The following is a 169,499-nucleotide window of genomic DNA, read 5'->3' on the forward strand; positions in this document are numbered from 1 at the left end:
CCGAACACGGCGTCGAAGCCGAGCTGCTGGATGGCCTCGGTGAGGGGCAGGGTTTGCAGCGGGTTGCGGGTGCCGTCGGGGCGTTCGCGGAGCTTCCCGGCGTCGATGTAGTCCTGGACGGAGGCGACGTGCAGCCGCAGTCCGTGCTGTTCGACGGTGCGGTCGCGGTACTCCAGGACCTCGGGGAAGTTGTGCCCGGTGTCGACGTGCAGGAGCGTGAACGGCACCGGCGCCGGCGCGAACGCCTTCAACGCCAGGTGCAGCATGACGATGGAGTCCTTGCCGCCGGAGAACAGGACCACCGGCTTCTCGAACTCCCCCGCGACCTCGCGGAAGATGTGCACGGCCTCGGATTCGAGGGCGTCCAGGTGCGACAGCGCGTAGGGCGCGTCGGAGCCGGAATCGGTGTGCAGGTGCGCGGCGGTGGTCATGCCAGACCCCTCTCGGTGAGCAGCGCGTGCAGGGCCGAAGCCGACTCCCGCACGGTCTGCGTGTGCGACTCGATACGGAGGTCCGGGGACCGCGGGGCCTCGTACGGGTCGTCGACCCCGGTCAGACCGGAGATCTCGCCCGCCGCCTGCTTGGCGTACAGGCCCTTCACATCACGCTCGGAGCACACCTCGACCGGAGTGGCCACATGGACCTCCAGATACGCGGTGCCCTCGACGGCGTGCCGCTTGCGGACGGCCTCACGACTGTCCGCGAACGGAGCGATCACCGGCACGAGCGCCTTCACCCCGTTGCTCGCCAACAGCTCGGCGACGAAGCCGATCCGCTGCACGTTGGTGTGCCGGTCCTCCCGGGAGAACCCCAGACCGGCGGAGAGGAACTCGCGGATCTCGTCACCGTCGAGGACCTCCACCCGGTGACCCTCCCCGCGCAGCCGCTCGGCCAACGCGAGGGCGATGGTGGTCTTCCCCGCGCTGGGCAGCCCGGTCAGCCACACGGTGGCGCCCTGGTCGCTCACGCTCATCCGGTCCTTCTCCATCGGTTCCGTGGTGTTCATGGTGTTCGTGGTGTTCGTGGTGTCCGTCATCAGCCGTGCAACCCGCACTCGGTCTTGCCCAGACCCGCCCACCGGCCCGACCGGGCGTCCTCGCCCTCCGCGACCCGACGGGTGCACGGGGCACAACCGACCGAGGCGTAGCCGTCCATCAGCAGCGGGTTGGTGAGTACGCCGTGCTCGGCGACGTAGGCCTCCACGTCCTCCTGCGTCCAGCGGGCGATCGGCGAGACCTTGACCTTGCGCCGCTTCTCGTCCCACCCGACCACCGGGGTGTTCGCCCGGGTCGGGGACTCGTCACGACGCAACCCCGTCGCCCACGCCGCGTACCCGGTCAGGCCCTCTTCCAGGGGCTTGACCTTCCGCAGCGCGCAGCAGCGGTCCGGATCCCGGTCGTGCAGCCGCGGACCGTACTCGGCGTCCTGCTCCGCGACGCTCTGCCGCGGGGTGAGCGTGATGACGTTGACGTCCATCACCGCCTCCACCGCGTCCCGCGTCCCGATGGTCTCCTCGAAGTGGTAACCCGTGTCGAGGAACACCACGTCCACGCCGGGGCGGACCCGGGAGGCGAGGTGGGCGACCACCGCGTCCTCCATGGAGGAGGTGACGGCGAACTTCTCACCGAAGGTGTCGGCCGCCCAGCGCAGGATGTCCAGTGCGGAGGCGTCCTCCAGTTCCCGGCCCGCCCGCTCGGCCAGTTCCTTCAGGTTCGACGTTTCCTGAACCGTCGTCATATCTCGTCCCCTCCAGCGGTGTTGGACTGAACACCCCGGGACAGCAGCCCGAGGTACTTCAGCTGGAAGGCTCGGTTGCAGGCCCTGCATTCCCACGCGCCGTGACCGGTCTCGTTGGGGAACAGGTCCTCGTCACCGCAGTACGGGCAGTAGAACGGGGCCGCGCGCTCGCTCATGACAGGGCCTCGTCGTCGGCGCGGGTGACCCAGGCGGCGAAGCGCTCGCCGTCCTCGCGCTGCTCCTGGAAGCGCGTGACGACCCGCTCGACGTAGTCGGGCAGACCCGCCGAAGTGACCTTGAGGCCGCGGACCTTGCGGCCGAAGCCGGCCTCCAGGCCGAGCGCGCCGCCCAGGTGGACCTGGTAGCCCTCCACCTGGTTGCCGTCGTCGTCCAGGACGAGCTGGCCCTTGAGGCCGATGTCCGCGACCTGGATGCGGGCGCAGGCGTTCGGGCAGCCGTTGATGTTGATGGTGAGCGGCTCGGCGAAGTCCGGCAGGCGGCGCTCCAGTTCGTCGATCAGCGAGGCGCCGCGCGCCTTCGTCTCGACGATGGCCAGCTTGCAGAACTCGATGCCGGTGCACGCCATGGTGCCGCGCCGGAACGGGGAGGGCTTGACCCGCAGATCGAGCGACTCCAGGGCGGCGACCACCGAGTCGACCTGGTCGGCCTCGATGTCGAGGACCACCATCTTCTGCTCGGCGGTGGTGCGCAGCCGGCCCGAACCGTGCTGCTCGGCCACGTCCGCGATCTTGGTCAGGGTGGCGCCGTCCACGCGGCCCACGCGGGGCGCGAAGCCGACGTAGAAGCGGCCGTCGTTCTGCTGGTGGACGCCGACGTGGTCGCGCCACTGGCCGGAGGGCTGCTCGGGCGCGGGGCCATCCGTCAGCTCGCGCTTGAGGTACTCGTCCTGGAGGACCTGGCGGAACTTGGCCGGACCCCAGTCGGCGACGAGGAACTTCAGGCGGGCGCGGTTGCGCAGCCGGCGGTAGCCGTAGTCGCGGAAGATCGAGATGACGCCCTCGTAGACGTCCGGGACCTCGTCCAGCGAGACCCAGGTGCCCAGGCGCACACCGAGCTTGGGGTTGGTGGAGAGGCCGCCGCCGACCCAGACGTCGAAGCCGGGGCCGTGCTCGGGGTGGTTCACGCCGACGAAGGCGATGTCGTTGATCTCGTGCGCCACGTCGAGCAGCGGCGAACCGGAGATCGCGGACTTGAACTTGCGGGGCAGGTTCGAGAAGTCGGGGTTGCCGACGATGCGGCGGTAGATCTCGTCGATGGCGGGCGTGCCGTCGATGATCTCGTCCTGGGCGATGCCGGCCACGGGCGAACCGAGGATGACGCGGGGCGTGTCACCGCAGGCCTCGGTGGTGGACAGGCCGACGGCCTCCAGGCGGCGCCAGATCTCGGGGACGTCCTCGATCCGGATCCAGTGGTACTGCACGTTCTGGCGGTCGGTGAGGTCCGCGGTGCCGCGCGCGAACTCCTCGGAGATCTCGCCGATGACGCGCAGCTGCTCGGTGGTCAGCCGGCCGCCGTCGATTCGCACGCGCAGCATGAAGTACTTGTCGTCCAGCTCCTCCGGCTCCAGGATCGCGGTCTTGCCGCCGTCGATCCCGGGCTTGCGCTGGGTGTAGAGGCCCCACCAGCGCATGCGGCCGCGCAGGTCGTTGGGGTCGATCGAGTCGAAGCCGGCCTTGGAGTAGATCGTCTCAATGCGCGTCCGCACGTTGAGACCGTCGTCGTCCTTCTTGAACTGCTCGTTGCCGTTGAGGGGCGTGTGGTGTCCGACGGCCCACTGACCCTCGCCGCGGTGACGGCCGGTCTTGCGGCGCGCTGCGGCTGCGGGGGCGGCTGCGGGCGTTTCGGGGGTGGCGGCCATGGCGGTACGTCCTTCTTCGGCGGCTCAGGGCAAGGGCAGGGGAGGTGACGGTGCGCCCCTGTCAGACCGGCGACGCTGAGCAGGTGTGGCCGAAATGCCGCCTTCGGCCGGGTTTGCCGGCAGGCAGGTGCGGTCTTCGGCCTTCAGGGGGCTTACGTGGTCGACGCGTCCGCTTCAGTGGGGACGACGTCGACGCGCGGCGGTGGCTGGTTCCGTCAGCTCGCCGGACAGATGGCGCTGGACATGCGGCCGAGGTCGACGTGCCGCCGACTCACCAAGGCAATTCCAGCTCCATTCATGGCGGAAGCGTGTCATGCACCGATTGGAGGAGTCCACTACTGTCCATCATGCGGACGAACTCGTCCCGAATCGTGGGATGCGGTGACCGGGGTCACGTCCCGGGGTGCTCCACGGCCGCCGGCGGCGGGGGCGGGAGGGGCCCGCGGAGCGGCTGTTTCCGGCCCGGCCGGGGGAGTCACGGCGGGCGGGTCCGGCCGGTGGGCCGGGGGGCGGTCCGGCCGGTCCGGCAGGCCGGTCAGGGCCTGCGGGGGGTGTCGCGGAGGAGGCGGCGGCCCGAGGCGTGCGTCCCGGCCGCCGGTGCCGGACGGTTACGCGCCGGGCCAGGGGCCCGGGGTGGGGCCGTCCTGCTTCTCCTCGGTCTCGGTGCGGAAGACCTTGAAGCCGCGCCGCTGGTAGTTGTCCATCGCGGTCGGGCCGTCCTGGCTACAGGTGTGCACCCAGACGCGCCGCGTGGGCTCCCGGTCAGGCCAGCGGGACGCGAGGTCCCAGGCGCGGGCCACCCCGACCGTCAGCAGGTGCCCGCCGATGCGGCGGCCCCGGAAGTCGGGCAGCAACCCGAAGTACATGATCTCCACCACGCCGTCGGGCTGCGGATCCAGCTCGACGTACCCCGCCGGGGTGCCCCGCTCGTACGCGACCCACGTCTCCACGCCGGGCCGCTCCAACTGCTCCACCCACTGCGCACGGGTCAGCGACAGCCGGTCCGTCCAGTGGATGTCGCCGCCCACCGAGGCGTACAGGAAGCGGCTGAACTCGGGCGAGGGGACCTCCGCCCGCTCGACGCGGACCTCGGGGCCGGGCACGGCCGCCGGGACCAGGTCACCGGGCGCGGTCATTTCGAGGGACCAGGTGGTCAGGGTGATGGTGCTCATGCCGTTCAGGGAACCACATCCCCCGCCGGACCCACCGGGGTGCCCCAGCCGCCGGCGCCGCCCTGCCGGGCCCGGACCACGGCGGGCGCGGTGGAGTGGGGGAGCAGCTCCGCCGGATCCCGCGGTCGGACCAGCTCCACCTCCACGTCCTCCGCGAAACGGTACGGCCGGTGCGTGAGCACCCCCGCGAGGTGGCGGCGGACCCGCGAGAGCTCGGCCCGGACCGTCACCGTGCGCGTGGGATCCCCGAACAGTTCCGCCGCCAGTTCCGCCGCCGAGCGCCCGCGCGGGGTCTCCGCCAGCAGGAACAGCAGCTCCGCGTGGCGCGGGCTCAGCTCCTGGGACCAGCTGCCGGCGGCCCCGTACACGGTCGCCGACCAGGAACGCGGCCGGCTCAGGTCCAGCACGACGCGGCTCACCGGGGCGGCGGCCGCGCGCGGCTCCGCGATCCGCAGCAGCCAGCCGCCGGGCAGCGGCTCCGCCACGCAGTCGCCCAGCTGTGGCAGCCACACGCGGCCCGGGCCGAGGGCCTTGGGCAGCGGTATCCGGTCCGCCGGCGCGAGGCCCACGACCGCGGCCGTCCAGCCGTGCGGGTCCACGGCGAGCGCCCGGCCGGGCAGCCGGGCCAGTAGCGGGGCCGCGACCGCCCTCAGCCGCTCCAGCGACTCCAGGTGCCGGACCCGCAGCTCGCGCTCGGCGAGGCGGGCCACGGAGCCGACCCACGCCAGGGTGGCCGGGTGCATGGTGGCCAGCGGCCCGCTCACGTCGACGACGCCCAGCAGCTGCCCGTCCCGGGGATCGCGTACGGGGGCGCCCGCGCAGGTCCAGTCGTGGTGGCTGGAGACGAAGTGCTCGGCGGAGAAGACCTGCACCGGACGCCGGACCACCAGCGCGGTGCCCACCCCGTTGGTCCCGACGACCGCCTCTGCCCAGTCGGCCCCCACCGCGAACCCGAGCCGGTCCGCCTTGCGCAGGATCGAGGCGTGCCCCTCCCGCCACAGCAGCCGGCCGTCCGCGTCGGCGACGACCATGATGTGCAGGGCCTCGTCCAGCGCGGGGAGCAACCCCTCGCGGAGCACCGGCAGGAGATCGCGCAGCGGCGAGGCCTGCCGCCGCTCCTCCGTCTCGGCGGCGGACAGCACGCGCGAGCGGGCGTCCCGGTCGGGGTGCACCCCGCCGGCCAGCATCCGCCTCCAGGATTCGGCGATCTCAGGGCGCGGGGCGGCGGGCGGGCGTTCCCCGGCCAGCGCGGCGGCCCGCACCCCCTTCAGCAGGCGCGCGGCGTCACGCGCGTCCATGGCCGAGATGCGTGCCACGTCGACCGTGCCGCCTGCGGTGTTGGCCACCGGAACCTCCCCGTGCTGAACAGGACGTACTGCGGGAGCCGCCCGACCCGCGCACGTGGCCTTCCCCGGGCACGTGCGGCGGGCGCCTTCCGAACCGAGGGTTGCAACGGTATGCAACTCTCGCCAAGCCCCTGTCACCCGACCGAAACTATCGGCACGCCGCCGAGCGGCGTGACAGCTCCTTCCTCGGGGCTTCTCGGATCAGGGGTGGTGCCGAGTCGGCGCGGCGCCACCCCCGATCCCACCTCCACGGGCCCGGATCCCGGTGCTGCGCGGTTTGGGGACCGCTCCCAGCCCGTGGTCCGCGCCCGTGCCGGCGGCTCCCGGCCGCATCCCCGCGACCGGGGCGGCGCCCGTCAGAGCGCGATCCGCGCCCGCTCCACCACCGACGCCAGGTCCAGGCTGTGCGGCAGCGTCCCGAAGGCCGCGCCCCAGTCCCCGCCGAGCCGCGAGGCGCAGAACGCGTCCGCCACCTCCGGCGGAGCCCACCTGACCAGCAGGGACCCCTGCAACACCAGGGCCATCCGCTCCACGACCCGACGGGCCCGGGCCTCGATGCCGTCGAGGTCGGCCAGCTCGGTGAGCAGATTCTTGATCGCGGCGTCCAGCCGGTGGTCGGCGCCCCGGGCGAGCCCGACCTCCTGGAGGAACGCGTTCAGGGCCATCGGCTCCCGCTGCAGGGCCCGCAGCACGTCCAGGGCCTGCACGTTGCCGGAGCCCTCCCAGATCGAGTTGAGGGGGGACTCGCGCAACAGCCGCGGCAGTCCGGATTCCTCCACGTAGCCGTTGCCGCCCAAACACTCCAGGGCCTCGGCGACCATCGGCGTACACCGCTTGGTCACCCAGTACTTCGCGGCGGGCACCGCGAGGCGCAGGAACGCCTTCTCCTGCTCGGTGTCGGCGTCGTACGCCGCTGCCAGGCGCAGGGTCAACACGGTCGCCGCCTCGGACTCCAGGGCGAGGTCGGCGAGCACGTTGCGCATCAGCGGCTGGTCGACGAGCGGTGCTCCGAAAGCAGAGCGGTGCTCCGCGTGGTGGACGGCCTGGGACAGGGCCTGTCGCATCAGGGACGCCGAGCCGATCACGCAGTCCAGCCGGGTCGCCGCGACCATCTCGATGATCGTGCGCACCCCCCGGCCCTCCTCGCCCACCCGCCGCGCCCAGGTCCCGTCGAACTCGACCTCGCTCGACGCGTTCGACCGGTTCCCCAGCTTGTCCTTCAGCCGCTGGATCGCGAACACGTTGCGGGTGTCGTCCGGCAGCACCCGGGGCACCAGGAAGCAGGTCAGCCCGCCCGGCGCCTGCGCCAGGACCAGGAACCCGTCGGACATGGGCGCCGAGCAGAACCACTTGTGGCCCGTCAGGAGGTACTCCCCGGAGGCGTCGAGCGGCACCGCCGCCGTCGTGTTCGCCCGTACGTCGCTGCCCCCCTGCTTCTCCGTCATTCCCATCCCGAAGAGCACGCCGCCCTTGCGCGCCGCCGGGCGCAGGCCCTCCTCGTACACGTGCGAGGTCAGCCGCGGCTCCCATTCGGCGGCCAGCTCCGGATCCGTGCGCAGCGCCGGGACCGCGGCGTGCGTCATCGAGACCGGGCAGCCGTGCCCCGCCTCGGCCTGCGACCACACGAAGAACCCGGCCGCGCGACGCAGGTGTCCCGCGGGCCGGCCCCATGCGTCGGTGAGCCCCGAGGTCACCGCGTGGCCGAGCAGCCGGTGCCAGGCGGGGTGGAACTCCACCTCGTCGATCCGGTTCCCGTACCGGTCGTGCGTCCGCAACTTCGGCGGACATTCGTTCGCCCGCGTCCCCCAGTCCTGCGCCTGGGCGGAGCCCGCGGCGCGCCCGAGCGTCGTGAGCTCCTCCCTTACCTCGTCGAGGAGTTCGGGGGCCGCGTCGGCGAGGTGCCGTTCCACGCCCTCCGTGAGGGCCCGGTCGCCGAGGTAGACCTCGTGGCCCACCAGGGGCGGGGCCTGGTTGCTGACTGTGTGGGTGGTGGCTGCCATGCGGATACCGTAAGGACGTGCAGCCAGCAAAAGAAACACCCGAGCGGATCCCAGGACGGCTCCACCGGGCCCGCGCCCTCTATCGCAACGTCTCGAAGCGGAAGATGGCCTGGCTGCTGCTGAAGGACACCGTCAACTCGTGCATCGAGTACCGGATCCTCGGACTGGCCGCCGAAGCGGCCTTCTTCACACTGCTGTCGCTGCCGCCGCTCTTCCTCGGTCTGCTCGGTCTGCTCGGTTACGTCGACGGCTGGACCGACACCCAGTCCGTGCAGAGCATCGAGGAGAACATCCTGCGCGCGGTCGGCACGATCCTGTCCGACCGGGGCGTCAACGACGTCGCCAAACCCATGCTCGACGACGTCACCAGCCGTGGCCGGCCCGACCTGATCTCCCTCGGTTTCGCCTTCGCCCTGTGGTCGGGATCGCGCGCCGTCAACGTCTTCATCGACACCATCACCGTCATGTACGGCCTCGACGGGCACCGCGGCATCGTCAAGACCCGGCTCCTCGCCTTCCTCCTCTACATCATCGCCCTGTTGATCGGCGCGATCGTGCTGCCGCTGATGGTCGTCGGACCCGACGCCGTCGTCCGGCTGCTGCCCTGGAGCACGGAGGTCATCGCGGTGCTGTACTGGCCGACGGTCACCCTGCTCTCCATCGCCTTCCTGACCACCCTCTACCACGTCTCCGTCCCGGTGCGCTCGCCGTGGATCGAGGACGTGCCGGGCGCGCTCGTCGCCCTCGCGATGTGGGTGCTGGGGTCCTTCCTGCTGCGGATCTACCTGACCAACACCGTGGAGGGGCCCACGATCTACGGGTCGCTCGCCGCGCCCGTGGCGATCCTGCTGTGGATCGGCATCTCCGCGTTCGCCGTGCTCGTCGGAGCGGCCGTCAACGCCGCGATCGACCGCGTCTGGCCCTCGGTGGCCACCGCCGCGGCCCGGGAGGCCAACGAGCGGGTCCGCGAGGCGGAGGCCGCCCAGTTGGTCGCCCGGGCCGCCGCCTGGCGGGCCCTGGCCGAGGGGGAGTCCGAGGACGACGAGGACGCCGGCATGCCCTCCGAGTTCCCCGAACGCTGGTCCAAGTTCCTGCCGCCGGAGGACTACACCTCCCGGCTCCGCAAGCACTGAGGCCCGGCGCGGGCCGGCTAACCTGGCGGTATGTACGAGGAGACGCCGTCCGCGGTCGTGCCCGGAGCCGTCGTGTGGCGGGCCCGCGGGGCCGGTTCCGTGGTGGTGCCCGACGGCTGCATGGACCTGCTGTGGGTCGGCGGCCGCCTCCTGGTCGCCGGGCCCGACACCGGACCGCACCCCGCCGGGGAGGTCCCCGGTGACGCCTTCGCCGGACTGCGCCTGGCCCCCGGCACCGCGCCCGCACTGCTCGGGGTACCGGCCCACGAGCTGCGCGACCGGCGGGTCGAGCTGGCCGGGCTGTGGCCCGGCGCCGAGGTGCGCCGCCTCACCGAACGGATCGGGGCGTACGAGGACCCCCGTACGGGCCTCGAGGAGCTGGCCCGGGTCCGGGCCGCGGCCGTCGGGCCCCCCGATCCCCTCGTCGCCGAGGTGACGGCCCGCCTCCGGGCCGGGGAATCGGTCGCCGGGATCGCCGGGGCGGTCGGCCTGGGGGAACGGCAGCTGCGCCGGCGCTCCCTCGACGCCTTCGGGTACGGCCCCCGCACCCTCGGCCGGGTGCTGCGCCTCCAACGGGCCCTGACCCTGGTCCGGCGCGGCCTGCCCCCGGCACGGGTGGCCGCCCTGACCGGGTACGCCGACCAGGCCCACCTCGCCCGGGAGGTGCGGGCGCTGGCCGGAACGACCCCGGGGGCCTACGCGGCCGGGTCGGAGGGCGCGGCCGGGTCGGAGGGGTCCGAGGGGGCGAACAGCGAGATCCCGGAGCCGTCCGGGTCGAGCACCACCGCGTAGCGCTGCCCCCAGAACGCGTCCCAGGGCTTCATGTGTCCCTCGTGGCCCGCGCCGGTCAGCTCGGCGTACAGCGCGTCCACCTCGGCCGGGGAATCGCACAGGAAGGCCAGTTCCACCCGGTTGCCGCCGGCCGGGCGGGTCCAGGAGGGGTCGATGCCGCGGATGGACTCCTCCGTGTCCCAGGCGATCCGCGGCCCCCCGGGGAGGGCGGTCTCGACGTGCGGTTGCTCCTCGGAGCCGGCCGGTACGTCCAGACCGAGACGACGGTAGAAGGCGAGGGAGGCGGCCATGTCGGAGACGACGATGCCGATCATGTCGAGTCGTGGAGTCATGGCAGCAGGCTAGGCAGTTGCGACGGCCGGCGTCTTGAAAGAAACGGACATCGCCGCTGCGCCGCCACCCGGCATCAAGGACGCGTAAAGACTGCCGGGATCCGGCAATGCGGCCACCGGATCGGCCGGGGCACACTCGGTTCTGTCAACGGGGGGCGGCATCCACGGATGCCGGGAGACGGAAGGGGGAGGCGATGGCGGAGTTCTCGACCGCGGGGTTCGCCTTCCCCACCGTTTCGTTCACCTTCGCCCTCGGCGTGATCATCGCCCACTGGCCGTGCGTCCGCCTCGGCGCCGCCGCTTGCGGATCCCGGACATGCGGGCCGGCCGTCGTGGAGACGGCGATCCGGGGGGCGCGACCGGGGGCGCGACCGAGGGGGCGGCGCGGGGGCGGGTGGGGCGCGGGGTGGGGTCCGCGATCCGCGGATAAAGAGGTGGCGGGGTCGGCGGGGCGCTTGTTACCGTGAACCCGTTCCCGCCGACCGGTGCGGAACCGCAGCGTGTAGTCGATCCGGAGGTGAGTTCATTGATGACCGTCATGGCGCAGGGCCCTGCCCGCACTCAGAAGACCATCAATGTCACCTCCGTGGTCTCCGGCTGACCTCACACCACTTTCGCGCGCCGACGAGCGCACGCTGCCGGGGCCACCCTGTGAAGGGTTCCCCTTGACTTCCTCTTCTTTCCCGCAGGCCTCCCTCGCGCACGCCCTCACCCCCTTCGGGTGGGACGACGCCTGGGCCGCCGCCTTCGCCCCGTACGCCGCCCAGGGACTCGTCCCCGGTCGCGTCGTCCGGGTCGACCGCGGCCAGTGCGACGTCGTCACCGCGGACGGCACCGTCCGCGCCGACACCGCCTTCGTCACCCCCCACGACCCGCTCCGGGTCATCTGCACCGGCGACTGGGCCGCCGTCGAGGCGGCCGGAAACCCGCGCTACGTGAAGGCGTACCTGCCGCGCCGGACCGCGTTCGTGCGCTCCACGTCCTCGCAGCGCTCCGAGGGGCAGATCCTCGCCGCCAACGTCGACCACGCGGTCATCGCGGTGTCGCTGGCCGTCGAACTCGACCTGGGCCGCGTCGAGCGCTTCCTCGCGCTGGCGTGGGAGTCCGGGGCGCAGCCGTTGGTCGTCCTCACCAAGGCCGACCTGGTCCCGGACCCGGTGACCCTCGCCCACCTGGTCGAGGACGTGGAAACCGCCGCGCCGGGGGTTCAGGTGCTCACCGTCTCCTCGCTCAACGGGGACGGCACCGACGTGCTCGGCGCGATCGTCGCCGAGGGCACGAGCGTGCTGCTGGGCGTTTCCGGCGCGGGCAAGTCCACGCTGGCGAACGCGCTGCTCGGCGCGGAGGTCATGGAGGTCCAGGCCACGCGTGACATCGACGGCAAAGGCCGGCACACCACGACCACCCGCAACCTGCTCGTCCTGCCGGGCGGGGGCGTCCTCATCGACACCCCCGGGCTGCGGGGCGTCGGGCTGTTCGACGCGGAGGTGGGGGTCGGGCAGGTCTTCTCGGAGATCGAGGACTACGCCGCCGGATGTCGCTTCCACGACTGCGCGCATGAGGCGGAGCCGGGGTGCGGGGTGCTGGCCGCACTGGAGTCGGGGGCGCTGTCGGAGCGGCGGCTGGAGAGCTACCGCAAGCTGCTGCGCGAGAACCAGCGCATCGTGGCGAAGACGGACGCGCGGCTGCGGTCGGAGATCCGCCGCGACTGGCGGCTGAAATCGGCGGAGGGCCGAGCCAACTACGCGGCGAAGCGCAACGGTCGGGCCTGACCCTCCCCTGGCCGGGGTTTCACGTGTGGGCCCCGGCGGCTGGTGGGGGCGGGTGGGGTCGGGGTCGGGGACGGGGTGGGGTGTCGTCCGGGACGGGCATGATTTATGGCGCCCTGTCCCGGGCTGCGTCGGTGGGGCGGGAGTGGGCGCCAACAAATCACGTTTTAGTCCCTGACGACACCCCACCCCGTCCCCGACCCCGACCTGCGCGCAGCCCCGCCCTGTTCCGGCCCCGTCGGTGTTCGAGGCGTGGGGTTCGGGGTGGAGGGGCAGGGGCTCGGGCCCGTTGGTCCAGCGGCGGACCGGCTCCGTAGGCGGGGTTACGTCAGGGTGGCGGTGAGCCAGGCGGCTGTGATCAGGAGGCAGGCGAGGAGTTCCAGCAGGACGCTCGTTCCCGCGGCCCGCATCACGGTGCGGGTGGCCGCCCACGCCGCCCCGTGCGTACCGAGCCGGCGGCGTTCGTACAGGTAGACGCCGCCCATGAAACCGGGCACCGCACCCACCACCGGGACGACGATGAAGCCCAGCACCGCGCCGCCGCCCGCGCAGGCCGCCATCGCCGGCGTGACGCCCAGGCCCTGGATCCGCCGGGGCGGCAGCAGCCACTTCACGACCTGCACCACCAACAGCAGGCCCGTCGCCGAGGCGAGGAGCACCCACGCCGGCCCCGACCGCACGTGCAACGCCCACCACAGCACGCCGGCCCAGACCAGCCAGGTTCCCGGGACGCCCGGGACCATCACCCCGAGCACCCCGAGCAGGAGCACCAGCCCCACCAGGACCAGCTGAGGCAGCTCCATCTGCTCAGGGTGACCGACGGGGGGCTATCGGGCCACCCAGCCCCGTTCGTGGGCGTGCCAGCCGAGCTGGAGCCGGGTCGTGACGCCCGCCAGCTCCATGAGGCCCTTCACCCGCCGCTGCACGGTCCGCAGCCCCAGTTCCAGGTGCTTGGCGACGCTCGCGTCCGTCATACCGGCCAGGAGGAGGGAGAGGATCTCCAGGTCGGTGGTGTCGGGGCCGCCGTCCCCCTCCTCCGCGTAGCCCGTCGAACCCAGCCGCAGCGGCAGCGACTCCCGCCACACCGCCTCGAACAGGCCGAGCAGGGATTCCAGCAGCCCCGAGGCGTGGACGACGAGGGCCGCCGGCTCCGCGCCCCCTGCGGTCAGCGGGACCATCGCCAGCGTCCGGTCGGCGATCACCAGCTTCGTCGGGACCTCGCCCGTCACCCGGATGCGTTCGCCGCGCGCCAGGGCCGTCGACGCCTCCCGGATGCCCGTCGGCAGCGTCAGTACCTGGCGTTCGATCACGACCCGGTACTCCACGCCGCGCACGGAGGCCCGTTCCTCGGCCTCGTTCTCCGTGCCCGTCACGACCTGGGGGCGGCCACTGACGAGCGCGCACACCTCCTCCGTCGCCCCCAACTGGAGCTGGTGGAAGCGGTGCGCCACCGCGCCGGCCCCCGTCACCACCTCCACCAGGTCGTGCACGGCCATCTCGCCCGCCTCGGCCCGGTACTCCTCCGCGAGCAGTACCGCCGCCAGCTCCGCCTGCTCCAGCTCGTGCCGCTGCTGGGTCAGGAGCGCGCCCAGCGCCACCCCGGGCGGCGCCGCCACCCACCGTCCGGGCCGCGCCGAGGACTGGGCGGCCAGCCCCTGGCGCTCCAGGTGCCGCAGCGCCCGCTCGGTCTGCGGCACCGGCAGCGTCAGCCGGTGCGCGAGATCGGGCACCTCCGCCGCGCCGAGTGCCACCAGCGCGCGGTACGCCGACTCCTGCCCCTCGTCCAGACCTATCGCACCCAGCAACCCGTCCACCCCACTATCAGTGCCGTTCCTGGCGGGAAGCGGCCACGGCACAAACCCGCCGCCGACATCATCGCCGCACCTCCCGCCCCTCTGCCAAGGTGTCGCCACCGCAGCACCACCATCCACCGGCCAGAAGCCACGTGTACGTCAGCTATGCCGTGCAAGAGAGCAGTTGGCCGGAAATCACCTGGGGAGAGCGATGCGCCCGATATCGCGAACGGCAGTCGGGGTGGCCACAGCGGCCGTCCTCGCCGTCACCGCAGTCGGCCCGTCCGCGGCACTGCCGATCGACGGACCGCCGGGACCGAGACCACTGGTCGGGAGCGGGGCGGCGGGCCAGCGGCCCGCGGCGCCCGTCACCGTCACCCTCGTCACCGGGGACCGCGTCCTGGTCTCCACGGACGCCACCGGACGCACCGCCGCCACCGCGATGCCCCGGGACGACGGCCGCATGCCGGTCGTCCAGACCCGCCAGAGCGGCAAGGACGTCTACGTCTACCCCGAGAGCGCGGTCAAGGCGCTCGCCGCGGGCCGGGTCGACGAGGAGCTCTTCAACGTCACCGGCCTGATCCGGCAGGGCTACGACGACGCCCACAGCAAGAAGCTGCCGCTGATCGCCGTGTACGACGGCTCCGTCGGCGTCGCCCGCAACACCCCGCCCGCGCCGCGCGGCGCCGACCGGTCCCTGGTCCTCGGCTCCATCGGGGCCGTCGCCCTCGCCGCCGACAAGCAGCGGGCCGCCGAGTTCTGGGCCGACGTATCCGCCGCCGGCGCCTCCCGGGCCGCGGGCGGACTGAAGAAGCTGTGGCTCGACGGCAAGGTCCGGGCGAACCTGGAACGCTCCACCCGCCAGGTGAACGCCCCCGCCGCCTGGGCCGCCGGACTCGACGGCGCCGGCACCAAGGTCGCCGTCCTCGACACCGGCACCGACCTCGACCACCCCGACCTCAAGGGCCGCGTCTCCGAGTCGAAGAACTTCACCGACTCCGACACGGACGCCGACCGGCAGGGCCACGGCACCCACACCATTTCCACCGTCGGCGGATCCGGCGCCGAGAGCGGCGGCGCCAAGAAGGGCGTCGCGCCCGGCGCCGAACTGCTCAGCGGCAAGGTCCTCAACGACCAGGGCTACGGGCTCGATTCATGGATCATCGCCGGCATGGAGTGGGCGGCGGCGAGCAAGGCCGACGTGGTCTCCATGAGCCTCGGCGACCCCTCGCAGACGGCCTGCGACGATCCGCTCGCCGCCGCGGCCGAGCAACTCTCGCAGCAGGGAACCCTGTTCGTCGTCGCCGCCGGCAACTCCGGTCCCGGCAACAACACGGTCTCCTCACCGGGCTGCGCCCCCGGCGTGCTGACCGTGGGCGCCGTCGACCGCGACGACACCACCGCCGGCTTCTCCAGCCGGGGCCCCGCCGGACTCGCCCACACCCTCAAGCCGGAGATCGCCGCCCCCGGCGTCGGGATCTCCGCCGCCGCCGCGGGCGGCCGAGGCGTGTACGCCTACCAGTCCATGTCCGGGACCTCGATGGCCACCCCGCACGTCGCCGGGGCCGCCGCCATCGTCAAGCAACGCCATCCCGAGTGGAGCGCGCAGCAGGTCAAGGCCGCCCTCGTCGGCTCCGCGAACACCGCCGTCCCCGGGGACGTACGGGAGACCGGAGGCGGTCGCCTCGACGTGAAGGCCGCCCTCGACGCCACCGTCATCGGCACCCCCGCCGTGCAGGGCGGAACGTACAACTGGCCGCAGGACCGCAGCGACCGCACCGGCGTCGAGGTCCCGTACACCAACACCGGTACCCGGCCCGTCACCCTGAACCTCGGCGTCGAGAAGGTCACCGGCAACGACGGCTCCGCCGTCCGCTCCCAGGTCGCCCGCCTCGACCGGCGCACGGTCACCGTCCCCGCCGGAGCCACCGTCAAGGTGCCGCTCCACCTCGACCCGGCGGCGAAGCTGGAGCGCTCCCAGTACGGGGACGTCACCGGTCGCGTCGTCGCCACGGCGGGCGGCGTGCGCGTCTCCACCCCCTTCTCCCTGTACGTCGAACCCGAGACCGTCACCCTGCGCGTCAAACTGATCGACCGCGCGGGCCGGCCCGCCGGGGGCCCCTCCTCGCTGGACGTCATCGGCACCGACGACGCCTCCGGCGAGCGCCGCTTCAACGAGGGCTCCGTCGACCAGGTCTACCGGGTCCGCCCCGGCGCCTACTTCCTCTCCGCGTTCGTCGGCACCCCCGACGCCGGCACGGGCGCCGAACTGATCGATTCCCTGACCTACCTGGGGCGCCCCCAGACCGAGGTGAAGAAGGACACGACCATCGTCCTGGACGCCCGGAAGGCCGGCCGGCTGACCCTCGCGGCCGACAAGCCGGTCGAGGCCCGCGGCACCACCCTCGGCTTCGCCCGCAGTTGGGACGACACCTGGCTGCACGCGGGCACCGCCATGGGCGGCCGGACCATCCGCGGCTACTACGCCTCGGTCGAAGGACGCGCGAAGGACGGGGAGTTCGAGTTCGGCGGATACTGGCGGGCAGCCGCCCCGCTGATCTCCGCGCTGAAGGTCAGCGGCGGCCCGACGCTCCACCCGATCACCGCCTCCACGGGCAGCGACAACCTCGACGGAACCGGCCGGGCCCGCCTCGTCGACGCGGGCTCCGGCACCCCCGACGAACTCGCCAAGGCGGGCGTCAAGGACGCGATCGTTCTGGTGAAGGCCACGGACGGCGCCCTCCACGAGGTCGCGGGAGCCGCCAAGGAAGCGGGCGCCAGGGCCGTCCTCGCCCACCGGGAGACCCCCGGCCGCTGGGTCGCCTCCACCGGCTACGCCGGCGGCGCCCTGCCGACCCTCACCGTCGAGACCGCCGAGGGCCGCGCGCTGCTCGCCCGCCTCGCGGCGGGTCCCGTCACGCTGGAATGGAAGGGCACCGCGAACAGCCCCTACCTCTACAGCCTCGCTTTCCCCGAGAGCGGCGAGATCACCTCGGACCGCACCTACCGGGTGCGCGACCGCGAGCTCGGACAGGTCGACTCCACCTACAACTCCATGGGCGTGGCAGCCGACTTCATCGACCTGTCGGGCGCCTACCGGCCGATCGGCAGCGCCGTGTACTTCGGCGGGTTCGAGACCGTCGCGGCGCCGGGCACGCGCACCGAGTACTACACCGCCGGGGACACCACCTGGGAGCAACTGCTCTCCAGCAGCTTCCCCTGGGGCGAGTTCATGACCGGCGCGCAGCGGACGTACGCCAAGGGCGCGAAGGTGAAGGCGACTTGGTACGACGGCGTGGTCGGTCCCGTCGCATCCCGCGACGCGGCGGGCAAGGAGACGCTCGCCGCGGAGCGGCAGGGCAACCTGATCGGCTTCGCCCCCGCCATGTGGGGGGACACCGCGCACTACGCGCAGCCCGGTTCCTTCGGTGACATAGGCGGCCTCCAACTCGTCCGCGACGGCCAGGTCATCGGAGACAGCTCCTACCCGTTCGGGGTGTTCGAGGTCCCGGCCGCGGCCGGTCGCTACGAACTCACCCAGTTCATCGAGAAGATCGGCCCGCCGGCCCGCACCTGGCAGCGTTCCACCGCGGTGCGCACGACCTGGGGCTTCACCTCGAAGCTCGACCCGGCGGCCCCCTCGCAGGGCCTTCCCGTCCTCTTCCCGAGGTACGCGGCCCCGCTCGACGGGATGAAGACGGTCGCCGCGGCGAACGGACAGAGCATCGCACTGGGCGTCACCGGGCACGCGGGCTACGCGCCGGGAGCGCTGAAGTCGGCGAAGCTGTCGTACTCGTACGACGGCGAGCACTGGACGGCGGCGAGGACCACCGAACGCGACGGCCGGTGGACGGCCGTCGTCGACCACGCGGGAGCCGCCGGCAAGGCGGTGTCGCTGAAGGTCGAACTGGCCGACGCGAACGGCGCGACGGTCACCCAGACGGTCACCCGGGCGTACGAAGTCCGCTAGCCCGTACGGGTTGAGGGCGCGGGGTCCACCGGGCGGCGGCCCGGTGGACCCTTTTCGCGCGTTCGGGGTTTTCCGCCGCCCGGGTGGGCCGAGAATGGGGGCATGAGTCAGCAGGGCGCGGAGGACTGGTGGCAGAAGCTCTACGACGCTCCGGAAACGGGGCCCGAACCTGATCCGGGGGACACCCTGGACCACCGATTCGACTCGGCGTCCCACCTGGTGACCGAACCGCCCCCGACCCCACCCCCCCACGCCCCACCCCCGTCCCGGCCGCCGACACCGGCTGCGGACCTGCCGCCGGTCCTCGAACCGCCGCCCGCGGTTCCGTCGCGGCCTGCGCTGCCACCGGAGACCGTCGCGCGGGTGGGCGCGTCGCCGCAGCGGCTCCCATCGGCGCCGGCGCCGGTGCCGGTTCCGCCGTCACAGCCACCCGCGCCGGAGGTGCCGCCGCCCCCGCTCCCGCCCGCTCCGCCCCCGCGGTCACGGACCTCGGTGGCACCGGATGCCCCGGCCGAGGCGCCGCCGCCGGGGGAGTGGTCGCTGGACGGGCCCTCCGCGCCGGCTTCCGGATCGCAGGCCCCGCCGCTGCCGATTCCGCCGCAGCAGGCTCCCGCCTCGCCGTCGTCGACGCCGCCGGGGCCGTCCGGGCGGGTTCCCGTACCGCCCGTCCCGCCGCGGGCGCCGTCGGTGCCGTTTCCTTCGTCGAGGGGCGACGGGCCGGCGCAGGGCGCGCCCGGGCAGGTTTCCGGGTCGCGGGCTCCGGCACCGCCGCCGATTCCGCTGTCGGGGGCCCCGGCGGAACGGGTTCCGTCGTCTGACGTCCCCTCGGGTGGAGCCCCGTCGGCAACGGAACCGGTCGGTCCGGCTCCGGCTGCTTCGGGTTCCCCGTCGGCGGAGCCGCTGCTGCCCGGTCCCCGCCGGGGTTCCTCCGGTCCGCCCCCGCTCCCGGCGCCGCGTGACCCCCGCCTGATGGGGGAGACCGGGTACGCGCAGGGGGACGTCACCGTGCCGCCGGAGCCGACCGAGCCACCCGCGCCGTACGAGCCGTCCCGGCGGGCCGAATCACCGGCCGTCCCCGACCCGGGAGCCACGCCCGGCCCCGGAGCGGGGCCCGAGCCGGACCTCGCGTACGGCGCCGACGCCGAACTGCCGCCCTGGCTCTGGGGGGCGCCCCCGGCCCGCGCCGCCGGTCAGGGTCCGCCGCCCCGACCGGCGGAGCCGCGCCTCCCGCAGGCTCCGTCCGTCCACCCCGCCGGGGCGGATTTCGGGCGGACGCAGGCCGCCCGGTCCGCCGGGCCGGATGCGCATTCCCCCCAGGACGTGGCCCCCGGTTCCGCCGGACCGGAGTTCCCGCGGACTCCGCCCACCCCACCGGCGGGCCCGGGGCAAGGACCGGCCGACCCCGCCGAGCCGGGGCCGGCGAAGCCTTCGGCCCGATCCGCCGGCCCGGCGTACCCGCAGGAGGCACCCGCTTCGGCCGGGCCGGATCACCCGCAGGCGCCCCCCGCTCCGGCCGGGCCGAGTCATGGCCCGGCCCGCCCCGCCGAGCCGGGGCTGCCGCAGCGTCAGACCGCCCGGCCCGCCGGGCCGGATGCCCCGCCGCCTCCGCCGGCCCGACCCGCCGGCTCGGCGTACCCGCAGGATCCGCCCGTACGGGATGCCGACGTCGGGTTGCCGCAGGCGCTGCCCGCGCGGTCCGCCGGGCTCGGGCTCCCCCCGGAGCCGGGCACGGGAACAGGAGCTCCGGTCGCCCGCCCGCCCGCGCTCGACGGAGTCCCGACCGGGCCGCCCCCACCCGCCCCCGGCGGGCCGCCCGCGCCCGGCTCCGCCCCCACCACCGCCGGGCCCGCCGCGTCGCCCCCCGATCGGCCCACCGTCAGCCACCTCGGGGACCGGGCTCCGACCTACGCCGCCGAACCGGGGTCGCTGCCCGCGGCCGACCCGGCGGCCTTGGACGACCTGACCCCCGACACGGTTCTGGAGGGGGCCCGCTACGGGACCTACACGCTGCGCGCCGCCTCGCTGCGCGGGGACTCCGCCCGCTACCGGGGCGAGGCGCGCCGGGACAGCCTGCTGACCGCCCGCTTCGGCAGCGGCGAGGACGCCCTGGTGCTGGTGGTCCTGGCCGGCGGGGACCGGGCGGCCCCGGGCGCCAGGGAGGCGGCGGCCGGCCTGTGCCACACGGTCGCCGCCGCCGTCGGGCGCAGCCGCGAGCGGCTGGCCGACGACATCCGGGCGGGGCGGCGCGAGGCCCTGCGCTCGGGGCTCCAACGGCTCACCGACCGGGGCTACGGAAGGCTCCGAGCCCGCGCCGCAGAGCTCGGGCTCCCCGAGGAGGCCTGCACGGCCGGGCTGCGCGGCCTGCTGCTGCCCCTGGACCCGCGGTGCGCCAACCGGGTGTGCTTCGGCGCCGGCCCGGGCGGGGTCTTCCGCCTGCGGGCGGGCGAGTGGCAGGACCTGGAACCCGATTCCGGACCCCCCTCCGAACCCGGCACGGGCTCCGACCCCGGCGGCTTCCGGTTCCGGGCCTCCGTCGCCCGGCCCGGCGACACGCTCCTGCTGTGCTCCGGCGGCCTCGCCGAACCCATGCGGGAGGAGGCCGTGCTCCCGGCGGAACTCGCGGCCCGCTGGTCGCAGGGCGAACCGCCCGGGCTCGCGGCGTTCCTCGCCGACACCCAGCTCCGCCTCAAGGGGTACGCCGACGACCGGACGGCCGCCGCGGTCTGGGAGGCGTAACGGCACGGAACGTGCGTGGATGGGAGGCGCACCCGGCAGTGCCGAACCGGAAAGGGCGCCCCCTTCATGGCCAAGCAGAACGTGGCGGAGCAGTTCGTGGACATCCTCGTGCGCGCGGGCGTGCGGCGGATGTACGGAGTCGTCGGCGACAGCCTCAACCCCGTCGTCGACGCCATCCGCCGGACCGGTGACATCGAATGGATCCAGGTCCGGCACGAGGAGACGGCCGCCTTCGCGGCGGGCGCCGAGGCGCAGATCACGGGCAGGCTCGCCGCCTGCGCCGGTTCCTGCGGTCCCGGAAACCTGCACCTGATCAACGGACTGTACGACGCCCAGCGTTCCATGGCTCCCGTCCTCGCGCTCGCCTCGCACATCCCCTCCAGCGAGATCGGCCTCGGCTACTTCCAGGAGACCCACCCCGACCAGCTGTTCCGCGAGTGCAGCCACTACAGCGAGCTGATCTCCAACCCGCGCCAGATGCCCCGGTTGCTCCAGACCGCCGTGCAGCACGCCATCGGCCGCAGTGGCGTCAGCGTCGTCGCGCTGCCCGGTGACATCGCCTCGCAGCCCGCGCCGGAGAAGGCGGTGGAGCACGCGTTGGTGACCGCGCGGCCCACGGTGCGGCCCGGTGACGGGGAGATCGAGAAGCTGGTCCGACTCGTCGACGAGGCCGACCGGGTCACCCTGTTCTGTGGCAGCGGCACCGCCGGCGCGCACGCCGAGGTGATGGAGTTCGCGGGCCGGGTCAAGGCCCCGATCGGGCACGCCCTGCGCGGCAAGGAGTGGATCCAGTACGACAACCCGTACGACGTCGGCATGAGCGGGCTGCTCGGCTACGGCGCGGCGTACGAGGCCACGCACGAGTGCGACCTGCTGATCCTGCTCGGTACGGACTTCCCGTACAACGCCTTCCTCCCCGACGACGTGAAGATCGTCCAGGTGGACATCCGTCCCGAACACCTCGGTCGCCGCTCCCAGTTGGACCTCGCGGTCTGGGGAGACGTACGGGAGACCCTGCGCGCCCTGAACACCCGGGTCAAGGTCAAGACGGACCGCCGCTTCCTGGACCGGATGCTGAAGAAGCACGCGGACGCCCTGGAGGGGGTGGTGAAGGCCTACACGCGCAAGGTGGAGAAGCACACGCCGATCCATCCCGAGTACGTGGCGTCGATTCTGGATGAACTCGCGGATGACAATGCGGTGTTCACTGTCGACACCGGCATGTGCAACGTGTGGGCGGCGCGCTATCTTTCCCCGAACGGAAAGCGGCGCATCATCGGATCCTTCAGCCACGGCTCCATGGCCAATGCCCTTCCCCAGGCCATCGGGGCGCAGTTCACCGACCGGAGCCGTCAAGTGGTCTCGATGTCGGGCGACGGTGGCTTCTCGATGCTGATGGGAGATTTCCTCACCCTGGTGCAGTACGACCTGCCCGTCAAAGTGGTCCTCTTCAACAACTCAGCCCTTGGAATGGTCGAGTTGGAGATGCTGGTTTCCGGCCTGCCTTCGTACGGAACCACGAACCGGAACCCGGACTTCGCCGCGATCGCCCGCGCGGCGGGTGCCTACGGGGTCCGTGTCGAGAAGCCCAAGCAGCTCACAGCGGCTCTGAAGGACGCTTTCCGGCACAAGGGCCCTGCTCTGGTGGACGTGGTGACCGACCCCAACGCCCTGTCGATTCCGCCGAGGATCAGCGCCGAGATGGTGACCGGTTTCGCACTGTCCGCCAGCAAGATCGTGCTGGACGGCGGGGTGGGCCGGATGATCCAGATGGCTCGATCCAACCTGCGCAACGTACCCCGCCCTTGAGGCCGCAGGAGTGCGGATTGCCCCGGGGGGCATGCATTTCCGTAGACCAGTTCGAGCAGTGCGGATGCGGGGGAGGTACATCGCCGTGCGGGTGGGGGCGAATACCGGAAAGCTGTGGAAGAAGGGCCGGCCGGTGCCGCGCGAACCGTCCGCCGGGGGCGGCGGCGGCGCGGCGGACGCGGTGCGGATCAGGCGGAGCGTGGACCGGGCCGACCTGAAGGCCATAGGCGAGGTCCGGCGGGCGCTGCGGGAACTGTTGCGCCACCGGTGCCGGGCCGAGGCGGCCGACGTCGCGGAACTGCTGATCACGGAACTCGTCACGAACGCGCTCGTCCATACCGAGCACGGCGCGGAGGTGTCCGCGAGCCTGGCCGCCGCCACGCTGCGGGTCGAGGTCCGCGACTACACGGCCCGCCGCCCCCGCCCGTACGTACCGTCCGCCGACGACGGTACGCACGGCCGGGGGCTGGTGCTGGTACAGGCGCTCGCCGACGCCTGGGGCGTGGACCCGCTCGCGCTGGGGCGCGGCAAGGTCGTCTGGTTCGAACTGCGCGCCGGATAGCCGCGACCGCGACGCACGACGGTGGGGCGGCTGCCCCGGGATTCCCCGGGGCAGCCGCCCCACCGCTTCGTGCGCACGGTTCGGATCAGCCGAACTGCTGTTCCAGGTCCTTCAGTTTGCGCTCCAGTGAGTCGAGCCGGGGAATGGTCTGGGTGTCGTCCTCGGCGGTGAGGTCGACCGTCCGGGCGCCGGACGGATCAAGGGGTTCGGTTCCGTTGACGGCCTGAAGGGAGGGCCGGCGGCGCAGGGGCAGCTGTCCCGCTTCCGATATGGCCGGCTCCGCGCCGACCGGCGCGGAGCCCGTTCCGGGGTTCAACCCCGGCATGTCGACCTGCCGGGCGCGGGCCCGGCCGAACGCCCGGTTCTGCCGGCCCAGCGCCTTGATGTGGGCCCGGTCCAGGCGGTGTTGCTCCCGCCTGCGGTGTCGGTCCTGTTCCTTCTCCTTCTTGTCCTCGCGCACCTCGTCCACGGCCTCGTCGAGGGTGCGGACCCCCTCCAGCAGCATGAGCGACCACGCGCCGAAGGTCTCGCGCGGGGCCCGCAGCCAGCGGACCATCCGGATCTGCGGCAACGGCCTCGGGATCAGGCCCTGTTCGCGCAGCGCTGCCCGGCGCGTCTGCTTGAGGGCGCGGTCGAAGAGCACGGCCGCCGACAGCGACATCCCGGCGAAGAACTGCGGTGCGCCGTCGTGGCCGAGGCCACGGGGCGCGTGCACCCAGTTGAACCAGGCGGCCGCGCCCGCGAACAGCCAGACCAGCATGCGGGACCCGAGCGCCGCGTCGCCGTGACTGGCCTCGCGCACGGCCAGCACCGAACAGAACATCGCGGCGCCGTCGAGGCCGAAGGGGACCAGGTACTCCCAGCCTCCGGACAGGTTCAGGTTCTGCCGGCCGAAGCCGACGAGCCCGTGGAAGGAGAGCGCGGCGGCGACCGCCGCGCAGCAGAAGAGCAGTACGTACGAGGCGGTCCCGTAGACGGCTTCCTTGCGCCGTCTGCGCTCCTCGCTGCGTTCCCAACTGTCCTCGGCCGCGGCCTTCTCGCTCTCCCGCTTGCCCCGGGCCAGTACCGCCACTGCCGCAAGTACGCCCAGGATCAACAGGCTGCCGGGCAGCAGCCAGTCCAGCGATATGTCGGTCAGTCTCATGCGGATGTCCCTTGCCTCGCGTATGCGGCTTTCCGGGCGCCATAGTGACGCAGCCGGTCCGTGGTGCACGCGGGTTTCGGGGCAAGTGGACGCCATCGGGGGGCGGGGCCCGTCGGATAGGGTGTTGTGGATCGAACTACCGCTCGTATCAACGGGGTTGAGTTCGAATCCGCTTCATCCCTGCGGGTGGGTTCAGTCGGTGGCGGCCTCCGCCACGAGCCGGGCGACGCGGTCCGTGTCGCAGGTGCGCGGACAGGTCGTACAGGTGTCCTCCGGTCGGATCGTGTAGAAGAAGCAGCAGCCGGCCCGGTCCCGGGTCGTCAGTTCCCGACCGTCGGGCCCGCGCAGCGTGCGGAACCCCGCCCCGCCCGTGTACGGGGCGGTCGAGCCGGGCAGCAGCAGCTCCAACTCCCGCATGGCCCGCGCCTCCTCGCCCAGCAGCTGCCCGAGGTACCACAGGCCCTCGACGAGGTCGTCGGTGGCCATCGCCCACAGGGCCCGCCGGCCGCGCCGCGTCCGCGGGCCGAAACCTTCCAGCAGTGGGGTGAGGTGCTGGGACACCGCTGCCCGCACCTCGCTCCGCAGTGACTCCTCGTCGGGCACGACACGGGCCCCGGGGAGGGTGGCCGCCGGATCGTCCGGCAGGCACGCGAAGGTTTCGACCCGTACGGACATCTGTCCGCGGGTCCGGTGGTACGCCACCCCGGACACCGGCAGCCGGGGTACCCGGCGGTCCAGGAACCAGGGGACCGTGATCAGCAGGACGGCGGGCCAGGCGTACCGGTGCAGCCCGAACCCGGCCACCACGTCGGGACGCCCCGGGGTGCCGTAGTCGCGCAGCACCTGGGCGTGGTCCCAGGCGAGGAAGGCGTCGACCGCCTCCCCGCCCGCCGCGAGCTCGTCCGCGCCGACCCATCCCACACCGCGAGGGAGGGGTTCGTGCGCGTCGTGCTCCGTGATCCGCAGTCCGGGGTAGGCCGCCGTCAGGCGCCCGTACGCGTCCGCCACCGGAGAGCCGGCCGGGGCGGGTGCGGGCGGGAGCAGGGCGTCAACAGCCGAGCCGGTCATGACGGACCACCGAATCACGCGAACATTGGAAGGTTAGCCTTACCTTACTCGACCTTTCCGTATGTGTGTCCACCCGGCCCGCCGCGATTTCCGGCGGCCTCGACGGATTCGGCGCGCCCGGCCCGCTCCACCCCGCCGACCTTGGCTTATTCTCGGATCCGGTCGAGACCAGGAGGAGGACCGAATGCACGCAGCGGACCGCTCCGCGGTACCGACGAACCCGCTGATTCCCGTACAGAACACGCAGCAGGCGGAGATGGCCGAGGGCGCGGAGCACGCGCGGGCGGCCGACAGCCCGGACCGCGCGCGGAACGCGCGGAAGGTGCTGCGCCATTCGGTGCGCGCGCAGGTGCTGGAAGCCCTGCGGGCCGCCCTCGTGGACGGCGAGCTCGCGCCGGGGGAGATCTACTCCGGGCCGGCCCTCGGCGAGCGGTTCGGGGTCTCCGCGACCCCCGTGCGGGAAGCGATGCAGCAGCTCGCGCTGGAGGGGGCGGTCGAGTGCCTGCCCAACCGGGGGTTCCGGGTCCTGGCCCGCACCCCCCGCACCCTGGCGGAGCTGGCCGAGGTCAGGGCCCTGCTGGAGGTCCCCGTGATGCTCCGACTCGCCCGCACCGTCCCGGTCGAGACCTGGGAATCCCTGCGCTCCGACGCCCTCGCCACCGCCGAGGCGGCCGCCGCCGGCGACCTGCCCGACTACGCGGCCGCCGACCGGGCCTTCCACCGGGCCGTGCTGTCCCTCGCGGACAACGCCGAACTCGTCCGGCTCACCGAGGAACTCCACCGGCGCGCCCAGTGGCCCCTGCCCGGAGCCCCCCGGGTGCGCCGCGCCGACCTCGTCGCCGACGCGGCCGAGCACTCGGCGCTCCTGGAGGCCCTGATCGCGGGGGACCTCCCGGTGGTGGAGTCGCTCGTACGGGAGCACTTCGCGGGCGCCCACTGACCCGACGCGCTACGCCGGCGAGGGGTGCAGCTGGTCCGCCAACCAGGTCGGGATGCCGCCCAGCAGGTGGAACAGGCGCCGGGCCTCCGCGCGCAGCCGGGCGGCCTCGGGCTCCGGCTCGGCCTCGGCCAGGGCCGCCAGCGCCGGGGCCGTACCGACCAGGAAGCCCAGCTCCTCGCGGATCCGCAGGGACTCCGCGAAGCCCTTGCGGGCCTCGGCGACCTCCCCGTCCCGCAGCGCCAGCGCGGCCAGGTGCCGCCAGGTGAAGGACAGCAGCAGGGTGTCCCCGTGGGCCACCGCGCCGGCGTGGGCCCGCCGGTAGGCCGGCAGGGCCGCCTGCGGGGAGTCCGCCAGGTGCTCGGCGACCAGCCCCCGACGGAAGTCCAGCAGCGGCCGGGTCCGGGAGGACGGGGACAGCAGGGCCGCGGAGCGGCCGAGCGCCGAACGGGCCTCGTCGGCCCGGTCGCGGACCCCGAGCACGGTCGCGGCGTAGGCCAGCTGGCCCCGTTCGCAGGCGGCGGCGCCCCGTTCGTCGTCGTCCCGGGCCACGGCCTCCGCGACCCGCAGCGCGTCCTCCGCCTCGGCCCATCCCTGGCCGGTGAACAGGCACCGCTCCACCAGGAGCGCGGTGCGTTGCACGGCAGCCCCCGCGTGGTGCGCGTGGGGCGTCAGGAGGGCAGCCGCGTCGGTCCAACAGCCGCGCGAACGCAGCCGCCATATCGCTCGCTGGAGGGGGTCGTCGCCCCCCGTGGATCCCGCACCGGACATGGCGGTATCCGCCACATTGCCCTCCCCGAAGCAACCAAGCAGCACGTCGTTGAGCCCTGGGGCGAAATGAGAGCACGGATCGGCTGCATCGGCCAAGGGGTCGGGTGAACTCTTTCACAAAGTCCGGACGACGCGTCAGGGGGCCCGACCCGTACGGTCGTCCCCGCGCGCCGCCCCCGGGGGGTGGGGCGGGGCGGTCTTTCCTCAGCTCATCCGCAGTGCGAGGAAGAAGTCGAGCTTGTCCTCCAGCCGGGACAGGTCCCGCGCCGTCAGCTGCTCGATTCGCCCGACCCGGTAGCGCAGCGTGTTGACGTGGAGGTGCAGTCGGGTCGCGCAGCGCGTCCAGGAGCCGTCGCAGTCCAAGAACGCCTCCAGGGTCGGGATGAGCTCCGCCCGGTGTCGGCGGTCGTAGTCCCGCAGCGGGTCCAGCAGGCGGGCCGTGAAGGCCCGGCGCACGTCGTCCGGGACGAACGGCAGCAGCAGCACGTGCGAGGCCAGCTCGTGGTGCCCGGCGGCGCAGACCCGGCCCGGGCGGGCGGCGGCGACCCGGCGGGCGTGCCGGGCCTCCTCCAGCGCCCCGCGCAGCCCCTCGGCGGAGTGCACGGCGGCGCTGACGCCGAGGGTGAGCCGCCCGTCGTCGGCCAGACCGGCCGCCAGGGGTTCCCGTACGGAGGCCAGCAGCACGTCCGCGTGCAGGGCGGAATCGGGGCCTCCCTTCTCCTCCCCGGGCTCTCCGGGCAGCGAGGGCAGCGGCACGAGCGCGATGGCCTCGTCACCCGCATGGGCGACCGCGATCCGGTCGGAGGGCTCGGGGCCCGCGATCGACGGGTCGACCAGGATCTCCTCCAGCAGCGACTGGGCCACCGGCCCGCCGGGGATGTCCCCGCCGTCCCAGTCCACCCTGGCCACCACGACCTGCCAGTGCGGGGCGCCGCCCAGTCCGGGCAGCAGCACCGGGGCCGCCACCCGCAGGCGGGCCGCGATCTCGGCGGGCGCGGCGCCCGTCTGCACCAGCTCCAGCACCTCCTGGGCCAGCCGGCGGCGCACCGTACGGGCCGCGTCGCGGCGGTCGCGCTCGACCGCGATCAGCTGGGTGACGCCCTGGAGCAGATCCAGCCGCTCGGCGGGCCAGTCGCCCGCGTCCGCCTCGACGGCCAGCAGCCAGTCCGACAGCACGCTCTCGCGCACGTCACGGGCGGCGGGGCCCGGGCCCCGGCCGTGTCCCCTGATCGGGAACAGCGAGTAGGTAATACCCTGGATGGACATCCGGTGCGGGCCCCTGCGGCCGGTCCGGACCGCCGCGAGGTGTTCGCTCGCCAGCGTCGCGCAGACGCCCGGAGCCAGCGGCTCGCCGGCGCCGGCGATCTGCCGGCCCGTGGGCGAGAGCACCCAGGCCCGCAGATCGAGGTCCGTGGTGAGCAGATCCAGCACCACATCGGGTCCCCCTCCTGCCGGACCCGATGTCATCAGCCGCCGGTGGCGGTCCACGACCGCTGCGAGATCGCCCGCGCGCTCCCCGGAGACCTGCCGCACCACGTACTCCGTGATGGTGGCGAATGCAACGTCCTCGTTCACCGCGAACAGCGGGAGCCGGTTGCGCCGACAGGCTGAGACCAGGTCGTCGGGGATGTCGCCCAGCTCGGCCTCGCCCGCCGCGAGGCCCGCGACGCCCGCGCTCGCGAGGATTCGTACGAACGGCTCGGAATCGGCTGAATTTCTTCGCCAGGCCAGGCCGGTGAGGACGAGTTCTCCTCCTGACAGGTACCGGCTGGGATCCCGTAGGTCGGTCGTCATGACCCCGCGGACCGTCCGGTCGAGTTCGTCCTCGCCGCCCAGCAGCCGCAGCCCCAGCGCCTCGGTTTCCAGCAGTGCGCGCAGCCGCATGATGTCGCCGCCGATCTGTCTCGATGTTGCCGTTGGAAATCGGGCAGGTCGTCGCATCCTGCCTTTCATACGAATCTACAAGACGAGGGAGGCCCCCAGCCAACTCCTTCATGGTTTCGGTGACTGCACCCGAGGGACGCGTGGCTTGTGTACTGACTCCACACCGCATTAACAGCACGTGAACGACCAGTCGAGGGCCCTTCGGCCTCCTGGCTTGAAGTGAACGACACGATGAAGAAGAAGAGAGCCGCACATGGACTTCCTTCGCCCCGCCAGCTGGGAGGAGGCGCTCGCCGCTAAGGCCGAGTACCCCACAGCTGTGCCGATTGCGGGTGGCACCGACATCATGGTCGAGATCAATTTCGACCACCGCCGTCCGGAGTACCTCCTCGACCTCAACCGCATCGGTCTGCTGCGGGAGTGGGAGGTAGGCGAGGAGGTCACCAAGCTGGGCGCCTCCGTCCCGTACACCCAGATCATGGAGAACCTGCGCGGTACGCTGCCGGGTCTCGCGCTCGCCTCGCACACGGTCGCGTCCCCGCAGATCCGCAACCGCGGCGGTGTCGGCGGCAACCTCGGTTGCGCCTCGCCGGCCGGTGACTCCCACCCCGCCCTCCTCGCGGCAGGCGCGGAGGTCGAGGTCGAGTCGGTCCGCGGCGCGCGACTGATCCCGATCGACGAGTTCTACACGGGCGTCAAGCGCAACGCGCTGGCTCCCGACGAGCTCATCAAGACGGTCCACATCAAGAACGCCTCCGGGCCGCAGCAGTACTCGAAGGTCGGCTCCCGCAACGCGATGGTCATCGCGGTGTGCGCCTTCGGTCTGGCGCTGCACCCCGACTCCCGCACGGTCCGCACCGGCATCGGGTCGGCCGCGCCGACCCCGATCCGGGCGAAGGCCGCCGAGGAGTTCCTGAACGCCGCGCTCGAAGAGGGCGGTTTCTGGGAGTCGGGCAAGGTCATCACGCCGTCGATCGCCAAGCAGTTCGGTGACCTCGCCTCCGGCGCGGCCAACCCGATCGACGACGTCCGCGGCACGGCGAAGTACCGCCGCCACGCGGTCGGCATCATGGCTCGCCGCCAGCTCGTCTGGACGTGGGAGCAGTACCGCGGCACCAACGGCCGCTCGCTCGAAGGGGCTGCGTAACCATGCGCGTCAATTTCACTGTCAACGGTCGTCAGCAGGAAGCCGACGACGTGTGGGAGGGCGAGTCCCTCCTCTACGTCCTGCGCGAGCGCATGGGCCTGCCGGGCTCGAAGAACGCCTGCGAGCAGGGTGAGTGCGGTTCGTGCACCGTCCGTCTGGACGGCGTGCCGGTCTGTTCCTGTCTGGTGGCCGCCGGTCAGGTCGAGGGTCGCGACGTCGTGACCGTCGAGGGCCTGGCGGACTTCGCCAAGCAGCGCGAGGAGCACGGCCACGGCGGTGCCTGCGGCACCGGCGGTGGCTGCGGAAGCAAGGGCGTGACCACCGACGAGGCGAAGCGCTGGGCGGCCAAGCCCGGCGACTCCCAGACCGGTGAGGGCATCGAGCTCTCCAACATCCAGCAGGCGTTCATCGACGCCGGCGCCGTCCAGTGCGGTTTCTGCACCCCCGGTCTGCTCGTCCAGGCGGACGCGCTGCTGGAGGAGAACTCCGACCCGTCCGACCAGGACATCCGTGAGGCCCTGTCCGGCAACCTCTGCCGCTGCACGGGCTACGAGAAGATCCTCGACGCGGTCCGCCTCGCGGCCGCCCGTCAGGGAGAGGCGGTCTGACCATGGCTCAGAACACCCGCACCGTGCCCGCCGGTACGCCGACGAACGTCACCCAGAAGCACAACAAGGGCGGCATCGGCGAGTCCATCCTCCGTCCCGACGGCACCCTCAAGGTCACCGGCGAGTTCGCGTACTCCTCGGACATGTGGCACGAGGACATGCTGTGGGGCCAGACGCTGCGCAGCACCGTCGCCCACGCCGAGATCGTCTCCATCGACATCTCCGAGGCGCTCGCCATGCCCGGCGTGTACTCGGTGCTGACGTACGACGACCTGCCGGCCGAGATGAAGAACTACGGCCTGGAGATCCAGGACACCCCGGTTCTCGCCAACGGTCGAGTACGTCACCACGGTGAGCCGGTCGCCCTCGTGGCCGCCGACCACCCGGAGACCGCCCGCCGCGCGGCCGCCAAGATCAAGATCGACTACCGTGAGCTGCCGCTCGTCACGGACGAGGCCTCCGCCCTCGCCGAGGGCGCGCCGCTGATCCACGAGGGCCGCGACGACCACCACATCGGTCACGTCCCGCACCCGAACATCGTGCACCGCCAGCCGATCATCCGCGGCAACGTGGAAGAGGCCCGCAAGCGCGCCGACGTCATCGTCGAGGGCGAGTACACCTTCGGCATGCAGGACCAGGCCTTCCTCGGCCCGGAGTCCGGCCTGGCCGTGCCGTCCGAGGACGGCGGCGTCGAGCTGTACGTCGCCACCCAGTGGCTGCACTCGGACCTCCAGCAGATCGCCCCGGTCCTGGGCCTGCCGCCGGAGAAGGTCCGCATGACGCTCTCGGGCGTCGGCGGTGCCTTCGGTGGTCGCGAGGACATCTCGATGCAGATCCACGCCTGCCTCCTGGCCCTGGCCACGAACAAGCCGGTCAAGATCGTCTACAACCGCTTCGAGTCCTTCTTCGGCCACGTGCACCGCCACCCGGCGAAGCTCTACTACGAGCACGGCGCCACCAAGGACGGCAAGCTCACGCACATGAAGTGCAAGATCGTCCTGGACGGCGGCGCGTACGCGTCCGCCTCCCCGGCGGTCGTGGGCAACGCCTCCTCCCTCTCGGTCGGTCCGTACGTCCTGGAGGACGTGGACATCGAGGCGATCGCGCTCTACACGAACAACCCGCCGTGTGGCGCGATGCGCGGCTTCGGCGCCGTCCAGGCCTGCTTCGCCTACGAGGCCCAGATGGACAAGCTCGCGGAGAAGCTGGGCATGGACCCGGTCGAGTTCCGCCAGCTCAACGCCATGGAGCAGGGCACGATCATGCCGACCGGCCAGGTCGTGGACGCCCCGGCGCCCGTCGCCGAGCTGCTGCGCCGGGTCAAGGCCCGCCCGCTGCCGCCCGAGCGCCAGTGGGAGTCGGCCGGCGAGGGCGCGGACGTCCGCGCGCTGCCCGGTGGTCTCTCCAACACCACCCACGGTGAGGGCGTCGTCCGCGGCATCGGCTACGCGGTCGGCATCAAGAACGTCGGCTTCTCCGAGGGCTTCGACGACTACTCCACCGCCCGCGTGCGCCTGGAGGTCATCAACGGCGAGCCCGTCGCGATGGTCCACACGGCCATGGCGGAGGTCGGCCAGGGCGGCATCACCGTCCACACGCAGATCGCCCGTACCGAGCTGGGCGTCACGCAGGTGACGATCCACCCGGCCGACACGCAGGTCGGCTCCGCCGGTTCCACGTCCGCCTCGCGGCAGACGTACATGACCGGTGGCGCCGTGAAGAACACCTGTGAGGCGGTCCGCGAGGCCCTGCTGGAGATCGGCCGTCGCAAGAACGGCTCGTACCACCCGGCGTGGGCCACGGCCGAGCTGCTCCTCGAAAGCGGCAAGGTCGTCACCGACGGCGGCGAGGTCCTCGCGGACATCGCCGACATCCTGGAGGGCGAGGACGCGATCGACCTCGAACTCGAGTTCCGTCACGCGGCGACCGAGCCCTTCGACCTGGTCACCGGCCAGGGCAACGGGCACGTCCAGTACACCTTCGCCGCGCACCGCGCGGTCGTCGAGGTGGACACCGAGCTGGGCCTGGTCAAGGTCGTCGAGCTGGCGACCGCCCAGGACGTCGGCAAGGCGCTGAACATGCTCTCCGTGGTCGGCCAGATCCAGGGTGGCACCACCCAGGGCCTCGGCGTCGCGATCATGGAAGAGATCATCGTGGACCCGAAGACCGCGAAGGTGCGCAACCCCTCCTTCACGGACTACCTGATCCCGACCATCCTCGACACCCCGACCATCCCGGTCGACGTCCTGGAGCTCGCCGACCCGAAGGCCCCGTACGGCCTGCGCGGCATGGGCGAGGCACCGACCCTCTCGTCCACCCCGGCCGTCATCGCGGCGATCCGGCAGGCGACCGGTCTGGAGATCAACAAGACGCCGATCCGTCCGGAAGCCCTCACCGGCACCCTCTAGGACGGCGTGGTCCGGGGGCTTCGGCCCCCGGACCCACCCCCGGATTTCCGGGCGGCGGGACAGGGAACGTCACACTTTCGGTCCCGCCGCCCGGAGCACGAAGTACCGCACCGCTCGCGGTCCTCGCACCTGGCAGTACCCCTGCAGAAACCCCCACGTAGTACCAGCGGTCACCCCCGCACTACCCGCAGTACACGCAGTGAACATTCGCGTCGCCTCGGGCCGTCACCCCGGGTCGTGCAGCCAAACGCAGTTTCCCAAATCCCGTGTCTCCAATCTTTATGCGGGTGCCCCTTTGAACCTTGGGAGTTAGGCACCATGACCCAGTCATCAGTGGAGCCCAAGACCACCGCGGAAGAGGCCGGCGACGGCACTCTGAATCCCGCGGGGCGGTCTTGGCTCGACCGGTATTTCCACATAACGCACAGAGGATCCAACGTCGGCAACGAGGTTCGTGGCGGTATCACGACCTTCATGGCCATGGCGTACATCCTCCTGCTCAACCCGCTGATCCTTTCCGGCAAGGACGTCGCCGGGAACACCATGTCGCCGGCGGCGCTGATCACGGCCACCGCGTTCGCGGCCGCCCTGACCACGCTCCTCATGGGCTTCGTCGGCAAGGTGCCGCTCGCACTGGCCGCCGGACTTTCCGTCTCCGGCGTGCTGGCCTCGCAGGTGGCGCCGCAGATGACCTGGCCGCAGGCCATGGGCATGTGCGTGATGTACGGCGTCGTGATCTGTCTCCTGGTCGTCACCGGCCTCCGAGAGATGATCATGAACGCGATCCCCCTCGCGCTCAAGCACGCCATCACCATGGGCATCGGCCTCTTCGTGGCCCTCATCGGCCTCGTGAAGGCCGGTTTCGTACACGGCTCGCAGGTCGGCGGGCCGGTCACCCTCGGCCCCGCCGGTGAGCTCGCCGGCTGGCCCGTCCTGCTCTTCTGCGTCACCCTGCTCGCCATCTTCATGCTCCAGGCCCGCAAGGTCCCCGGCGCGATCCTGATCGGCATCGTCGGCGGCACCATCCTGGCCGCGATCCTGAACGCCATCGTCGACATCGACCCGAAGGCCTGGAAGAACGGCCCGCCGGAGCTCTCGGGCTCCGCGGTCTCGATGCCCGACTTCTCGCTGTTCGGCAAGGTCGAGTTCGGTGGCTGGGGCGACGTCGGCATCATGACGATCGGCATGATCGTCTTCACCCTGGTGCTCGCCGGCTTCTTCGACGCGATGGCCACCATCATCGGCGTCGGCACCGAGGCCAAGCTGGCCGACGACAAGGGCCGCATGCCGGGCCTGTCCAAGGCCCTGTTCATCGACGGCGCCGGTGGCGCCATCGGTGGTGTCGCGGGCGGCTCCGGCCAGACCGTGTTCGTCGAGTCCGCCACCGGCGTCGGTGAGGGTGCCCGCACGGGTCTCGCCTCCGTCGTCACCGGCCTCTTCTTCGCGGCCTGCCTCTTCTTCACCCCGATCACCCAGGTGGTCCCCGGCGAGGTCGCCTCCGCGGCCCTGGTCGTCATCGGCGCGATGATGATGCAGAACGCCCGCCACGTGGACTGGGCCGACAGCGCGACCGCGATCCCGGTCTTCCTGACCGTCGTGATCATGCCGTTCACCTACCAGATCACCGCCGGTGTCGCGGCCGGTGTCATCTCCTACGTGGCCATCAAGGTCGCGCAGGGCAAGGCCCGCGAGATCGGTGCCTTCATGTGGGTCCTGACGGGCATCTTCCTGGTGTTCTTCGCCCTCAACCCGATCGAGGGCTGGCTCGGGGTCCACTGACCCGGCCCGGGGCGGCGACCGATCAGGTCGATCAGGTCCGATCGGTCGAAGTACCGCACCCTCCACGTATTCGATACTGGAAACGAACCCCTCCGAGGAGGCCGCACATGCTGGACATCGCCGAAGAACTGAACCGGTGGGTCGAGCAGGGACGTGACTTCGCCGTCGCCACGGTCGTGGCGGTCGGCGGGAGCGCGCCCCGGCAGCCCGGAGCCGCGCTCGCCGTCGACGGCGAGGGCACCGCGATCGGTTCGGTTTCCGGTGGATGCGTGGAGGGTGCGGTGTACGAGCTGTGCCAGCAGGCGCTCGAAGACGGCGAGACCGTCCAGGAGCGTTTCGGGTACAGCGACGACGACGCCTTCGCCGTGGGGCTGACCTGCGGCGGAATCATCGACATCCTCGTCACCCCGGTCCCCGTGGGTTCCCCGCTGCGCCCGGTGCTGGCGGCCGCGCTGGCCGCCGCCGCCCGCGGCGAGGCGGCCGCGGTGGCCCGGATCGCCGAAGGCCCGGCCGAGCTCATGGGCCGCGCCGTCACCGTCCGCGCCGACGGCTCCTACGAGGGCGGCTTCGGGGGACACCCCGAACTGGACCGCACCCTCGCCGAGGAGGCCCGCGCCATGCTGGACGCCGGGAAGACCGGCGTGCTGGAGATCGGCGCCGACGGCCGGCTCTGCGGAGAGCCCCTCAAGGTGCTCGTCGAGTCCAGCGTCCCGCCGCCGCGGATGATCGTCTTCGGTGCCATCGACTTCGCCTCCGCCCTGGTGCGGATCGGGAAGTTCCTCGGCTACCACGTGACCCTCTGCGACGCCCGGCCCGTGTTCGCCACGAAGAACCGTTTCCCCGAGGCGGACGAGATCGTGGTCGACTGGCCGCACCGCTACCTGGAGGCCCAGGCCGACGCGGGCGGCGTCGACGCCCGCACCGTGCTGTGCGTCCTCACCCACGACGCCAAGTTCGACGTCCCGCTCCTCGAACTGGCCCTCAAGCTTCCCGTCGCCTACGTCGGCGCCATGGGCTCCCGCCGCACCCACGAGGACCGCAACAAGCGGCTCCGCGAGGTCGGCGTGACCGAGCTCGAACTGGCCCGGCTGCGCTCCCCGATCGGCCTGGACCTCGGCGCCCGCTCCCCGGAGGAGACCGCGCTGTCCATCGCCGCCGAGATCGTCGCGAACCGCCGCGGCGGCACCGGCGCGGCCCTCACCGGCGCGCACATCCCGATCCACCACGACACCTCGAACTCCGTGATCGGCAGGATCGGCTCCGTCGCTTGAAGCGGTGAGTGACGGCCGGAGCGAGTGACGGCCGGAAGCGAACGAAGGGCGCGACCCGATGGGTTGCGCCCTTTTGACGTTCCCCCTATCTTACCGGCCGGTAAGGGGAGGCATTCTCTCCGTCCCCTCGGAGCACCGGAGTTGACCGGATGTCACGTACCGCGCGAAACCCGCGAGCGCTGTCGATGCGGCGCCCCCTGCGGACCCTGGCCGTGGTGGCCGCGGCGACCCTGCTGACCGCCCTCGCGCCGGCCTCGGCCGCGACGGCGCCCCCGACCGCCCCCGGCGACGGCCTGCGCGAGGTGTTCTTCGTCGGGAACAACTGGGAGGGGACCGCCGACGTCCTCGCCTCCACCGGCGACCTCGCCAGGATCGGCCGGATCGACGTGATCCCCGACAAGGCCGACCGGCTGTGGGAGATCCACCTCAACCCGCTGAAGCTGGCCTTCTTCCTCGGCATCCGCGCGAGCGCCGGCGAGGGTCACGACCAGTTCGTCGACGACATGTACACCACCCCGGACGGCTCCGCCGTCGTCGTTTCCCGGCCGAGCTTCGCCGACGTCGTGTCCATCGACGTCCGCTCCGGTCGCGTCAACTGGCGCTTCCCCGTCGCGGGTTACCGATCCGACCACATGGCCGTGTCGCCCGACGGCACCCGCGTCGCGGTCTCCGCCTCCACCGCCAACACCGTGCACGTCCTGGACATCGCCACCGGACGCCAGGTCGGCTCCTTCCGCACCGGCGACAAGCCGCACGAGAACACCTACACCCGAGACGGCCGGTTCCTGTGGAACAGCTCGATCGGCGAGGTGAACACCGCCCTCGACGCGCCCTGGCTGGACTGGACGAAGGGCGACCGGAAGATCACCGTGGTCGACACGCAGACCTTCCGCACCGTCCGCGTCATCGACATGCGCGAACGCCTCGACGCCTTCGGCCGCTCCGACCTCTCCGACTCCGTGCGCCCGGTCGCCTTCAGCCCCGACGAGTCGAAGTTCTACTTCCAGGTGTCGTTCTTCAACGGCTTCCTGGAGTACGACGTACCCACCGACCGGATCACCCGCCTCAAAACCCTCCCGACGAACCCGGCCACGAGCACCGACCGGACCACCTGGGTCAACGACTCCCGCCACCACGGAATGTCCATGAGCCCGGACGGATCCAAGCTCTGCATCGCGGGCACCATGGACGACTACGCCACGGTGGTGGACCGTGCCACCCTCGCGGAAGGACCGCTGGTGCCCGCCGCCAAGCCGTACTGGGCCACGGTCGACGGCGACGGCAAGGGCTGCGTGATCTCGGAGAGCGGCGCCGACCGCGTCACGGCCATCGACTTCGCCACCGGGACCAAGCGGGTGTCCGTCCCCGTGGGCGACCATCCGCAGCGCGTCCGGCTCGGCCACGTGCCGACGGGATGGACGGGGCCCGCGGCCCGCTGACCGGTGCGCGGCGCGGGGGCGGGTACGGGCGGAAGGGGGCGCGGGCGCGGGGCGCAAGGGGGTGCGGGCGGGAGCGCCGCCGCGCCGTAGGTGCTGGAACTGGCCATTTCGGTAAATGGGGCCCTTATGGGGTGACCGGTCCACGATGACCGATTAGTCTCACGATCATGGTGGACATCCGCGAGGTACCCGAGGCCGACATCGACCGCGCCCAGGAGCTCGCCTACCTGGTCTTCCACGACCGCCCCGAGCCCGAAGGGCGCGAACGGCACCGCGCCCTGCTCACCCGCTGCGCACGCCTCGGTGCCTACGACGGGGCGGCGTTGGTCGGTTTCATGGCCGCCCACGACTTCCGGCTCTCCGTCCCCGGCGGCGAACTCGGCTGCCCCGGACTCACCTTCGTGTCCGTGGCGCCCACCCACCGCCGCCGGGGCGTCCTGACCGCCCTCATGGACGAGCAGTTGCGCCGCGCCGCCGCGGCGGGCAGCCCGCTCGCCGCCCTGTGGGCCTCCGAGTCCGCCATCTACGGACGCTTCGGCTACGGCGCCGCCACCCAGGGCCTCACCATCGAGATCGACTCCAGCCGGCCGCTTGCCCTGCGCATCGCCCCCGACCCGCGCCCGCTGCGCCTCGTCGCACCACAGGACGCCCTCGCCGTGATCGGACCCCGCCACGAGGTCGCCCGTACGGAGCGGGCCGGTCGCCCGACCCGTAGCCCGCAGCGCTGGGACGAGGAGTGGCTGTGCGAACAGGACGAGGAGGACGAGGAGTTGAGCCCGCCCCGGATCATCGTCCTCGGTGACCCCGGTGAACCCGTCGCGGGATACGTCCTCTTCCGCACGAAGCCGCAGGACGATGCCGCCGGGCCCGGCCGCGCCCCGGGACTGGTGCGCGTCGACGAACTGGAGGCCGACACGCCGGCCGTGGCCGCCGCCCTGTGGGACTGCGTGAGCTCCCTGGACCTGACCGGCCGGGTCCGCGCCTGGGGCCGCCCCGCCGACGACCCGCTCCTGCACTTCGCCGCCGACCGGGACCAGGTCAGGGTCACCGCCCAGTTCCCCGCGCTCTGGCTGCGCCTGGTCGACGTACGGGCCGCCCTGACCGCCCGGGACTGGGCCGCGCCCGTGGAACTGGTGCTGGACGTGGCCGACGTGCGCGGGCCCGCGAACGCGGGACGGTTCCGGCTCAAGGCGGGCCCGGGCGGGGCGACGTACGAACCGGCGCGGGCGGAGGCGGATCTGGCCCTGGACGTCAGGGAGTTGGCCGCCTGCTATCTCGGGGGCACCCGGATGGTCGAGCTCGTGGCCGCCGGGCTGGTCGCCGAACGCACGGCGGGCGCGGCGGCCGCGCTGGACGCCGCCCTGCGCACCGACGTACTGCCGCACACGGCCGACGAGTTCTGACCCCGGTGGAGACCCGGCGACGGGGGCGGTCGAGCGGTCCGCCCCCGTCGTCCGGTCCGTGGACTCAGGCCGGTAGCGAGATCCGCGCCGCCGACATGCCGAAGCCGGGTCGCAGGACTCCCGTGGACAGTGCGTCGGCCGGTCGGTGCAGATCCTCCTGGCGGTAACGGCGGCACTTCTCGTGCCAGTTGAGGATCCCCGCCAGCCAGTCCTGGAGCTCGCCGACGTACGCGTCGAGACCGGCCCGGGCGTCGGCGTCGAGCTTCCAGTCCTCGTAGAGCAACGGCAGCTGGTTCGCCACGATGTGCTGGAACTCCTCGATGCGCTGCGTCATGAGCGAGTGGCAGATCCGCAGGGCCTCGGGGTAGCCGATGTCGAAGAAGTTCTGCGTGACGAGCACGTGGTTGTGGACCTCGCCCTCGACCTCCAGCTCCTTCTGGTAGGAGAAGATGTCGTTGATCATGCAGGCGGCGTCGGCCGCCGCGTTCTCCAGGGACCGGATGGTGCCGCAGGCGTAGATCTCGTCGGGGATGCCCCGGCCCGCCTGGCCCAGTCGGCACAGGTACATCGTCAGGTGGGAGCCGAACGTGCTGCGGCGCATCTCCGCGTAGTCGACCGGGTCCGGGATGCGGTTCTGGATCTGGTTCCCGACCTCCCACACCCAGCTCTCCAGCATGCTCACCAGCGTGGCCCGGAACTCGGTGCGCACCTCCGGGCTCATGCCCGTGCTCGTACGGACCCACAGGTCGGCGAGTGAACGTTCCATCGCCGTGACCGGCGGCGGCTGCTCGGCGTGGTCCACGGGGATCATCGAGATGAGGCGGGCGGTGGTCGCCTTGGCCGCCGAGAGGTCCTTCGTCCGGCCGAACACCACCGGGTAGTAGTCGTCCCCGTACGTCCCCCAGGTCAGCCAGCACGCGTTGAGGAGCAGCGCCTCGGGCGTCGCATCGGGGTCGATTCCGGCGGAGCAGAGCGCGAAGTCGTAGCCGCGCATCGCGTCCTCGGTCCAGATCGTGGAGCCGGGATCGCCGGGCTGCGGGTCCAGCAGCCCCATGCGCCGCGCCCAGGCCACGGCGCCCTCACGGGCGTGGTCCAGGTGGGGGCTGAGGGAGAGCGGGAACGGCATGTACAGGTCCGGGATCACGGACGGGCCGGTCGGCCGGAACGGCACGTGCGTGAAGGAGCGCCGGCGCAGTTCCATCGAGCGGCGGGTGAAGAGGGACCCCAGGTCCAGGGCGGTGGTGCCCGGACCCGAGGGGAGGAAGGGGAGGGTGAGCGGGGCGGTGGGCTTGGCCTCCTTGTTCATGTAGCGGCTGGAGACCATGTGCCATTCGTGTCCGCCGGACTGCCAGTCCTGGAGCCCCTTGGTGTACGCGAGCACGGCGGCGATCTCGGCCGGGTTCATCGCCCGGTCGGCGAAGAGCTGGGGGAGTTCGGTGAGGGCGGTCGCCTCGAACTGCTGGAGCCGGGAGGTGAGAAGGTCGTTGGAGGCTTCGGCCGCCTCCTGGGTGGTGCAGTCGAGGAAGGTCTCCAACACCAGGATGGCGTTGGAGAGTTCGCCCTCGTCGGCGACCTCGCGCTGGTAGGAGAAGATGTCGTTCCTGATGTGGACGGCGTCGGAGAAGGCGTCGCGCAGCACGCCGAGCGGCCGCGCGTGCGCGACGCGCGCCGGGACCTCGGCGGAGACGTACTCGACCAGGCCCGCCGACCAGGGGGCACCGCCCACCTTGCGGCGCATCTCGATGTATTCGAGGGGGTTCGCCACCCGCCCGATGTTGATGTTGGCGAGTTCCCACATCGACTCGTCGAGGAGGTTCTTCGTCGACAGGGAGAACCGTTCCCGCCAGTCCAGCGACATCGCCGGGACGGTACGGGCCCACAGGTCGGCGAGGCCCGCCTCGACCGGGTTGGTGGCCTCGGGGAACCCGTCGGCCAGGTTCATCGGCATGAAGGCGGCGAGCCGGTCCAGGTAGGCCTTGGCGCCCGCGCGGTCCTGGGAGCGCTTGTACATCTCCAGGAAGTGGTCGTCGAAGAAGAAGACCCACACGTACCAGTCGGTGACCAGGGAGAGCGCGGCGGAATCGCAGTCGGGGTGGGTGTACGAGCAGAGCAGGGCGTAGTCGTGCGAGTCGAGGTCCTTCTCCTCCCACACGCCGGAACCCTCCAGCATCCCGAAGGCGCGGGCCCACTGCTTGGTGTGGACCCTGGCGTCCTCCAGGTGGGGGTTCAGTCGCGCCGGATAGGGCACGTAGAAATCCGGCAGTTGGAACGGCTGCGTCACGACGGGGTCGGCCTTTCGTCCACGGGTACGGGGAGCCGGCGTTCCGTCCCCCCGGCACGAGATCAGCAGGGCCCTACCCCGGATGCGGCCGGGATAAGGGGGAGTTCACCGCATCAGGTGACAGCGAGTCGTCTTTCGGCGGGGCCGGCGGCGGACGGGGTATCGGATGAGCTCCTCAGTCGAGCGGGACGCCTTCCCATGCCAGGCCCACGCGGTCCAACGCCTCCAGGGCGCCCGGCCCCTCGGCCACCGCTTCCACCGGGAAGACGCTGATGGAGGGGGCGTACCCGATGACCTCCAGTGCCTTCTTCGGATCGCCCAGCCGGCGCTTCATCGCGTCGATGGAGTCCCACAGGTAGACCGCTCCCCAGGTGTGACGCTCGGGGTGGGAGAACCACACCTTCAGCCGCATTCCCTCGGTGTCGCGAAAGGAGTCGATCGCCGTTTCCCTGAGATAGGGACGAAGGCTCTCGACGGATTGAGCCGAGTGGGACAGGTCCCAGACGGCGATCATTACGTACACGATTCTCCTGCGGGGAAACCGGGACCTACGGGAACGGGTGAGGATGGGGATTGATCTCATGCGGCAGCAGGGGTGCGTTCCGGTGTCCGAGCCGGTGTGGCATTTCGAGGAGTCGGGACAGTCCGTCAACCCGTCGGTACGCGTGCCCGAAGGTCATGGAGAGGGTTCCGGGGATCAACGTCTTGACGCAGCGATATCCGCCCACCTCGTGCTCGGGGGTGGTCTGGTCGATCACGACGACGTCGAGTCCGGATGAGAGGTACCGCCCCGTGAGTTCTTCCAAATCGAGGCCGAGGTCCTGGTTGCGGATCCGGGAGCCGGGGAACGCGTCGGCGAAAGCGCGCTGTGTGTCCGCGGTGAGGAGGAAATCGAGGCGGTCGAAGGCGGCGGGATTCCCGTACAGCAGCTCGTGGTCTCCCATTTCCTTCACCTGCCAGGGATCACGCGTCATGAGAGCGGCCCGCTCGGCCTCCCCGGGATAGCGTGCGACGCCGGACGTGACCATCGGACCGAGTTCGGCGAGGGCGTTCACCACCGCCCGCTCCGGATCCGGATGCGCCCCCGCGGTGCAAACCGCTCTCGGGTACCCGGGTCTTTCGCCGGTGTCCAAGGCGATGGCCCAGACGGCCGGCACGCCCTCTTCGAGCGTGGTGTCGAAGACCCGGACCTCATATCCCGTGTCCGCCGATATCGCCTCGGCCAGCAGGGGAACGCGCCGGTCGGACGCGGAAGCGAGATCGAGTCGCGGTACGGGCATGCGTGCGTACCAGGTGAGGAGGAAGGCGTCGCGTTCCACCACTTCGAGGACGCCGTGCAGGATCGCTTCCTCCAAGCCGGAGCCGAGCGCGCATCCGTTGGAGATCTCGTAGACGAACCCCGGCTCCGAGCGGTGTCGCGCCCGGTAGTACGCACATGACTCGGGCACCAGAACGGGCCCCTGTCGCTTGAAGGAGTATCCCCAGACCCAGTCGTACGGAGTGTCGACGTCGAAGGGGCGGAGCCCGAAGCCCGGGCGACGATAGTGGTCCTCGGGGTGGAGCCCCAGGCTCCGGGGGTCGAGGGCTTGGTCGGCAAGCTCGCGGTAGGTGGCTCGGACGGTGGATCGCGCGCCACCGGGGAGCCCGCCGCCGTACCGTTCCAACCCTTCCAGGATCGCGGTCGTTCGGCTGGTCCGGTAGTTGCGGCTCCGACCGAATCCGTACTCGGGGGCCCCGGTCTTCCCGCGCACGCCCAGGGGAGCCACGGCGGTTGCCACCCCGCCGTCCGACCCTGTTCGCAAGGAACGGATCAGGCCCGTTTCTTCGTCCACGTAGGTCCGGACGAGGTGGTCCAGGTCGATTTCACCGAGCCGGTAGTTCCCCGGATCGGACTTCGGACGCGCGGCGAACGCGAGCCTGCCCCGCTCCGGGGAGTCGTCGGGCAGGCGGCCACAGACGTCGCACCAGGGGTCCGGCAGGAACCGGTGGACGGACACGGCCGCGGTGTCGGGATCGACGCGCAACAGGGCGCGGCGTGCCCGGCCCTCCTCCCCGGCGAGGGGACCACCCGCTATGTCGGCGACGATGGCCGCCGCGACCTGGACGGCGAGCGGAGAAAGGGCGGGGGAGGGCCGTTCGGCCAGCTCGCGCGCGTGCAGCCCCATGACGGCGGTGTGGCCTTCCGGATCCTGACGGGCCCGGCCTCGGCGCAGCTCGGCGCACTGACCACATCCCTGCTCTCCCTCGCGTTCGAGCGGGCCGATCACCAGCGCGGCGAGTTCCGCTCGGACCGGTAGCCAGGGCACACTCCGGCGCGCGCATTCGGCGCGCACGGACGCGTAGGAACGCGTGTCCCAGCCGTCGTTGCTGACGACGACGAGATCAACGGGCGGAAGGGGCCCGTCCGGTGCCGAGGGGACAAGGGTGAACTCCCGCTCGCCGGTCAGGAAGGCTTGCCGGACGGCGTTGGCCAGGGCGCCCTCACCGACCACGGCCACTGTCGTCCGCCTACGCATGGATCAACACCACATGCATGGGATGGGGCATGAGGAGGTCTGCCTCCAGGTCGTGATCGAGTGGAACGGCCACGGCCCTCAGGCCGAGCCGGCGCAGGTTCGCCACAGCGGCCCGCAGAGAGATCGCCGGCCGGACGAACGCCGTACGGCCGGTTGCGCGGAGGCCGCGCGGGAAGGGGGGAACGGGGTCCGGGGCGCACTGCGGACTGGAGTTGGTCCGTGCCTGGTGGTCCAGAAGCAACTGGGTCAAGCCGTCGGTCAGCGCGTGGTCGGGGACGAGGGAGCTCGTGTACGCCACCGTCCGGTCACCTGTGCCGAACACGTAGCCGGGTATCCCCGTGGCGTCGGTGATGTCATGGACCCACCAGGGTTCACCGATCATCTCCAGCGTCCGGCGGTAGGTGTCCGCCGCCGCGGGGACGTCTTCGACGGCGACGCGTGGGAACGCCTTCGTACTTGCGAGAGACCGCTCCACCGTGAACTCCCGGCAGCTCCCGGTCAGTCCCTCCTCCAGAGCTTGCCGCAGGCTGAGCCCGGAGGCGACGCCGGCCGGTGGGCGAAGGCGTCCGGACCGGGCGCTGAGCGCAGGGAAGGCCAGCGCCGCCGCCAGCGGGTACGCGCTCCCGTCGCCCATGTCGTACCCCAGAACGTTGCCGTCCCGTGTGCGACGGGGATCGAAGGTCAGGGCCGCGTAGGCGGCGAAGCCGCGTCGGGCGGCGTCCAGCCGCGCCGCGGTGAAGTCGCGTCCGGTGCCCGTGACCACGAGGGGGGTGCCGCCGAGCAGCCCGCACGGGTCGCGGACCGTCGCCTGCGCCACGCACAAGGGCAGTTGGGGGAGGGAGCCCTCCGACACCCCGGACAGCAGACCCGTCAGGGGGTCGACGCCGGCGACGGCTCGCTGCGAGAACTCTTCCTCCGTCAGCGCGGGGGCGGCTCGCCACCGGGCGACGGACTCCAGAAGTTCCTCCGGCGTGCCCGGAGCGGCGGGTACCGCGAAGGGGTGAGGGACGTACGGGTGCGTGGTGGACCCGAGCGTGACCGGGTCGATGCGGATCAGGGAGGGCGGGCCCGGGTCCCTGTCGCGGGAACCGGCGAGGAAGCCGGACAGGGCGCTGCCCAGCCGCGCCGCGGCGACCGTGAGGACGGCGCCGCTCGGGGGCGCCTCGTCACCGGATGCGAACGGCTTCGGCGGCCACTCGCCGGGAGGTTCCACCCGCCACCACGCGGCTGCCCACACATTCCGGCCCGCGACGGGAATCGCCGGGGGAAGCAGCCAAACGGCGTCTCCGGCCGCGGCCATGCAGGTCAGTGGAATGCCGAGCGCGGCGCACTGCCCGGCCAACACGCGGATCAGCTCCGCATCCGGACGGTCGCCCACGTACACGACGGCGTCCACGGTGTCCGGTATCCGTCCGTGATCGGTTCCCCCGCGCACGTCGAGACCGGCGTGCGCCAGCACGCGCGCGGCGGCCTCGTGCAGGGCGCCCGAACCGGCCAGCAGGCACCGCGGTCTCTCGGACGGAAGGCTCCCGGCCGGCTCGTCCACCCGGACGGCGAGTTCTCCGTCGAGCATGGCCCGTGCCAGTTGCTCCACCAAGGCGCGGCGCTGCTCGGTCATTCCCGAGGTCAGCTCGGCAAGCGTGCGCGTCCCGTCCAGGTGCGGCGCGAGGCGCTCGATCCATTGGTGGACGGACGAGCCGGAGAACCGGACCGGCCCGCGCGGCGTCAGGGCGAACGCGCCGTCCGCGACCGGCGCGACGTACACGTGGTCCCGCATGCGCAACCTCATGCTCCCGTCACCTCCCGGCTGCCCAGCAAGAACTCCCCGACGCTCGATTCGGTGAACGCGTCGAGTCCGCTCGCGGCCGTGAAGGCCTCGGAATCCCCGGAGCCCAAGGCGCAGGGCGCGAGCCCCATGGAGGTCGCCACCGCGTACATCACGTGCGTGAGGACGCCGACGTGTTTGAGGGTGAGGGCGTATGCCATGGACTCGTACTTGGCCATGGTCCGGCCGAATCGAGCGGAGATGACCAGAAGGACCTGCGGCGGTTGCTCCATACCCCCCATGCGGGCGGCCGTACCGAGCATGCGCCGTACCTCCGGTCCGGGGTCGGACACCAGCGTCAGCTGATGGTCGAAGGGGTCGTAGTGGTACATCCCGGCTGATAGCCCCTTAACCTGTCGTACGACGGGGTAGATCTCGAGTTCGTACCGCGCACCACCCGCGGGATACGGCCGGGACGGCGCGCCGTCGGGTTCCGAGGGTTCGCGGACGGCGGCGCACCGGTAGAGGAATTCCCCCAGCTGCTCCGCGGACAGGGGCGCCGTGTCGTCGTGGGTGCGCAGCGACCGCCTTCCTTCGAGCACAGCTGTGAGCGGTTGGTCGGAGACCCGCAGTGCGTTGAGATCCGGGCGGTGCAGGGGGAGCCGCGGGCCGGGGAAAGGGCCGTGCCGCTCGGAGGGCTCGTCGAACTCGCCACGGCTCCACCACGTTCCGCCGAAGCCGTCCTCGGAGTCGGTACGGCCGCCCAGCCGACTGCGGGTGTGGAACCACAGTTCGTGCGGGCTCCACTGGCGCAGCCGGAGTTCGTCCTCTTCCGGGTTCCGGCCGTCCGCCACGAGGAACCCGTGTTTCCACAGTGCGTCGGCGAGCGGACCGGAGGCACCGTCCGCGGCGAACACCCCGGACAGCGCGCTCCGACCGAGCGGGTGGACGCGTACGGTGCAGGAGGAGCGTGGCGATTCCAGGAGCAGGTCGCTGCCGTCGTGACGCAGTACGGCGAAGCGGGACAGGACGGCCTCGACGGGGCGCGCCGTGGTCGCCTCGGGGAGCGGGGTCCCCGCCGGGCACAGGGTCCACAGGGGGCCGTTGCCCGCACAGGTGGTCCGGCGCAACCAGCCGTCCGCCAGCAGGAGGTCCAGCAGTCGAGCGACCGGCCCCGGGCGGCCACTGGCGTCGCCGGCGCTCCGGTCCGTCAACTCGGAACGGAGCACGGGCCGACGCGCGAGAAGATCGAGAACCGACAGGAGGTCGGGGTCGAGGGGCCCGAGCCGCCGCACGCGCGGCCACGCCACCAGGTGGTGCGTGCCGCCTGCGTCCTCTGTGCGATGGACACCCGACCGCAGGGAGAGCAGTTCCTCGCCGACGGCGACGGTTTCGGTGGCGGTCACCCGGCCGCCCTCCTGACCAGGTCGTGTGCCAGCTCCTGCGAGGAGGAGCCGAAGACGTCCTCGGCCGCCGCCGCGGCAAGGTGGCACAGCAGGAAGCGTTCTTCCGGGCTGATGCCGAGGCGGGTCATGTGCAGGTAGGTGAGGTTGAGCATGAGCCGGTAGCGGGTGAAGGCGGGGGACCGCAGCAGGGCGATCGCCTCGTCGGCGCCGAGAGTGCGGTGGAACGGACTACGGGCGGGCACCAGGGTTCCGTACGGATCCTCGCCGGCGGCATCGATGAGGGGTTGCTCCGCGGTGGCCAGCGCGTGTGCGTGAACGCCGTACGGTTCCAGGGCATCCACCCACGCACGTACGAACGGAACTGCTTTCCCCGCACCGTCCAGGGTGGCCAGGATGTGGCTCAGCCGGGTCGTCAGCGACGCGGAGTGACGGTCGTAGTGGCGCTCCCAGCCTGCGCGTCGGCCTGCCGAGGAGCGGTCCGAGCCGCTCTGTGACTCGTTGGTGATGAACGCCTCGGAGTGCGACCTGAAGGAGACGAACCCCGCGGGGCTCATTCCGGAGAGGCCGTGAGCCGTGGCGATCATGAGATCGAAAGCCAGCCGCAGGCGCTGTCCTCCCCGGCGGACATGGTCGAGCATCGAGAACACCAGCGGCGTGGTGGCGACGTCGAACGCGGTCAGTATCCGTGCCAGTTCCCGCGAGCCGAGCGCGCCGGACCGCTCCTGGTACGCCGTGGCGTGGATCGAGTTGTTGGGCAGCCACGGCTCCAACGGTGCGGTGTCGTTTTCCAGTTCGGCCAGCCTGCGGTGCATCGGAAGGACGACGGCAGGGTCGAGCCGGGTGGTGGAGGGGTGTTCCGCCAGGAACGTTCCCAGGGCCTCCCGGGTGGTGGGCAGAACCACCTGCGAGAAGAGCTCGTCCGTCGTACGGAAATTCAGCCGAATGTGCGGGCCGCGCCGCCAGTGCGGTCGGAAGTAGGCCTCGCCACATGCCTGAAGTCGGTCGAAGAGGGGCTGTACTGCGTCGAGCAGCAGGCTGTCCTTGATCGGGTCGTCGTAGCGGACGAGGACGCTGTACCACGGCATCGGGTTCACTCACTCTCCTTCCGGTCCGGGCGTTTCCGCCGTCGCGGTCATGGCGCGCGCCGCGAGATGTCTGACGTAGCCTTCCTGGTCCAACTGCACCCCGAGTCGGTTGCACAGCAGGTGGGCGCAGGCGTCGAGCACCCGCGCACGATCGGGCGCCGATCCGGCCAGCCGCCGTACCGAATGTGCCCAACGGGCCAGGTTTCCCGCTTCGGGAAGGTCCCCCACGCGCAGGGCCAGCTGCCGCATCGATCGCAGGAGGCTGATGAGCGTGGCGCGTCGGCGGTCGAAGTGCCCCTCGAACTCGGGCCGGATCCATTCGGCCCAATTCCCGGGCCCTTCTGCTTCCACCCGGGTCGGGTCGCTCTCGACGGCGGTGAACCAGGCGATCAGGAGCATGCAGTAGGCGGCGGTCTGCCGTTCCTCCGGCCCCGCGCCGGCTTCGAGCAGCGACAGGGCGATCCCGCTGGATTCGGCGAAGTGGCGTTCCACGGCGGCCATGTGCTCACCCGTTCCGTACCGTCGGTACTCGCGGCGGTAGGGGATGAACCGGACCGAATCATTGGGGTACAGGCGCGTCGCGTGGGCCGTCATGCCCTCCCGGGCCGCGAGTACGCCGGCCTGCCGTGTGTACTGCTCCTGGTCCAGGTAGGGCACCGACGGGTGATCACGGAACCATGCGTCGCAGGCCGTGGATATGGCCGTACGCACCGGGCCGCGGTTCTCGACGGCGGGTACGGAGACCCGCAGTCGTACGTGCGGGCCGCCTTCCCAGTAGCGCAGGAAGAAGTCCGCGTCGCTCAGTCCCGTGTCCCGCAGACGGGCCGTGAGGGGGCCGAGCACGCCCAGGATCAATTGGTCGGTGTCACCCTGGTGGAAGATGTGGGCACTGACCCAGGGGCTTTCATCCACCCTTCGTCTCCTGACCGTGCCGCCGCGTGAGTTCGACCACGAACTCGGTCACCCGCGCGGATCCGTCGTCCCCCCGCGGTGCGCTCTCGGGAGCGGGGAGCGGCTCTTCGAAGACCATCATTCCGCGGCACCCTTCGACGAGGCGGGTGAGCGTCCGGACGTGCAGGGGGGAAGCGAGGTCCACATAGACGGGTTTGTGTCCGCCCTGGAGCACCCAGCGCGCCACGTCGCTCTCCTCCTCGGACGGCGCCGGAAGGGCCCGTACGAAACTCCTGTCCGGTAGCCCCGCCCGCCGTGTCCAATCGGCCAGCCGCAGCAGCCGGCCGCCCGGAGTGTCCCCCTTCACGCGGACGGGAACCCGGTCCGGCGCCACGAGCCAGCGGGCGCGCCGGATGGTGACCCTGCCCACTTCCACGCGGGGTTGGAAGGTCACCCCACCCGCATCGGGTGCGGACGTCTCCGGGTCGGTGCCGGTGTGGGGGAGGGAGAGGAAGGAGACGCCGGGTTCGAGGACGGCGTGCGCCGCGAAGCCACTGATCAGCAGCCTGGCCAGGGGAGGAACGAATGGCTCGCCGATCAGTCCCAGATGGAGCGGGTGCACCTGTTTCCCCAGGCGTCGCGCATGCAGGCGCAGCAGCCCGTCGACCGGGTCGGCGATGGCCACCAGGTCTCCCATGTCGATCTGTCGGTCACGGGGTCGTCCGCTGACCGCGCTCGGATAGGCGATCTCGTAGGGGACGCTCGGCCGGCGCACGTTCAGCCCGCTGCCGAAGGCCGCGTCGAACTCTGCCGGCACCGCTTCACCGGGCGGGACCTCCGGGCGCTCCGCCAGCACCGTGGGCACCCCCGCCTGGTCGGCGATCGCCGCGAGCCGCGCCGTGGCCCGCCCGTGACCGGGGCTCGCCACGTTCATCACCAGGCGCGGTTCGGCGCCATCGGCGAGCAGTTGTACGTAACAGGTCATGGAGGACGGCTCCTGGACCCACGGGGGGAGTCCGGCGACGAACTCCCGGAGGGAGTCCGGGTCGATCCTGACCGCCGTCCCGGTTCCGGCGGGGCCGGTGACCATGGTGGTCGCCTCGTCGACGAGGCGACCCAGTTCCCGGATGCGCGGCAGTCCGCAGGCGGCCAGCGTGGCGCGCAGGGAAGGCCACCGCGGTCTGAGGAAGGCCTGGAGGTCCACGTCCGGCAGATGGGCGGGCTCGGCCAACTCCTCCTGTACGGCGCGGTGCAGGTCCAGGACCGGCACCGCGGTCCCCGGCCCGAAGCGCCGGTGGCACAGTTCCGACAGCACGATGCGCAGGGGCAGCGCGGGATCGAACAGTCCCAGCCATTGCCTGACGGCATCGAGGTCGTCCAGGGCGGGCCGCCAGGCCTCGGTGGACAATTCGGCCACCGGCGCGGGATATACGGCGTTCTCATGGAACAGACCCTTGTCCTGGATCGCATCGGCCTGCCACCAGGGCCGGAGCTCCTGCCCCAGCGCGTCGAGTGCCGCACGCAGATGTGCCCGGTGGCGCCGGGAGCCTCCCGTCACGGTGGGGTCGAGCACGATGCGCAGCGCGTCCCGCACGGAGCGCAGGCCGGTCACAAGGTCGGCCGAACCGGCCGGGTCCTCGACCTCGATCCACGAGGCCAGCTCACCGAATGGATCCGGAGACTGGTCGGGAACCGGCGGGTGCAGTTCGAGGAGCCCGGATTCCAGCAGCCGTGACACGAACGGGCGGACCGTCTCGGGCGGACGCCCCGAGGCGATTTCCAGTTTCTCCCAGAGGGTTCCGAGCGAGCAGCGGTTGCTTTCGCGCACGATGCGTAGGCATTCCGCGACCGTGGCGGTCGACGGCAGGGAATGGATCGGTTCGCCGGAACCGTGGACGAAACTGATCGCACCTGAATCCGGCGTAGCGCTGGGATTGACCCGGACGAGATGTGCGGGAAGAAGGCGGGAGTTCTTCGTCAGGAATTGCTTCACGTTCCGCAGAGCCATGGGGCTGAGATCGACGACGCTGCGCACTTTCCCGCCGTCGAGGAACCGAAGGGCCGCGCCCTCGGGCACCCACGCGCCGAACCCGCTGATCGTGAACGTGCTGTACGGGCTGGTCCGGGTCGCTGCCCTCGTCAGATACTCGCCGAGCCGGGCGATCGTCTGGGGCCGCATCTTCACACCGGAGTCGGCCAACCACTTTTCCAGTTCCTCCGCCAGGGTGGGACTGGCGAGTGACAGCGCGTGCCGATAGTTGTCGTCGCGCAGGGAACTTCGGAGGCCCTGCTCCAGCGCACGCTGCTCGGCGGGCAGGATGTCGTCGAGTTGTGAGGTCAGGTGTCGGCGGATGGTGAGGGCGTCGGTGAACCGGACGACCTTCTCGCGAAGCTCCGGGGGGAGTGACGCGATGACCGGGCCGGCCCAGGCCTGCTTCGGAACGCGTTCCTTGAACAAGTCTCTGCGCAGGGACACCAGTCGGGGTCGGAGCATCGTGTCCTCGTGATCGACCCCGCCGATCACGGTGTGCAGCAGATCGGAGATCTCGCCCCGCTCGACCGTGATCGAGGCACTGCGGTCGAGGATTCGTTGCACCAGATCCCAGGACTGTGAGCCGCGCATGGTTGCCAGTGCCGACACCGGTACGCCCGCCGTGCGGAGGATGGGTGTCGGGTTCAGCTGACGGATCGAGTCGGCTCCCGAAGGCTCCGTCACAGGAAATTCCTATCGTCCCCGTTGGTCGGCAATCTCTCTTCGAGAACTGCCGCAGAATGCGGCGCTGCCGCCGAAAAGAACTTCGGCGGCAGCGTCGACTGAATCAGACCGAACAACCGCTGCACACCCCGGAAACCGAGGAACCGCAGGGGCTGGAGGCCCCTGTCTCGGTCATTCCGTGCCCGGCCGTCAGGGACTCGATGCTGAGGCCGCTGTCGGTCAGTTCGAAGACGTCCATGGGAAGGTCGTCGAAGTCGAATTCCATGGAGTTGGGCTTGTTCATGGTGCATCCATCCCTGTGGTTGGAGTTGCAGAACGTACCTTTCGCCATCATTCTTTTACGGAATTCGAGCGTCCCTCCAGGCGCGAAAGCTACGGGAAAGATCTTTCGATTTGCGTGAGGGTTGGTAGATATGTACGGACTGGGCTGAAATAAGCCGGCGGCAGGCTTGAAATGTGGTGGCGCGATCCGGTGGGTGGTGCGAAGGGGGCTCGGCTCGCGGGGCCGAGCGGTGTCGAAACCCTCGCCCCCGGTCGCTCTCGACCAGACCGCGAAGGTGTGGCCGAACCGGCCCCCACCGCCCGCGGGGTGGCGGGATGACGGATGCCCCCGCCCCCAAGGAGGGGGCGGGGGCATCCGTCGTCGCGGGCGGGCGTTACTCCGCCTCGCCCTCCAGGTTGCCCTCGGTGTCCAGGTAGACCTGGCGCAGGGATTCCAGGATCTGCGGGTCAGGCTTCTCCCACATGCCGCGGGACTCCGCCTCCAGCAGGCGTTCGGCGATGCCGTGCAGGGCCCACGGGTTGGCCTCCTCCAGGAAGGCGCGGTTCGTCGGGTCCAGGACGTAGGTCTCCGTCAGCTTGTCGTACATCCAGTCGGCGACCACGCCGGTGGTGGCGTCGTAGCCGAAGAGGTAGTCGACCGTCGCCGCCAGCTCGAAGGCGCCCTTGTAGCCGTGGCGGCGCATCGCCTCGATCCACTTGGGGTTGACGACGCGGGCACGGAAGACGCGGGAGGTCTCCTCCACCAGGGTGCGGGTCTTGACCGTCTCAGGGCGGGTGGAGTCGCCGATGTACGCCTCCGGGGCCGTGCCGCGCAGCGCGCGGACCGTGGCCACCATGCCGCCGTGGTACTGGAAGTAGTCGTCGGAGTCCGCGATGTCGTGCTCGCGGGTGTCCGTGTTCTTCGCCGCGACCGTGATCCGCTTGTACGCGGTCTCCATCTCGTCCCGCGCGGGACGCCCTTCGAGGCCGCGGCCGTACGCGTACCCGCCCCACACCGTGTAGACCTCCGCGAGGTCGGCGTCCGTGCGCCAGTCGCGGGAGTCGATCAACTGGAGGATGCCGGCGCCGTAAGTACCCGGGCGGGAGCCGAAGATGCGGGTCGTCGCGCGGCGCTCGTCACCGTGCTCGGCCAGGTCGGCCTGGGCGTGGGCGCGTACGAAGTTCGACTCGGCGGGCTCGTCCAGCGAGGCCGCCAGCCGTACAGCGTCGTCCAGGAGTCCGATGACGTGCGGGAACGCGTCGCGGAAGAAGCCCGAGATGCGCAGCGTCACGTCGATGCGGGGGCGGCCCAGCTCGGCGAGCGGGATCGCCTCGATGCCGGTGACGCGGCGCGAGGCCTCGTCCCACACCGGCCGCACGCCCAGCAGCGACAGGGCCTCGGCGATGTCGTCGCCGGCCGTGCGCATCGCGCTGGTGCCCCACAGGGACAGACCGACCGAGGCCGGCCACTCGCCGTTGTCGGTGCGGTAGCGCGTCAGCAACGACTCCGCGAGCGCCTGACCCGTCTCCCACGCGAGGCGGGACGGGACCGCCTTCGGGTCCACCGAGTAGAAGTTGCGGCCCGTCGGCAGGACGTTGACCAGACCGCGCAGCGGCGAGCCCGACGGGCCGGCCGGCACGAAGGAGCCGTCCAGGGCCGACACGACGTGGGCGATCTCGTCGGTCGTACCCGCCAGGCGCGGCACGACCTCGCGCGCGGCGAAGTCCAGTACGGCCGCCACGTCCGCGGAGTGGCCCGCCGCGACGCCGGCGACGGCGTCCGCGGACCAACCCGCGTCCTCCATCGCCTGCACCAGCGTGCGGGCCTGCTCCTCGACGGCGTCGGCCGAGGTGCGCGTCGCCGCGGACTCGTCCAGACCCAGCGCCTCGCGCAGACCCGGCAGGGCCGTCGTACCGCCCCAGATCTGGCGGGCGCGCAGGATCGCCAGGACCAGGTTCACCCGGGCCGTACCGGTCGGCGCCCCGCCCAGCACGTGCAGACCGTCACGGATCTGCGCGTCCTTGACCTCGCACAGCCAGCCGTCGACGTGCAGCAGGAAGTCGTCGAAGCCGTCGTCGTCCGGCCGCTCCTCCAGACCCAGGTCGTGGTCCAGTTTCGCGGCCTGGATCAGGGTCCAGATCTGCGCCCGGATGGCCGGCAGCTTCGACGGGTCCATCGCCGAGATCTGCGCGTACTCGTCGAGGTGCTGCTCCAGCCGGGCGATGTCGCCGTACGACTCCGCGCGCGCCATCGGCGGCACCAGGTGGTCGACCAGGGTGGCGTGCACGCGGCGCTTGGCCTGCGTGCCCTCGCCCGGGTCGTTGACCAGGAACGGGTAGATCAGCGGCAGGTCACCGAGCGCGGCGTCGGGCGCGCAGGACGCGGACAGGCCCGCGTTCTTGCCCGGCAGCCACTCCAGGTTCCCGTGCTTGCCCAGGTGGATCATCGCGTCGGCGCCGAAGCCGCCGTCCTGCTCGCGGGCCTGGATCCAGCGGTACGCGGCCAGGTAGTGGTGCGACGGCGGCAGGTCCGGGTCGTGGTAGATCGCGATCGGGTTCTCACCGAACCCGCGCGGCGGCTGGATCAGGATCAACAGGTTCCCGCGGCGCAGCGCCGCGAGGACGATGTCGCCCTCCGGGTTCGCCGAGTGGTCGACGAACATGTTGCCGGGGGCCTCGCCCCAGTGCTGCTCCACGCTCTCGCGCAGCTCGGCCGGCAGCTCCGCGAACCAGCGCCGGTAGTCGGCGGCGGGGATGCGGACCGGGTTGCGGGCCAGCTGCTCCTCGGTCAGCCAGTCCTGGTCGTGGCCACCCGCCTCGATCAGCGCGCGGATCAGCTCGTCGCCATCGCCGGAGACCAGCCCCGGGATGCCGTCGGCCGGACCGAAGTCGTAGCCGCCGGCGATCAGGGTGCGCAGCAGCTCCACGGCACTGGCCGGGGTGTCCAGGCCGACCGCGTTGCCGATGCGGGAGTGCTTGGTGGGGTACGCGGAGAGGACCAGGGCGATCTTCTTGTCGCGGCGGTCGATGTGCCGCAGCCGGGCGTGACGCACGGCGATCCCGGCGACGCGGGCGGCGCGCTCCGGGTCGGCGACGTAGGCGGGCAGGCCGTCCTCGTCGATCTCCTTGAAGGAGAACGGGACGGTGATCAGCCGGCCGTCGAACTCGGGGACGGCGACCTGCGTCGCGGCGTCCAGCGGGGACAGCCCCTCGTCGTTCTCCTCCCACGTGCCGCGCGACCCGGTCAGGCACAGCGCCTGCAGGATCGGCACGCCGAGCGAGGCGAGGGCGCCCGCGTCCCAGGACTCGTCGTCGCCGCCGGCGGAGGCGGTCGCGGGGCGGGTGCCGCCGGCCGCGAGGACCGTCGTGACGACGGCGTCCGCCGACTGGAGGGCGGCGATCAGCTCCGGCTCGGGGGTGCGCAGGGAGGACACGTACAGCGGCAGCACCTGCGCGTCGTGGGCCTCGACGGCCTCGCACAGGGCGTGCACGAAGGCGGTGTTGCCGCTCATCTGGTGCGCGCGGTAGTACAGCACGGCGACGACCGGACCGGTCGTGCGGCCCGGGGTGCGCTCCAGGGGGCCCCAGGTCGCGGAGGCGGCGGGCGGCTCGAAGCCGTGACCCGTCAGCAGGACGGTGTCCGACAGGAAGCGGGCGAGCTGGTCCAGGTTGGCCGGGCCGCCGTGCGCGAGGTAGCCGTGCGCCTCGGCGGCGATGCCGATGGGGACGGTGGACGCCTCCATCAGCTGCGCGTCCGGGGCCTGTTCGCCGGTGAGCACGACCACCGGGCGGGTCTGGTCGGGCGCCAGGAGCAGGTCGAGGCCCTCCTGCCAGGCGCGCAGGCCGCCGAGGAGGCGTACGACGACCAGGTCGACGCCGTCGAGGAGCCCGGGGAGGTCGTCCAGGGGGAGCCGGGAGGGGTTCGCGAACCGGTAGGGGACCGGGGCGTCCGCCGCGTTCGCCGCGCGGGCGCTCAGCAGATCGGTGTCGGACGTCGACAGCAACAGGATCATGCGGCGGCAGGCCTTCCTCGGGGTTTCCGCGCCCCGGGCAGTGAGGACAGCGGGAGTTCCTGACTCACCCCGCCGATCGCTCCGCGGGGTTCACAGTGGCGGGACCGCGCCGGATTCGCACCGGGCTTCCTCCCATGTCGCCGTCCTCGGCGATGACGGGCCGAACGGTCCGTCGGAAGGTCATCCTAGGCGGCCGGGTCCCTGGCCGGGAGCGGGGGTGACGTGTTGCTCCGCGGGGGGTTCGGGGGTGGGGGCGTGCGGGGCCGGGGCGTGCCGGTGCGGTTGGGTTGGCGGGGCGCCGCCCCGGGCCCCGCGCCTCAAACGCCGGCGGGGCTGGAATCGGCGGGGTGGGTGGGTGCACCCGGGGCGCCCGGGTCTGCCGAGTGTGCCGGGGCCGGGTTCGGTGGGTGGGTGGGTTGTGGCTGGTCCGGGGGGTGGGGGTGGTGACGGACACAGGTCGGGGGTGGGGAATCGTGGGTATGCTCGCGGCCATGCCCCAGCCCCCTTCCGTCGCATCGCGGGACGAACCCGTCATACGGGACCGCGGTGACGCCTGCCCCGGCGCGCTGCGCCTGCACGCGGCGGACGACGGGCTGCTGGCGCGCGTCCGGATCCCCGGCGGCCTGCTCACGGTCGAGCAGGCCTCCGTGCTCGGGCTCGCCGCCGATCGGTTCGGGGACGGGCACCTGGAGCTCACCTCGCGCGGGAACATCCAGCTCAGGGGCCTGACGCAGGCCTGCGGTGCGGGACTCGCCGAGCTGCTGACGGCAGCCGGCCTGCTGCCCGTGCCCACCCACGAACGCGTGCGCAACATCGTGGCCACCCCGGTGTCCGGGGTCTTCGACGACGGGCGGCCCGACGTCACGCCGTGGGTCGGGGAACTGGACCGGCTGCTGTGCGCGAGCGCCCGCGCGGCCGCCCTGTCCGGGCGGTTCCTGTTCGCCCTCGACGACGGGCGTGGGGACGTCGCCGCGCTCGACCCCGACGTGACCGCCCTCGCCCTGCCCGCGGGCCGGGCGCTGATCCGTCTCGGCGCCGGGGACGGGGCCCTCGAAGTCGCCGCCGCCGACGCGCCCCGGGCGGCGCTGCTGGCTGCCGAGTACTTCCTCGACGCGGCCGACTCCACCGGTACCCGGGCCTGGCGCGTGGCCGAGCTGCCCGCTCGACAAGGGCTGGACGAAAGGGAGTTGGGGCGGCGCCTGGTCGCCGCCGGGATCGACGCCGTCCCCGTGGCCGAGGTGCGGTGGCCGTACGCGCCGCCGCCGCGCCCCTGGGGCAGCGGCGCGGGCGGGTCGACCGCCTTGTGCGTACTGCCGCCCCTGGGCCGCTTCGACACCGCCCAGTGGGAGGTGCTCGTACAGGTCGCCTCCCACGGGGACGGCGGCCTGCGGATCACCCCCTGGCGGACCGTCGTCCTGCCGCCGGCGAGCGCCGGTGAGCCCGTCGATCGGGAGCCCGTCGAGCGGGCCGCCCTGATCGAGGCGGCCGGTCTGGTCATCGGCGCCGATGATCCCTGGCAGTCCGTCACCGCCTGTACGGGGCGGCCCGGTTGCGCCAAATCCCTGGCCGACGTACGGGCCGACGCGCGCGCGGTCGTGACCGGGTCGGCCGGAGCGCTGCCCGTGCACTGGTCCGGCTGCGAGCGTCGGTGCGGGCATCCGCGCGGCGCCGCCTGGGTGGATCTCGTCGCCACCGGGGACGCCTACGCGCTCTCCGTCCACGGACGGGACCCCGTACCGGTCGGTCGTGACGCTCTGGCGGCCGCACTCAAGGCCGCGCGCGACAGCAGTCATGGCGACGGCGACCGTGGCAAACGGCAGTAACAGCAATAACAGCAGCGTCATTCGTACGTCCATCTCACCGCCGCAGTGAAGACAGTGAAGAAATGAGCGAGTACACCGTGTTCGAGTACGAGAAGGACGGCGCGGCCATCTACCGCCAGTCCTTTGCCACGATCCGCGCCGAGGCGGACCTCTCCGGGCTGCCCGCCTCGGTCGCCCAGGTCGCGGTGCGCATGATTCACGCCTGCGGCATGACCGACCTCCCCCAGGACCTCGGCTGGACCCCCGAGGTCGTCCTGCGGGCCCGCGCCGCCCTGGAGGCCGGCGCGCCGATCCTCTGCGACGTCCAGATGGTCGCCAGCGGGGTCACCCGCAAGCGGCTGCCCGCCGACAACGAGGTGATCTGCACCCTCTCCGACCCGGCCGTACCGGAACTCGCCGCCAGGATGGGCACGACGCGCAGCGCCGCCGCCCTCGAAGTCTGGCGTGACCGGGGCCTGTTGGAGGGGTCCGTGATCGCCGTCGGCAACGCGCCGACCGCCCTGTTCCGGCTGCTGGAGATGATCGAGGAGGGCGCTCCGCGCCCGGCCGCCGTCATCGGCGTGCCCGTCGGCTTCATCGGCGCCGCCGAGTCCAAGGACGCCCTCGCCGCGCACCCCTCGGGCCTCGACCACCTGATCGTGCGGGGCCGACGCGGTGGCAGCGCCATCGCGGCCGCCGCCGTCAACGCCATCGCGAGCGTGGCCGAATGAGCACCGCACCGGCCAAGGGGCGCCTCTACGGCGTCGGGCTCGGCCCCGGCGACCCGTCCCTGATGACCCTGCGCGCCGTCGAGGTGATCGCCCGGGCCGACGTGGTGGCCTACCACAGCGCCCGCCACGGCCGTTCCATCGCCCGCTCGATCGCCGCGAAGCACCTGCGCGACGACCACGTCGAGGAACCGCTGGTCTACCCGGTCACCACCGAGACCACCGACCACCCCGGCGGCTACCAGGGCGCGATGGAGGAGTTCTACGAGGCCTCCGCCGCCCGCCTCGCCGCCCATCTGGACGCCGGCCGCACCGTCGCGGTGCTCGCGGAGGGCGACCCGTTCTTCTACGGGTCCTACATGCACATGCACAAGCGCCTCGCCGACCGGTACGAGGCCGAGGTGATCCCCGGCGTCACCTCGGTGAGCGCCGCCGCCGCCCGCCTCGGCACCCCCCTCGTCGAGGGCGAGGAAGTACTGACCATCCTGCCCGGCACCCTGTCGGAGGAGGAGCTGACGGCCCGGCTCGCCGCCACCGACTCGGCCGTCGTGATGAAGCTCGGCCGGACCTTCCCCGCGGTCCGGCGGGCCATGGAGAACAGCGGCCGGCTCGCCGAGGCCCGCTACGTGGAGCGCGCGACCATGGAGGGCGAACGCACCGGCCTCCTGGCGGACACGGACCCGGAGTCGGTGCCGTACTTCGCCGTCGCCGTCGTGCCCAGCCGGATCGGCAACCCGGGCAGCGTGCCGTCGGGCCCCGGCGAGGTCGCCGTCGTCGGCACCGGCCCGGCCGGTCCGCTGTGGCTCACCGCCGAGACCCGGCGGGCGCTGGCCGACGCCGAGGTGCTCGTCGGGTACACGACCTACCTCGACCGGATTCCCGCCAAGCCGGGCCAGGTCCGGCACGGCTCCGACAACAAGGTGGAGTCCGAGCGCGCCGAGTTCGCCCTCGACCTCGCCCGGCGCGGCCGGCGGGTGGCCGTCGTCTCCGGTGGTGACCCGGGGGTCTTCGCCATGGCCACCGCCGTCCTGGAGGTGGCCGCGCAACCCGAGTACGCGGACGTCCCCGTACGGGTGCTGCCGGGGGTGACCGCCGCCAACGCGGCGGCCGCCGCGGCCGGAGCCCCCCTCGGGCACGACTACGCGACCATCTCGCTGTCCGACCGGCTCAAGCCGTGGGAGGTCATCGCGGAGCGGCTGCGCGCCGCGGCCGCCGCCGACCTGGTGCTCGCCCTGTACAACCCGGGCTCCCGCAGCCGCACGTGGCAGGTGGCGCAGGCCCGGGAGCTGCTCCTGGAACTGCGGCCGCCGCAGACCCCGGTGGTCGTCGCGCGGGACGTGGGCGGCCCGGAGCAGTCGGTGCGGATCGTCACGCTGGCCGAACTGGAGCCCGCCGAGGTCGACATGCGCACCATCCTGCTGATCGGTTCCTCGCAGACCCGGGTCACCGAACGGGCCGACGGATCGAGGGTCACCTGGACGCCGCGCCGCTACCCCTGAGCCGGCCCGGAGGTTGACGGGCCGCACGGGGCGTCAGCGCCGGGTGCGGTGGAGCGGGGCGGGGCGGCGGGCGTCAGGCCGACCCGGCCCGCCCCCCGCCGGTCTCCAGCCACCGCAGGGCGGCCTCGACCGAACCCGCTTCGGCGACCCCCGACGGGACCGGGGGGCGGCGTACGACGAGGACCGGGATTCCGGCCTCGCGGGCGGCCGTCAGCTTCGGGGCGGTCGCCGATCCACCGCTGTCCTTCGTCACCAGCACCTCGATGCGGTGCCGGGCCAGCAGCTCCCGCTCCTCGTCGAGACCGAACGGGCCCCGCGCCAGGAGCACTTCGAGCCGCGGCGGCGCCGCTCCGGCCGGCGGATCCACCGAACGCACCAGGAACCAGGTCTCGGTGAGCTCCGCGAACACGTGCAGGCCCGTACGGCCGGTGGTCAGGAAGGCGCGCCCGCCCAGCGACGGCAGGGCGGCGGCGGCCCCGGCGAGGGAGTCCGTGAAGGTCCAGTCGTCGCCGGGCCCCGGAGTCCAACCCGGGCGACGCAACGCGAGCAGCGGTAGGCCCGAACTCCGCGCCGCGGCGGCCGCGTTGAAGCTCATCCGCTCCGCGAACGGGTGGGTGGCGTCGATCAGGTGCGTCACGCCGTGGGCGGCGATCCACTCGGCCAGCCCGACGGGCCCGCCGAAGCCACCGATCCGGACCTCGCCCGGCGGCAGCACGGGCGCGGCGACCCGGCCCGCCAGCGAGGTCGTCACCCGGTACGGGGCCCGCCGCGCCAGCGCCTCCGCGAGGCGGCGGGCCTCCGTCGTACCGCCCAGCAACAGCACGTGCCCGAGCGGCGCCGGGGCCGGGCCCTGAGCGGGCGCCGGTTCCGCCGCGGCAGATCGCGGTTCGCCGGCAGTGGAGGCCGGTTCAGCAGGCATGCCGGTCGCGCTCGGCGGAGTACAGGTGGCTGTCGCGGAACTGCTCGGCGCCCAGCGTGCGGCCCACCAGGATCACCGCTGTGCGCACCAGGCCCGCCTCCTTGACCTGGCCGGCGATGTCGGCGAGGGTGCCGCGCAGCACCAACTCGTCGGGGCGGCTGGCCATGGCGACCACCGCCGCCGGGCAGTCCGCCCCGTAGTGCGGCAGCAGTTCCTCGACGACGCGGTCCGCGTACCGGGTGGCCAGGTGCAGCACCAGCAGTGCGCCGCTGCGGCCGAGCGTGGCCAGGTCCTCGCCGGGGGGCATCGGCGTGGCCTGCTGGGCGATCCGGGTCAGGATCACCGTCTGGCCGACGGTGGGCACCGTCAGCTCCCGCTTCAGCGCCGCCGCCGCGGCGGCGAAGGCGGGTACGCCGGGCACGACCTCGTAGGGGATGCCCGCCGCGTCCAGGCGCCGCATCTGCTCGGCGACCGCGCTGAACACGGACGGGTCGCCCGAGTGCAGCCGGGCCACGTCCTGGCCGGCGGCGTGGGCCCGTACGAATTCGGCGACGATCTCGTCCAGGTTCAGCTGTGAGGTGTCCACCAGCCGGGCGTCCGCCGGGCATTCGGCGAGCAGCTCGCGCGGTACGAGACTGCCCGCGTAAAGGCACACGGGCGAGGCGGCCAGCCGCCGGGCACCGCGCACGGTGATCAGGTCGGCGGCTCCGGGGCCCGCTCCGATGAAGTACACGGTCATGTCCGGTCCACCTCTGCCTCGTTCGTGCGGATCGCGTGGGGCGCGTGGGGTGCGTCGTTCGCCGGGTCGGCCGGGTCCGCCGCCTTCGTGGCGGGCTTCGTCACCGACCACTGGGTGACCGCCATCGCCTGGCGCCAGCCGGTGAAGCCGCCGACCGGCACGGCGTGCGCGACGGCCAGTTTCACCAGGTCACCGCCGTGCCGGCGGTAGCGGTCGGTGAGGACCGCCTCCGATTCCAGGGTGACCGTGTTGACGACGAGCCGGCCGCCGGGGGCCAGCGCGTCCCAGGCCGCGTCGAGCAGGCCCGGGGCGGTCAGCCCGCCGCCGATGAACACCGCGTCGGGCGCGGGCAGCCGGTCCAGGGCCCCGGGCGCCGCGCCGGTGACCACGCGCAGCCCCGGGACGCCGAGGGCGTTCGCGTTGCGGGTGATGCGGGCGGCCCGCTCCGGTACGCGCTCCACCGCGACCGCCCGGCAGGACGGGTGCGTACGCATCCACTCGATCCCGATCGAACCGGAGCCGCCGCCGATGTCCCACAGCAGCTCGCCGGGGGCCGGCGCCAGCGCGCACAGGGTCGCGGCGCGCACGTGCCGCTTGGTGAGCTGCCCGTCGTGCTCGTAGGCCGCGTCCGGCAGGCCGGGGGTCGCGCCCAGTCGCGGGGCCGGGTGCGCGGGGTCGCGCCGGCAGTCCACGGCGACCACGTTGAGGGCGTCACCGGGCGGGTGCTCCCACTGCTCGGCGGTCCCCTCGCGGAGGTCCTCCCGTTCGGAACCGAGCTGCTCCAGGACCCGCATCCGGCTCGGACCGAAGCCCCGCTCCCGCAGCAGCGCGGCGATCTCGCCCGGGGAGGCGGCGCCCGCGCTCAGTACGAGCACCCGTCGGCCCTCGAAGAGGGCGGCCGTGAGCCGGGCCACGGGACGGCCGACCACGGTGACGACCTCGGTGTCCTCCACGGGCCAGCCCAGGCGGGCGCAGGCGTACGACACGGAGGACGGGTGGGGGTGGACCAGCAGCCGCTCCGGGCCCAGTTCCTCACTGAGCGCGCGGCCGATCCCGTAGAACATGGGGTCCCCGCTGGCCAGTACGGCGATGCGGCGGCCCGCGTGCTCGGCGGTCAGCTTCGGCACGGCCGGTCGCAGCGGGCTCGGCCAGGCGACGCGCAGACCGGGGCAGGCGTCGGCGGGCAGCAGGTCCAGTTGGCGCGGTCCGCCGATCAGCACCTCGGCCGAGGACAGCGCGGACCGCGCGGCGGCGGTGAGCCCGGCCCAGCCGTCGGCGCCGAGGCCGACGACCGTCACCGGGGAGGGGGGTGCGGGGGAGCTCACTGCGCGGTACCTCGGGCAACGGGAGAAGGAGCGTGCGGGGGACGGACCCGCAGCTTACTGGGGTGGAGCCCGGGCTCCAGTGCCAGGGTGACCGCCACCGAGGCGCCGGCCAGGGCGGTGATCGCGACGGCCGGCGAGGTGTACTGGGCGACGGCTCCGGCGAGCGCCGCGCACACGCCCTGCATCGTCAGCATGCCGGCCGAGTGCAGCCCGAGCGCCTGGCCCTGGGTGCCTTCGGGGAGCAGCGGGACGAGGCGCTCCTGCATGAGCAGCCCGGCCGAGTACCCGACGGAGGCGACGGTGACGGCGACCGCGGCGACGACGGGGCCGGGCTCCAGCAGGAACACCGGGTAGGGCGCGGCGAGCAGCAGCCGGAGCGGAGCCGCGAGCCGGATCCGTAGGCGGGCGGGCAGCCACCGGCCGGCGACGGTGTCCCCGGCGAGCATGCCGGCGGCGGCGCAGCCGAACAGCAGCCCGGCGTGCGCGGGGTCGTAGGGGACGAACAGGGACTCGCAGCCGACGATGAGCCCGTTCGGTACCCACAGGGCCAGGTAGAGGTGACGGCGTGCCGGGTCGGAGAGGAGCAGGACGTTGATCCGCCAGGTCTCGGCGGCGGAGGGACGTCCGCCCGCCCGGGCGGGGCGGCGGCTCAGCCCGAGGCGGACGGTGAGCGCCGCGGCCAGCCCCAGCCCGGCGGCCACCAGCAGGGCCCCGCGCGGGGAGAGCGCGGCGAGCAGCAGCCCGCCGAGGGCGAACCCGGCGATCTGCGTCACGCCGGCGCAGACGGCGAGCAGGGACCGGCCGGCGAGGTAATCGCCGGCGGGCAGGATCTCGGTCAGCAGGCCGTACCGGACGCCGCCCGCGAGGGAGTCGGCGAGGCCCTGGCCCAGGAGCACGGCGAACACCGCCCACCAGGGCAGTCCGGGGACGGCGAGCACGGCGGTACCGGCGGCGGCGAGCGCGGCCAGGGAGCCGAGGGCGGCCCGCGGGGGCAACCGGTCGGCGGCGGACAGCAGCAGGGTCGCGCCGAGCACCTGGGCGAGGGAAGGGCCGAACATGGCGAGGGCGGCGAGGAGCGGGCTGCGGGTGCGGTCGTACACGAGCACGCCGAGGGCGAGCCCGCCGACGGTGGCCGCGCCGACGCGGAGCGCGGCGGCGGCGAAGAAGGGCACGAACTCGGGGACACGGGCGAGCGAGCGGTAGGAGCGGGACATGCGGGGAGTCTCGGGGCGGGTGGGCGGACCACCCCAGTGTTTCGCGTGGGGGCGAAAGGTGGGGGCGAAACATGGGAGCGGAACGTGGGGGCGAACGATGGGGCGGGGTTCGAGGGCGGCCCGGGGCGGGGACCCGTCGTAGGCGCCGCGTGGCCGGCGCCGGTCGGGCGTGTGAGGTGGGCGGCCCGGCGCGGGGGAGACTGGCGCGAGGCAGTGGTGGGTGGGCGGGGAGCGGGAGGCGGGGCGCATGGGATGGTGGCGGATCGACGCGGACGCGCTGGCGCGGAGCCGGTTCGTGGTGTCCGCGCTCGCGGAGACCACGGCGGCGCTGATGGCGCTGCACCGGCGGACCGCGACGCACCCCGCCGAGCGGGCCTGGCTGGAGGACCGGTTCCCGCACTACCGGGCCCATCTGGCCGCCGAACCCCTGACGGGGGAGCTGGTACGGGCCGCCTTCGGCCGGCTGTGGATCGCGGGGTACCTCACGCCGCCGCCCGACGGGCGCACGTTCGAGGAGGAGCTGGCCTCCGTACGCGCGACCCCGGACGCGGTGGTGCGTACGGATCTGCGCGCCGCGTCCGGGCTCCCCGACGCGCTCGCCCGCGCCCGGGGGCTGGGCCCGAGGACGGCGGAGCTGCTGGAGTGGGTGTGGGCGGAGGCCGTGCGCCCGGACTGGGAGCGCCGCCGCCGGATCGCGGAGGCCGACGTCCTGGTCCGTACCCGGCACCTGGGTCGGGGCGGCCTGGCGGAGGCCCTGTCCGGGATGCGGCCGGACATGGCCTGGCTGGGCGAGGGGCGGCTGCGGATCAACCTCCAGCAGCGGCGACCGCGCGAACTGTCGGGGGAGGCCGGCCTGGTCTTCGTCCCCGTGACACCGGGACACGGCTGGGTGAGCTGGACCGGGACGCGTCGGCACGCGCTGGTCTACCCGTGCGCGGGCCAGCTCACCCAGGGCGCCGCACGGCCGGCCCCGCAGGCGTTGGTCGGGTTGCTGGGACCGGTACGGGCGAAGGTGCTGGTCCTGCTGGAGAGCCCGAAGTCCACGACGCAGCTGGTGGCGCTGACCGGGTACAGCCTGGGGGCGGTCGCCGGCCAGCTGAAGGTCCTCCTGGCGGCGGGCCTGGTCCTGCGTCGGCGTACGGGGCGCACGGTCCTGTACACCCGGGTCGCGGCGGGCGACGTCCTGGTCGCGGCGGCAACCCCCGGACCGACCTGATCCCCGGGCCGGGGTCGGCCCCCGGAGGCGCGTCCGACGGTGGGGCGGGCGGGCGGTGGTGAGCGCCCCCTGGCGCCCCCCGGACGCCTCCGGGCGCCCCGGGCCGGGGTCTGACCGCCGCGCGCGGCGCGCCCGACAATCGGGGGTATGGACGACACTCCGGACAACCACCCAGAAGCCCGGGACGACCACGCCGTGGTCCTCGGGGCCGGTCTCGCCGGGCTGTTGGCGGCGCGGGTGCTCGCCGAGCGGTTCGCCCGCGTGACCGTGGTCGAGCGGGACGAACTGCCGCGCGAGGGGCCCGCGTTCCGACCCGGCGTACCGCAGTCCCGGCACGCGCACGTGCTGTGGTCGCGGGGCGTGGACGTGATGGAGCGACTGCTGCCGGGGCTCACCGCCGCCCTGCGGGAGGGCGGCTGCGCCCTGCTGGAATCGCCGCGCGACTTCCTGTGGCTGAGCCCGGCCGACTGGTTCCGTTCCGTACCCGGCGCCCCCGTCCTGGTCGGCAGCCGCGAGCTGATCGACTGGTGCGTGCGACGGGCCGTGCTGCGCGACCCGCGGATCCGGATCCTCGACGGCCGCCCGGCGAGCGGGCTCCTCGCCGGGGAGGACGGCCGCTCGGTGTCCGGGGTGACGCTGCGCGACGGCGAACCGCTGGCCGCCCGCCTCGTCGTCGACGCCACCGGCCGCACCTCCAAGGCCCCGGCCTGGCTGGCGGCCGTCGGCCACCCCTGCCCGGCCGTCACGCGCTACGACTCGCACCTCGGCTACTCGAGCCGCCTCTACGCGGTCCCGCCGCGTCCGGAGCGGCGCTGGCACGGGATGTACGTCCAGGGCCGTCCGGACAGTCCGCGCGGCGGCGTACTCGTGCCGCAGGGCGGGGACCGCTGGCTGGTGACCCTCATAGGCAACGGCGAACACGCCCCCTCCACCAAGGCCGAGGAGTTCCTCGACTTCGCGGCGAGCCTGCGCAGCCCCGCCCTGCACGACGCGATCCGGGGCGCGACCCCGCTGTCCGACCCCACCGGTTTCCGCGGCACCGCCAACGAGCGCCGGCACTACGAGCGCATGGACCGCCGGCCCGACGGATTCCTGGTGCTCGGCGACGCGGCCTGCCGGTTCAACCCGGTCTACGGGCACGGGATGACGGTCGCCGCGCTCGCGGCGCAGGCCCTGCAAGGAGCCATCGCCGGGCTCACCCCCGCGCAGATCGCGGGCGCCACCCACCGGATCCAGCGCGCCACCGCGGAAACGGCGTCGGTCGCCTGGCGGATCGCCACCAGCGAGGACCTGCGCTACCCGCAGACGCAGGGGCCGCCGCCCGACCGGACGACGAGGGTCCTCCAGCGCTACATGTCCCGGGTCATGGTCGGCGCCAACGCCGATCCGGCGCTCTCGTCCCGGTTCTTCGGGGTGCTGTCGCTGTCCACCCCGCCCAACGCGCTGCTCGGCCCCTCGACGATGGTCCGGGTCCTGTCGAAGTGGCGCCTGCCGACGACCCCGGCGACCCCCGCCTACCCGCCCCACCATCCGCCGCCACCGGCGACCTGAGGGCCGTCGGCCCGTCGGTCAGCCCGCGGGGCCCGTCGTCACGCGCTCGTACAGGGCGCGGGCGTCCGCGCCGAGGTAACTGCTGTACGAGGTCAGCTCGTCCCCGCCGCCGTCGAGGCCGCCGATCACCCCGATCAGGGTCCGGCCCCCGGTCAGGACGGGGCCGCCGCTGCTGCCGTTGGGAACGCCCGCGCAGTCCAGCCGCAGCTGCGCGGGCCCGGCGGCGACGGCCGTGTTGGCGCAGCCCAGTGGCTCCTCGGAGTCGTTCGGGTAGCCCACCAGCCGGGCCGGCGCGGGTAGTTCGGGACCGAAACCGGGCGTCATGGCGCCGGTGAGCGCCTCCAGTCGCGCCCCGGGGCCGCCCGCGCGGCGCACCCGGAGGAAGGCGACGTCGTGGTCCGGGTCCGAGGAGCGGATCCAGCGCGGGTCGACCTCGACGCGGGTGGGCACCCAGACGCCGTAGGGGGCGACGCCGTCCCGGTAGCCGGGGACGAAGGCGAGGTTGGTGCGGAAGCCGCCCTGGTGGACGCAGTGCGCGGCGGTGACGACGAGATCGCCGCCCGGGGAGTGGAGCACGCTCCCGGAGCAGTGGTGGTCGCCGTCCCAGTCGAAGCCGGGGGAGAACAGTGCCCCGATCGCCGGATCGGCCGGCACGGGCCGGGCCTCCAGCGGGTCGGAGGGCCGCCACGCGGCGGCCCGGTCCGGTCCGGTCGCGGCGAGCGGGCGGGCGCCGGCCGCGGGCTCCTCGCGCAGGGCCTCGCGTACGTCCGCGCCCGCCCGGTCCGCGAGCCCGGGATCCTGTACGTAGCCGCCGTGCGCCGCGTCGCCCCGCGCGACGGGCCCCAACAGCGCGCTCAGCTCCACCCGGTGGGCGAAGCCGCCGGCCACCAGGGCGCAGCAGACGGCGGCCGGCAGGAGGACCCGTACGGTCCGCCCCGTCGTCCAGCCCGGCATCAGGTGCTCCCGCCCTCGTCGATGATCCGCCGCCCTGTTCGACGGGTGCGGGGGTGAGCCGGGTTCCCGCATCGGTACGTGTCCGCCCTCACAGCCGCACCCTTCTTCCTCGGCCCGCCGCGCGCCTTCCTCGGCCGGTCATCCGGCGTCCTTCCGCACGTCATTGAACTCCCTTACTCTCCAGGCGACTTACGCGCCGGTAACCGAGGGAGTCGACGGCATGAGCATACGGAATCGGATGACGGGCGCCGCGGTGGCCGCACTCGCGGCCCTGGGCCTGGTCCTGGGCACGGCCCCGGCGGGAGCCGCCGCCCCGCAGGGGACGGACGACCTGCCGTTCGCCGGCTCCACGGGCGTCGGCGTGCACAACGCGTACGAGAAGGCCAAGTACCCCTACTTCGCCGACGCCCTGGACTCCGGGGCGGCGATGCTGGAGATCGACGTGTGGACCAACTTCTTCGGCAGCTCGTGGCGGGTCGCGCACGACAACCCCTTCGGCAACGACAACAACTGTGAGAACGCCACCAGTCCCGCCCAGTTGCGCACCAAGTCCCGCAACCAGAACCTCGCGGGCTGCCTCTCCGACATCCGCAGCTGGCACGACGCCCACCCCGGACACCGGCCCGTCGTACTGAAGTTGGAGCTCAAGGACGGCTTCGCCGCGAACCTCGGGCGCGGCCCCGCCGAACTCGACGCCCTGCTCGACTCCAAACTGGGCGACGCCCTCTACCGGCCGGCGCAGCTCGCCGCCGGCCACCCCGACCTGGACACCGCCGCCCGCGCCGGCGCCTGGCCGAGCCGGTCGGGCATGGCCGGGAAGTTCCTCGTCGAGCTGATCCCCGGCACGCTGGAGGAGGGCAACAGCGCCGACAAGCTGTGGACGGACCGCGAGTACGCCCAACACCTGCGCTCCCTGGCCGCCGCCGGCCGGCTCGGCCGGGCCGCGGCGTTCCCGGCGGTGCACCGGGCCGAGGCGGGGGACCCCCGAGGCCGCTACGCCGACACCACGCTCCGCCCGTGGTTCGTCGTCTTCGACGGCGACGCGAGCGCGTACGTCGGCGGCTCCATCGACACCGGTTGGTACGCCCGCAACAACTACCTGCTGATCGCCACCTCCGCACACGACGTCGCCCCCGCCATCGACGGCGTCCGCCCCACCGAGGCCCAGGCCCGCGACCGCGTCGCCCTACTGGCCGGCCGGCACGCCAGCATCGCCTCGGCGGACTGGTACCCCCTGCCGACCGTCCTCGCCACGATCCTGCCCCGGGGCTAGACGGCCTCCTACGGATCCTGCCCTACCCATGTGGCCCGGACGGTCCGGTGCCGTGGCCGGGAGCGGCCGGTCGCGGCGCCCGACGAGCGGCCGCGACCGGCGCGCTCGACGCGCAACCCGGTCCCGCGGCCGGTCATCGGCGCAGGGCCACCGCCGCGCGGTGCCCCTCAGGGACACGTACGTCCGTCAGGGACCAGCCCGGCGGCTGGGCCGGGTGCCGGCCCGAACCCACGTAGTCCGCGGCCGGGTTCTCCGACAGCCCCACGCCCAGCCCCTTGAGGTAGGCCTCCTTGCGGGTCCACACCCGGGTGAAGGCCGCCGACCGCTGCGCGGCCGGCAGTGCGGCGAGTTCCGCCGCCTCCCTCGGGTGCAGGACGTCGGCGGTGTCCGCGATCACGCCCGGGGCGACGAGTTCCTCCACGTCCACGCCGACCGGCGCGTCCGCGAAGGCCAACAGGCTGAGTCCGGTGCAGTGCGAGAGCGAGAAGTGCAGGGCTCCGCCCGGCAGTACGGGCCTTCCGTGCGGTTCGTCGCAGTGCGAGCAGGGCGCCCGCTCGACGGTCACCTCGCGCGGGGTCAGGCCCAGGTAGGCGCCGAGCAGCCGGCGCAGGGCGACGTGCGCGCAGACGTAGCCGTCCCGGTCGGCGGCCCGCGCGAACTCGGCCGCCCGCGCGAGCTCCTGGGCGTCCAGCGTGCCCGGCGCGTGCCGGGCGGCGTGCGCCCGGTAGGCGCTGGTGTCCACGAGCCACAGCTGCGGACTCGCGGGCACCACCACCGCCCGGACGGGACCGGGATCGGTCAGCGGGCGTGGAACCAGCGGCCGGTGGTCGGCGGTCGCGATGGCCATCGCGTCCCCCTCACACCGAGGCCGCGACGGGCGCCCGCTCCGCGGCCGGCTCCTCGGCGTGCACCGGGTGGCGCAGGGCCAGGACGGCGGCGACCGGCGAGACGAAGGCGATCGCACCGCACACCAGCCAGGTCGTCTGGACGCCGATGACCAGCGACAACGAGCTGAAGACGGCGATGGAGATCGGGGCGGTGCCGATCCCGGCGAGGGAGAGGGTGGACATCGCGGCGCCCATCCGGTCCTCCGGCGCGGACTGCTGGTAGAGGGTGACGATGGCCGGGCCGTTGAGCCCGGAGAGCAGACCGACCCCGGCCGCGACGGCCGTCAGCGAGAGCACCGAGGGCATCAGCGCCATCACGAGGATCCCGGCCGCCAGGCCGACACCGGTCACCACGAGCCGTACGAACATGGGGATGCGGTGCGCGAGCGCCGCGCCGACCGCGCTGGAGCCCAGGGCGCCCACGCTGAACGCCGCGAGGACGATGCCGACCGCGCTCACGCCCCAGCCGCGCTCGGACACCAGCAGCGGCAGCGCCACCTCGGCCGGCCAGCTGAACGCCAGGTCCAGGCAGAGGGCGGCGACGAACATCCACCGCAGCCGCGGGTGCCGGGCCAGCAACCGGAACCCGTCCCCGGACCGTTTGACCAGGGAGACCCCCGGTTCCGGCTTCGGGCGGACGAACCCGTGGGTGACGTGCAGCAGGCAGCCGAGCCAGACGGCGCCGGTGACCGCGCCGACCAGCATCGCCACCCACAGTTCCCCGACGGTGATCAGGAACGCGCCGGCGGGGGCGCCCAGGATGGGCGCCACGCGCAGCACCATCGCGTACAGGGAGTTGGCGCGGGCCAGTTGGTCGCCCCGGGCGAACATGGGCAGCAGGACGCCCGACGCCGGGCCCGCCAGCCCCAGCAGGATCCCCTCGATCAGGGCGATCACCACCAGCGGCCACAGCTCCTGGGTGGTGGCCGTGACCACGGCCCCGACGGCGAGCAGCGCCACCCGGGCCGCGGTGGTGCGCAGCAGGACGAAGCGGGGGCCGAGGGTGTCGGCGACGGCCCCGCCGAAGATCAGCATGAGGGCGCGGGGCACGGTGGCGGCGAGCATCAGCAACGTCACGGCTCGGGTTCCGCCGAGCTCGACCGCCGTCCAGTTCATGGCGATCAGCAGGGCGAAGCTACCGAGCTGGACGGCGGCCTGGCCGCCGACGAGGGAACTGACGCGGCCCCACTGCACCCGCTCGTGGTCGGGGGGCCGGACGGGCTGCGGTACGGGGGTGTCCATGGAGCACCTTCTCTGCGAGGCGTTCGGGGGAGGGGACTTGCGGGTCGATCAGGGAGTACGGGTCCATCGGGGGTACGGGGTTCACGCGCCGCGGGTCGGGCCGCGCGGGTCGGGGTGCCGGGGTGCCGGGTGTTGCGTGGGCGTGCGGGTCGGGGTGCCGGGTGATGCGTCGGCGTGCGTGCGGGCTTGCGGTCAGGGGCGGGGCCGGGTCGCCAGGGCTCGGGCCACGGCTCGGCGGCCGGCCCGCGCCAGGTCGGCGGCCCGGGGCGCGGGCCCGCGCGTACGCAGCTCCAGGTGCCCGCCGAGGTGGCCGAGCCCGGCCTCGGTGAGGGCCCGGCGGGCGGCGGGACCCGCCACCCGCCCGGCCGGCCCGGGGCGGACGGTGACCCCGGGGAGGTCGCCGAGCCGGAACCGGGCCCGTACGACTCCGCCCCATCGGCCCGGCGCCACGGCGCGGGCCGCGCCACCGGCCGGGGCCCCGGGCGGGCGGCCGCTCACACCGGCCCGCCGACGGGGAGCGGGGCCACCGGTGCGGGGTCGCCGGGCGACCACAGGTCCTCGGGGCTCAGGTCGGCGGGCCGGTACTGCCCGACGGCGCTGATCAACAGCCGCACCTCCAGGGCGAGGGCCTCCACCAGCCGGACCAGGCCCTCGTCGGGGTCCTCGTCCACCGCGAGCAGGGCCGCCCGGCCCAGCCCCACCGCCGTCGCGCCCAACGCGAGGGCCCGTACGGCGCGACCGCCCTCCCACATCCGGCCCGATGCCAACAGGGCCGCGCCGGCGGGGCGTTCGATCCTGCGCAGGCATTCCCCGAGGGGCAGACCGGCCCCGTCCAGGAACACCCGCGGCGCCCAGCCGGTGCCGCCCTCGGCGCCGTCGACGGTGACCGCGTCGGCGCCCGCCGCCCAGGCCGTCGCGGCGGCCCGGGCGATGTCACGGCCCGGGTGGAACTTCACCCAGGTCCGGGCCAGCGGGAAGTTGTTCCGCATGAACCGCAGTTGCTGGCGCAGGATCTCCTCGGTGAAGGTCCCCGGTGTCGCGGACCGCAGCCGGCGTCCGGCGGGTTCGCCCAGCAGGTCCCGGACGGCGAACCGCCCGGCCAGCCGCTCGGCCTCGGCCGCGCCGACCACCGTCATCCCGCCGAGGCCCGGCTTAGCGCCCTGGCCGGTCTTCAGCTCGAAGCCGAGCCGCCCGGAATCCCGCAGGGGGCGGGACCCCGGATCGCTGTAGAGCAGGTTCCACACCTCGGAGTCGGCATCCTCGGTGGACTGCTGCACCACCACCCCGCCGACCCCGTCCGCGAGGTGCTCCGCGTACGCCGCGACCCGTTCCAGCAGCGCCGACCGGCTGCCGTAGCCGTGCACCGGCACCATGTTCTCGCCGATCACCATCGGGACGCCGAGCCGTGCGGCCTGTCGCGCGGCGGCCACGCCGAGGTCACCGCTGCCCGCCCGGGTGGAGCCGAACGCCGAGAGGTAGAGCGGCAGTCGAGAGGCGAAGCCGCCCACCTGGGTGCGCAGGTCCACGTCCTCGTACGAGGGCTCCCGGCCCAGGTCGATCAGCTTCTCCAGCCGCCTGGGCATGAACACCGGCGGGGCGAGGCGCAGCGAGTCCAGCCAGTCGCAGCCGTCCTCGACGCCGGCCGCCCGCGGCCCGCCGCAGCCGTCCCGGCCGGCCGGGACGGGCGCGGCTCCGAACAGGCGGGTCCCGTAGCCGTCCGCGGCGGGGAACGCCTCGGCCGTGCCCGCCCGGGCCCGGGCGCGTACGGCGTCCGCCGGGAACCCGGCCGCTTCCAGGGCGCCGCTCACGGGGCGATCACCCCCGGCAGCTTCGGGTAGGCGCTGACCTGCCACAGCGCGTCCAGGCCGGTCAGGTACCGGACGAGGCGCTGGAGGCCCATCCCGAAGCCGGCGCTCGCCTCGATGCCCTCGCGGGCCAGCTCCAGGTACCAGGCGTACTTGGCCGGGTTCTCGCCGCTCTCCCGCATCCGGGTGACGATCGTCGCGTAGTCGTTCTCCCGCTCGCTGCCGCTGACCAGCTCGCCGAACCCGCCGTGCGCGATCAGGTCGAAGTTCCGCAGCACACCCGGCTGTTCGCGGTCCTCGCGGTCGTAGAACCCGCGCGAGCCCTTCGGGTAGTCGTTGACGAAGAACGGCCGGTCGGCCTCCAGGGAGAGGATCCGTTCGCCCGCCCAGTCGATCTCCGCGTCCGGGCTCTGCGCGTGGCCCCCGGCCAAGAGCCTCGCCACCGCCTCCGCGTGCGTCAGGGAATCGAACTTGCCCTGCCGCAGTTCGGCGAACTCCAGCTCGTCCCGCCCCAGTTCGCGCAGCACCTGGGGGACCGCCGTCCACACGTGCCGCACCACGTGCGTCAGCAGCCCGGCGGCGAGCTCCTGGACGTCGCGGCGGGTCCCGCCCGCCAGCTCCACGTCGATCTGGTGGAACTCCACCAGGTGCCGGCCCGTGGAAGCCGTCTCCGGCGGCTCCACCCGGACGTTCGGGGCGATGTAGAACAGCCGTGGAAAGCCCTTCAACGAGGCCTGCTTGTAGAGGATCGCGCTCGTCATCAGCTTGTACGGCTGCCCGTAGTAGTCCACGTCGAGGGCCTTCGCGCCGCGCCCGCCCGGATCGGTCACCGGGCCGATCAGTGGCGGCAGCAGCTCCACGAAGTCCTCGCCGCGCAGGAACTCCCTTGCCGCGTACAGGGCTTCCTGTTGTACGAGCATCGCGGAGCGCAGGCGCGGCGAACGGAGGTGCTCGCCGAGCGGGGGAGGGGTTCGAAGCTCCATGTCGACTCCTGTCGGTCTGTGGGTCATTGGTCCGTACGGGGACGGGTCGGTCGTGGCCGGCGTGCCCGCCGGCCGGGGTCCGGTCACTCCCCGTCCTGCGGTGCGTCGTAGCGCCGGGCCACCCCGTGCACGGCCGCGAGCAGTCCGTCCGAGGTCAGGGCCGGGGCGGACGCTCCCGCGCCGGGGGCCGGGCAGGGCGTCGCCGGCATCGAGCCGGTCCGGGACCAGCGCAGCCGTCCACCCGCGTCGACGAAACTGCGCGAGCGGCCCGCGTTGTCCGGGTGCAGGCAGTACGGGACGTCCAGCACGCCCCGCGCGAACGCGGCCCGCAGGGCCCGTCCGAGGTCCTCGTCCAGCTCCAGCACCGCCTCCACGAAGGCCCGGGCCTCCCGGTACACCTCGCTGTCGGTGTCGGAGCTGTCGGAGCGGTTCGAGAGGTCGGCGCCCGCGAACCCGATGCCGTCGAACCGGGGGTCCGGCGGCCCCCCGCCCGGCCCGCTGTGCGGGGAGCGGGGGCGTTCTTGCAGGGCCGCCGTCGCCGCGGCCGTCTCCAGCGCCCGTACGTTCTCCAGCACCGTCGGGATCCGGTACGCCTCGGCGGCCGTCTTCACGATCAGCCGCTGCGCCCCGGACCGTACGGCGAGCCGCGCCGAGGCCTCCAGCAGCCGGGTGGCGCCCCGGGCGGTGTGCGGGAAGACGCCCATGTACGTGTAGAGCACCACGTGCCGGTCCACCCGGGCCGGCAGGAACTCGCCGGCGAGGCGGCGCAGCGCCCGGACGGCCTCCGCGTCCTGTTCGGGGTCGGTCTGCTGGGCGTAGCTGAGGGAGACGCTGCTGATGCCGTGGCGGACGAAGAACATCCCCTCCAGCAGGCTCAGCGCCACCAGCAGCCCGGGCGGGCAGAGCTGGCCGAGCATGCAGCCGCCGAAGCTCTCCAGGTGCGGGACCCGGGGCGCGGGCACCAGCGAGGCCAGGAGTTCGCAGCAACGGGCCCAGTTCTCCACGGACTCGGCGAGCGGGGTGCGTCCGTAGGGCAGGCAGTACGAGACCGGTCCCCCCTCGGTGGCGTCGAGCCCGGCTGCCGCCAGCGCCCGCACGATGGCCTCGGGGCGGGAGGAGCCGTGCCGGACCTGGACGGGGAAGCCCGGGCCGGCCAGCCCGTCCAGCAGGGACCGGGTCAGTTCGACGGGGTGGGTGGTGATCGGGTAGCCGTTGAGGGCGGTGCCCTCGGCCACCGCCGCCCGGGCCGCGGCGACGTCCCCGACCCGGGTGTAGCTGTCGATGGTGAGGGTGCCGACGGTGGTGGCGACGGCGTTCTTCGTGCGTTCCAGCCCGGCCCGCATCCGGCGCGGATCGCCGAACCCCATGCGGGGCTGCACGACGAGCTGTCCGGCGGCGGCGGCGCGGGCCACGAAGCCCCCGAAGGAGGCGTCGGGTTGCGGGGCGCCCGGCTCCCGCTGCACCCCTGGGGTCAGCAGGGCGGCGCCGCCGGTCATGCCACGGCCCGCGGGACGGACCGGCCGACGGCGAGCGTGGTGAGGTAGTCCCGCAGGGCGGCCACGTTCCCGTCGTCGAAGACGGCGTCACAGCCGGCGTCCAGGAGGCGTCCGCGCTGCTCGGGGTCCGCGACCCCGGCGACGCCCAGTTTGCCGCCGATGACGACCGGCAGGGTCAGACCGGCCCGCCGCACGGCCCGTACGGCGCCCAGCCCGTCGCGGTAGCCGTGGCCGTTGACGCTGCTGATGACCAGGAGGTCCGGTCGGGCCGGCCCGTCGGTGGCGCAGGCTCCGGTCAGCAGGTCGTCCGGTACGCAGGGGCCGAGGTTGTGGACCCGGTGCCCGAGCTCCTCCAGGAAGAGCTGGAGGTAGACCAGGTTCCAGGTGTGGGAATCCGATGCCGTGCCGCTCAGCAGGATGTCCATATTCCGTCGTCGCATACCGAGAATATAGAAAGCGGTCGAAGGGGCGAGGGGAAGTTGTGGCGGCAGTATCGGAGAATTCGAGCGGAACCGGCGGCGCCGGAGCGGGCCGGCGGGGTAAAGAGAAATGGCCGTGCCCGCGGTGCGGGGCACGGCCATTTCGATTCCGGTTCGGATTTTTGGTCAGGAGTACTGGGCGACCAGGCTCCGCGGCCGGATGTCGGTCCAGTGGTGTTCGACCCAGGCGAGTGCGTCCGCTCGGGTGCCCTCGCCCCACACGGCCTCCCAGCCGGCCGGGATGTGCGCGAACACAGGCCACAGGGCGTGCTGCCCCTCGGCGTTGACCACGACGCGGAAGGTGCCTTCGGTGTCGTCGAAAGGATTGGTCATGACAGACTCCTCAATTTCTCGGAAAGAATGCGGCCGATCATCGCAAGTGGTTCCGGTTCGCCCATCCTGGTGTGTGGAACACCGATCAGATGATTCTCCACCCGGCCCTCCACATAGGGAATCCAATGCTGGGCGAGGGTGTTTTCCGTTTCCCCGTCCTCCAGGGCCGCCAAGAAGAGCAGATCCGTGGCGACCGGACGCGGGGCGTACAGGTTCATGATTTCGGCGTGGTTGATGGATGCGCCGATCACCGAGCGGATCTCCGCGTCGGAGAAGGCGCCGAGCACCGGGTCCTTCAGGCGCACCAGCCCGATGAGCGCGTCCACGTCGAAGGGGGCGTCCTCGGGCTCGTCGGTGGCGTCGCCGACGAGCATGTCCCGCTTCTGCGCCGGCGTCATCCGGCGCCGCTCGGGCTCCGTCGGCAGCAGGTGCACGTCCATCATGGCCAGCAGGTCGGTGCGTTCGCCGAGCTCGGCGAGGCGTACCGCCAGCGCGTGGGCGACCGTGCCGCCGAAGGACCAGCCGAGGAAGCGGTACGGTCCGTGCGGCTGGATCCCGCGGATCAGCGGCAGGTAGTCGTCCACCATCTCCTCGACGGACCCGGGGGAGTGCCCCAGTTCGCTCAGCGCCCGCGCCTGGACCGCGTACAGCGGTTGGTCCGGGCCGAGGTGACGGGCCAGCCCGGCGTACGGCCAGCCGACGCCCGTCCCCGGGTGGAGGCAGAACAGCGGCCGCTCCGCGCCCCGGGTGTTCAGCGGCAGCAGCACCCCCATCGGGTCGAAGCCGGAGGGTTCGTCGCCGAGGAGCCCGGCGACCGTCGGCGTGCGGAACAGGTCGCGGACACCGAGCTCCAGGCCCAGGACGGTCCGCATCCGGCTCACCAACCGTACGCCGAGCAGCGAATGCCCGCCCAGGGCGAAGAAGTTGTCGTCGATGCCGACCCGCTCCAGCCCCAGCACCTCGGCGAACAGCGAGCACAGCACCTCCTCGCGCGGGGTGCGGGCCGCCCGCCCGCCGCCCCGCTCGGCCGGCGCGGGCGCCGGCAGCGCGGCCCGGTCGGGCTTGCCGTTGACGGTCAGCGGGATCGCGTCGAGCAGCACCGCCGCGGAGGGCACCATGTGCTCGGGCAGTTCGTCCGCCGCCCAGCGCAGCAGCCCCGGCCCGGTCAGGGTGTGCCCCGCGCGGGGCACGGCGTACGCCACGAGCCGCTTGCCGCCCGGACCGTCCTCGCGGACCGTGACGGCGACCTGCCCGACCCCCGGGTGCCGGGCGAGGGTGTCCTCGATCTCACCGGGCTCGATGCGGAACCCGCGCAGTTTGACCTGGCCGTCGGCCCGCCCGATGAACCGCAACTCGCCGCCGGGCGTCCAGTGCGCCAGGTCCCCGGTGCGGTACATGCGGCTGCCGTCCGCCGCGAACGGGTCCGGCAGGAACCGTTCCGCCGTCAGTCCGGGCCGGCCGACGTACCCGCGCGCCACCTGCGTACCGGACAGGTACAGCTCGCCGGCGACCCCGACGGGCACCGGGCGCAGCCGCCCGTCCAGGACGTGGGCGCGGGTGTTGTCGAGGGCCGCGCCCAGGTACACGCCGCGGACCTCCCGCTCGGACAGCGGGAACCGCTGCTGGTGCGAGGCGAAGGTGGTCTCGGTCGGCCCGTACGAGTGGACGAGCACCGTGTCGGGGCAGTGGTCCAGCACCCGTTGGAGCGCGCTCGGGGAGGCCACGTCCCCGCCGGTCCACACCTCGTCGAGGAGCTTGAGGGTGTCCAGGCCCTCGTCCGCCATGATGTGGAACAGGCCCATGGTGAAGTACGCGGCGGTGACCTCGTTGCTGCGGATCGCGTGGTCCAGCTCCGCGACGTCGGTGCCGTCCCCGGGGGCGATCACCAACTGGCCGCCGTTCAACAGCGGCACCCACAGCTCGTAGGTCGAGGCGTCGAAGCCGATCGCCGAATGCACGAGCATCCTGCGGTGGTTGGCCAGGTCCCAGCACCGGTCGGTGACCAGATCGACCACGTTGCGGTGGGTGACCCCGACGCCCTTGGGGCGGCCGGTGGAGCCGGAGGTGAACATCACGTACATCAAGGCGTCCTCGCCGACCCGCACGCCCGGATCGGTCACCGGATGCCCCGACACCGGAGTGTCGGCCGACAACACCCGCACCCCGGCGCCGAGTTGAGCCCGAATGGTCGGAAGACCGGCCTGTGCCTCACCGATGAGCAGCACCCGCGCGCCCACGTCCTCCATCACCATGTCCACGCGTGCCTGCGGCAGCCGCGGGTCCAACGGCACGTACGTCGCCCCGCACTTGAGTACCGCGAGCGCCGCGACCAGCAGGTGCGGGGTGCGCTCCATCAGCAGCCCCACCGCGCCGTCCCGGCCCACGCCCGCCTCGATCAGCCGGTGCGCCAACGCGTTGGCACGCGCGTCCAGCTCCTCGTACCGCAGGGTCTCCTCCCCGTACGAGACGGCGGTCCGCCGCGGCGTGCGCCGGGCCTGCGCCGCGAACCTCTCGTGCACCAGCCCGCAGGCCGCCCGCGGCGCGGCCGTGTCGTTGTACTCGACGACCAGCCGGTGCTCCTCCTCGGCGGACAGCAGCCGTACGTCCCCGATCCGCTGCTCCGGGTCCCGGGCCACGGCGCGCAGCGTCCGCGCCACGTGCCCGGCCAGCACGGCGGCCGTGGCCGCGTCGTACAGGTCCGTCGCGTACTCCAGTACGCCGTCCAGCCCGCCCGGCGCACCGTCGGTGCCGCGCGCCTCGCGCAGCGACAGGGTGAGGTCGAACTTGGTGAACCCGGAGTCCGCACCCACCGCCGTCCCGGCCAGGGCCGACGCGCGGGGCGCGCCCGCCTCGGCCGGCTGGACCTGGACGACCGCCTGCACCAAGGGGTGGTGCGCGGTGGACCGTACCGGGTTCAGCTGCTCCACGACCAGGTCGAAGGGCAGCTCGGCGTGTGCGTAGGCCGCGTAGGCGGTGTCCCGGACCCGACCGAGCAGCTCCGTGAACCGGGGGTCGCCGGAGGTGTCGCAGCGCAGGGCGAGCGTGTTGACGAAGAAGCCGACCAGGTCGTTGAGCGCCTCGTCGTCACGACCCGCCACGACCGTGCCCAGCGGCAGGTCGGTACCGGCGCCGTGCCGGGTGAGGGTGGCGGCGAAGGCCGCCTGGACGACCGTGAACAGGGTGGTCCCGTGGTCCAGGGCCAGGCGCTCCAGCCGGGCGTGCGTGGCGGCGTCCACGGCCAGCGGTGCCGCCGCGCCCCGGTGGGAGGCCTCGGCGGGCCGGGTCCGGGCTCCGGTGAGCTCCAGTACGGGCGGCGCGTCGGCGAGGGCCTCCTTCCAGAAGGCGATGTGCCCGGCGGCTTCCTCGCCGTCCAGCGCGGCCCGCTCCCACAGGGTGTAGTCGGCGTACTGCACCGGCAGCGGCTCCCAGGCGGGGGCGGCCCCGGCCAGCCGGGCCTCGTAGGCGGTGGTCAGGTCGTCGAGCAGCGGGCCGGCGGACCAGCCGTCGGCGGCGATGTGGTGGACCAGCACCACCAGGACCTGATCGCGGCCGTGATCGATCAGCGTGGCCCGGAAGGGCAGTTCGGCCGCGAGGTCGAAGACGTGACCGGCCGCCGCGTCGACGGCGGCGCGCAGCGCGTGGGCGGGCGGGTCCTGCGCGTCATCCGCAGGACCCGCCGCCGGAGCGTCCTGCGGCACCGTGATCCGCTCCAGCACCGGCCGGGCTCCCGCGCACACCCGCTGGTAGGGCTGCCCGTCCACCGCCGGGTACACGGTCCGCAGGACCTCGTGCCGCTCCGCGACGTCGGCCAGGGCCTCGGCGAGCGCCCCGGGCTCCAGCGGCCGGTCCGGTCGGAGCACGAAGGGGATGTTGTACGAGCGGCTCGGCCCCTCCAACTGGTCCACGAACCACAGCCGGCGTTGCGCGTACGACAGCGGGATCCGTTCGGGGCGGAGCGCGGCCGGCACCGCGGCCGGTCCGGGTCGCCCGTCGTGCCGGGCGGGCGCCGACTCCGCTCCCCTGGTGGTCGGGGCGGGCCCGGTGTCCGCAGCCGGTTCGGTGAGGAGCCGTCGGGCGAGGCCGGCGGGCGTCGGGTCGAGGAACAGGTCGCGGATCCGCGCCTGTACCCCGAGCGTCGCGCGGATGCGGTTCACCAGGCGGATCCCCATCATCGAATGGCCGCCCTCCGCGAAGAAGTTGGCGTCCGGCGCCACCGGACCCGCGAGCCCGATGACCTCCCCGAACAGCGCGCACAGCAGCTGCTCGGCGGGGGAGTGCGTGGCGGGAGCGGGGTCCGTTCCGGGTGCCGTCACGGTCGGCCGCTCCCGGAGCCCGGTCAGGACCGCGGCCTCCTCCGCGGTCGGCAGCGGGCGGGCGCCCGGCCGGGCGTCGGGGTCGGCGGCGGCCCGCGCGAGGGCTCGTACGAACAGGTCCAGCAGCAGCTGGGCGGTCTCCCGGTCGAACAGGTCCACCGCGTACTGCCACCACACCTCCAGCCCGCCGTCCGCGCGCTCCACGCAGGAGGCGCTGAGGTCGAACTTGGCCACCTCCAGGCCCGGTTCGACGAACCGGCCGGACAGCGGTCCGGCGCTCACCACGCCCTCGGTGCCGCCCGATTCCGCGTCGGCCGCCTCCTGGGCGGTCAGCATCACCTGGAAGAACGGGTTGACGGCCGAGGTCCGCTGCGGCCGCAGGTGCTCCACCAGCAGGTCGAAGGGCAGTTCCTGGTGCGCGTACGCGGCCAGGTCCGCCTCCCGCGCCCGGTCCACCAGTTCCGCGTACGAGGCGTCGCCCGATACGTCGGTGCGCAGCACCAGGGTGTTCACGAAGAAGCCGACCAGGTCGTTCAGGGCCTCGTCGGCCCGGCCCGCCACCGGGGTGCCGATGGCGATGTCCGTTCCGGCGCCGGTCGCCGCCAGGGCCAGTGCGAGGGCGGGCTGCACCACCATGAGCAGGCTCGCGCCGCGTTCCTCGGCCAGCGCCACGAGTCGACGGTGCGCGTCCGCGTCGAGCCGGGCGACGATCGTCGCGCCCCCGCCGCCGGGCTCGGCGGGTCGGGGCCGGTCCGTCGGCAGGTCCAGTACGCCCGGCATGCCGGCCAGGGCGGCCCGCCAGTGCTCCACCAGGGGCTCGGGATCCTCCAACAACTCCCGCTGCCACAGGGTGTAGTCGGCGTACTGCACCGGCAGCGGCTCCCACTCGGGCGCCGATCCCGCACGGCGGGCCTCGTACGCCCGCGCCAGGTCGCGCAGCAGCGGGCCCACCGACCAGCCGTCGGTGGCGATGTGATGGGTCAGCAACGCCAGGGTCGCGGACCCGTCACCCGGTACGAACAGGCGTGCTCGGATCGGGAGTTGTGCGCCCAGATCGAACGTAGTCGCGGTGAACAGGGCCACCGACCGGGCCAGTTCCTCCGTCCCGCACGGCCTGACGTCGAGCTCCACCGGCGGAGCGGACAGCACGTGCTGGTACGGCTCCGCGTCCACGGCCGGGTACACCGTCCGCAGCACCTCGTGCCGCTCCACCACGTCGGCGAGCGCCGCCGACAGGAGGGCCCGGTCCGGGACGGCGTCCAGGCGCAGCACGACCGGCAGGTTGTACGTCGCGGAGGGCCCCTCCAGCGAGGCCAGGAACCACAGCCGGCGCTGCGCGTACGAGAGCGGTACCCGCTCCTCGGCGGGCGGCGGCGCCACCCCGTCGAGCAGGCCGGCCGAGGAGCGGGGTTCGGAGGCCGGCGCACCCCGCAGCGCCTTGCGGTCGATCTTCCCGGACGAGGTCCGGGGCAGCGCCTCCACCAGCGTCACCGTGCCCGGCACGGCCGCGGCCGGCAGCTCCGCCCGGACCCGTTCGCGCAGCTCGCGGGCCTCCACCCCGTCGTCGGCGACCACGTACGCAGCCAGCAACCGCACCCCGTCCGTCGTTTCCCGCGCCACCACGGCCGCCTCGCGCACCCCCGGGTGCGCGGTCAGCACCGACTCCACGGACGCCGGATCCACCCGGTGCCCGTTGATCTTCACCTCGTCGTCGGCCCGCCCCCGGAACCCCAGCAGCCCGTCCGGCCGTACGTGGACCAGGTCCCCGGTGCGGTACGCGCGCTCGGTGCCCAGGGCCGTGAACCGGGCCCGGGTCAGCTCGGGGCGGCCCAGGTAGCCGTCGGCGAGGGCCCCGCCCAGCAGCCACAGCTCCCCGTCGACCACGGCCGCGCGCACTCCCGGCAGCGGCGCCCCGATCGGCACCGGACCGCCCGCGTACCGGGACAGATCGGCGACGGTCGCCACGACGGTGGCCTCCGTCGGCCCGTACGTGTTCCACAACCGGACCCGCTCCGGATCCACCACCGCGCACCACTGCGCGACCCGCTCGGGGAGCGCGGCCTCCCCGCCGATGACCACCGTCCGTAGGCGGGGCGGCAGTTCGGCGATGCCGGTGGCCAGCGCGTGGGCCAGTTCGTGCCAGTACGCGGTCGGCAGGTCGAGCACCGTCACCCCGTGCGCGGCGCAGCCGGCGAGCAGTCCGGGGACGTCGAGCATGTCCTCGTCGCGCAGGACGAGCGCGGCGCCCGAGCCGAGGGTCAGGAAGACCTCCTCCACGCTCGCGTCGAAGTGCAGCGGGGCGAACTGCAGTACGCGGTCCTCGGCGCCGATCCCGTACCGGACGCTCGCCCCCGCCACGAACCGGGCCAGCGCCCCGTGCCCGACGACCACGCCGTTCGGGGTGCCCGTCGACCCGGAGGTGTAGATCACGTAAGCGGTGCCCTCCGGGACCCGGGCGCCGGGAAGTGTGAACTCCCCCTCCATCAGCTCCTGTTCGCGGCCCGAGCAGTCGGCGAGGATCGCCGCGTTCCGGGCGGCCGGGGCCGCGGGATCCAGCGGCAGGTAGGCGGCGCCGGTCCGCAGGGCGGCGAGCAGTCCCACGATCGCGTCGACACCCCGGGGCCGGTGGACGGCCACCAGCCGCCCCGGACCGGCCCCGCCGGCCGCGAGCTCGTCGGCCCGCACCGCCACCGCGAACGCCAGCTGCCCGTACGTCAGCCGCCGCTCTCCGTGCACCAGCGCGGTCCGCTCGGGGTCCTGGGCGGCGATCCGGTCGAGTACGCCGGGTGCCGGAGTGATCGCCGGGCCGCCGTCCAGGACGGCGGAGGCGGTGGGGGCGGTCGAGGGCATCGCGGGGCCTCCAGGCGAGGGTTTCGGGAGCGGGAGCGGACTCCGTGGCCCCCACGCTAGGCACCCCGGCCCGCCCCGGCGGGCAGTCCCTCCGGCAGCTCCGCCCACGGCCGGCTGCCGCCCCCGACTGCCGCTCCGCACGCATCGGTCGGACGCACGGGAGTCGTGCCCCCGCCTCGGAAACGCGGCGTGCCCCGCCCCGGAAACGCGTCGTGGCCGCCCGCTTTCACGGGCGCCCACGACATCGGACCCGGCAGGCCGCCGACCCGGGCGGGGCCGGCCGGGCCCGGCTCGTCGGGTTCCTCAGGTCCGGACGCGGGCGCCGGCCTGGGTGCGGCGTCGCAGGGTCGGGGTCGCGGCCGGGGCGGGGGGCGTCGAGGACAGGAGGGTCGCCAGGCGGGCCGGGGTGGGGTGGCGGAAGACGTCGCGGAGGGTGAGCTCGTGACCCAGTTCCGCGCGGACCCGGTTCACCAGGCGGACCGCGAGCAGCGAGTGACCGCCGGACTTGAAGAAGTTGTCGTCCGGTGCGACCTGCCGTCCCAGCACCTCCGCGAAGAGCCGCAGCAGGGCGGCGGCCCGCGCGCGGGCCGCCGGGTCCTCGGCCGCCGCGGCGGCGGCCGGGGTCGTGGCAGCCGCCGCGGCGGCCGGTTCCCCCGGGACCCGGACCGTCGCGGGGACGGCGTACTCCGGCAGGCGTTGCGCCGCCCAGGTCTGCAGCTCGGCCTCCGTCACCGGCCCGTCGGCCGCGGTGACCTCCGCGAGGAGCCGGTCGGCCACCACCCGGACCCGCGCGCCGCCCACCCGCGGGTGTTCCGCCAGGACCGCCTCGACCCGGGCCAGGTCGATCGGGTAGCCCCCGACGAGCGGACGCGGGGCCCGCCGGTCCGCCGGCGCCGCGAGGTCCGACACCCGCAGGTCCGGGCCGGCGGCGAACAGCTCCAGCGCCGACACCAGCAGCGCCGCGAGTCGGCCCGCGCCCGAGGGCTCGTACAGGTCCGTGGCGTACTCCAGCACCCCGCAGAGCCCGCCCCCGTCCCGCTCGGTCAGGGCGAAGGTGAGGTCCGACTTCGCGGTCCGCGCGGCGAACGGGCGTTCCGTGCCCGCGAGCGGGCCGGTCGGCGGACCGGCGGGCGCCGGGTTCACCTGGAGCATCACCTGCACCAGCGGGTGGTGCGCCGAGGAACGGTGCGGGTTGAGGGCCTCCACCAGCAGGTCGAAGGGCAGGTCCTGGTGCGCGTACGCCGCCAGGTCCGCCTCCCGGACCCGGTCCACGAGGTCGCCGAACACCGGGTCGCCCGTCACGTCGGTGCGCAGCACCAGGGTGTTCACGAAGAAGCCGACCAGGTCGGACAGGGCGTCGTCGCCGCGGCCCGCGACCGTCGTGCCGATCGCGAGGTCCTCGCCCGCCCCGGTGCGGGCCAGCGCGGCGGCCAGCGCCGCCTGCACCACCATGAACAGGGTGGCGCCGCGGGCGTGCGCGATCCGCAGCAGCCGTCGGTGCGTGTCCGCGTCCACGGTGAACCCGGTCACCGCGCCCCGTCCCGAGGGGACGGCGGGCCGGGGGCGCTGCGTCGGCAGGTCGATCAGCGGCGGCAGTCCCGCCAGCGCCGTACGCCAGTGCCCGGCGGCGTCCTCGCCGTCCAGCGCGGCCCGCTCCCACAGGGTGTAGTCGGCGTACTGCACCGGCAGCGGCTCCCAGTCGGGCGCGGCGCCGGCCAGCCGGGCCTCGTAGGCGGTGGTCAGGTCCGCGAGGAGCGGCCCGGTGGACCAGCCGTCGGCCGCGATGTGGTGCAGGAGCAGCACCAGGGTCTGCGGGCCCTCGCCGTCGGGGAGGAGGAGTCGGGCCCGCAGCGGCAGGTCCCGGGTCAGGTCGAAGACCTCCGAGGCCGCCTCGTCCACGGCCGCCGCCAGGTCCGCCGGACGGCCCAGCTCCAGCTGGGGCCGCGCCCCCTCCAGGATCCGCTGGTACGGTTCACCGCCCTCGGCCCCGTACACGGTGCGCAGTACCTCGTGCCGCGCCGCCACGTCGGCCAGTGCCTCGGCGAGCGCCGCCGGGTCCAGGGGCCGCTCCAACTCCCGTACCAGTGCGATGTTGTAGGTCGCGGACGGTCCCTCCAGCTGGTCGACGAACCACAGCCGGCGCTGCGCGTACGAGAGCGGCAGCCGCTCGGGCCGGTCCGCGACGGCGACCGGTGCGGGGCGCCCGGGCCCGTGCGCGGCGGCCTCGCCGAGGCGTCGGTGCAGGGCTTCCGGGGTCGGGGCGAGGAACAGGTCGCGGATCCCCGCCTCCACGCCGAGGACCGCCCGGATCCGGTTCATCAGCCGGCTCGCCAGCAACGAATGCCCGCCCGCCTTGAAGAAGTTGGCGTCCGAAGCGATCCGTTCGCGGCCCAGCACCTGCGCGAACAACCCGCACAGGATCTCCTCCCGCGGCGACGCCACCCGCGCCGGGGCGCCCGCACGGCGGGCTCCGACCACGGCCGCGGCGGCGCGCCGCTCGCGTTCGTGCCGGTCCAGCGCGGCCCGCCGCCGCTCCAGGGCCCGCCGCTCCGGCTCCCGCAGCAGCTCCAGGGCGCCGAGCCGGGTCCCGGGAGCCTGCCCGAAGGCGTGCAGCGCCCGGACGAACAGCTCCAGCAGTAGCCGGGCCGTGTCCTGCTCGTACAGGTCGCCCGCGTACTGCACCAGTACGTCCAGGCCGCCCGGGCCGCCGTCGGGCGCGCGCCGCTCGGCGCAGTGGAAGGACAGGTCGAACCGGGCGGCGCCCAGATCGGTACTGCCCGCCCGGCCGGGGATCCCGCCGAGCCGCACCCGGCCGGTGTCGGCCTGCTCGACGGTCAACATCACCTGGAAGAAAGGGTGTTCACCGAGCGAACGGTCGGGGTCGGCCAGTTGTTCCACCAGCACGTCGAAGGGCAGGTCCTGGTGGTCGAAGGCCGCCAGGTCCGCGTCCCGGACCCGCTCGACGAGCTCGGCCGCGCAGGGGTCGCCCGACAGGTCGGTGCGCAGCACCAGGGAGTTGACGAAACAACCCACGAGGTCGTGCAGGTCCTCGTCGGAGCGGCCGGCCGCCGGGGTGCCGATCGCGAGGTCCTCACCCGCCCCCGCGGCGGACAGCGCCGCCGCCAGAGCCGAGCGGACCACCATGAACAGACTGGCCCGACGCTCCCGCGCCAGTGCGGCCAGCGCCCGGTGCGCGTCCTGATCCAACGCCGCCGACACCGTCGCGGCCCGCCCCGACGGTTCGGCCGGTCGCGGCCGGTCCGCGGGCAGCGCGGTCCGCGCGGGCAACCCCTCCAGGGCCGCCCGCCAGTGCGTCAACAGAGCCGCCGGATCGGCCAGCAGCTCCCGTTGCCACAGGGCGTAGTCGGCGTACTGCACCGGCAGCGCCCGCCAGGTCGGGGCCCTGCCCGCGCGGCGCGCCCCGTACGCCTCGGTCAGGTCACGCAGCAGCGGCGCCAGGGACCAACCGTCGGTGGCGATGTGGTGGAGCAGCAGCACCAGTACCGAGGTGCCGTTCCCGGGTCGCAGCAGCCGGGCCCGTACCGGCACCCGCGCCGCCAGGTCGAAGGTCTCCCGGCCGAAGCCCGCGATCAGGTCCTCCAACGCCTCCGGCGCGCAGTCGGCGACCTCCAGCAGCTGCCCGGGCACGTCCAGCACCCGCTGGTACGGCTGCCCGCCCTCCTCCCCGTACACCGTGCGCAGCACCTCGTGCCGCGCCAGTACGTCGCCCAGCGCGGCCCCCAGCGCCGCCGGCTCGGGAACCCCCTCCAGCCGCAGCACCAGCGGGGCGTTGTACGTCGCCGACGGGCCCTCGATCCGGCCCAGCAGCCACAGCGAACGCTGCGCCGCGGACAGCGGGAGCAGCCGAGGCCGCTCCCCGACCGGTACCGCCACCAGCGCGGGCCGGGCCGCGGACGCCCCGACGCGCCCGGCCAGCCGGCGGTGCAACGCGGCAGGCGTCGGAGCCAGGAACAGGTCCCGGATGCCCGGATCCAGGCCGAGCGCGCCCCGGATCCGGTTGACGAGCTTGCTCGCGAGCAGCGAATGGCCGCCGTTGCGGAAGAAGTTGGCGTCGGCGTCGAGCTCCGGCCGGCCGAGCACCTCGGCGAACAGCCCGCACAGGATCTCCTCCCGGGGCGCCAGGACCTCCCGGCGCACCCCGGAGCCGGCCGCCGTCGGGGCGGGCGCCGCCGCGGTGGTGTGCGGCCGCCCGGCCAGCGCCCGCGCCGCCTCGGCGGCCTCCGGCCCCGCTTCGCCGAGCGGGGCGTCCGGAGCCCGCCCGAAGGCGTCGAGCGTCCGTACGAACAGCTCCAGCAGCAGTCGGGCCGTGTCCTCGTCGAAGAGGTCACCCGCGTACTGGAGGGCGACGTCCATGCCGTCCGGCCGCCCGTCCGGGGTGTGCCGCTGCGCGCAGTACCAGGTCAGGTCGAACTTGGCCGTGCCCAGGCCGACATCGGCGAGCAGCCCGACGAGACCCCCGCCCAGATCCACCGACGCGCTGCCGGCGGCGTCCGCGTCCACGGTCAACATCGTCTGGAAGAACGGGTGGTGGCCCAGCGCCCGCTCCGGGCTCAGCTTCTCCACCAGCAGGTCGAAGGGGAGTTCCTGGTGCTCGTACGCCGCCAGGTCCGCGTCCCGGACCCGGTCCACGAGCTCCGCCGCCGACGGAGCGCCCGACAGATCGGTGCGCAGTGCGAGGGAGTTGACGAAGAAGCCGACCAGCTCGTACAGGTCCTCCTCGGGGCGGCCCGCGACGGGCGCGCCGATCACCACGTCCTCACCCGCTCCCGCCGCCGACAGGGCCGCGGCGAGCGCCGCCCGCACCACCATCGTCGCCGTCGCGCGCCGGGCACGGGCCAGCGCGAGGAGCGAGGCGTGCGCCGGCGCGTCGAGCCGGCCGGTCACCGCGCCGCCACGCCCCGAGGGCTCGGCCGGACGGGGCCGGTCGGCGGGCAGGGCGAGCACCGGCGGAGCGCCCTCCAGGGCCTCGCGCCAGTAGGCCAGTTGCTCCCCGGCCACACCGTCGGGGTCCTCGGGGTCCCCGAGCACCTCGTGCTGCCACAGCGCGTAGTCGGCGTACTGCACGGGCAGCGGCTCCCAGTCGGGAGCCCGTCCGGCCAGCCGCGCCCGGTGGGCCCGCGCCAGGTCCCGCAGCAGCGGGCCCACCGACCAGCCGTCGGTCGCCACGTGGTGGATCAGCAGGACCAGGACCCGGCTTCCGTCGTCCGAGCGGAACAGCCGCGCGCGCAGCGGCGGTTCGCAGGTGATGTCGAACGTCTCCCGGACGAAGGCGGCGACCCGGGCGTCCCGTGTGTCGTCCGCGCAGTCCTCGACGACCAGCCGGGGCACGTCGGCCGACGGCACCACTCGCTGGTACGGCTCCGCGTCTGCGCCGGCGGGCAGGACCGTACGGAGCACCTCGTGCCGCTCCACGACGTCGACCAGCGCGTCGGCCAGCGCGTCGAACCGCGAACCGGGCGACGCGTCGGGCGACGCGCCGGCGGTGGTGTCGGCGTCCAGGTGCAGGACGACCGGCGCGTTGTAGGCGGCGGACGGGCCGTGCAGCCGGCCCAGGAACCACAGCCGGCGCTGCGCGTACGACAACGGGATCAGGGTCATGTCCTCGGTGTCCTCAACGGTCCTGGCCCGCGGTGGCCGCCACGAGCGTGTCGATGTGGGCGGCCAGGTCCCGCAGGCGCGGGTTGGCGTAGACGGCCTTCACGGGCAGGGCGACGCCGAGTTCGGCGCGGACCCGTGAGACCAGCTTGATCGCGAGCAGCGAATGGCCCCCGAGCTTGAAGAAGTTGTCGTCGGGACCGATGCGCGGGGCGCCGAGCACGGTGGCCCAGACCTTCGCGATCAGCTGCTGCGAGGCGCTCAGCCCGTCGTCGGCCGGCCCGGTCGGGGGGACGGGCGCGGCGGTGACCGGGGCGGGCAGCGCCGCCCGGTCGACCTTGCCGTTGACGGTGGTCGGGAACTGGTCCAGGGCCACGAACACCGCCGGAACCATGTAGGCGGGCAGGACCGACCCCAGGTGGGCCCGCAGGTCCCCCTCGGCGACGGCCGGCCCGGTGCTCCGGTGATAGGCCACCAGGCCCGGGGCCCCGTGCACCTCCGGGTGCAGTACGACGACCGCCTCGGCGACCCCGGGCGTCGCGGTCACCGCCGCCTCGACCTCCCGGAGCTCGATCCGGTGGCCGCGCAGCTTGATCTGCCCGTCGGCGCGACCGAGGTAGGCCAGCCGGCCCCCGGGCAGCACCCGGACCAGGTCGCCCGTGCGGTACATGCGCGCACCGGGGTCCCCGTGCGCAGCGCCGCCGTCCCCGACCGCGGTCCAGACCGCGGTCCCGACCGCGTCGTCGCCGGAGCCCGTCGCCCGGTCCGGGACGAACCGTTCCGCCGTCAGCGCCGGCCGCCCCCGGTAGCCGCGGGCCACGCGCGGCCCCGCCAGGTACAGCTCGCCGCTGCCGCCCTCCGGCACCGGGTTCAGCGCCGCGTCCAGGACCCGCATCCGCAGCCCCGGCAGCACCCGGCCGATGTGCGGCTCGGCGTCGGCTCCGATCCACCCGGCGGTGGCGTCCACCGTGCACTCGGTCGGCCCGTACAGGTTGACCGTACGCAGCACCCCGCGCGCGCCCAGGGCGCCCAGGCGCCGCCACAGCGCCGGGCTGACGGCCTCCCCGCCGACCAGCAGGGTCAGCGGGCGCGGCCCGCCGTCCGCGCTGATCAGGTCCAGCAGCGGATCGGCGTGCGAGGGGGTGATGTCGAGGTCGGTCAGGGCCTGTTCGTCCACGAAGCGGGCCAGCAGCGCCGGGTCCGCGCGGGTCTCCTCGTCGATCATCACCAGGGTGTCGCCCCGGCACAGCCGCACCCACTGCTGGACGGAGGCGTCGAAGGACGGCGAGGCGTTCCAGCCGACCCGGCCGCCGTCCGTCACCGCGATGTCCGCCTCCTCCAGCTCGGCCAGCAACGCGGACACGGCCGCCCGACCGATCTCGACGCCCTTGGGGCGGCCGGTCGAGCCGGAGGTGTAGATGACGTACGCGAGGGTGTCGGCGCCGACGCCGACCGGGGCGTACGGCCGCTCCGGCGCGGGGGCCGACAGCTCGGCCACCGGCAGGTGCGGCACGCCCCCCGCCGGCCCGTCGCCCTCCCCGGTCGTGACGACCAGGTCGGCGCGCGCGTCCTCGACGAGGTAACTCCGCCGCTCGGCAGGCAACTTCGGATCCACGGGCAGGTACGCGGCCCCCGCGGTCAGGGTGCCGATCAGCGCGACCACGAGGTCCGCGCCGCGCGGTAGGCACAGCGCGACCACGCTCTCGGGGCCGATGCCCCGCGCGGTCAGCCGGTCGGCGAACCGCATCGCCCGCGCGCGCAGCGCGCCGAAGGTCAGCTCCTCCCCGCCGGCGACGACGGCGGTCCGGCCGGCGGGGGCCTGGGCGAGCCGCTCCAGCAGGTCCGGTACGGATCCGGTGGCCGCGCGGGTGCGGGAACGCTCGGGAAGTACGGCGGTCACGACGATCACTCCCCGGTGTGGACGGTGGTGGAGGGCTGGGTGGCGGGCGCGCAGTCGGCCAGCGCGACCGGCTCGCCCATCGCGACGAGGATCTTCCGGTCGCCCCGGTAGGCCTCGCGGCCGTGCGCGCACAGGATGTTGTCGACGATCATCAGGTCGCCCGTCTGCCAGGTCTCCCGTACGGTCACCCGGTCGTAGACGGCGTTGACCGCGTCGACCTCGGCGTCGGTGAGCCGGGAGCCGTCACCCAGGTAGGTGTTGAACGGCAGTCCGTCCTCCCCGTACGTGTCGAGGAGCACCTCGCGGACGTCGGGGTCGAGGGTGCGGCTGTTCCAGAAGGCGAAGTGGTTGAACCAGGTCCGCTCGCCCGTCACCGGGTGGGTGACGATCGCCGAACGGCGCTGCCGGGTGATCATCGAGTCGCCCTCGTCGGTCCACTCGTAGCCGATCGTGTTCTCCTCGCAGTACGCCTGCGCCACCGCCTTGTCCTCGGTCGCGAAGGTCTTGTACCAGGGCAGCCCGGCCAGTTCCGAGTAGTTCCGTACGAGGAGCCAGCCGGCCCGCTCGAACCGCCGGACCAACTCCGGCGGCAGCAGCCGCAGGGCCTCGCGCATGTCGCCGACGGTGGTGGCGCCGCCCTCCTCGGGAGCGGTCACGCAGCCGAACAGCAGTACGCCGGGGAAGTCCAGGGTGTAGCTGTTCTCGTTGTGCAGCCGGATCGGCTGCACGGCGGGCAGGTCGGTGGAGGAGAACACGCCCTCGCCGAAGTCGGTGCGCGGGGTGGCCTTCTCCTTGTAGCCGGCGCGCCGTTCGATCAGGGCGTCCCGGGCGGCGGCGAAGGAGGCCGCGTCCTCGACGGGCAGCCCGCGCAGCAGGACTGCGCCGCTGCGCAGCAACTCGGCCTGGATCGCGGCACGGTGCTCGGTCAGCCACGCGACGGAGGCGGCGAGGCCGAGGCCGGCCGGGGTGTGCACGACGACGGGCTTGCCGGGCTCACGGACCGGGTCGATGCCGGTGTCGGTACCGGTGGCCACGGCAGTGGTGGGGGCCGTTGACGCTTCGGTGTGCGTGATGGTCATGGGTCGTCCCTTGGGATGCGGAGGAATGCCGAGGAATGCGGAAGGGTGAGGGGGAGCCCGGCCGGACCGGGTCAGGCGGCGGCCGGGGCGTGTCCGGCGACCACCGGGGCCAGCACCGCGAAGAATTCGGGGAGCCGCTCCTGGAAGTAGAAGTGGCCGCCCGGCAGCACGTGCGAGGAGAACCCGCGGTCGGTGATGCGTGCCCAGCGGTCCAGGGAGGCGGCGGGGGCGACCGGGTCGGCGTCGCCGCCGATCACCGTCACCGGGCACTCCACGCGGGCCGCGGACTCCTCGCACCGGTAGACGTCGTCGATGGCGAAGTCCGCCCGGATCGAGGGCAGGATGATCTCGCGGAGCTCCGGCTCGTCGAGAATGCCGTCGTCGGTACCGCCGCGCTCCTTGATCGCGGCCACCAGGGCGTCGTCGTCCAGCAGTTCGGGGTGGACGGCGCACGGGTTGGCCAGGAACGGAGCCCGGCAGGCCGATACGACCAGGGCCCGCGGCGTACGGCCCGCCGCCTGGAGGCTGCGTACGACCTCGAACGCGACGAGCGAACCCATGCTGTGCCCCAGCACCACCAGGTCGTCGGCGACCCCGGGCGGCAGGGCCGCCACCACCGGTCCGGCCAGGTCCCCGATGTCCCGGGGCAGGTCCTCGGCGAAGCGGGCGCCACGGCCCGGGTACTGGCCGATGAGGAGCCGGACGTCCGGCGGGAGGTGGTCGCGCCACTGCGCGTACGCGTGGGCGTTGCCGCCGGCGTGGGGCAGCACCAACAGCGCGGTGCGTTGCGGGCCTTCGCCCGGCAGGTCCCAGACGACGTCGTCGGGGGCGGGCTGGAAGTCCGACTGCTGGTCGTGGCTCATGAGGAACTCCGTTCCTGGTCGGGGGTGCGGCGGCGCAGGGCCGGCCTGGCGCGCCGGGGTGCGGGAGGGGCGGTCAGCAGCCGCGTCCCGATGTGTTGGGCGAGGGCGGCGGGGGTGGGGTGCTGGAAGACGTCGCGGAGGGTGAGGGTGACGCCGAGGGCGGTACCGAGGCGGTGGGTGAGGCGGGCGGCGAGCAGCGAGTGGCCGCCGTGGTCGAAGAAGTCGTCGTCGATCGACAGGGGCGACGGCGTGCCCAGCGCCTCGCTGAAGGAGTTGCGCACCGTCTCCTCCAGGGAGGTGCGCGGTTCCCGGCCGCCGGGCGTGGTCTCCGTACGGGGCGACGGCAGGGCGCTCCTGTCGATCTTGCCGTTGGGGGTCAGCGGCAGCCGGTCCAGCAGGACCACGAACGCCGGAACCATGTGGTCGGGCAGCAGGGTCCGCAGCCAGAGGCGGACGTCCTGCGGAGCCGGGGCGGGCTCGGTGGTGACCAGGTAGGCGGTCAACTGCGGAGTGTTGTGGTGGTCGGGGTGCGTGGCGAGGGTGGCCTGGGTGATCCGCGGGTGGGTGGTGAGGGTGGTTTCGATTTCGGTGGGTTCGATGCGGAAGCCGCGGATCTTGATCTGGGTGTCGGTGCGGCCGGTGTAGTGGAGGTTGCCGTGGGTGTCCCAGTGGGCCTGGTCGCCGGTGCGGTAGAGGCGGCTGCCGGGGGGTCCGTAGGGGTTGGGTACGAAGTGGGTGGCGGTGGTGGTGGGTTGGGCGAGGTAGCCGTGGGCGATGCCGTCGCCGGCCAGGTACAGCTCGCCGGTGGTGCCGGCGGGAACGGGGTTGAGGTGCCCGTCGAGCACGTAGGCGTGCTTGTTGGTGAGCGGGCGTCCGATGGACAGGGGGCCTTGGACGTCGGGGGTGGGTTCGATGGTGTGGGTGGTGGTGAAGCCCATGGATTCGGCGGGGCCGTAGCCGTTGGTGATGGTCAGGCGCGGGTGGAGCTGTTGCAGGCGGTGGACGTGGGCGGGGGAGGCGGGTTCGCCGCCGGTGTAGACGGTGCGGATGGTGGTGAAGGTCTCCGGGTGCTCGTCGGTGAGGTAGTTGAAGAGGCTGGAGGACAGCTGGAGCATCGTGACGCGGTGCTGCTGGGCGAGGGCCGCGATCACGGCGGGGTCGGGGCGTTGGCCCGGTTGGAGAACGGTGCTTCCGCCGTGGAGCAGTGCTCCCCAGAATTCGAGGCTGAAGGCGTCCCAGGAGACGGGCGAGCACTGGAGGAAGGTTTCGTCGGGGCCGAAGCTCGCGTAGGTCTGCGCGGTGAGGGTGGAGACCAGGTTGCGGTGCGAGGACAGGATCCCCTTCGGTCGGCCCGTCGACCCCGACGTGAACATCACGCACGCCACGTCGTCCCTGTTCAGGGCGACCCCCGGAGCGCCCGCAGGCAGGCCGGCGATCGCTTCCGCGTCGGCATCCAGGGTCGTCACCCGCCAGGGGCCGGTGAGGCGCGTGTGGTGGTGGGTGTCGGTGACGAGGGCGGCGACGCGGGCGTCGAGGGCGGTGCGGGTGAGGCGTTCGTCGGGGAATTCGGGGTCGAGGAGTGCGTAGCCGGCGCCGGTCTTGGTGACGGCGAGCAGGGTGACGGCGAGGTCGGTGCCGCGGTCGAGGAGGATTCCGGCGAGGTCGCCGCGGCCCAGGCCCTGGGCGATGAGGTGGTGGGCGAGCCGGTTGGCGCGGGTGTCGAGTTCCGCGTAGGAGAGTTCCTGCCCGCCGAACACGACCGCGCGGGCGGTGGGCCGCAGTCGGGCCTGCTCCTCGAAACGGTCGACGAGGGTCGCCGGCTGCGCGGTCGCCCCAGCGCTCCCCGTTTCCGGGGCCGCCCCGGTGTCCCGGCGTCCGGCGCGGACCCCGCTCCACTCCACCAGCACCCGACGCCGCTCCGCCGCGTCCAGCAACTCCAGTTCCGACAGCAGCACCCGCGGCTCCCGGGCCACCTGCTCCAGGGTGCGCCGCAGCATGCCCGCCATCCGCTCCACCGTGGCGTGTTCGTACAGGTCGCGGCTGTAGAGCACCGCGCCCGTCAGCCCCGACGCGTCCTCGGCGTGCAGCAGGAACTCCAGGTCGAACTTGACCGCCCCCGTCGCCAGCGGCTCGGCCGGCCCGGCCCGCAGACCGGGGAAGTCGGGGGCGGGGCGGGGGCCGGACTCCACGGCCAGGCACACCTGGAACAAGGGATGCCGGGCCGCCGAGCGCGCCGGATTGACCGCCTCCAGGACCAGGTCGAACGGCGCCTCCTGATGGGCGAAGGCATCCAGGTCCGCGGCCCGCACCCGGGCCAGCAGCTCACGGAACGCCGGGTTCCCGGAGGTGTCGGTCCGTAGCACCAGGGTGTTGACGAAGAACCCGACCAGCGGGTCCAGCGACTCGTACGGGCGGCCCGCTACCGGAGCCCCGAGCGGGACGTCCGTACCGGCCCCGAGTCGGGTCAGCGTCGCCGCCAGGGCCGCCTGCACCACCATGAACGGCGTGCACCGCTCGGCCCGCGCCAGCTCCACGACCCCCCGGTACAGCTCGGCGCCGAAGTCCACCCGCACGACCCCGCCGCGCTGTCCGGCCACCGGCGGACGCGGCCGGTCGTGGAGCAGCCCCAGCTCCTCGGGGAGCCCGGCCAGCGCCGTCCTCCAGTGGGCGAGCTGGGCGTCCAGAACCGGCCCGCCGTTGCCCGCGCCGTCGGCCGGGCCCGCGCCCGGGCCGGTTCCCGCGCCTGGGCCGGTCAGGGCCGTGCGCTGCCAGAGCGCGAAGTCGGCGTACCCGGCCGGCAGCGGCGCCCAGTCGGGCGCGCGCCCGTCCCGGCGTGCGGCGTAGGCCAGGGACAGGTCCTCGAACAGGGGGAGCAGGGACCGGCCGTCGGTGGCGATGTGGTGCAGCAGGACCAGCAGCGTGTACTGCCCGGGACCGTCGCACAACAGGCTGACCCGCAAGGGGTGTTCGGTGGCCAGGTCGAAGGAGTACCGGGCCTCGGCCAGGAGTTCGGCGTCGAGCGCGTCGGCGGCGACGGAGCGGGAGGTGAAGGAATGGACGGGGCTCGGATCGATGACCTGGTACGGGGCCCCGTCCGCGGTGGCGAAGCGGGTGCGCAGCGGCTCATGGCGGGCGGCGAGGTCCTCGAAGGCGGCGCGCAGCGCGGTGACGTCCGGCTCGCCCTCCAGGCGGACCGCCATCGGGACGTTGTAGGCGGCGCTCCTCCCCTCGTCCCCGGCCAACCCGTCGACCAGCCAGAGCCGTTGCTGGGCGAACGACAGCGGCAGCCGTTCGGGGCGCGGACCGTGGGGAGCGAGCGGGGGCAGTGCGGGTCGGGTCGAGACGGCCTCGATCCGCCGGGTCAGGGCGGCGGGGGTGGGGTGCTGGAAGACGTCGCGGAGGGTGAGGGTGACGCCGAGGGCGGTACCGAGGCGGTGGGTGAGGCGGGCGGCGAGCAGGGAGTGGCCGCCGAGCTCGAAGAAGTCGTCGTCCATGGACAGCGGGGTGCGGACCCCCAGGACCTCGGCCACCAGGCTCCGCACCAGTTCCTCGGCCTCGTTCCGCGGCTGCCGACCCCCCTCGGTCGGGGCGGGCCCGACCTCCGGCAGGGCGGCCTTGTCGATCTTCCCGTTGGGGGTCAGCGGCAGCCGGTCCAGTACGACGAACCGGGCCGGGACCATGTGCTCCGGCAGCCGTTCGCGCAGCCAGGCCCGCAGGCCGTCCGGCGCCGGGGCGCTTGCGGTCGCGGGGCTCCCCGGGGCCGCCGTCACGTACGCGGTCAGCTGCCCGTCCGAGTGGACCAGGGTGGCCTGGGTGATCCGCGGGTGGGTGGTGAGGGTGGTTTCGATTTCGGTGGGTTCGATGCGGAAGCCGCGGATCTTGATCTGGGTGTCGGTGCGGCCGGTGTAGTGGAGGTTGCCGTGGGTGTCCCAGTGGGCCTGGTCGCCGGTGCGGTAGAGGCGGCTGCCGGGGGGTCCGTAGGGGTTGGGTACGAAGTGGGTGGCGGTGGTGGTGGGTTGGGCGAGGTAGCCGTGGGCGATGCCGTCGCCGGCCAGGTACAGCTCGCCGGTCGTACCGGGCGGCGAGGGCCGCAGCCTGGCGTCCAGCACGTAGGCGTGCTTGTTGGTGAGCGGGCGTCCGATGGACAGGGGGCCTTGGACGTCGGGGGTGGGTTCGATGGTGTGGGTGGTGGTGAAGCCCATGGATTCGGCGGGGCCGTAGCCGTTGGTGATGGTCAGGTGCGGGTGGAGCTGTTGCAGGCGGTGGACGTGGGCGGGGGAGGCGGGCTCACCGCCGGTGTAGACGATGCGGGTGGAGGTGAAGGTCTCCGGGTGCTCGTCGGTGAGGTAGTTGAACAGGCTCGACGACAGCTGGAGCATCGTCACGCCGTGCTTCTGCGCCAGCTCCGAAAGCACCGCCGGCTCGGGGCGTTGGCCCGGTTGGAGAACGGTGCTTCCGCCGTGGAGCAGTGCTCCCCAGAATTCGAGGCTGAAGGCGTCCCAGGAGACGGGCGAGCACTGGAGGAAGGTTTCGTCGGGGCCGAAGCTCGCGTAGGTCTGCGCGGTGAGGGTGGAGACCAGGTTGCGGTGCGAGGACAGGATCCCCTTCGGCCGGCCCGTCGACCCCGACGTGAACATCACGCACGCCACGTCCTCCCACGACAACTCCACCCCGGGATTCCCGCCCCCCGCCGCCGCGATCACCGCCGCCTCCGCATCCACCCGCACCACCCGCCAGGGGCCGGTGAGGCGCGTGTGGTGGTGGGTGTCGGTGACGAGGGCGGCGACGCGGGCGTCGAGGGCGGTGCGGGTGAGGCGTTCGTCGGGGAATTCGGGGTCGAGGAGTGCGTAGCCGGCGCCGGTCTTGGTGACGGCGAGCAGGGTGACGGCGAGGTCGGTGCCGCGGTCGAGGAGGATTCCGGCGAGGTCGCCGCGGCCCAGGCCCTGGGCGATGAGGTGGTGGGCGAGCCGGTTGGCGCGGGTGTCGAGTTCCGCGTAGGAGAGTTCCTGCCCGCCGAACACGACCGCGCGGGCGGTGGGCCGCAGTCGGGCCTGCTCCTCGAAACGGTCGACGAGGGTGGCCCGGCCGGTCTCCACCCGGATCCCGGTCCACTCCTCCAACACCTGACGCCGCTCCACCGCACCCAGCAACTCCAGCTCCACGAGCGGGCGATCGGGCTGGGCGAGCACCGACTCCACGAACCGCAGGAAACGGTCCTGGTGCCCCGCCACCGCCTCCAGGTCGCACACCTCGGGCGCCGCGTCGAAGTCGATCCGCAGCCCGCCCTCCGGCCCGAGGTCGTACACCCCCACCGCGAGGTCCTCGACCGGGCCGTTGCTCATGTTGTGCTGAGTCGTCGGCAGACCGCAGAACCGCATCCCCGGGGTGAACGCCATGATGTTCACCAGCGGCGCCGTGATCCGCCTGTCCGTCTTGCCGAGCCCCAGATCGCGGCACATGTCCTCGTACCGGGTGCGCTGACGCGCCAGCCCCTGCCGTGCCTCGGAGACCACCGTCGCCAGCAACTCGCCCGTCGAACCCTGCGCCCGCACGGGCACCCGCAACGGGATGACGTTCGACAGCATCGCCGGCGTGCGGCGCGCCAGATCCGTGCGCCGACCGGTCACCGGCAGCCCCAGCACCGGCTCCGCACTCCCGGAAACCCGGTGCACGTACGCCCCGACCAGCGCGATCACCAGCATCGTCCACGGCGCCCGGTGCGCCCGGGCCACCTGCCGCAGCCGCTCCGCCCGGTCCGGCGACAGCAGCACGGTCCGCCGTACGAAGGGCAGCGCACCCGGCGCCGTACGGCCCGAGCGGCCCTCCCCGAGGCGCGGGGTCTGCGGCAGCTCCGCGAGGTGCCCCGCCCAGTGGGCCCGGTCCGCCGCCGCCTCCGGCGACGCCCGATGCGCCGCGTCCTCCTCCAGCACGTCGGCGAGCGTCCCGAACGGGGTCGGCCCCCAGGGCTCACCCGCGGCCCCCCGCTCGTAGAGCTCGACCAGCCGCCGGTCCAGCAGCGCCACACCCATGCCGTCGACCACCAGGTGGTGGAAGGCGTGGAAGTAGAACCACCGCTGCTCACCGCCCCCGGTGGTGCCCGCCCGGAGCAGGGCGTGCCGGGTCAGCCAGTCACCGGCCAGGTCGAAGGGGCGGGCCAGCTCCTCGGCCATCCACGCTCCGGCCGCCCCCACGGGGTCCGCGGCGCCCCCGAAGTCGTGGAACTCCAGCCGGCGGCCCGCCGGTTCCGCGTGCAGGAGCTGCCACAGGCCGCCGTCCTCGTCGGATCCGGTACCCCGGACGCGCAGGACGTCCGCCTCCCGGGCGAGCTGCTGCCAGGCGCGGGCCAGCAGGTCCGTGTCCAGCGGCCCGACCAGCTCCCGGTACTCCCCGATGTTGTAGCGGCAGCCCGAGGCGTCGAGCCCGTGGGCCATCCAGATGTCGCGCTGCGCCGCCGACAGGGGCAGCCGCACAGCGGCCGGCCCGTGCGCGCTGCTGCGTTCGGACGCGGTGGGGGACATGCGGATGCTCCTCGCGAGGGGGTGGCGGGGGTGGGGAGCCGGCCGCCCGATGGCGGTGGTCCGGCCCTACGTCATCCAACCGGCGGTCCGCCCCACGGGCGGCAGTTGCTCCGGCACTCCGGCAGCAGTTGGGCGGCAGGACGAACGGCGGGCACGGTCCTTCGGGACGGCGGGACGCGTGCCATCGGGCGCGATCAACTCGATGTGCAGGAGGCCCGGTTGGCCGCCGGAGTTCCGTGAGGGGCAGGGGGGTGCGGGCTCCGCGCGGTCCGCTCCCGCGGACCGCCGCCGACGGCGCGCCGGGTGGCGGCCCGGGGCTCCCTCACGAGACCGCCCAGGGCGTGGGCGCGGTCGCCGCCACGGAGCGCTCGCGGACCGCGGCCCGGACCAGGCCCAGCACCCTGAAGCGTGAGCCGCCGCTCTCGTGCGCGGCCCGTACGACACCGGCGACGAGCAGTTCCCGCAGCATTCGGCCCGACTCCGGCAGGCTGCGGCCGGTCAGCACGGTGATGCCGGTCAGGTCGAACTCGGCGCCGTCGCGGCCCGCCCCGACCTCGTGGACCTGCGCGCACAGGACGTCGAGCAGCTCACGGGCCCCCGCCGACAGCCGACCCAACCGGTTGCTCAGGGCCACCCGGAAGCGGTCCGCGCCCGCACCTCCCCCGAGGTGGTCGAGGAGCGCCACCGGATCGGAGTCCAGGCTCCGGCAGAGGGTCGCCAGGTCGCACACCACCAGCCAGGACGCCGCCGAGGCGAGGGCCCCCGGATGCCCGTCGAGCCGGCGGCACAGCCGGGCCACCAGCTCCCCGTCGACCGGCCCCGGAGCGAACTCCGGCCGCACGCGCCGTACGTGGTCCAGGAACACCCGCACCGCGGGGGACCCGGCATCCACCGCACCCTCGGCCGGCACCTCCAGCGGAGCCAGCAGGAAGATCCGCTCGCCCGGCACCTCCCACGGCTGCTCCGAGGTGATCAACAGGCGCAGCCCCGGGCAGGCCCGCAGCAGCCCGGTCAGCCCGTCGTACCGCGCCGGGGTCGCGGGAGCCCCGTCCAGAACCAACAACACCTTCTGCTCACCCACCAGTTCGGCCAGCGCCGCCACGCCGAATCCGGCCGCGCCGACCCCCGCGAGCACCGGCCCGTCCGGCCCCACCGCGAACCCGCCGCCCGTCGCCGGCATGCCGCACAGCTCCGCCACGGCACCCGCCATCCGGTCCGCCATGTCCCCCTCGCCGTGCGCCAGATAGTCGGCCGACGCACCCGGGAAGCCGTACCAGAGCACCGGCATCCCGGCGCCGTGCACCCGCTCGGCGACCTCCAGGGCCACCCGCGTCTTGCCCACCCCACCGAGCCCCACCAGGTGCACCAGCCGTTCGGCACCCGATGTCAACTCCCGCACCAGTACGCCCGTTTCGGCATCCCGACCCGGCATCGCGTGCAGCGCGGTCGGCGGCGCCGGGGGCTGCGCCCAGCACATTCCGCCGGCCCGGCCCTGCTGGGCGGCGGTCTCCAGCGCGGTCCGCGCCCGCTGCCCCAGCCGCAGGGCGTCGGCCATCAGCCGCACGGTGTCGGGGCGGGGCCGTCTGGCCTTGCCCTGCTCCAGGTCGCGGATGGCCCGCACGCTGATCGTCGAGAGGTCGGCCAACTCCCGCTGGGTGAGCCCGATCCGCAGCCTGTGGGCCCGTATCAGGGCTCCCACCCGGGAGGTCTCCTGCGGGGGCGCCGCAGGGGTGCCGTGGTGCCGGTCCGTGCTCGTGTCCGTGTTGGTACGGGTGTTCATGGGCGCTCCCGGGGACGGTGAGGGAGAACGACGGGGCCAGGGGTGACGGCCCGGTTCCTGTTCCCCATCCTCAGTAGGGCGCTATCGCGTTGGCATCACCCCACGAACAGCGCCCGCCCCGCCGGCCCTATCGGCATTCCGGGCAGTCACGAGCGGCCCGTGATAGCGCGGCGATAGGAGCACGGCCGGTCCGGGGATTCCGGCCGTTCCTACGTTGGTGTCCAGAAAGAAGGAAGCGCCCCGGAAGCCCCCGGAGCGCACCGACGAAAGGACCCGACATGACCGTCTCCCACGCCCTGCGCGCCGCCTTCGTCACCGTCGCCCTCGCTGGAACGGCCGTCCTCGGCGCCCAGGTCGCCCACGCCGACGGTGCGAGCGCCGCCACCACCCTCGGCGCCGGCCCGCAGGCCACCCCGGCGGCCGGCGCCTCCACCAACACCAACCCGTGGGACTGACCCCGACCCCGCCCGACGCCCCGCACGGGCACGTCGGGACCGGGCCCCGGCCCCCACGGGACCCGGTGGACGGTCAGACCCCGGCGGCGGACCCCGCCGCCGGCGCGCGCACCACGGCCACGGCCGGCCCCGGTATCGAGGGGAGCAGGCCCGGCAAGGCCCCGGGAGCGACCCCGATCGGGCCGGGAGCGGCCCCGGCCGCCGAGCCGCCCGCCGCCGGCGCCACGCCCAACATCTTCTCGGCCTCCGCCAGTTCGGGCTCCATCCGCCGGTCGCGGAAGGCCCGCACCGCACTCTCCAGCAGCTCCCGGGACCGCGACCGCTCCCCGGCGCCCCCGTTCGCCACCAGAAGCCGTGCCAGGTCGAGGCGTACCAGCGCGGCGCCGCCCTGGTCCATGATCTGCTCCCGCACCGACAGCGCCTGCGCGTAGAACCCGCGGGCCGCCTCGCACCGGCCCATCTCGGCGTGCGCGTGGCCCAGGTCCCGCAGCAGGTGCCCCTCGCCGATGACGTCCCCGCTGTCCCGGCACAGTTCCAGCACCTCGGTGAAGGTCGTCACCGCCCGCTCGTGTTCGCCCTGCCCCTGGAGCAACTGCCCCGCGCGCCGCAGCGTGCGTGCCTGCCCGCCCGTGTACCCCACCGAACGGTAGATGCCGAGTGCCTCGTCGAGCCGGCTCTGCGCGACCGACGTCTGCCCGCGCCGCATCCAGATGTGCGCGCTCTGCGTGAGGACGATGGCCCGCCCCACCACGTCACCGGCCAGGTCGAAATCCCGCAACGCCCGGTCGTACAGCGTCAGCGCGTGGTCCTCGTTGCCCCGCATCCGCTCCAGCAACGCCAGGTCGCGGTGGCACAGCGCCAACCCCTGCCGCTCGCCCAACTCCTCGAACAGCCCGAGCGCCTGCGTCAGGGCGGCCCGGGACTCCTCGTTCTGGCTGCGCCCGAGATGGAGCACGCCGAGCGAGCTGAGCAGGGCCGCGGTGCCCCGGGTATTGCCGGCCGACCGGGCGCATTCCAGAGCCAGTTGGTGCGTACGCTCCCAGTCGTCGAAGTAGCCCCGCCCCTCGAACAGGGTGGCCAGGGTCGTCGCCAGGTCCCAGCACAGCTCGTCCATGCCTTCCCCGGCGGCGTGCTCCACGGCCTGCACCAGGTTGGCGTGCTCGCTGTCGAGCCACTCCAGGGGATCCACCAACAGCTCGTCCACGCACCCCTGCGGCGGCTCCCAGCGCGGCGCGCTGCCGTGCAGGACGGTGAAGTCCCCTCCGTAGATGCGCCGGTGGGCCTGCTCGGCAAGCGACATCCAACCGCCGAGCATCCGAGCCGTCGCCGCTCGCTGGTCGGTCGGATCGTGGTGCGCGGCCAATTGCTCCCGGGCGAAGACCCGGATGATCTCGTGGAAGCGGTAGCGGAACCCGCCCGTGGACTCCATCCCGACGACGTCCAGCATCTGTACGTCGACCAGCGGCTCCAGCAGATCGGAGGCGAAGGGCCGGGGATCGTCGAGCAGCGGCCCCGCCAGCCAACCCGGCAGCGTCGGGCCCTTCGCGAGGCTCAGCAGTCGAAACAGCCGGCGGTCCTCCGAGGCGAGCCCGTCGTGCGTGAGGGAGAGGCTGGCCCGCATCGTCATCTCGCCGTGGGTCAACTCGTCGAGCCGGTGCCGCTCGTTGGCGAGACGGTGCACCATCGACGCCAGCGTCCAGTGCGGGCGCGCCGCCAGCCGCGCCGCGACGATCCGCAGCGCGAGCGGCAGCCCGCCCACGGTCCGGATCAGCGCCTCGGCGGCGACGCCCTCGCGGGCCACCCGCTCCGCGCCGATCACCCGTACCAGCAGCTCCACGGCGTGCCCGGTGCTCATCACGTCGAGCTCCACCCGGTGCGCGCCGGGCAGGCCCGTGAGCCGGACCCGACTGGTCACCAGGACGGCGCAACTGTTGCTCCCCGGCAACAGCGGTCGGATCTGACTCTCCGACCCGGCGTCGTCGAGCACCACCAGGACCCGGCGGGAAGCCAGCAGCGTCCGGTACATCTCGGCGCGCTCGTCCTGCGATTCGGGGATCACGGGGCCCGGGATGCCGAGCGCGCGCAGGAACCGTCCCAGGACCTCGCCGGAGGTCGCCGGGGTGCCGGTGCCGCGCAGGTCGCAGTACAACTGGCCGCCGGGGAAGGCGGAATCGCCGAGCCGGTGCGCGATGTGCGTGGCCAGGGTGGACTTGCCGGTGCCCGGCTTGCCGACGATCACGGCCAGTCCGACCGCCCGCCGGGAGCCGTCGCCGAGCAGGGCCCGCTCGATGTTCTGGATCCGTTCCTCGTCGCCGACGAAGTCCGAGGTGTCGGCCGGTAGCTGACGGGGCGTCTCCTCACGGTACGGACCCGCCTGCGCGGAGCCCCCGTACGCCCCGCCGGGTCTCTCCACCCCGTCGCCGGGAGCTCCGACGACGCCGGCGCCCCAGTGTCCGTTCGGCGCCCCGACACCCGGGGCGCCCGATTCCGCAGCCGACCCGGCACGGCCCTCCGGTCGGGAGCCGGCGCCGGGGAAGGCCGCCGCGCGGGCGTTCACGCCGGACGCGGGGGCGCCGCCGGGGAAGGCGCCGCCTTCGCGGCCCGATCCGGACGGGCCCTCCGGCGGGGCGGCGGCGCCCGCGCCGCCCCAGCCGGGCCACCCCGCGGACGCCCCCGCACCGCCGCCGTGGGCTCCGCCGTCCGGAGCCCCGTCACCGCCCGCCCGAGGCCGGCCACCGCCGCCGGGGCCCGTGGGACCGGCGAGGAGCGCGCCGACCAGGGCGCCGCCGAGGGCGTCCGCCCCGCCGCCCCGGCCCGGCAGGGCCGGGAACCGCGAGACGCCACCGTCGGGCCGGCCCGCGTCCGGCCCCGCCGTCGGCGCGCCGCCGCCGGGCGCGTCCCGGCCCGGACCCCGCGCACCGACACCCGCATGATCCGCAGCAGCCGAGTCGCCCGGTACGCCCGACGACGCCGAGCCGCCGCCCCGGCCGTAGCTCCCCGAGGCCTCCGGTGCGACCAGTCCGACCGGGCTGTCGTGGCTCCCCGCCCCCTGCGACCCGCCCGACGCGCCGTGGCCCCGGGACCCTTCCGAGCCGCCCGAGCCGCCCGAGCCGCCACGGGCGTGCCCGGCGTCCCCGGAGCCGTCCGGGTCCGACCCCTTCCCGGGAGTCGCCCCGGGAAAGGGCACCGGCGGGACGTCGCCCGAGAGGATGGCCCGCTCCAGCTGCCGCAGCTCGCCACCGGGCTCCAGCCCGAGCTCCTCCACGAGGAGTTCCCGCCCGACCCGGTAGCTCTCCAGTGCCTCGGCCTGACGGCCCGAGCGGTACAGGGCCAGCATCAGCTGCCCGCGCAGTCGCTCCCGCAGTGGGTGGACCCGCACGAACAACTGAATCTCACCGACGAGTTGGTGATGGCGACCCAGGTCGAGTTCGAGATCGATCCGGGTCTCGGCGGCCGTCAACCGCTCCTCGTCCAGCTGGAGGGCCTTGCTGCGCAGCGTCTCGCTCGACACCCCGCTCAGGCAGTCGCCCTGCCACAACTCGGCCGCCGCGAGCAGTAGTTCCACCGCGCCGGCCCGCTCTCCCCGCTTGCCCAGGGCGCGCGCTTCCGCGACCCGGCGGCTGAAGATCGCCGCGTCGACGAGCTCGCCCTCCGTCTTGAGGGCGTAACCCGGCGGTCGGGTCGTGATGGCGGCGGCGATCCGCGCCGTGGAGAACAGCTTGCGCAGCCGTGACACGCAGATCTGCACCTGCGTGCGTGCCGTGTCGGGCGGCTCGTCGTCCCAGATCAGATCGACCAGGTAGTCGGTGCTGACGACCCTGTTCGCCTCAAGCAGCAGGGCGGCCAGAATGACCTCCTGCCGCCCCGGGGGAATCCTGACCGGCCCGAAGGGGCCGGTCACCTGTAACGGTCCGAGGATGCGGAACACCACCGTGTCCGGGGTGTGCGGAACCCCGCCGGGCGAAACGGTCATGAGACTCCCAGCTGGAGGCACACCAGTGAACGGGTGGAGCGCGGGGCCAGTCTCCCCGAACACCTCTCCGGTTGTCCATGGTGTGGAGATTGCGTGGTGGTGAAGCGTGATAGGCAAGGGATAGCACCGAGTTGTGGATCCGGAGGAAGGTGGAGCCGTCGGCACCCGGAGGGGGTGCGGCCGTACGAAAGGACTGCCCATGACCAGTCGGCACGTCGGGCAGGTGCCGCCCAGTCGCGTCGTCACCGACTCAGGGGTCGACCACGTGCGGCTCGCCTACGACTACTTGGACGCCGGCGACCTCGACGGCTACGGCTCGCTCCTGCACGCAGGCACCCTCGGAACCGACCTCGAGTGTCCGCGACCGGCCGGGGTCCGCCACCACATCAACCGGATCGTGGCCGACGGGGACTGCGTGGTCGTGATGGGGCGCCTCTCGCCCCAACAGAGCGAGTTCGTCGACGTGTTCACCCTCTCCGCCGAGGGCATGCTGCGGGCCTGTCGTCGCTACTACCGCTGACCCGACCGACCCGACCGACCTGACCGACCTGACCGACCTGACCGACCCGACCGGCGGGCGCCGGACGTCGGCCGGCATCCTGGGCCGGCCGAAGCATCATCGAAGCGCCATCGGAGCGCCACCCCGGCACGGCCGAAGACGCACCTCACCGCACCGCACCCAGGAGTCCCGGTTGTCCCGTCCGCACGAAGTCCCGCCGTCCCGCCACATCGCGTTCGACCGCCTGCACAACTTCCGTGACCTGGGTGGCTACCGCTCGGCCGACGGTCGGACCGTCGTCAACGGCGTGCTCTACCGGTCCGACAACCTCGCGAAGCTCGAAGGCGCCGACTGGGAGAAGTTCCTCGGACTGGGCGTGCGGACCGTCATCGACCTGCGCTACCCGTGGGAGATCGAGCGGCGCGGCCGCGTACCCGAGGCGCACCTGTTCACGTACGCCAACCACAGCATCGAGCACCGGCCCTACGACCAGGCCGAGATCGACCCGGACACGGACCCCTGGCGCTACCTCGCCGACCGGTTCGCCGAGGTGGCCGAGGACGGCGTCGTGGAGATCCGGGAGGCCATCGAGCTCATCGCCGACGGCCCCGGCCCCACCGTGTTCCACTGCGCCTCGGGCAAGGACCGCACCGGGCTCATCGCCGCCTTCGTCCTCACCCTCCTGGACGTCCCGCAGGAGGAGATCCTCGCCGACTTCGCGCTCACCGAGCTCGCCACCGAACGCCTCGTCGCCGACTGGCGGGCCGCGCACCCCGGCCGCACCCTGCGCTGGCCCTCGTACGGGCGCGCCCCCGCCGCCGTCATGTCCCTCGTCCTCGCGGACCTGGCGACCCGCTACGGTTCCCCCTCCGCGTACCTCACCGGCCCCGTCGGCATCACCCCCGCCACCGTCGCCCGCCTGCGCGAGCGCCTGCTGACCCCGCTCCCGGCCCGGCCCTGACACGACCGTTGCCCGGCACACCGGCACCCCGCCGCTCCGGCACGCCCGCGGGCCGGAGCGGCGCCGGTCGCTCCGGTCGGTCCCGCCGCGGAGGGCGTCGCGATCCCCTCGGCGACCTCGCCCGTGGTGAGGTGGCGCAGCAGGGGGTGGCCGCCGAGTGCGAAGCGGCTCAGGCCGCGGCGCTGACGACGAGCCGGTCCTCGACGCGGTCGCAGAAGAGCGGGCCCAGCCCCTTCACCGGCGCGACGGGGTCCTCGTGGGCCGCCACGTCGATCCGGCGGGTTCTCCGGACATCGGAGGGTGTCGGGTCGCGTGACAACCATTACATTCGCCCCATTGTTGACCCTTTTGGGTGATCCTGGATGTCCGGAATGGTCATCTATGGGCTGCTGTCGCGGCCCACGCCCGCCCCTCGATCGGCGGTGCCGGAGGGAGACGCATGGGACGCGCGGGCAACAGGACGGTCAACTGGCGGATCGCCCTCTCGGTGGTGGGCGGCGCGGCCGTGCTCGGGTTCGGCGGCCTTTACGTGACCGGCCTCGTGACCGGCTCGGACGTCGACCGGGGCACCTTCGTCCGCGGCGTGGACATCGGCGGCATGAGCCGTGAGCAGGCGCTGCGGACCCTGGACCGGAACCTCGGCCCCCTCGCCGCCGCCCCCGTCGCGATGAAGATCGGCGACCGCGTCGAGGAGGCCGCTCCCGGCGGCCTCGGGCTGTCCCTGGACACCCGGGCCACCGTGGACGCCGCCGTCCGCTCCGGCTACGCCCCCACCGCCGTCATCGGCCGGCTCTTCGACTCCGGCGAGCGCCGGGACCTGGAGCCCGTGACCCGGATGAACGAGAGCACCGCCCGGGCGGCCCTCGCGCGCCTGGACGAGAACACCCGGCAGCAGGTCCGCGACGGGGTGATCGCCTTTGAGAAGGGGGAAGCGAAGGCCGTCGCCCCGCTCCAGGGCGTCGACCTGGTCGAGGACCGCGCCCTGGACACCCTCCGCGCCGGCTACCTGCGACCCGGCAGCGGCCCCGTCGTGATGCCGGTCGAGCGCACCCACCCGAAGATCGGGGACGAGGAGACCGGACGGGCCCTGCGCGAGTTCGCGCAGCCCGCGATGTCGGGTCCCGTCACGCTCACGGTCGGCGGCTCCCGCATACCCATCGGCACGGCCGTCCTCGGCGCCCACCTGAAGATGAACCCCGACGACGCGGGCCGCCTCGTACCGGCCCTCGACTCCAAGGGCCTGCTCGCCGATCCGGCCGTGGCCCGGCCCGTCCGGGCGGCCACCCAAAGCCCCCGGGACGCCTCGCTCACCACCGGCGCCGACGGTCGCGTCGTCGTCGCCGACGAGGGCCGCACCGGGCAGAAGGTCACGGACGCGGCGCTCGGCAAGGCGGTCCTGCCCCTGCTGACCCGCACGGGCGCCGCCCGCAGCGGCGAGGTCGACACCGTCGCCGTCCAGCCGGACCTGACGAGCGCCGAGGCGCAGCGTCTCGGGATCAAGGAGAAGCTCTCCTCGTTCACCGTCGAGTTCCCCTCCGCCCCGTACCGCACCACGAACATCGGCCGCGCCGTCGAGCTGATCAACGGCTCCGTCGTCCTCCCCGGCGAGGAATGGAGCTTCAACCGGACGGTCGGGGAGCGCACCCCCGAGAACGGCTTCGTCGACGGAATCATGATCAACGACGGCCGGTACGTGAAGTCCCCGGGCGGCGGCGTCTCCGCCGTGGCCACCACCATGTACAACGCCGCGTTCTTCGCCGGGGTCAAGACCGTCGAGCACGGCGCCCACTCCTTCTACATCGAGCGCTACCCCGAGGGCCGCGAGGCCACGGTCGCCTGGGGCACCCTCGACCTGCGCTGGGTCAACGACACCGGGCACGCCCTCTACGTACAGGCACAGTCCACCGACACCTCGCTGACCATCAGCCTCCTCGGTACCAAGAAGTACGACGAGATCCGCGCCACCAAGGGGCCCCGCACCCAGGTCACCCCGCCCGCGAAGATCGAGGGCAGCGGCCCCACCTGCGAGGTGCAGACCCCCCTCGAAGGCTTCGACGTCTCCGTCGGCCGGGTGTTCGTCCAGGGCGGGCACGAGGTCAAGCGCGAGGAGACCAGGACCCACTACACCCCGCGCGACGAGGTCACCTGCACCCCGCCCGCCGGGCAGGCCCCGCAGCCGCCGGTCGCCCCGGTGTCGCCCGACCCGGTCCCGGCGGTGACGTCCCCGGCGGGCACCGCCCTGACGACGACGGCCGCGTCCGGCCCGAGCGCGCGCTGACCCCCTGCCGAGTCCGGCCGCCCACCCCGGGTGACCGGTTCGGCGCGGATCGCGCGGTTCGGGCGCCCCGGGCGGCCGGAAGTGCTACAACTGGGTTCGTGACCTTTCTCTGCCACCCGTGCCGGGCACGTCGGTGCGGTCACTGCTAGGCAACCGGTTCAGGAGCGTCGCCGGACAGGTATTCATCCTCCAGGTGGCGATCGTGGTGTTGCTCGCCGCCGGATCGCTGCTGGCGCTCGTCCTCCAGTCGCGCCACGACATCGACCGCGAGGCGCGCAACAGGTCGGTCTCCGTGGCGGAGACCTTCGCGCACTCCATCGGACTCCAGGCGGCCCTCGAGTCCCGGAACCCCTCCGCGCTGCTGCAACCGCTCGCCGAGGAAACCCGCAAGGCCGCCGGGGTCGACTTCATCGTCGTCATGGACACCAACGGGATCCGCTACAGCCATCCCCAGCCCGACCGCATCGGGAAACGATTCGTCGGCACCATCGAACCCTCCCTGGCCGGACAGGTCCACACCGAGAGCGTGCAGGGCCCCCTCGGCAAGGAGATCCAGGCGATCGTCCCGGTCACGGCGCCCGACGGCCGGGTCATCGGCCTGGTGTCGGCGGGTCTGACCGTGAAGAACGTCACGGGGGTCGTCGACCGCCAGCTCCCCGTCATCCTGCTGGCCATCGCCATCGGCCTGGCGCTGGCCACCGTCGGCACCTGGCTGATCAGCAGACGGCTGCGCCGCCAGACCCACGGGCTCGGCACCCAGGAGATGACCCGGATGTACGAGCACCACGACGCGGTGCTCCACGCCGTCCGCGAAGGGGTGCTCATCACCGACGGCGAGGGACGGCTGCTCCTGGCGAACGACGAGGCCAAACGTCTCCTCGGACTCCCGGACGACGCCGACGGCCGCCACCTGGGCGACGTACCCGGCCTGGACCGGCGGATGGCCGACCTGCTGCTGTCCGCCCGGGTCGCCACCGACGAGGTGATCGAGAGCGGCGACCGGCTGCTCGTCGTCAACCAGCGGCTCACCCACCCCGGCGGCCGGCCCGAGGGCACCGCCGTCACCATCCGCGACTCCACCGAGATGCAGATCCTGACCAGCCGCGCCGAGACGGCCCGGCGGCGCCTGAAACTGCTCTACGACGCGGGCGGCGACATCGGCACCAGCCTGGACGTCGTACGGACGGCCGAGGAACTCGCCGCCGTCGCCGTCCCCCGCTTCGCCGACTACGTCACCGTCGACCTGGCCGATCCCGTCCTCGTCGGCGACGAGCCCGGTCCCGACGCCGACATGCGGCGCACCGCCGTCAGCGGCATCCGCACCGACCACCCCCTCTACCCCCGGGGCCGGCTGATCGACTTCCTGCCGTCCACGCCCCAGGCGCGCGGCTACGGCACCGGCCGGGCGGAACTGGTCCCCGACCTGACCGAGGCGCCCGGCTGGCACGCCCAGGACCCGCCGCGCGCGCAGGCCATCATCGACTACGGAATCCACTCCCTGATCGCCGCGCCGCTGCGGGCCCGGGGCGTCGTCCTCGGCGTGGTCAACTTCTGGCGCTCGCAGAAACCCGAGCCGTTCGACGAGGACGAACTGTCGCTGGCGGAGGAACTCGTCGCCCGCGCGGCCGTCAGCATGGACAACGCCCGCCGCTACACCCGGGAACACGCCCTCGCCGAGACCCTCCAGCGCAGCCTGCTGCCCCGCGCCCTGCCCGAGCAGAGCGCCGTGGACGTCGCCCACTTCTACCTGCCCGCGCAGTCCGGGGTCGGCGGCGACTGGTTCGACGTGATCCCGCTGCCCGGCAGCCGCGTCGCCCTGGTCGTCGGGGACGTCGTCGGGCACGGCCTGCACGCCGCCGCCACCATGGGGCGGCTGCGCACGGCCGTCCACAACTTCTCCTCCCTCGACCTGCCGCCCGACGAGATCCTCGCCCGCCTGGACGACCTCGTGCAGCGCATCGACCACGACGGGGACGGCGGCGACGGCGACGGCGGCGTCCTCGGCGCGACCTGCCTGTACGCCGTCTACGACCCGGTGTCCCAGCAGTGCACCATGGCCCGCGCCGGACACCTGCCGCCCCTGCTCGTGGCCCCCGACGGCTCGACGGAGATCGTGGAACTCCCGGCCGGGCCCCCGCTGGGTCTGGGCGGCATGCCCTTCGAGACCGCCGAGCTCAAACTGGCCGAGGGCAGCCAGCTCGTCCTGTACACCGACGGGCTGGTCGAGGAACGCACCCGGGACATCGCCGAGGGCCTGGAACTGCTGCGCCGCGCGCTCAGCCACCCCGACCGCGATCCCCACGAGAGCTGCCGGGCCGTGCTCGACCTGCTGCTGCCCGACCGGCCCACCGACGACGTGGCCCTGCTCATCGCCCGGACCCGGACCCTCGGCCCGGACCGGGTCGCCCAGTGGGAGGTGCCGTTCGAGCCGAGCGCGGTCGGCGTCATGCGGAGCGCCGCGGCCCGCAAGCTCGACGAGTGGGGCCTCGAAGAGCTCTCCTTCGCCACCGAACTGATCCTCAGCGAGCTGATCACCAACGCCCTGCGGCACGGCACCGCCCCCGTACGCGTGCGGCTGCTGCACGACCAGACCCTCACCTGCGAGGTCTGGGACGGCAGCAGCACCGCCCCCCACCTTCGGTACGCGGCCACCACCGACGAAGGGGGACGCGGCCTGTTCCTGGTCGCGCAGCTCAGCGAACACTGGGGCACCCGCTACACCCCCGAGGGCAAGGTCATCTGGGCCGAACAGACCCTCCCCGGCAGCGCGGGCAGCCCCGGCGCCCCGGAACCCGCCCTGGCCGCGTTCCTGGACGTGGACCCGCTCTGAATCCGTCCCGCCACGGCCACCGGCGGCGTCCGACACCGTCCGTTACCGGACACGCCACCAAGGGTTCAACGAGAAAATCCTTGATGTCGCACTAGAATGGCAGGTTGTTTGGCGCCGGACCGGAACAACCCGGGCAGACCTGGGCTCCGCCGGCGACCCGGACGCATCCGGGAGCGAAGACGCGAGGGCCGATGGCAGCCACACCGGAGCACGGTGAACTCACTCTGCTCGACGACGGGACCGCAGGGGCCGACACCCCCGGTGAGCCCGGCAAGTCCGCCCTGTTCACGGCCGGACCGGCTGCCCCCGTGCGCACCCTCGTCGACGTCTTCGAAGCCTCCGTACGGGCCCACCCCGACGAGCTCGCCCTGGACGACGGCACCTCCCGCCTCACCTACCGGGCCCTGGCCGCCGAGGTCGAACGCCGCCGGCGCGCCCTCGACGCCGCGGGCGTCGGGCTCGGCGACCGGGTGGGCGTCCGCGTCCCCTCCGGCACCAACGAGCTGTACGCGGCCGTCCTCGCGGTCCTCGCCGCCGGCGCCGCCTACGTACCCGTCGACGCCGAGGATCCCGACGAGCGCGCCGAGCTGGTCTTCGGCGAGGCCGGCGTGCGGGCCGTCCTGGGCGCCGGACAGCGCATCGACGTCACCGGGACCGCCGGCGAGGGGGCCCCGGCCGCCCGGCCCGGACCCGAGCACGACGCGTGGATCATCTTCACCTCCGGCTCCACCGGCAAGCCCAAGGGCGTCGCCGTCAGCCACCGCAGCGCCGCCGCCTTCGTCGACGCCGAGGCGGCGCTGTTCCTCACCGAGGAACCCATCGGACCCGGCGACCGGGTCATGGCCGGGCTGTCCGTCGCCTTCGACGCCTCCTGCGAGGAGATGTGGCTCGCCTGGCGCTACGGCGCCTGCCTGGTGCCCGTACCGCGCGCCCAGGTCCGCAGCGGCGCCGACCTCGGTCCCTGGCTGGTGGAACAGGAGATCACGGTCGTCTCCACCGTCCCGACCCTCGCCGCGCTCTGGGAGTCCGAGAGCCTCAACGAGGTCCGGTTGCTGATCTTCGGCGGTGAGGCCTGCCCGCCCGAGCTGACCCAGCGGCTGGTCACCGAGGGCCGCGAGGTCTGGAACACGTACGGGCCCACCGAGGCCACCGTCGTCGCCTGCGCCGCCCTGCTGACCGGCGAGGAACCGATCCGCATCGGCCTCCCGCTGAAGGGCTGGGAACTGGCCGTCGTCGACGAATCCGGGGAACCGGTGCCCATGGGCGGCAGCGGCCAGCTCGTGATCGGTGGCGTCGGCCTCGCCCGCTACCTCGACCCGGCCAAGGACGCCGAGAAGTACGCCCCGCTGGAATCCCTCGGCTGGGAACGCGCCTACCGCAGCGGCGACCTGGTCCGCGCCGAACCGGAGGGGCTGGTCTTCCTCGGCCGCGGCGACGAACAGATCAAGCTCGGCGGCCGGCGGATCGAACTCGGCGAAGTGGACACCGCCCTCCAGGCGCTGCCCGGCGTCGCCGGCGCCGCCGCCGCCGTCCGCACCGCGCGCAGCGGCAACCAACTCCTCGTCGGCTACCTCGTCACCCAGGACGGCTGGGACCACGCGGCGGCCGTCGAACGCCTGCGCGCCGAGCTGCCCGCCGCCCTCGTACCGCTCCTCGCGCCCGTCGAGACGCTGCCGACCCGCACCTCCGGCAAGGTGGACCGCGACGCCCTGCCCTGGCCGCTGCCCGACGCGCAGCCCACCGGCCCCACCGAGCAGCTGTACGGCACCGAGGCCTGGCTCGCCGAGCAGTGGACCGAAACCCTCGGCGTGGTCGTCGCCGGCGCGGGCGACGACTTCTTCGCGATCGGCGGCAACAGCCTCGCCGCGGCGCAGCTCACCACCCGGCTGCGCACCCGCTACCCGAGCGCGGCCGTCCTCGACATCTACCAGCAGCCCACCCTGCGCAAGTTGGCCCGGCGACTGGAGAAGTCCGTACAGGACGAGGAGGCCGCCCGGACCGTCGAGCCCGTCCGGCTCCGCTCCCAGGTGATCCAGACGCTGCTGCTGCTCCCGCTGTTCACCCTGGTCGGGCTGCGCTGGACCGTGGCGCTGCTGGCCCTCGGCAACGTCCTGCACCTCTTCGGGGCCTATCCGTGGGCGCCGACCGCCTCGTGGTGGCCCGTCGGCGCGGGTGCCATCCTGCTCCACAGCCCGCCCGGCCGCCTCGCCATCGCCGCGGGCGGCGCCCGGCTGCTGCTGCGCGGGCTCACGCCCGGGCGGTACCCGCGCGGCGGCAGCGTGCACCTGAGGCTGTGGACGGCCGAGCGGCTCGCCGAGTGCGCGGGCGCGACCTCGCTCAGCGGCTCCTGGCTGGAGCGCTACGCACGGGCCCTCGGCGCCAAGGTCGGTCCCGAGGTGGACCTGCACTCCCTGCCCCCGGTCACCGGCATGCTCAAGCTCGGCCGCGGCTGCGCCGTCGAGTCCGAGGTGGACCTCTCCGGGCACTGGCTGGACGGGGACCGTCTGGAGATCGGCCCCGTGAAGGTCGGCGCCGGCGCCGTCGTCGGCACGCGCAGCCTGCTCTTCCCCGGCGCCCGCGTCGGCAAGCGCGCCGAAGTGGCGCCCGGCTCCGCCGTCGTCGGACAGGTACCGACCGGCCAGCGCTGGGCCGGGGCGCCCGCGCACAAGCTCGGCAAGGCCAAGCGCAACTGGCCCGGCCACCGCCCGCCGCGGGCCCCGCACTGGCGGGCCATGTACGGGGCCAGCGGACTGTTCCTGACCACCCTGCCCGTCATGGCGGCCCTGCCGGCCCTGCTCGTCGTCAGCCGGTTCGTGCCCGCCGACGCCGGGCTCGGGCAGGCGCTGCGGGCGGCGCTGCTCGCCGTGGTGCCCGGAGCGCTCGCCTTCGGGCTGGCGTACGCGCTGCTGCTGCTGGTCTCCGTACGCCTGCTCAGCCTCGGCCTGCGCACCGGCAACCATCCGACGCACAGCCGGATCGGCTGGCAGGCCTGGACCGTCACCCAGCTGATGGACCTGTCCCGGGAGACCCTCTTCCCGCTGTACGCCGGCCTGATCACCCCGGTGTGGCTGCGGCTGCTCGGCATGAAGATCGGCCGGGGCGCCGAGGTGTCCACCGTGCTCGCCCTGCCCAGCCTCACCACCGTCGGCGAGGGCGCGTTCCTCGCCGACGACACGCTGACCGCCCCCTACGAGCTGGGCGGCGGCTGGATGCGGATCGGCCCCTCCGAGATCGGCCGCCGCGCGTTCCTCGGCAACTCCGGGATGACCGCGCCGGGCCGCAGCGTCCCGGACGACGGGCTGGTCGGCGTCCTGTCCGCCACCCCGAAGAAGGCCAAGAAGGGCAGCTCCTACCTGGGCCTGCCCCCGGTCAGGCTGCCGCGGTCCGCCGCGGCGGCCGACCAGAGCCGGACCTACGACCCGCCCGCCCACCTGCTGTGGGCGCGCGGCCTGGTGGAGCTGTGCCGGCTGGTCCCCGTGTTCTGCTCGGCGGCGCTGGCCGTCCTGACCGCGGCCGGGCTCTGCGCGCTGATCACCGCGAGCGGGTCCGGCGCCTGGGCCGCCGCCCTGTTGTCCGGAGCGGTCCTGCTCGTCGCGGGCGCGGCCGCCTGCCTGGTCTCCGCGGCCGCCAAGTGGCTGCTCGTGGGGCGACACCGGACGGGCGAGCACCCGCTGTGGAGCGGCTTCGTGTGGCGCAACGAGCTGGCCGACACCTTCGTGGAAGTCCTGGCCGTGCCCTGGCTGGCCGGATCCGTGCCCGGCACGCCCCTGATGACCCTGTGGCTGCGCGGCCTCGGCGCCCGGATCGGACGCGGCGTGTGGTGCGAGAGCTACTGGCTGCCCGAGACCGACCTGGTGACCCTGGGTGACGCGGTCAGCGTGAACCGGGGCTGTGTGTTGCAGACCCACCTCTTCCACGACCGGATCTTGAGGACGGATACTGTGGTCCTCCGCGAGGGCGCCACCCTGGGCCCGGGCGGAATCGTCCTGCCCGGGAGCTCGGTCGGAGCCCGTAGCACCCTGGGACCCGCCTCCCTCGTGATGGCCGGGGAATCCGTCCCCGCCGACACCCGCTGGCTGGGCAATCCGATCGAGGCGTGGCGGTCCTGAGTCCGTACGGCGGCCCGTGCGCCGGCCGGGCCCGGCGGGAGCCGGCACGGCACACCGGCACGTCGTACGAGCACGTCGCACGAGCACAGCGCAGGGAGCGGAAGCGTCAGTGAACGGCCAGAGGACAGCGGCAGCCGACCCGTACTTTCCGGCCAACGGCGATCCCCGTTACCGCGTGCACCGGTACGAACTCGCTCTGGAATACCGGCCCGGTCCCAACCGGCTCGCCGGCACCGCCCGGATCAGCGCGATCGCCGGGCGGGCGCCGCTGACCGAGTTCGCGCTGGACCTCGCCGACTTCAAGGTCGGCCGGATCCAGGTGAACGGCCGGGCCCCGCACTACACGCACCGCAGCGGCAAGCTCCGCCTGCGGCCCGTGAAGCCGCTGCCCGCCGGCGCCGCCTTCACCGTGGAGGTGCAGTGGGCGGGCAACCCCAAGCCCGTGCGCAGCCCCTGGGGCGGCCTGGGCTGGGAGGAGCTGACCGACGGCGCGCTGGTGGCCAGCCAGCCCGTCGGGGCGCCGTCCTGGTACCCGTGCAACGACCGGCCCGCGGACAAGGCCTCGTACCACATCTCGGTGAACACGCCCTCCGCCTACGCGGTCGTGGCCGGCGGCCGGCTGCTGACCCGTACGACGCGGGCCAGCACCACCACCTGGGTGTACGAGCAGTCCGCGCCGACCTCCAGCTACCTCGTCGGGCTGTCCATCGGCCTCTACCAGACGGTCCTCCTCGGCGATCCCGGCCTCGACGGGGTGCCGCAGAGCGCCTACGTACCGGCGCACCTGCTGGCCCGGTTCTCCCGGGACTTCGCCCGCCAGCCCGCCATGATGCGGCTCTTCGAGGAGCTGTTCGGGCCCTACCCGTTCGGCGAGTACGCGGTGGTCGTCGCCGACGAGGAACTCGACGTCCCGGTCGAGGCCCAGGGGCTGTCCCTGTTCGGCGCCAACCACGTGGACGGCGTGCGCGGCTCGGAGCGCCTCATCGCCCACGAACTCGCCCACCAGTGGTTCGGCAACAGCGTGACCATCGCCGACTGGCGGCACATCTGGCTGAACGAGGGCCTCGCCAAGTACGCGGAATGGCTCTGGTCCGAGCGCTCCGGCGGCCACACCGCCCACGAACGCGCGGCCGTCGCCCACCGGGTGCTGGCCTCGCGGGCCCAGGACCTCAAGTTGGCCGACCCGGGTCGCAAGCTGATGTTCGACGACCGGCTCTACGAGCGCGGCGGACTCACCGTCCACGCGGTCCGCTGCGCCCTCGGCGACACCGCGTTCTTCCGCATGCTCCGCGACTGGACGGCCGCCCACCGGCACGGCGTGGTGACCACCGCGGCGTTCACCGCCCACGTCGCCCGCTACGCCGACGCGCCCGTCGACGAGCTGTTCGCGGCCTGGCTGTACGAGCCCGCGCTCCCGCCGCTGCCCGCCCCGCCGATACCGGCCAGGCCCGCCCACCCGCCGACCAACGGCGGCCACCGCGTCTGACGTCCGTCCCCGCCGGGCCGGCGGGGACGGCGGGGACGGCGGGGACGGACGCGGCCGGGGGAGGGCGACCGGGGTAGCGTCGACACGGGCGGACGCCGGACGCGGGACGCCGAACGCCGAACGCCGGACAAGCATCGAGGGGAGAGCGCGGTCGTGTCGCTGTACTGGCGCATCTTCCTGCTCAACGCGGCCGTCTTCGCCGTGGCCGTGCTGCTGTTGCTCGGCCCGGTCACCGTCTCCACGCCCGTCCTGCTCGGCGAGGCGATCGTGCTGGGTCTGGGACTCGCCGCCATGCTCGTCGCCAACGCCGTCCTGCTGCGCGTCGCCCTCGCCCCGCTGGCCCGGCTCGCCCGGGCCATGGCGTCGGTCGACCTGCTGCGCCCCGGGAGCCGCGCCCCCGTGGAGGGACCGGGGGAGATGGCCGAGCTCACCACCTCGTTCAACGCGATGCTGGCCCGCCTGGAATCCGAACGCGCCACCAGCAGCGCCCGCGCGCTGTCCGCCCAGGAGGCCGAACGGCGCCGCATCGCCCAGGAACTCCACGACGAGGTCGGCCAGACCCTCACCGCCGTCCTGCTCCAGCTCAAGCACACCGCCGACCGGGCCCCCGGCCCGCTGCGCGCCGACCTCCACCAGGTGCAGGAGACCACCCGGGCGAGCCTGGACGAGATCCGGCGCATCGCCCGCCGGCTCCGGCCCGGGGTCCTGGAGGAACTGGGCCTGCACAGCGCCCTGCGGGCCCTGGCCGCCGAGTTCAGCACGCCCTCGCTGACCGTGCGGCACCACTTCGCGCCCGGCCTGCCCACCCTGGACGAGGCCTGCGAACTGGTCGTCTACCGGGTCGCGCAGGAAGCCCTCACCAACGCGGCCCGCCACGCGCGCGCGAGCGAGGTGGAGGTACGGCTGTCCCACCGGCCGGCCGGAGCCGTCCGGCTCCTGGTCCGCGACAACGGCGCCGGCCTGGGCGCGGCCGTCGAGGGCGCCGGGATCCAGGGCATGCGCGAACGGGCCCTGCTCATCGGGGCGGGCCTCGCGCTCGACCCCGCGCCGCACGGCGGCACCGACGTACGGCTGGACGTACCCGCGGGCGGCGGGCCCCAGGAGGCACACCGATGAGCGCACCACGACCGGCCCCGACCCGGGTCCTGCTGGCGGACGACCACGCCCTCGTGCGGCGGGGCGTCCGCCTCATCCTCGACTCCGAACCCGACCTGACGGTGGTCGCCGAGGCCGGGGACGGCGCCGAGGCCGTCGCCCTGGCCCGGACGGGGGACGTGGACCTCGCCGTCCTGGACGTCGCGATGCCCCGGATGACCGGACTCCAGGCCGCCAGGGAGCTGTCCCGGGTGCGGCCGGGCCTGCGCATCCTCATCCTGACCATGTACGACAACGAGCAGTACTTCTTCGAGGCCCTCAAGGCGGGGGCGGCCGGTTACGTCCCGAAGTCCGTCGCCGACCGGGACCTCGTGGAGGCCTGCCGGGCCGCGATCCGGGACGAGCCGTTCATCTACCCGGGCGTCGAGACCACCCTGATCCGCAATTACCTGGACCGGGCCCGGCAGGGGAACCCGCTGCCCGCCCGGGCGATCACCGAGCGTGAGGAGGAGATCCTCAAGCTGGTCGCCGAGGGGCACTCCTCGAAGGAGATCGGCGATCTCCTCGTCATCAGCGCCAAGACGGTGGAACGCCACCGGGCGAACCTGCTCCAGAAGCTCGGCATGCGCGACCGCCTGGAACTCACCCGCTACGCGATCCGCGTCGGCCTGATCGAACCCTGAGGACCCGGCCCCGAGCCGGCACCGGGGCCGGCTCGACCGGGGCCGGGTCGATCAGGACCGATCAGGACAGGGTCGATCAGGCCCCTGTCGGCGCCCGGTCAGACGGACTCGCCGACGAGTTCCTCCAGGACGTCCTCCATGGTGACGAAGCCGATGACCGCCCCGCCCTCGTCGGTGACGGCGGCGAGGTGGGTTCCGGCGGCGCGCATGGCGTTCATCGTGTCGTCCAGCGGGGTGCCGCTGGGGACCTGTGTGACGGTGTGCATCGCGGAACGCGGGAACGGGGCGGTCCGGTCGGCGACGCCCAGGGCGTCCTTGATGTGGAGGAAGCCCATGATCTCGCCCTGCGGGCCGGCGACGACCAGGCGGGAGAAGCCGTGGTCGGCCGCGGTACGTTCCAGGCCGCGCGGGGTGGTCCCGTACGGGACGGTGACGAACTCGGCGCGCGGGATGGTGATCTCGCCGACGGGCCGCTTGCCGAGTTCCAGGGCGTCCCGCAGCCGCTCCCCGTCCTCGGGGCCGAGGAGCCCCGCGGCGCTGGAGTCCTTGACCAGGCGGGCGAGTTCCTCGTCCGTGAAGACCGCTCCGACCTCGTCCTTCGGCTCGACCTTCAGCAGGCGCAGCAGCGCGTTGGCGAAGGCGTTGATGCCGAACACGAACGGGCGCAGCGCCCGGGTGAGGGCGACCAGCGGCGGGGCCAGCAGCAGCGCGGTCGGCGCGGGGGCGGCGAGCGCGATGTTCTTCGGGACCATCTCGCCGATCAGCATGTGCAGGTAGGTCGCCGCGGCCAGCGCGACGACGAACGCGATCGGGTGGATCAGCGCCTCGGGCACCCCGACGGCCGCGAGGGGCGGTTCGAGGAGGTGCGCGATGGCCGGTTCGGCGACCGCGCCGAGGACCAGCGAGGAGACGGTGATGCCGAGCTGGGCGGTGGCCATCATCGCGGAGAGGTGTTCCAGCGCCCACAGGGTGGTGCGGGCGCGCCGGCCACCCTTGAGGGCGGCGGGCTCGATCTGGCTGCGACGGACCGAGATCAGGGCGAACTCGGCGCCGACGAAGAAGGCGTTGGTGATCAGCGTCAGTGCGCCGATCAGCAGCTGGACCGCGGTCATCGGTTCCCCTCCCCGGAGTCGGCGTCCTCATCGGATGCGGCGGGCGCGGTGACCGTGACCCGGTCGGCGCGGTGATGGTCTATGTCGAGGACGGTGAGTTCCCAGCCGTCGACGGTGACGGTGTCGCCCTCGACGGGGATCCGGGTCAGGCGGGTGGCGACCAGGCCGGCCAGTGTCTCGTACGGGCCCTCGGGGACGGCGAAGCCGATCTCCTCCAGCTCGTCGACGCGGACGCTGCCGTCGGCCTCCCACACCTTGCGGCCGGCGTGCTCGGGGCCCTCGATGAGGTCGGGGACCTCGACGGGGTCGTGCTCGTCGCGGACCTCGCCGACGACCTCCTCGACGATGTCCTCGACCGTGACCACGCCGGCGGTGCCGCCGTACTCGTCGATCACCACCGCCATGGTGCGGGCCTTGCGCAGGCGTCCGAGAAGGGTGTCCACGGGCAGGGAGTGCGGTACGAGGAGCGCCGAGGTCATCAGGTCGGCCACCGGGGTCAGCGGACGCTTGTCCTCGTCGAGGTCCAGGACGTCGCGGATGTGGACGGTGCCGACGACCTCGTCCAGGGAGTCGCGGTAGACGGGGAAGCGGGACAGGCCGGTGGCGAGCGTCAGGTTCGCGGCGTCGGCGGCCGTGGCGTGCAGCTCCAGCGCCTGGACGTCGATGCGCGGCGTCATGACGTTCTCGGAGGTCAGCTCGGCCAGGTGCAGGGTGCGCACGAACAGCTCGGCGGAGTCCGCCTCGATCGCGCCCTCGCGGGCGGAGTGCCGGGCGAGCGCCACCAGCTCCTCCGGGGTCCGCGCGGAGGCCAGCTCCTCGGCCGGCTCCAGGCCGAAGCGGCGTACGAGCCGGTTCGCGGTGTTGTTCAGATGGCGGATCAGCGGGGCGAAGGCGGCGGTGAAGCCGCGCTGCGGGCCCGCGACGACCTTCGCGACGGCCAGCGGCCGGGAGATCGCCCAGTTCTTCGGGACCAGCTCGCCGATCACCATCAGGACGATGGTCGACAGGGCCACGCCCAGCAGGGTCGCCGTGGTCGGCACGGCGCCGGCGGGCAGCCCGACGGCTTCCAGCGGGCCGCGCAGCAGGGCGGAGACGGACGGCTCGGCGAGCATGCCGATGACCAGCGAGGTCACCGTGATGCCGAGCTGGGCGCCGGACAGCTGGAAGGTCAGCCGCTTGGCGGCCTTCAGGGCGCTCTCGGCGCCGCGCTCACCTGCCGCGACGGCGCGTTCGAGCTCGCTGCGTTCGACGGTGGTGAGGGAGAATTCGGCGGCGACGAACACCGCGCACGCCAAGGTGAGTGCCAGGGCGAGGAGGAGCAGCAGGACTTCGGTCACCGTGCCACCTCCGCTTCCCGACTCTGCTGCGGGCTGGGCGTGGCACGGCGTGGACTGGGAGGTTCACCCATTGCGGGTCCTGCGCTCCATTCGCTACTCGTCGGACCTCGCTGGGCCCGGACCGTTGTGATTACGGACAGTATCCGCGAAACGATGGTAAAGGGCAAGTAAATTGCGCTGCCCGGCGGCCGCCCGCCGGCCGGTGGGCGGGCGTCCCGCGCGCGACGGTGGCCGCGCCCGGGACGCCGACGGCTCGACCCGAGGGCGCGACCCTACGCGAGGGCCTTGCGCAGGGTGTCGACCGCGAGCCCGATGGCGAGCTCGGCCCCCCGGGTCTCCCGGAGCGCGTTCAGCATCACGAAGTCGTGGATGACCCCCTGGACGCGCAGGGCCGTGACGGGGACGCCGGCGGCGCGGAGGCGGGCGGCGTAGGCCTCGCCCTCGTCGCGCAGGACGTCGGCCTCGGCGGTGATGACGAGCGCCGGCGGCAGGCCGGTCAGTTCCTCGGCGCCGGCGCGCAGCGGGGAGGCGGTGCTCCGGGCCCGCTCGGCCTCGTCGGTCGTGTACTGGTCCCAGAACCACTGCATGGCCTCGCGGCGCAGGAAGTAGCCCTCGGCGAACTGCCGGTAGGAGCCGGTGTCGAAGGCGGCGTCGGTGACCGGGTAGAAGAGGACCTGGTGGGCGATGCGGACGTCGCCGCGCTCCTTGGCCATGAGGGTGAGGGCGGCGCTCATGTTGCCGCCGACCGAGTCGCCGGCGACGGCGACGCGGGTTCCGTCGAGGTCCTTGGTCCGGCCTTCGCGGACGACCCATTGGGCGACGGCGTAGTTCTGCTCGATGGCGACGGGGTAGCGGGCCTCGGGGGAGAGGTCGTACTCGGGGAAGACGACGGCCGCCCCGGCGCCGACGGCGAGTTCGCGGACGAGCCGGTCGTGGGTGTGGGCGTTGCCGAAGACCCAGCCGGCGCCGTGGATGTAGAGGACGACGGGCAGGGGGCCGGTGGCGCCGCGCGGGCGGACGATCCGGGTCCGGACCTCACCGGTGGGACCGCCCCGGACGGTGACCCACTCCTCGTCGACGTCGGGCAGGGCGACGCCCTCGCCGTTCTGGACGTCGTCCACGGCCTTGCGGCCCTCGGCGACGGGGATCTGATGGAGGAAGGGCGGCTTGTCGGTGGCGTCGGCGAAGGCCTGGGCGGCTGCTTCGAGTACGGGCTGGTTCGGCTGGTCGGACCGGTTCGGCACGGGGCTCCTTCGCGGGGAGGCGGTACGGGCGCCGGCGTGGGCGGGCGTCCTGTCGGCAGCGTTCAGGATCACACCGCGACGAGTTCCCGCGCGGGGTTGGACGCCCCGCGCGCGGCGCGTCGACCTCGCGCCCGCCGGACCGTGCCCTCGTCGGCCCCACATGACGCCGCCGCCGTACGGAACGTGGGTTCCGTACGGCGGCGGCGATGGCCGGTCTGCCCGGGGCCATGGGCGGGCGACCGACACGACGAGGCGCCGACGGACGTGGCTCCGTCGGCTTCGGGAGGGGGTCAGGGGCGGTTGGTGAGGTACCCGCCCATGGAGGTGAAGTACTCGGTGGCGGGCAGCTCGCGGCCGTCCTCGGTGCGTACGCGGGTGATGGCCAGGCCGTGGTTGCGGCCGGTGCGGGCGTCGGCGCCGGCGACGATCGCCACGCCCTCGCCCTCGCGGTAGAAGACGCGGCCGGGGGTGCCGCCGTACAGACCCTCGGAGACGACGGCGGAGACGATCTCCAGGCGCTTGCCCTTGTGGAAGGTGAAGGCGCTCGGGTACGGGGCCGACTGGGCGCGCACCAGACGCTCCAGGACCTCCGCCGGCCAGCTCCAGTCGATCCGGATGTCCTCCTCGGCGCGCTTGTGGAAGAAGCTCGCCTGCGACCGGTCCTGCTTCGTGAACTCGCTCTCGCCGGCGGCGATGCGGTCCAGCGCGCCGACGGTGACCGGGGCGATGAGGTCGACGGTCTTGTGGAAGAGGTCGGTGGCCGTGTCGGTGGGACCGACCGCGACGGACCGCTGGAGCACGATGTCCCCGGCGTCGAGGACCTCGTCCATCATGTGCGCGGTGACGCCGACTTCGGTCTCGCCGTTGATCAGCGCCCAGATCAGGGGGGAGAAGCCGGCGTACTTCGGCAGCAGCGAGTCGTGCACGTTGAGCGTGCCGTGCCGGGGGAGGTCGTAGATGCGCGACGGTATGTACGTGCGCCAGTTGTTGGCGACGATGATGTCCGCGTCGGCTTCCTTGAGCCGCGCGAAGAGCTCTTCGTCGTCAGGGCGGTTGCGGATGACCACGGGGACACCGTGCTCCTCGGCGAGGTCCGCGACCGAGTCGCTCCAGATCTTCTCGTAGGCGTGCTCGCTCTTGGGGTGGGTGACGACCATCACCACATCGTGCTCGGAGTCCAGGAGCGCTTGAAGGGTGCGATGGCCCCAGGTCTGATAACCGAACATGACGACCCGCATGGAGGTTCCTCCTCTGAAGAGCGATAGATATCAAAGAAGTAAAGCAAGCCTTACCTAAGGATGCAACGTGCCTGATTTTAGGCGTCGTTTGGGCCTGCAATCCGCTATTTGTCCGCTTTGTCTGGTCGACAGGGTGGCGAGATCAGGTTAGCTTTACCTAAGTTCGCTCGGCCGCCGCTCGTCGGCGTGCCCTGCTCCACATTCTTCATCGACGCCTCACAGGCGGCTGTCCCGCACGATCGGAGTGACATGTCACAGGCTCTTCCTGCTGACGCACCGGTGATCCACGACCTCATAGGCATCGGCTTCGGCCCGTCCAATGTGGCCATGGCGATTGCTCTCACCGAGCACAACGCACGCGTCGGACGGCAGGAGGCGGTCACTGCTCACTTCTTCGAGAAGCAGCCGCGTTTCGGCTGGCACCGGGGCATGCTGTTCGAGGACGCGACCATGCAGGTCTCCTTCCTCAAGGACCTGGTGACGCTTCGGAACCCGTCGAGCGAGTACAGCTTCCTCTGCTACCTGCAGAGCCGGGGCCGCCTGATCGACTTCGTCAACCACAAGAACCTCTTCCCGCTGCGCGTCGAGTTCCACGACTACTTCGAGTGGGCCGCGGAGAAGGTCGACGACATGGTGTCCTACGGGCACGAAGTGGTCGCCGTCCAGCCGGTCGTGCGCGACGGCGTCATCGAGTACGTGGACGTGACGGCCCGTTCGGGCGACGAGCTCGTGACCCACCGCGCCCGCAACCTCGTCATCGGCACCGGGCTGCGCCCGTACATGCCGGAGGGCGTCGACCGCACCGACCGGGTCTGGCACAACTCCGACCTGCTGCGCCGCGTCGACGAGCTGGAGGGCACCGACCCGACCCGGTTCGTCGTCGTCGGAGCCGGCCAGAGCGCCGCCGAGAACGTGGCCTTCCTGCACCGCCGGTTCCCCGAGGCCGAGGTCTGCGCGGTGTTCGCCCGCTACGGCTACAGCCCCGCCGACGACAGCAAGTTCGCCAACCGCATCTTCGACCCCGCGGCCGTGGACGAGTACTACACCGCCCCCGGTGAGGTCAAGAGCAAGCTGATGAACTACCACGGCAACACGAACTACTCCGTGGTGGACATCGACCTGATCGACGACCTGTACCGCCAGTCGTACCAGGAGAAGGTGCTGGGCGAGGAGCGCCTGCGCTTCCTCAACGTGTCCCGCCTCTCGGAGGTCGTCGAGACCCCGGACAAGGTGCTGACCACCGTCGAGTCGCTCGTCTCCGGCGAGAAGACCCCGCTGGAAGCCGACGTCGTCGTCTACGCCACGGGCTACCGGCCCGCCGACGCCCTGGGCCTGCTCGGCGACGTGGAGGGCTACTGCCACCGCGACGACGAGGGCCGCGTCAGCGTCGAGCGCGACTACCGCATCACGACGGACCCCGCGCTCCGCTGCGGCATCTACCTGCAGGGCGGTACCGAGCACACGCACGGCATCACCTCGTCCCTGCTGTCGAACACCGCCATCCGGGTCGGCGAGATCCTGGACTCGGTGATCGAGCGCACCCCGAAGACCGCCGTCGGTGAAGCCGAACGCGTCGTCGACGGAGTCGGAACGTCCCGCTAGGGACCGCGTCCGCCCCGTCCCCACCACTCTCCCCTCCCGCCTGGCCACGCCGTCCGGCCGGGCGGGTGAGGCAAGCACCGTGAAAACCCCCGTGAAAGGAAAGCCCGTGTCCGTTGGGACCCGCCCCGCGCTGACGAGAGCCGTCAGAAACCTCCCCCGCGTGGCAGTTGCCGCCGCCGCCGCACTCGTCCTGAGCGCGTGCGGTGGTGGTGCCGAGAAGACCGAGTCGAAGCCGTCCGGTGAGGCGACCGCGAAGTCCGCGTCCTTCCCGGTCACCGTCGACCACAAGTACGGCAGCACGACCATCGAGGCCGAGCCGAAGAAGGTCGTCACCCTCGGTCTGTCGGACCAGGACGCCGTGCTCGCGCTCGGTGTGAAGCCCGTCGGCGCCGTCGCCTGGTTCAAGGAAGAGCCGTTCGGCAAGTGGCCGTGGGTGAAGGACCAGTGGGGCTCCACGCCGCCGCAGCTCGTGGGCGAGCGCGACGAGTACAACATGGAGAAGATCGCGGCCCTCAAGCCGGACCTGATCATCGCCCAGTACTCGGGCATGAAGAAGGAGCAGTACGACACCCTGTCGAAGATCGCCAAGGTCGTCGCGCAGCCCAAGGGCGCCGAGGACTACCAGGCGACGTGGCAGGTCATGACGAAGCAGATCGGCAAGGCGCTGGGCAAGGACGCCGAGACCGACAAGCTCATCTCCGGCATCGACGCCCGCTTCAAGGCCGTCCGTGACAAGCACCCGGAGTGGAAGGGCAAGACGGTCGCGGCCGGCGAGCCCTACGAGCCCGGCAAGTTCTCCGCGTTCTCGCCGAAGGACCCGAAGGTCGCCTTCCTGACCGAGATGGGCTTCACCACCACGGAGCTCTACCGCACCACGCTGGGCAAGGACGTCATCGCCGACCTCAGCTTCGAGCGGTTCGACGTCATGGAGGCCGACCGCACCGTGTGGCTCGGCACCGCCGAGACCGAGGCGCAGCTGAAGGCCGACCCGCTGTACACGAAGACCAAGGTCAACCAGGAGAAGCGGGACATCTTCCTGCCCTACGAGGGCCCGGACGTCGGTGCCGCGCTCTCCTTCAACACCGTGCTGAGCATCCCGTACGCCATCGACCAGGTCGTGGCGAAGCTCGAAGCCATCAAGTAACACCACCGACGCGCGACCAGGGAAAGGCCCTCTGAACGATGTTTGACGCCGAGTCCGACCGGATTCCTGCCATCGGGACCCCTGTCACCGGTGGGCAGTCCGGAATTTGGCTTGCTCAGCAGATCGAGCCGGACAGTTCGGCCTTCAACGTCTCGTTCACCCTGGACCTGCGCGGTGACGTCGACCTCGACCACCTGGCGGCCTCCGTGCGCCAGGTGGTCGAGGAAGCGGACTGCCTCCACGTCGTCTTCGCGACCGACGCGGACGGCAGCCCCCGTCAGGTTCCCCGCCGCCACCCCGTCGACGTCCCCGTCGTCGACCTGCGCGCGGAGACCGACCCCGAGGACGCCGCCTGGGAGTGGATGGGTGCCCACCGGACCCGCCCCCTGGACCTCGAGGCCGCTCCGCTGTTCTCCCACACCCTGCTGCGCCTGGCCGACGACCGGGTGCTGTGGTACCAGTGCTACCACCACCTCGTCATCGACGGCGTCAGCCTCGGTCTGCTCTCGCGTCGCGCGGGCGAGCTCTACACCGGTGCCCGCCCCGTCGCCCCCGTCTCCTGGGACGTGAACCGCCTCGTCGCCTCCGAGCAGGCCTACCGGGCCTCCGAGGACTACGTCGCGGACCGGGCGTACTGGCTGGAGCGTTTCGCCGACCGGCCGCGGCCGGTCCGGGTGGTCGAGCCCGGACAGAAGATCATCACGCGCCGCTACCGGCGCACCACCGAACTCTCCGAGGCGGCCACCGACCGCCTCAAGGCGGCCGCCCAGGCCTCCGGCGTGCGCGTGTCGCGCCTGCTGGTCGCCGCCGTGGCCGCCTACCTGCACCGCACCACCGGCGAGCAGGACCTCGTCCTCGGCCTGCCCGTCACCAGCCGACAGGACCGCGCCGTCCTGGGCGTCCCGGGCATGGTCTCCAACATCGTGCCGCTGCGGCTGTCCGTACGCCCCGGCACCACCGTGGGCGAGCTGATGGCCCAGACCGACGAGCGGATCGGCGAGGCCGTCGCGCACGGCCGCTTCCGCTCCGAGGAACTGGCCAAGGAACTCGGCCTCGTCGAGGGCGTGTCCGAGCTCGTCGGCCCCACCGTCAACATCCTTCCCGGCACCGACTGGCTGCGCTTTCGCGACCACCACTCCGACCTGCGTCCGCAGTGGCTCGGCGCGGTCAGCGACCTCGCCGTCACCGTCGGCGAATCCACCCGAGGCGCCGTCCGCGTGCTCTTCGACGCCGACGCCGACCAGTGCGACGAGGCGGGCCTGGTCGCCCACCAGGAGCGCTTCGGGGCCCTGCTCGACGCCTTCGCCGAGGACCCGGAGCGGCGCGTCGGCCACCTCGAACTGACCACCGCCGCCGAACGCGCGCTGCTGCTGGAGGACTTCGGCGTCTCCCCGAGCGAGTCCCCCGAACTGTCCTGGCCCGCCGCCTTCGAGGCGCAGGTCCGCCGCCGACCGGACGCCGTCGCGCTGGTCTGCGAGGACCGCGAACTGACCTACGCCGAGCTGGACGCCGCCGCCAACCGGCTGGCCCGCCTGCTCGCCGGTCGCGGCGTGGGCGCCGAGGACGTCGTCGGAGTGGCGCTGCCCCGCTCGCCCGAGCTCGTCACCGCCCTGCTCGCCGTGATGAAGGCCGGGGCCGCCTACCTGCCGCTGGACTCCGACCACCCGCAGGACCGCCTCGCCTACATGCTCCAGGACGCGGGGGCCCGTACGGTCGTCACCGCGCGCGAGCAGGCCGCGGGCCTGCCGGAGCTCCCGGGCCTGGAGCCGGTCCTGCTCGACGGGCCCGACACGGCCGCCGAACTCGCCGCGCAGGACCCGACCCCGCTCGGCCGGGACGTGCCGCTCGACCGGGCCGCGTACGTCATCTACACCTCCGGCTCCACCGGCCGCCCCAAGGGCGTCGTCGTGCCCCACGACGGCGTCGGCAGCCTCATCGCCACCGCCACCGAGCGGATCGGCATCACCGCCGACAGCCGGGTCGTCCAGTTCGCCTCCGTCGGCTTCGACGTGACGGTCTGGGACCTGATCATGTCGCTGTGCGTCGGCGGACGGATCATCGTCGTCCCCGCCGAACGCCGTGTCGCGGGTCCCGCGCTCACCGAGTACATCGCGGAGCACCGGGCGACCCACATGATCCTGCCGCCCTCGCTGGTCTCGGCGATGCCGCAGGACTGCGAACTCCCCGAGGGCGCAGTCCTCGTGGTCGGGACCGAGGCCGTGCCGAGCGAGCTCATCGCCCGCTGGTCGCACCGCCTGCAGATCGTCGTCGCCTACGGCCTGACCGAGGCGAGCGTCAACTCCACGCTGTGGCTCGCCCGTCCGGACTGGCAGGGTCCCGTCCCGATCGGCGAACCCGACCCCAACACCCGTGCCTACGTGCTGGACTCCGCGCTGCGGCCCGTCCCCGTCGGCGTCGAGGGCGAGCTGTACGTCGCCGGCCGCGGCCTGGCCCGCGGCTACCTCGGACGCTTCGGCCTGACCTCCGAGCGTTTCGTCGCCGACCCGTTCGGCGAGCCCGGCACCCGCATGTACCGCACCGGCGACCGGGTCCGGTGGACCGCCGAGGGCAACCTCGACTTCCTGGGTCGGGCCGACGGCCAGATCAAGATCCGCGGCCACCGCATCGAGCCCGGCGAGATCGAGAGCGCCTTCATGGCCTGCTCCGGGATCGCCCAGGCCGCCGTACTGGTCCGCGAGGACCAGCGCGCCGCCAAGCGGCTCGTCGCCTACCTCGTCGCCGACGCCTCGCTGGACGCCACCGGAGCCGAGGCGGCCGTCACCGCGGCCCGCGCCGAGGTCGCGCAGGGCCTGCCCGACTACATGGTGCCCTCGGCCGTCGTCCGGATGGACGGCCCGCTGCCGCTGACCCCCAACGGCAAGCTCGACGCCCGCGCCCTGCCCGACCCGCGGTGGACCGCGATGACCGGCGACGCCGCCCCCACCACCCCGGCCGAGACCGCCCTGGCGGACCTCTTCGCCGAGGTCCTCGGGCTGGCCTCGGTCGGTGTCCACGACAGCTTCTTCGAGCTCGGCGGCGACAGCATCGTCGCCATCCAGCTCGTCACCCGCGCCCGCGCGGCCGGGCTCGCGATCAGCCCCCGTGAGGTGTTCCGCCTCCGGACCGTCGCCGCCCTCGCCCGCGCCGCCGGTGACGCCCCGGCGCAGGCGCCGGCCACCGCCGCGCCGGTCGAGCCGTTCTCCCTGGTCCCGCTGACCGCCGAGGACCGCACCGAGTTCGCCGCCGGCATCGGCGACCTGCTCGACGTGGTCCCGGCCACCCCGTTGCAGGAGGGTTTCTTCTTCCACGCGGTCATGGACCGCGACGGCGCCGACGGCTACGCCGTCCAGGACACCGTCGAGCTCGGCGGCGACGTCGACCCCGAGGCCCTGCGGGCCGCCGTCCAGCGCCTCCTGGACCGGCACCCGCTGCTGCGCGCCGCCTTCCGCCAGCACCCCGACGGCCCCGTGGTCCAGGTCATCGGCGCCGACGTCGCCGTCCCCTGGCGGTTCACCGACCTGAGCGGCCAGGACACGGACCGGCAGCATGCCGCCGTCCTGGAGACCGCCGCCGCCGAGCGCGACCGCGGCTTCGACCTGGGCGCCCCGCCGCTGATGCGCGCGGCCCTGGTCCGGCTCGGCGCCGAGCGGTCCCTGCTGATCCTGACGATGCACCACATCATCGTCGACGGCTGGTCCGTCTCCCTGGTCATGCGGGAACTGCTCGACGGCTACCGGCCCGGCGTCCCCGCCGCGGCGGCCGTCGTCGACCCGGTCTACCGCGCCTACACGGGCTGGCTCGCCGGCCGCGACCGCGAGCTGGCCCGCACCGCCTGGCGCGACGCCCTCGCCGGACTCGACGCCACCGACGGACTCCCGTACCGCGCCGGGCTGACGCCCGGCGCCGGATCCGGTCGGATCACCGTGGAGCTGGACGCCGCGCGGACCGAGGCGCTCACCGCCCGGACGCGGGGCCTCGGGCTCACCCTCGCCTCCGTGGTACAGGGTGCGTTCGGCCTGGTCCTCGGCGATGTCGTCGGTGCCCAGGACCTGGTCATCGGCACCACCGTGTCCGGCCGTCAGGCGCCCGTCGAGGGCATCGAGTCCCTCGTCGGCCTGCTCATCAACACCGTGCCCGCCCGGCTGACCCGGCGCCCCGAGCAGTCCCTCGCCGAGGTCCTCGCCGCCTTCCAGGACGGCCAGGCCGAACTGCTGGACCACCAGCACCTCGGGCTCTCCGAGATCCAGCGGGCCGTCGGCCGCGGCGACCTGTTCGACGCGCTCGTCGTGGTGGAGAACCTGCCCGACGCGGGTGACGTGTCCGACCCGCGGGGCCTGGTCCGGATCCTCGGATCCAGCATCGACGATTCGGTGCACTACCCGCTGGCCCTCACGGTGATGCCCGGCGAAACGATCCGCCTCCAGCTCGACCACGACCCGGCCCGCCTCGACGCCCGCGCGGCCGCCCGGTTCGCCGACCGGCTCCTCACCGTGCTGGAACAGGTCACCACCGACCCGGAGCTGCCCGTCGGCCGGATCGCCACCCAGCCCCCGCAGGAGCTGCGCACCACCCTCGCCGTCCTCGCCGGCGCCGAGCGCCGACTGCCCGCCGCCACCGTGCACGGGGCGTTCGAGGAGCAGGCCCGCCGCACCCCCGACGCCGTCGCCCTGGTCGACGAGGACGGCCGCACCACCTACGCCGAACTGGACGCCCGGGCCGAGACGTTGGCGCGTCGGCTCGCCGCCCTCGGGGTGGCCGCCGAATCGGTCGTGGCCGTCGCCGTACCGCGCTCCGCCGCCTCCCTGACCGCCCTGCTGGCCGTGATGAAGGCCGGCGCCGCCTACCTGCCCGTCGACGTCGACTACCCCGCCGAGCGGGTCCGCCACATGCTGTCCGACTCCGGCGCCCGCACCGTCGTCACCACCGGGCCGGCCCTGGCCAAGCTGCCCGCCCTCGACGGCGTCACCCCGGCCCTGATCGACGACGCCGCGGCCGCGCCGGCGGTCGCCGCGCTCGCGCCCGTCGACCCGGACGGCGCCGCGTACGTCATCTACACCTCCGGCTCCACCGGTCTGCCCAAGGGCGTCGTGGTCCCGCACCAGGCCGTCGTCGGTCAGCTCGCCTGGACCGCCGAGGAGTTCGGCTTCGGGCCCGGCGAGCGGGTGCTGCACCAGTACTCGACCAGCTTCGACCCCTCCGTGCAGGAGATCTTCGTACCGCTGATCACCGGCGGCACCGTCGTCATCGCCCGGCCCGACGGCCACCGCGACCCGGCCTACCTCGCCGAGCTGATCCGCGCCGAACGCGTCACCAACGTCGACCTGGTGCCCTCGCTGTACACCGCCCTGCTCGCCGAGGACGGCGACGGCGCCCCCTGGTGGGCGAGCCTGCGCCGTGCCTTCAGCGGCGGCGAGGCCCTGCCCGTCCCGCTCGCGCGGCGCTGGCAGGAGCGCACCGGCGTGCCCCTGCACAACGTGTACGGGCCCACCGAGGCCGTCATCCAGGTCACCAGCTGGCAGGCCGGCGCCGAGCCCGCCGACGCGGCCACCGTGCCGATCGGCCGGCCCGTGTGGAACACCCGGCTGCACGTCCTCGACCGGTACCTGCGCCCGGTCGCCCCGGGCGAGTCGGGTGAGCTCTACCTCGCGGGCGCGCAACTCGCCCGCGGCTACCACGGACGCACCGCGCTCACCGCGGAGCGGTTCGTCGCCGATCCGTTCGGCACTCCGGGCGCGCGGATGTACCGCACCGGAGACATGGTCCAGTTCGACGCGGACGGCGTGCTCACCTACCTCGGGCGCACCGACCACCAGGTCAAGATCAGGGGAAACCGGGTGGAACTCGGCGAAATCGAAGCACGGCTGCGGGACGAGCCGGCCGTCGGCGACGCGGTGGTCGTCGCCCGCGACGACGAGCGCGGGGTCAAGCAACTGGTGGCCTACCTGGTCCCCGGCAGGGACGGTCGGGCCGACGCCCTCGACACCGAGGCCGTGCGCGCCGCGCTGACCGCCAAGCTGCCCGCGCCCATGGTGCCCAGCCACTTCGTCGCCCTCGACGCCCTGCCGCTCACCCCCGGCGGCAAGACCGACCTGTTGGCCCTGCCCGCCCCCACGGTCCGCCGCAAGGCGGCCGCCCGCACCTCCCGCGAGGGCCGCGAGCAGCAGCTCTGCGCGATCTTCGCCGAGGTCCTCGGTCTCGACGCGGTCGACGCCGACGAGGACTTCTTCATGCTCGGCGGCGACAGCATCCTGTCCATGTCCGTCGCGAGCCGGGCCCGCAAGGCCGGCCTGTCGGTCAGCCCCCGCGAGGTCTTCGAGCACCGCACCCCGGCCGCCCTCGCGTCCGCCACCGGCGCCGCCGACACCGCGACCGCCCCGGCCGCCGACACCGACGGCGTCGGCGACATCACCCTGCTGCCGATCGTCCACCAGCTCCGCGAGGACGGCGGCCCCATCGGCCGGTTCAACCTGTCGATGCTGCTCCAGGCCCCCGCCGCCGCCGACACCGACACCCTGGCCCGGGTCCTCCAGGCCGTCCTGGACCACCACGACGGCCTGCGCACCCGGCTGACCCGGATGGACCTCGGCCCGGCCATCCCGGCCCTGTGGTCCGCGCTCACCACCCCGGCCGGCAGCGTCGACGCCGCCGCCCTGCTGCACCGCGTCGACGCCGGCGGCCTCGACGCCGCCGCCCTGCGCGCCCTGATCACCACCGAGTCCGACGCCGCCGCGGGCCGCCTCGACCCCGACACCGGCGCCATGGTCCGGGCCGTCTGGTTCGACGCGGGCACCGACACCCCCGGCCGACTGCTGCTCGTCGTCCACCACCTGGTCATGGACGGCGTGTCCTGGCGCGTCCTGCTCGGCGACCTCGCCGCGGCCTGGGACGCCGAGGTCCGGGGACGCCGGCCCGAGCTGGAACCCGTACCCTCCTCGCTGCGCCGCTTCGCCCGGGAGATCGCCGAGCAGGCCACCTCCCCGCAGCGCCAGGCCGAACTCCCTTACTGGGCCAAGACCCTGGCCCCCGGCGCCGAACTCGTCCCCGGCGCCGACCGGACCGGCACCGCGGGTGACGCGCGGGACCACACCGTCACCCTCAGCACCGACGAGACCCGCGCGCTGCTCACGTCGGTGCCCGCCACCGCCGGCGCCGACGTCACCGAGGTCCTCCTCGCCGCACTGCGCCTGGCCGTCTCCCGGCGGCGCGCCGCCACCGGCGGCGACCCGGCCGCCGACCTGCTCGTCGACCTGGAACGCCACGGCCGCGACGGCACCGCCCTGGACCTGTCCCGCACGGTGGGCTGGTTCACCGGACTGCACCCCGTCCGGCTGCCCGCCGCCGACGGCGCCCTGGACACCCTCAAGGCCGTCAAGGAGTCCGTCCGCTCGGCCCCCGACTCCGGCGCCGGCTACGGCATGCTGCGCTACCTCAACCCGCAGCTCGCCCCGGTCTTCGCCCAACTGTCGACCGCCCAGGTGTTGTTCAACTACTTCGGCCGGCTCCCCGCCGACCAGGCCGTCGACTGGGCGCCCGCCGCCGAATCCGACGCCCTGTCCGTGGAACCGGACGCGGGCCTGGCCATGCCCTACCCGCTCCAGATCAACGCGGTCTGCGCGGACACCCCGAACGGCCCCGAACTGCGCGCCACCTGGACCTGGCCCGCCGGCCGGGTCCTGGGCGAGGACGACGTCCGCGCCCTCGGCCTGGCCTGGGCCGAGGCCCTGCGCGAACTCATCGCCCAGGCCGCCGGCTCCGACTCCACCACCGGCTCCCTGACCCCCTCCGACCTGCCGCTCGTCCAGCTCACCCAGGCCGAGATCGACCGGGTCGCCCAGGTCAGCCCCGTCCCCGTCGCCGACATCTGGCCGCTGTCCCCCCTCCAGGAGGGCATCCACTTCCACGCCAGCTACGACACGGACGGCCTGGACGTCTACACCGCCCAGGACTGCTTCGACTTCGGCCACCGTCTGGACCTGGACCGGCTGCGCGGCGCCACCGCCGCCCTGCTGGCCCGGCACCCCAGCCTGTGCGCCGGCATCACCTCCGACGGCCTGCCCGCCCCCGTGCAGTTCGTCGGCCCGGCCGCCGAGGTCCCCGTACCGCTCACCGAGACCGACCTGACCGGCCTCACCGAGGAACAGCGCCGGGCCCGCCTCGTCGAGATCTCCGACGCCGACCGGCTGCGCCGCTTCGACCTGGCCTCGCCCCCGCTGTTCCGGCTCCGGCTGATCCGGCTCACCGAGAACGCCGACCGCCTCATGCTCAGCCACCACCTGGTGGCCTGGGACGGCTGGTCCCAGTCCCTGTTCCTCGACGAACTCCTCGCCCTGTACGCCGCCGCCGGCGACGACACCGGGCTGCGCACCCCGGGCAGCTACCGCGACTACCTGACCTGGCTCGCCGAGCAGGACTTCGACGCCGCCCGCGCCACCTGGGGCACCGCCCTCGCCGGACTCGACGAGCCGACCCTGGTCGCCCGCGGCCGCGGCGGCGAACCCACCATCCCGCGCCGGCACGCCCTCGACCTCGGCGCCGACCTCAGCGACCGGCTCCGCGGCACCGCCCGCGAACACGGCCTCACCATCAACGCCGTCCTCTCCGCGGCCTGGGCCCTGGTGCTGTCCGCCGCCGTCGGCAGCGACGACGTCGTCTTCGGCGCCACCGTCGCCGGCCGCCCGGCCGACGTGCCCGGCGCCGACACCACCATCGGCATGTTCCTCAACACCGTCCCGCTGCGGATCTCCCTGCGTCCCGAGGAGTCCGTCGGTCAACTGCTGCGCCGGATCCAGACCGAGCGCATGGCGCTCATGGACCACGAGTACCTGGGCCTGGCCGAACTCCAGCGGGCCGGCGGCCACCCCGTGCTGTTCGACACCCTGTACGTGCTCCAGAACTTCGCCGACGAGGGCGCGTTCCGCGAGCTCACCGACCGGCACGGCATCACCGGAGTGGGCAGCGTCGACGCCACCCACTACCCGATGACCCTCATCGTCAACCCGGCCGAGCGCGTCCAGGTCAAGCTGGAGTACCGCCCCGACCTCATCGACGACGACCGGGCCGCCGCCACCCTGAACCGCTACCGGACCCTGGTCGAGCGGCTCCTCGGCGACCTCACCGCCCCCGTCGGCGCCCTGGACCTGCTGCTCCCCGACGAGCACGCCGACCTGACCGCGGCCTGGGCCGCCAGCAACGAGCCCGTCCCCGACGAGACCGTCGCCGACCTGCTCGCCGGCCAGGTGGCCCGCACGCCGGACGCCGTCGCCCTCGTGTTCGGCGACACCGCCCTCACCTACGCCGAACTCGACGCCCGGATCAACCGCACGGCCCGCCTGCTGCTGGCCCGCGGCGCCGGCCCCGAGCGGACGGTCGCCCTCGCGCTGCCCCGCTCCATCGAGATGGTCGTCTCCCTGTTCGCGGTCCTGCGCACCGGCGCCGCCTACCTGCCGCTCGACCTGGACCACCCCGCCGACCGGCTCCGCCTGATGGTCGAGGACACCGGGCCGCTGTGCCTGCTCACCACCCTCGCCGTCGCCCCGACGCTGCGCGCCGACTCCGGGCCGCTCGCCCCCGAGGTCGCCCTGGACGACCCGGCCGTGGTCGCCGAACTGGCCGCCCTGCCCGGCGCCGAGGTCACCGACGCGGAACGCCCCGCCTTCGCGCACGGCGTCCCCGGCCGGCTGGAGCACCCGGCGTACGTCATCTACACCTCCGGGTCCACCGGCAAGCCCAAGGGCGTCGTCACCCCCTACCGCGGTCTGACGAACATGCAGCTCAACCACCAGGTCGAGGTGTTCGATCCGGCCATCGCCTCCACCGGCGGACGCCGCCTGCGGATCGCGCACACCGTCTCCTTCGCCTTCGACATGTCGTGGGAGGAGCTGCTCTGGCTCGTCGAGGGCCACGAGGTCCACGTCTGCGACGAGGAACTGCGCCGCGACGCCGAGGCCCTGGTCGCCTACTGCGACGACCACCGCATCGACGTCGTCAACGTCACGCCCACCTACGCCCAGTTGCTCATCGAGGAGGGCCTCCTCGACCACGACGAGGCCGCCGGCAAGCACCGCCCCGCCCTCGTCCTGCTCGGCGGCGAAGCCGTCTCCGACACCGTCTGGAACCGCCTCGCCGAGACCGACGGCACCTACGGCTACAACCTGTACGGCCCCACCGAGTACACGATCAACACCCTCGGCGGATCCACCGCCGACAGCGCCACCCCCACCGTCGGCCGCCCCATCCGCAACACGCGCGGCTACGTCCTGGACGCCATGCTGCGCCCCGTCCCGCCCGGCTGCCCCGGCGAGCTGTACATCGCCGGCACCGGCCTGGCCCGCGGCTACCACGACCGGCCCGGCCTGACCGCCGAGCGGTTCGTCGCCGACCCGTTCGGCGCCCCCGGCGAGCGCATGTACCGTACGGGCGACCTCGTACGGCAGCGTCCCGACGGCCTGATCGACTTCCTCGGCCGCACCGACGACCAGGTCAAGATCCGCGGCTACCGCATCGAACTCGGTGAGATCGCCACCGCCCTGTCCGCGCACCCCGACGTGGCCCACGCCGCCGTCGTCGTGAACGAGCGGGCGGCCGGCAAGCGCCTGGTCGGCTACGTGGTCCCCGAGGACGGCGCCGAACGCGCCGAGGCCCTCACGCAGAGCCTGCGCGAGCACCTCAAGGCATCCCTGCCCGACTACATGGTCCCGGCTGCCCTGGTGGCCGTCGACACCCTGCCGCTCACCGTCAACGGCAAGCTCGACACCAAGGCCCTGCCCGCCCCCGAGTTCGCCGGCGCCGGCGCCGGACGCTCCCCGCGCACCCCGCGGGAGGAGACCCTCTGCGCCCTGTTCGCGGAGGTCCTCGGCCTCACCGAGGGCAGCGTGGGCATCGACAGCAACTTCTTCGAGCTGGGCGGGCACTCGCTCCTCGCCACCCGACTGATCGCCCGGGCCCGCACCGCGCTCTCCGCCGAACTGGCCATCCGGGACCTCTTCGAGGCCCCGACCGTCGCCGAACTCGTCGAGCGCGCCGCCGGCTCGCAGGCCGACGCACGCCCCGCCCTGGTGGCCGGCGAGCGCCCCGAGGAACTGCCGCTCTCCCACGCCCAGCAGCGCCTGTGGGTCATCCAGCAGCTGGAGGACACCTCCGCCGCGTACAACTTCCCGCTGGTCATGCGGTTGCGCGGAGACCTCGACGTCACCGCCTGGCGGGCCGCGCTGGCCGACGTCACCGACCGCCACGAGGCCCTGCGCACCCTGTTCGTCGAGCGCGACGGCCAGGCCCACCAGCGGGTCCTGCCCGCCGGCCGGTCCCACCCGCCGGTGGAGCACCTGCGCGCCACCGAGGAGGAGGCCGCCGCCCTGGTCGACGCGGCCATCAACCGGCCCTTCGACCTCGCCGCCGAACTGCCCCTGCGCGTCACCGTCATCGAGGTGGCGCCCGAGGAGCACGTCGTCGTGATCCTCCTGCACCACATCACCACCGACGAGTGGTCGGACCGCCCCTTCCTCGGCGACCTCGCCGCCGCCTACGCCGCCCGCCGCACCGGCCGCGTCCCGCACTGGGAGCCGCTGCCCGTCCAGTACGCCGACTACGCGCTCTGGCAGCGCAAGCTGCTCGGCGACCCGGCCGACGCGCAGAGCCTGGCAGCCCGCCAGCTCGACCACTGGCAGCGCACCCTGGACGGCGCCCCCGAGGAACTGGAACTGCCCACCGACCGGCCGCGCCCGGCCCGCCCCGCCTTCACCGGCGCCGAACTCGACATCGCGTTCGACGGCGAGGCCTACCAGGACCTGAAGCGGCTGGCCAAGGACAACGGCGTCAGCATGTTCATGGTGGTCCACGCGGCCGTCGCGACCCTGCTGCACCGCCTCGGGGCCGGCACCGACATCCCGCTCGGCTCGCCCATCGCCGGACGCGGCGACGAAGCCCTCGACGACCTCGTCGGCTTCTTCGTCAACACCCTGGTCCTGCGCACCGACCTCGGCGGCGACCCCACCTTCACCGAACTGCTCGCCCGGGTCCGCGACACCGACCTGGCCGCGTTCTCGCACGCCGACGTGCCCTTCGAGTCGGTCGTGGAGAAGCTCAACCCGACCCGCTCGCTGGCCCGCAACCCGCTGTTCCAGGTGATGGTCGGCTACCACGCCCGCACCGAGGGCGAACTGGACCTGGCCGGCCTGGCCGTCGAGTACGTGCCCTTCCGGATCCGCTCCGCCAAGTTCGACCTCGTGTTCAGCTTCACCGAGCAGACCTCCGCCGACGGCGAGGCCGGCTCGCTGGTGTGCCGCCTTGAGTTCGCCACCGAGCTCTTCGACCAGGACACCGCCGAGCGGATCGGCGAACGCCTCACGGCCCTGACCGGAGCCCTCGCGGCCGCCCCGGACCGGCCCGTGTCCGCCGCCCCGCTCCTGGTGGGCGACGAACGCGACCTCGTCCTGGACGGCTTCAACGGCGGCCCCCGCGAGGTGGACGAACTGTCGCTGCCCGCCCTGTTCGCCCGGCACGTCGCCGAGCGGCCCGGCGCCGTCGCCGTCGTCGACCGCGACACCCACCTCGACTACGCCGCGCTGGACGCCCGGTCCAACCGGATCGCCCACCTGCTGGCCGCGCAGGGCGTCGGCGTCGAGAGCGTCGTCGGCGTGGCCGTGCCCCGATCGGCCGACATGATCGCCACCGTGCTGGCCGCGCTGAAGCTGGGCGCCGCCTTCCTGCCGCTGGACCTGGTCCACCCGCAGGACCGGCTCGGCTACATGATCGAGGACTCCCGGACGACCCTGGTCGTCGGCACCGGACCGGTGGCCGGGAAGATCCCCGCCACGGACGTCCCCGTCCTGCTGCTCGACGCGCCCGGCACCGCCGCCGCCCTGGCCCTCCAGCCGACCACCGCCGTACCCGCCCCGCCGGTCGCCCTGGACCAGGCCGCGTACGTCATCTACACCTCCGGCTCCACCGGCCGGCCCAAGGGCGTCGTCGTCCCCCACGAGGGCATCTCCAGCCTCGTCGCCACCGCCGTCGACCGGATGGGCCTGGAAGCCGACAGCAGCGTCCTGCAGTTCGCCTCCATCGGCTTCGACGTGTTCGTCTTCGAACTCGCGATGGCGCTCTGCCACGGCGGCCGCCTCGTCCTCATCACCGACGAGGCCCGCGTGGCCGGACCGGCCCTCACGGACTTCCTGGCCGTCCACGGGATCAGCCACATGATCCTGCCGCCGTCCCTGGTGTCCGCGCTGCCCGCCGGCTGCGAACTCCCCGAAGGATCGACCGTCCTGGTCGGCACCGAGACGGTGCCGCCGGATCTCTTCGAGCGGTTCGGCGCCACCGCGAACCTGATCTGCGCCTACGGACTCACCGAGGCCACCGTCAACTCCACCCTGTGGCCCTCGCGCGGCGCGGAGCTGCGGCCCGGCGCCCGCGTCCCGATCGGCGCCCCCGACCCGAACACCCTCGCCTACGTGCTGGACGATCGGCTCCAGCCCGTCCCGCCCGGCGTGGTCGGCGAACTGTACGTGTCCGGGCGCGGCCTGGCCCGCGGCTACCTCGGCCGCTTCGGCCTGACCGCCGAGCGGTTCGTCGCCGACCCGTTCGGCGCCCCCGGCAGCCGCATGTACCGCACCGGTGACCGGGCCCGCTGGCGCCGCGACGGGAACCTCGACTTCCTGGGCCGCGTCGACACCCAGGTCAAGATCCGTGGCTTCCGCATCGAACTCGGCGAGATCGAGGCCGCGCTCGTCGCGCACCCCGCCGTCAGCCAGGCCACGATCGTTCCCGACCGGGCCGGCGACATCGTCCGTCTCGTCGGCTACGTCGTCCCGGAGAACGGCGTCCTCGACCCGCAGGACGTCCGGGCGCACGTCGCCGGACAGCTGCCCGAGTACATGGTGCCCGCGCTCGTCGTCACCCTGGACGGCCCGCTGCCGCTGACCCCCAACGGCAAGCTCGACCACAAGGCGCTGCCCGCGCCCGACTGGTCCGGGATGACCGGCGGGGCCCGCCCGGTCGGCGCCACCCAGGCCAAGCTCGCCGCCCTGTTCGGCGAGATCCTCCAGCTCGACGAAGTCGGCGTCCACGACAACTTCTTCGCCCTCGGCGGCCACTCCATGGCCTCCATGCGCCTCCTCGGCCGCATCCGCGCCGAGTTCGGCGTCGAGCTGAGCATCCGCGACGTCTTCGACGCCCTGACCGTCGCCGGTCTCGCCGCCAAGCTCGACGGCGCGGCCGCCGCCCGCCCGGCCCTGCGCCCGGCGGCCCCCGGCACCGACACCACGGGACCGGCCCCCGTACAGCGCCCGCAGTGGGAGGCGCACCGGCGCTGGGAGGGCTTCGACCACGGGCTGGTGCTCCGCTCGCCCGGCGCCCTGGACCCGGCCGCCCTGGCAGCCGCCCTCGACGACGTCGTCACCCGCCACGAGCCGCTGCGCACCCGCTTCACCGAGCAGGACGGCGCCGTACGCCGCGAACCCGCCCCCCACCCGGCGCTGGAGACCGAAACCTGCGCCGACCTCGACACGCGGCTCGGCGAACTCGCCGCGCTGCACCCCGATCTGACCCGCGAGGCTCCGCTGCGGGCACGGCTGCTCACCGGAGCCTGCGGCGAACAGGCCCTGCTGATCACCGCGCACTACCTCGCCGTCGACGAATGGTCCGTCGTCCCGCTGTTCCGCGACCTCACCGAGGCCTACGAGGCCCGCGAACAGGGCCGCGCCCCCGACTGGGAGCCGCTGCCCGTCAGCTACTCCGACTACGCGACCTGGGCCGAGCAGGTCATCGGCGACCTCGCCGACCCCGCCGGTCTCGGCGCCCGCCAGCTCGCCTGGTGGCAGGAGAACCTGGCCGGCGTCCCGGAGGAGCTCGCGCTGCCCGTGGACCGGCCGCGCCCGCAGGCCCCGGACGTACGCGGACCGGGCGGCGACTACGTCTCCTTCGTCCTGGACGAGCAGCTGCACGCCGACGTGGACGCGCTCGCCCAGTCCACCGGTACCAGCATGTTCATGGTGTTGCACTCGGCCCTGTCGGCCCTGCTCACCGCCCACGGTGCGGGCACCGACCTGCCGATCGCTACGATGGTCGCCGGCCGGGGTGAGGAGCAGCTCGCCGACCTCGTCGGCTGCTTCTTCAACACGGTGGTGCTGCGCACCGACACGGCGGGGGACCCCACTTTCGCCGAACTGCTGGGCCGGGTGCGGGAGATCACGCTCAGCGCCCTGGACCGGCAGGACGTCCCGTTCGACGCGGTCGTCCGTGCCACGGCGCTGCCCGACGAGGGACCGCAGGTCATGGTGATCCACCACGAACAGGCGGACCTCGGACAGTTGGAGGGCGGCGTGGGCTCCTTCCACGCGGTGCCGACCGGCTCGGCGAAGGCGGAGCTGACGCTCAGCTTCTACGAGCCGCGCGGCGACGGACCGGTCCACTGCGAACTGATCCACGCCACCGACCTGCTCGGTCGGGCCAAGGCCCGCCGGCTCGCCGAAGAACTTCACCGGTTGCTGCGCCATGTGGTGGCCGAACCCGGACAGCCGCTCTCGGAGCTGTTCACCGTTATGTCCATGAGGAGTGAGAACGCATGACCACCAACCCGTTCGAGGACCCGCAGGGCCGCTTCCTGGTCCTCGTCAACGACGAGAACCAGCACTCGGTGTGGCCGGCCTTCGCCCAGGTGCCGGCGGGCTGGCGGACCGTCTTCGGTGAGGACACCCGGGACGCGTGCCTGACCTACGTCGAGACCAACTGGACCGACCTGCGCCCCGCGAGCCTGGCCGCCCAGCAGGCCTGATCCCGCGCCCGGCACCACGACGCCGCCCGCGGTGAGGAACCCTCCTCGCCGCGGGCGGCGTCCGTGCGTTGCGGCCCGGGGCCGTGGCGCAGGGGGCGGTGCGGCGGCCTCGCGCCCGCTCGCCGGACCCGGCGGCGCGACCGCGCCGTCGCCCGGCCCGGGACCGCCGGTCCCCGCCTCTGCGCCCGCGGCGGCGGGGCCGGCCTGCGGGGTGCCGCACTGTCGGACCCCGGGTTCCGGTAGTGGGTCGGGGCGCGGGGCCCCGGATGACCGGCACCGGCACCGGCACCCGTACCGTCCCCGGCGCGGGTACGGAAAACGCCGCGCGTCCTTCCCGGGGAAAGGGACGCGCGGCGTTCGGGGTTCCGCCCGGGGGCTGCCGGCCCCGGTGGGTCAGGGGGTCGGCGCGGCCGGTGCCGACGGCGTCACGGGCTTCCTCGGCGCGGGCGGCGCAGCGGCGTCCCCGGGCTCCCGGCGGCTGGCGGACCAGGCCTCCCAGAGGTCGGCGTAGCGCCCGCCCGCGGCGACGAGTTCGTCGTGCGTGCCGGTCTCGACGACCCGCCCCTGGTCGAGGACCACGATCCGGTCGGCGGTCGCGGCCTGCGGGAGCCGGTGCGCGACCATCAGGCCGGTGCGCCCCTCAAGGGCCCGCAGGGCCGCCGTCTCCAGGACCCGGGCGCCGGCGCTGCCCGCGTCGGCGGTGGCCTCGTCCAGGATCGCCACCGGCGGGTCGGCGAGGACCAGCCGGGCCAGGGCCAGGTGCTGGGCCTGGGTGACGGTGAGTCGGTGCCCGCCCTCGCCGACCACGGTGGCGAGGCCCTCGGGCAGCGCGAGCGCCCAGTCCAGGGCGCCCACCCGGTCGAGGGCCGCCCGCAGTTCCTCGTCGGTGGCCTCCGGCCGGGCCAGCCGCATGTCCTCGGCCAGCGGCCCGGCGAACACGTGGACCTCCTGGCTGATCAGCGTCACCGTCCGGCGGATCCCGGCGGGACCCAGCTCCCGGGCGTCGACGCCGCCGAGGAGGATCGAGCCGCCGGACGGCTCGTGCACGCCGGCGATGAGCTTCGCGAGGGTGGTCTTGCCGGCGCCGCTCGCGCCGACGAGGGCGACCCGTTCGCCGCTGCGGACCTCCAGGTCGACCTCGCGCAGGACGGGGTGCCCCGACACGTACGCGTGGCTCAGCGCGCGGACCGTGACGGAACCGTCGGCGGGCGTGCCCGGCTCCCGCGGTTCGCGCTCGGCGGGCAGCTCGGACACGCCGACCAGGCGGGCCAGGCTCGCACCGGCGGACTGCGCCTCGTCGATGAGGAAGAGCGCGGCGTTGACCGGGTTGAAGAGGCTGTGGAAGTACAGGGCGGCCGCGGTGGCCGTGCCGATGCTGACGGATCCGTTGTCGACCAGGTGGAAGCCGGTGACGAGGACGGCCGCCAGGCCGATGAACTCGGCGAGGTTCAGCCGGGAGAAGAAGCCGGACACGAGACGGATGCCGCGCAGCGCGAGGTCGACGGCCTCCCGGGACCGCTGCTCCAGCAACTGGGCGTGCGTGCCTCCGAGGCGGAACGCGCGGACGGTACGGACGCCGCCGATGCTGTCGAGGAGCTGGTGCTGGAGCGCCCCGGTGGCCACGCGGTGTCGGGCGTACACGGACGAGGCGCGGGGGATGTACCAGCGCACGGACAGGATGTGGACGGGTACGGCGAGCAGGACCGCGGCGAGGAACCGCCAGTCGAGCACGGCCAGTCCGGCCAGGGTCAGCACGATGGTGAGCAGGGCGCCCGCGAACTCGGGCAGGGCCTGACGCACGGCCCGCGCGATGACGGTGACGTCGCCGGTCACCCGCGAGGTCAGGTCGCCGGAACCGGCCCGCTCGACGCGCTCCAGGGGCAGCCGCAGGGCCCGGGCGATGAAACGTTCCCGCAGGTTCGCGAGGATCGTCTCGCCGAGCCGGGCGACGAGGGAGCTGCCGATCGCGGTGGCGACGCCGCGGGCCGCCGCGACGACGAGGAGCAGGACCATCGGCACGGTCAGCGACGCGGCCCCCCGCTGGTCGACGACGAGGTCGACGATGCGCCCGAGCAGCGGGGCGGTCAGCAGGCCGATGCCCGTTCCGAGGACGAGGACGGCCAGCGCCGACACGGCCAGCAGGCGGTGGCCGCGCAGCAGGGTGCGCAGCACGGCGAAGGTCCGGGCGCCGGTCGCCGTGGGCAGCAGTTCGCGATCCGCCGTGGTGGATCCGCTCATCGTCCGTCCTTCGTTCTCCGCGTCCGCGTGGTCCGGGCGCGCTCCGGCGCCGGCCTTCTGGTTCGTGTCGGTCATGCCAGCACCGTCGCGCGGTAGGCACCGTCCGCGGTGACCAGGTCCTGGTGGAGGCCCTCCGCGGTGACGGATCCCTCGTCCAGGACGACGACCCGGTCGGTCGCGGCGAGGAGCGCGGGGCTCGTGGTGACCAGGAAGGTGGTGCGGCCGGGCCGCAGTTGCTTCAGGCGGGCCGCGATGCGGGACTCGGTGACGGTGTCGACGGCGGTCGTCGGGTCGTGGACGACGAGTACGGGCGGGTCGGCGGCCAGGGCGCGGGCCAGTGCGACGCGTTGGCGCTGTCCGCCGGAGAGGGAGCGGCCGCGCTCGGTGAGCGGGGTGTCCACGCCCCGGGGCAGCGAGCGGGCGACGTCGTCCGCGGTGGAGGCGGCCAGGGCCGGACCGGGGTCGGCCGTCCCGTCGGCCGCGCCCGCCCGTACGTTGTCGAGCAGGCTGCCCTCGAACAGGTCGGCGTCGTGGTGGGCGACGAGGATCGCCCGGCGGGCGTCGTCGGGGTCGAGGTCGGTCAGCGCGATGCCGTCGAGCTCGATCACCCCTTCGTCGGGGTCCGATTCGCGGCCCAGGCACAGCAGCAGGTCGTTGGCGACGGCCGGGTCCTTCGCGACGACACCGATCAGGCTCCCGGGGGCGACGTCGAGGTCGAGGCCGCGCAGCGCCCCGTACGAGACGCCGCTGAGGCGCACCCGACCGGCGACGGGCGTGGGGAGCGCGGCCGTTCCGGCGGTGACGGCGGGCGGTGCGGCGAGCACCTCGGCGATCCGCTCGGCGGAGGCGCGGCCCTGGGCGAACTCGCCGTTGACGTAGGTGAGGAGCTGGAACGGTCCCAGGAGGTACTGGGCGAGGCCGACGGCCGCGACGAGTTCGCCCACGCTGATCGAGCCCCGCATCGCGAGGTGCGCGCCGACGAGTCCGATGATCGCGATGAAGATGCCGGTCAGGGCGAGGATCGCGCCGTCGTGCCAGGCCCGGCTGCCGGCGGCGCGCAGCGCGGCGACGAGGGAGTCCCGGCTGGTGCGCTCGTACCGGGAGACCGCGGCGCCCTCGGCTCCGATGCCCTTGAGGACGCGCAGGCCGGCGACGAGGTCGGCGGCGACGCCCGAGGCGTGCGCGGCGCGGTCCTGTTCGACCTCGCTGCGCCGTTCCAGGGGGCGGCTGATGAGGTGGCCGAGCCACAGCAGGGGCGGGACGCCGAGGAGGATCAGCAGGCCCAGCGGCACCGAGATGCGCAGCAGGGCGACGGCGCTGATGACGAGGCCGGCGGCCCCCGACAGGGCGTACGTCATCGCGGCGGCGGTCGCGCCGACGCGGGTCGCGTCACCGGTGGCGATGGCGGTCAGGGCGCCGGGCAGCCGACCCTTGTCGGCGCCGCCGCGCGGGTCGAGCACCTTCCTGCCGAGGGTGAGGCGCAGGCCGTGGCCCGCGTATTCGGCGGATCCGTCGGTGATCCTCGCGGAGATCCGGTAGCAGGTCGACAGGATGAGGAAGAGGCCGGCGAGGACGATCAGCCAGCGCAGCAGGGCCCCGGAGGATCCCGTGGCCACGGCCTGGTCGATGATGATCCCGATGACGACGGGGACCAGGGCCTCGCAGCCCTGGTGGGTCATGCCGAGGGCGGACGCCGTCGCGATGCGGCGGCGTTGGCCGCCGATCGCTTGCCGGAGGACTTGGCTCCCGGTAGGTCCTCCGTCGAGCATGTGTTCCTCCGGCAAATATGAGAATGATCAAATAGTTAGGTAAGGCTACCTTAAACAAGCCGCGCGGCGGGGTGCTGTCCAGCCGCTGCCCCCTATGTGCCGATTGCCTCATCCGTCCACGCGTTGACCTGGTCCGGAGGGTTCGCTTAGGCTCACCTAAGTATCATGTCGTCGGTTCATCACCTTTCGCTCGTCGCCGGCTAACTGCCGCCAGGGGGAGTAGTAGTTGTTGTCGGTCGAAGCCCGGGCGGAACCGGGAACCGGGGCCAAGGGCCACGTCGCACCACCCAAGTCGCGGTCCGTGACGGCGGCGCGGGGCGCCGGTCTCGTCGTCGGGCTCGCCGCGCTCCTCCTGGTCTCGCTGCTCAGCGTGTGGGTCGGCACCAAGGGCATCCCGTTCTCCGCCACGTGGAACGTGCTCTGGAACCCCGACGGGTCGCAGGCCTCGGTCATCATCCACGAGTACCGGATCCCCCGTACCCTCCTCGGACTCGTCGTCGGCCTGGCCCTCGGTCTGTCCGGCGCGCTCATGCAGGCGCTGACCCGCAACCCGCTCGCGGACCCCGGTCTGCTCGGCGTCAGCCTCGGCGCCTCCACCGGCGTGGTCGTCGCGATCTCGTTCCTCGGCATCGGCACGGCCCTGGGCTACGTGTGGTTCGCGTTCGCCGGGGCCGCCATCGCCTCGGTGGTGGTCTACCTGCTCGGATCCTCCGGGCGGAGCCTGGCCACGCCCGACCGGCTGGTCGTCGCGGGAGCCGCCGTCACGGCGGTGCTCACCGCCTTCAACACGGCCGTCCTGCTCCTCGACCCGCAGGCCTTCAACCAGTTCAGGTTCTGGACGGTGGGCGCCCTCGCGGGCCGCAACCTCGACTTCGTGTACCTGATCCTGCCCTTCGTCGTCGTCGGACTGTTCATCGCCCTCGGGATCGCCCCCGCCCTCAACGCCCTCGGCATGGGCGAGGACGTGGGTCGCGCCCTCGGCGTGAACATCACCCGCACCCGCGCCCTGGGCGCCGTCGCCGTGATGCTGCTCTGCGGCGCCGCGACCGCCGCCGCCGGGCCGATCGGCTTCGTGGGCCTGGCGGTTCCGCACGTGGCCCGGTTCGTGGTCGGCCCCGACCAGCGCTGGGTACTGGCGTACTCCATGCTGATCGCGCCCGTCCTGCTGATCGGAGCGGACGTACTGGGCCGGGTGCTCGGGGCGCCCGGCGAGATCCAGGTCGGCATCGTCACCGCGTTCCTCGGCGCACCGCTGTTCATCGCGCTGTGCCGCCGCCGAAAGTTGGTCATGCTGTGAGTGCCGCACCCGAGGCCGAGGCCTCCGCCGCCCCCACCACCCCCACGCCCCGCATCGTCACCGGTAGCGTCCTGCGCACCCGGGGCGGACGCCTCTCGCTGCGGGTCCAGGGCCGCAGCGTGGCCGTCACCCTGATCCTGCTGGCCCTGCTCCTGACGGTCATGACGATCAGCCTGACGACCGGTGACTTCAGCCTGTCCGTCGGCGAGGTGCTCGGAGCCCTCTTCGGCGACGGCGGCGGCGCCGCCGACTTCGTCGTCAACACGTTGCGCATGCCCCGGCTGCTGACCGCCCTGTGCGTCGGCGCGGCCCTCGCCGTCAGCGGGGCCATCCTGCAGAGCCTGACCAACAACCCGCTGGGCAGCCCCGACATCATCGGCTTCACCAACGGATCGGCGACCGGCGCGCTCGTCGTCATCGTCGTGACGCACGGCAGCATGACCCAGATCGCCCTCGGCGCCCTGGTCGGCGGGCTCGCCACGGCCGCCGTCATGTACCTGCTGCTCCTCGGCAGCGGCATGCAGGGCTTCCGGCTCATCGTCATCGGCATCGGGGTGAGCGCCCTGCTGCTCGCCTTCAACTCCTACCTGCTCACCCGGGCGACCTGGCAGGAGGCCCTGGAGGCCCAGGCCTGGCTCATCGGCAGCCTCGGCAACCGCGGCTGGGAACACGCCAACACCATCGTCATCGCCGTCGCCGTCCTCCTCCCGCTCGCCCTGCTGTTCGCCCGCCGGCTCTCCATGGTGGAGATGGGCGACACCACGGCCACGGCGCTGGGCGTCAACGTCGGCGCGACCCGGACCGCGCTCCTCGTCATCAGTGTCGCCCTGGCGGCCTTCGCCACCGCGGTCACCGGACCCATCTGGTTCGTCGCGCTCGCGGCGCCCCAACTGGCCCGCAAGCTGTCCCGGTCGTCCGGACCGGCCCTGATGCCGTCCGCCGCCATGGGCGCCGTCCTGCTGGCCGGCAGCGACCTCGCCGTCCAGCGAATCTTTTCCCCCGCCCTCCTGCCGGTGGGCACGGCGACCGGCACCGTCGGCGGGTTGTACCTGATCTGGCTGCTGGTCATGGAGTCACGAAAGAGCCGCGCATGAGTGCTGAGAACGTCCCCACCGCCCGCCTCAGGGCCGAGGACCTGACGCTGACCTATGACCAGCGGACGGTGGCCACCTCCCTGGACGTGGTCATACCCGACCACTCCTTCACGGTGATCATCGGCCCCAACGCCTGCGGCAAGTCCACCCTGCTCAAGGCACTCGCACGGATGATCAAACCGAAGACGGGCGAGGTCTACCTCGACGGGGCCGCGATCTCCACCTACCGCTCCCGCGAGGTCGCGCGCCGGCTCGGCCTGCTCCCGCAGACCTCCACCGCGCCCGGCGGCATCACGGTCGGCGACCTCGTCGCCCGCGGCCGCTATCCGCACCAGAAGCTGCTCAAGCAGTGGTCCGCCGAGGACGAGGCCGCCGTCGCGGAGGCCATGCGCCAGACCGGCGTCCTCGAACTCGCCGAGCGGCCCGTCGACGACCTGTCGGGCGGCCAGCGCCAGCGCGTCTGGCTGTCCATGGTGCTGGCGCAGCAGACCTCCATCCTGCTGCTCGACGAGCCGACCACCTTCCTCGACATCGCCCACCAGGTCGAGGTGCTCGACCTGTGCGCCGAACTGCACGAGCGCAAGGGACAGACCATCGTCGCGGTGCTCCACGACCTCAACCAGGCCTGCCGCTACGCCACGCACCTCATCGTGATGAAGCCGGGAGGCATCATCGCCGCCGAGGGCGACCCCGCGACGATCATGACCGCCGATCTCATCCAGGACGTGTTCGGCCTCTCCTGCCGGATCATCGACGACCCGGAGACCGGAACGCCCCTGATGGTGCCCGCGGCCCGCAAACGAGTCGGCACGGCCGCCGGAGCCCCGGTGGCCGAACTCCTCCAGTGACGGACGGACCACCATGCTCTGCACGAGGCTGACGAACGCCAACATCCTCACGATGGACCCGGACCACCCCGTGGCCCACGACCTGGGGATCTGGCACGGCCGGATCGTCGGCCTGGACGACGCGGTGACCGGACTCCCCGCCCGCGAGGTCATCGACCTCCAGGGCGCCACCGTCCTGCCGGGGTTCATCGACAGCCACGTGCACCTGGCCTGGACCGGGCTGAAGGCCGCCACCCCGAGCGTCGCGGGCCTCACGCGGATCGACGACGTCCTCGCCGTCGTCGCGGAAGCCGTCTCCGGCCGGAACGAGCCCGGCTCCTGGGTGGACATCGCCGGGTACGACCAGCGGGCGCTCGGACGGCACCTGACCGCGGCCGAACTCGACCGGGTCGGCGCGGGCCACCAGGTGTTCCTGATGCACGAGTCCGGGCACGCCTGCGTCGTCAACACCGCGGTGCTCGACCGGCTCCCGGCGGGCGTCCCCCACGAGGACGGCTTCCTCGCCGAGGGCGCCATGAGCGCCGCCCGGGCCCTGCGGCCCCCGTACTCCCAGCGGGAACTCGCCGACGCCATCGAGCGCGCCGGTCGGACCTGCCTCGCCGAGGGCGTCACCGCCTGCGCGGAGGCGGGCATCGGCGGCGGCCTCCTCGGCCACAGCCCCGTCGAACTCGGCGCCTACCAACTCCTGCGCGACGAGGGCCGGCTGCCCCTGCGCGTCCAGCTCATGGCGGCCGCCGACACCCTGCGCCCCGTCACCACACCGGACGCCGACGGCATCCCCCGCGCGCTCGGCCTCGGCATGCGCACCGGCTTCGGCGACGACTGGCTCTCCCTGGGCGCGCTCAAGGTCTACACCGACGGCGGCATGATGGCCCGCACCGCCGCCCTCACCAGGCCGTACGAGGGCACGGAACACCTCGGGCAGCTCCAGGGCGACCCGCAGCGGCTGTTGGACACCATCGTGGACGGTCACCTCGCCGGATGGCAGCTCGCCGTCCATGCCATCGGCGACCGCGCCGCCGACCTCGCGCTGGAGGGGATCGAGCGCGCGCAGCGCCTGCGGCCGCGCCCCGGGGCCCGGCACCGCGTCGAACACGCGGGCCTGATCCGGCCCGACCAACTGCCGCGCTTCGCCCGGCTCGGGGTGGCCGCCGTCGTCCAGCCGAACTTCCTCCACTCCTTCGGGGACGACTACTCCGCCATCATGGGCGAGGAGCGGGCGCCCTGGATGTACCGCGGCAAGGGCTTCCTGGACCACGGCGTCACCCTCGTCGGCAGCTCCGACCGGCCCGTCACGGACGGATCCCCGCTGCGGGCGATCCAGTTCATGGTCGAACGGGCCTCCTCGACGGGCCTGCCCGTCGGGCCGGACGAGGGCATCACCGTCGACCAGGCGCTGCACGCGTACACGGTCGCCGGCGGGTACGCCTGCCACTGGGACGACAGCGCGGGCAGCCTCACCGCCGGCAAGCGCGCCGACCTGGTGGTGCTGGGCGACGACCCGCGCCGCGTCGACGCCTCGGTCGTCGGCGACATCCAGGTGGTGGCCACGTTCGTGGACGGGGCGCGGACGCCCGAGTCGAAGGCGCTGTAGGTCAGTTCGGTTCCGCCCGCTCGGAAAATCCACCCGTCCACCCGCATCCCACCTAGGTTAGGCTTACCTAAACATGGGGGTGCTGGGATGCAGGAGCAGGTGCGACGCCGAGCGCAGCAGGACGAGTGGGCCGACGAGGTCGTGGCCTGCTTGGGGTCCCGGGAAGAGATGGAACGCGCGCTGCGCGAGGCGCTGAGCCGGACGCCCAGTCAGCGTGAAGAAACGATTGCCCGTATGGCGGACGCCCTGCGCGGCGCGGCGCAGGGGCTGTCCGTCCCCGGCTGCGCGGCGGCCGCCGGAGTCCCCGAACGCATCCTGCGCGAGTGGTTGGAGATCGACGCCGCCTTCGCCGGGGCGCTGCGCGCCGCGCACGCCCTCGCGGAGGCCCACGGGTTGCGCCCGGGGGCCGAGCCGACGCCCGCCGCGCTCCATCTCCTGCTCGACGCGATACGCAAGGGCGCGGCCTGGCCCGCCGCGGCGAGCCTCGTCGGCATCTCCATCCGCGGCTTCAACCGCCTGCGCTCCGAGGCGCCGCAGGTCGGGGCTCTGATCGCGGCCGCCCAGCGGGCCCGGCCGACGCGGACCGCCCCGGGTGGGAGGCGTCGAGTCGCCAAGGCCGGGAGCGGTCGGACCGGTTACCGGATCGTCCAGCTCGACGACCCGGTGCTCTCGCCGGGCGGCCGGCCCGACCCGGGCGTCGGGGCGGGTGGCTCCGGTGCGGGAGGCCTCGCGGCGGGGGAGTTCGGGGTGGGGGAGTTCGGGGTGGGCGAGGGTGCGCCTGGGGCGCGCCGGGACGCGTGACGCCCCGGGGCGTGGGGTGCGGCGCCGTTCGCCGGCAACCGCGTTGACCGGTCGGCGCGGAGGGGCGCCCCGGGTTTTGCCTCCTACTTAAGTAAGGCTAACCTTGGTTGCGTGGTTCCGGGGTGGTGCGGTGAACGAGCCGCCCTCCGTTCGCGCCGGCGCCGTATGGAAAGGGAACCCTTGATCACGCTCGCCTCGCGGACCGCCCCCCGGTCCGATCGTGCCGCTCTGCCCGACGCCTTCCCCGTACGCTCCGCGCACTCCGGGGACGCCGCCGCCCTCGCGACCCTGTCCCGGCCGTTCGTCCGCTCGGGAGCCCTGCGGGCGCGCCCCCTCTCCCTGTACGTCGCGGACGCCGCCGACTTCCTCGTGGCGGACGCCCCCGACGGAACGCTCCGGGGTTGTCTGGCCCTACGGGTCCACCCCGCCGCGGCGGGCACCGGCCGCGGCGCCTCGGGCGTCCTCTACAACTTCTGCGTCGCCCCCGGCAGCCAGGGCCGCGGACTGGGCGCCGGGCTGCTGACCGCCGCGCTGGCCAGGGCCGACTCCCACGCGCTGAGCGCCCTGTTCACCGCGACGACGGGCGGCGGCGAGCTGTTCCGCCGCCACGGCTTCGCCCCGGCCCACGTCGCCGCCGCCCCGCCGGCCTGGGTGGACTCCCTGTCCCCCGACCGCAATGCGCGGATCCTCACCCGCTCGCTCTAGACCGTGCCGACAGGGGCATGGCCCGCGGGGCGCTTCCGCGGGCCGCTTCCGGCCGTGCCCGGAGGGCATCCGCCTCAGGCGTCGAGGATCCCCGGGAGGGCCGCCAGCAGGGCGTCCACCTGGGACTCGGGGACGGTCAGCGCCGGAGCGAGCCGTACGGTCGCGGGTCCGGCGGCATTGACGAGGAACCCCGCGTCCTGCGCCGCCCGCTGCACGCGCGGGGCGACCGGCCCGCTCAGGCCGATGCCCACCAGCAGCCCCGCGCCCCGGACTTCGGTCACCAGCGGATGCCCCAGCGCCCGGATGCCGCGTCGGAGCCGCTCGCCCTGCCGCGTCACGTGCGCGAGCAGGTCCTCGGACTCGATGGCCTCCAGGACCGCGAGCCCGGCCGCGCAGGACGCGGGGCCACCGCCGAAGGTCGACCCGTGCTGACCGGGCGTCAACAGGTCTGCCGCCGCGCCGAAGGCGATCGTCGCACCGATCGGCAGACCACCGCCGAGCCCCTTGGCCAGGAGCACCACGTCGGGGTCGACGCCGTCCAGTGCCTGATGGGCGAACCAGTGGCCGGTGCGGCCGATCCCGGTCTGGACCTCGTCCAGCACCAGCAGCGTCCCGGTCGCCCGGGTGATCTCGCGAGCCGCCCGCAGGTAGCCCTCGGGCGCCACGATGACACCGGCCTCGCCCTGCACCGGCTCCAGGAACAACGCCGCCGTCTCCTCGGTGACCGCGGCCCGCAACGCCTCGACGTCGCCGTACGGTACGTGGGACACCCCGCCGGGCAGCGGCAGGAAGGGCTCGCGCTTGCCGGGCTGCCCGGTGAGGGCGAGCGCGCCCATGGTGCGGCCGTGGAAGCCGCCCTCGGCGGCGACCACACCGCCGCGCCCCGTGCGCCGGGCGATCTTGAACGCGGCTTCGACGGCCTCCGTACCGGAGTTGGCGAAGAAGACCCGCCCGGGCCGACCCAGCAGCCCCACCAGGCGCTCCGCGAGCGCGACCCCGGGCTCGGAGACGAAGAGGTTGGAGACGTGCCCCAGCGTCGAGAGCTGACGGGTGACGGCCGACACCACGGCGGGGTGGGCGTGGCCCAGGGTGTTCACGGCGATCCCGCCGGTGAAATCGGCGTAGGCCCGCCCGTCCTCGTCCCACACCGTGCTGCCCTCGCCGCGGACCAGAGCCAGCGGCGGGGTGCCGTAGTTGTCCATCATCACCGCGCGCCAGCGGCCGGTCAGGTCGTTGTCGAGGGTCACGCGGTGCTCGCCTTCTGGTCCGTCCGCCCAGGGTGCGCCTGCCGCGGGTCCTTCGTCTCCCGGTACGTCCGGTCCGGGCCCGTCCGGTCCGGGCCGGTCCGCTCGGGGTCCGTCTCCCGCGGGTCCGGGACCACGGTGGTGCCGTGGACCTCGGCGGGCGCGACGCCCCGCAGCACGGAGTGCGGCACCCGGCCGTCCAGTACGTGCGCCGTGCGCACGCCCGCCCGGACGGCGCGCAGGCAGCCCTCCATCTTGGGGAGCATCCCGCTGGACAGCTCCGGCATCAGCTTCTCCACGCCCTCGGCCGTCAGGCGCTCGATCACGTCGGTGCTGTGCGGCCAGTTCGCGTAGACCCCCTCGACGTCGGTCAGCATCAGCAGCTTCTCCGCGTCGAGGGCGACGGCCAACGCCGAGGCCGCGAGGTCCGCGTTGATGTTGTAGACCTGCCCGTCCGCGCCGCGGGCCACGGGGGAGACGACGGGGATGCGGCCCCGGTCCAGGAGCGCCCGGATGGTGTCCGCGTCCACGTCGACGATGTCGCCGACCAGCCCGATGTCGACGGGTTCGCCGTCGACCCAGGCGGCCCGCCGTACGGCGGTCATGGTGTGCGCGTCCTCGCCCGACATGCCGACCGCGAGGGGCCCGTGGGCGTTGATCAGCCCCACCAACTCCCGCTGCACCCGGCCCGTCAGCACCATCCGCACCACGTCCATGACGTCCGGAGTGGTCACCCGCAGGCCCGCCTCGAAGCGGACCTCCAGGTCGAGCCGGTCGAGCATGCGGCTGATCTGCGGGCCGCCGCCGTGCACGACGACCGGGAACAGGCCGGCGCGCCGCAGCCGTACGACGTCCTCGGCGAACGTGGCCTTGAGTTCCTCGTCGACCATGGCGTTGCCGCCGAACTTGATGACGACGGTCCGGCCGCGGAGCCGCTCCAGGAGAGCCGGATCGTGCAGGTCCGCATCCGAGCCGGCGGTGACCGGCTCCGGGCGCGGGGGCGCGGGGACGCGTGACTTCATCGGTGTGCCCGTTCCGCTCATGAGCTGTACGCGCTGTTCTCGTGGACGTACTCGGCGGTCAGGTCGTTGGTCCACACGGTGGCGGACGTCTCGCCGGCGCGCAGGTCGATCGTGATCACGATCTCGCGGGCGGACATGTCGACCTTGTCGCGGGACTCGCCGGCGGCGCCGTCCCGGCACACCCATACGCCGTTGATGGCCACGTCCAGGCGGTCGGGGTCGAAGGCCGCGTCCGTCGTGCCGATCGCCGACAGGACCCGGCCCCAGTTGGGGTCCTCGCCGTGCAGGGCGCACTTGAGCAGGTTGTTGCGCGCGACGGAGCGGGCCACCGTCACCGCGTCGGACTCGCGGGCCGCGCCGACGACGGCCACCTCGATCTCCTTCGAGGCGCCCTCCGCGTCCGCGACCAACTGCCGCGCGAGGTCCAGGCACACGGTGTGCACGACACGGGTGAAGTCGGCCTGGTCGGGCGTCACTTCGCAGGCGCCCGAGGCCAGCAGGAGCACGGTGTCGTTCGTGGACATGCAGCCGTCGGAGTCGACCCGGTCGAAGGTGGTGCGTACGGCGTCCCGCAGGGCGGAGTCGAGGACCTCCGCCGTGACGTCGGCGTCCGTGGTGAGGACGACGAGCATGGTGGCGAGGCCGGGCGCGAGCATGCCCGCGCCCTTCGCCATGCCGCCCACGGTCCAGCCCGCTCCGTGCGCCACCGCCGTCTTGTGGACGGAGTCCGTCGTCTTGATCGCGACCGCCGCGTCCTCGCCCCCCTCGGGCGTCAGTCGTGCGGCGGCGGCGCCGATCCCCTCGGTGATCCGGTCCATGGGCAGTCGGACGCCGATGAGCCCGGTCGAGCACACCGCGACCTCCCGCGGGTCCACGCCCAGGGCATCGGCCGTCAGCTCGGCCGTCACCCGGGTGTCCTCGGCGCCGGCGGGCCCCGTACAGGCGTTGGCGCCACCGGAGTTCAGTACGACGGCCGATATCCGACCGTCGGCCAGGACCTCCCGCGACCAGCGGACGGGAGCCGCCTGGACGCGGTTGGAGGTGAAGACGCCGGCGGCCGCCCGCGACGGGCCGCGGTTCACCACCAGGGCGAGGTCGGGAGCACCGGATTCCTTGATCCCGGCGGCCACGCCGCTCGCGTCGAATCCCTGTGCGGCGGTCACGGTCACGGAGCGACTCCATTCGTCGGCAGGCCCTGCGTTTCCGGCAGGCCGAGGGCGACATTCATGCTCTGCACCGCGCCACCCGCGGTGCCCTTCGTGAGGTTGTCGATGGCGCTCACGGCGATCAGACGGCCGGCGTCCTCGTCCACCACGACCTGCACCTGCGCGCTGTTGGACCCGAGCACGGCGCCGGTCCGCGGCCACTGTCCGGCCGGCAGCAGCCGGACGAAGGGCTCGCCGGCGTACGCGCCCTCGTACGCGGCCCGCGCCTCCCGCGTCCCGGCGGCGGAGCCGGGACGCAGCCGCGCCGAGCAGGTGGCGAGGATGCCGCGCGGCATCGGCGCGAGCGTCGGGGTGAACGAGACGCTCACGCGCCCGCCCGCCAGCCGGGACAGGTTCTGGGTCAGCTCCGGGGTGTGCCGGTGGCCGCCGCCGACGCCGTACGGGCTCATCGAGCCCATCAGTTCGGAGCCGAGGAGGTGCGCTTTGGCGGCGCGGCCCGCGCCCGAGGCGCCGCTCGCCGCGACGATCACGGCCTCCGGCTCGATCAGGCCCGCGGCGAAGGCGGGGTACATCGCCAGGGTCACCGCGGTCGGGAAGCAGCCCGGTACGGCGATCCGGTTCGCGCCCTTGAGCGCGTCCCGCGCGCCCGGGAGCTCGGGAAGCCCGTACGGCCAGGTCCCGGCGTGTTCCGAACCGTAGAACCGGCGCCATGCGGCGGCGTCCTCCAGCCGGAAGTCGGCGCCGCAGTCCACGATCAGCACGCCCGGGTCCAACTGTTCGGCGAGCGCGGCCGATTCGCCGTGCGGCAGGGCCAGGAACACCACGTCGTGTCCCTGGAGGGACTCCGCGGAGGTCTCCGCCAGCACCCGGTCCGCGAGGGCGGGCAGGTGCGGCTGCACCGCCCCGAGCCTGCGTCCCGCGCTGCTGTGCGCGGCCACCGCGCCGATCTCGACGCCGGGGTGCGTCACGAGCAGCCGCAGGATCTCCCCTCCGGCGTACCCGCTGGCCCCGGCCACCGCGACCCGTACCGTCATGTTCTTCGTCCCTCTTCGTGCCTGCTCGGTGCCGGGCGCGGGACCCGGCGGGGATGCTTGATGGGCTGTCACGCGTGCCTGCCGCCCGCCGTCCGGCGGGCCGTACGACGGCTCGGCGCCACCACGGTGGGCGCCTACCGTGACGGCCGGCGCACCGGTATCCACCCGGCGGATGAATTTTAGCTAAGCCTAACCTAACCTCACGCCCCCGGAAGCGGCGGACGGTGGTGGAGGTGCCGCAAATGCCGGACTCCTGATGGTTCGAACTCCCCGGCGGAGCGCCCGGATCCAAGCCTGCGAGACCTTGGCTCGAACGCCGTTCCTGCTTGCTTACATACCCCCCATGGGTATGCTACGTTGCTCCGCGAAGGTACCCCCCAGGGGTATAGGGCAGAGGAGGGTCAGGGCAATGTCAACCGTCAATCCCCGGCGCTGGTGGGCACTTGGCGTGCTTGCCACCGCACAGTTCATGGTGATCATGGACACCTCGATCATCGGAGTCGCGCTCCCCGAGATGCAGAAGGACCTCGGCTTCTCGCAGGGCGAGTTGCAGTGGGTCTTCAACGCCTACGTCATCGTCTTCGCCGGGTTACTCCTGCTGGGCGGCCGGCTCTCCGACCTGTTCGGGGCACGCAGGATCTTCGCGGCCGGCTGGGTCACGATGGTCATCGGATCGGTGCTCGCCGCCGCGGCGCAGAACGCGGCGGTCGAGATCGCCGGCCGCGCCGTGCAGGGCGTCGGTGGCGCGCTGATCGCACCGTCGGCCATGACCCTGCTCATGATCCTCTTCGGGCACAACCCGAAGGAACTCGGCAAGGCGATGGCCCTCTACGGGGCCGCCGCACCCGCCGGCGGAACCGCGGGCGTGTTCCTCGGTGGCGTGTTCACCGAATGGATGAGCTGGCCGTGGGTGTTCATCATCTACGTCCCGATCGGCGTCGCGACCCTCGCCGCCACCAAGCTGCTGCCCGCCGTCCAGGCCCGCCGCGGTTCCGTGGACGTCCTCGGCGCCGTCGCCGTCACCGCCGGACTCGCGCTCGCCGTCTTCGCGGTCGTCCGGGCCCCCGAGGTCGGCTGGGGCGCCACCGCCACCGTGCTGGAGCTGGTCGCCGCAGCCGCCCTGCTGGCGCTGTTCCTCGTGATCCAGCGGACCGTCCGCGAGCCGCTCATGCCGCTCGGCGTCTGGCGGATCCCGCGCCTGGGATCGGCCAACCTCGCGATGACGCTCCTCGGCGCCGCCTGGATCCCCATGTGGTACTTCCTCAACCTCTACCTCCAGCAGGTCCTCGACTACGGCGCCTTCGCCTCCGGCGCGGCCCTGCTCCCCATGACCATCCTGCTGATGATCTTCATGACGGCGATCACCTCCCGCCTCATGGGCCGGTTCGGAGCCAAACCGCTGATCGCGGGTGGCCTGCTGCTCCTCGCCGCCGGCCTGGTCTGGCTGTCCGCCGTCGAGCCGACCGGCTCCTTCCTGGTCGACGTCCTGCCCGCCTCGCTCGTCGCCGCGCTCGGCATGGCCCTCGCCTACATCCCGGCGATGATCGCTGCGATGTCCGGCGCCCCACAGGAGCAGGCCGGTCTGGCCTCGGGCATCGTCAACACCACCTACAACGTGGGCTCCGCCCTGGGTCTGGCCGCCCTCACCGCTCTCGCCACCACCCAGGGCGCCGGCGAACTGGGCAACCTGCCCGCCCTCACCGACGGCTTCAGCGCCGCGTTCCTCGGCGCCGCCGGCATCGCCGCCGCCGGCGCGGTGGTCACGCTCCTGCTGATGAAGGGCGACAAGTCGCCCGCCGCACCCGCTTCCTCCGACACCGACGCCGGCGCCGGCGCCCCCGCGTCGCGCACCGAGGCCGCGAAGGTGTGACGTCCGGGACCCGTCCCGCACGCACCCAAGGGGCCGCCCGACGTCCTTCCCGGACGTCGGGCGGCCCCTTTGCCGTACCGGGATCCGTGCCGTACCGGGATCCGCACGTCGCCCCGGTACGGGAGGACCGACCCCCGGGTACCCCCACCCGATGTCCGACCGAAGGAGACCGCCCTATGAGGGACATCCGCACCCGCGCCGTGCACGTCGTGAACGAGCCCGCCGCCGGCCCGAGCAGACCGCTGTCCGTGCCGCTCGTCCAGTCGTCCGCCTTCGCCTTCGACTCCGCCGACGAACTGGCGCACGCGATGGCGGGCCCCGACGGGGCGTACGTCTACGGCCGCCGCGGCAACCCGACCGTACGGGCCCTGGAGCAGACCCTCGCCGGTCTGGAGGGCGGCGCCTCGGCCATCGCCTTCGCCTCCGGCATGGGCGCCATCAGCGGCGTCCTGCTCGCGCTGCTGCGCCCCGGCGACCAGGTCATCGCGCAGCGGTGCCTGTACGGGGGCACGTACGCGGCGCTGAACGACCTCGCGGAGCGCCACGGCATCGAGGTCGTCCACATCGACGGCGACGGGCCGCAGGAGTTCGAGGAGCTCGCCGGACCGCGCACCCGGCTGCTCCTGCTGGAGACCATCGCCAATCCGACCGGCCGGGTCCCCGACCTGCCGGGCCTGCTGGCCGCGGCCCGGCGGCGCGGGGTGACCAGCGCCGTCGACAACTCCCTCGCCTCGCCCGTCCTGTGCCGCCCGATCGAGTTCGGCGCCGACATCGTGCTCCACTCCACGACCAAGTACCTGGCCGGGCACTCCGACGTCCTCGGCGGCGCCGCCGTCTTCGCCGACGACGCCCTGCGCCGCGAGGTGTGGCCGCGCACCGTCGAACTCGGCGCCTGCGCCGATCCGTTCGCCGCCTGGCTGACGCTGCGCGGCATCGCCACGCTGCCCCTGCGGATGCGCGAGCACTGCGCGAACGCGGGTCTGCTCGCCGAGCGGCTCGCCGCCCACCCCGCCGTGGGCGCCGTCCACTGGCCGTGGCTGGGAACCCACCCCTCGTACGCCACCGCCAGGGCCGTGCTCTCCGGTGGCGGCGGGTTGCTTTCGTTCGAGCTGGAGGGCGGCCGGGAGGCCGGTCGCGCCTTCGTCGAGGGCGTCCGGGTGGCACGGCTCGCGCTGTCCCTGGGCGGCGTCGAGACGCTGGTGACGCACCCGGCGTCCACCTCCCACCGCGAGCTGGACGAAGGGGCGTTGGCGGCGGCCGGCATCGGCTCCGGCCTGGTGCGGATGTCGGTGGGGATCGAGGCCCCCGAGGACCTGTGGCAGGACGTGGAGCAGGCCCTGCGGCGGGCCCTTCCGCGATAACAGCCGATTCGGTCTTCTTTTGGGTTGACAAAATAAAAGGCCGATTCGTAGATTGGTTCACGCCAGAGAAACACTCCTCTACGTCAAGGGGGGCGCGTGATGCGCTACTTCGAGGACTTCCGGACCGGTGACGTCCACGAGCTGGGCACCATCACCGTCACCGCCGACGAGGTGCTGGAGTTCGGGAAGCGCTTCGACCCGCAGCCCTTCCACACCGACCCGGGCCTCGCAGCCCAGAGCGCGTTCGGCGGTCTCATCGCCAGCGGCTGGCACAGCGCCTCGATGTTCATGCGCCGCTACGTCGACGGGCTCCTCGCCTACAGCGCCTGTACCGGCTCGCCCGGCGTCGACGAGATCCGCTACCTCAGGCCCGTACGCCCCGGCGACGTGCTCACGGCACGCGTCGAGATCCTCGGGTCCCGGCCCTCGCCGTTCAACCCGACCACCGGCGTCGTCCAGCCCAGGTGCACGCTCGTGGACCACGAGGGCAGGGTCGTGTTCAGCATGATCCTCCACAGCATCTTCCGGCGGCGGCCCGCCGAGTCCGACGCCGACCACCCCGCCTCGTCCTGCGCGGCGGAGGACCCGGTCGCCTGCGTGCGCTCCGTGGCCTGACCCGGCCGGTACGGGACACCCGAGCCCGTCACCGCCCCCACCCTGTCCGCCGAAGTGAAGGGAGACCTCCCGTGGAGGCCGTATCCCGCACCGCCCAGTGGACCGCCGCAGCGCGGGCCCTGGAGACCGACCGCGAGGACCGGCTGTTCGCCGATCCGTACGCGCGCACCGTCGCCGACACCATCGGCTTCGAACTGCTGGAGCGCTACGCGGGGGCCGGCACCGTGCCGTTCCTCGCGATCCGCACCACCTACCTGGACCGGGCCATCGTCCGCGCCGTCGAGGAGCACGGCATCCGCCAGGTCGTCTTCCTCGCCGCCGGCATGGACACCCGCTTCTACCGGCTGCCGTGGCCCGACGGGATCACCGTCTACGAACTCGACCGCCCCGCGCTCCTCGAGGCCAAGGCCGACATGCTGGCCGCCGAACCCGACCCGGCCGGCCGCACCCGCGTCACCGTCCCCGTCGACCTCACCCAGGACTGGACCGGCCCCCTCGCCGCGGCGGGCTGGCGCGCCGACGAACCGGTGCTGTGGATCGTCGAAGGGCTGCTCTTCTTCCTCCCCGAGGACGCCGTCCGCAACCTGATCTCCACGCTCGCCGGGCACTCCGCCCCGGGGTCGGTCCTCCTCGGCGACGTCATCAGCGCATCCGCCCTGAACAATCCGCTGTCCCGGCCCTTCCTGAACTCCCTCAAGGAGGACGGGAACCCGTGGCTGTTCGGTACGGAGACCCCCGAGCAGCTCCTCGCCGAATGCGGCTGGGCCGTACGGGAGGTCCGCCAGCCCGGTGAGCCCGGAGCCGACTTCGGCCGCTGGCCCTACCCCGTCCCGGCGCGCGCCGTCCCGCGCGTCCCGCGTTCCTTCCTGTTCACCTGCGACCTCCCGACCCTTGAGGTGAGAGCGGCATGACCGGCACCCAGGACTTCCACCAGCGCGTCATCAGCGACGCCGGCGCCGCCGTACGCGGCCTCACCGTCGCCCTCGGCGAACGGCTCGGCCTGTACCGCGCCCTCGCCGAGGCCGGCCCGCTGACCCCGGCCGCCCTCGCCGAACGCACCGGCATCGACGCGCGCTACGCCGAGGAGTGGCTGCACGCCCAGCTGAGCGCCGGGTACGTCGAACGCCACACCGGCGACGACACGTACACGCTGCCCGCCGACCACGCCCCCGTGCTCGCCGATCCGAACGCCGTCACCTACGCCGCCGGGTTCTTCACCGCCCTCAAGGCCCTCTACGGCACCGAGGACCTCCTCGTCGACGCGTACCGCTCCGGCGACGGCGTCGGCTGGGCCGAGCACGACCCGGCCCTCGACACCGGCATGGGCAGCTTCTTCCAGCCCACCTACGAGCACCGCCTCGTCCCCGACTGGCTGCCCGCCCTCGAAGGCGTCACCGGCAAGCTCGCCGCCGGCGGCACCGTGGCCGACGTCGGCTGCGGCGTCGGCCACACCACCCTGCTGATCGCGAAGGCCTTCCCGCAGGCGACCGTCCACGGCTTCGACTACTCCGAGGAAGCCATCTCCCTCGCCCGGCAGCTCGCCGAGGAAGCCGGGCTGTCCGACCGGGTCGTCTTCGAGGTCGCGTCCGCCGACGACTACCCGGGCACCGGCTACGACCTCGTCACCTTCTTCAACGCCCTCCACGACATGGGCGACCCCGTCTCCGCCGCCCAGCACGTCCACAAGTCCCTGGACGCCGACGGCACCTGGATGCTCGTCGAGTCCAACGTGTCGCCCGCCGACATCGACACCCAGACCCCCGCCGCCCGCATGTTCATGGCACTGTCCGCCGTGATGTGCCTGCCCGTGGCCGTCGCCCAGCGCGGCCCCCACGCCCTCGGCAACCACTCCGGCGAGCAGGCCTTCCGCGCCATCGCCGAAGAGGCCGGCTTCACCCGCTGGCGCCGCGCGACGGAAACCCCCGTCAACGCCGTCTACGAAGTCCGGCCGTAGGCCCCGCCCCCCGATGGGCGGCGCGACGCCCCCACCACCACACCGAGGAGACACCATGGGCGTCAGCGCCCCCCTGCCGGTCACCGACCGCTTCCTGGAAGTCCTGGACCGGCTCAGCTCCCGTTCCATCGAGGAGTACTACAACCCGTACCAGCAGTTCGACTGGCCCGAGAAGCTCGAAGAGGGTCGGATGTGGATGACCCCCGAGCTGCTCACGGTCCACGGCACCCCGTTCTACGACGAGTTCGACGAGCAGACCCTCCAGCGGCTGTCCAAGTGGGAGAGCATCAACTTCTACAGCCTCAACGTGCACGGCATCCGCGAACTGCTCATCGAGGTCGTCGGGCGGATCCACATGCCCGGCTTCGAGGTGCCCTCCGACTTCTTCCACCACTTCATCGGTGAGGAGAACGAACACATGTGGTTCTTCGCCGAGTTCTGCCGCCGCTACGGAGACAAGATCTACGGCTCGACGGCCCTGCGCGCCGACTCCGCCTGGGAGCCGGAGGTGGAGAACTTCCTCGTCTTCGCCCGCATCCTGTTCTTCGAGGAGCTCGTCGACCACTACAACACCCGGATGGCCCGCGACACTTCGCTCTGCCACACCATCCGCGAGGTCAACCGCATCCACCACCAGGACGAGTCCCGGCACATCGCCTTCGGCCGCGAACTCGTCTCCCTGCTCTTCACCCGGATGCGCGAAGCCGTCCCCGCCGCCCGGGTCGCCGAGGTCGAGGCCTACCTCAAGCGGTACGTGGTCTACAGCGTCAACTCCCTCTACAACCCGCACGTCTACCGCGACGCCGGCATCGCCGACCCGATCGGTCTGCGCAACGCGCTGGTCGCCGACGAGCGCCGCCGTCCCTTCGAACGCAAGACCATCCGCAAGCCCCTCGGCTTCTTCCTGAAGACCGGGATCTTCACGGACGACGTACTGCCCGTCGTCTGAGAGGGCCGACCGCCGCCCGAGAGGTGACCCCCATGACCGTCACGACCACCGCGAGCGCCACGGACACGCAGGGCCTGCCGTCGCTCGGCCCCGAGGGAACCGCCCTGCTGCGACTCCTCGACGACACCTTCGAAGGCTGGGGCGTACGAGCGGGAGCCCGCGCCATGACGATGCCCCCGCTGCTCCCCGCCGCCGACCTGGCCCGGCTCGACTACTACGACAACTTCCCCCACCAGGCCGTCGTGGCCGCGCCCCTCAACCTGGACGTCCGGGAGACCAGCGAGTTCTGTACGGACTCCGGCTGCTTCCCCTGCGATGCCCTCGAACCGGCCGCGCTCGGCCTGCCGTCCGCGGCCTGCTACGCCGTCTACATCGACCACCAGGGCCGACCGGCCGCCGACGACGAACTCGTCACCGTGGTCGGCTGGTGCTTCCGCAAGGAAGCGCACTACGAGGGCCTGCGCCGGCAACTCGGCTTCCGCATGAGGGAGATCGTCGCCATCGGCTCCCGCGAACACGCCGAGGCACACCTGGCCTCCTTCACCGGCCGGATCACCGCCTTCGCCCGGGCCCTGGACCTGCCGCTGCGCCGGGAAGCCGCCTGCGACCCGTTCTTCGACAAGGGCAGCTCCAAGGCGGTGCTCCAGCGCCTGACCCCGGTCAAGCACGAGTTCCTGTACGAGGACCTCGCCATCGCCTCGGTCAACACCCACCGCAACTTCTTCGGCGACCGCTGCGACATCCCCCTCGCCTCCGGAGCCGGCCCGGCCTTCACCAGCTGCGTCGCCTTCGGCCTGGAGCGCTGGCTGTCCGCGCTCACCCGCCGCCACGGCAGCTGGGAAGCGGCGACCGCCGCGGTCCTGCGCGCGAACGCGGCCGGGCCGGCGATCTGACGTGCCGACCCGACCCGTCGCCGCCCCGCCGGCGGGCGGCCTGGGCTGGGCGAACCTCGGCATGGACATCGTGTCCGTCACCCGTGTCCGCCGGCTGCTCGCCGCCTACGGCGAGGACTTCTTCCAGCGCATGCTCACCCCCGGCGAACTCGCCGACTGCCGCACCTCCATCAGGCTCGACGTCCTGGGCCTGTGCGGGCGGATCGCCGCCAAGGAGGCGGCCTTCAAGACACTGCGCGACCGGACCGCCGCGTTCCTGCCCTGGCTGGACATCGTCGTCCGGCGCTCCGAGGGCGGCTGGCCGCTCGTGGAGTTCCACGGGGCGGCGGCCGCGATGGCCGCCGCGTCGGGCATCGCCGGCGTTCGCGTCTCCATCAGCCACGACGTGGACTACGCGGTGGCCATCGCCGCCCCGGTCCCGGTGGCCCTACCGCCCGGACACCCCGCACCGCCCGTGCAGCTCGCGTCGCCCGATCCGCTGGGCCCGTGCCGGGCCGCGAACGGGAACGCGGACGGCACCGGGAACGCAACCGCATCCCCGGCCGCTCCCGCGGCCGGCACCGAAACCGTGCACCGCACTTCAAGGAGAGACACCATGTCCGAAGGTCTGCTGTTCATGAAGAACTGGCTCCTCGCCCGCCACGAGGACCTCGACGACATCGCTTCCGACCTGGACCTCATCGAGCACCGACTGATCGACTCGCTGTCCTTCGTCGAGTTCGTCTTCCTGCTGGAGCAGCACAGCGGCCGCGCGATCCAGCTGGAGACCCTGGAGGTCGACGAGATCCGCACCCTCGACGCCATCCAGGCCAACTTCTTCTCCGTCCAGGTGGCGCGGGCATGAGCCGCCGCCTGTTCACCTCGGAGTCCGTGACCGAGGGTCACCCCGACAAGATCGCTGACCAGATCAGCGACACGATCCTCGACGCGCTCCTCACCGAGGACCCCACCTCGCGCGTGGCCGTGGAGACGCTGATCACGACCGGTCTCGTGCACATCGCGGGCGAGGTGACGACGAAGGCGTACGCGCCGATCGCGCAGCTCGTCCGCGCGAAGATCCTGGACATCGGCTACGACTCCTCGAAGAAGGGCTTCGACGGCGCCTCCTGCGGCGTCTCGGTGTCCATCGGCGCGCAGTCCCCGGACATCGCGCAGGGCGTCGACACCGCCTACGAGAAGCGGGTCGAGGGTGCCGCCGCGGGTGAGGAGGGCGACGAGCTCGACAAGCAGGGCGCCGGCGACCAGGGCCTGATGTTCGGCTACGCCTGCGACGAGACGCCCGAGCTGATGCCGTTGCCGATCCACATCGCGCACCGGCTCTCGCGGCGGCTGACGGAGGTCCGCAAGGAGGGGATCGTTCCCTACCTGCGTCCCGACGGCAAGACGCAGGTCACCATCGAGTACGACGGGGACAAGGCGGTCCGCCTCGACACCGTCGTCGTGTCCTCGCAGCACGCCGCGGACATCGACCTGGACGCGCTGTTGACGCCGGACGTGCGCACGTTCGTCGTGGAGCACGTGCTGGCCCAGCTGGCCGAGGACGGCATCAAGCTGGACACCGAGGGCTACCGGCTGCTGGTGAACCCGACCGGTCGCTTCGAGATCGGCGGCCCGATGGGCGACGCCGGCCTCACCGGCCGCAAGATCATCATCGACACCTACGGCGGCATGGCCCGCCACGGCGGCGGCGCCTTCTCCGGCAAGGACCCGTCCAAGGTGGACCGCTCGGCCGCGTACGCGATGCGCTGGGTCGCCAAGAACGTGGTCGCCGCCGGTCTGGCCTCGCGCTGCGAGGTCCAGGTCGCGTACGCGATCGGCAAGGCCGAGCCCGTGGGCCTGTTCGTGGAGACCTTCGGCACCGCCAAGGTCGACGTCCAGAAGATCGAGGACGCCATCGGCCAGGTCTTCGACCTGCGCCCGGCCGCCATCATCCGCGACCTGGACCTGCTGCGCCCGATCTACGCGCAGACCGCCGCGTACGGCCACTTCGGCCGCGAGCTCCCCGACTTCACCTGGGAGCGCACCGACCGCGTCGACGCCCTGCGCAAGGCCACCGGGGTCTGACATGCGCATCGCTGTCACGGGATCCATCGCGACCGATCATCTGATGACCTTCCCCGGCCGGTTCGCGGAGCAACTGCTCGCGGACCGGCTGGACCGGGTCTCCCTGTCGTTCCTCGCCGACAGCCTGGATGTGCGACGGGGCGGGGTGGCGGCGAACATCGCGTTCGGCCTGGGCGTACTGGGCCTGCACCCGCTGCTGGTGGGCGCGGTCGGAGCGGACTTCGAACCGTACCGGGTGTGGCTCAAGGACCATGGGGTCGACACCGACGCCGTCCACGTGAGCGGAACCCGGCACACCGCCCGCTTCGTCTGCACCACCGACCGGGAACAGAACCAGATCGCCACCTTCTACCCGGGCGCCATGGCCGAAGCCCGCGAGATCGACCTGCGGGAGGTCGTCACCCGCTGCGGACGTCCCGACCTGGTGCTCGTCTCACCGGACGACCCCGAGGCCATGCTCCGCCACACCGCGAACTGCCGCACGCTCGGCCTCCCGTTCGCCTCCGACCCCTCGCAGCAGCTGGCCCGGCTGACCAGGGCCGAAGTGCGGGAACTGATCGACGGCGCGCTCCGCCTGTTCACCAACGAGTACGAATCCGCCCTGCTCTGCGAGCGGGCCGGACTCACCGAGGAGCAGGTCCTCGGGCGGGTCGGCTCCTGGGTCACCACCCACGGCGAGGCCGGCGTACGCATCCGGGCCATCGACCGGGCGCCGCTGACCGTACCCGCGGTCGAGGTCGCCGACGTCGTCGACCCCACCGGAGTCGGCGACGCCTTCCGCGCCGGGTTCCTCGCCGGAACGGCGTGGGGCGTCCCCGAGCGGTACGCGGCCCAGCTCGGCTGCGCCGTGGCGGCGACCGTACTCGACCATGCCGGCACCCAGGAATACCGCCTGTCCCGCGACGCGCTGCTGGACCGGCTCGGTACCGCCTACGGGCCGGCGACCCGGACAGAACTCTCCGCACACCTGAGGGGGATGCGATGAGACCGTCCTTGCGCGACGAGTTCGCCACCCGCGTGGTCGTCGCCGACGGCGCGATGGGCACGATGCTCCAGGACGCCGACCCGACGATGGACGACTTCCTCGGCCTGGAGGGCTGCAACGAGATCCTCAACGTCACCCGCCCCGACATCGTGCGCTCCGTGCACGACGCGTACTTCGCGGTCGGCGTGGACTGCGTGGAGACGAACACCTTCGGCACGAACCTGGCCGCCCTCGCCGAGTACGGAGTGGAGGAACGCCTCTACGAGCTCGCCGAGGCGGGCGCCCGGATCGCCCGCGCATCCGCCGACGCCTTCACGGCACGGGACGGCCGGCACCGCTGGGTCCTCGGCTCCATGGGCCCCGGCACCAAGCTGCCCACCCTCGGCCACGTCGGGTACGAGCCGCTGCGCGAGGCCTACCAGCAGAACGCCGAAGGCCTCATCCACGGCGGCGCGGACGCCCTCCTCGTGGAAACCTCCCAGGACCTGCTCCAGACGAAGGCCGCCGTCATCGGCGCCCGCCGCGCACTGGACTGGTGCGGGAGGTCGGACCTGCCCCTGATCGTGCAGGTCACCGTCGAAGCGACCGGCGCGATGCTGCTGGGCTCGGAGATCGGCGCGGCGTTGACGGCGTTGGAGCCGTTGGGGATCGACATGATCGGCCTGAACTGCGCGACGGGTCCCGCCGAGATGAGCGAGCACCTGCGCCACCTGGCGCGCAACGCGCGCATCCCGCTGTCCTGCATGCCGAACGCCGGCCTGCCCGTCCTGACCAAGCAGGGCGCGCACTATCCGCTGTCGGCCCCCGAGCTGGCGGACGCGCAGGAGACCTTCGTCCGCGAGTACGGGCTGTCCCTGGTCGGTGGCTGCTGCGGTACGACGCCGGAGCATCTGCGGCAGGTCGTGGAGCGGGTGCGGGGGACGGCTGTCACCGAGCGGAGCCCGCTGCCGGAGCCGGGGGCGGCGTCGCTGTACCAGACGGTGCCGTTCCGGCAGGA

The 169,499-nt window shown here is 73.3% G+C and carries 108 protein-coding genes and 1 riboswitch; of the genes, 51 read left to right on the forward strand and 57 right to left on the reverse strand.

Annotated features, from left to right (window positions below):
• From ACFY0I_RS33380 to ACFY0I_RS33420, 9 genes are all read right to left on the reverse strand, one after another.
• Positions 1 to 431: phosphoadenosine phosphosulfate reductase family protein (locus ACFY0I_RS33380; protein ID WP_388902787.1), on the reverse strand; the 431-nt coding region annotated here is incomplete at its 3' end.
• The gene (cysC, locus tag ACFY0I_RS33385; RefSeq protein WP_388902988.1) at positions 428 to 973 is read right to left on the reverse strand and encodes an adenylyl-sulfate kinase; all 546 of its coding nucleotides are present in this window, start codon (positions 971 to 973) and stop codon (positions 428 to 430) included. The genes ACFY0I_RS33380 and cysC, both read right to left, overlap by 4 nt.
• 62 nt (positions 974 to 1,035) lie before the next feature.
• Positions 1,036 to 1,737: a phosphoadenylyl-sulfate reductase gene (locus tag ACFY0I_RS33390; RefSeq protein WP_388902789.1), complete on the reverse strand. Its 702-nt coding sequence runs from the start codon at positions 1,735 to 1,737 to the stop codon at positions 1,036 to 1,038.
• Entirely contained in the window at positions 1,734 to 1,913 is a 180-nt protein-coding gene (locus ACFY0I_RS33395; RefSeq protein ID WP_388902791.1) for a hypothetical protein, read from the reverse strand. Before ACFY0I_RS33395 ends, ACFY0I_RS33390 begins: the two co-directional genes overlap by 4 nt.
• Positions 1,910 to 3,616 (reverse strand): nitrite/sulfite reductase, encoded by a 1,707-nt coding sequence (locus tag ACFY0I_RS33400; RefSeq protein WP_388902794.1) that lies wholly within the window; start codon positions 3,614 to 3,616, stop codon positions 1,910 to 1,912. Before ACFY0I_RS33400 ends, ACFY0I_RS33395 begins: the two co-directional genes overlap by 4 nt.
• A 215-nt stretch (positions 3,617 to 3,831) precedes the next feature.
• Positions 3,832 to 3,915, reverse strand: coding sequence for a putative leader peptide (locus tag ACFY0I_RS33405; protein ID WP_309550570.1), 84 nt, complete (start codon positions 3,913 to 3,915; stop codon positions 3,832 to 3,834).
• Positions 3,916 to 4,224: 309 nt separating this feature from the next.
• Positions 4,225 to 4,788, reverse strand: a complete 564-nt coding sequence (locus ACFY0I_RS33410) for a GNAT family N-acetyltransferase (RefSeq protein ID WP_388902796.1) — start codon at positions 4,786 to 4,788, stop codon at positions 4,225 to 4,227.
• Positions 4,789 to 4,793: 5 nt separating this feature from the next.
• Entirely contained in the window at positions 4,794 to 6,086 is a 1,293-nt protein-coding gene (locus ACFY0I_RS33415; protein WP_388902991.1) for a GAF domain-containing protein, read from the reverse strand.
• A 404-nt stretch (positions 6,087 to 6,490) separates the two neighbouring features.
• Positions 6,491 to 8,134, reverse strand: coding sequence for an acyl-CoA dehydrogenase family protein (locus ACFY0I_RS33420; protein ID WP_388902798.1), 1,644 nt, complete (start codon positions 8,132 to 8,134; stop codon positions 6,491 to 6,493).
• Positions 8,135 to 8,151: 17 nt separating this feature from the next.
• Here ACFY0I_RS33420 and ACFY0I_RS33425 point away from each other — a divergent pair, with 17 nt between their 5' ends.
• Positions 8,152 to 9,267: a YihY/virulence factor BrkB family protein gene (locus tag ACFY0I_RS33425; protein WP_362878493.1), complete on the forward strand. Its 1,116-nt coding sequence runs from the start codon at positions 8,152 to 8,154 to the stop codon at positions 9,265 to 9,267.
• A 30-nt stretch (positions 9,268 to 9,297) separates the two neighbouring features.
• Entirely contained in the window at positions 9,298 to 10,059 is a 762-nt protein-coding gene (locus ACFY0I_RS33430) for a helix-turn-helix domain-containing protein (protein WP_388902801.1), read from the forward strand.
• On the opposite strand, the gene ACFY0I_RS33435 is transcribed toward ACFY0I_RS33430, so the two are convergent.
• Entirely contained in the window at positions 9,963 to 10,391 is a 429-nt protein-coding gene (locus tag ACFY0I_RS33435; RefSeq protein WP_388902802.1) for a VOC family protein, read from the reverse strand. The two genes, ACFY0I_RS33430 and ACFY0I_RS33435, sit on opposite strands and share 97 nt — an antisense overlap.
• Before the next feature lie 665 nt (positions 10,392 to 11,056).
• Between ACFY0I_RS33435 and rsgA the strand changes: the two genes are divergently transcribed.
• Positions 11,057 to 12,163: a ribosome small subunit-dependent GTPase A gene (gene rsgA, locus ACFY0I_RS33440; protein ID WP_388902804.1), complete on the forward strand. Its 1,107-nt coding sequence runs from the start codon at positions 11,057 to 11,059 to the stop codon at positions 12,161 to 12,163.
• Positions 12,164 to 12,483: 320 nt separating this feature from the next.
• Here rsgA and ACFY0I_RS33445 read toward each other — a convergent pair whose 3' ends face one another.
• Complete coding sequence (locus ACFY0I_RS33445; RefSeq protein WP_388902806.1) at positions 12,484 to 12,963, reverse strand: DUF456 domain-containing protein; 480 nt, start codon at positions 12,961 to 12,963, stop codon at positions 12,484 to 12,486.
• Positions 12,964 to 12,987: 24 nt separating this feature from the next.
• Positions 12,988 to 13,965: a helix-turn-helix domain-containing protein gene (locus ACFY0I_RS33450; RefSeq protein WP_388902807.1), complete on the reverse strand. Its 978-nt coding sequence runs from the start codon at positions 13,963 to 13,965 to the stop codon at positions 12,988 to 12,990.
• Between the two features lie 199 nt (positions 13,966 to 14,164).
• Here ACFY0I_RS33450 and ACFY0I_RS33455 point away from each other — a divergent pair, with 199 nt between their 5' ends.
• The 4 genes from ACFY0I_RS33455 (at position 14,165) to ACFY0I_RS33470 (ending at position 23,030) form a co-directional block, all read left to right on the forward strand.
• Positions 14,165 to 17,923: a S8 family serine peptidase gene (locus tag ACFY0I_RS33455; RefSeq protein ID WP_388902809.1), complete on the forward strand. Its 3,759-nt coding sequence runs from the start codon at positions 14,165 to 14,167 to the stop codon at positions 17,921 to 17,923.
• Positions 17,924 to 18,892: 969 nt separating this feature from the next.
• Complete coding sequence (locus ACFY0I_RS33460) at positions 18,893 to 20,659, forward strand: protein phosphatase 2C domain-containing protein (protein ID WP_388902810.1); 1,767 nt, start codon at positions 18,893 to 18,895, stop codon at positions 20,657 to 20,659.
• A 66-nt stretch (positions 20,660 to 20,725) separates the two neighbouring features.
• Positions 20,726 to 22,468 (forward strand): pyruvate dehydrogenase, encoded by a 1,743-nt coding sequence (locus tag ACFY0I_RS33465; protein ID WP_388902812.1) that lies wholly within the window; start codon positions 20,726 to 20,728, stop codon positions 22,466 to 22,468.
• Between the two features lie 133 nt (positions 22,469 to 22,601).
• Positions 22,602 to 23,030 (forward strand): ATP-binding protein, encoded by a 429-nt coding sequence (locus ACFY0I_RS33470; RefSeq protein ID WP_388902815.1) that lies wholly within the window; start codon positions 22,602 to 22,604, stop codon positions 23,028 to 23,030.
• Positions 23,031 to 23,115: 85 nt separating this feature from the next.
• Here ACFY0I_RS33470 and ACFY0I_RS33475 read toward each other — a convergent pair whose 3' ends face one another.
• Both ACFY0I_RS33475 and ACFY0I_RS33480 read right to left on the reverse strand, forming a co-directional pair.
• Complete coding sequence (locus tag ACFY0I_RS33475) at positions 23,116 to 24,174, reverse strand: DUF2637 domain-containing protein (protein WP_388902818.1); 1,059 nt, start codon at positions 24,172 to 24,174, stop codon at positions 23,116 to 23,118.
• Positions 24,175 to 24,366: 192 nt separating this feature from the next.
• The gene (locus ACFY0I_RS33480; protein ID WP_388902993.1) at positions 24,367 to 25,242 is read right to left on the reverse strand and encodes a (2Fe-2S)-binding protein; all 876 of its coding nucleotides are present in this window, start codon (positions 25,240 to 25,242) and stop codon (positions 24,367 to 24,369) included.
• Positions 25,243 to 25,426: 184 nt separating this feature from the next.
• Between ACFY0I_RS33480 and ACFY0I_RS33485 the strand changes: the two genes are divergently transcribed.
• Entirely contained in the window at positions 25,427 to 26,182 is a 756-nt protein-coding gene (locus ACFY0I_RS33485) for a GntR family transcriptional regulator (RefSeq protein ID WP_388902820.1), read from the forward strand.
• Between the two features lie 9 nt (positions 26,183 to 26,191).
• Here the strand turns inward: ACFY0I_RS33485 and ACFY0I_RS33490 are convergent, their stop codons facing one another.
• Both ACFY0I_RS33490 and ACFY0I_RS33495 read right to left on the reverse strand, forming a co-directional pair.
• Positions 26,192 to 26,950: a hypothetical protein gene (locus tag ACFY0I_RS33490; RefSeq protein ID WP_388902823.1), complete on the reverse strand. Its 759-nt coding sequence runs from the start codon at positions 26,948 to 26,950 to the stop codon at positions 26,192 to 26,194.
• A gap of 204 nt (positions 26,951 to 27,154) precedes the next feature.
• Complete coding sequence (locus tag ACFY0I_RS33495; RefSeq protein ID WP_388902825.1) at positions 27,155 to 28,834, reverse strand: PucR family transcriptional regulator; 1,680 nt, start codon at positions 28,832 to 28,834, stop codon at positions 27,155 to 27,157.
• A gap of 253 nt (positions 28,835 to 29,087) precedes the next feature.
• On the opposite strand from ACFY0I_RS33495, the gene ACFY0I_RS33500 reads away from it, so the two are divergent.
• The 7 genes from ACFY0I_RS33500 (at position 29,088) to ACFY0I_RS33530 (ending at position 38,889) form a co-directional block, all read left to right on the forward strand.
• Positions 29,088 to 29,981 carry a xanthine dehydrogenase family protein subunit M gene (locus ACFY0I_RS33500; RefSeq protein ID WP_281207618.1) on the forward strand — a complete coding sequence of 298 codons (894 nt, stop codon included), beginning with the start codon at positions 29,088 to 29,090 and terminating at the stop codon, positions 29,979 to 29,981.
• Positions 29,982 to 29,983: 2 nt separating this feature from the next.
• Positions 29,984 to 30,589 (forward strand): (2Fe-2S)-binding protein, encoded by a 606-nt coding sequence (locus ACFY0I_RS33505; RefSeq protein ID WP_281207619.1) that lies wholly within the window; start codon positions 29,984 to 29,986, stop codon positions 30,587 to 30,589.
• Between the two features lie 2 nt (positions 30,590 to 30,591).
• Positions 30,592 to 32,997, forward strand: coding sequence for a xanthine dehydrogenase family protein molybdopterin-binding subunit (locus ACFY0I_RS33510; RefSeq protein ID WP_388902827.1), 2,406 nt, complete (start codon positions 30,592 to 30,594; stop codon positions 32,995 to 32,997).
• A 318-nt stretch (positions 32,998 to 33,315) separates the two neighbouring features.
• On the forward strand, positions 33,316 to 34,776 hold the full coding sequence (locus tag ACFY0I_RS33515; protein WP_388902828.1) for an NCS2 family permease: 1,461 nt from the start codon (positions 33,316 to 33,318) through the stop codon (positions 34,774 to 34,776).
• Between the two features lie 107 nt (positions 34,777 to 34,883).
• Positions 34,884 to 36,047 (forward strand): XdhC family protein, encoded by a 1,164-nt coding sequence (locus ACFY0I_RS33520; protein ID WP_388902831.1) that lies wholly within the window; start codon positions 34,884 to 34,886, stop codon positions 36,045 to 36,047.
• Positions 36,048 to 36,196: 149 nt separating this feature from the next.
• Positions 36,197 to 37,486 carry a YncE family protein gene (locus ACFY0I_RS33525; RefSeq protein WP_388902833.1) on the forward strand — a complete coding sequence of 430 codons (1,290 nt, stop codon included), beginning with the start codon at positions 36,197 to 36,199 and terminating at the stop codon, positions 37,484 to 37,486.
• Between the two features lie 167 nt (positions 37,487 to 37,653).
• Positions 37,654 to 38,889 (forward strand): GNAT family N-acetyltransferase, encoded by a 1,236-nt coding sequence (locus tag ACFY0I_RS33530; RefSeq protein ID WP_388902836.1) that lies wholly within the window; start codon positions 37,654 to 37,656, stop codon positions 38,887 to 38,889.
• A gap of 64 nt (positions 38,890 to 38,953) precedes the next feature.
• On the opposite strand, the gene ACFY0I_RS33535 is transcribed toward ACFY0I_RS33530, so the two are convergent.
• From ACFY0I_RS33535 to cobN, 10 genes are all read right to left on the reverse strand, one after another.
• Positions 38,954 to 41,170, reverse strand: coding sequence for a germacradienol/geosmin synthase (locus ACFY0I_RS33535; protein ID WP_388902838.1), 2,217 nt, complete (start codon positions 41,168 to 41,170; stop codon positions 38,954 to 38,956).
• 175 nt (positions 41,171 to 41,345) lie between these two features.
• On the reverse strand, positions 41,346 to 41,582 hold the full coding sequence (locus ACFY0I_RS33540) for a hypothetical protein (protein ID WP_388902841.1): 237 nt from the start codon (positions 41,580 to 41,582) through the stop codon (positions 41,346 to 41,348).
• Positions 41,583 to 41,718: 136 nt separating this feature from the next.
• A complete protein-coding gene (locus ACFY0I_RS33545) occupies positions 41,719 to 43,686 on the reverse strand; it encodes a TOMM precursor leader peptide-binding protein (protein ID WP_388902843.1) in 1,968 nt (655 codons plus the stop codon).
• On the reverse strand, positions 43,679 to 45,475 hold the full coding sequence (locus tag ACFY0I_RS33550) for a hypothetical protein (RefSeq protein WP_388902845.1): 1,797 nt from the start codon (positions 45,473 to 45,475) through the stop codon (positions 43,679 to 43,681). Before ACFY0I_RS33550 ends, ACFY0I_RS33545 begins: the two co-directional genes overlap by 8 nt.
• Positions 45,472 to 46,857: a SagB family peptide dehydrogenase gene (locus ACFY0I_RS33555; RefSeq protein WP_388902847.1), complete on the reverse strand. Its 1,386-nt coding sequence runs from the start codon at positions 46,855 to 46,857 to the stop codon at positions 45,472 to 45,474. The genes ACFY0I_RS33550 and ACFY0I_RS33555 overlap by 4 nt, the downstream gene beginning before the upstream one ends.
• Positions 46,854 to 47,942 (reverse strand): thiopeptide maturation pyridine synthase, encoded by a 1,089-nt coding sequence (locus ACFY0I_RS33560; protein WP_388902994.1) that lies wholly within the window; start codon positions 47,940 to 47,942, stop codon positions 46,854 to 46,856. The genes ACFY0I_RS33555 and ACFY0I_RS33560 overlap by 4 nt, the downstream gene beginning before the upstream one ends.
• Before the next feature lie 9 nt (positions 47,943 to 47,951).
• Entirely contained in the window at positions 47,952 to 48,854 is a 903-nt protein-coding gene (locus ACFY0I_RS33565) for a thiopeptide-type bacteriocin biosynthesis protein (protein ID WP_388902849.1), read from the reverse strand.
• On the reverse strand, positions 48,847 to 51,456 hold the full coding sequence (locus ACFY0I_RS33570; protein WP_388902851.1) for a lantibiotic dehydratase: 2,610 nt from the start codon (positions 51,454 to 51,456) through the stop codon (positions 48,847 to 48,849). The genes ACFY0I_RS33565 and ACFY0I_RS33570 overlap by 8 nt, the downstream gene beginning before the upstream one ends.
• A 196-nt stretch (positions 51,457 to 51,652) precedes the next feature.
• Positions 51,653 to 51,832 (reverse strand): thiomuracin/GE37468 family thiazolyl RiPP peptide, encoded by a 180-nt coding sequence (locus tag ACFY0I_RS33575; RefSeq protein WP_388902854.1) that lies wholly within the window; start codon positions 51,830 to 51,832, stop codon positions 51,653 to 51,655.
• 373 nt (positions 51,833 to 52,205) lie between these two features.
• Positions 52,206 to 55,823 (reverse strand): cobaltochelatase subunit CobN, encoded by a 3,618-nt coding sequence (gene cobN, locus ACFY0I_RS33580; protein WP_388902856.1) that lies wholly within the window; start codon positions 55,821 to 55,823, stop codon positions 52,206 to 52,208.
• Positions 55,824 to 55,876: 53 nt separating this feature from the next.
• A riboswitch (cobalamin riboswitch) is annotated at positions 55,877 to 55,955 on the reverse strand.
• Positions 55,956 to 56,314: 359 nt separating this feature from the next.
• On the opposite strand from cobN, the gene cobG reads away from it, so the two are divergent.
• The 3 genes from cobG (at position 56,315) to ACFY0I_RS33595 (ending at position 59,852) form a co-directional block, all read left to right on the forward strand.
• Positions 56,315 to 57,646, forward strand: coding sequence for a precorrin-3B synthase (gene cobG / locus ACFY0I_RS33585; RefSeq protein WP_388902857.1), 1,332 nt, complete (start codon positions 56,315 to 56,317; stop codon positions 57,644 to 57,646).
• A gap of 62 nt (positions 57,647 to 57,708) precedes the next feature.
• The gene (locus ACFY0I_RS33590) at positions 57,709 to 58,356 is read left to right on the forward strand and encodes a precorrin-8X methylmutase (protein ID WP_362878441.1); all 648 of its coding nucleotides are present in this window, start codon (positions 57,709 to 57,711) and stop codon (positions 58,354 to 58,356) included.
• The gene (locus tag ACFY0I_RS33595) at positions 58,353 to 59,852 is read left to right on the forward strand and encodes a precorrin-2 C(20)-methyltransferase (protein WP_388902860.1); all 1,500 of its coding nucleotides are present in this window, start codon (positions 58,353 to 58,355) and stop codon (positions 59,850 to 59,852) included. Before ACFY0I_RS33590 ends, ACFY0I_RS33595 begins: the two co-directional genes overlap by 4 nt.
• 73 nt (positions 59,853 to 59,925) lie before the next feature.
• On the opposite strand, the gene ACFY0I_RS33600 is transcribed toward ACFY0I_RS33595, so the two are convergent.
• Genes ACFY0I_RS33600 through ACFY0I_RS33615 form a run of 4 tightly spaced genes read right to left on the reverse strand, consistent with a single transcriptional unit; the run spans position 59,926 to position 64,049 of the window.
• Positions 59,926 to 60,771, reverse strand: coding sequence for a cobalt-precorrin-6A reductase (locus ACFY0I_RS33600; protein WP_388902863.1), 846 nt, complete (start codon positions 60,769 to 60,771; stop codon positions 59,926 to 59,928).
• Positions 60,761 to 61,510, reverse strand: coding sequence for a precorrin-4 C(11)-methyltransferase (gene cobM, locus ACFY0I_RS33605; protein ID WP_388902865.1), 750 nt, complete (start codon positions 61,508 to 61,510; stop codon positions 60,761 to 60,763). Before cobM ends, ACFY0I_RS33600 begins: the two co-directional genes overlap by 11 nt.
• Complete coding sequence (gene cbiE / locus ACFY0I_RS33610) at positions 61,507 to 62,835, reverse strand: precorrin-6y C5,15-methyltransferase (decarboxylating) subunit CbiE (RefSeq protein WP_388902868.1); 1,329 nt, start codon at positions 62,833 to 62,835, stop codon at positions 61,507 to 61,509. The genes cobM and cbiE overlap by 4 nt, the downstream gene beginning before the upstream one ends.
• On the reverse strand, positions 62,832 to 64,049 hold the full coding sequence (locus tag ACFY0I_RS33615; RefSeq protein ID WP_388902871.1) for an MFS transporter: 1,218 nt from the start codon (positions 64,047 to 64,049) through the stop codon (positions 62,832 to 62,834). The genes cbiE and ACFY0I_RS33615 overlap by 4 nt, the downstream gene beginning before the upstream one ends.
• A gap of 247 nt (positions 64,050 to 64,296) precedes the next feature.
• Here ACFY0I_RS33615 and ACFY0I_RS33620 point away from each other — a divergent pair, with 247 nt between their 5' ends.
• Both ACFY0I_RS33620 and ACFY0I_RS33625 read left to right on the forward strand, forming a co-directional pair.
• Complete coding sequence (locus tag ACFY0I_RS33620; protein WP_388902872.1) at positions 64,297 to 65,265, forward strand: transcriptional regulator; 969 nt, start codon at positions 64,297 to 64,299, stop codon at positions 65,263 to 65,265.
• Between the two features lie 147 nt (positions 65,266 to 65,412).
• Positions 65,413 to 66,816, forward strand: a complete 1,404-nt coding sequence (locus ACFY0I_RS33625; protein WP_388902875.1) for an FAD-dependent oxidoreductase — start codon at positions 65,413 to 65,415, stop codon at positions 66,814 to 66,816.
• A gap of 18 nt (positions 66,817 to 66,834) precedes the next feature.
• Here the strand turns inward: ACFY0I_RS33625 and ACFY0I_RS33630 are convergent, their stop codons facing one another.
• Entirely contained in the window at positions 66,835 to 67,770 is a 936-nt protein-coding gene (locus tag ACFY0I_RS33630; protein ID WP_388902876.1) for a trypsin-like serine peptidase, read from the reverse strand.
• Positions 67,771 to 67,990: 220 nt separating this feature from the next.
• Between ACFY0I_RS33630 and ACFY0I_RS33635 the strand changes: the two genes are divergently transcribed.
• The gene (locus tag ACFY0I_RS33635) at positions 67,991 to 69,043 is read left to right on the forward strand and encodes a phosphatidylinositol-specific phospholipase C domain-containing protein (RefSeq protein ID WP_388902878.1); all 1,053 of its coding nucleotides are present in this window, start codon (positions 67,991 to 67,993) and stop codon (positions 69,041 to 69,043) included.
• A gap of 133 nt (positions 69,044 to 69,176) precedes the next feature.
• On the opposite strand, the gene ACFY0I_RS33640 is transcribed toward ACFY0I_RS33635, so the two are convergent.
• From ACFY0I_RS33640 to ACFY0I_RS33710, 15 genes are all read right to left on the reverse strand, one after another.
• Positions 69,177 to 69,890 carry a 4'-phosphopantetheinyl transferase family protein gene (locus ACFY0I_RS33640; protein WP_388902881.1) on the reverse strand — a complete coding sequence of 238 codons (714 nt, stop codon included), beginning with the start codon at positions 69,888 to 69,890 and terminating at the stop codon, positions 69,177 to 69,179.
• A gap of 10 nt (positions 69,891 to 69,900) precedes the next feature.
• A complete protein-coding gene (locus tag ACFY0I_RS33645) occupies positions 69,901 to 71,172 on the reverse strand; it encodes an MFS transporter (RefSeq protein ID WP_383994002.1) in 1,272 nt (423 codons plus the stop codon).
• A gap of 192 nt (positions 71,173 to 71,364) precedes the next feature.
• Complete coding sequence (locus tag ACFY0I_RS33650; protein WP_388902883.1) at positions 71,365 to 71,670, reverse strand: hypothetical protein; 306 nt, start codon at positions 71,668 to 71,670, stop codon at positions 71,365 to 71,367.
• Complete coding sequence (locus ACFY0I_RS33655; RefSeq protein WP_388902884.1) at positions 71,667 to 72,980, reverse strand: glutamate synthase-related protein; 1,314 nt, start codon at positions 72,978 to 72,980, stop codon at positions 71,667 to 71,669. The genes ACFY0I_RS33650 and ACFY0I_RS33655 overlap by 4 nt, the downstream gene beginning before the upstream one ends.
• Positions 72,977 to 73,960: an asparagine synthetase A gene (locus ACFY0I_RS33660; protein WP_388902886.1), complete on the reverse strand. Its 984-nt coding sequence runs from the start codon at positions 73,958 to 73,960 to the stop codon at positions 72,977 to 72,979. The genes ACFY0I_RS33655 and ACFY0I_RS33660 overlap by 4 nt, the downstream gene beginning before the upstream one ends.
• Before the next feature lie 83 nt (positions 73,961 to 74,043).
• A complete protein-coding gene (locus tag ACFY0I_RS33665; protein ID WP_388902888.1) occupies positions 74,044 to 75,456 on the reverse strand; it encodes a methylaspartate mutase in 1,413 nt (470 codons plus the stop codon).
• On the reverse strand, positions 75,453 to 75,881 hold the full coding sequence (locus ACFY0I_RS33670) for a cobalamin B12-binding domain-containing protein (protein ID WP_388902995.1): 429 nt from the start codon (positions 75,879 to 75,881) through the stop codon (positions 75,453 to 75,455). The genes ACFY0I_RS33665 and ACFY0I_RS33670 overlap by 4 nt, the downstream gene beginning before the upstream one ends.
• A gap of 180 nt (positions 75,882 to 76,061) precedes the next feature.
• On the reverse strand, positions 76,062 to 76,268 hold the full coding sequence (locus ACFY0I_RS33675) for an MbtH family protein (protein WP_388902891.1): 207 nt from the start codon (positions 76,266 to 76,268) through the stop codon (positions 76,062 to 76,064).
• A complete protein-coding gene (locus tag ACFY0I_RS33680; RefSeq protein WP_388902893.1) occupies positions 76,265 to 83,431 on the reverse strand; it encodes an amino acid adenylation domain-containing protein in 7,167 nt (2,388 codons plus the stop codon). Before ACFY0I_RS33680 ends, ACFY0I_RS33675 begins: the two co-directional genes overlap by 4 nt.
• 303 nt (positions 83,432 to 83,734) lie before the next feature.
• A complete protein-coding gene (locus tag ACFY0I_RS33685; RefSeq protein WP_388902895.1) occupies positions 83,735 to 89,050 on the reverse strand; it encodes a condensation domain-containing protein in 5,316 nt (1,771 codons plus the stop codon).
• Between the two features lie 13 nt (positions 89,051 to 89,063).
• Positions 89,064 to 90,947 carry an amino acid adenylation domain-containing protein gene (locus tag ACFY0I_RS33690; protein WP_388902897.1) on the reverse strand — a complete coding sequence of 628 codons (1,884 nt, stop codon included), beginning with the start codon at positions 90,945 to 90,947 and terminating at the stop codon, positions 89,064 to 89,066.
• Positions 90,948 to 90,952: 5 nt separating this feature from the next.
• On the reverse strand, positions 90,953 to 92,026 hold the full coding sequence (locus ACFY0I_RS33695) for a TauD/TfdA family dioxygenase (RefSeq protein WP_388902900.1): 1,074 nt from the start codon (positions 92,024 to 92,026) through the stop codon (positions 90,953 to 90,955).
• 71 nt (positions 92,027 to 92,097) lie between these two features.
• Positions 92,098 to 92,889: a thioesterase II family protein gene (locus ACFY0I_RS33700; RefSeq protein ID WP_388902902.1), complete on the reverse strand. Its 792-nt coding sequence runs from the start codon at positions 92,887 to 92,889 to the stop codon at positions 92,098 to 92,100.
• Complete coding sequence (locus tag ACFY0I_RS33705) at positions 92,886 to 99,407, reverse strand: amino acid adenylation domain-containing protein (protein WP_388902904.1); 6,522 nt, start codon at positions 99,405 to 99,407, stop codon at positions 92,886 to 92,888. Before ACFY0I_RS33705 ends, ACFY0I_RS33700 begins: the two co-directional genes overlap by 4 nt.
• Positions 99,408 to 99,729: 322 nt before the next feature.
• Positions 99,730 to 101,187, reverse strand: coding sequence for a helix-turn-helix domain-containing protein (locus ACFY0I_RS33710; RefSeq protein WP_388902906.1), 1,458 nt, complete (start codon positions 101,185 to 101,187; stop codon positions 99,730 to 99,732).
• Positions 101,188 to 101,465: 278 nt separating this feature from the next.
• Between ACFY0I_RS33710 and ACFY0I_RS33715 the strand changes: the two genes are divergently transcribed.
• Positions 101,466 to 101,642, forward strand: a complete 177-nt coding sequence (locus ACFY0I_RS33715) for a hypothetical protein (RefSeq protein ID WP_388902908.1) — start codon at positions 101,466 to 101,468, stop codon at positions 101,640 to 101,642.
• Between the two features lie 73 nt (positions 101,643 to 101,715).
• Here the strand turns inward: ACFY0I_RS33715 and ACFY0I_RS33720 are convergent, their stop codons facing one another.
• Positions 101,716 to 105,615 (reverse strand): BTAD domain-containing putative transcriptional regulator, encoded by a 3,900-nt coding sequence (locus tag ACFY0I_RS33720; RefSeq protein WP_388902910.1) that lies wholly within the window; start codon positions 105,613 to 105,615, stop codon positions 101,716 to 101,718.
• A 199-nt stretch (positions 105,616 to 105,814) separates the two neighbouring features.
• Here ACFY0I_RS33720 and ACFY0I_RS33725 point away from each other — a divergent pair, with 199 nt between their 5' ends.
• The 8 genes from ACFY0I_RS33725 to ACFY0I_RS33760 all read left to right on the forward strand — a co-directional run bounded on the left by ACFY0I_RS33725 (position 105,815) and on the right by ACFY0I_RS33760 (position 119,556).
• On the forward strand, positions 105,815 to 106,135 hold the full coding sequence (locus ACFY0I_RS33725) for a nuclear transport factor 2 family protein (RefSeq protein WP_388902912.1): 321 nt from the start codon (positions 105,815 to 105,817) through the stop codon (positions 106,133 to 106,135).
• Positions 106,136 to 106,307: 172 nt separating this feature from the next.
• Complete coding sequence (locus ACFY0I_RS33730; protein WP_388902914.1) at positions 106,308 to 107,075, forward strand: tyrosine-protein phosphatase; 768 nt, start codon at positions 106,308 to 106,310, stop codon at positions 107,073 to 107,075.
• Between the two features lie 439 nt (positions 107,076 to 107,514).
• Positions 107,515 to 109,353, forward strand: coding sequence for a VanW family protein (locus ACFY0I_RS33735; protein WP_388902915.1), 1,839 nt, complete (start codon positions 107,515 to 107,517; stop codon positions 109,351 to 109,353).
• Positions 109,354 to 109,486: 133 nt separating this feature from the next.
• Complete coding sequence (locus ACFY0I_RS33740; RefSeq protein ID WP_388902916.1) at positions 109,487 to 112,183, forward strand: SpoIIE family protein phosphatase; 2,697 nt, start codon at positions 109,487 to 109,489, stop codon at positions 112,181 to 112,183.
• Positions 112,184 to 112,374: 191 nt separating this feature from the next.
• Entirely contained in the window at positions 112,375 to 116,292 is a 3,918-nt protein-coding gene (locus ACFY0I_RS33745) for a Pls/PosA family non-ribosomal peptide synthetase (protein ID WP_388902918.1), read from the forward strand.
• A gap of 109 nt (positions 116,293 to 116,401) precedes the next feature.
• Positions 116,402 to 117,778 carry a M1 family metallopeptidase gene (locus ACFY0I_RS33750; protein WP_388902920.1) on the forward strand — a complete coding sequence of 459 codons (1,377 nt, stop codon included), beginning with the start codon at positions 116,402 to 116,404 and terminating at the stop codon, positions 117,776 to 117,778.
• A 153-nt stretch (positions 117,779 to 117,931) separates the two neighbouring features.
• The gene (locus ACFY0I_RS33755; RefSeq protein ID WP_388902923.1) at positions 117,932 to 118,894 is read left to right on the forward strand and encodes a HAMP domain-containing sensor histidine kinase; all 963 of its coding nucleotides are present in this window, start codon (positions 117,932 to 117,934) and stop codon (positions 118,892 to 118,894) included.
• Complete coding sequence (locus ACFY0I_RS33760; RefSeq protein ID WP_388902925.1) at positions 118,891 to 119,556, forward strand: response regulator; 666 nt, start codon at positions 118,891 to 118,893, stop codon at positions 119,554 to 119,556. Before ACFY0I_RS33755 ends, ACFY0I_RS33760 begins: the two co-directional genes overlap by 4 nt.
• A 98-nt stretch (positions 119,557 to 119,654) precedes the next feature.
• Here the strand turns inward: ACFY0I_RS33760 and ACFY0I_RS33765 are convergent, their stop codons facing one another.
• The 4 genes from ACFY0I_RS33765 to ACFY0I_RS33780 all read right to left on the reverse strand — a co-directional run bounded on the left by ACFY0I_RS33765 (position 119,655) and on the right by ACFY0I_RS33780 (position 124,487).
• Positions 119,655 to 120,668 (reverse strand): hemolysin family protein, encoded by a 1,014-nt coding sequence (locus ACFY0I_RS33765; protein ID WP_388902927.1) that lies wholly within the window; start codon positions 120,666 to 120,668, stop codon positions 119,655 to 119,657.
• Positions 120,665 to 122,005, reverse strand: a complete 1,341-nt coding sequence (locus ACFY0I_RS33770; RefSeq protein ID WP_388902929.1) for a hemolysin family protein — start codon at positions 122,003 to 122,005, stop codon at positions 120,665 to 120,667. The genes ACFY0I_RS33765 and ACFY0I_RS33770 overlap by 4 nt, the downstream gene beginning before the upstream one ends.
• A 272-nt stretch (positions 122,006 to 122,277) precedes the next feature.
• Positions 122,278 to 123,249: an alpha/beta hydrolase gene (locus ACFY0I_RS33775; RefSeq protein WP_388902931.1), complete on the reverse strand. Its 972-nt coding sequence runs from the start codon at positions 123,247 to 123,249 to the stop codon at positions 122,278 to 122,280.
• Between the two features lie 290 nt (positions 123,250 to 123,539).
• A complete protein-coding gene (locus ACFY0I_RS33780; RefSeq protein ID WP_388902934.1) occupies positions 123,540 to 124,487 on the reverse strand; it encodes a methionyl-tRNA formyltransferase in 948 nt (315 codons plus the stop codon).
• A 249-nt stretch (positions 124,488 to 124,736) separates the two neighbouring features.
• Here ACFY0I_RS33780 and ACFY0I_RS33785 point away from each other — a divergent pair, with 249 nt between their 5' ends.
• The 4 genes from ACFY0I_RS33785 (at position 124,737) to ACFY0I_RS33800 (ending at position 142,999) form a co-directional block, all read left to right on the forward strand.
• Positions 124,737 to 126,089: a lysine N(6)-hydroxylase/L-ornithine N(5)-oxygenase family protein gene (locus tag ACFY0I_RS33785; RefSeq protein WP_388902936.1), complete on the forward strand. Its 1,353-nt coding sequence runs from the start codon at positions 124,737 to 124,739 to the stop codon at positions 126,087 to 126,089.
• 160 nt (positions 126,090 to 126,249) lie between these two features.
• Positions 126,250 to 127,233: an iron-siderophore ABC transporter substrate-binding protein gene (locus ACFY0I_RS33790; protein ID WP_388902939.1), complete on the forward strand. Its 984-nt coding sequence runs from the start codon at positions 126,250 to 126,252 to the stop codon at positions 127,231 to 127,233.
• Between the two features lie 38 nt (positions 127,234 to 127,271).
• Positions 127,272 to 142,793, forward strand: a complete 15,522-nt coding sequence (locus tag ACFY0I_RS33795; protein WP_388902941.1) for an amino acid adenylation domain-containing protein — start codon at positions 127,272 to 127,274, stop codon at positions 142,791 to 142,793.
• Complete coding sequence (locus ACFY0I_RS33800; RefSeq protein WP_281205492.1) at positions 142,790 to 142,999, forward strand: MbtH family protein; 210 nt, start codon at positions 142,790 to 142,792, stop codon at positions 142,997 to 142,999. The genes ACFY0I_RS33795 and ACFY0I_RS33800 overlap by 4 nt, the downstream gene beginning before the upstream one ends.
• Before the next feature lie 393 nt (positions 143,000 to 143,392).
• On the opposite strand, the gene ACFY0I_RS33805 is transcribed toward ACFY0I_RS33800, so the two are convergent.
• Positions 143,393 to 145,237: an ABC transporter ATP-binding protein gene (locus tag ACFY0I_RS33805; protein ID WP_388902997.1), complete on the reverse strand. Its 1,845-nt coding sequence runs from the start codon at positions 145,235 to 145,237 to the stop codon at positions 143,393 to 143,395.
• A gap of 71 nt (positions 145,238 to 145,308) precedes the next feature.
• The gene (locus ACFY0I_RS33810) at positions 145,309 to 147,006 is read right to left on the reverse strand and encodes an ABC transporter ATP-binding protein (protein ID WP_388902943.1); all 1,698 of its coding nucleotides are present in this window, start codon (positions 147,004 to 147,006) and stop codon (positions 145,309 to 145,311) included.
• Between the two features lie 229 nt (positions 147,007 to 147,235).
• Here ACFY0I_RS33810 and ACFY0I_RS33815 point away from each other — a divergent pair, with 229 nt between their 5' ends.
• From ACFY0I_RS33815 to ACFY0I_RS33840, 6 genes are all read left to right on the forward strand, one after another.
• Entirely contained in the window at positions 147,236 to 148,303 is a 1,068-nt protein-coding gene (locus ACFY0I_RS33815; RefSeq protein ID WP_388903000.1) for a FecCD family ABC transporter permease, read from the forward strand.
• Positions 148,300 to 149,397: a FecCD family ABC transporter permease gene (locus ACFY0I_RS33820; protein ID WP_388902944.1), complete on the forward strand. Its 1,098-nt coding sequence runs from the start codon at positions 148,300 to 148,302 to the stop codon at positions 149,395 to 149,397. The genes ACFY0I_RS33815 and ACFY0I_RS33820 overlap by 4 nt, the downstream gene beginning before the upstream one ends.
• A complete protein-coding gene (locus tag ACFY0I_RS33825; RefSeq protein WP_388902947.1) occupies positions 149,394 to 150,245 on the forward strand; it encodes an ABC transporter ATP-binding protein in 852 nt (283 codons plus the stop codon). Before ACFY0I_RS33820 ends, ACFY0I_RS33825 begins: the two co-directional genes overlap by 4 nt.
• A gap of 13 nt (positions 150,246 to 150,258) precedes the next feature.
• Positions 150,259 to 151,839 carry an amidohydrolase gene (locus tag ACFY0I_RS33830; protein WP_388902949.1) on the forward strand — a complete coding sequence of 527 codons (1,581 nt, stop codon included), beginning with the start codon at positions 150,259 to 150,261 and terminating at the stop codon, positions 151,837 to 151,839.
• A gap of 87 nt (positions 151,840 to 151,926) precedes the next feature.
• Positions 151,927 to 152,640 (forward strand): hypothetical protein, encoded by a 714-nt coding sequence (locus tag ACFY0I_RS33835; RefSeq protein ID WP_388902952.1) that lies wholly within the window; start codon positions 151,927 to 151,929, stop codon positions 152,638 to 152,640.
• Between the two features lie 180 nt (positions 152,641 to 152,820).
• Positions 152,821 to 153,345: a GNAT family N-acetyltransferase gene (locus ACFY0I_RS33840; protein WP_388902954.1), complete on the forward strand. Its 525-nt coding sequence runs from the start codon at positions 152,821 to 152,823 to the stop codon at positions 153,343 to 153,345.
• 74 nt (positions 153,346 to 153,419) lie between these two features.
• Here the strand turns inward: ACFY0I_RS33840 and ACFY0I_RS33845 are convergent, their stop codons facing one another.
• The 4 genes from ACFY0I_RS33845 to argC all read right to left on the reverse strand — a co-directional run bounded on the left by ACFY0I_RS33845 (position 153,420) and on the right by argC (position 157,811).
• Positions 153,420 to 154,592: an acetylornithine transaminase gene (locus tag ACFY0I_RS33845; protein WP_388902957.1), complete on the reverse strand. Its 1,173-nt coding sequence runs from the start codon at positions 154,590 to 154,592 to the stop codon at positions 153,420 to 153,422.
• A complete protein-coding gene (gene argB, locus ACFY0I_RS33850; protein WP_388903002.1) occupies positions 154,589 to 155,479 on the reverse strand; it encodes an acetylglutamate kinase in 891 nt (296 codons plus the stop codon). Before argB ends, ACFY0I_RS33845 begins: the two co-directional genes overlap by 4 nt.
• Positions 155,480 to 155,628: 149 nt before the next feature.
• Positions 155,629 to 156,780, reverse strand: a complete 1,152-nt coding sequence (argJ, locus tag ACFY0I_RS33855) for a bifunctional glutamate N-acetyltransferase/amino-acid acetyltransferase ArgJ (protein ID WP_388902958.1) — start codon at positions 156,778 to 156,780, stop codon at positions 155,629 to 155,631.
• Positions 156,777 to 157,811 (reverse strand): N-acetyl-gamma-glutamyl-phosphate reductase, encoded by a 1,035-nt coding sequence (gene argC, locus ACFY0I_RS33860; RefSeq protein ID WP_388902961.1) that lies wholly within the window; start codon positions 157,809 to 157,811, stop codon positions 156,777 to 156,779. The genes argJ and argC overlap by 4 nt, the downstream gene beginning before the upstream one ends.
• A 409-nt stretch (positions 157,812 to 158,220) precedes the next feature.
• Here argC and ACFY0I_RS33865 point away from each other — a divergent pair, with 409 nt between their 5' ends.
• The 11 genes from ACFY0I_RS33865 to ACFY0I_RS33915 all read left to right on the forward strand — a co-directional run.
• Positions 158,221 to 159,681 (forward strand): MFS transporter, encoded by a 1,461-nt coding sequence (locus ACFY0I_RS33865; RefSeq protein WP_388902963.1) that lies wholly within the window; start codon positions 158,221 to 158,223, stop codon positions 159,679 to 159,681.
• A 176-nt stretch (positions 159,682 to 159,857) separates the two neighbouring features.
• The gene (locus tag ACFY0I_RS33870) at positions 159,858 to 161,042 is read left to right on the forward strand and encodes a trans-sulfuration enzyme family protein (RefSeq protein ID WP_388902965.1); all 1,185 of its coding nucleotides are present in this window, start codon (positions 159,858 to 159,860) and stop codon (positions 161,040 to 161,042) included.
• 99 nt (positions 161,043 to 161,141) lie between these two features.
• Positions 161,142 to 161,657, forward strand: coding sequence for a MaoC family dehydratase (locus ACFY0I_RS33875; RefSeq protein WP_388902967.1), 516 nt, complete (start codon positions 161,142 to 161,144; stop codon positions 161,655 to 161,657).
• Between the two features lie 71 nt (positions 161,658 to 161,728).
• Positions 161,729 to 162,568 carry a class I SAM-dependent methyltransferase gene (locus ACFY0I_RS33880; RefSeq protein ID WP_388902968.1) on the forward strand — a complete coding sequence of 280 codons (840 nt, stop codon included), beginning with the start codon at positions 161,729 to 161,731 and terminating at the stop codon, positions 162,566 to 162,568.
• Complete coding sequence (locus ACFY0I_RS33885) at positions 162,565 to 163,611, forward strand: class I SAM-dependent methyltransferase (RefSeq protein ID WP_388902971.1); 1,047 nt, start codon at positions 162,565 to 162,567, stop codon at positions 163,609 to 163,611. Before ACFY0I_RS33880 ends, ACFY0I_RS33885 begins: the two co-directional genes overlap by 4 nt.
• A 55-nt stretch (positions 163,612 to 163,666) precedes the next feature.
• Positions 163,667 to 164,560, forward strand: coding sequence for a diiron oxygenase (locus ACFY0I_RS33890; protein WP_388902973.1), 894 nt, complete (start codon positions 163,667 to 163,669; stop codon positions 164,558 to 164,560).
• 32 nt (positions 164,561 to 164,592) lie between these two features.
• Positions 164,593 to 165,453: a hypothetical protein gene (locus ACFY0I_RS33895; protein WP_388902976.1), complete on the forward strand. Its 861-nt coding sequence runs from the start codon at positions 164,593 to 164,595 to the stop codon at positions 165,451 to 165,453.
• 1 nt (position 165,454) lies between these two features.
• A complete protein-coding gene (locus ACFY0I_RS33900; RefSeq protein WP_388902978.1) occupies positions 165,455 to 166,297 on the forward strand; it encodes a 4'-phosphopantetheinyl transferase superfamily protein in 843 nt (280 codons plus the stop codon).
• Complete coding sequence (metK, locus tag ACFY0I_RS33905) at positions 166,294 to 167,517, forward strand: methionine adenosyltransferase (RefSeq protein WP_388902981.1); 1,224 nt, start codon at positions 166,294 to 166,296, stop codon at positions 167,515 to 167,517. Before ACFY0I_RS33900 ends, metK begins: the two co-directional genes overlap by 4 nt.
• A 1-nt stretch (position 167,518) precedes the next feature.
• Entirely contained in the window at positions 167,519 to 168,502 is a 984-nt protein-coding gene (locus ACFY0I_RS33910) for a carbohydrate kinase family protein (RefSeq protein WP_388902984.1), read from the forward strand.
• Positions 168,499 to 169,499 (forward strand): homocysteine S-methyltransferase family protein (locus ACFY0I_RS33915; protein ID WP_388902987.1); only part of this gene is annotated, 1,001 nt, incomplete at its 3' end. The genes ACFY0I_RS33910 and ACFY0I_RS33915, both read left to right, overlap by 4 nt.

Origin of the sequence: Streptomyces sp. NPDC001568 (genome assembly GCF_042893755.1) — a bacterium.
Lineage (GTDB): Bacteria > Actinomycetota > Actinomycetes > Streptomycetales > Streptomycetaceae > Streptomyces.

Bases quoted from the DNA above. Each gene is read 5' to 3' on its own strand.
- cysC (WP_388902988.1), bottom strand. From the start codon at position 973: ATGAGCGTGAGCGACCAGGGCGCCACCGTGTGGCTGACCGGGCTGCCC.
- ACFY0I_RS33390 (WP_388902789.1), bottom strand. From the start codon at position 1,737: ATGACGACGGTTCAGGAAACGTCGAACCTGAAGGAACTGGCCGAGCGG.
- ACFY0I_RS33395 (WP_388902791.1), bottom strand. From the start codon at position 1,913: ATGAGCGAGCGCGCGGCCCCGTTCTACTGCCCGTACTGCGGTGACGAG.
- ACFY0I_RS33400 (WP_388902794.1), bottom strand. From the start codon at position 3,616: ATGGCCGCCACCCCCGAAACGCCCGCAGCCGCCCCCGCAGCCGCAGCG.
- ACFY0I_RS33405 (WP_309550570.1), bottom strand. From the start codon at position 3,915: ATGAATGGAGCTGGAATTGCCTTGGTGAGTCGGCGGCACGTCGACCTC.
- ACFY0I_RS33410 (WP_388902796.1), bottom strand. From the start codon at position 4,788: ATGAGCACCATCACCCTGACCACCTGGTCCCTCGAAATGACCGCGCCC.
- ACFY0I_RS33415 (WP_388902991.1), bottom strand. From the start codon at position 6,086: ATGGACGCGCGTGACGCCGCGCGCCTGCTGAAGGGGGTGCGGGCCGCC.
- ACFY0I_RS33420 (WP_388902798.1), bottom strand. From the start codon at position 8,134: ATGGCAGCCACCACCCACACAGTCAGCAACCAGGCCCCGCCCCTGGTG.
- ACFY0I_RS33430 (WP_388902801.1), top strand. From the start codon at position 9,298: ATGTACGAGGAGACGCCGTCCGCGGTCGTGCCCGGAGCCGTCGTGTGG.
- ACFY0I_RS33435 (WP_388902802.1), bottom strand. From the start codon at position 10,391: ATGACTCCACGACTCGACATGATCGGCATCGTCGTCTCCGACATGGCC.
- ACFY0I_RS33445 (WP_388902806.1), bottom strand. From the start codon at position 12,963: ATGGAGCTGCCTCAGCTGGTCCTGGTGGGGCTGGTGCTCCTGCTCGGG.
- ACFY0I_RS33455 (WP_388902809.1), top strand. From the start codon at position 14,165: ATGCGCCCGATATCGCGAACGGCAGTCGGGGTGGCCACAGCGGCCGTC.
- ACFY0I_RS33460 (WP_388902810.1), top strand. From the start codon at position 18,893: ATGGGGGAGACCGGGTACGCGCAGGGGGACGTCACCGTGCCGCCGGAG.
- ACFY0I_RS33465 (WP_388902812.1), top strand. From the start codon at position 20,726: ATGGCCAAGCAGAACGTGGCGGAGCAGTTCGTGGACATCCTCGTGCGC.
- ACFY0I_RS33475 (WP_388902818.1), bottom strand. From the start codon at position 24,174: ATGAGACTGACCGACATATCGCTGGACTGGCTGCTGCCCGGCAGCCTG.
- ACFY0I_RS33480 (WP_388902993.1), bottom strand. From the start codon at position 25,242: ATGACCGGCTCGGCTGTTGACGCCCTGCTCCCGCCCGCACCCGCCCCG.
- ACFY0I_RS33485 (WP_388902820.1), top strand. From the start codon at position 25,427: ATGCACGCAGCGGACCGCTCCGCGGTACCGACGAACCCGCTGATTCCC.
- ACFY0I_RS33490 (WP_388902823.1), bottom strand. From the start codon at position 26,950: ATGTCCGGTGCGGGATCCACGGGGGGCGACGACCCCCTCCAGCGAGCG.
- ACFY0I_RS33495 (WP_388902825.1), bottom strand. From the start codon at position 28,834: ATGCGGCTGCGCGCACTGCTGGAAACCGAGGCGCTGGGGCTGCGGCTG.
- ACFY0I_RS33500 (WP_281207618.1), top strand. From the start codon at position 29,088: ATGGACTTCCTTCGCCCCGCCAGCTGGGAGGAGGCGCTCGCCGCTAAG.
- ACFY0I_RS33505 (WP_281207619.1), top strand. From the start codon at position 29,984: ATGCGCGTCAATTTCACTGTCAACGGTCGTCAGCAGGAAGCCGACGAC.
- ACFY0I_RS33510 (WP_388902827.1), top strand. From the start codon at position 30,592: ATGGCTCAGAACACCCGCACCGTGCCCGCCGGTACGCCGACGAACGTC.
- ACFY0I_RS33515 (WP_388902828.1), top strand. From the start codon at position 33,316: ATGACCCAGTCATCAGTGGAGCCCAAGACCACCGCGGAAGAGGCCGGC.
- ACFY0I_RS33520 (WP_388902831.1), top strand. From the start codon at position 34,884: ATGCTGGACATCGCCGAAGAACTGAACCGGTGGGTCGAGCAGGGACGT.
- ACFY0I_RS33525 (WP_388902833.1), top strand. From the start codon at position 36,197: ATGTCACGTACCGCGCGAAACCCGCGAGCGCTGTCGATGCGGCGCCCC.
- ACFY0I_RS33530 (WP_388902836.1), top strand. From the start codon at position 37,654: ATGGTGGACATCCGCGAGGTACCCGAGGCCGACATCGACCGCGCCCAG.
- ACFY0I_RS33540 (WP_388902841.1), bottom strand. From the start codon at position 41,582: ATGCGGCTGAAGGTGTGGTTCTCCCACCCCGAGCGTCACACCTGGGGA.
- ACFY0I_RS33545 (WP_388902843.1), bottom strand. From the start codon at position 43,686: ATGCGTAGGCGGACGACAGTGGCCGTGGTCGGTGAGGGCGCCCTGGCC.
- ACFY0I_RS33550 (WP_388902845.1), bottom strand. From the start codon at position 45,475: ATGAGGTTGCGCATGCGGGACCACGTGTACGTCGCGCCGGTCGCGGAC.
- ACFY0I_RS33560 (WP_388902994.1), bottom strand. From the start codon at position 47,942: ATGCCGTGGTACAGCGTCCTCGTCCGCTACGACGACCCGATCAAGGAC.
- ACFY0I_RS33570 (WP_388902851.1), bottom strand. From the start codon at position 51,456: ATGCGCGGCTCACAGTCCTGGGATCTGGTGCAACGAATCCTCGACCGC.
- ACFY0I_RS33575 (WP_388902854.1), bottom strand. From the start codon at position 51,832: ATGAACAAGCCCAACTCCATGGAATTCGACTTCGACGACCTTCCCATG.
- cobN (WP_388902856.1), bottom strand. From the start codon at position 55,823: ATGATCCTGTTGCTGTCGACGTCCGACACCGATCTGCTGAGCGCCCGC.
- cobG (WP_388902857.1), top strand. From the start codon at position 56,315: ATGCCCCAGCCCCCTTCCGTCGCATCGCGGGACGAACCCGTCATACGG.
- ACFY0I_RS33590 (WP_362878441.1), top strand. From the start codon at position 57,709: ATGAGCGAGTACACCGTGTTCGAGTACGAGAAGGACGGCGCGGCCATC.
- ACFY0I_RS33595 (WP_388902860.1), top strand. From the start codon at position 58,353: ATGAGCACCGCACCGGCCAAGGGGCGCCTCTACGGCGTCGGGCTCGGC.
- ACFY0I_RS33600 (WP_388902863.1), bottom strand. From the start codon at position 60,771: ATGCCTGCTGAACCGGCCTCCACTGCCGGCGAACCGCGATCTGCCGCG.
- cobM (WP_388902865.1), bottom strand. From the start codon at position 61,510: ATGACCGTGTACTTCATCGGAGCGGGCCCCGGAGCCGCCGACCTGATC.
- ACFY0I_RS33615 (WP_388902871.1), bottom strand. From the start codon at position 64,049: ATGTCCCGCTCCTACCGCTCGCTCGCCCGTGTCCCCGAGTTCGTGCCC.
- ACFY0I_RS33620 (WP_388902872.1), top strand. From the start codon at position 64,297: ATGGGATGGTGGCGGATCGACGCGGACGCGCTGGCGCGGAGCCGGTTC.
- ACFY0I_RS33625 (WP_388902875.1), top strand. From the start codon at position 65,413: ATGGACGACACTCCGGACAACCACCCAGAAGCCCGGGACGACCACGCC.
- ACFY0I_RS33630 (WP_388902876.1), bottom strand. From the start codon at position 67,770: ATGCCGGGCTGGACGACGGGGCGGACCGTACGGGTCCTCCTGCCGGCC.
- ACFY0I_RS33635 (WP_388902878.1), top strand. From the start codon at position 67,991: ATGAGCATACGGAATCGGATGACGGGCGCCGCGGTGGCCGCACTCGCG.
- ACFY0I_RS33640 (WP_388902881.1), bottom strand. From the start codon at position 69,890: ATGGCCATCGCGACCGCCGACCACCGGCCGCTGGTTCCACGCCCGCTG.
- ACFY0I_RS33645 (WP_383994002.1), bottom strand. From the start codon at position 71,172: ATGGACACCCCCGTACCGCAGCCCGTCCGGCCCCCCGACCACGAGCGG.
- ACFY0I_RS33660 (WP_388902886.1), bottom strand. From the start codon at position 73,960: ATGGAGCTTCGAACCCCTCCCCCGCTCGGCGAGCACCTCCGTTCGCCG.
- ACFY0I_RS33665 (WP_388902888.1), bottom strand. From the start codon at position 75,456: ATGACCGGCGGCGCCGCCCTGCTGACCCCAGGGGTGCAGCGGGAGCCG.
- ACFY0I_RS33670 (WP_388902995.1), bottom strand. From the start codon at position 75,881: ATGGACATCCTGCTGAGCGGCACGGCATCGGATTCCCACACCTGGAAC.
- ACFY0I_RS33675 (WP_388902891.1), bottom strand. From the start codon at position 76,268: ATGACCAATCCTTTCGACGACACCGAAGGCACCTTCCGCGTCGTGGTC.
- ACFY0I_RS33680 (WP_388902893.1), bottom strand. From the start codon at position 83,431: ATGCCCTCGACCGCCCCCACCGCCTCCGCCGTCCTGGACGGCGGCCCG.
- ACFY0I_RS33685 (WP_388902895.1), bottom strand. From the start codon at position 89,050: ATGACCCTGATCCCGTTGTCGTACGCGCAGCGCCGGCTGTGGTTCCTG.
- ACFY0I_RS33695 (WP_388902900.1), bottom strand. From the start codon at position 92,026: ATGACCATCACGCACACCGAAGCGTCAACGGCCCCCACCACTGCCGTG.
- ACFY0I_RS33700 (WP_388902902.1), bottom strand. From the start codon at position 92,889: ATGAGCCACGACCAGCAGTCGGACTTCCAGCCCGCCCCCGACGACGTC.
- ACFY0I_RS33705 (WP_388902904.1), bottom strand. From the start codon at position 99,407: ATGTCCCCCACCGCGTCCGAACGCAGCAGCGCGCACGGGCCGGCCGCT.
- ACFY0I_RS33710 (WP_388902906.1), bottom strand. From the start codon at position 101,187: ATGAACACCCGTACCAACACGGACACGAGCACGGACCGGCACCACGGC.
- ACFY0I_RS33715 (WP_388902908.1), top strand. From the start codon at position 101,466: ATGACCGTCTCCCACGCCCTGCGCGCCGCCTTCGTCACCGTCGCCCTC.
- ACFY0I_RS33720 (WP_388902910.1), bottom strand. From the start codon at position 105,615: ATGACCGTTTCGCCCGGCGGGGTTCCGCACACCCCGGACACGGTGGTG.
- ACFY0I_RS33725 (WP_388902912.1), top strand. From the start codon at position 105,815: ATGACCAGTCGGCACGTCGGGCAGGTGCCGCCCAGTCGCGTCGTCACC.
- ACFY0I_RS33735 (WP_388902915.1), top strand. From the start codon at position 107,515: ATGGGACGCGCGGGCAACAGGACGGTCAACTGGCGGATCGCCCTCTCG.
- ACFY0I_RS33745 (WP_388902918.1), top strand. From the start codon at position 112,375: ATGGCAGCCACACCGGAGCACGGTGAACTCACTCTGCTCGACGACGGG.
- ACFY0I_RS33760 (WP_388902925.1), top strand. From the start codon at position 118,891: ATGAGCGCACCACGACCGGCCCCGACCCGGGTCCTGCTGGCGGACGAC.
- ACFY0I_RS33765 (WP_388902927.1), bottom strand. From the start codon at position 120,668: ATGACCGCGGTCCAGCTGCTGATCGGCGCACTGACGCTGATCACCAAC.
- ACFY0I_RS33780 (WP_388902934.1), bottom strand. From the start codon at position 124,487: ATGCGGGTCGTCATGTTCGGTTATCAGACCTGGGGCCATCGCACCCTT.
- ACFY0I_RS33785 (WP_388902936.1), top strand. From the start codon at position 124,737: ATGTCACAGGCTCTTCCTGCTGACGCACCGGTGATCCACGACCTCATA.
- ACFY0I_RS33795 (WP_388902941.1), top strand. From the start codon at position 127,272: ATGTTTGACGCCGAGTCCGACCGGATTCCTGCCATCGGGACCCCTGTC.
- ACFY0I_RS33800 (WP_281205492.1), top strand. From the start codon at position 142,790: ATGACCACCAACCCGTTCGAGGACCCGCAGGGCCGCTTCCTGGTCCTC.
- ACFY0I_RS33805 (WP_388902997.1), bottom strand. From the start codon at position 145,237: ATGAGCGGATCCACCACGGCGGATCGCGAACTGCTGCCCACGGCGACC.
- ACFY0I_RS33810 (WP_388902943.1), bottom strand. From the start codon at position 147,006: ATGCTCGACGGAGGACCTACCGGGAGCCAAGTCCTCCGGCAAGCGATC.
- ACFY0I_RS33825 (WP_388902947.1), top strand. From the start codon at position 149,394: ATGAGTGCTGAGAACGTCCCCACCGCCCGCCTCAGGGCCGAGGACCTG.
- ACFY0I_RS33830 (WP_388902949.1), top strand. From the start codon at position 150,259: ATGCTCTGCACGAGGCTGACGAACGCCAACATCCTCACGATGGACCCG.
- ACFY0I_RS33835 (WP_388902952.1), top strand. From the start codon at position 151,927: ATGCAGGAGCAGGTGCGACGCCGAGCGCAGCAGGACGAGTGGGCCGAC.
- argB (WP_388903002.1), bottom strand. From the start codon at position 155,479: ATGGTCGACGAGGAACTCAAGGCCACGTTCGCCGAGGACGTCGTACGG.
- argC (WP_388902961.1), bottom strand. From the start codon at position 157,811: ATGACGGTACGGGTCGCGGTGGCCGGGGCCAGCGGGTACGCCGGAGGG.
- ACFY0I_RS33865 (WP_388902963.1), top strand. From the start codon at position 158,221: ATGTCAACCGTCAATCCCCGGCGCTGGTGGGCACTTGGCGTGCTTGCC.
- ACFY0I_RS33870 (WP_388902965.1), top strand. From the start codon at position 159,858: ATGAGGGACATCCGCACCCGCGCCGTGCACGTCGTGAACGAGCCCGCC.
- ACFY0I_RS33875 (WP_388902967.1), top strand. From the start codon at position 161,142: ATGCGCTACTTCGAGGACTTCCGGACCGGTGACGTCCACGAGCTGGGC.
- ACFY0I_RS33885 (WP_388902971.1), top strand. From the start codon at position 162,565: ATGACCGGCACCCAGGACTTCCACCAGCGCGTCATCAGCGACGCCGGC.
- ACFY0I_RS33890 (WP_388902973.1), top strand. From the start codon at position 163,667: ATGGGCGTCAGCGCCCCCCTGCCGGTCACCGACCGCTTCCTGGAAGTC.
- ACFY0I_RS33895 (WP_388902976.1), top strand. From the start codon at position 164,593: ATGACCGTCACGACCACCGCGAGCGCCACGGACACGCAGGGCCTGCCG.
- metK (WP_388902981.1), top strand. From the start codon at position 166,294: ATGAGCCGCCGCCTGTTCACCTCGGAGTCCGTGACCGAGGGTCACCCC.
- ACFY0I_RS33910 (WP_388902984.1), top strand. From the start codon at position 167,519: ATGCGCATCGCTGTCACGGGATCCATCGCGACCGATCATCTGATGACC.